Source organism: Halorubrum sp. B53 (assembly GCF_059752395.1).
This window is the reverse complement of sequence record NZ_MWTH01000005.1, coordinates 96,668-261,641: the sequence shown is the minus strand read 5'-3', so window position 1 is coordinate 261,641 and position 164,974 is coordinate 96,668. Positions and strand designations below refer to the sequence as shown.

Here is a 164,974-nt window from a genome sequence, read left to right as displayed (position 1 = left end):
GCTGGCTGTGGGGCCGCCGTGCGGGCGCGCTCTCGCTCGCGCCCGGAGGGCGCTCGCGAAGGCGCGAGCGAGAGCGCGCAGCCGACGCTGGCGGGCGGTGCCGTCGACGAAATCCCCGTGTCAGAGCACGGGGAGTCGGGCGCTGTCGCGAGCGCCTTCGGAGAACCGCGATGTCACGTACGAACGCGAGCGAAAAGACGGTTTCGGACGCACAGCTCCCATCACCAGCTGAACGCGGGCACACTCCCACGGTCGAACACGCGCCCTCGACGCGGGCGGTGTGTCCAGAGTGTGAGAGTCAGGTGATCACCAACGACGAGACGTCGTTCTGTACGGCCTGCGGGCTGGTTGTCGCCGACGAGTGGGTCGATCGGAGCCCGACGCTGAACGACCTGGGCCTAGTCGGAGACGCCGACCAGAGCATCGAGACGGTGGACCCGCTGCGGACGGACAAGGGCCTCCACACGAAGATCGGACGGAACACTGATGGGCACGGCAATCCCCTGAGCAACGAGCAGTGGGAGACGGTCCAGCGGTTGCGGAAGTGGCACAAGCGCATGCAGTTCGGCGCAAAGCGCAAGCGAACGAAGCGGCTCAACGAAGGGCTGCGTGACGTCGAGATGATCGGCGGCAACCTGGGGCTCCCGGACCACGTGACCAAACAGGCGGCCCGGTACCTCCGACGGGGCTCGGAGGCGCGGCTGCCGGGCGGGCGGATGGCCTGGGAGTCGCTCGCCGGCGGCGCCGTCCTCTTGGCCGTGCGCGACGCGGCCCTCGACCGTGAGGCGATTGATGAGGCGGTCGCCACCTACGCCAAAGCACCCCGCGAGCGGGTGTGTGCGGCGGCCCGGAAGCTCCGGTGTGAATGCGCGCTCGACGTGCCCGTCACCCGGCCCGACGCCGTGGTGACGGTGCTCGAGGGGCTTGAGGACGGTGCGCTTCCCGGTGCCCGTGCGGTTCGGACGTGGCAGCTGGCCCAGCACCTGCTGGCACTCGCCGACCGGGTGCCGGTTGGGCCGGGGACGCCCCGGGCGACGGTCGCAGGCGCGGCGCTGTACGCGGCCGACCGGCTCCTCGACGGCTCGCAGCTCACCCAGCCGCAGGTGGTTGCGGCGGTCGAGCCGATTGTGCCGACCTCGCGGCACCGGATCGGGCGGTACAGTCGGGAGCTCGTCGACGCCTACAAGGCCGCACACGGCACCGATGACCCGGCTGTCGGGCTCGCGGCGGGTCGCGACAGCCGGCGGTGAGCGGGGCGGCGCTCATTTTTTCTGGTGGCCGCCACCCGTGGACGCCCCACCGCCCCACCCTCCGCTCCGTGCTCGCTCCCTGCGGTCGCTGCGCGCGCAGCCACGACCTCGCTGAACGAATAGGGTCGCCTCAACTGGTTGGACCTCCCACATTACCGGGTAGAGATCCAAGCCGAAACCACAAGCCGGGTCTAATCCAAGCACCTGTTTCGACCCCCTGCTTTATGCGCCAGTCCCGTGGGGGTTAGCGCATCAGACATGTCGGAGTCAAGTGATAGTATTAAGCGATTCATTAACCTCGTCGACCGAATCGGTGACGACGCTACCGGGACGTTCGATATTCTTGGGATTGGGAAGGATGAGCGCGCTCACACACGGATGTTGGCCTGGCTACTCAGGCCGACTGGGAGTCACGGTGTGGGAACTACTGTCCTCTTGGACTTGCTGTCAGAGGCCGCAATTCAACCGCCAGCGGGGCTCGACACTGCTACCATCTCGACATTTGACCGGCAGTCGTCACAGACCGAACTGGATGTCGTCATCGAAAGTGGAAGCTCACTCATCGTCATCGAAATCAAGACGCAAGGACAACTAGGCCCCGATCAGCGTGACCGACAGGTCGACTACTTGAAGTCCGTAGTCGCTGGTGACGAACAACGCTCAGGTGGCCCTTTCGAGAGGTGGGAATACATCTATCTCTCTGCCGATCCGAGCCATATCCCCGATTATGTTGACCATCAGGTCGGCTGGGACGCGCTTCTCAATCTCGTTGCCGCGCAGGTAGGTGCTGTTACCCGGGATACTGATGCGGTCCGAATCCGAGAATGGATTCGGTTCGCGAGGACGCATTTACTGGAGTCGGAGCGACTCCCACCGGCGACCGAACTACAGCTCGCCTTCCCCGCATTAGTTGACCAACACGACGTCAATCTTGATTTTGCTACCGTTCGGAGTGATCGCCAACAGCTGCTCTCGTCCGTCTGGCAATCGCTCTCGGAGGCTCACCCAGCAGTAACTGATGGCGAGGAAGGCTGGGACACATCTCGGTCCCGAATCGAACCCGGAACAAAATACGTCCGCTTTTCGAAAACTGGGTGGCCATCGGGGTTGCGCTTCGAGATTCAGGCGACGGGACAGCGAATGACGGCCGGCGACAACCATTCGGGTCCGGAGAATGCGTATCGTACACGGATCCCCCATATCGAGGTGACACTCACGTATTCAGGGAGCGACGAACAGGAACGGGATCGCCTCCTCTCCCATTTGGCAGGGGACAACGATGAATCCCTTCGCAACAGTGGTTTCGACTTGATACGTGATACACTGCCGGAGGGCGGACCACAGTTCAACGGTTATCACGTGTACTCGAAGCAGGTGCCGATTGATTTCTCGAACCCGGAACAGACAGTTGCCGGGATTCGCCAGGGGCTCGCGTCACTGCTAGAGCTTGAACAGTCCCTCGATCACTTCGAAGCCTGACCACTCATCCGACCGGGACAGAGTCAAAATGGCTTCAGTCGCAATCGCGGTGTGATATTTTTAGAACAGGCGGAACGTCTGAGATTCACACATACGATACCGTCCGTCTCGAACACTGTTTTCAGTAACGCGTAGAGCCTTGTTCCGGCCTACGGGACGGCTCTTTATCGCCTAAGCTAAAATAAAACGTGAGGGATAGTCATACACGGCCGCTGTACGGATAGAAGCGTGTATGAGGCAACCTGTCTGTTCCCCCGCGACGAATGTATGCGAGAAATAATTCGAGGCATAATACGAGAACATCACGCCTCCCGAGATCTTATTGAACCACACATTGACGCACTCGTCAAGGAATATGTCGAGCACTGAGAGCGCCATCGGCGTCGACGCCTGCCCAAAAGGGTGGTTCGTAACGGTCCTGGCCGGGGACAAAATCGAGACAAAGCTATACGATGACTTCGCCGAGATCTACTCTGAGTACCAGGCGGATCGGGTGTTTGTGGATATCCCGATTGGACTCCCAACAGATAGTCGGCGACGCTGCGACATCGCTGCGCGTGAGCTTCTCGGTTGCCGCGGCAACTCTGTCTTTTTTCCACCATGCGAATCCGCAGCTGCTGTTGAGAGTTACGACAAGGCGAACGAAATACATCGTGACGAGATGGGCCATGGTCTCTCCCAACAGGCCCACGCGATTAGCGATAAAATCGAGGAGGTACGAAAGGTTGGAGACGCGACTTATGATGGGCCAATCTACGAGAGCCATCCAGAGCTCTGTTTTTACGCATTTAACGGGCAGCCGATTGCTTACTCGAAGTCCTCGAAGCGAGGTCTCGCCATCCGCCGCCACCTCCTTGAGAAAGAATATCCTGGACTGGATGATGAATACGAGCAGGTGATCAAGAACACCTTCCGGAAAAATATCCGACGGGATGATGCTCTCGATTCGATGGTTCTCGCACTCGCTGCGGAGCGTGATAAGTTACAGAGCGTTCCAGAAAGCCCGGGGCCGGACACTCCACGAATCTACTATCCAACAACACCGGCGATTTCAGCGAATCCATGGAGTGGACTATGACTATCCAGGAGGCAATCGACCAACTGGACACAGAGTTTCAGGAGGCGCCTCTCGGATTCACAGTCGAGACTGCGCTCCAATCACGACTCCTTGAGCTGCTACGGACCAAGATCGGAGAGACGATTCAGGTCCGCGGCGGTTACAATACAGATGATGCGACTGGGTACAAGCAAAAATATCTCAACCGAATTGCGACACCACAGTCTATCAGTAACATCCAGCCGGAGGTGAACTTCGGCTTGTCTGGCAAGAAAAACCGGAGTCTCGATATCGCAATTCTAGAGCCACAGCACGACTCAGAGTACGATAACCTTGACTACTTGCCGGCGGGAGACACTCCGAGTGTTACGGTTCGTCTCGTTGATGGAAGCAAGTACTTCTCGGCTGCGTCCATCAAGCACGCGATCGAGCTCAAATACATCAAGAACGTGGATGTCGCCGGCGCAAAGTTCGAATGCGACAACATCGATGAGTGGTCTCATTTCTCCGCGGATTTGGCTAAGCTCGGTGATCTTTCAGATGCTGAATCACGGCACCTCATCGTGGTTTCGAACAAAAACCCATTCCAGCAGGGGGAGGTTGATGGCCGGAGTACAGCGAAAGCACAACGGCGCTACGAGCGAGTAGAGATGGAATGTGAAAAACGAGGGGTCACACTCACCGAGATCCATCCACGATCGGAGGAGTAACAAACTAGCTGTTTAGGGTACGAAACTGACCTTCAGGTCAGCTGAGCTAGTCACGGATTAGCACTAGCGAACGTCATTCGAGGTCGTCAATAATCGGTCGGAGTTCCGGGCGACGGTCCAGCAGGAACGCAGGCGAAGGTGGATTCCAACCATCCCGACGGCACCGTCCCGGACCTCTCACACCTGCCCCTCGCGCAGGAAGCGAAGATTCGCGCCCAGGAGCCCGAACTGGAACACATCAGCGCCCAGGCGGAACTCGACACCTAGGAGGGCCGGGCGAAGCGGACCCGCGAGGTGGTCACCGAACGGCGGCAGCGCAAGCGGGCGGAACGCATCCCCGAGCGGACGGATCCGCGTGAACGCCTCTCCCGGATGGAACTGCCGACGGTGAATCAGGAAGCAGACCGGATGGCACAGCGGCTTCGGACGGACCACAGTCGGGCGGCTGTCTCCCGGGTGCTCGCAAAGCAGGTCGCCAAGGGACAGAACATCACCAAAGCAGTGTTCGACATAATGGACACGCTCAAGACGGCCCCCGGCGCGATCTGTCCGATCGAGGACGTCCCGGACGTGTAGACCGATGAGGTGAGTATCGAGGGAACCGTGACCGAGCTTTGGGATCCCTCCGATACCATACCTAAGTCGACCTCATCGCAGACAACGCCGGGATAATCAAGTTCACGTCCTAGACGGCTTCAGAGGCGCGCATCACCGATCACCGCCTTGATGAGGGCCGTGGCGCCGATACCGAGCAGCAGCCCCTTTGCCGCACGCTCATAGCTGTCCAACGCCGACTCGACTGCGGAAGCCGATTGTGCGCTCCGGCTCGCTTTCTTCGCCACGACGTAGGCTATGAAGGTGCTGTACTCGTCGAACTCGTCGACGTGGTGCCAGTAGGCGAAGTGCGGCGCCAGCTTCGGTCCATCATTTTCAATTTCTTTCTGTGTTTCCTCGAACTCTTTCGGCGTTGGTAGGTCAGTTGAGACCATACTAACACATCACCCCGACACAGTATGATTTTTGTTACTAAATAAATAGATGAACAAATAAAGAAAATAAGGCTGTCAGAACTCAGTATCTCAGAAACCTCACTACCTAGGCGGCCTGTAATTTACTACATTATACCGGGAAAAATCTATTCACTCTGACATTCTAGCCAAACTATTAAACTAATGAATAGATATCCCGATTACCAAACTATGGGTAATACCCGTCCAACGGACTGGAAAACTCGGCGCAAAAAAGTCCTCAAACGCGACGGTAAGCAGTGTCAAAACTGTGGCCGCGGAAAGAATGTCAACCTAGAAGTTCACCACGTAGTTCCAATCAAAGATGGAGGGGGAAATGTTCTATCAAACCTCATCACTCTCTGTAGAGATTGCCATAGCGCAATTCATAACTCAGGAACAGCACCTACTATAAATCAATCTTCTAAAGAGAAAAGTCGGCGCTCTCGCTCCACAAATTCGGTTGACACTAGTTCGATCTCAATCCCTGACCCAGGTTCTATTGAGATCGACCGGTCAGATTGGAAGGATGTTGCGGAGCCCTATACCTGTTCAAATTGTGAGGAAACTATCCGACGGACTGGCTGGTTCCCCTACTTCGAGCACTTCCGGAACTGTGGAATGCCTGCCGAGCGCCCACAGACACTGTCTGTTAAACAATGGGAAGAAGTCAAAGAGAGGATAGAGAATATCCGAAGCAACCCACCCTCAGAAGAAGCACTAAACAACGTGATTACGCCAGTGGGTATAACCGAGACATGTAGGAAATGTCAGGATGGGTGGGTTGAGTTACATCATGTAGTCCAGCATAAAGAACAAGAGAACTCAAAAATTAAGACGGCCAATTTTCTAATGGGAGAATGTATTGAGTGTACTTCTAAATTCAAAATAGATGGTGGAATCCAGAAGTGGCCATAATTGTGGTGTCTTCGAGAATATAATTAATAGATGATGGATCCAGTTCTATCGTCATCAAATTGACTACACGTAGTGTGTTCAGTATCTCCGTAGTTTCTGTCTTAGGACATTCTAACAGAGACGTCTCATGGTGTTCTACACTCGATCGATGTGGTCGTAGACTCGCTCGGTGGTCTGAATCGTCGCGTGCCTGAGCCGGTTCCGCACGTCGTAGAACGTGCGCCCATCCTCGACGTTTAGCATCCGGTAGGCGACGCTGTGCCGGAGCGTGTGCGGCGTCACGTCTTCCGGGTCTCCTCCCCCGGTGACCGTCATCGGACGCACGTCGGCGCCGACGGCAGCCTCTCGCACGACGTTCCGAACGGACTCGGTGATCAGCCGGTCGGACTGTCGCGAGGGCCACAGGGCCGCGGTCTCCTTCCAGCGGCCGGCGAGGTACGTGCGGAGCGTCCGAACGGTCTCGTCGGCCAGCTCGATCTCGGTGTAGCTCGGGGTTCGGTCGGTCGGGTAGTCCTTCTGGATGTCCGCCGAGAGCGCGAGAACGCCATCATCGAGGTCGAGATGGTCGGCCACGTCGAGCGCTCGCACCGAACCCATCCGAAGCATCGTGTGCCACAGGAGCGTCGCGGTCACGTGGTGGATCGAGGCGTACTCGTATCGCTCAAGGTACGCAAGCATCGTCTCGGCGTCCTCGGTCTCGAGCATCACGTCGCGACTGTTCTCTCGGGGCGTGATATCGGGCGAGCGGACCTTCTTGTGGAGGTCCTGTTCGACGGCGTCGACTGACTCCAGCCACTTCACGAAGACGCGTAGCGTGTCCATCTGCGTCTTCTCGCTCACCTTCGTGAGGTCGCCGACGTTTCGACGCCAGAGCCGGAACTCCTGAAGCCGCCGGCCGGCAGGTCGTTCAGGTTCTCGATATCGCGTTCCGCACACCACCGGAGCAGGAAGCTCAGGCGTGACTTGTGAGAGGCGACGGTCGCGTCCGCGACCGAGGTTTCTTTCTCCGCGATGTACAGCTCGAATGCCGTTTCGGGGTCGATTGGTTCGAGTTCCATGGTTCGATCGATCTCGAACCACACGAAGGCGCGGCCTTCGACACCCGTTCAGCGAATCACCAACGTTTCCGCGTTGGGGTCGCTATCCCGTCGCGCCCGTATCGTTCTAATCGCATGACAGCGACGGGGTAGACACCGAAATACTCCAAGGCGCGTGCTTTCGTTCGACAGGTGATGTTCAGTGGTGCATCGGTGGGGATCGCGTACAGGCAACTCTGGATTCGGTAGAGAAAATCTCTCGCGGATTAATTGCTCTGGCCGGATCCGACTAACGATCTCTCAGTACAGTCCGGTTATTCGTCTTCGAGAGCGTCGTAAATGTCCCGGTTCGAATCTCGGTCGTCCGCCGCGACCCGCCGAACCAGTTCCCGCCGGATGTCCTCCATCACGTCGTCAAGCGGAGACGTCGTTTCCGCTCCCTCTTCGGTGGCCATGCCTGTAAGAACGCGTCGAACGCCGTTAATCGTTCGGGTCCGACGAATCGCCTGTCAACTCCGATAGCCCGTACCGGACGAGTTCGTCTCGCCACGCTTCGATCTCACCGGCCAGATCGAGTGCTTCGGTGTGGGATCGGAGATAGTCGGTGGTTTCATCCTCATCGACGGCCGCTTCGTCGGTGCCGAACGCTTTCAGTATCGTCCTCACTTCGCTGTCGTACTCGAACCGATACCCGTTGAGGAAGTAGAAGACGACCGTCACGTTGAGCGCGGTACGTTTGTTCGCATCGACGAAGGGGTGATTCGCGACGAGGAGCCGCAGAAGATGATACGCCTTCTGGTGGATGGTTTCCGGCGCTGAACCGAAGCTCCCCTCTTCGATGTAGTTCAGTGCGAACTCGATGTCACCGCGGTTCCGAACACCGGCGGGAGTATCGGGGTACTCCGCGACAACGTCGTCGTGGATGGTGACGACATCTTCGACGGACGGGTACCACAACGAGTCGGCCATTCGCTCCAATCTCGATACCACACCAGTGTAGATGTTGCTATGATGAGACGGGAGAGTGATGTCAGAAATCGCTTTTTTCAAGACGCCGATTTTGACCGTTTCACGCCTGAAAGGTCGAGTCGTTCGACAGTCGAACCAGCGCCCGTCGCGCTCTCACGAACCGGTTCCCGACTACTCGAGACGGAGCCGACGGACCCCCCATTTTCACGCAACAGGAGGCGTCCGATACCCGTCGTCAGAGCGGCGTAGTGAGAGCGCGCGGACCGCGACCTCAGTAGTGGCGGTCCACGGGCAGTTTGGCGCTCGACCGCGCGCCGTGATACCGCTCCCACAACAGCACGGCCGGGGGGAGCGCCACGACCGTGAACACGAACGAGTAGAGGACGCTCAGCGCGGTCAGTAACCCGAAATCACCAAGCACGGGGGTGATCGCGAGCGCGAGCGCACCGGTTCCGAGCGACGTGGTCAGCATACTCCCGAGGAGGGCGCCGCCCGTCCCGGAGAAGGTGATGACCATCGACTCGTAGGCGTCTGCGTTCTCGTTGAACTCGTCGACGAACCGGTGTGTGGCGTGGACGGAGTACGCGATGCCCAGCCCGATCGAGATCGAGAGGATCGTCGCCGTCAGCGCGTTCAGCGAGAGCCCGAGGAACCGCATGGTCCCGAGCAGGAACGCGATGGCGATGAGGATGGGGAACAGGTTCACGATCCCGAGTAGCGGTTTCCCCTCTAAGACCCCGTACGAGATGACGAGGAAGACCCCCGTCAACACCATCGCGAGGATCAACCCCTCGATCGCCGAGTTGAAGATGATGTCCGTCACGGCGTCGAACACGACGAGCTGTCCGGTCGCCGTCGCCGCGAACCGGAACTGCGTGGCGAACTCCCGTGCGTCCGCGGACGCTTCGCCCTGGGAGGAGCCGGCCTCGATCGCGTACTCGACCTGCGCGGTTCGCCGGTCCGGCGTGAGATACTGCGCGGCGCGGTCACCGGCCGGCGAGGCGAACAGCTCGTCGTAGATCCGTTCGAGGTTACGGTCGGGGATCCCGTTCCCGTCCACGTCGCTGCGAGCGACCAGCCGGGCGAACTCGGGGTCGCGATCCGCCTGCGTTTGGATCACGGTGACGATGCTGGTCGGGCGTGCGCTGCCGCCCTCACCGACCGCGAGCGCGCCCGGCGGATCGTCGTTCGGCGCTGCGAGCGCCTCCAAGGCGTGGTCCTCTTGGAAGTTCCCTTCGAGGTATATCGTCACCGATTGGTCTTGGTTCGTCGAGAAGCGGTCCTCCAAGAGCGTGATCGTCTCCGTGACGGTGTACTCGCTGGGCGCGAACGGCTCCGGCAATCCGGTCACGTACTCGGGCAGCTCTTCGGGCGGGAGGAAGTCCTCCGTCTCGAAGGAGGTGTCGACGCCGCTCCCGTACGCCGCCGCCATGCCGCCGGTGACGACCAACACGAGCACGAAGGCGATCGGGGCGTACCGGCTGATCTGCGCGGGGAACGTCAGCAGTCGGCCGAGGGCGGAGTCGCTCGAGGATATCGGCGCCGAGTTGAACTCGGGGACCCCGTACGCCTCGCGGAGCTTGTCGACCTCCAGTTTCGCCGCCGGGAGGAACAGCCCGAAGATCAGGAAGGTGAACATGATGCCGGTCGCCGAGGCGATACCCAAGTCGCGGATCGGGCCGAGGTCCGAGATCACGTTTGCGCCGAATCCGAACACCGTCGTCACCGTCACGATGACGAAGGCGATCATGAGCTGGTTGTTCGCCTCGCGCATCGCCTCGAGGGGTTCGTACCCGGTAACCGCCTCCTCGCGATAGCGGTTGATGATGTGGATCCCGAAGTCGACGCCGACGGCGAGCAACAGCACGGGCACCGAGATCATCGGCTGGCTGAACGGGATCCCGGAGAAGCCCAGGAAGCCGAACGTCCAGACGACGGTCATCAGCAGCGCCAACAGTCCCAAGGCGAGATCGATCGGATCGCGGTAGGCGACGACCAGGAACAACAGCAGCAGGAGCACGACGACCGGCATCACGATCGTGAGCGAGTCGACGATGACGTTGGCCGTCTCGGCGTTCGTGACGCCGGCGCCGAACGCTCGGATATCGCCGGGCGAATCGGCCGTGATCGCTTGGATCGTCGTCTGCAGCTCCTGGAGGTCCGCGTCGGTGAAGCCGGCGGGGACGTCGTGAGACACGACCGTGATCGAGGCCGAGGCGCTGGCGCTCGTCGGGTTGAAATCGGTCGAGACCGCCCGGCTGAAGCGCGGGTCCTCTTGGAGCGCGCGGACCGTACGACGGATCTGCGTGGGACTGGCGTCCTCCAGCGCGCGTCGCTGCTCCGGGATCGTCGTCGCCGACGGATCGATCGCCCTCGCGACGACCGTCGCGGGCCCGTTCGCTGACGCGACCCGGAGATCGTCGCGGCGCGTGAGCTCCTCGAGCAGTCTGAGTTCGCGGACGAGCGCCTCCTGCGTCAGGACGTTTCCGCCGGTGTGGATGAGTTGGGTGGACTCGCGCTCCGGCTCGAAGGGGTCGTCGAACTCTTGGTTCACCGCGTCGAGCGCCTCCTGCTCGTCGAGTCCTTCGGTGAACGCGTCGGTGGCGCCGGTGTCGGTACTGACGAGTCCGATCCCGCCGGAGAACACCACCGTGAGCAGGAGGAACGCGACGACGACCCGTCGCGGTCGATCGACGACGACGTCGTTGAGCCGGCGTGCTCCCGCCTCGATTCGCTCACCGACCGACATCGGCTACTGCCGCCTCCGATAGACGACGAGGGCGCCGGTCGCGACCACGAGCAGCGCGACGACGATGACGGGGACGGGGAGCCCGCCGCCCTCGCTCGCGGTCACGTCGATCGGCACGCGATAGGTGTCAGACAGGTGGCTGTCGCCGTCCGCGTCGTCGTACCGGAAGTCGAGCGAGACGGGGAAGGTGCTCCCGGCCGTCGCGGAGCCGGTCGTGGTCAGCTCGAAGGTCAGCGTCGTCGTCTCGCCCGGCCCGAGCGACCGGACGTATCCCGTGTCGGTGGCGCCCGTATCGAGCGGGTCGTCGGCGAACAGCCGCGCTTCGACGTCGGTCACGGGCTCCTCGAGGTTGTTCGTGACCGCGACCTCGACGGTCCGCGTACCGCCCGCTTCGATGCTGCGGTTCTCGACGGCGACGCCGAATCGGTCACGCTCCGGCGCGACGGCGGCGTCGACGGCCAACTCGTCGTAGCCGCGAACCTCACCGTCGTCGTTCCGGTACTGAACCGCGAGGTCGATCGAGCGGAGGCCGGTCTCGGCCTCGCCCCCGATCGAGATGGGAAGCGCGAACTCCGTCGACTCGCCCGAGTCGAGCGACCCGACCGCGGCCGACCGCTCGATCGGAATGACGTTCGCGGAGTCGCCCGCGTACTGAACGACGACGTTGTCCGCCGCGACCGGGCCGTCGTTCGTCACAGTGCCCCTGAGTTCGCCGTCCTCGCCGACGCGTAACGTGGACGCGACGTCGCTCACGGAGAACGTCTGCTCACCGAGGGGCGCCACGCCGGCGGAGAGTCCCTCGTCGGCGTGGGGGATGCCGTCCGGCGTCTCGAAGGTGACGCGACCGGAGAGGGCGTACTGTCGGGTGGGCGCCGTCGGTGAGAACGAGGCGTCGTAGGGGACCGTGACGCTCTCGCCCGGGGCGATCGAATCGACCAGCGCCGCGTCCGACGTCCCCTGTCCGAGCGCCAGCCCGGCGCTCGACGACTCCAACGCGACCGTCGCGTCGTACGCGGCCGTCGCACCGACGTTTCTGACCGTCGCCTCGATGGTGCCCTGATCGCCGATCTGGGCGTCGGTCGTCACGTCGACGATCCGGAAGCGCGCGTCTTCGGTGACCTCGACGTCGACATCGGCGGTGACCGTCTCCTGCCGGTCGTAGGTGACGCCGCCGGACTGCTGGCGGGTGTACGAGTACTCCAGTTCGACCTCGAGTTCGTAGTTGCCCGGATCGGTGCCGTTCGGTACGCTCACCGCGATCGGCACCTCGCGCGGGGCGGTCTCGGTCACGGCGCCGAGCGCCAGCGTTCCGGTCTCGACCGTGAGCGGGGAATCGTCCGCCTCGGCCGTCAGGCGGACGTTGCGTGCCGTGGTGACGATGTCACGCGTCTGCGGCGTCCCGAGATCGACGTCACCGTCGTTGACGAGCTGCAGCGTCACCTCGTTCGTCCGTCCGGGCGTCACTTCCGGCCGGGGGATGACGACTGACAGGTCGGGCGACCCGCGCACGACGCCGGCCACCTGTGACCGCGCAGGCGAGTCCACGGCGGTCGGCCCGGCGAGGTCCGCAGCCGCTCCGGCCCCGCCTGACTCGGTACCCGTCGAGCTCACGGGCGCCATACCGGCGGCCACGCCGACGGTCCCGCTTGTCAGCATCAACGCGGCGGCGAACACGGCGAGAAGCGTCGTCCGTCTCACACCGACCCCCTCCCGGGACGACGGTCGTCCGTATCGACGGGGGCCCGCCTCATCGCTCCACCGCCTGCGTCCGTGTCGCGTCTCGATACTGGCGATTAGAACGCACCGTGTCGTCTCCCGCCGCGGTCTGCTCCATACCCGATCACACGGCCACGAATCAATAAACACTTTGTTTTTGGGTTCACAACGTGCGATCGATGGAGCATTCCCGATCGATAGACAACGGCCGAATATCTCACCAATGAGCCGATTCACCGATCGGGATCGCGAGCGAATCCGGTCTCAACTGGTCGACGCCGGCCGAGAGTTGTTCACGCAGTTCGGGTTCGAACGCACGCGGATCAGCGATCTCACGGCAGAAGTCGGGATCGGCACGAGCACGTTCTACCAGTTTTTCGACTCCAAGGAGGCGCTGTACGTCGAAGTGCTCCTCGCGGAGCGCGAGTCGTTGGAGGGGAAGATCGCCGACGCCGTCGCCGAAGTCGACAGCCCGCGCGAGGAGGTACGCGTGCTGCTGAAAACGACGCTGCGCGAGGTGCGATCGAACCCGCTCATTTCCTCGCTGATCGTCGACGGCGAGCTGCGCGCGCTACAGGACCGCATCGCCGACGCCGAGTCCGAGGGGGAGTCGATCGCGACCGAGATCCGCGATTCGGCGCTCCCGTTCGCCGAGCGCTGGGCGAAACTCGACGCGTTCCGGTACGACGATCCCGAGCTGATCGACCAGATGTTCATCTCGCTCGTCTTTACCGCGCGGTCGCGGAACGCCCCGATCGGTGCCGACACCGACGCCGCCTACGAGGAGGTCGAAGACGCGCTCATCGAAACGATCGTCAGGGGCGTGTTCGAAGACGAGTGAGCGCGCAGACGGCGACGTCGGCGACCGCAGTAGCGCGGCTGTACCGCCCGTTTTTCTGTCACCGGGACGGCGCAGACGGTATCGGCTCCGCGTGAGACGGGTGACGGCGCGGTGCAGAGAACCCCGGTCGAACGCGGTGTGGTCGACGCCGAAACCTCGGCCGACATGTCGCGTCTGTCGCGGTGGCCGTCTCGAATCCCGCGGCGCTCCCGCCTGAGACCGACCAACGAGTTTCGGAGAGCCACGAGCGGAATCGACGGGGCTCGCTCGGTGTCGTGACGTTCGCTCCTCTCCGTTACAACTCCTATTAAAATATCCAGTCTACAAGCCGATCCCCCCACATTAGCACAAAACGCTCTTCCGTACCTGTGAATGTCACACAGTTGCGATGCCGAACGACGACCGCACGACGACCGAGGAATCGCCGATCGGAACGCGCACCCGGGTCCCGCCGACGGAGTCGACCGGGGGATCAGACGCGGAGCCGATCCGAATCGGAACGCGGGCGCCGTGACGGCGACCCGTCCACGCGCCGCGAGCGCCGCCGCAATTTTTCCGCCGACGAGACCCTCACCGCGGAGCGGTCGCCAACCCCCTCTCATTCGTCGACGGCGACGCCGGTGACCTCGAAGCGGGCGCCGCCGTCGGCGCTTTCGGTGACGCGGACCTCCCAGCCGTGGGCGGCGGCGACCTCGCGGACGATGTTGAGCCCGAAGCCGGTGCCGTCTCGGTCGGTCGTGTACCCCACCTCGAAGACGCGGTCGCGTTCCGCCTCGGGGATCCCCGGGCCGTCGTCGGCCACGTAAAATCCGGTCGGGAGGCTGGTGTCGGCGCGCGTCGCGGTGTACATCGGAGTCACGGCGCCGACGGTGACGGTGACGTCGTCGCCGGGGTCCGCCCGGCTGCCCGTGGAACCGTGTTCCACGCTGTTGCCGATAAGGTTCTCGAGGAGCTGTTTCAGCCGGCTCGGGTCGGCCAGCACCCGCCGGTCGCTCTCGACGACCAGCGTCGCGTCGCCGGTGGCGACGGTCGCCCAGCACTCCTCGACTGTTTCGCGGAGCCCGACCGACTCCAGCTCGCGCGGTTTCTCCCCCTGCTTGGCGAGGGTGAGCAGGTCGGCGATCAGCTCGAAGGTGCGGTCGACCGCGGCCGCCGCCACGTCGAGGTGCTCGCCCTCGGGGTCGTCCCGGGCCATCCGCAGCCGGCCCTGCGCGACGTTGAGCGGGCTCCGGAGGTCGTGTGAGACGCCGCTCACGAAGCGGTCGAGCCGCTCGCGCTGGCGGTCCACCTCGACCGCGGCGCGGCGCGACTCGACCGCGTTGGCGACCCGGTTGGCGAGCAGCCGAGAGGCCGGGTCGCCCTCGGCGACCCGAACGACGTCGGTGACGTCCGCCGCGAGCGCCTCGGCGACGACCGCCGAGGGGTCCGCGACCCGATCCTCGTCGATCACGAGGAGGCGCGGGACCGGTTCCGGCGCCTCGGCGGCGTCGACGAGGAAACCGAGCCCGTCGCCGTCCGCGAAGTCGACCGCGGCGACGACGCAGTCGAACCGGTCGGTCGAACGCAGCGTCGCCGCGGCGTCGGGGTCCCGGACGGTCTCGACGACGAACCGGTCGTCGCGGCGTTCGATCGACGCCGCCGCGGGCGTCGACGAGTCCGCCCCGTCGGCGTCGGCGACCGCGAGGAGGACGTGGATCGGGTCGTCGGATGGCTCCATGGGGGACGCGTTGCCGGACCGAGAGTCCCACCGATGATAAAGATTCGTGAGGTGGGGGTGAGAAGGAAGGAGACGTCCGCCGAGGGCGACCACGGGGAGTCATGACGGGGGCGGCCGAAGGACGACGCGAATGTCGTTCGACCCCGAGCGCGTCCGAACGGTGACGTTCGACTCGTACAGCACCCTCGTCGACGTCGAGGCGGCCGAGGCCGCGCTGGCCGACCGCGTCGCGGACCCCGAGCCGGTGTCGCGGCTCTGGCGCTCGCGGTCGCTGGCGTACACGTTCGTCGCGAACGCCGTCGACGCCTACCAGCCGTTCTACGAGATGAACCGGGACGCGCTGACGTACGCCCTGCGGGCGCACGGCGTCGACCTCTCGGCGGCGGAGCGCGACGAGATCCTCGCGGTGTATCACGAGCTGGAGGTGTTCGACGACGTCCGGTCTGGGATCGAGCGCCTCCGAGAGGGCGGCTACGAGCCGTACGTGCTCTCGAACGGGAACCCCGAGATGCTCGAGTCGATGGTGGCCCACGCCGACATCGGCGACCTCGTCGAGGACGCGATCAGCGCCGACGAGGTGGAGACGTTCAAGCCGGCCGCCGAGCTGTACCGCCACGGCGCCGCCCGGACGGGGACGCCGATCAGCGAGATCGTCCACGTCACCGCCGGCTGGTTCGACGTGATGGGCGCCGCGCACGCCGGGATGCAGGCGGTCCGACTCGACCGGAAGAAGACCCCCTGGGAGCCGTTCGGCGGCGAGCCGGACGACACGATCGAGTCGATCCACGAACTCGCTGACGCGCTGGGGGTCTGAGTCGCGATGCCCGAACGCGACGCAGCCACGAGAGAGGCGACCCGTTCCCCGGCCGATGCGCTGCCGGACCTCTCGGGGCGCGTCGCCGTCGTCACGGGCGGCAGTCGCGGGATCGGGCGGGCGATCGCGCTCGGGCTGGCGGCCGCCGGCGCGACGGTCGTCCCGGCGGCGCGGACGGCGGCGGAGGTCGAGGCGGTCGCCGCCGAGGCCCGCGATCTGGGCGTCGAGGCGCGGGGGATCGCCGCGGACGTGACGGACGACGGCGACGTGGACGCGCTCGTCGACGAGACCGTCTCGGCGTTCGGCTCGCTCGACGTGCTCGTCAACAACGCGGGGTTCAACCCCGACTGCGCGCTCGGCAACCCCGCCGAAATCGAGGACGAGGCGGTCGACGACGTGCTCGACGTGAACCTCCGGGGCGCGTTCCGGACGCTCCGCGCGGCCGGCCCGTATTTAAAAGACGCCGGCGGGAGCGTCGTCAACGTCGCCAGCGTCGCCGGCGAGGTCGGCCTGCCGAGGCAACACCCGTACGTCGCCTCGAAGCACGGGCTCGTCGGGCTCACGAAGAGCGCGGCGATCGACTGGGCCCCGGAGGTGCGGGTGAACGCGGTCGCGCCGGGGTACGTCGCGACCGACCTCACCGAAACGCTCCGGAAGGACGAGCGGCTCCGACGGTCGATCCTCGACCGGACCCCGCTGGACCGCTTCGCCGACCCGACTGAGATCGCCGGACCGGTCGCGTTCCTCGCCAGCGACGCCGCGAGCTTCGTCACGGGCGAGACGCTAGCGGCCGACGGCGGCTGGACGGCGCGGTGAGGGGGAGCGAGCGAAGCCTCACGCCGACGCCGGCCGAGCGAAGCCTCACGCCGACGACGATCGGTCGTCGAGCGCGATGTCGAGCGGGTCTTCGATCTCGCCGACGACCGCCTCCAGCGCGTCCGTCGCCGTGACCAGTCCGACGACGCGCCCGTCGTCGACGACGAGCGCGAGCTCCTGGTTGGCGTCCTGAAACCGGTCGACTGCGTCGCTGATGTGCGCCTCGGGTCCGAGCGTCATCGGCGGGGCGGCCAGGTCCTCGAACGCGGCCGCGCCCTCGCGGAGCGCGTCGACCCGCTCGACGACGGACGGGACGTAGACGATCCCGAGGAAGTCCTCCGGGTCGGCGAGCTCGCCGTCGACCAGCGGGAACCGCGTGTGCGGGCTGCCGCCGATCCGGTCGAGGTTCTCCGCCGCGTCCGCCGTCGTCGAGAGGAAGACGACCTCCTCGCGGGGCGTCATGACCGTGTCGACCGTGATCTCGCCGATCGTGAGGGCGTTGAGGACCTCCTCGCGGCGCTCCGCGGTGAGGTCGCTGCGGGAGAGGAGCGAGCCGAGCCGGTTGCGCAGGTCCGCGCGCGACTCGACCCGGTCGGTCTCCGTCTCGAGCCACGCCCCCGTCATCTCGATATCGAAGCGGCGGAGCGTCCATTTGGCGACCCCGTCGCCGATGACGATGACCGGGTACAGCAGCTTCGCGAACCAGTAGAGCGGCGTCGCGCCGTACCGGGCGACGAACTTCGTGCGCTCGACGCCGAGGTAGGTGGGGGTCTGCTCGCCGTGCGTCAGGTGGAGCAGGTTGATGATCACGAAGGCGACGACCGCGCCGGCGCCGACCGACGCGAGGACCGTGTTCGCGAACAGCGGCTCGAGGAGCTCGCGGAGCGCCGGTTCCGCGACGATCCCGACCGCGATGCTGGTCGCCGAGATCCCCACCTGACAGCTCGTGAGGTAGATCTCCAAGTCCTGCGTCATCTCCCACGCGCGCCGGAGCCCGGGTGCGTCGAACTCCGACTCCGAGAACTGGCGGACGCGGGTCAGGGCGAACTCGATCGCGACGAAGAACCCGTTCGCCAGGATGAGCAGGACCCCGGCCGTCAGGCGGAGGGCGACTTCGATGCCGTTCATACGGAAGGGTGGTCGCGTCGGGGTCAAATAGATGGCCACGATGCCCGCGCGGTCGGAGCGGAGACCCCCGCAGTGGAGATCGGTCGTCCGTCGCGTGCGAGGGGAGAAGCGATATCCACGGGTATATCACCGGGGCGACCGATCTGCCGCCGTGAACCGCCCTCCAACGGAGATCACTCGACGACGAGCGCTGCGGGCGATCGGCGGCGTCGGCACCGCCGCCGCCCTCTCGGGGTGTCTCTCGCCGATCTCGCGGTCGGACCGCTGTCCGGGCTCGGACGAGGGGACCCTCGATCTGGACGACGCGACCGCGACCGGCGTCTCGAACGAGTTCAGCACGCCGCTCGACGGACTGCCGCACGCGACGCGAGTCACCGTCGCGGCCGCGCTGGAGACGGAGCCCGGCGACGCGACTGCCCGCGGCTACTACCGCCCCGACCCGCGGACGGAGTACGTCGTCGCGGGTCCCGGAGCGGGCTACTACCGCCTCCGGGTGACGGAGCGCGACCGAGTGCGGACGACCGGTTACGAGTACGCGGTCGAAATCGATATCGACGACTCCGCGCTCCCCGACCGCGGAGCGGTCCGCTCAGTCGCGGAGATACCCGCTCACGACCGCGACTCACTTCGCGGCGCGATCGGGAATCCGGGGCTCCTTCACGCGCCGCACTACACGTCGTTCTCGGTCGTGTTCGCGTACGAAGATGCCGACGCGCGGGACCGGTCGGTGTTTATCCCGGGCAGAGACACGCGCTATCTGGAGTGGGACGGGGTACCGCTCAGGTTGACCTTCGAGGAGCGACGGACGGTGACGATCGCGAGCGCGACCGTCAACACCGAACGCGTCGCGACGTCACCGGACGGGTTCAGGGAACACGTCGGCGAGCGGCGCGGCGTCGTTCTCGACTCGCTTCCGCCCGAGCAACGGGACGTCGTGAACCGAGCGATTGACGGAACGTACGCCGAGTGTGAACCCTACTCGGAGCCGTTCGGCGACCTCCGGGACCGACTCTCGACGCGGGACGGCGGGGCCGCGCCGCTCGTTCGGTACGACGGCGACTGGTACTTCTGTCAGCTGTCCTGACCGCGAGTCGGAACGGGCGTCGCTGTCGTTCGAAGGCTCGCGACAGCAACAGTGGGCTCGGGCGGGTTCGAACCGGAATCAGACGTGCTCGCTCACTGCGTTCGCTGCGCGCGACTGATAGGACTCGACCCCCTTCGAACAACCACAGCGGCGCGGCTCACGGAGTGTTCGCGGCGCCGGTAGTGGGCTCGGGCGGGTTCGAACCGCCGATCTCAGCCTTGTAAAGGCCGCGTCATAACCAGCTAGACCACGAGCCCTCACCCGTTTAAACAGGGTCGGAGCGGAAAACGGTTTCTTTCTCCGGCGCAACGATCACCCGTGAATCGCCGTCTCGTCGGGGTCGCCGCCGGCCTCGCGCTGCTCGCCCTCGTCGCGATCGTCGCCGCCGCGGCGAACCCGGCCCTCCTGATCACGGGGTACGAGACGACGACCGTCGAGGCCGTCGACGGGGAGACCGGCGAGTCGCTCGCGACCGTCGAGGCGCGCGTCGCCGACGGGCTTATAAAACGGTACGTCGGGCTCTCGGCGACCGAGGAACTGGCAGAGGGCGAGGGGATGCTGTTCGTCCACGGCGAGAGCGACGACCACGCCTACGTGATGCGAGAGATGGCGTTCGCGCTGGACATCGTCTTCGTCGCGCCGAACGGGACGGTCACGGAGATCCACGAGGCGGAGCCGGAGTCGGCCCCGTACACTCGATACCGCGGCACCGGCCGGTACGTCCTCGAAGTGCCGCGGGGGTGGAGCGAGCGCCACGGCGTCGAGCCGGGCGACCGGATCCGCATCGACCGAGAGTGAGACGGGGGCAGGAGGCCGCCGCCGCCCCGGCGACGAAACCGATTTCCCCCTCGCAGGCGTCGTCCCGAGCATGACCGGCCTCCCCGCACGGATCGCGTGGAACCTCCGCCACCGCTGGCGGCGGGTGTTCGCGCTCCTCGTCGTGGGCGGCGGCGTCGCCGCCCCGCTCGTCACCGGGCTCTGGTGGACCCTCCCGCTGGTCTGGTTCTTCGGGCTGTTCGTCGCCCTCCCCGTGCTCCACACGCTGACGCGACCCCTCCCCGACCGGGACGACGGCGGCGACCAGCGGGAGGCCGACCCGGCGCTGGAGGCGCTCCGCGAGCGCTACGCTCGCGGCGAGATCGACGAGCGGGAGTTCGAGCGACGGCTCGACCGCCTGCTGGAGACCGAGGACGCCGAGACCGTCGACCGGGGCGACGACGTCGCCGACCGGGTCCGCGAGGGGGTCCGGCGCGAGGTCGAACGGATCCGCGAGTGACCGACCGACCGCGGCGCGAGCGACGACCCAGAGGGGCCCGTTCGCGGGCGCGACCGACACCGTTTTGCGAGCCGACGCCGAGCGGGTCGGACGTGTCCCGATCGACCGACCGCCGGCCGACGCGCGCCGCCACAGAGCGGCCGCGGGGTGAGTGAGTTGTTCCTCGACGCTCTCCGGTACCCGTTCGCGGACCGGACGCGGCTGAACGGCACCGCGACGTGTCTCGCCGCGCTCCTGTTCGGCGGCGCGCTGCTCCGACTCGCCGCGACGCTCTGGCCCGACTGGGCGCTGCTGGCGCCGCTCCTGCTCGCCGTCGTTCCGCTCGGGGCATTCCTCGGGCTCGTCGGCGGCGTGCTCGCGGGAGCGGGGTTCCCGCCCGTCGCGACGGAGACCACGGCGCGGCTCGCCGGGCGGCTGTTCGGCGTCGCCGCCGTCTACCTCTCGCCGGCGGTCGTCACCGTCGTCGGCGTCGGCTACGTCGTCGCGAGCGGCACGGTCCCCGGCGCGCTGAGCGGCGTGGGGCTCGCCGCGCTCTCGACCGCCGCGCTGCTCGTCACGGTCGCCTGCGCGTACCTCTTCCCGTCGGCGGCCGCCGCGAGCGTCAGCGAGGGGCTCCGCGCCGGCCTTCGACGAGACGCCCTCCGCGGGACGGCCTCGAGCTCGTACTTCCTCGCGTGGGTCGGCGCGACCGTCCTCGTCGTCGTCGCGTGGACCGCGCTCGCGGCGACGGCCACGCGGAGCGTCGCCGCGCTCCTCGCGCTCGCGTGGAGCGCGTACGCCCACGTCGCCGCCGCGGCGCTGCTGGCGGAGGGGGTCGACCGGACCAAGTACTGGTGACCGGCGGGACGAGCGAGCTTTAAAAGGGACGGCGACGACGCCCGGCCGCGATCAGCCGAGGTCCCCGGTCAGCCGAGGTCGATCTGGTCGGCCGCGTCCTCCATCGAGCGGTTGTGGAGCGCCTCGCCCGTGGCGCGATCGAAGAGGTGTATCGCGTCCTCCGGGATCCGCGCGATCACCGAGTCGCCCTCGCTGACCCGGTTGAACCCGTCGATCGTCGCGACGAGCGTCGCCGCGCTCTCGGGGTCCGCGTCGGGGTCGAAGTGGAGGTACACCGTGTTCTCGTCGCCCATCGGCTCGACGACGTCCACGGTCGTTTCGAACTCGTGGTCGCCGGCGGCGTCGACGAGCTCGACCGCTTCGGGGCGGATCCCGAGGATGAGGTCGGTCGCGTCGCCGAGGTCCGATTGGATCCCCTCGTCGATCGGGTACTCGAAGACATCGCCGACGAGGCGGTCGCCCTCAAGCGTCACGTCGAAGAAGTTCATCGACGGCTCGCCGAGGAAGCTCGCGACGAACCGGTTGGCCGGCTCGTGGTAACACTCCAGCGGCGTCGCGACCTGCTGGAGCTCGCCGCCGTCGAGAATGGCGATCCGGTCGCCCATCGTCATCGCCTCCGTCTGGTCGTGGGTGACGTACACCGTCGTCACGCCGAGGTCGTTCTGGAGCCGCTGGAGCTCGGTGCGCATCTCCGCGCGGAGCTTCGCGTCGAGGTTGCTGAGCGGCTCGTCCATCAGGAACACCTCGGGGTCGCGGACGATGGCGCGGCCGAGGGCGACGCGCTGCTGTTGGCCCCCGGAGAGGTCGCTCGGCTTCCGGTCGAGCAGGTTCGAGATGCCGAGCATCTCGCCCGTCTCCGAGACCATGCGATTGATCTCGTCGTCCGGGAGATCCGTCGACTCCTCGAGGCCGAACGACATGTTCTGCCGGACGCTCATATGCGGGTAGAGCGCGTACGACTGGAACACCATCGCGATGTCCCGGTTCTGCGACTTCACGTCGTTGACGACGCGGTCGTCGATGCTGAGCGTACCGGCGGTGATCGTCTCTAAGCCGGCGATCATCCGGAGCGTCGTGGACTTCCCGCAGCCTGACGGACCGACGACGACGAGGAACTCGCCGTCGTCGATCGACAGCGACACGTCGTCGACCGCGACGATCTCCTCGTCTCCGTCCTGGAACGTCTTCGTTATCGAGTCGAGTTCAAGCGTTGCCATATCTGTGAGTTGTGGTCGGTGTCGTGTGGTCGGTCGTGCGCCGCGCCGCGTCGCGTTCCGGACGCGCTCGTCCCGAACGCGCTCGTTCGGGACCGCGCTCGTCGCCGGACGGGATCGGCGTGCGGGTCACGCCGCCACCCCCTCAGCGAACTCCTCGCCGAACAGGATGTACACCGCCAGCGTCGGCAGCGCCGCGAAGAACGCCCCGGCCATCCGGAGCGCGAAGTCCTGTCCCTCCATCGAGGTCCCGAGACCCGCGAGGATCAACACGACTGGCGCCGCAGGGCTCGATTCCGTCGAGACGAGCACCAGCGTGAACAGGAGGTCGTTCCAGATCTGCGTGAACTGGTAGATGAGGACGACGGCGAACATCGGCCCCGAGAGCGGGAGGACGATCCGCCGGTACACCCGGCGGAGCGTCGCCCCGTCGAGGCGGGCCGACTCGATCATCTCGTCGCTCATCGTCTTGTAGTACGTCCGGAACAGGAGCGTACAGATGGGGATCCCGTAGGCGACGTGGGTGATCACCAGCTCGACGATGCCGGCGTAGTCGTTGTTGATCCCGAGCGCCCAGACGAACGACAGCAGCTGGTCGAGCTGCACCCACTGCGACCAGAACTGGGTCAGGGGAACCAGCACGGCCTGGTACGGGATGAAGATCCCGGCGATGATGAGCATGAGCACCAGCGCCTTGTACGACTTCTTCCAGGTCGGAATCGTCAGGCCGTACGCCGTGATGCTGCCGACGGACGCCGAGATCACCGTCGCGGGCACGGCGTACAGCAGGCTGTTCCCCATCCCGCGCAACAGGGCGTCGATCGCGGTCTGCCACTTCTCGAACGTGAACCCGGACGGTCCCGGCGGAGCGAACGGCGCCGTCTCGATGATCGCCGTGCCGGTCTTGAACGAGGTGACCAGCCCGGACTCGATCGGGACGAGGTAGAACGCCGCCGCGAACAGCAGGACGACGTACAGGCCGGCGTCCCCGGCCGTCATCTGATCGAGGGTCCGGCGCAGCCGCGCTGTCGTCGTCGTCGTCGCGCCACCGTCGGTTCGAGGTTCTGCGTCGCTCATAGGTTGTCCCTCCGGTATTCGTACACGAGGTAGGGGCCGATGACGCTGAGCGCCATCGCGAACAGGACGATGGCGATCGCCGACCCGTACGCCCAGTTGAGGTTCGCGTACGCCTCACGCACCATCTTCGTCGCCAGGATGTCGGCCCCGTTCGGCGGCCGGTACCCACCGACCAGCGAGTAGAGGAAGTCGAAGGCCTTCATGCCGAACACCATCAGCACCACGGCGGCGCTGATGGTCGCGCCCTTCAGCTGGGGAATGATCACGCGCCAGTACATCTTCAGCGTCGACGCGCCGTCGACTTTGGCCGCCTCGTAGTGCTCGGTCGGAATCGCGCGGAGCCCGGCGAGGTAGACGACCATCGCGTACCCCGAGAACTGCCACATCAGCGCGAAGATGATCGCGTAGAGGACGATGTCCTGGTTGCCGAGCCAGCTCACCGGCCCGAAGCCGAACGTCCCGATGACGTTGTTGGCGATCCCGTTGTTGTAGTTGTAGATCCACAGCCAGAACTGGGCCGTCACGACGAACGAGAGGCTCATCGGAAGGAGGTAGATCGTCCGGAACGTGTTCTCGAACCGGATCCCCCTGTCGATCAGGATCGCCAAGATGAGTCCGATCGCGAGCGTCCCCGCCGTGAACAGGATCAGCAGGATGAGCGTGTTGACCGCGGCGTCGATGAAGCCGGAGTCCGCGAGCGCCCGGGTGTACATCTCGAAGTCGAGGTTCGAGTAGTCCGGCGCGTTCTCGAAGCGCTCGTAGTCGGTCAGCGATATGAGGAGGTTCCAGATGACCGCACCGTAGACGAACAGTCCCATCAGCAGGAACGGCGGGAGCCAGAAGACGGACGACTCGATGAAGTCGACGCCGAAGCGACGGTCCAGCCTCTCCTTGAGACGGGTCGTCACGTCCCGGTCCGGTTCGGCCGGGTCGGCGGCGGGGCCGTCACTCACGACGCCGCCGTCGGCGCGGACCTCGTCGTCGTCCTCCGAGGCGGGCCTGATCGTCCGGTACAAATGACGGTAAAAATCGAGCATCGCGTGGAGCTCAGTTCGACACCGCGTCCAGGAAGCCCGTCGTCGCGGCGTCGACGTTGTACGGGCCGGTGAACTCCGAGGAGATGACCTCGTTGAGTTGGGTCATCGTCTCGGAGGGGACGCCGAGCCCGTGCTGGAGGTTCGGCGGCCGGTACTCCGCGTTCGCGAAGTCCTCGGCCGTCTCCTGGAGGTACGGACCGAACTCCTCCATGCTGACGTCGGTCCGGGTCGGGATCGAGCCCTTGTACTGGTTGAACGCGATCTGGGCCTCCGGACTGCCGACGAACGCCTCCCAGGTCTTCGAGGCCTCGGGCGTCGGGTTGTTCGACGGGTAGAGGAACGAGTCGAAGTGAAGCGTGTACATCCCCTCAGTCCCGGGGAACGTCTTGAAGCCCCAGTCGTCGCCGTACTCGAAGTCCTCGGCGTTCCGGAACGCGCCCGCCGCCCAGTTGCCCTGGTGGATGAAGGCGGCGTTGCCGTTGATGATGTTCTGGTTCGATTCGGTCAGGCCGATCGAGGACGCGTCGTCGCTGATGTGGTTCTCCAGCATCTCCGCGGTCCGCTCGAACGCGGCGCGGACGGCGCTCTCGTCGCCCTCACCGTTGAGGAAGTCCATGTACGGCTGGTAGCCGTTCTCGCCGAGCATCACGGCGCCCCACAGCTGCGTCGTCGTCCACGTGCCGGACATCCCGTGGGTCATCGGGATGGCGTCGGTCTCGCTGGCGACCGTCTCGAAGGCGTCGATGAGCGCCGAGGGGCTGTTCAGCGAGTCGACGTCGATGCCGGCGTCCTCGACGACCGAGACGTTGTAGAAGAGGCAGTTCAGTCGGTGAGAGCCGAGCGGCACGGCCCGGTAGCTGCCGTCCTGCTGGTGGAGGTCGATCGCCTCGTCGACCATCGCGTCCTCGAACCCGTTCTCCTCCCACACGTCGTCGACGCTACCGAGGACTCCCTGGTAGCGGAGGAGGTTCGGGCCGGGCCAGCCGGCGAACGCCCCCGGCGGATCGTCGCTCTGGAGCCGGTTCGCGACGACCGCGTCGAGGTTCTGGTTGCCGCCGCCGCCGATGGGGTTCATGTCGAGGCCGACGTCGGGGTGGGCCTCGTTGAACGCCTCTTCCAGCGCCTCGGCCGCCGCGGCGCCGTCGCCGCCGGTCCAGCCGTGGAGCACTTCGACCGGGTCGCCGGAGCCGCCGTCGCTCCCGTCGCTCCCGTCGCTTCCGTCGCTCCCGTCGCTGCCATCACTGCCGTCGCTCCCGTCGCCGCCGCCGGAACAGCCGGCGATCCCCACGGTCGCGAGGGTACCTGCGCCGGCCACGTAGTGGCGGCGGGTGAGTCGGTCCTCCGAATCAGCGCGGTTGTCACGTGACATGTATCCCCGGATTTGGGTGCCCCATACTTAACGATTGATGTTCATTTACTCAAAATATTATTAAAAAACAGGAACGGTAGCAGAGCAACCTAAACTACCTCTACCGTTCTTAAAATCTGTTATCTCGATCACTCGGTCAGCAACTGCGACCGACTTCTGAACGTCTAGAGTGGGGTCGATCGTAATGAATTGTCGCTGAGCGTCTCGAATGCGTCCCCGACCGCCGGGGCGACCCGACCCGGTTCGGCGCATCGACCGACCGATTCTTGAGCGCGCGTCCCGGACGGACACGGCATGGACGGACCGCTGTGGATCGACGCGCACGCTCCCGCGCTCGACGAGATCAGACAGGACGAGGCCCGCGAGCGGCTGGAGCGCGCGGTCGACGAGCCGATGAACCTCGTCGTGCAGGGACCGCCGGGGGTCGGGAAGACGGCGGCGACGCGGGCGCTGACCCGCGCCGCCCACGAGAACCCCGACAGCGACCTGATCGAGATCAACGTCGCCGACTTCTTCGGCCGGACGAAAAAGGAGATCCGGACCGACCCCCGCTTCGAGGGGTTCCTGCAGGGGCGGAGCCGGATGGCGAAACGCGACATGATAAACCGGGTGCTGAAGGAGTCGGCGTCGTACGCGCCGATGTCGGGCGAGTACAAGACGGTCCTCCTCGACAACGCCGAGTCGATCCGCGAGGACTTCCAGCAGGCGCTCCGGCGCGTGATGGAGCAGCACCACCGCACCACGCAGTTCGTGATCGCCACCCGACAGCCGTCGAAGCTCATCGCGCCGATTCGGTCGCGCTGCTTCCCGGTGCGGGTGCGCGCGCCGACGACCGACGAGACGATCGACGTCCTCGAAACGATCTGCGAGCGCGAGGGCGTCGACTACGACGGGGACGGCCTGGAGTTCGTCGCCAGCGCGGCCGGCGGCGACCTCCGCGAGGCGATCCTCTCCGCGCAGGCGACCGCGGTCGAGGGCGGCGAGATCACCATGTCGACCGCCTACGAGACGCTCGGCGAGGTCGGCGACGACGACGCGATCCGCGAGGCGCTCGCCGACGCCCGCGCCGGCGACCTGGCGGACGCGCGGTCGGCCCTCGACGACCTGCTCGACGAGGGGGGGTACGACGGCGGGGAGCTCCTCCGGGAGGTCCTGCGGGTCGCCCGCGCCGGCTCCGAGTACGGCGGCGACGACCTCGCGCGGCTCCACGTGCTCGCCGGCGAGGCCGACCTCGACCTCACCGACGGCCTCGACGACCGGATCCACCTCACCCACCTGCTCGCCGCGTGGGCGGCCGGTCGCACCGAGCTCCGACCCGACCTCCGGGAGCCGGTGGAGGCCTGACGATGGCCCGGAATCCGCCGCTCGCGCGCGTCCTCCCGTTCCCCGTCGTCGACGAGGCGTGGCGGCTCGCGCTCGCGCCCGCCCTCCTCGGGGCCGCGACGCTCCCCCTCCTCCCGCCGGTCGGCGCCGGGCTGCTCGCGCTCGCGTTCGGGGTCCTCTGGTTCCACCGCGACCCCGACCGGGACACCCCGGACGCCGAGGGGGTCGTCGTCGCGCCCGCAGACGGCACCGTCTCGGTCGTGCGCGAGGAGGGGAGCCGCCTGCGAGTGGGCGTGTTCATGAACGTCACCGACGTCCACGTGAACCGCGCGCCGATCGCGGGCGAGGTCCGGGAAGTCCGGCACCGCCCCGGCGCGAACCGGCCCGCGTTCAGCAAGGAGTCCGACCGCAACGAGCAGGTCGCGATCGACTTCGGCGAGTACGAGCTGCTGGTCATCGCCGGCTGGTTCGCCCGTCGGATCCACCCCAGCGTGGAGCCCGGGGACGCCGTCGAGCGCGGCGAGCGCGTCGGCCACGTCTCGTTCGGCTCCCGCGCCGACGTAATCTGCCCCGCCGACATCGACGAGGACGACCTCCTCGTGCGCGAGGGCGACGCCGTCCGCGCGGGCGAGACGATCATCGCCGAGCGGGACTGACCGTCATCGCCGGACTCGACCGGGGCCCGCCGCCGGAGGGAGCCGACCCTCGCGCGGCCATAGGGTTTTGTGTGCCGCCTCCGAGACGAGACGTGTATGCCCGAAGAAACGATCCACGAGTCGAAGCAGTCGCGAAGCCGACAGGCGCTGGCGACCTACTTCCGGCGCATCGCGCGAGCGCTCGGCCGCGGCGAGCCGGTTCCGATCGACGACGCCGGGACGGTGACGGTCGATCCCGCCGCCGAGTCCAATATCGAGGTCGAACTCGAACGCGCGGACGGCACCGTCCACTTCGAGGTGGAGATGGAGTTCGACGACGAGGAGGGCGCGGTCGACGTCGACGCCGCCGCGAGCAAGGGGACCTTCGAGCTGTACGCCGACAGCGCCGAGCAGTGGCGCTGGCGGCTCGTCCACGACAACGGGAACATCATCGCCGACGGCAGCGAGGGGTACGCCGACAAGCGCGACGCGAAGTCGGGGATCGAGAGCGTCCAGCGAAACGCGCCGGGCGCGCACGTGATCGACGTCGACCGCGACGAGGAAGCGCCGGAGGAGGGCGGGAGCGACGCCGTCTTCGAGCTGTTCAGGGACAAGGGCGACAAGTACCGCTGGCGGCTCCGCCACGGCAACGGGAACATCATCGCCGACGGCGGGCAGGGGTACGCCTCCAAACAGAAGGCGAAACAGGGACTCAACAGCGTGAAGTCGAACGCGCCGGGCGCCGCGGTCGAAGAGCTCGACGGCGACGAACCGGCCGAGGGCGGCGAGGAGTAACCCGGCGATGGTCCCCGACGACTCCTCCCCCACCGGCGACGCGCGGAGCGACGACGACGCCCAGAGCGACGACGACACCCGGAGCGACGCCAACGACGCGCGGACCCGACGCGATACAGACGACGGCATCGCCACGGATCGAGACGGCCCGAACGCCGGCTCGGACGGGCTCCTCTCCCCCGGTGACGACGCGCCCGCGGAGGCCGCCGACCTCCTCCTCTACGGCGTGCTGGGCGGGGTCGTCGGCTCGGTGCTGTCGTTCGTCCCCTTCGCCACCGTCCTCGGCGGCGCGGCCGCCGGCTACCTCTGCGGCGGCACGTCCGCGGACGGGCTCAAGACGGGCGCGGTCGCGGGCCTCGTGATGACGCTGCCGTTCGTCGCGATGGTCGCCTTCATGCTCTTTCTGTTCGGGTTCGCCGGAGCGCCGGCCGAGTTCGGGATATTCGCCGTCCTCGTGGTCGGAATCGGCGCCGCCTACACCCTCGGCTCGGGCGTGATCGGCGGCTACCTCGGACACTACCTCCGCGGCCGGCTGTAGCGCGGCCGCGGACCGCACCGCTTATTCGACGCCCGTCGCTACCTCGGGTCGGACATGGACGCGCTCGACGCCAAGTACCCGTTCTTCGCGGCCGCCCGCGAGGCCGTCGCCGACGCCGCGGTGTCGCTCCCGGAGCTCGTCGCGGCCGACGCGCCGGCCGTCGAGCGCGGGCGCGAACGCGTCGAGCGCGCCCTGATGGACGGGACGGTCGAATCCGAGAGCGGGGCGTTCCCCGGGGAGTCCGCGTACGACGTGCAGGCGGAGCTACTGTCGTATCCCATCGCGCGGATCCTCGTCTCGCTGCTCGACTCCGAGCCCGCCATCGAGAAGTACGCCGCCGCGGAGGCCGCGACCGCGGTCGACCGGATCCGCGACGACCTCGCGACCGACGACGAGCTGCGGTCGGTGTCGACGCCGACGGTCGCCCTCGACGACGTGCTCGCCGAGTTCGACCTCGCCGACGCGGTGCGCCCGGAGCCGTCGGGGAGCAGATCGGGGGCAGGCGGAGCGGCCGGAACGGGGACGCCCGGCGCCGGGTCCCCCGGCCGCGACCCCGCCCACTACTGGATCGACGCGGGACCGTACCTCCGGCTCACGTCGCCCTCGTGGGGGCCCTCGTGGCGGCTCGTCAACCGCGCGCTCGCCGACGGCGCGGTGCGCGTCTCCCGCGAGGAGCTGCTGGACGCGCTGGAGGCCGCGGTGGAAGAGCGGGTGCGCGAGGGGCTCCCGTTCGAGCTGGCCGCCGGCGAGGGGATCGCCGCGGAGCTGGAGGACGGGGTCGCCGACCTCAAGCGCCTCCTCTCCGAGCGGAGCTACACCGGGCCGGTCGACGTCGTCGCCCCCGAGCTGTTCCCGCCGTGCATGACGAACCTGATCGAGAAGGCCGAGCGCGACGCCGACCTCTCGCCGCCGGAGTCGTTCGCGCTGATGGCGTTCCTCGTCGGGATCGGGATGACGCCGGACGAGGTGGTGACGTTCTGCGCCGACACGAGCCTCGACGCGGAGGGGATCCGCTACCAGACGGAGTATTTAAAAGACGACCGCGGCACGCAGTACCCGCCGCCCACCTGCGAGACGCTGGCGAACTACGGGATCTGTCACAACGAGGAGGACCACATGCAGGTGGCCGCCGACCCCCTCGCGTACTACGAGAAGCGGGTCGCGGCCGCCGACGAGATCATCGACTGGCGGGACCGCGAAGGCGGAGGAGAAGAGGTGAAAGGGGCGGAAGCGGGCGAGACCGCGGAATCGGGCGAAACGAAATAAAAGCGCCGCCGGCCTACTCGTCGTCCTTCGCGCGGATGAGATACGCTCCGACGAGCGCCATCAGCAGAACGAATCCGGTCAGCAGTCCGATGAGCGCGATCGCGCCGGACTCGGGGAGCCCGGACGACCCGCCGAACGTGACCCCGATCCCGACCAGCCCGGCGACGAAGACGGCGGCCGCCAGCAGCGAGACCGTGATCTGCCGACGGAGCTCCGCGTCGATTTCCATGCCCGCGAGTTCCCGTCGCCGCTTAAAAAGGACTTCGATGAGGGCGGCCGGAGGTCGGTCCCGCCGGTGATCGAACCCGGTCGTCGCCGACGGCGACTCCCGAATATCTCGGGTCTGACTCCCTTCGGCGGCGAATTTAACCGTTCACGGGACCTATCTCGACGCGAAGCGAGGGCCCCCCTCGCGGTCAGCCATGACGCACCCCCGAAACCCGCCCGCGTCGGCAGCCCCCGAACCGGACGTCGCCCGAGCCGCGCCGCCGGCGGAGCGAGCCTCGGAGCGACGCGACTCGCCCGCGGTCGACGACGCCGACCGCTCTCCGGACGCCGACACCGACGATCGGTCGGCGCGCGCCACCGCGGAGGAGATGACGGTGCGCCCCCTCCGCGACCGGCGGTACGTCGTCGAGACCGACGGCGGTACCTACGTGGTCGCGCTCGACGCCGGCACCTGTACCTGTCCCGACCACGCGATCCGCGGCTCCCGGTGTAAGCACCTCCGACGCGTCGCCATCGAGGTGACCGAAGGGTCGGTCCCGGCCCCGGACGAGCGCGTGGGCGCCTGCGCGGTCTGCGGCGCGGAGACGTTCGTCCCGCTCGACGATCCGGGGGCGCACCTCTGTGCGCGCCACGACTTCGAGCCGGGCGACGTCGTCCGCGACCGCGAGACCGACGAGCGCGTCGTCGTCGTGGCGGTCACGACCGAGCGGGCCGACGCCTACCGGACCGAGGAGGACCGGACCGTCGACGAGTACGCCACGAACGCCGCGTACGGCGCCCACGAGCCCGTCGTCGAGGCCGTGTACGCCGACGCGGTCCGCCCGGGGCGCGGCGTGGCGGACTGCGAGCGGTACGCCTTCCCCGCTTCGCGGCTCGTCCGTCCGCGACGGGAGTGAGCCGAGGTCGACGACGGCGGCGGAGCGACGACGGCGAGCGCCGGAACTCGTCCGCCCGCGGCGGTGGCACCCGGTCAGCCGGCGAGATGGCTGATGTCCCGCCGCAGCGTGTACCCCCTCGGGACGCCGACGGCGCCGAGACACGCCTCGCACAGCGCCCGCTCGTAGTCGCGGTTCGTCTCCTTCTCGAGCAGCGAGACGTCTCCGATGGGAAACACCGACTCGCAGCGGTCGCACTCGACCTTGTCGCCGTCGACGATATTCATTTGACGGCCGAGGCTTCCGGCGATCGGTACATAAAGTCGCGCCCGGCGTTATCACTCGAGATAGCGAGTTCCGATAAAATGTCGGGTCGGTCGGAACGACGGTCGGGGTCGCGGTGAGCGGCCGGCGTTAGCCGAACAGCTCGCCGAGGCCCTCGCCGCCGTCGCCCTCGTCCTCGTCGTCGTCGGCCTCGTCGGCCGCTTCCTCGGCCTCGTCGGCCTCGTCGTCGCTCTCGTCCGCCTCGTCGGCCTCCGCAGCGTCCGCGGAGCCGCCGGACGCGGCGCCGGCGGCGGGGGCCGCGGCGGCCGTCTCGATGGCGTCCTCGATGTCGACGTCCTCCAGCGCGGCGACGAGCGCCTTGACGCGGGATTCCTCGACGTCGACGCCGGCGGCGTCCAGCACGCCGGTGACGTTTTCTTCGTTGATCTCTTCGCCAGTCTCGTTCAGGATGAGCGCAGCGTAAACGTATTCCATTGGTGTGTCCTCGTAGTGTTAGCCGAACATCGCGCCGAGACCCTCGCCGCCGTCGTCGCCGTCGTCCTCGTCGGCGTCGTCGTCGGTCGTCTCGACGTCGTCCGTCTCGTCGTCTTCCTCCGCCTGTTCCTCCTCGTCGGCGTCGTCCGCCTCCGGAGCCGGGTCAGGGGCCGCCTCGACCCCCTGCAGCTCCTCGGGGAGCGCCTCCTCGTCGTCGATCTGGGCCGCGAGCGCGCGGAGCTGGGCGTCGGCCTTCCCGATGAGGTCGGGCACGACGTCCGGGCTCTCGATCTCGGCGAACAGCCCGACGGACTTCGCCTCGCCGGACGCCTTCGCGAGAAGGCTGCCGACCGTGGCGGCCGTCGGGTACTCGGCGTTGATCGAGAGGTTGCGCGCGGCGGCCGCGGCGGACCGGATGTCCGCCGCGTACTCGTCGACGTCGATGGCGAGCTCGTCCGGCTCGAACAGGACGCCCTCCGAGTAGACGCCCTTGAGGTCGAGCCCGACTTCCTTCGGCTCGATGCCGAGCTCGACCAGGACGTTCGCGAGGTCCTCGTCGACGACCTCGCCCTCCTCGAGGACCGTGGAGTCCTCGGTGACCATGATCGAGCCGTCCTGGATGCGCGCGGCCGCGCCGATGGTCTGGAGCTCGCCCACGAACGGTCCCGGGTCGACGCCGGTGTCACCCTCGGGGATGACGATGTCGTTGGGGGCGACCTCGCCCGCGTTGATCGGGGCGGGGGTCTTCGAGGCTTCCAGCTGCTTGAAGAGGCCGAACGGGTTGTCGTTCGTGCCGATGAGCGCGACCTGACCCGAAACGTACTGGGTCAGCTCCTCGACGCCGTCGTCGACCTCTTCGAGGGCGCGAGTGGTGAGCGTGTTGCGGCTCACGCGGACGTCGGCCGAGCCGTGCAGCTCGCGGCGCATGGCCTGGAGCTGTCGGCTCGGGATGCCGCCGACGCCGACGACCCCGACGGAGTTGAACGAGTCGATGAAGTCGACGAGCTCGTCGACTTCCTCGCGCTTCCACTGCGGGATCGTCTCGGTCTTGCGGACCGAGCTCATACGGGCACCTCCTTGGCGGGACCCATCGTGGTCTTCACGTAGATCCCGTCGATGTTGAGCGGCCCCTTCTCGAGGCTCGCTTCGAGCCGCCGGATGATGACGTCGATGTTGTCCGAGATCGCGTCGGGGCCCATGTCTTCGGCGCCGACGCGGGTGTGGAACGTGCGCCGGTCGCGGGACCGGAGCTGCACGGTGTTTTTCATCCGGTTGACGGTCTCGACGACGTCGTCGTCCGGCTGTAGTGGGGTAGGCATCTTCCCGCGCGGACCGAGGACGGTACCGAGGTACCGACCGATGTCCTGCATCAGGCTGGCCTCTGCGACGAAGAAGTCGGTTTCGCCGGCCAGATCCTTTGCGCGGTCGTCGTCGTCTCCGAGGTCCTCGAGGTCGTCGCTGTCAAGCACTTCGTCAGCGACTTCCTGAGCGCGGACGGCGGTTTCGCCCTCCGCGAAGACGACGATCTGTGTCTCCTGCCCCGTTCCAGCCGGCAGCACGACGGACTCGTCGATGCGGTTCGACGGATCGTTGAGGTCGAGGTCTCGCAGGTTGATCGCGATGTCCACGGTCTCGCGGAAGTTCCGCTCGGGCGCATCGTCGAGTGCGAGAGTTACGGCCTCTTGTATTGTGTCTGCCATTTTCACCTCCGTAGTACGCAGGTCGCTCCTACGGGTCAGTGAAACAGGCGAAGCCTGTCTCACCGGAGAGTGGTCCATCGGAGGTTTAAAAGCGTCGAACCGCCCGTCCCCGTGTGAACCGGCGACAGGGCTCGTGCGGGCGGTCGAGAGGTAGTGGGTCGGAGGCGTGTCGGGAGCGGAAGCGACCCTCCGCGGTCCCCGATTTCGACGCGCGTCGAACTCCGAAACGTCGGATAGGGGAACCCTTTTGATGCCGCTCGCCGACCCACGAGGTAATGACTCAGGGTGGTCCGGCGTGACGATGGACGACCGTATCGAGGACCTCCGGGAGCGCCGCGATCGGGCGGCGCTGGGAGGCGGTGAGGACCGGATCGAGTCCCAACACGAGAAGGGGAAGATGACCGCGCGCGAGCGGATCGACTACTTCCTCGACGACGGGACGTTCCACGAGTTCGATCGGTTCCGCACCCACCGGACCCACAAGTTCGGGATGGAGGAGAAGCAGATCCCGGGCGACGGCGTCGTCACGGGCTACGGCGAGGTGAACGGCCGGAAGACGTTCGTCTTCGCGCACGACTTCACCGTCTTCGGCGGCTCGCTCGGCGAGGTGTTCGCCGAGAAGGTGTGCAAGGTGATGGACAAGGCGATGGACGTCGGCGCGCCCGTCGTCGGCCTCAACGACTCCGCCGGCGCCCGGATTCAGGAAGGGGTCGCCTCGCTCGGCGGCTTCGCGGAGATCTTCCGGCGCAACACGGAGGCGTCCGGCGTGATCCCCCAGATCTCGGCGATCATGGGCCCGTGCGCCGGCGGCGCGGTGTACTCGCCCGCCATCACGGACTTCACGTTCATGGTGAAAGACACCTCGCACATGTTCATCACCGGCCCGGACGTCATCGAGACGGTGACGGGCGAGGAGGTGAGCTTCGAGGAGCTCGGCGGCGCCGTCACCCACACGTCGACCTCGGGCGTCGCCCACTTCGCCGAGGAGAGCGAGGAGGACGCCTTAGACGACATCGCGCGGCTGCTCTCGTATCTCCCCGCCAACAACGTCGAAGACCCGCCCCGCGTCGAGCCGTGGGACGACCCCGAGCGCGCCGACGAGGAGCTGGCCGACATCGTCCCTGACGCGCCCCGGAAGCCGTACGACATGAAGGAGGTGATCGGCAGCGTCGTCGACGAGGGCTCCTTCTTCGAGGTCCAAGAGAACTTCGCGAAGAACGTCGTCGTCGGCTTCGCGCGGCTCGACGGCCACTCAATCGGGATCGTCGCCAACAACCCCCGCGTGAACGCCGGCACCCTCGACATCGAGTCGAGCCAGAAGGGCGCGCGCTTCGTCCGCTTCTGCGACGCGTTCAACATCCCCATCCTCACCTTCGAGGACGTGCCCGGGTTCATGCCCGGCACCGACCAAGAGCACAACGGGATCATCCGCCACGGCGCGAAGCTGCTGTACGCCTTCTCGGAGGCGACGGTCCCGCTGCTCACCGTGATCACCCGGAAGGCGTACGGCGGCGCCTACTGCGTGATGTCGTCGAAGCACATCGGCGGCGACGTCAACTACGCGTGGCCGACAGCGGAGATCGCGGTGATGGGGCCGAAGGGGGCCGTCAACGTCCTCTACCGCGAGGAGCTGGCGGCGGCCGACGACCCCGACGCACGCAGGCAGGAGCTCATCGACGAGTACCGCGAGGAGTTCGCGAACCCGTACAGCGCCGCCGACCGGGGCTTCGTCGACGACGTGATCGAGCCCGCCGAGACGCGCGCGCGGCTGATCGACGACCTCCAGATGCTGAAGGGGAAGCGCTCGGACCAGCCCGAGAAGAAACACGGCAACATCCCGATCTGATGGCGGCCGACACCCCCGACCCGGACGGCGACACCTCCGACCCGGACGCCGGATCGACCGACCCGGAGAGCGATCCGCGCGGCCCGACGGTCGCCGCCGTCCTCGACGGGCTGGCGATTCCCGACGACGCCGACGACGCGGAGGCCGCCGCCATCGCCGCCGCGGTCGCGGCGCACCTCCGCGACGGGGAGCTGGCCGCGGCGGCCGCCGCGGCCGAGGACGCGGACGAGGGCTGGGACGGCGAGCGGTGGTCGTTCGCCGGGCGGGTCGACCGGCTCACCAATCGGTCGGTCCGCGTTCCGGAGAACGCGCCGACCGACCCGTGGACCGCGGCCGGCCGCGCCGACCGCTTCTGAGGCGACGGCGCCTCCGACGAGGATGGCGTTTTCGGCCGAGCGACGCTCGGGACGGAGCCGCCGCTCGGTCGTTTCGAGCACCGGCCCCCGGACGCGAGAGCGTCCGAGCGCGTGCATTCCCCCGGCGAGCGCCCGAGCGGGCCTCGCCACGCGAACCCTTCACAGGGTGCGTTCGGAGATACGTTCGGCAGCTTATATATCTGTGGTCACGCCTCGGGCGGCTCCTCGACGCCCTCCTCTGTCGCGGCCTCCGCGGTCGAGCCGCCGAGGAGGCGGTTGATGACGATGGGAACGACGCCGGCGAGGAGGACGAGGAGCCCGATCCGGATCAGGATCGAGGCGTCCGTCAGCAGCGTCGCGGCGAGGTACGCGGCCGCGGCGACCAGCGTCGACGGCAGCACGTAGGGGTTTCCGGGCGAGAGCATGGGCGGAACTGGCGTCCGGGATCCCCTTAATCGTCTCGGGCGCGAGGACGGACGGCGGGATCGCGGATCGCTCGGTCGTCGTCGCGGACCGATAGAATGAGGTGGGTTATGGTGGAATGAAGGTGCAGGAATGTTCGACAAGGTTCTCGTCGCGAACCGCGGGGAGATCGCGGTTCGGGTGATGCGCGCCTGTGCGGAGCTGGGTGTCGACACCGTCGCCGTGTACAGCGACGCGGACAAACACGGCGGCCACGTTCGGTACGCGGACGAGGCGTACAACGTCGGTCCGGCCCGCGCCGCCGACTCGTACCTCGACGGCGAGGCGGTCGTCGAGGCCGCGCGCGCGGCCGACGCCGACGCGATCCATCCGGGCTACGGCTTCCTCGCCGAGAACGCCGACTTCGCGGCCCGCGTCGAGGCCGCCGACGGGATCACCTGGGTCGGCCCCGCCAGCGACGCGATGGAGCGGCTCGGGGAGAAGACCCACGCCCGCCGGGTGATGGACGACGCCGACGTCCCCATCGTCCCGGGGACGACCGAGCCCGTCACCGAGGTCGACGCAGTCACCGAGTTCGGCGACGAGCACGGCTACCCCGTCGCGATCAAGGCCGAGGGCGGCGGCGGCGGCCGCGGGATGAAGGTCGTCGAGAGCGCCGCTGAGGCCGAAGAGGCGCTCGAGTCGGCCAAGCGCGAGGGCGAGGCGTACTTCTCGAACGACTCCGTCTACCTCGAGCGCTACCTCGAGAACCCGCGCCACGTCGAGGTGCAGATCGTCGCGGACGCGGGCGAGGAGGGCGAGGGACCCGATGACGAGTCGGACGTCGTCCACCTCGGCGAGCGCGACTGCTCGCTCCAGCGCCGCCACCAGAAGGTGATCGAGGAGGGCCCCTCCCCCGCGCTCTCCGACGAACTGCGCGAGAAGATCGGTGCGGCCGCCCGCCGCGGCGTCGCCGCCGCCGACTACACCAACGCCGGCACCGTCGAGTTCCTCGTCGAGGAGGACCTCGACCGCGACCCGTCGGAGCCGCTCGGCCCCGACACGCCGTTCTACTTCCTCGAGGTCAACACGCGCATCCAGGTCGAACACACCGTCACCGAGGAGCTGACGGGGATCGATATCGTCAAAGAGCAGCTCCGGGTCGCCAGCGGCGAGGGGCTCTCGGTCTCGCAGGGCGACGTGGAGCTGGAGGGGCACGCCATCGAGTTCCGGATCAACGCCGAGAACGCGGCGAAGGAGTTCCAGCCCGCCAACGAGGGGCGGCTCGACACGTACGACCCGCCGGGCGGGATCGGCGTGCGCGTCGACGACGCGCTCCGGCAGGGCGACGAGCTGGTCACCGACTACGACTCGATGATCGCGAAGCTGATCGTGTGGGGCGGGGACCGCGAGGAGTGTCTCGCCCGGTCGAAGCGCGCGCTCGCGGAGTACGACCTGGAGGGCGTCGTCACCGTCGTCCCGTTCCACCGGCTCATGCTCGACGACGAGCGGTTCGTCGCGGGCACCCACACCACGAAGTACCTCGACGAGGAGCTCGACCGGGACCTGGTCGTCGAGGCCCAGGAGAAGTGGGGGACCGAGTCGGCGTCGAGCGACGACGGCGACGAGGAGGTGACCGAGCGCGAGTTCACCGTCGAGGTGAACGGGAAGCGCTTCGACGTGGAGTTAGAGGAGCGCGGCGCGCCCGCGATCCCGACGCCCGCGAGCGGCGGGTCGGGCGGTCGTCAGGAGCGGCCCCCACAGGCGAAAGACGACGACGGGGGCGACGACGGCGTCGACGTCGCCGAGGGCGGCGAGGCGATCGCGGCGGAGATGCAGGGGACGATCCTCTCGGTCGACGTCGATGAGGGCGACGAGGTGGCCGCGGGCGACGTGGTCTGCGTCCTCGAGGCGATGAAGATGGAGAACGACGTGGTCGCCGAGCGCGGCGGCACCGTCGCGAGCGTCCACGTCGGCGAGGGCGACAGCGTCGATATGGGCGACGTGCTGGTCGTGCTGGAGTAGGAGGGCGGCCTCCCCGAGCCGCGGTAATTTTTAAATCGGATCGAGTTCGCTGGCGCCGCTTGTGAGCAGATCAGCGGCTGAGTTCGAGAGGAAAGACTCACCCTCGGTAGGTTTCGACCTGTAGTTCTCCGACGGCATCGAAGTGGTCGTCGCCGACGACGAGCGGAACGCCGAGAGAGCGCGCAGTACCTGCGATGTAGATGTCACTCTTGTTGATCATCGCTCCGTCGGCCCGGAGTTCGACGTAGATTGCAGCGGCTTCCGCGGCCGTTTCGTTCGTGAACGGTACCGGCTCCACCCACTCGTATTTCGACGTCGCTTCCTCCCGCGTCATCTCCCGGGTGATCATCAATCCGCGGTAGAGCTCGGAGAGGACGATAGTCGACGCCCCGATCTCTTCGTCATCGTGCGCGGCCAAGTAGGAAATCGCGGCCTCGTCACCTCTGGCGTAGTCGACGAGAAACGAGGAATCGACGAGCCTCACGAGTTCCCCGAGAGCCCTTCGTCGACCTCGCCACCGAGTTCGTCGAGTGATTCGTCGGCGTCCTCGAGGCCGTTCTCGACCTCCGCTTCGAGGTCCGCGGCTTCATCGTCGGTGAGGAAGCCGGCGTTCGTCCGCCAGTCGGAGTCGAGTTCGCCGAGAACGCGATCGAGCGTCTCGCTGAAACTCTCGTCACCGCGTTTGTGAGCTTTCAGTCGCTCGTAGACGTCCTCTTTGATACCGATGTTCTTCGTTGCCATCGTCTGTTTGTGTATGGGTTTGTGTACACATTAATGTTGGCCGTCGTCCGCATTAGTTAAATAGCGTGTCACCGCCGAGATCTGCGGCGCGGACTCCCGTTATCGCCCACGCAGTCCCAGTAGCTCCCGCGTCTGATCCGGCGTCGCCACCGGCCGCCCGAGCTCCTCCGATATCCGCGCCGCCCGCGCCACGAGCTGTTCGTTCGTCGCCAGCTCCCCCTGCTCGTAGTACCGGTTGTCCTCCAGCCCGACCCGGACGTGGCCGCCGAGCAGCAGCGACTGGGTCGTCATGGGGAGCTGGTGGGGGCCGAACCCGATCACGTTGAACTCGACGCCCTCCGGGAGCGCCTCGACCCGGTTCAGCAGGTTCCGGGGGTGCGGCGGCGACGTCGTCCCGCCGCCGAACAGGAAGTTGAGATACGGCGGGTCCTCGAGGTCGTCGAGGATCGACAGCGACTCGTTGAGGTGCCCGTCGTTGAACACCTCCAGCTCGGGCTTGATCTCCCGCTCTTTCATCTCCGCGTGCAGCGACGCGACCAGCTCGCGGGTGTTCTCCGAGGTGAGCCGGTCGTAGCGGTTGAGCGGGCCCATGTCGAGCGACGCCATCTCCGGGGCGGGGTCGGTTCGCAGGGGTTCGTGTCGGAGCGCGTCCGGGGCGGCGGTCCCCCCGGTCGAGTGCTGGAGGACGGCGTCGTCGGTGGCCGCGCGGACCGCGTCGGCGACCTCCTGGAAGCGCTCGGCCGAGAAGGCGCGCTCCCCGTTCTCGCGGCGCGCGTGGAGGTGGAGCACGCTGGCGCCCGCCGCCTCGCAGGCGGCCGCGGCCGACGCGATCTCCTCGGGAGTCTCCGGGAGGTCCGGATGCGCCTCCTTCCCGTGGACGCCGCCGGTGAGCGCGGCGGTGATGACCGTCGGCTTCCCGTCGAGGTAGTCGTCGTAGGTCATCGGTCGGCGTCCGGGGCCTCGCTCCCGTCGTCCGTCGACGCGTCCGACCCCGGCTCCGCGTCCGGCTCGACGTAGAACTCGCAGTCCCGGGCGGGGTCGAGCTCGTATCGGGCGTTACAGACGTCGGCGCGCATGGGTTGGACGAACGACTCCGTCACGGTGCAGAACGCGCGCGCCGTCTCGAACGACCGCCCGTCGCCCTCCTCGCGGTACGCCAAGTGCGGACACGTCTCAGCCATGGCGGACGGAGGCGGGGGAGCGGCTTGAAACCACGCGTCGGGGACGACCCCCGCGTCCACCGACGCTGTTTAACCGACCGCCCCAGAATGGGAGGCCATGGAGCCGGTCGACGACTGGCGCGCGGCGATCGCGGAGGCCGGAGAGCTCACCGGCCCGATCGCCGCCGGGATCGTCGGCGAGCACGGCGACCGCGGGCAGCGCGCGATCGAGGCGGTCGGCGAGGGGCGCGTGAAGCGCTACCGAGATTTCACCGTCGTCGTCGGCCACGACGACGAGTACGTCGTCGAGGAGGGGGAGTGCACCTGCGCGGACGCGACGTACAACCTCGACGCCGAGGACCCGAGCGAGCGCTGCTGGCACGCGATCGCGGTCGACGTCGCCGACGCGCTCGGCGCCGTCGACCACCACGACATGTGGTACTCGGAGGTCCGCGAGTTCCTGTGAGCCGGGTTCGGTCGTGAGCCGAGGCGGGGCGCCGGAGCAGCCACCGTTCAGCCGGGTGAGCCGCCGATACGCCTGATTTTCCGCCCGCCCAGTCGAAAACGTTTACAACGGCCCGCGGTCTCCCCTACGGTATGGCGGACTGTCCACTCGCCGACGATTGCCCCAGTTTCGACGAGCGAATCGAGGGGATGGGGTGTCAACACTACGGCAACAAGGGCGGCGCGGAGTGGTGTAACCACTACGACATGCCCATCTACGAGCTGAAACAGCAGCCGGTCCAGCCCGGCGAGGAGGTCGTCGTCGAGGTCGACGACATCCACGAGAGCGGCGCCGGCGTGGGCCGCACCGACGACGGCTTCATCGTCCTCGTCGACGGGCTCCTCCCGCCGGCGCGCGCGGAGGTCCGGATCCACCGCGTGAAGTCGAGCCACGCGACCGCGCAGGACGTCGTCGAGCGCCTTCCCGAGGACCCGGAGGAGGAGGACGGCGACGAGGGCGACGACGCGGAGGCCGACGCGGACGCCGACGAGGACGGCGAGGGCGACCGCCGCCGCGATCGCCCGGACCGCGAACGGCTCGGCAGCCGCGAGAACTTCTGGGGCAAGTGAGCGCGTCCCGGGGGAGCCCCGCCCCACGGACAGTCCGGACGCCACCGATCGGCCGTCGTCGCATCCGCCCGGACGCGGTCGACGCCGCGCCCCGCGTCGAGCGGGACGCCGAAACCGCCGTTTTTTGAGCGAGCGTCCCCTCGCGGCGAGTATGGTCGCAGACGACGGGCCGTCCGACGCCGCCGACACGGCCGACGACGTCGAGGGCGTCGAGGCCGACGAACTGTTGGAACGGGCCGGGTTCGACGCCGACGAGAGCGTCCTCACCGACCGGCAGGCGGAGGTGCTCGCGCTCCGCGAGCGGGGGCTCCGCCAGTCGGACATCGCCGACCGGCTCGGCACGTCGCGCGCGAACGTCTCCAGCGTCGAGGCCAGCGCCCGCGACAACGTCGAGCGGGCCCGCGAGACGGTCGCGTTCGCGGAGGCGCTCGCCGCGCCCGTCCGCGTGGAGATCGATGCCGGCACCGACCTGTACGACGCCCCGAAACACGTGTACGACGCCTGCGACGAGGCGGGCGTGAAGGTGAACCAGACCGCGCCGGACCTGATGAAGACGATCGGCGACCGCGCCGGCGACGCGGTCCACGGCCGCGAGGTGCGCAGCCGCCTGTTCGTCACCGTCGACGCGAACGGCCAGATCCGCGTACGGCAGCCCTGATCCGCGTCGGCGCGTGCGACCCGCCCCGCGCCCGTCCGTTTCTCACTCGTCCAGTCGCTCGGCGACACCGACGAGCGTCGACCCCGCGGTGACGGTCGCCTCGCGGGCGATCGAGTAGACGATCCCGTCGCGGTCGGCCGTCGCGGTCTGCAGCGGCTCGAACGTCGTCGGGTCGTGGACGACGCCGAGCCGCTCCCCCTCGACAGCCTCGTCGCCGACGGCGAGATCGCGCTCCGGGGTGAACAGGCCCGACTCGGCGGCGTTCACCCGACCGAGGTGGTTCCGCGCGACCGTCCCGTCCCACGGCTCGGGCTCGCCGGGGAGCAGCCCCTCGTGGCGGAGGACGCCGAGTGTCCCTTTGAAACCGGCCTCGACCGCCTCGGTGACGACCTCGCGGCTGTGCGCGAGCTCCGGCGTGATCGTGGGGATCCCCTCGCGGGTGGCGGCGACGCGGAGCTTGCCGGCGAAGCCGCGCTCGCTCCACTCCGCGTCCGCCTCGTCGCCCGCCGCCTCCGCGAGCAGGAGGTCGGTCCCGAACGCCTCCGCGAGCGAGCGGCAGGCCTCGTCCCCGCGCATGTACACCGTGTGCGTGAGCATCGCCGGCGACCCGGTGTGGAGGTCGACCACCGCGTCGGCCGCGCCCGCGAACGCCCAGAGGCGGGCCGCCGCCCGCTCGTGGAGCGTCCCTTCGTCGTCTCCGGGCCAGCAGCGGTTCATGTTCGAGTGGGTCGCGTCGAGCGGCTCCGGCGTGGTGTACGAGACGCGGTCGAACGTGAGCGGGTCGGCGACCGGGACCGTCACGAGGGTGCCGTCGAGGTCGCTCGCGTCCGCTCGCGTCGGGTCCGCGTCCGTCAGCCGCTCGTGGAGCCGCCGGAGGACCGCGGTCCCGTTCACCTCCCGACCGTGCTGGGCGGCCTGCGCGTAGACCACCGGCCCGCCGTCGGCCGGCGCGTCGAGTTCGGGGCCGTCCGGGCCCTCGACGAGCCGTCCCTCGCCGTAGACGTGGACGGTCGTGCGGATCGGGACGCCCGACGGGAGCCGCGCGAGGACGAGGTCGCTGGCGTCGTGCATACCGATGGGTCGGTCCTGAGGCGCTTATAAATCGGGGGCGGAGCGGCCGGGCCGGCGGCGCGCGCGGCGGCCGCCGCTCGGCCCGATCGACCGCGGACGCTAAGTCGGTGGGTCGCCGAGACGGATCCGAGATGCGGGTCACCCTCCTCGGCACCGGCGACACGACCGGGACGCCGACCGCCGGCTGCGACTGCGACACCTGCGTCGCGGCGCGCGAGCGGGGGGTGTCGCGCTCGCGGTTCTCGGTCCACGTCGCCAACGAGCGCACCGGCGAGTCGCTGCTCGTCGACTTCAGTCCGGACTTCAGACAGCAGTTCCTCGACGCCGACGTTCCCCTCCCCGACGCCGGCATCGTGACGCACATCCACTTCGATCACCTCGACGGCCTCGGCAACGTCTACCGGCTGGTCGACGGGCTCCCGGTCCACGCGCCGAACGAGACCGACCCCGCCACCGACCAGAGCGTCGCCGAGACGATCCGCGACAAGTACGACTACCTGGAAGACCGGATCGGCGTCCACGCCCGCGAGCCGTTCGAGCCCTTCGAGACGTGCGGGCTCGAGGTCCGCTTCGTTCCCGTCGACCACCCGCCGCTCCTTTGTTACGGGGTCGTGATCGAGGACCCGGAGACGGGCGCGACGCTCTCGCTGACGGGCGACACGAGCTACGACGTGCCCGAGCGCTCCCGCGAGGCGCTCGCCGGCGCCGACCTCCTGCTGGCCGACGCCATCGTCCCCGCCTCCCTCTGCGATCACCACCCGATCGGCGGGGGCCACGAGGGGCCCGACGGCGTCCCCCGCACGTTCGGCACGAAGCACATGACCCGAGAGGGAGCGCTCGCGCTCGCCGACGAGCTGGACGCCGACCGGACGCGGCTCGTCCACGTCGCGCACTACTACCCGCCCGACGAGGCGTTCGCGGAGCCGCTCGCGGTCGACGGCGAAGTGTACGAGCTGTGAGCGAAGCGTGCGGGCTGTAGCCTTTTGTCTCGTTAGCACGTAGCGCGGTCGAGATGGGACCGGGGTCCGGAATCGGCGGAACGCTCCGCGACGCGCTCGACCGCCTAGAGCCGCCGCCGCGCGCGGTCGACTGGTCGCTGTTCGTGTTCGTGGCCGCGGAGGTCCTGACGGGGCTCGTCTCCTTCACGGTGGGCGTCCCGGAGGGGTGGCCCGTCTTCTGGCTCCACCGCGCGCTCGGGCTCGGGATCGTCGCGCTGCTCGCGTGGAAGCTCGCGCGCGTCCGGCGCCGCCTCACCGACCCGACGCTCTGGCAGCGGTCGACCGCGCTGTCGGTCCTGACGCTCGTCGCCGCCCTCGGCGCGCTCTCGACCGGGGTCGTCTGGGTGTTCGGACTCGACGTGCGGCTCTCCTACTGGACGCTGCTCTCCGTCCACGTCGGGTTCGGACTGGTCCTGCTCCCGCTCGTGGCGGCGCACGCCGCGACCCGGTTCAGGCTCCCGCGGCGGGTCGACTTCGAGCGCCGGCGCACCGCCGTTCGATACACCGTCCTGCTGGTCGCCGGCGCCGCGACCTACCGGCTCCAACAGGGCGTCAACGACCTGCTCGACACGGCGGGCGCGGACCGGCGGTTCACCGGGTCCCAGCCCCGCGAGGGCGACGGGAACGGCGCGTTCCCGGTCACATCGTGGGTCGCCGACAACCCCGACCCGATCGACCGGGAGGGGTACCGACTGCGGGTCGAGGGGCTCGTGAGCGCTCCGGTCGAGCTGACCACCGACGAGCTCGGTGCCGGCCACGAGACGGAAGCCCTGCTCGACTGCACGAGCGGGTGGTACACGGTGCAAGAGTGGGGCGGGATCCGCGTCGGCGACCTGCTCGACGCGGCCGGGGGGCCGGAGACGGCCTCCGGCGACGAGGAGGCGACCGACCGCGAGCCGGCCTACGTCCGGTTCACGTCGGTCACGGGGTACCGCTGGAGTCTCCCGCTTGACGAGGCCGAAGACGCGCTGCTCGCGACGCGGGTCGGCGGTGTGCGCCTCTCGCACGGCCACGGCGCGCCGGCCAGGCTCGTCGCCCCCGACCGGCGGGGGTTCCAGTGGGTGAAGTGGGTGACGCGCGTGGAGGTGCGGGCGGAGTACGACCTCGGTCAGTGGTTCGTGACGCTGGTGAGCGGGTTCGACTGAGCCCAGGGTCAGGACTCCGGGTCTCGCGTGTCGATTCCGCTTTTCAGTTCTCGACGCGTCTCGCGTGCGTGTTCGGGTGCGTCGCTCCCTTCCCAGAGACCGGCCCCAGACTGCGGACCGCCGCGGTGTTCGCGGAGCAACCGCGTCAGCAGGTCGTCGAAGGACTCGTCGTCGCCCTTCAGCGACGCGAGCGCGGCGTGTGTGTCCTCCTCGACGCGGATACGCTTCACCATGCGAACTCGTTACGACTCCATTCCAATACCGTTTCGCCGGTCGATCACTCGTACTCGCTGCCAACGACCTCGCGAATGCGCTCGGCGGTCACCGGCCCCACGCCCTCGACCTCCAGCAGGTCGTCCTCGGGCGCGGTCATCACGGCCTCGACGGTGCCGAAGTGCTCCAGCAGGGTCCGGGCCGTGACCGGGCCGATGTCGGCGATGGAGGAGACGACGTACTCCTGCTGTTCCGCGCGGGTCTTCGTCGTCTTCTCGCCGTGGACGCTCACCTCGCGGTCGCGGGTCTCCTGCTCCCGCTTGGCGATGGTCGCGAGCAGCTCCGTGGTGTCCGACTCGCCCTCGGTGCGGAGCACGCTCACGTCGAAGTCGACCGCCAGCGACGCGAGCGCGCCCCGGATCGCGTTCGGGTCGATATCGCGCTGCCCGTAGAGGTTCGTCCCCTCCACGACCATCACCGGGCGGGCGTACGCCCGCGAGAGCTCGCCGACCTGTTCGAACATCGACCGGTCGGCGTCGAGCATCGAGTCGACGAAGTCGGCCGCCGACTTGCGCTCGACGGCGACGCGGTCGGAGAGCACGTAGTCGCCGACCGCGAGCGTCTCCAGCCGGGTGACGAGCCCGTCGCGCGTCGAGAGGTCCTTCGCGATGGAGGAGTCGAGCTCGCGCTGGTCGACGACGACCTCGACGCCGTCGTCGACGCCGGCGGTGGCGACGACGCCGTCTGCGTCGCCCTCGGCTCCCGCGTCGCCCTCGTCGTCCGCCTCGTCTCCACCCCGCGTCTCGGCCGCGAAGTCGGTCAGTCCGGCGTCGTCGTCGCTACCGTCACCGCCGTCGACGTCGTCGCCGGCGTTCCCGTCGGGCTCCGGCTCGGCGTCGCGCTCGGCGGATCCCCCGGCGAACGCGTCGAGGCCGGCCTGCCCGTCGTCGCCGACGGTCTCCTCGATGTCGTCGGTGGCCTCCTTCAGCTCGGCGAGCTGACTGGCCATCTTCTTCTCGCGACGGCGGGAGATCCAGAAGAACGCCTCGTCGCGGGTGTCCTCGGCCATCAGGACGACGACTTTCCCCTCGGCCTGCCGGCCGGTCCGGCCCTTGCGCTGGATCGAGCGGATCGCGGTGGGGACGGGCTCGTAGAAGCAGACCAGGTCGACCTCGGGGACGTCCAGCCCCTCCTCGGCGACCGACGTGGAGACCAGCACCTCGAACTCGCCGGCCTTGAACTCGTCGAGGGTCTCCTGCTGCTGTGTCTGGCTCATCCCGTCGGAGCCCTCCTTGTCGCCCTGCCCGACGAACTTCCGGACGTCGAAGCTCGCGGAGAGGAACTTCACGAGCGCCTCGGCGGTGTCACGGGACTCGGTGAACAGGATCGCGCGCTCGCCCTCGTTGATGCCGAGGGTCTCGGCCAAGAGAATGCGGGCCTTCGAGAACTTCGGGTGGAGCCCGTCGAACGCCTCGGCCTTCCGCATCGCCTCGCGCACCTTGGGGTCGGCGACCATCCGCTGGCTCGCCTTCGAGGCGCCGGAGGAGCGGGCGGCCTCGCGCTGGCGCTCGAAGTACCGCCGGACGGACTCGACCGACTGCGTCTCGACCAGCTCGGTGGCGCGCCGGAGCTTCATCACCTCGGCGTGGGTGGACATTCCCTTGTACCCGTCCGACTGGTCGTTGTCCATCATCTGTTTCAGCTGCCCGCGCATCTTGTTGAGGTCCTTCTGCGAGAGGTCCGGGTTCGTCGTGTTCGTCACCCCCAACTGCTTCAGCTTCTCTAACCGGTCGGTGATCACCTCGTTGAGGGCGTCCCGGATCTCGAGGACCTCGTCGGGGAGGGTGACCTGCTCCCACTGCACGTCGGTGTCGTGGGTGTACTCGTCGACGTCGGCGTCCTCCTCCGTCATCACCTCGACGTTCGCGAGCCCGAGGTTCTCGCAGACGGTCTGGATCTCCTCGGTGTCGCCGCCCGGCGAGGCCGACATCCCGGTGACGAGCGGGTCGGCCGCGTCGGCGTGGTAGCGCTCCGCGATGTAGACGTACGCGTAGTCGCCGGTCGCGCGGTGGCACTCGTCGAAGGTGAGATGGGTCACGTCGCGCAGCGAGATCCGGTTGCCGACGAGGTCGTTCTCGACGACCTGCGGGGTCGCGATCACGATCCGGGCGTCGTCCCAGAGGGCGGCGCGGTCGTCCGGCTTCACGTCGCCGGTGAAGACGACGATCTCGTCGTCCGGAATCCGCAGCGCCTCGCGGTAGAAGTCGGCGTGCTGCTGGACGAGGGGTTTGGTGGGGGCTAAAAAGAGGGCCTTCCCGCCGGCCTCGTGGAGGCGCTCGGCGGTGACGAGCAGGCTGACGGTCGTCTTGCCGAGGCCGGTCGGGAGGCAGACGAGGGTGTGGTCGTCGGCCGCCGACGCCGCGAGCTGGAGCTGGTAGCGGCGCCGCTGGAGGAAGTCGTCGACGAGCAGGGGTCTGTCGATGCCGGCGGCCTCGGTCGCCATCGGCGGTGTTTCGCCGCCGTCGGCCTAAAGCCTTCGCGAAGCGGGGTGAAAGTTATCGCTCGACGGAGCGCTCCTCTCGAAGCTCCTCCGGGACGTCCTCGTCGACCAGCTCCGCCCACTCGGCGAGCCGGTCTCCGGATGGTGTTTGCGCGCTCATCAGAAGACGGATCTCAGTGGGGCGTCTTAACAGTTACCCCAATTCTACATGATTTAACATCGATCCGACAGCGGGTGGGGCCCGCTCCGCGCGTGGCGTCGACACCCCCTCGACCGCGACTCGCACGGCTTTTACCGTTCACGCGCGTCCGACCGGCATGAGCAAACTCGACGAGTTCCTCGCCGGCGAGCGGCTCGACGACGTCGTCTTCTACCTGAGCGACGCGTACCTCGACGACGACTCCCGGCTCCGCAACGTCGGCGCCGAGACGGACGACGGCGTGCGGCTGATCCTCGACGGCGAGACCGGTCGGTCCGCGTTCGAGGCCGGCACCGGGATGGGCGCGATGGAGTTCGCGAAGACGGCGATGGGCGCCGAGGGGACGATCGCCCGAGCGCTCGACGGCGGAGCGTGCCCGTTCGCCGAGGAGGCGCCCGACGACGACCACGACGTCCGGTTCGTCTTCGCGTTCGCGGAGGCGCAAAACGAGGAGGTCGGCGGGCTCTACGCCGAGGGCGACGTGGTCCACGCCTACGCCCACTGCACGTGCGGCGAGAGCTACTCACACAAGTGGGTCGTCGGCGACCGCGACGGCGAGTGAAATTCGGCAACCGCGACGGCGAGTGAAATTCGGCGGACGCACCCAGTCCGGCCCTACTCCTGCTCGGGCGCGTCCTCTTCCGGCACCGAGCCGTCGACGAGCGACTGATCGGCGTACCGCTCGCGGAGGTCCTTCTTCGAGAACTTCCCGGTGGCGGTCTTCGGCACCTCGTCGATGAACTCCACCGCGTCCGGCACCCACCACTTCGGGTACTCCTCGCGGAGTCCGTCCTCGATCTCGTCGACCAAGGCCTCGCGATCGACGCCGTCAGCCGCGACAACGAACGCGACCGGGCGCTCCTGCCAGCGCTCGTGCGGGACGCCGATGACGGTCGCCTCGCTCACGCCGTCGTACGCCATGATCGCGTTCTCCAACTCGACGCTGGAGATCCACTCGCCGCCCGACTTGATCACGTCTTTCGTCCGGTCGACGAGCTGGATGTAGCCGTCCTCGTCGACGGTGACCACGTCGCCGGTCTTCAGCCAGCCGTCGACGAACTCCGCCTCGTTCGCCTCCGGCCGCTTGAAGTACTCCTTGGTGACCCACGGGCCGCGGATCCGGAGCTCCCCGAACGCCTCGCCGTCCCACGGGATCTCCTCGCCGTTCTCGTCTATCACCTCGAACTCCAGCCCGGGGACGACGAGCCCCTGTTTCGACCGCTTGTCGACCTGCGTCTCGTAGTCGGCGTCGCGGAGGTCGTCGGTGAGATGCGAAACGGTGCCGATCGGCGACAGCTCGGTCATCCCCCACGCGTGGAGCACCTCGACGCCCCGGTCGTCGTACCACTCGATCAGCGACTGCGGGGCGGCCGCGCCGCCGACGATCACGGTGTCGAGCGTCGAGAGGTCGACCTCGTTCCCCTCCGCGATGTACTCGCGGAGGCCGAGCCACACCGTCGGCACGCCCGCCGAGATCGTCACGCCCTCCTCCTCGATCAGCGCCGCGAGGTCGGCCGGGTCCGGCGACGGCCCGGGGTAGACGTGCTTCGCGCCCGCCGCGGTCGCGGTGAACGGCATCCCCCACGCGTTGACGTGGAACATGGGGACGACGGGCATGACAACGTCTGAGTCCTCCATCGGGATCCCCTGCGGCGTCTGGGAGGCCATCGTGTGGCTCCACAGCATCGACTGAGTGTACTCGACGCCCTTCGGTTTCCCCGTCGTGCCGGAGGTGTAACAGAGGCCGGCGGGCTGGTCGCTGTCGAGTTCGGGCCAGTCGTAGTCGGTCGGCTGGTCGGCGATGAACTCCTCGTAGGGGGTCCCGTCGAGCGCGTCGGTCCCCTCGGAACCCATCACGACGAAGTCGACGTCGGCGAACTCCTCGGCGCCCTCGGCCGCGCCGGCGAGCTTCCCCGCGAGCGAGGGGTCGACGAACACGATCTCGTCTTCGGCGTCGTCGACGATGTACCGGATGTGCTCGTCGGGCAGCAGGGGGTTTATCGTGTGGAGCTGCGCGCCGGCGTTCGGGACGCCGAAGTACGTCTCGAAGTGGCGCGTGTTGTTCCAGCAGAACGTCGCTACCCTGTCGCCGCGCTCGATCCCGTACTCGTCGAGCGCGTTCGCCAGCTGGGCGGTTCGGTCGGCGTACTCGGCGTACGTGTGTCGCGTGCGACCCTCGTGGGTCCGGGAAACGATCTCTGTGTCGGGGTACAGTCGTTCCGCGCGCCACAGGAACGGTCGAAGCGTCTGGGAGTGTCCACCGGGCATACCTTACACACCACGGAATCGAGAACTATGAACATTTGCATGATTGATCGTGTGGTTGGCCGGTGGGGTGACAGACGCGCCTCGGGACTGGGTCGCTCTTTTATAAACAGTTGCTGACGGATCGACGGCGAACACCGCCAAAAACCCGGTCGTTCGCCTATAAACAGTTGCTGATAGATCGACGGAGAACACCGCCAAAGCCCCAGCCGCGAGGACTCGCGCACCTCGCTGCGGTCCTCAGTCGCTCACTTCGTTCGCTCCCTGCGGTCCTTACGTCGGTGTGCTTCGTCCTCGCGGCTGCCCCTTTGAGTCCCGCCCCGCACAGCGACCGCGCCTCACGCCTCCCCAGCCTCGCGGTTCGCGCTCTTCGAGCGCTCACCGCGTCCCTCGCGCGTGCACCTCGCGCCCTGCGGGCGCTCGGCGGCACTCGCCGACCGCACGATGGTATTTAAAAGAGCCCGCTACCCCTGAAACAGGCTCGCGTGCACCGGCGCGTGGTCCGACTCGGGGCGCGCAGACTCCTCGCCCTCGCCGCCGTCGTCGGAGACCGCTCGGCCCTCGACCCCGTCCGCGAGGAAGTCGCGGAGCGGCGGGCCGACGTGTTCGGGCTCGACGAGGAACGCGTCGTGGCCGTGGTCGGAGTCGATCACGTGGTGGGCGACGGGGACGTCGCGGTCGCGGAAGGCGGTCGCGAGCGACGCCGACTGCTCGACGGTGAAGTGCCAGTCGGCGGTGAAGCTCATCAGGAGCGCCTCGCCCTCGAAGGCGGCGAGGGCGTCGGCGTCGGTGCCGTGGCCGGCGGCGAGGTCGTACTCGTCCATGGCGCGCGTGAGGTAGAGGTAGCTGTTGGCGTCGAAGCGCTCGCTGAACCCCTCGGCCTGGTAGTCGAGGTACGACTCCACCTCCCGGTACGGGAAGAACGCCGCCGTCGGCTCCGGCGGCAGCCCGAGGTCGCCCTCCTCGCGGGTCAGCGAGTCGCGGCCCGCGGAGCGCCGGCCGAACTTGCGCTCCATGGAGGCCTTCGAGAGGTACATGATGTGGCCGATCTGCCGGGCCAGCGCGAGCCCCTCGTCGGGCGAGGGGCGGTCCTCGCCGTAGTAGTCGCCCCCGTTCCAGTGCTGGTCCGCGCGGATCGCGCGGCGGGCGACCGCGTCGAGCGCGAGACACTGGGCGTCGAGCCGCCCGGCGGTCGCGATGGGGACGATCCGGTCGACGTCGTCCGGGTAGCGCTTGGCCCACTCCAAGACGTTCATACCGCCGACGCTGCCGCCGACGACGGCGCGCAGCCGCCCCACGCCGAGGTGGTCGAGCAGGCGCCGCTGGGCGCGCGCCCAGTCTTCGACCTGCACGGGCGGGAAGGCGGTCCCCCACCGGTCGTGATCGGGCTCGTCGGGGAGGTCGAGGTCGGCGGGGCGCTCGCTCGTCGGACCGGTCGTGCCGTAACAGGAGCCGGGGACGTTCGCGCAGACGACGAAGTACTCGGTCGTGTCGATCGCCTTCCCCGGACCGACGATGTCGTCCCACCACGCGCGGGCCTGCCCGGCCTGCCCGGCGTCCCGGTCCGGCGACGGCGAGCGCGCGACGTTCTGGCTCCCGGTGAGCGCGTGACACACTAACACGACGTTGTCCCCGTCGAACTCCCCGTGCGTCTCGTAGGCCACCTCGAGGTCGGGGACCGACTGGCCGCACTCGAAGACGAACTCGCCGAGCGAGGCGGTCCCCTCCTCCGAGGGCGTCGCACTCATCTCACTCCCCTCCGGCCGCGCGGTCGCCGGCCGCCAGCCCGCGGTCGAGGTCGGCGATCACGTCCTCGGGGTCCTCGATGCCGACGGAGAGCCGGAGCATGTCGGGGAAGACGCCCGCGAGCCGCTGTTGGGTCTCGTCCATCTGCGCGTGCGTTGTGGAGGCGGGGTGGATGACGAGCGTCTTCGCGTCGCCGACGTTCGCGAGGAAACTCGTCAGCTCGACCGACTCGCACAGCGTCTTGGCGGCCTCGTAGCCGCCGTCGACGCCGAACGTCACCATGCCGCCGAAGCCGTCGAGGTACTCGGCGGCGTTGTCGTGGCTCGGGTGGTCCTCGAAGCCGGGGTACTTCACCCAGCCGACCCGGTCGTCGTCGCGGAGGAACTCGGCGACGGTCCGCGCGTTCTCGCAGTGGCGCTCCATCCGGAGCGGGAGCGTGTTGAGCCCCTGGATCGTCTGCCACGCGTCGAAGGGGGACTGCTGGCCGCCGGTGGGGCGCACACCGCGCTGGCGGGCGACGTTCGCGAAGGCGGCGTCGCCGAACTCCTCGACGAAGTCGATCGGGAACGCCGGCGACTGCCCGTCGAGCTCGTCGTAGTCGGCGTCCGGGTGGTCCCACGGGAACTGCCCGCCGTCGACGATGACCCCGCCGACCGTCGTCCCGTTGCCCGTGATCCACTTGGTCGTCGACTCCCAGGTGATGTCGGCGCCGTGCTCGAACGGCCGACAGAGATAGGGGGTCGCGAACGTGTTGTCGACGACGAGCGGCACCGCGTGCTCGTGGGCGATCTCGGCGATCCGCTCGAAGTCGGGGGTGACGAGCGAGGGGTTCGCGATCGTCTCGACGTGGACGAACGCGGTGTCCTCGTCGATCACGTCCGCGTACGCCTCGTAATCGAGCGTGTCGACGAGCCGGGCCTCGATCCCGCGGCGGTTCGCGGTGCTGGTGAGGTACGCGGCCGTGCCGCCGTACATCTCGGAGCTGGCGACGACGTTGTCGCCCGCGCTCGCGAGCACGGTCGTTATCGCGTCGAAGGCGGCCATTCCCGCGCCGGTCGCGACCGCGTCCGTGCCGCCGGCGAGGTCGGCGATCCGGTCCTCGAGGGCCCCCACGGTCGGGTTGGAGAGCCGGGAGTAGATGTGGCCCTCCGCCCGGAGCGCGTACAGCTCCGCCGCCGTGTCCGCGTCGTCGAAGACGAACGAGGTCGTCTGGTGGATCGGGGTCGCGCGCGACCCGGTCGCCGGGTCGGCCTCGGCGCCGGCGTGGAGACTCCGGGTGTTGAACCCACGTGTCATGTGTGTAGTGCATATATCTCTATACTTTTATAACCGTCAGTTACGGCAAGTGATGCCTCGGTCTGCGGCGAAACGGGCGGTGCCGACCCGTTCGAGGACGACCGCCCGCCGCCGAAGCGTGAGTTTATCCCCGATCGCGAGCCAACGAGCGGTAATGGCAGTCGCCGACTCACCCGTGCCGGACCTCGCCGGACGCGCGAGCGCCTGCGCCGACCGCCTCCGCGCCGCCGATCGGGTGCTGCTCGCGTCCCACATCGACGCCGACGGGCTGACGAGCGGCGCGATCGCCTCGACGGCGCTCGCGCGCGCCGGGATCGACCACGAGGTCGTCTTCGAGAAGCAGCTGGACGCCGAGTCGATCGCGGGGATCGCCGCCCGCGAGTTCGACGTGGTGCTGTTCACCGACTTCGGCTCCGGCCAGCTCGACGTTATCGCCGACCACGAGGACCGCGGCGCGTTCGTTCCCGTCATCGCCGACCACCACCAGCCGGCCGACCGCGACACGGAGTTCCACCTCAACCCCCTCCTCGAGGGGATCGACGGCGCGAGCGAGCTGTCGGGCGCGGGCGCAAGCTACGTGCTCGCCCGGGCGCTGGAGGGGCCGGACGGCGACAACCGCGACCTCGCCGCGCTCGCGGTGGTCGGCGCGGTCGGCGACATGCAGGACTCCGACGGCGGACTCGTCGGCGCCAACGAGGCGATCGTCGCCGACGGCGTCGACGCCGGCGTCATCGAGACGCGCACCGACCTGGACCTGTACGGCAGACAGACCCGCCCGCTGCCGAAGCTGCTGGAGTACGCCTCAGACGTGAAGATCCCGGGCGTCTCGAACGACGAGGCGGGGGCGATCTCCTTCCTGACCGACCTCGACGTCGACGTGAAACGCGACGGGGAGTGGCGCCGCTGGGTCGATCTCGACGGCGAGGAGCGGCAGACCCTCGCGTCCGCGCTGATGCGCCGCGCCGTCGCCTCCGGCGTCCCCGCGGACCGGATCGAGGCGCTCGTCGGCACCTCCTACACGCTCGTCGACGAGGAGCCCGGCACGGAGCTACGGGACGTCAGCGAGTTCTCCACCCTGCTCAACGCCACCGCCCGGTACGAGCGCGCCGACGTCGGCCTCGCGGTGTGTCTCGGCGACCGCGGCGACGCGCTCGCCGAGGCGCGCCGGCTCCTCCGGACGCACCGCCGGAACCTCTCGGAGGGGCTCCAGTGGGTGAAGACGGAGGGCGTCACCGACGAGGAACACCTCCAGTGGTTCGACGCCGGCTCGCGGATCCGCGAGACGATCGTCGGGATCGTCGCCGGGATGGCGATCGGCTCGCCGGCGGTCGACCGCTCGAAGCCCGTGATCGCGTTCGCGGAGGAGAGCGCCGAGGAGCTGAAGGTGTCCTCGCGGGGCTCGCACGCGCTCGTGCGCCGGGGGCTCGACCTCTCCGCGGTGATGCGAGAGGCGAGTCAGTCGGTCGGCGGCGACGGCGGGGGCCACGACGTCGCCGCGGGCGCGACGATCCCGATCGACGAGCGCGACGCGTTCGTCGCCGAGGCGGACCGGCTGGTCGGCGAGCAGCTCTCGTGAGGCGGCCGGGGAGGTGGCGAGACGGGGTCGGAGCCCCGGTCACTTCAGCGTCGCGTAGGTCAGCAGCGACACCGCGAGCAGTTCGAGCACGCGCATTCCGAGCACGACCCGGCCGACGAGCGGGTCCATCGCGTACAGCGTCCGCATGCTGCTGAAAAAGAAGGCGATGGAGACCAGATTCTCGACCAACAGGACGGCGCTGAACCCCAACAGCCCCAGGAGGAGCGTCGAGCCGAACTCGCGGTAGTTGCGGAGCCAGACCGCGGCCAGCACCGCCAGCAGCGCGCTGTTGATTCCCGTGATCACGATGCCGAAGACGGTCGGCGTCGCGGGGTTCATTCGGCGTCCACCTCCGACGTGATCTCCTCGAACGCGTCGCCGTGGCGCTCGAAGCGGTCGGTCAGGAAATAGAGCTTCCCGTAGTCGTGGTCGCTGGGCTCGACGACGTCGTGGTCTTCTAGCATCTCTAGGTGGTGGGTGATCGTGTTGTAGTCGACGTCCAGTGCCTCCGCGAGCTCGTTCGCGTTCCGGGGGCGAGCGCGGAGTTCCCGGACGATCCGGACCCTGTTGGCGCCACCGCGGCTCGCGACGAACAGGTACCACAGGGCCTTCTCCATTTGGCGTACTGTTGTGTCGGGTAGGGTGTGAAAGTCGTTGCGACGCGGGCGGGTGCCCGGTGAGGCGATCGACGGACGGCGACGGGCGGTCACCCGACCGTCCGACGGACCCAGCCGGACGCGCCGGACGGCGACGGGTCGGACGGCGCCTCGATCTGGCGGGTCCCCTCGCCGTCGACCGCGCGGACGACGACCTCGCTCGGCCCGTCGGGGTCGAAGACGTGGCGCCACTGCCGCCAGACGTCCGCGTCGGGGAGCGGGTCGGAGAGGGTCGCGTCGGTCCACGAGTCGCCGCCGTCGGTCGAGACCTCGACCCGCTCGATCCCGCGGGTCCCGGCGTAGGCGTGGCCGGCCAGTTCGATCCGGCCGTCGTCGAGCTCGGTGACGCCCTCGTCCCAGAGCTTGGCGACCGTCTTCACCTCGCCGGTCCCCTCCCAGCCGCGCTCCTCCCAGTACCCGTCATCCTCGACGTTCAGCAGCTCGATCTCCGAGAGCCACTTCACGTTCGTCTCCCCCCAGTGACCCGGGATCAGCACCCGGACCGGGTGGCCGTGACCCGTCGGGAGCTCCTTCCCGTTCATCCCCCACGCGAGGAACCCCTCCGCGAGCACGTCGACCGGGAACTGGACGTAGTACCCGTCCTCGCCGCGCAGCATCGCGCAGTTGCAGTCGCCCCCGGGGTCGACGGACTCGAGCAGCGGGCGGATCGGCGTCCCCGTCCAGACGGCGTTGTCCAGCTTGCGGCCGTTCAGCTCCTCGCCGACGCAGCGCAGTGTCACCGCGCGGTGCTCGACTGACCGGTCGATCAGTTCGTCGAAGGCGACCGTCCGCTCGGACCCGGTCTCGCCGGTGAACGTCAGCGACCACTCGTCCGCGGTGACCTCCGGGTCGAACTCCGCGATGTCGACGTTGTAGAACTCGCCGATCGGGCTCACCATGCCGACGAGGCCCTCGCTCGCGACCGGCAACGAGGCCGAGTCGATCGCCTCCAGCCGCTCGGTCGCGCCCTCTGACCGCGGAGCGTCGGCGAGCGTGTCGTCGGCCGGCGCCGGCAGCCGCCGGCCCACGACCGCCGCGACGACGAACCCGAGCGTTCCGACGAGGACGCCGAGCGTTCGGCGACGCACCGCGTCGACGGTCGGCGTCGAGTTCCCTGCGACCGAGGACCCGTCCCCGGACGCCGATCCGGGAACAGACGGGTCGGGCGACGGGGGAACGCCGCCGACCGCGACGACGGCCGCCGCGGGGAGGGCCACTCCCAACGCCCGCGTCGGGTCTCCGGTCAGCCCGGCGGCGAGCAGCCACGAGACGACGCCGGTCGCCGCGGCCCCGGCCGCTGCGGCCCCGGCCGACGACCGATCGAGGCGCGCGGCGAGCCGGAGCCCGCCGAACGCGACCGCGCCGAACAGGCCGACCACGGCCGCGAACGCCATGGCGATGTGGATCAGGTGGCCCGCGTCGCCGAGGGTCTCGATCGCGAACGTCACGACCGGCCCGGGCGTCGAGTTGACGATGGCCTGGTCGACGGGCCGGACGACGAACGCGGGCGACCACCCCGTGAGGAGGTACGAGCCGGCGACCGCCACCGTCCCGGCCGCCGCCGCGAGCAGCGAGTCTCGTCGTTCGGTAACGTCTATCATACTCTACGTCGGGGTTACAGTCACTTGAACCACGTCCTCGGCGGCCGGGTACTCGTGGCCGTCGTCGACGTCGCTCAACCGGCGAACGACGCCGTCTTCGTCGGCGCCCTGGTCGGGCGCGTCCTGTGCGGGCGCTTGGTCGGGACCGGTTCCGGGGGGTTCCGCGTTCGGCTCCGTCCCCGCGTCGAACAGCGCCACGACGTCGGTGACGTCGCCGTCGACCGGCTCGCCGTCCTCGGGCCAGAGCGCGACCCCCTCCTCGTCGGTCGAGACGAAGGCGTCGTTCGAGGGGACGACCATCGAGGCGAAGGAGAGCCGCTGGCCGGGCGCGACGTCGGCCTCGAACTCGAAGGCGCCGCCGGGCGCGATCGGCGGGGCTCCCGGGACCGCTCCCGTCGGGTCGTTCGGGTCGGCGACCGTGTCGGCGGGGGCGTACGCGCCCGAGTCGTGGACCGCCGTCGACGCGGCGAGCTCGGCGACGATCCCGTTTTCCCCCTCGAATCCCGTCGGGCGGCCGGCCTCGGCGAGCGCTTCGAGACCGACCGACGCCGAATCGCCGCGGTCGTATATCGGGTTCCCGCCCTCGTGTATCGCGTACGCGCCCGGCGAGACCCAGACGACGCCGTCGGTCGACGTGTCCGCGGGGTAGAACTCCGTGGAGGCGACGTTCTCGATCCGCACCCGGACGGTGACGGGCTCCCCCATCCCGTCCTCGTCGTCCGTGTCGTCCTCGCTGTCCGTGTCGTCCTCGCCGTCCATCCCGTCATCGCCCTCCATGCCGTCCCCCTCGCCGTCCTCGCTACCCATGCCGTCGTCTCCGTCCATCCCGTCGCTCTCGTCCATCTCGCCGCCGCTGCCGCCCTCGCCGAGACAACCGGCGAGCGCCAGCGTCGCGAGTCCGCCGCTCGTCGTCAGGAAGCGCCGCCGCGTGTCTTGTTCCGTCATGGTCTCGGCGAGGGCGATGAGGGGAATATAGATTTTTCAACAACCGGACAACGTTGGTGCGGAGTCGGGGCGAGGTCCGTTCAAATTTCGTTCGGGATCCGGACGCCGTCGGTGGGATCCGCGAAGGAAGAGCGTCGAGGAGAGTGCGTAAGCTGGGAAGACGAGAGGGCGGAAGCGGGGAGGACGAGAGGGCGAGAGTGACGCGGTCGCCGCCGCGTCAGGCCTCGCCGAGGTCGCGGAACATCGCGCGGTAGTCGTCGGAGGAGAGCGACTCGCCGAGGTCGTCGATGTCGGCGTCGAGGGCCTCCAAGCGCTCGACGAGGTCGGCGTACGCCTCGTTCCCCTCGCGCTGGGCGGCGGGCTTCTGGGAGCTGAGCACCGCGCGCTTGCTCGCCAGCGCCGCCGCCTCCTGGACGAGGTCGTCGTACTCGCTGCGGGTGAGCAGGGTGTCGATCGCCGTCAGCAGGTTCGACCGGCTGACGGGCTTGGTGAGGTACAGGTCGAACCCCATATCGATGATGTCGAAGTCGGGTTCGACGGCGGTGACCATCGCGACCCGACAGTCGTAGCCGGCCTCGCGGATGCGTTCGAGCACGTCGTCGCCGCTTCCGTCCGGGAGCCGGCGATCGAGGAGCACCACGTCGACGCTCGCGTCGACCTGATCGATCGCCTCGGCGGCGGTTTCGGCGAGGTCGACCTCGTACCGCCCGTCGAGGAAGCCGGCGTACAGCGCGGCGATGTCGGGCTCGTCTTCCACGATCAGGATCGAGAGGTCGCTCACCGCTGATCACCGCCGGGGGCGACGGGAGACGCTTCACCGGGCATACAGTATCGGCCGGTGTGTCGAGAAATAAAGCTGTCGCCGTCAGTTCGGCCGGTCGCGTCGGATCGTCTTTTATATACTCCCGTCGCCAATACCGGGACGAATGTCAGAACTCGTCTCCACCGGGGTCGAGGGGCTCGACTCGATCCTCACCGGCGGCATCACGGAGCGGTCGACGGTACTCGTCTCCGGGAACCCCGGGACCGGCAAGAGCATCTTCGGTATCCAGTACCTCCATCACGGCGTCACCGAACACGACGAGCGCGGCGTGTACGTCTCCTTCGAGGAGGACGAGGCGGACATCCGCGGCGCCGCGGAGTCGATCGGTCTCGACGGGTTCGGCGACGCCGTCGACGACGGCGACATCGTGATCTTGGACAAGCGAGAGATGCTGCGCGAGACCGACTTCTCGACGGCGGTCGACCGCCTGCTCGACACGATCGAGGACGGCGGGTTCGACCGGCTCGTGCTCGACTCGCTGTCGATGTTCCAGCTCTTCTTCGACGCCGAACAGGAGAAGCGGACGTACCTCCTGAAGTTCTCCGACATCCTCAAGGCGAACGGGTTGACCTCGCTGCTCATCAACGAGCAGGGCGCCGTGTTCCCGGACACCGAGGTCGGACTGGAGAACTTCCTCACCGACGGGAACATCTACTTCATCCAGACGCCGACGGACTCGGGCGTCAACCGGTACGTCTGGGTGGCGAAGATGCGGAAACAGGACATCGACACCGACATCTTCCCGATGGAGATCGGCGAAGGGGGGATCACCGTCCACGAGCGGGCCGGCGGGTTCTCGATGATGGGAGGGTCCGAGGGACCGTCGTTTTGATCCGGACCGGACTCTAAGAGGAGAGATCGAGGGAACGGACAGAGAGAACGGACCGAGAGTCGCCGACGGAGCGGAAGGGGAGAGTTGCGGGACGCTACTGACTCGACGAGAGGTCGCGCCACACGTCGTCGAGCCGGTTTTTCACCGCGGAGCGCTCCTCGACCTCGATCGTGAGCCCGTCGCGGAAGTCGACCTCGACGCCGTCGACCTTCCGGCGGTACACCTTCACCCGGCGGTGCTCGTCCGAGAGCGGCCGGTCGTGCAGCTCGAGTAAGTCGGCCTCCTCGAGCTCGTTGATCCGGCGGTAACACGTCGCGATCGGGACGTCGAGCTCGTCGCTCAGATCCTGCGCGGACATCGCGTCGCCGGTCGCCGTCAGAATGTCCGTGTTGTACTTGTTACCGAGAACCGTGATCAGATCGTCCCCCACCATTCACATTATCGTCGTTGATTTTTACAACGTAAAAGGATACCGGTGAGTGCAGAGATCGTCGAATCCGGGGACAGGCGGGCGACAGACGCCGTATCCGCGTTCTTCGGACCCGCGATAGCGGAACGCCGTGTTATCGCCGGTGATAGCCGCCACCGTGGGTTTATGTATCGACTCCGAGGAGGCCGAATATGGAGCTCATCGAGGGGTTGTATCTCGTGACGACCACCGTGTTGGCGGGCGCGAGCGCGACGCTGGCGGCGTTCGCGGTGGCCGCCTACCGGTCGTCGGGCCGCACCGCGATGGCGTACCTGGCCGTCGGCTTCGGACTGGTCGTCGTCGCGGCCGTCGCGACGCCCGTCGCCGGCTTCCGGACGTCGTTCGCCGACGCGGCGGCGCTGCTGTTGATCAACACCGGGCTGCTGGCGGCGTCGATGGCGCTCGTCGCCGGGAGCCTCGCGGTCTACGAGCCCGGCACGCGAGAGCTCGTGATCCCCGAGTCCGAACTCACGCGGATTCAGGACCGGTAACGATCCGCGGCGCTGCGGTACGGATCGCCTCAGTTGATCGGCCCAGTTCACCTGTGTAGGTCACCCGCTGGGTTCCGACGCGGACCTCCGTCGATCGACCTCACCGCGCTACCGAGCCGTTCGTCCGCGCCGACTGATCGGCCGATATCCGCGCACACGTCCACTGATGTTCGAGTATCGGATGCGATAACCACGCGGTGAAATCGTTGATGATTATAGAAATTATTTTGCTGGAATTAATCCGAAAATCGCACGACTGCGTCGTTTTATCAGGTCGAATAATCGGCACGGAGTCTTTAATAGGGAAATCACACTCCCTATCGATAACGCCCGCCGGGCAGGCCGGGGGCCAACGCAACACACAATGTTCGAAACCATACTGGACGAGGAAGAGCGCGGGCAAGTGGGGATCGGGACCCTCATCGTGTTCATCGCGATGGTGCTGGTGGCGGCGATCGCTGCCGGCGTCCTGATCAACACGGCCGGCTTCCTCCAGACGCAGGCGGAGGCGACGGGCGAGGAGAGTACGAGTCAGGTGAGCGACCGGCTGCAGGTCGTGAGCCAGTCCGGGAACGTAACGACTGAGAGTGTCGACGGTACCGACACCCGTGTCGTCGACGAACTGAACATCACGGTCGCGCAGTCTCCTGGAGCAGATAACATCGACCTCTCGGAGACGACCGTCGAACTCATCGGGACCGGCGGACAGGAGACGTTCCAACTCACCGGCAGCCAGATCAACATCTACACGGGTAGCAGCGGAGACGTTGTCCTGACAGATAACAGCGACCGTGCTGATATCGGAATCGATCTGAGCAGTACCTACGAGTACCTCGAGGGCGGTGACCGGGTATCGGTGACCTTCACCACGGCGTCCGGCGCCAGTACCACGACGGAACTGCGCGTGCCCACCACGCTCACGAGTGACCAGACCTCGGTGAGGCTGTAATAATGTTCGAGTTCATTAACAGCGACGAAGACCGCGGTCAAGTGGGGATCGGGACCCTCATCGTGTTCATCGCGATGGTGCTGGTGGCGGCGATCGCCGCCGGCGTCCTGATCAACACGGCCGGCTTCCTCCAGTCGCAGGCAGAGGCGACCGGACAGGAGAGTACGGACCTGGTTTCCGAGCGGATCGAGGTGACATCCGAAGTCGGTATCGTCGGTAACGCGACGACCGGGAACCTCAGCGAGATCCGCGTCGGCGTGACGGGTGCGCCGGGCGCCGATCAGATCGACCTGAGCGAGACGACGATCCAAGCGGTCGGTCCGAACGGTCAGGAGAACCTCGTGTTTTACAACGCTACCGGTGGTAACGTGAGTGATCTCAACAACACCCAGTTCGCAGTGCAGCAGGACGGGTCGTTCGTCAGCGGTGACGACGCCGTGCTGAACGAGGACTCACAGTACACCATCGTACTGAACCCTGCAGCGAGGCCGTTCGGTACGGGTCCGGGTGCTGACGCGTTCGGCGAGAGCGACACGTCCTCGCTCGAAATCGTCTCACCCTCGTCAGCGACAACCTCGGTCGAACTCAACTCGCCTGACCTCTACAAGGAAGACGGCGAAGCGGTCCGGCTCTAACGAGCCTCGAACAGCCCCCCGAACCACTTCCCCGGCGGACCGTTCCGCCCGGAACACCTATTTTCTCGCGCCACGACGGCTACGCCATGAGTGACCACGACGCACCGGCGGCCGACCCGGACGCCCCGCCGGCCGACCCCGAGGAGCTCGACTTCACAGACGACGAGAGCGTCGTCGAGATCGGGGAGAGCCGGTACGTCGTCGGGACGAACGGCCGGCCTAACGTCGGGCGGTCGCGGCCGGCCAGCCAGCCCGCCGACGAGTCCGGGTTCACCGCCGCGGACCCCGCGAGCCCCGCGGAGCGCCAGCCGCCGGGCACGGACCCGCAGGCGAATGCGGCCGGCCCGGAGGCCGCGGATCGGGGTGCGTCCGAGGGCGGCCGCGGCGGTCGCGGCGGTCAGGGCGACCGCGGCGGCCGGGGGGCCGGCACCGCCGAGGTCGACCGACAGGCGGTGAGCCGGTGGCTGGCGAGCTCCTTTGACGGCGACGGCTTCACCTACGGGATCGACGCGACGCTCCACGTCGACGGCGACACCACCCGCCAGCGGATGGTGTCGAACGACGTGACGGCGACGTTCGACTCGCTCGTGACGTGGTTCGCGTCGAACGCGGGCCCGAGCTCGCCGACGCCGGAGGCGCTCGGACTCCTGCTCGTCGCGAGCGAGACGACCGTCGACGTGCCGCCGGTGGCGATAAAGCGGTTCGCCGCGAGCCAGGGGCTCACCGCGAGCGACAGCATCGGCGACCTCGTCCGCGCCGCGGAGGAGGCGAACGGGTTCCGGATCGAGTGAGCGGGAGCGCACCCGTTTATAAAACGAACAGCAGCACCGCACCGAGCAGGGCGAGGATCGCGTACAGCCCGGCCATCACCTCGCGCTTCAGCGGACTCCCGAGCGGCTCCGCCGTCAGCCGGCGGACCGGCGGTAAGATGGCGATCCCGCCGAGAACCAGGAGGAACGCACCGGCCTGCGGGACCAGCGTGAGCGCGACGACGATCGTGCCGTACCCCGCGACGTAACAGCCGCGCCGCCAGAGCTGTTCGCGGTCGGTGAGCTCCTCGGTCGGTACGAAGCCGGCCACGCCTCCGTCGCCGGATCCGCCGTCGGTGCCACCGCCGCCCGCCGCCCCCGAGTCGGCGGCGACCTGCTGCGCCTGTCGCTGCACGTACTCGTCGAGCTCTTCGGCGGCCGCCTCGGTCTGGGGGGCGCCGCAGTCGACGCAGTAGCGGGCCTCGTCGTCGATCGACGACTCGCACCGGGGACAGGTCTTCATCCTCATCGGAACCGGACCGCGGGCGGGCTTAACTCTTCGGGGCTCGACCGAGAGTTCGAGACCGCCGCAGTCGGTCGATTCGAGCCGAATCGCGTCGCGGCGACCGACTCCCGTTCTCCGAGGCGATAATCGGGAGGGTACGCTTTAGTCGCTGAGATCCCGACCGTGTAGCAACCGACGGCGAGCCGTCCGCGCGACTCGGCTCCGTGACGACGACTCGCCGGCACGACGACCCGACACCACGACAACCCGACACCACGATGACCTCCAGATCTCCACGGGACGGCGCGGATCGGTCCGACAGAGCGGCGACCGCCGATTCAGAGGGCCGCCGCGTCGGGTCCCGCGGCGCCCGCCGCGGGGAACCCGCGGAGAGCGACGGGGAGGCCGTCGCGCTGCGCTCTCGGCTCTCGACGCTGGGAACCGTGCTGGTCGCCCTCGCGGTGCTCTGCTCGGTCCTCGGCGCCGGGCCGATCGGTCCCGCCGCGGCGGCGCTCGCGGGAGGGGACGCGACGGCGAGCGACGGAGCGGTACCGTCCGCCGGCGACGAGGTCGCTCCGGCGATCGAAACCGGCGAAACTGCGGCGCCGGGCGGCGCCGTCAGCCGAGAGATCGACGGCTCGTTCAGCCGACCGACGTACACCGGAACGGCGGGTGACCCGGTGGAGATCAGACACGTCGTCGATACCTCCGGGGGCGACACCGCGTACCTGCTGGTCGGCGGCAACCGCCTCACCGATTCCGGCGGGACGGTCGGATTCGTCGACGTGCTCAAGGTGGGAGACGGGTCGACGACGATCAACACGCGGCTCCTCGGGACGAATGAGAGCGGCGTCAAGAGCTGTAGCGCCGACCGCGTGAACTGCTCGCTTGAGTTCAAAAACGAGGACGGCGACGTGGTCGCCGACAGCCTCGCGAACCTCTCCGGGGTCGGCTCGACGGGCGCGGGCGGGCTCGCGCGGCCCCTCGTTCCGGAGCGGTACCGGCTCGCGATCACCAACGGCACGTTCATCGTCCGCGATTCGGGCGCGATAGACCCGGTCGAGGTGGCCGCGGAGTCCGACCTCGTGTTGGAGGAACCGGGATTCCACGACGAGGCCGAGGTCTTCACGACCGCGGACTCGGACGTGATCGCCGACGGGGGGGACGACGGGGAAGGGACTGAGTCGCTCGCAGCCCTCAGGGAGGCCGGACTCGACCGAACGGCGGTGACGAAGGGCGACCGCGTCGTGCTCGGCTTCGAGGCGACCGGGATCTGGGGCGCGATGGCGCACTTCGCGGAGCGGCGGTCCGGCGAGTCGGACGACGGGACCGCGATCGAGGCCGGGACGACGCTCAACCACACCGTCCTCGTCGATCTCCTCGAGGCCGAGGAGGGCGTCTCGCTGACGGTCCGGCAGACGAATCCCGGGCGGAACGAACCCCGGGCGGAGCTCGATCTCGCGGACGCCGACTCCGACGACGTCAGCCTCTTTCTCGCGGAGGAATCGGAGCTCGAACGCGGGGACGCCGACAGGAACGGGGTGCCCGGCCGCTTCTACCTCGCGATCGACACGAGCGACGGTGGCGCGTTCACCCACGACGTCGAGCCGGGCGACGAGTTCGCGGTCGAGTTCGCCTTAGAGGGGACCGACGGCGAGCGGTATCGGTTCGACGACGGCGGGGGCGAGCCGCCGGCGGCGTTCGGAGCGCAGTCGGCGACGGACGAGGACGTGGCGGAGCAGTACCCGTATCACGGAACCGGCGACGGCCGGGTGAGCGCCGAGGCGTCGTTCAGCGTTCGGGAGCGGTACCTCCGGTACGACCACGTCACGGACGACGGCACCGTCCTCGTCGAGACGGGCGACGGGACGATAACGGGCACGACCACGATTCTGCCCGTGGCGGAGCTGTCGGCGACGATCGTCAGGGACACCAACGAGACCCCGTCCCGGACCGAGTCCGAGCTGGCGATCGAGGACGGGAACTTCTCCGCGGACAGCGGGCTCGCCGACGTGGCGCCCGGGACCAGAGCGAGCTACCGGCTCTACCGGGGGCAGTCGCTACAGGACAGCCGGGAGGTTCTCGTCGTTGACAACGCCACGGACCCACGGCGACTCCGACTGGCGAACGGGACGACGACCAACCTCACGGTGACCCGCGGCGAGTCGCTGGCGGCCCTCTCCGCGACGGTGCGGAACGTCGGGCAGCTGCGCGACCGGGAACGCCTGACGCTCGACGTCGACGACGGTGAGATCGTCGAGGAGCGATACGTCACGGTCGCGCCGCAGGCCGAGACGAACGAGACGTTCGGCGGGTTCGACGCCGACCTAGAGCCGGGCGAGTACCCGTACTCGCTCGCGATCGACGGAGACCGAGTGAACGGAACGCTGATCGTGGAGGCCGACCCCGCGGTGACGCGCGTCGACGAAACCGACGGAAACGGCTCGGAGTCGACCGACGGGGGCGAGGGGAGCGCCGGCGGCGATGACGGGGCGAGCGACGGCGGCGGGGACGGGGCGGGCGACGGCGATGACCCGACCGGGAACGACTCGATCGACGATGGGCCGAACGAGTCCGGACCGGAGGGAGACGACGGCGAGACGCCGACCGAGGAGCCCGACGGGACGCCGGCGACGCTCCTCCCGTTCGGAATCGGGACGCGCGAGACGTTCGGCGGGACCGTCCTCGTCGGCGCGACGTACCTCCTCGGGCACTGGGTCTGAGGGGCCGCCCCGCCGCGGCCGTCGGTTCTCAGCGCTGAGAACCGCGGGGGAGTCGTTAAGTGACCGCTGCACCGCTTTCGAGACAACCATGGCAACGCGCGTGCTTATCGCGGACGACTCGGAGTTTATGCGGAACCTCCTCCGGGAGATACTGGAGGGGGAGTTCGAGATCGTCGGCGAGGCCGAAAACGGCGTGGAGGCGGTCAATATGTACGAGGAGCACGGCCCCGACCTCGTGATGATGGACATCGTGATGCCGATCCGCGACGGGATCGAGGCGACGACGGAGATCTTAGAGGAGAACCCCGAGGCGACGGTGATCATGTGCACCAGCGTCGGGCAAGAGGAGAAGATGAAGGCCGCCATCAAGGCCGGTGCCGAGGGGTACATCACGAAGCCGTTCCAGAAGCCGAACGTGCTCGACGCCATCGGATCGGCGGTATAATGCGGGTCGACGTCCGGGCGCTCGGCGCGTGCAACCGTCTCGCAGAGCAGGGCGCCGAACAGGCCGCCGGCGCCCTCTCCGATCTCACGGGGACCGACCTCGCGGTGGAGGTCACGGGCGCGAGCGTCGCCAGCGGCGAGGACCTCGCCGAGGCGTTCACCGGCCGCGAGTCGATCGGCGTGAGCGTCGGGCTCCGCGGCGGGTTAGACGGCGAGGCGGTGCTCGCGTTCGACGCCGCCAACGTCGACGCCCTGCTCTCGCTGCTGCCCGGCGGCGCCTCGATGGAGCGAAGCGCGGTGACCGAGGTCGGCAACATCGCGCTCGGCGGCTTCCTCGACGGCTGGGCGAACTACCTCGGGAAGGCGATCGACATGACGCCGCCGCGCTACTTCGAGGCCGACGGCGCCGCCGTCCTCCCGGACGGGGCGCTCGCCGGCGACGGCGTGTTCCTCTTCGAGAGCCGGCTGGACGCGACGACGACCGACCTCGACTTCTCTATTTATATGCTGCCCGACTCCGGCCCCTTCCGCGACCTCATCGTCGGGAAGACCGCGCCGGCCGCGACGGCGGGCGCCGAGGGGGCGGGGGACGGGGCCGCCGGCGAGGCCGGCACCACCGCCGTCCCGTACGAGTCGCTGTCGACGTTCGCGTCGCTGGCGAAGCGCGGGTCGGCGAACGCCGCCGACAACATCGCGATGATGACGGGCCTCGAGACGACCGTCGACGTGAGCCGGCTGCGGTTCGTCCCGCTCGCCGACGTGCCCGCCGAGGTCGGCGTCGAGCCGCACGCCGGGACGGTCTTCGAGCTGCAGGGGGAGCCGAGCGGCTACCTCGCGATCCTCTTCGAGGAGGAGTCGGCGGCGACGATCGCGGCGGCGATGCTCCCGAGCGAGCCGGACGAGCCGCTCGGCGGGATGGCGGAGAACGCGCTCTGCGAGCTCGGCAACGTGATGACGAGCGGGTTCATCGACGGCTGGGCGAACGTGCTCGGCACCTCGATCAGCCACTCGCCGCCCGAGTTCGTCCACGACATCGGTTCGTCGACGATCAGCCCGCTGGTCGCCAAGCTGAGCCGGCGGCAGGACTACGGGTTCGTGATCGACGCCGCGATCCAGACGGAGGGCGTGCAGGCGCGGTGCGACGTGTACGCGCTCCCGGACGAGCGCGAACTGGCGCGGGCCCTCGACCGTCTCTCCGAGACGTGAGCCACCCCTCGTCGTCCCGCGGCCGCGGGTCGCACCGCGACGAGAGCGGCGGCGACACGAGCCGCGACGCCGACGGAAGTCGCGACGCCGGCGCCCCCGGTAGCGACGCGCCCGAGCGTCGGATCAAGGTCGGCGTGGGCGAGCTGGCCGTCGCGACGAACGGGGAGACGCTGACGACGAGCGGGCTCGGCTCCTGCGTCGCGGTCGCGCTCGCCGACGAGCGGGCGGGCGTCCGCGGGCTTCTCCACGCGATGTTGCCGACGAGCGACGAGACGCGGACGGCCGCCGCCCGCCGAGGGAAGTACGTCGACGCCGGCATCGACGCGCTCGTGGACGACCTCGTCGCGGCCGGCGCCGCGTCCGGCCGATTGGAGGCGCGCGTCGCCGGGGGCGCGGAGATGCTCGATCTCACCGACGCCGTCGGTCCGCGGAACGTCGAGCGGGCTGAGCGCCGGCTCGCGTCGGCCGGCGTCCCGATCGTCGCCAGCGACGTCGGCGACGGCGTCGGCCGGACGGTCCGGTTCAGGCCGGACGGCGGGCTCGTCGTCCGGGCGGCCGACGGGTTCGAACGCACCCTCTAAGGGGCTCCCCGCGGCGCCGCGCGAGAGCCGCGCGTCCGCCGTCCGTGGGTGCGGTGTCTTCTCACTGCTGATATTTTGAGGGGTGAATTGAAGTGTGTTCTGCGGGTCGTACTCGGTAATGGGCCTCGAACTACCGGTGTGGGGAGCTCCAACGGCCACCTGGATAGTCGCCACGCTGGGGCTCGTCGGTGCGAGCGTCCTCGACCGCTTTCTCGACGACGGCGGCTCCGACGACGACTCCGGTGGCATGGGCGGCGACGACGACCCCTTCGGCGGCGGAGGGATGGACGGCGGCGGTGGCGGTGGCATGGGCGGCGGCATGGGTGGCGGCGGTGGCATGGGCGACGACTTCGACGACTTCGACGGGATGGACGAGTGGGACGACGGCTTCGACGACGACGGTGGCGGCGGCGGCGCCGACACCGGCGAGCTGGAGAACCGGCTCGACGACCTGGAGAACGAGGTCGCCTCGCTCTCCTCGACGGTGTCCACGGTCCGCTCGGAGAACGAGGAGATCTCGGCCGCGGTCGACGACATCGAGGAGGACGTCAGGAACCTGCTCGATATCTACGAGATGGTCACCCGCGGGATCAACCCCTTCGTCGACGAGTCCAGCGGCTTCGACAGCGTCAGCGGCGGCGGCGAGGGGTCGTTCGGGCTCTTCGACGACGACGACGAGGCGGACGAAGAGGCGGACGGGCTCGACGAGGACGTCGCGAACGCGGACGCCGACGGGTTCTTCGACGACGACATGCTCGACGACGACTTCGACGACGGCGGCGACGAGTTCGACGAGCTGGACGGGGAACCGGACGACGACCACACGGACGACGGCGACTCCGCCGACGCCTCGTCCGAGACCGCGGCGGCGGACGACGGAGACGACATGAACGACGACGGAAAGAGCTTCAGCGAACTGAAAGAGGAGTACGACGCCGGGGAGGCCGACTGGGCCGACGAGGACGGGGGCGACGCGGACGCCCCCGCGGACGAGGACCCGTTCGACGACGGGGACGCGTTCGACGACGGCCTCGGCGACGAGACGGACTCGTTCGACGACGGCCTCGGCGACGAGACGGACCCGTTCGACGACGGCGTCGACGACGGCGTCGAGTCGTTCGACGAGGGGATGGACTCGTTCGAGGAGGAGCCGGCGACCGGCGCGGGCGCCTCGGCGGACGGCCGCGAGCCCGAACCCGAGCCCGAACCCGAACCGGAGCCCGACCCAGCGGCCGACCGCACGCGCGGTCCGCAGCCCGGGGGGGACCCGGCCGAGGCGAACGGCGGCGGCTTCGAGTACGTCGGCGAGGACGACCTCTCCGGCGGCCGGGGGAAGCCGTACCTCACGGAGCTGCCCGGCGACTACGTCGGCGACCTGCTCGTGATGGAGTGGCTGGAGTTCCTCGTCTCCGAGAGCGACGTCACCGACGCGGTGCGCGCGATCAACTACTACGAGCGCATCGAGTGGGTCGGCCCGGACGCCGCGGCGCGGCTCCGCGACTTCCTCTCCGGGTTCGGCACGATCGACCGGAACCTCGTCGACCGGCCGGGGACGGACCGGCTGGTCCGCGAGCACCACACCCGGAGCCTCCGGTACGTGACGCAGCTCAACGGCACGAGCGGCCACCTCCTGCTGCTCGACCGATGGGACGACCTCGCCGGCGGCTCGCTGGTCGGCGGCGGCCCGCCGCCGGTCGGCTCCCGCGGTCGGGGACGCGACCGGCGCGAGGACCGCGGCGGCCGGCGGCGCGGCGGCCACGAGAAACGCCGGCGCGAGGATGGCGACGGACGCCGGACCGATAGCGAGGGAAGCCGGGCCGACGGACGAGCGAACGGGCACGCCGAGCGAGACGAGCGCGGCGACCGGCGGGCGGAACGGAGCAGCGAGCGACCGGAGGGCCGCGATCGGAACGGTGGTTCCCCGCGACCCATGAACGACCCGAACCCGCGTTCCGACCGCGCTGACCCGGCCGACGGAGGGTGGGGAGATGGGCGTTAGCGTCTCCGCGTCGACGGCCATCATCGTCGCGGGGCTGTTCTTCGCGTTCACCGCGTTCTACCCCGTCGCGGCCAACGGCTTCGACCGCGTCACCGACGCCCAACAGGGGATCCAAGAGCGATCGCTGGAGCGGCAGAACACCGACTTCGCCGTGACGAACGCGACGTACGACGACACGACGCTGACGGTCACCGCCACCAACGACGGCTCGGTCGGACTGGTCGCGAGCGACGCGACGCTCGTCGTCGGCAACGAGTACGTCGACGTGGGCGGACCGAACGCGAACACGACCGTCGACGGCGACGCCGACACCGAGCTCTGGCTCGGCGGCGAGACGCTGACGGTGACCGTCGAGGAGGCGGACCTCTCGACCGACGTGGTCGCGAACGAGACCCGCGTCGTCCTCGTCGTCGAGTCCGGCGTGCGGGACACGGCGAGCGTCACGGGGGTGAGCGCGTAGATGGCGAGCGTCCCGGTCTCTCACCTCATCCTGTTCATCGCGAGCCTCGTGATCGCCGCGGGCGTCGTCGGCACGATCACGACCGGCGTCGACCGCGTCAGCGCGGCCGTCGAGGACGCCGGGATCGACGCGACCGAGCAGCTCCGGACGGACGTGACGATCATCTCCGACGCGAGCGCCGGGGTGTACAACGAGAGCGGGAACGAGAACGTGACGCTGTTGATAAAGAACACCGGGACGCAGCGGCTCCACCCCGACGGCTCCGGGATCGACGTCGTCTTCGACGGGAGCTACGTCCCGCCGAGCGCGACGACGGGGGAGCTCGTCTCCGCCGGCGAGGGAGCGGCGTGGGACCGCGGCGACGTCTTACGGCTCACGATCGACGTCACCCAGTTGGAGGGGACGGACAACGGGCTCGCCCCGGGGACCGACCACCGGGTGTATCTCACGGTGAACGGCGACGAGGAGCTGTTCCAGTTCCGCACGGAGGCGACCTGACGTGCCCCGCGCCGACAACCTGCTCTCGATCGGCCTCGGCGAGCGCGACCGGCTGAACAAGGAGCTCGGCGGGGGGATCCCGCGGGGCAGTATCGTCCTCATGGAGGGCGACTACGGGGCCGGGAAAAGCGCCATCTCCCAGCGGTTCGCCTACGGGCTCGTCGAGGAGGGGGCGTCCGTCACGATGATGTCGACGGAGCTCACCGTCCGCGGGTTCATCGACCAGATGCACTCGCTGGAGTACGATATGGTGAAGCCACTCTTAAACGAGGAGCTGCTCTTCCTCCACGCCGACTTCGACTCCGGCGGCGCGTTCTCCGACGGCGACGGCGAGCGGAAGGAGCTGCTCAAGCGGCTGATGAACGCGGAGGCGATGTGGAACTCCGACGTGATCTTCCTCGACACGTTCGACGCCATCTTCCGGAACGACCCGACGTTCGAGTCGCTCGTCCGGAAGAACGAGGAGCGGCAGGCGGCCCTGGAGATCATCTCGTTCTTCCGCGAGATCATCTCGCAGGGGAAGGTCGTCGTGCTCACCGTCGACCCCTCGGCGGTCGACGACGAGGCCATCGGCCCGTTCCGGTCGATCGCCGACGTGTTCCTCGAACTCGAGATGATCGAGGTCGGCAACGACATCCGCCGGCAGATCAACGTGAAGCGCTTCGCGGGGATGGGCGAACAGGTCGGTGACACGATCGGATTCTCGGTCCGGTCGGGCACCGGGATCGTCATCGAGAGCCGCAGCGTCGCGTGATGGCGCCGACCGCTCGCGGGGGAACCGTCGTCCCGCGCGGGCGGGACGCGAACGACGACAACGGAACGACGGAGACGACGCGCGCCCCGCGGACCGCGGCGGGCGCGGCCCGAGCGCGCGGAGGCGACGAGTAGACCATGACCGAACACGGAACCGCGAAACCGTCGGAAGAGCTCCGAAAGGCCGCCATGCGGCGGCCCCACCTCCGGGAACACCTCCGGGAGTTCAAGCAGATCACGGGGGAGTTCCCGCAGTTCATCGAGGAACCGAAATCCGAGTACGAGTCGAACCGCCCGAACGTCATCTACCCCGTCGGCGGGCCGATATACAGCCACATCTACGGTGACCTCGGACAGGACACGAAGTACTACGCCATCGAGCCGGAGGTGTCCGGCCCGCAGGCCGAGATCCTCAACCAGGTCAAAAACCGGCTGCTCACCGCGAGCGGCCAGCACAGCGCCCCCGACTCGGAGGCGGAGTACGACGACCTCATCGAGGAGCTGTTAGAGGAGGTGACCCACGTCGACGACGAGACCACCGGCTGGCGCCGAGGCGTCTCGAAGATACGGAACTTCGGGAAACTCTCCGTCACCGAGGAGACGTACGAGAACATCCGCTACCGGCTCAACCGCGACATCGTCGGGCTCGGCCCGCTCGAACCGGTGATGCGCGACCCGGCCAACGAGGACATCCACGTCATCGGCCCCAAGGAGTGTCACGTCGACCACGGCACCTTCGGCATGCTGGAGACGACCGTCGACTTCGGCACCAAACAGGAGTTCGACAACTGGCTGCGCAACATGGGCGAGCGGATCGGCGACCCGCTCTCCGACTCCGATCCCATCGTCGACTCCACGCTGCCCGACGGGTCGCGTATCAACATCATCTACTCCGACGACGTCTCGCTGAAGGGCTCCTCGCTCACGATCCGGCAGGGCGACGAGGTGCCGCTGTCGATCAACCAGATCACCAACTGGGGGACGCTGTCGCCCCAGCTGGCGGCGTACCTCTGGCTCTGCTTGGAGAACGAGCAGACGGTGTTCGTGGTCGGGGAGACGGCGTCCGGGAAGACGACGACGCTGAACGCCATCCTCTCGTACATCCCCGACGACTCGAAGATATACACCGCGGAGGACACCGCCGAGGTCATCCCGCCGCACAGCACCTGGCAGCAGCTGCTGACCCGCGAGGGGGGCGGCGAGGGGAGCTCCGACGTCGACATGTTCGACCTGGTCGCCGCCGCGCTCCGGTCGCGGCCCGACTACATCATCGTGGGCGAGGTCCGCGGCGCCGAGGGACGCATGGCGTTCCAGGCGGCCCAGACGGGCCACCCGGTGATGCTGACGTTCCACGCGTCCGACATCGTCTCGATGATCCAGCGGTTCACCTCCGAGCCGATCAACGTCCCGGAGACGTTCATGGACAACGCCGACGTGGCGCTGTTCCAGAACCGGGTGAAGCAGGGGAACGACGTGTTGCGCCGGGTGACGAGCGTCCAGGAGATCGAGGGGTACTCCAAGGAGATGGAGGGAGTCGTCACCCGCGAGGTGTTCAGCTGGGACCCCGTCGAAGACGAGATCGTCTTCCAGGGGATGAACAACTCCTACGTGCTCGAAGAGCAGATCGCGACGCTGCTCGGCTACGCCGACACCCGCGACATCTACGACGACCTGGAGTTCCGCGCGGAGCTCATCGAGCGGATGATCCAAGAGGGCATCTTGGGCTACCACGAGGTGAACGACGCGATCAACTCCTTCCAGCGCGACGGCGTCGAGGGGCTCCCCTTCGACATGCACCGGAACGTCAGGTGATCGCGGTGATGAATGGAGTCGACAGGTAATGGGGGTGAAACAGGTCGGCAACGGGCTCGCGACCGCGGCCGAGGTGACCTCGGCCGTCATGGAGTCGTACGACAAGCTCGACATCTCGAAGCGGAAGTACGTCGGGTTCGTGTTGCTCCCCGCGGTGCTCGTGTTCGCCGCGAGCGTCGTCGGCCTGTTCGTCCTCCCGCTGCCGTTCGCGGCGCGGGTCCCCGTCCCGATGTTCGGCGGGCTCGTGCTGGTCGCGGCGGTGATCTACCCGAAGATCTATCTCTCCAGCTTGGAGAACCAGATCGACAACCAGCTCCACCTCGTGATGACGCACATGACCGTGCTGTCGACGACGAACATCGACCGCATGGAGGTGTTCCGGACCCTCGCGAAGGAGGAGGAGTACGGCGTCGCGGCCGAGGAGATCGGCCGTGTCGTCCACCTCGTCGACACCTGGAACCAGAGCCTCGACGACGCCTGTCGCCGGCGGGCCGAGGAGGTCCCCTCCGACGCGATGGCCGACTTCTTCGACCGGCTCGGCTACACGATGGGGGCGGGCCAGTCGCTAGAGGAGTTCCTCGTCTCCGAGCAGGACGTCATGTTAGCGAAGTACGAGACGGTGTACGAGTCCTCGCTGGCGAACCTGGAGGTGATGAAGGACCTGTACATGTCGATGATCCTCTCGATGACGTTCGCCCTCGTCTTCGCCATCGTGCTCCCGATCCTCACGGGCAACGACCCGACGGCGACGGTGGCGGCCGTCATCGTCCTGTTCGTCTTCGTCCAGCTCGGCTTCTACGCGATGATCCGGGCGACGTCGCCGTACGACCCGATCTGGTTCCACCCCGACGAGCGCGCCCCGGGCGACCTGAAGCTGTGGACCTCGCTCGGGGTCGGCGGCGGGCTCTCCTTCCTGCTCATCGGGATCACCGCGGCCGGGATGTTCGGCTACGGCCCCGGCCTCCCCGGCCTCCTCTTTTTCCTCGACGACGTCCGGCTCCCGTTTTACCTCGCGGTTCCCATCTCACCGCTCATCATCACCGGCGTCGTCCTCAGGCAGGAGGAACAGCAGATCACGGCCCGCGACGGCGAGTTCCCCTCGTTCGTCCGGGCGCTCGGCGCCACCGAGAGCGCCAAGCAGTCGACGACGACCGACGTGTTGACCACGCTGCGCGAGAAGAACTTCGGGGACCTCTCCCCGGCGATCGAGCGCCTCTACCGCCGGCTCAACATGCGGATCAGTACCGAGGGGGCGTGGGAGCAGTTCACGTATGACACCCGCTCGTACCTGATTCAGAAGTTCTCCGAGATGTACCTCGTTGGCCGGCGGATGGGCGGGGACCCGAAGCAGCTCGGCGAGCTGATCTCGAAGAACATGAACACCGTGAACCAGCTCCGCGAGCAGCGGCGGCAGGCCGCGATGACGTTCATCGGGCTGCTGTACGGGATCACGGCGGCGGCGACGTTCGCCTTCTTCATCGGACTGGAGATCGTCGCGATCCTCGCCGACCTCACGGCCGACTTCGGGCTCGAAGAGATGGACATCGGCCAGATCGTCTACCCCGGCGCGTACGACATCCCGCTCATCGAGTACCTCCTCCTGACGGTCGTCCTGTTCAACGCCGCCCTCTCCTCGCAGATGATCCGACGGATCGACGGCGGCAACCCCGCGAACGGGTACATCCACTTCGTCCTCCTGACGTGGCTCGGCGCGGCGACCGCGATCGCGACCCGGACGCTGGTGAACGCGATCCTGTCGATTTAAGAATCGATACGATATGTCGGTCGTTTATAAATGATTCTCGGCCGTTTCTTGAGCGGTCCTGCGGTCTCAATCGTTTGTTTATAAACAGATGAGGTTGAATTGACGGTGAACACCTCCAAAGCCCCAGCCGCTCGCGTATAAACAGTTGCTGACGGACCGTCTGTGAACACCTCCAAAGCCCCAGCCGCGACGGCTCGCGCGCCTTGCTGCGCGCTTCAGTCGCTCACTTCGTTCGCTCCTTCCAGTGCTTGCTGCGGCGTGCTTCGCCCTCGCGGCTGCCCCTTTGAGTCCCACCCGGCCGCACCGCAACCGCACCTCACGCCTCCCCAGCCTCGTCGGACCGGCGCGGTTGCGCCGGTCCGACTCCCTCGTGCGGTCTGCTCGCGCCCCGATGGGCGCGAGCAGGCGCACGCCACCACAACACGATTTATAAGGAGTTTGCTCCCGATCTACCGCTCAAACAGCGTCGGCTCGGGGACATCCTCGTCGGCCGCCTCGCGCCACGACCGGCTCGGCTCCCACCCGAACAGCCGCTCGGCCTTTTGAATCGCGTAGGCGCCCCGGTCGTCGCCCTCGTCGACGGCGCAGTCGTCCGGAATCTCGCCGTACGATTCGCGCAGGAGGTCGAGCAGCGGGCGTCCGAGCGCGTTGTCGGCCGCGACGCAGTTGACGGCCTCGTGGGTCCCGGACGCCACCGCCGGGTTCGACCCCGCGGTCCCCGCGAGCGCGTCGGCGACGAGGTCGGCGACGTCGCGGGCGTCGACGTACGACCAGAAGTTGCCGGCGCCGGCGTCGAGGTCGTCGACGTACTCGTCGCCCCGACAGGCGTACGCGCCGGGGGACTGGATCCACGAGGGGCGGACCGAGACCGCCGGGACGCCCTCGCGGCGCGCGACCGCGCCGGCGGCCGCCTCCGCCGTCACCTTCGAGAGCCCGTAGGGGTCCTCCGGCCGGAGCGGGTGGTTTTCGGTGATCGGGAGCTCGTCGGGGAGCGGCGTCGGCTCCGCGAAGAAGAAGCCGTACGCGCCGTCGCTCGACGCCTGCACGATCCGGGCGTCGGCGCGGCCGGCGGCGTCGAGGACGTTCTTCGCGGCGTGGACGTTCGTCTCGAACACGCGCCCGTCGGGATGGGTGCCCGCGACGGGGATCGCCGCCCAGTGGACGACGGCGTCGGGGTCGACCGCGTGGACGACGTCGAGCGCCTCGCCGCGATCGGCGAGGTCGACGGCGCGGAACGAGACGCCCGGGGCCGAGTCGACGTCGGGGCCCGGGTGGTCGTAGTCGGCGACGACGACCTCGTAGTCGCCGGCGAGTCGGTCGACGACCCAGCGCCCGGAGGCGCCGCGGCCGCCGGTGACGAGGACGGTCTCCATGCGTGCGGGTCGGCGCGGCGGGGCAAAAGCGCACCGTCGTCGCGTCGGCGGAGGGGTTCCATCCGGCGACTGCGGGGCCGCGGCGAGGGGATCCCAACCCCGGCAGGCTTTAATCCGGCGAACGGTAAAACTCGGGTATGGAATGGAAGACCGATTGGGGACTGCGTGGACGGATGGGGTTCACGATGTTCCTGCTTTTCGCCCTCTACGTCGTGTTCATCGGCGTCCTGATCGAGGTGTTCAACGTCGGGATCATCTTCACGCTCGCGATGTTCGGGATGTTCTCGCTCGCGCAGTACTTCTTCAGCGACAAGCTCGCCCTGCGGAGCATGGGCGCCCGCGAGGTGAGCGCCGATGAGTACCCCGACCTCCACCGACGGGTCGAGCGGCTGAGCCAGCAGGCCGACCTCCCGAAGCCGACGATCGCCGTCGCCGACACGCAGGTGCCGAACGCGTTCGCGACCGGGCGGAACAAGAAGAACGCGACCGTCGCGGTGACGACCGGCCTGCTCCGGGCGCTCGACGACGACGAGCTCGACGGCGTGCTCGCCCACGAGCTCGCGCACGTGAAGAACCGCGACGTGATGGTGATGACCATCGCCTCGTTCCTCTCGACGATCGCCTTCTTCATCGTCCGGTGGGGGTGGCTGTTCAGCGGCGACAACCGTCAGGGCGCACCGGTCATCGTCGCCATCGTCGCCTCGATCCTCGTCTGGATCATCTCGTTCCTGCTGATCCGGGCGCTCTCGCGGTACCGGGAGTACACCGCCGACCGCGGCGCCGCGCTGATCACGGGCAAGCCCGGCGCGCTCGCGTCGGCGCTGATGACGATCGACGGGCGGATGGACCGCGTGCCGAAGGAGGACCTGCGCGAGGAGGCGGAGATGAACGCGTTCTTCATCATCCCGGTCAAGGCGGGGTTCGTCGGGAAGCTGGCCTCGACGCACCCGTCGACCGAGAACCGGGTCGAGCGGCTCCGCGAGCTCGAGCGCGAGATGGAGACGGCCTGACGCGGACGAGTCGATCCGACGGCGGATCGACAGACATACCAGATTTATATACTATATCAAAATATTATAAATATGGGTCGATAAAGCGCGATCCGTAACAGTCGCCTCCAGTCGAAGTCACGGACCGTCGGCGAGACGCCGAGCGTGTCATCGGACGGGCAAGGTCGAACAGAGAATCGATCGAAAGCCGCTGGGATCCGCGTATCTGATTATTTCCGCCACGTTAAGAACATATAAATCGAATATCGACGATATTCGGACGGTTAGTATCGGATCCCCGTTACGAGGCGTCCCGACTCGACACCGTCGCACTTCGGCACAGCGGTTGACGAACCGGTGTCGCGTGCGACGATCTCGCCTCCGAGGAGTGCCCGTAGGACGAGTGCGCTGGAAGTTTACTCTGTTCGGTATATTCTTGATTTATCATAGTTATAAACTAAACTCCGAGGCGGAGCGCCGTCCGAATCCGTGAGGACCGACTCGGTGTCGGTCGGAGCCGGTCGCCGTCGCAGTCCGCTCAGAATAACACCAGTACTCGTGTTAGTTGAGAGCGCGGCAGCGGCGTGAGTTCGTAACCGCCGGCGAGCGAAGCGATGTATTCGAGCATATCGAACGACGTAGAGGCTCGCGGACGACCGCAGTTCGGCGCTACGAGTACGCGATGTTGAGCTCGAGCTCGTTCGCCGCGCCGAGCAGCAGGTCGGGGAGCTCGGACTCGAGCCGCTCCCCGTTCAGCCGGTGGGAGGGGCCGGTGACGCTGAGTCCGCCGATAACCTCGTCGTCCGGGCCGCAGATCGCGACGCCGACGGCGTGGGTCCCCCGGAGCGACTCCTCCCTGTTGAAGAAGTAGCCGCGCTCTCGGCCCGCCTCGATCTCGGCGCGGAGCTCGTCCGGGTCGGTGATGGTGTGGTCCGTCACGGGCTCGAACGCCATGCGTTCGAACATATCGGACAGCTCGGGCTCGGACAGCTCGGCGAGGATCGCCTTCCCGGCCGAGGCCGCGTACAGCGGGATGCGACTCCCGATGCCGGGATCGGTGCGGACCGCCTGGTCCCCGACGGCGCGGGCGAGGTACACCGCCTTGCCGTGTTCCTCGACGAAGAACTGGGCGCGCTCCCCGGTGACCTCCGCGATCTCCTCGACCTTCTGGCGCACGAGGTCGTAGCCGCAGTAGCCGCTTCGGGCGGTGACGCCGATCTCGAGGAACCGAAGTCCGACGTGGTAGCCGTCGTCGCGCCTGACGACGTAGCCGAGGTCCTCCAAGGTGTGGAGGTGCCGATGGACCGTGCTCTTCGCGTAGTCGAGCTCGGCGGCGAGCTCGGCCAGCGACGCGCCGTCGGCCTCGACGAGCCGTTGCACGACGTCGAACATCGTTTCGGCGGTGCGAACCGTGTCTGCGTCCCCCGATACGGCGTTATCCCGCGTTTCGTTCATAATCGATGATCGGACTCCAGCCATATAAGCGTTCGAAGGAGTCGAACGCATATTCGACAGCCGAACGCGCGATCGCGGCGGTGGTCGATCCGACCCGATCCCCGAGCGACTGCCACAACGCGTAGATTTAATCCGGGCGACCGTCTGCGACCGAGCGTGGTATCGCCCTCGTCGATCGCGGGAGCCGACTCGGGGATCGTCCGGGAGCGACCCTTCCAGCTGCTGCTGCTCATCAACGTGCTCCCGCCGCTCGGCACCGCGCTCCTCTCGCCGGTGCTCGGCTCGCTCGTCGAGCCGCTGGGCGCGTCGACGGCGAACATCGGGCTCATGATGTCGGCGTTCACCGCGCCGTCCATCGTCGTCATCCCGATCGCGGGCGTGATCTCCGACCGGTACGGGCGGCGGCCGGTGCTGCTCTTCGGGCTCGTCTGGTTCGGGCTCACCGGTACCGCAATCGCGTTCGTCTCCACCTTCGCCGCGGCGCTCGCGCTGCGCGCGCTCCAGGGGATCGGCTTCGCCGCGCTCACGCCGATCATCATCACCAGCCTCGGCGACCTGTACGCGGGGACGAAGGAGGCGACCGCGCAGGGGCTCCGGTTCACCGGGTCGGGGCTCTCGCAGACGGCGTTCCCGCTGGCCGCGGGCGTCCTCGTCGGGCTGGCGTGGCAGTACCCGTTCCTGCTGTACGCCGTCGCCTTCCCGATCGCGGCGGTCGTCTACGTCTACTTCGAGGAGCCCCTGGACGAGGCGGCCGACGAGGAGTCCGAGGGGGTCCGGGCGCAGCTCGGGGACATGCGCGCGCTGGTCGCGCACCGGCGGGCGTGGACCATGGTCGTCGCGCGGGGGAGCGCGAACGTCGCGTGGTTCGGCTTCCTCACGTACAACTCGATCCTCGTCGTCGACGTGCTCGGCCACACGCCGGCGGAGGCGGGGATCCTCGCGGCGCTCGCGAGCCTCACGTACGCGCTCGCGGCGTCGCAGGCCGGCCGGGTCGCCGACGCCTTCGACGACCGGCTCTACCCGCTCGTCGCCACGAACGCGTCGATGGGCGCCGGCCTGGCGCTCGCCTTCCTCGCCCGGTCGTTCGCGGTCGCCGCCGTCGGCGTCGCCTTCATGGGGATCGGCTTCGGGCTCGTGCTCTCCATCTACCGGAGCGTCATCACGACGCTCCCGCCCGCGGACTTACGCGGCGGCCTCGTCAGCCTCGGCGAGGGGAGCGGGCGCGCGGCGGCCACCGCGACCCCGGTGATCATGGGCGTCGCCGTCGCGGTCGCGACCGGACCGCTCGGGTTCGAGACGGCGGTCCGCGCGGTCGGCGCGGGCGCGGGGGCCGTCGGCGCGGGCGTCGGGATCGCCTGTCTCCTCCTGATGAGCGCGTCGCCGCCGATCCGGATAGACGGCTAGCCGCCGGAGGCGACCCCGCGGCGTCGACTTGCAACTCCACGGCGTCGACCCGCGACCCCGACCGCCGCCACCCCGAGAACTTTGGCGGCCGACCGCGACGAGTGGACCATGTCCACCATCGACGTCGCGGTGCTCGACCACGACGCGCACGGGATCCCGGCGGCCGACTACGTGGAGATCCTCGACCGTCGCCTCCCGGACCGCGAGGTGCGGCTCGCGGCGACCCCCGACGAGCACGACCGCTACGTACGGGAGGCGACGGTGATCGCCGGGAAACACATCGACGCCGAGGAGGCCGCGAGCGCCGAGAACCTGCGGCTGTTCGCGTGTAACGCCGCCGGCGTCGACCACCTCCCGCTGGACGCGCTCGCCGAGCGCGGCGTCGCGGTGACGAACGCCTCCGGGGTTCACGGCCCGAACGTCGCCGAGCACGTGCTCGGCTGGGTGCTGGCGTTCGCGCGGCGACTCGACGAGGGGCGCCGCCGTCAGCGACGCCGGGAGTGGCGCCGCTTCCAGTCGTTCACCGAGCTCGCCGGCAGCACCGTCACGGTCGTCGGCCTCGGCTCGATCGGGGAGGCCGTCGTCGAACGGTTCGCGGGGTTCGACGTCGACACGGTCGGGGTCCGTCACACCGTCGCGAAGGGCGGCCCGACCGACGAGGTGGTCGGGTACGACGACCTCCCGGACGTGCTGCCGCGGACGGACGTGCTCGTCCTCGCGTGTCCCCTGACGGAGACGACCGAAGGGCTGGTCGGCGAGGCCGAGCTCGACGCGCTGCCGGCGGACGCGATCGTCGTCAACGTCGCGCGCGGCGGCGTGGTCGACACGCCGGCGCTCGTGGACGCGCTCCGGGCGAACGCGCTCCACGGCGCCGCGCTCGACGTCACCGACCCGGAGCCGCTCCCGAGCGACCACGACCTGTGGGGGTTCGAGAACGTCTTCATCACGCCCCACGTCGCGGGCCACACGCCGAACTACTGGGAGCGGTGCGCCGACATCCTCGTCGAGAACCTCGAACGGGTCGACGAGACCGGCGAGTACGAGGGGCTGCGGAATCAGGTGGCCTGAAACGGCGCCGTCGAAAAACCGGAGCGGACCGAACTACTGGTACGCCTGCATCCCGGTGATGTCCTCGCCGAGGATCAGCGTGTGGATGTCGTGGGTGCCCTCGTAGGTGTACACCGTCTCCATGTTCGCCATGTGGCGCATCGGCGAGTAGTCGGCGGTGATCCCGTTCCCGCCGAGCATCTCGCGGGCGATCCGCGACTGGTCGCGCGCCATCCGGACGTTGTTGCGCTTGGCCATCGAGACGTGTTGCGGCCGCATCTCGCCCGCCTCCTTGAGGTCGGCGAGCCGGTGCGCGAGCAGCTGTGCGAGGGTGATCTGCGTCGCCATCTCCGCGAGCTTCTGCTGTTGCATCTGGAAGCCGCCGATCGGCTTCCCGAACTGCTCGCGGTCGGTGGCGTACTCGCGGGCGACCTCGAAGCAGTCCTGCGCGGCGCCGACCGCGCCCCACGCGATGCCGTAGCGGGCCTGCGTGAGACACGACAGCGGCCCCTTCATCCCCTCCACGCCGGGGAGGCGGTTCTCGGCGGGGACGCGGACGTTCTGGAGGCTGATCTCGCCCGTGATCGACGCGCGCAGGCTCAGCTTCTCGTCGATCTTGTTGGTGGTGACGCCGTCGCGGTCGGTCTCGACGAGGAAGCCGCGGACCGGGGTGCCGTCCTCGGTGTGGTCCTTCGCCCAGACGACGGCCACGTCCGAGATGGGAGAGTTCGTGATCCACGTCTTCGAGCCGTTGAGGACGTAGCCGTCGCCGTCGACCTCGGCGCGCGTCTCCATCGCGGAGGGGTTCGAGCCGTGCTCCGGCTCGGTGAGCCCGAAGCAGCCGACCGCCTCGCCGGTGCCGAGCTTCGGCAGCCACTCCTCCTTCTGTGCGTCGCTGCCGAACGCGTGGATCGGGTACATCACCAGCGCGCCCTGGACGCTCGCCATCGAGCGGAGCCCGGAGTCGCACGCCTCCAGCTCGCGCATTAGCAGGCCGTAGGCCGTCTCGCTGACGCCCGGCAGGCCGTAGCCTTCGAGGTTCGGCGCGTAAAATCCCATCTCGCCCATCTTCGGGATAATCTCCTCGGGGAACGTGCCGTCGATCCAGTGTTGCCCCATGTCGTCGATCTCGCCCTCGATGAACGACCGGGCGGAGTCGACGAGCAGCCGCTCCTCCTCGGACAGGGTCGACTCCATGTCGAAGTAATCGAGCATACGATCGCTTGCGATCCCAAGGATAAATAAGTATACTCTCGCTCGCCGAGCGGTCAGGAGCGTGCGGCGCCGCGGGCGCCGAGGAGCGCTCGGGGCGATCCCCGAGAACGCCCGAGACCGCCTCAGAACCCGTCGGTTCCCTCGAGCAGGTGCTCCTCGACGACGTCCATATCGAGCTCGATCCCGAGGCCGGGCGCCTCCGGGACGTCGATACGGCCGTCCTCGATCAGCGGCTCGTCGCGCGCCAGCAGGTCGTCCCACCAGTCGACCTCCAGCGCGTGGTACTCAAGCAGGTCGAAGTTCGGCGTGGCGGCGCCGAGGTGGACGCAGGCCATCGTCCCCACCGGGCTACAGACGTTGTGCGGGGACAGCGGCATGTAGTTCTCCTCGGCGCGGTCGGCGATCCGCATCGTCTCCGTGAGCCCGCCGACCGTCGCCGGGTCGGGGGTGACGATATCGACGCCGTGCTCGTAGATCAGGTCCGACAGCTCGAACACGCGGAAGCGGTTCTCGCCGGTCGCGACCGGGGTCCGCGTCGCCTCCGTCACCTCCTTTTGCGCCTCCATGTTCTCCGGCGGGATCAGGTCCTCTAACCACATCAGGTCGAACTCCGCTAACTCGTGGGCGAGCCGCTTCGCGCTCTCGACGGAGTAGTCCCAGTGGCAGTCGAACGCGAGGTCGATATCGTAGCCGATCTCCTCGCGCACGGCCGCGACGATCTCCCGCTTCTCTCTGATCGCCGCGTTCGTCAGGCGCCCGTTGTACGGGTCGTTCTCGTTGTCGGCCGGCAGGTCGAGGTCGAACTTCAGCGCCTCGAATCCCATGTCGGTGACGCGGGCGGCCTCGGCGGCGTACGCCTCCGGGGAGTACGCCTCGGCGTCGGCGTAGGCGGTAGCGCCGTCCTCGACCGCGTACGCCTCGCCGGCGTGGCAGTCGCAGTAGAGCCGCACCTCGTCGCGGTACTTCGATCCGAGCAGCTGGTAGACGGGGAGCCCGAGGATCTTCCCGGCGGCGTCCAGCAGCGCGATCTCGATGCCGGAGGCCGCGGTGACGACCTTTCCGGTCGTGCCGCCGTGGCCCGACATCTCCTGGAAGATGTACCGGACGAGCCGCTCGACGTCGAGCGGGTTCTCGCCGACGAGGAACCGGTTCGTGTACTCGACGAGCTCCGGGACGCCGCCGCCGCGGTACGCCTCGCCGATCCCGGTGACGCCGGCGTCGGTCTCCACCTTGATCAGGTTCCACTCGAAGTTGCCCTCGACGACGCAGGCGTCGAGGCCGGTGATCTGTACGTCTCGGTCCGGGTCGCGGGTGTCGATCTGGTCTGAGTAGTCTCTCATTCGTCTTTGAATCGCTGCAGCGCGTCTTTATCCAGCGGGACGCCGTGGCCGGGGCGGTCCGGCAGTTCGATGGTCCCGTCGTCGCCGGGCGTCACGGGATCGGCGACGACGTCGTCGAACGCCTTCACGTCCATGTCCCGGTAGAAGTACTCCACCCAGAGGCCGTTCTCGATGGCCCCGAGCAGGGAGGCGTGGATGTTCCAGTTGTAGTGGGGGGCGATGGGGATGTCGTACGCGGAGGCGTGGTTCGCGATCTTCAGCCACTCCGTGATCCCGCCGCAGACGGTGACGTCGGGCTGGAGGATCGTCGCCGCCCCCGTGTCGGCGAGCCGGGCGAAGTTGTGGCGGGTGCCCTCCAGCTCGCCGGTGGCGACGGGGTAGTCGATCCCGTCGTTCACCTCGGCCATCGTGTCGACGCGGTCGATCATGACGGGCTCCTCGATGAAGTACGGGTCGTACGGCGCGAACGCCCGGCAGTTGCGGAGCGCCTCGGTACTCGACGACCAGACGCCGTTGGCGTCGAGCAGGAGGGTGCGGTCGTCGCCGATCTCGTCGCGCACGGCGGCGACGCGCTCGGCCTCCTCCTCGGCCGACAGGCGGCCGACCTTCATCTTCACGACGTCGTGGCCCTCGTCGAGGTAGCGCCGCATCTCGCCGCGGAGCGCCTCGTGGCCCTTGTCGTCGCGGTAGTAGCCGCCGCTGGCGTACGACGGCACCGACTCGGAGTGGCCGCCGAGCAGCTTGTGGAGCGGCATTTCGGCCGCCTTCGCCTTCACGTCCCAGAGCGCGATGTCGACCGTCGAGATGGCGCGCAAGAAGAGGCCGGTCCGGCCGATCTGGACGTTCCCCTCGTACATCTCGTGCCACAGGCGCTCGGTGTCGCGGGGGTCCTCGCCGACGAGCAGCGGTTCGAGCAGCGACTCGACCGCGTCGGCGATGAGGCCGGCTCCCTCGTACCCCAGCGAGTAGCCGACCCCCTCGTGGCCGGTGTCCGTCCGCACGTACGTGATCGCGTGGTCCCGGTAGGTGAGCGTCCGGTTGGAGAAGGAGACGGGCGACTCCAGCGGCAGCTTGATCGGGAACGACTCGACTTCGGTGATCTCCATGCGTGCAGCGGCGTCACACGGCTTTAAGTAGGCGGTTGTATCGGCAAGGTTCTCACCCGCCGTTTTTGTGTCGGCGGCGCGAGGGCCCCCACATGGAGTTCCCCGACCGGTCCGACGTCGACGGCCTCATCGACCCGCAGCCGCTCCCGGAGTTCGCGCGGGTGCGGTACGAGCCGCGGACGGAGCGCCTCGACGACCCCGTCGGGGCGGCCCGGGAGGCGCTCGACGCGCTCGACCTCGACGGGCTCCCCGCGGGCGCGACCGTGGCCGTCGGGGTCGGCAGCCGCGGGATCGACCGGATCGACGAGGTCGCGGCGGCGGTCGTCGACCGGCTCGCCGAGCGCGGCCGCGACCCCGTCGTGGTGCCGGCGATGGGCAGCCACGGCGGCGCGACCCCCGAGGGGCAGCGCGAGGTGCTGGCGGCGCTCGGGATCACCGAGGAGACCGTGGGAGCACCGATCGACGCGCGCATGGCGGCCGCGGAGCTGGCGACGGTCGCGGTGGGCGACGCCGACATGCCGGTGTACTTCTCCGAGGCGGCGCTGGAGGCCGACGCGGTCCTCGTGATAAACCGCGTGAAGGCGCACACCAACTTCACCGGACCGGTGGAGAGCGGGCTCGCGAAGATGACGGTCGTCGGGCTCGGCAAGCAGCGCGGCGCGAAGTCGTTCCACTCGACGGCGATCGCCGAGGGGTACGTCGAGGCGCTGACGGCCGCGCTCGACGTCATCGAGCGGGAGACGCCGCTCGTCGGCGGGATCGCCTTGGTGGAGAACTTCGAGGAGGAGATCGGACACCTGGAGGCCGTGCCCGCCGGGTCGTTCCTCGACCGCGAGCCGGAGCTGTTGGAGCGCGCGTACGAGGAGATGCCGACGCTCCCGATCGACGACGTCGACCTGCTCGTCGTCGACGAGATCGGCAAGGAGATATCGGGCGCCGGCATGGACACGAACGTCATCGGACGCTACCGCGTCCTCAACGCGCCCGACCCCGAGACGCCCGACATCGACCTCATCTACGTCCGGGGGCTCACCGAGGCGACGAAGGGGAACGGCAACGGGATCGGGCTCGCCGACCTCACTCGTCAGTCCGCGGTCGACCAACTCGACCTGAAGAAGACGTACGCGAACGCGCTCACCAGCGGGTCGCTCTCGAAGTCGAAGCTCCCCGTGGTGGCGCCCGACGACGAGTTCGCGCTCCGGACCGGGCTGGCGGCGCTGGGGGGCTACGACCCCAAGACCGTCCGGATCGTCTGGATCCGGAACACGCAGGACCTCGGGGAGCTCCGCGTCTCCGACGCCGCCGTCGACGACCTCCCGGAGGCGGCGACGGTGGTCGGCCGCGAGACGGTCGCGTTCGACGACGGGACGGCGGGGTTCGAGGACGAACCGGCGGACGGTTCGGGCGCGTGAGCCCGCCGGCGACGCGTCGGGGGCGTCCGCCCGGCCCGCCCCCTTGCCTCTAGGGAAACGTTTTCACGCCGCACTCCGGTTGAGTGAGGCATGGACCTACAGATCGACGGGAACGCGGCCCTCGTCACGGCATCGTCCAGCGGACTCGGCAAGGCATCGGCGAAGGCGCTGGCCCGGGAGGGCGCAAACGTCGTCATCAACGGCCGCGACGAGGAGCGGCTCGCGGACGCCAAGGAGGAGGTCGAGGCGGTCGCGACCGGCGAGGTCGTCGCCCACTCGGCGGACCTGACCGACGCCGACGAGATCGCGGCCTTGGTGGAGGCGACCGTCGACGAGTTCGGCACGATCGACCACCTCGTGACCAGCGCGGGCGGCCCGCCCTCGGGCTCCTTCCTCGACACCGACGACGAGGACTGGCAGCACGCCTACGACCTGCTCGTGATGAGCGTCGTCCGGCTGGCGCGCGAGTCGCACCCGCACCTCACGGAGGGCGACGGCGGCACCATCGTCAACATCACCTCCCGGAGCGTGAAGGAGGCCATCGACAGCCTCGTGCTGTCGAACTCGGTCCGGATGGGCGTCATCGGGTTAGAGAAGACCCTCTCGAAGGAGTTCGCCCCGGAGGTACGCGCCAACGCCGTCCTGCCGGGCCCCCACGAGACGAGCCGCATCCGCGACCTCGTCGAGGCCGCCGTCGAGCGCGGCGACTACGACTCCTACGAGGAGGGGCTCGACGACTGGGCGCAGAACCCGCTCGAGCGCATCGGCGACCCGATGGAGCTCGGCAACACCGTCGCGTTCCTCTCGTCGCCGAAGTCCGGGTACATCAACGGCACCGCGCTCCCGATCGACGGGGGATCCACCGGGGCGAACTTATGAAGCCGGTCGCGTTCGACGAGGCGGAGACGTACGAGCCCGACGAGGGGTGGCGGCGCGTCTCGATGGCGGGCAGCGACCAGTTCTCCTTCGAGTGGTTCGAGAAGCCGCCGGGCCACAGCTCGCCGATGCACGACCACGAGAACGAGCAGGTCTGCCTCTGCCTCGAGGGCGAGCTCATGGTCGCGACCGAGGACGACTCGGTCACCCTCCAGAAGAACGACTCCGTCCTCTTGGAGTCCAACGAGGCCCATCGAGTGGAGAACACCGGCGACGAGCGCGCGGTCGGGCTCGACGTGTTCGCGCCCGGGCGCTCGTTCGACTTCTGGACGGACCGCGAGGAGTGATCGGCCGATGAAGTACCTCGCACGCACGGCGACCGGCGACCCGCTGCTCGGCGACGACGAGGGGTACGTCCCCCTCGGCGCCGTCGAGCCGGACGTAGAGAGCGTCCGCGAGGCGCTCCCGCGGGCGGCAGCGGGCGACCTCGGCGACGTCGCCGACGCGACCGCCGACCCCGTCCCAGCGGAGGACGTGTCGTTCGGCGCGCCCCTGGCGTCGTTCGGGAAGCTGTGGGGGATCGGCCTGAACTACGAGGAGCACGCCGGCGACCTCGACGAGGAGCGCCCCGAGGAGCCCGCGAGCTTCATGAAGCCGTCGTCGGTCCTGACCGGCCCAGGCGGCCCGATCCGGCTGCCGCCGGCGTCGCAGAGCGAGCGGGTGACCGCCGAGGCGGAGCTGGCCGTCGTGATGGGCCGGACGTGCCGGAACGTCGACGAGGCCGACGCGGACGAGGTGGTGGCGGGCTACCTCCCCGTGATCGACATGACGGCAGAGGACGTGCTCCAGCGGAACCCGCGGTTCCTGACGCGGGCGAAGAGCTACGACACGTTCCTCGTGCCCGGCGCCGCGCTCGCGGTGCCGGAGGAGCCGCTCGACCTCGAGGGGCTCTCGGTGCGGACCGAGGTCAACGGCGAGGTGCGGGCCGAAAACGAGATCCGGAACATGCTGTTCCCGCCGGCGGAGATCGTCTCGTTCCACTCCGACGTGATGACGCTGGAACCCGGTGACCTGTTCAGCACGGGGACGCCCGGCGCGGCGCCCATCGACCCCGGCGACGAGGTGCGGGCGGTCGTCGAGTCGATCGGGACGGTCGACGCGCCGGTAACGCGGTAGGGGTTCGGCGTCCGACGCCAGTCGGTCGCGGCCCGACCTCTCCGACGGCAGGCACTTTTATTACGCGTTGCTCGGTTAGGTGCTCGTATGTACCGCGTACTGCTCCCCGTCGGAGGGGACGCCGGGAACGTGTTGTCCGCAGCCGACGCCGTCACGTCGCTGCCGAACGCCGCCGACGAGGTTGAAGCAGTGATACTCAACGTCTACGAGGGGTTCGAGGTCAGCGGCGAGGCCGGCCGCGTCGACTCCGAGGACGTGTGGGACGAGGAGAACTACCCAGAGAGCGTCGACGCCGTCGAGGACCGGCTGGCGGAGGCCGGCGTCGAGACGACCAGGCGGCGCGAGCACGGCGACCCCGCGGAAACGATCAGCGAGGTCGCCGCGGAGCTCGACGTCGACAACATCACCATGAGCGGACGGCGACGGAGCCCGACCGGGAAGATGCTGTTCGGGAGCACGACCCAGTCGGTGTTGCTCTCGGCCGACCGCCCGGTGACGGTGATCATCGACGAGTAATCCGACGCACGCAACGTGTTCGGCAGTTTTCACGAGGCGGAATATTCCTCCGGTTTAAACTGAAACAAACAGATACATTGTTAACGGTAGCCCGAATTGTCATGGTTGAGCATGGCAGATAGCTCGATCAATCGACGCAAGTTTTTGTACGGCACGGGCGCGGTAGGCATCACCGGACTCGCCGGCTGTAGCGGTGGGGGAGACGGTGGAGATGGCTCCGACGGGTCGGACGGCTCCGACGGGTCGGACGGCTCCGACGGCTCTGACGGCTCCGACGGCGACGACGGGTCGGACGGCGGCAGCGAGGAACTCTCGCTCCGAGTCGGGACGTCCGCCGGCGGGACCCAGGACGTCGGGCTCGCCGTCGAGCGCGCCGTCAGTCAGGAGAGCGACACTCTCGACTACTCGACCATCGAGAGCCCCGGCTACATCGGGACCATCTACCGGATGGCGCAGAACCAGTTCAACGCCGGCATCACCGACAACAACTCGCTCAACAAGGCGCTCGACGACCGCGGCCGATTCTCCGAGCAGTCGGTGTCCAGAATCCCTCAGTACGGATTCGGCGCGTTCCCGTACAGCATCTACGTCGTCGCCCGCGACGGCACGGGGATCGAGACGTTCGACGACCTCGCCGGCGCGAACGTCTATCCCGCCGAGCCGGGGTACTCGACGCGCGCGACGACCCTCGACGTCTGGTCGCAGGATCCGACCGCGGACGTCTACGACCAGATGAACATCCAGAACATGGGCGTCGGTGACGCGCCCGGCGCGATGGAGGAGGGGACCATCGACGCGTCCATCGCGTACGGCGCGCCGGGCGTTCGGTACACCGGCTTCGTTCAGGAGATGGCCTCTCGCGTTGACCTCCACTACGTCGAACCGACGGACGCGCTCATCGAGTCCGCGAACTCGTACTCCGGCGCCGGTACGACCCGGACTCCCTACAGCGACTGGCAGATCGCGGGCACGGACATCGGCACCGACGAGGTGTTCACCTGGGACCTCGAGGTCAACTACACGTTCAACCCCGAAGCCAATCCGGACGCCGTCTACGAGCTCTGCCGCGTCGCCCACGAGCACAACGACGTCGTCAACAACGGCGAAGCGCAGTTCAACGACTACGACTCCGCCGAGGAGATGCTCGCCTACGCGCAGGAGCGCATCCCGGTCCACCCCGGTGCCGTCCAGTACTACAAGGACAACGACGCCTGGGACGACAGCCTCCAAGAGGGCGACACGGCGTAACCTCTCCCAGCTGGCGTAATTCCGACTGGCGAAGCGGAATCCAACTAATATTAATATTTTACTACAAACAAACCCACACCCAAACATGGATACACAATCCGAACAACAGACCGGTCCCGCGGGGTGGCTACGAGGCCTCGACGTCAGCGTCACGCTCACAGCCGTCCTGTTCTGGGTGACCGTCCTCTGGTGGGCGTCCACCCAGCAGTGGTCGACGGTCAAGTACGCCGTGCTGTTCGTCGGCGGCATCATGACGGTGTACGCCCTCGACGAAACCCGCGAATCGCTCGAAGAAGGCAGCCGGATAGACGCCTTAGTGTTGCTACCGTCGGCCGGCGTACTCATCACGGCGTCGTTTTACTTCTTCCTGAACTTCGAGATGGTGTATCTCCTGCGTCAGGGGTTCGCCAGCGAACACGAGTACATGCTCGCGCGGCTCATCATCATCTCGCTGCTGTACCTCACGTGGCGCGAGTTCGGGAACCTATTCCTCGGACTCGTCATCAGCGTGATGCTGTACGCGATGTTCGGCGACGCCGTTCCCGGGGTCCTCGGACACGCCGGGATGAACCAGCTAACCCTCCTCCAGGCGACGGTCACGGACCTGTACGGGTTCTACGGCTCGCTCACACAGCTGACGGCGTCGTGGATCGCGCCGTTCCTCCTGTACGCCGGACTGCTGTTCGCGTACGGCGCGTTCGACCTGATCCTCCGGCTGGCCATCGTCGCGGCCGGCCGCATCCGCTCGGGCGTGGCACAGACGGCCGTGCTCTCTTCTGCGGTCATCGGCTCCATCAACGGCTCGTACACGGCGAACGCCGCCATGACGGGGTCGTTCACGATTCCGACGATGAAAGAGAGCGGGATGTCCGGCCACCGCGCGGCCGGCATCGAAGCCGTCGCCTCGACCGCAGGACAGGTGCTCCCGCCGGTCATGGGCGCCTCCGCGTTCGTGATGGCGTCGTACCTCGGCGTGGCGTACCTCAACATCGTCGTCGCGGGGCTGGTCCCCGCGGCGATCCTGGTCACGTCGATCGCCATCGCGGTCCACTACACCGCGATTAGCGACTCCAGCGATCAGGACATGGAGTTCTCGGAGTTCTTCGACGAGACGCTCTCGCGCAACGAGAAGATCGCCGAGGCGCTGCGGTTCGGCATCCCGTTCGGCGTCCTGATCTACTACCTCGGCTTCGCCCAGTACACGGTGATGACGTCGGCGATGTACACCGTGTTCGCGATGATACTCACAGGCGTCCTGATGCCGCCGCTCCAGCGGCTCGTCGACGGTTCGGACGTCTCGCCGGCCTCGGAGTTCGTCACGCAGGTCAAGAACACGATTCACGGCTTCCGGCGAGGCGCCATCATCCTCGCGCCCATCGCCATCATCCTCGTGGTCATCAGCGGCGTCGTGAACCTGTTCTCGACGACCGGCGTTCCCGCGAAGATCGCGCTGTTGATGATCAACCTCTCCGGCGGCATCCTGCTGTTCGCGGTGTTGCTCGGGATGGCCGTCGCCATCGTAATGGGCGTCGGGATGCCGACGGTGGCCGCCTACGTCATCGTGGCTATCCTCATCGTCCCGACGTTCGTCTCCGAGTTCGGCGTCGCGGAGATCACCGCTCACTACACGATGTTCTACGCGGCCATCCTGGCGGGCATCACACCGCCGGTGGCGACGGCGGCCGTCGTCGCGGCGGGTATCGCGGAGGCGAACTTCTGGCGGACCTGCGGAGCGGCGCTGAAAATCGCCGCGCCGCTGTTCGTCCTCCCCGTCGCGTTCGTCTATAACCCCGCTCTGATTTCGATGTCTCCGGGACTCAACACGCTCTTCGTCGGCCTCCTAGTCGTGATGGGCGCCATCTCCATCATCTACGGGCTGAACTACCCGTTCGAGATGTCCGTCGGGCGCAAAATGCTCGCCCGGAGCGCGCTCACGGTGCTCGGCGTGCTCGTCATGACGTACCCGATGGTGCTCGCGAAGGTCGCGGGCATCGTCGTCTTCGCCGCCGTCTTCGTCGCTGAGAAGGTGATGGTCCGCGGGCTCGAGAACCCTCTCGGGAAGGAGGTGAAACAATGAGCTCCCAACAGGAAGCCCCCGAAGACCAGGTCGACACGTCAAACGTCGGCGGCCTCGAAGAAGTCGTTCCGGATCCGCTGATGCCGGTCTGGCGCCGCATCGAGCTGATTCAGGACTTCCGCAGAACCCACGGCGACACCTACGTGACGGTCCTAGAGATACTGACGGCGATCGCACTGGCCGTCGGCTACGGCTGGTGGGTGTTACTCTACTTCACTGGCGGCGGCGTCAGCCTGTAGCCGACCGTCCCCGTTTCTCACACCCGTTCGTTTCGCCGCCGACTCCGACTGTGAAACAGCGTGTGGAACCGCAGAATAGCGGGCCCGCTCGTTACTCGTGCCACTCGGCCGCGCGCTGGACGTCGTGCGGGATGTGGTTGTCCTGCTCGCGGACGTCGTCGAGGTACGAGCGCAGTTCGGGCGCGAACTCGGGGTGCGCGCAGTTCTCGATGATGCGCTCGGCGCGCTCGACGGGCGACAGCCCGCGGACGTCAGCGACGCCCTGCTCGGTGACGAACACGTCGACGTCGTGTTCGGTGTGGTCGACGTGGAACGTCATCGGGACGACGCGGGAGACTTCGCCGCCCTTCAGGGCCGACGGAAGTGCACAGACCGTCACCAAGGAGTTCCGGTTGAAGTCCGCGGAGCCGCCGACGCCGTTGATCATCTGCTTGCCGCCGACGTGCGTGGAGTTGACGTTCCCGTAGATGTCGAACTCGATGGCGCTGTTGACGCCGACGACGCCGAACTGATCGATGACGCCCGGGTGGTTCGAGACGTCCGCCGGCCGCAGCACGACGTCCTCGGCGTACCGCTCGACGTTCTCGAAGAGTCGCTGCTGGCCCTCGTCGGTGAGCGCCATCGACGTCGCGCTCGCGCACTCCAAGCGGCCGTCGTCGAGCATGTCGAGCAGGCCGTCCTGGATGAGCTCGCCGAAGTAGACGACGTCGCGGCCGCCGAAGTCGAGCTCCTTGAGTTCGCCCATCAGCGCGTTCCCGAGCGACCCGACGCCGAACTGGAGGTGGACGGCGTCTTCGAACACCGGCGAGCGCTCCATCTCGGCGTCGAGGAACGCTCCGAGGTTCTCCGCGATGGCGAGGTCGTCGTCGGTCGGGTCGCGGAACGTGTACGTGGAGTCCGCGATGTCCGTCTCCACGACGCCCGCCAGCTTCTCGGGGTCGAAGCTGACGTGCGTGGTGCCGATGCGCTCGCCCGGGTCGGAGATGGGGACGGGGTCGCGGTTCGGCGGCGCGTCCGGGCGGTAGATATCGTGGAGCGCCTGCAGTTCGAGCGGCTGGCGGCGGTTCAGCTCCACGTACAGCCTGTCGGCCGCCTCCACGAACGCAGGCACTTGGCCGAGCGACGTCGACGGCACGAACCAGTCCTCGCCGACGGCGACCGCTTCGACGATCGCGACGTCGGGGTCGACCATCCCGCCGTGCTGGACCTCGTCGCCGATCGAGGAGGCGTTCCGGTCGCTGAACGACACCTCGCGACGGTTCGTCAGGTCGCGGGCGACCCGGGAGGACTGGTAGGAGAACCGGCGCTCGACGGCGCCGGACTCCACGAGGTCGACGTCGATCTCGTCGCCGACGTTCCCGCTGGCGACCAGCGTGAGCGACAGGCCGCGGGGCGACGACGCCAGCGCGAGCGGGATCGCCTTCGGGTAGCCGACGCTGCCGAAGCCGCTCGTGAGCACCGTCGCGTCGGGGTCGAGCGCGGCGGCCGCCGCCTCCGCGTCGACGGTCGGCACGTCGTCGTGGAGCCGGTGCTCGACCGGCCGCCGGTCGGGACCGCGGCTCATCGACTCCTCCGGTCCGAGGTGGCGGAGCGCTCGCGAGGGGCGGGGCGCTCGCGAGGGGCAGTGCGACCGTCGGTGGCGACCCGAACGGGGACGCCGCGAATCGGGGGGAGCGGGTGGAGTGTCATGGTTCTGAGAGCGGGACGCGCCGCGCGGGAGCGGCGGCTCTCTCGGCGTCGTCCCGTGAGTGGTGGTCTCAACGTCGGACGGACGGAACTTAAACGGTCACCTTCGCCGCGAGCCGCTCCGCGATGTGCTCGCCGAACGGCAGCGAGGAGGTGAGTCCGGGGGAGACGGCGTTGAGGACGTGGACGGCGTCCTCGCGCTCGACGAACAGCGGCTCTTTCACCAGGTCGCCGTCCTCGCTCACGAGCTGGGCGCGGATCCCGGCGTAGCTCTTCTGTAAGTCCTCGGCCCGCACGTCGGGGACCAGCTTCTGCGACGCCGACGCGAACTTCTCTTTCCGGTACGACTTGTTCAGCTCCGCCCACGCCACCGAGAGCATCAGCGGCGAGGCGAGCAGCCGCCGGAACCCGCCGTAGGTGAGCGTCTCCAGCAGCTCGCGGGGGTTCACGTCCGTGTTGTCGTACGCCTCGCGGCCGAACGCGAGCACCGCGTTCGGGCCGACGATCACCTTCCCGTCGGTCCGGCGGGTGTAGTGGACGCCGAGGAAGGGGAGCTCGGGGTTCGGCGTCGGGTAGATCATCGTCTCGCAGAGCTCGGCGCGCTCGGGGCGCACCTCGTAGTACTCGCCGCGGAACGGGACCACCTGGTACTCCTCGCCGACGCCGACCTGGTGGGCCAGCGTGTCGGCGTGGAGCCCGGCCGCGTTGACCAGGTACGAGACCTCGAACCGACCGTTGCTCGTCGCGAGCCGGTATCCTTCGGCCGCCTCCTCGATCCGGGAGACCTCGTAGCCCGTGTACATCGTGACCCCCAGCTCCCGGGCCTCGCGGGCGAGCGCGTAGACGTACTGCTCGGAGTCGACGGAGGCGGCCTCCGGGGCGTGGAACGCGGCCTGGCCCTCCGCGTGCGGCTCGTGTTCGCGGATCGCCTCGCGGGAGTCGAGCAGCTCGTAGGCGACGCCGTTGGCCTCGGCCTGCTCCGCGAGGTCGTCGAGCCGCGCCTCCTCCTCGCCGTCCGTCGCGACGACGAGGACGCCCAGCTCCTCGCACGGGACGCCGTGCTCCTCGCAGTACGCCTTCATCCGGGCGGTGCCCTCGGTGGCGAACCGCGCCTTCTTCGAGCCCGGCGGGTAGTTGAATCCCGGGTGGAGCACGCCGGAGTTCCGGCCGCTCTGGTGGGAGGCGAGGTGATGTTCCTTCTCTATGACGGCGACGTCGAGGTCGGTCCGCTCGGCGAGGTGTTTGGCGACCGACAGCCCGACGCAGCCGCCGCCGACGATGGCGACGTCGTGGCGCATCATTTCGTGTCCGACGGATCCGGGAGCGGTGGCATATAGGTGCCGCTCGGGGCGAGACGGGACGGGGACCGTCGGCGCGGCCCGCCGGCGCGACGGTAACGCCTATGTCGCTGCCCGACGGTGGTTGTGACGAATGACCGACACGGACGGCGGCCGCCGGACCAAGGTGGCGCGGCTCGTCGACGAGTACGACCTAGAGGGCGTCGGCGACGAGCTGGAGGCGCGGTGGACGGCGACCGGCGACGACCACACGAGCCTGCGCGACCTCGCCGCCGAGTTCAACCGCCGGCTCGTCGAGGCCGAGGTCGACGAGGCCGGGGTGCGGCTGTCGGCGCGGGAGCTCGACGCGGTGGTGCGGTCGCTGACGGGCGACGACGTGACCGCCGCCGACCGCACGCAGCTCCGTCGGCGGCTCGAGCGCGAGGGCGTCGACGTCGACGCCCTCGACTGCGACGTGGTCACCTATCAGGCCGTCCGGAGCTACCTCCGGGAGCACCGCGGCGCGGAGTACGAGCGCGACGGCGGGGACCGCGCGACGAACGCGTCCCGGGCGATCGGGAAGCTCCGCGGCCGGCTGGTCTCGGTCGCGGAGTCGAAGCTCCGGGCGCTCCGGAAGACGCCCGCCCTCACGCTCGGGGAGTTCCGGGTGCTGGTCGACGTGGGCGTGCTCTGTACGGACTGCGGCTCGCGGTACGGCGTGGCCGAGCTGCTCTCGTCGGGCGGCTGCAACTGTGAGGAAGCGACGGAGCAAGAAGCGGCGACGGAGCCGGAAGAGTAGGGCGCCCCGACGACGCTACAGGTCGTACTGGTCCCGGACCAGCCCGTCGAGGCCGCGCTCTTCGAGGACATCGAGGGGCGCCAGCATGTCGAGCTGGACGACGCCCGGGAGCCGGCCGATCTGGACGCCGCCGGTGAAGGTGCAGCGCCCGCGAACTTCGCCCTCGCTCATCGCTAAGAGCTTCGTCGCGCGGTCGAAGGCGTTCTGCGTGGCGTCGTTGACCGTGGCGCCGGAGCCGACCACCTGAATCGGCGCCATCTCCGTCTCCGTCTCGACGCCGTGCTCGGCGCCGAGCTCGCGGCCCGCCTCGCGCTCCGCGTCGGTGTACGGCGCGCTGATGAAGGGGAGGTCCTCCTCGTTCGGGAGCAGCACGGGGCCGTCGAGCTCGAGCCCCTCGATCACCTCGACGTCCATGGTGACGGTGCCGCTCACGTCGGTGGTGTGGAGGGAGAGCTCGCCGTCCCCCTGGTTCGCGTGGAGGTCGCCGACGTAGACGCCCCCGCCGTCGACGTCGACGGGGCAGATGAGGGTGGCGCCCGGCCGGACCTCGGGGATGTCCATGTGGCCGTCGGTGCGCTTCTCGAGGTCTTCCTCGGTCTCGACGCCGTAGTCGTGGTCGGCGCCGATGAGGCTCTGCCCGAAGTCGCCCGCGTTGTGCGAGTCGGGCATCGTCACGGACGGCGTCGTCCCGATGTTGCCGATAAAGGGCCGGAGGCGACCGAGCGTGCCGGGCATCCCGTCGGGCTCGTACAGCAGGATCGGGTGCTGCCGGGAGTTCTCGGGGATGTCCATCACCTCGTCGGCGTCGGTCGCGAGCTCGTGGGCGCCCTCCTCGTCGAGCGTGACGCCGACCGCGTTCTCGTGGTCGAACGCGACGGTGTAGCCGTACTCGAAGCCGAACGAGGAGGCGTTGGCGCCGCACTCCGCACAGCGGATCGCGTCCTCGCCGGTCCCCTCGACGTAGGAGTCGGGCCACGTCGTCCCGCACTCCGGACAGCGGTGGTCGACGAACGGGTCGTCCCGGAACGCCTCCTCGCGCTCGTCCATCGACCCCGTGCTCGTCGCCATGCTCGTCACCTCCACGTCGCGGATGCGGATCGCGACGGCGTCGCCGACCTCGGCGCCCTCGACGCGGATCGGGCGCGTCACCTCGTGGCCGCCTCGGAACGAGGGGGTGACCATCGGCCCCCAGCAGCCGGGCGGCGTGTACGTCGTCACCGTCCCGCCGTCGGCGACGGTGCCGGCCCACTCCTGGTCGGGACCCACCAGTCCGAGCGTGTACTGGTCGACGTACAGCTCCTCTTTCACTTCTTGCTGTGACATGACACGCCACACTACGTGGTACACCGGAATAATGGTACTGTTCGCGGAACCGGGCGGGGGAGTGGAGTCCAATTCCAAAATAACAAAATAAGTATATAAAATAGGTAGTGACAGATATTTAGAACGTGTCGATGAGAGCCGACACGGCGACGCTCTCTGTTTAAAAACGGTTTAAATTAGATACAGTGTATTCTCGACGGATTTCAACGCGTTATCCGGGTCTCGGCCATCCCGTCCCGATCGCATGTGATTCGCGGGCGCGATAGAGTCAGAAGAAGCGGCATTCGAACCCCAGAAATGATTTTAACGTCGGTTTGGGAGTGTTTTCTACGGATCGCTGCTGCTGATGTTTATAAAATATAAATAATAGCATTTATTTCGACATGTAATCGATCCCGGGCGACGACAGCGTCGAGCGCCCCGACGCCGAGGCGCCTACGCCGCGCGGTCGGCGGCGCCGTCGACCAGCTCCTCGGCGACGGTCGCGGCGTCCATCAGGGCCGGGTCGATCGCGAGGTCGGCGACGCCGGCGACGAACTCCGGCAGCGACCGCTCGGCGTACGTCACGGCGTAGGCGTTCGGGTTCAGCTCCTTGGCGATCGGGATGCCGGTCGCCTCCTCGACGTCGGTGAGGACGAAGTAGGCGGCCTCGGCGATCCCGGCCTCGGAGAGCGCGTCGGCGGTGACGAGCCCGTCGATCCGGCGGACCTCGACGCCGAGCGCGGCGAGCTCCTCGCCGAGCCCGTGCTCGTCGGGGCCGGCGACGACGGCGAGCGAGCCCTCGGCGCGGCCGCCGTCGGGGCGGGCGGGGGTCCCCGCCATCACTCGTACTCGATCGTCGCGGGCGGCTTGTGGGTCACGTCGTAGACGACGCGGGCGACGTTCTCGTTCTCGCCGGTGATCCGGCTCTGGATCCGCTGGAGCGTGCTCCAGTCGATCTCCTGGGCGCGCGCGGTCATCCCGTCGCGGCTCTCGACCGAGCGCACGGCGACGACCCAGCCGTGCACGCGGTTGTCGCCCTTCACGCCGGTCGCCTTCCCGAGGACCGCGGCGAACGCCTGCCACGGGTCGTACTCCTCCAGCTCCTCCTCGACGACGTGCGTCGCCTCGCGGGCGACCGCGGCCTTCTCAGGGGTGACCTCGCCGACGATCCGGACGGCGAGCCCGGGGCCGGGGAACGGCATGCGCTCGGAGATGATCTCCTCTAACCCGAGCTCGCGGGCGACCTCGCGGACCTCGTCCTTGTAGAGGTCGCGGACGGGTTCGACGATCCCCTCGAAGTCGACGACCTCGGGGAGCCCGCCGACGTTGTGGTGCGACTTGATGTTCCCCTCGGACTCGATGCGGTCGGGGTAGATCGTCCCCTGCACGAGGTAGTCGGCGTCGACGTCGCGGGCGACGGTCTCGAACTCGTCGATGAACCCCTCGCCGATGACGTGGCGCTTCTCCTCGGGGTCGGTGACGCCCGCCAGCCGGTCGAAGAAGCGGTCCTGCGCCTCGATCACCCGCAGCGACTCCATGAACGAGAACGTGTCGCGGATCTCGTCGGTCTCGCCTTTCCGCATCAGCCCGGTGTCGACGTAGACGGGGGTGAGCTGGTCGCCGACCGCCTCGTACGCGAGCGTCGCCGCGACCGAGGAGTCGACCCCGCCGGAGAGGGCGATCACGGCGTTCGCGTCGCCGATCGCCTCCCGGATCTCCGCTATCGCCTCGTCGATGAATGCCTCCGTCTCGACCATCTATAGCCTCACGTCCGCGTTCCGCTCGGTTGTGTCCGTCGATTCCAGCGCCGCCTCGACGAGGGCGACGAACGGCGGGCTCGCGCGGTCCGGCCGCGACCGGAACTCGGGGTGCGCCTGCGTCCCGAAGAAGAACGGGTGGTCCGGGCGCTCTAAGATCTCCATCCGGTTGTCGGCGCGCCCGGAGAACGTCAGCCCGTCGGCCTCCAGATCGTCGATGTACTCGGGGTTCACCTCGTAGCGGTGGCGGTGGCGCTCGGTGCAGGCGTCGGCGTCGTACACCCGCTCCGCGAGCGTCCCGGGCTCGATGTCGGTCTCGTGGGCGCCGAGCCGCATCGTCCCGCCCATGTCCTCCGTCTCGTACTGGTCGGGGAGGAGGTCGATGACGGGGTGGGGGGTGTCCGGGTCGATCTCGGCGGAGTGCGCGCCCTCCAGCCCGAGCACGTTGCGCGCGTGCTCGACGACCGCCATCTGGAAGCCCAAGCAGAGCCCGAGGAAGGGCACGTCGTTCTCGCGGGCGTACCGGACCGCCTCGATCTTCCCGTCCGTGCCGCGGGAGCCGAACCCGCCGGGGACGACGACCGCGTCGGCCGACGCGAGGCGCTCCTCGTGTTCCGCGCTGGTCTCGTCGGCGTCGACCCAGAGCACGTTCACCTCGGTCGCGGTCTGGATCCCGGCGTGTTTCAGCGCCTCGTGGATCGACATGTACGCGTCTTCCAAGGCGTACTTCCCGACGAGGGCGACGTCGATCTCGCGGTCGCGGTCGCGGGTGACCAGCTCGCGCCACTCCGTCGAGCGCTCGGCCTTCGGAAGCGCCTCGTCGCCCAGCCCGAGCCGCTCCATCACGTGCTCGTCTAACCCCTCGTCTTCCACCATCAGCGGGACGTGGTAGATGTCCTCGACGTCGGGGTTCGAGAAGACGGCGTCCGTCGGCACGTCGCAGAACAAGGCGATCTTCTCTTTCGTCTCCGGGTCCAGCCGGTCCTCGGAGCGGCCGACGAGGATGTCCGGCTGGAGCCCGATCGACCGCAGTTCCTTCACCGAGTGCTGGGTGGGCTTCGTCTTCTGCTCGCCGTTCTTCGAGTAGGGGACGAGCGTGACGTGGGTGAAGAGGATGTCCTCGTCGTCCTCCTCGTGGGCGAACTGGCGGAGCGCCTCCAAGAACGGCATCGACTCGATGTCGCCGACCGTGCCGCCGATCTCGATGAGACAGACGTCGGAGCCCTCGGCGGCCTCGCGGATGCGCCGCTTGATGTCGTCGGTGACGTGCGGGATGATCTGGACGGTCTTGCCGAGGTAGTCGCCGGCGCGCTCGCGCTCGATGACGTGCTGGTACGTCTTCCCCGTCGTGACGTTGTGGTCGAACGTCATGTCGGTGCCGAGGAAGCGCTCGTAGTTGCCCAAGTCGAGGTCGACCTCGCCGCCGTCTTTTAAGACGTACACCTCGCCGTGCTCGTACGGGTTCATCGTCCCGGCGTCGACGTTGAGATAGGGGTCCACCTTCACCGCGGTGACGTCGAAGCCCGCGTTCGCGAGGAGCCGCCCGGTGCTGGCGGCGGTGATCCCCTTCCCCAGCCCGGACATGACGCCGCCGGTGACGAACACGAACTTCCGACCCAGCGACGGGTCGTACCCTGTGTCGGGATCCGTTGGCATATCGACCGTCCGTCAGGGGCCGGCAAAACCGTTTCGGACCCTCCGTTTCGAGTGGACGTTCGTGACGTTTCCGCGCGGCGCACCGGAGGGCTCGTCTCCGGCTGCCGCCGCCTCACTCCGGCGCGGCGAGCTTGTAGCACATCCCCGCCTCGCCGGAGCCCTCCGGGGCGCGCTCGGCGTAGTATATCGCGTCGTCGGTGACGAGCGGCGCGCTGGTCACCTCCCCCCGCCCCTCGACCGTCCACGCGACCGAGCCGTCCGCGCGGTCGAGCGCGTAGAGGTTCGCGTCGTACGAGCCGACGAGGGCGTGTTCGTTCGTCGCCGTGACGCTGCCCGTGATCAGGCCGCCGGTGGGGGTCGACCACAGCTCCTCGCCGGTCGCGAGGTCGATCGCGTACGCGTTGGTGTCGTGGCTGCCAACGTACACCGTCCCGTCGTGGACCGCGGGCGCGCACATGAGCCCGCCCGTCCGCATCGGGTCGGGGTCGGCCGTCGGCGACACGTCCTCGTCGGTCTCGAACTCCCAGAGCCCGGTGCCGTCCGCGACGTCGACGGCGGTGACGGTGCCGGCCCACGAGGGGACGACCGCGATCCCCCGGCTGACCGCGATCGGCGTCTTGACGTCGCCGCCGGTGTCGTACGCCCACGCGCGCTCGCGATCAGAGAGGGACCACGCGTAGACGTGGCCGTCGTTGGAGCCGAAGAGGAAGCGGTCCCGCTCCAGGTCGACGGCGACCGTCGAGTGCGGGTGGTCGGTCGGCCGGTCGTCGCGCCACTCCACGTCGCCGGTGTCGGCGTCCATGACGACGACGGTCCCGCTCGGCGTCGCGTACTCGACGGCGACGTACAGCCGGCCCTCGTGGTAGGTGGGGCTGGCGGCGGCCGCGTCGCCGACGTCGGTCTGCCACAGGATCTCGCCGCTCGCGACGTCGACGGCGGAGACGACGCCGTCGTACGTCCCCACGTACGCCGTGCCGTCGGCGATCGCGGGGGTGCCGTGGCTCCCGCGGTCGTCGTCGGAGACGGAGGTCGACCAGTTCACCGTCCCGTCGGTCGCGATCGACTGGACGCGGCCCGTGTCGTCGGCGAGGAGGATATCGCCCGACGGCGCGAGCATGGGGCTCCCCTTCGAGGCGGTGTGGTCGCCGCGGTTCGCCGGCACGGCCCACTCGACTTCGACGGCTCCCGGAACCGTCGCGTCGATGTGGCCGTGGTTCCGGAGCCCCTGTCGGAACTGGGAGGCGAGCCCGTCGGGCGACTGCGGTCGGTCGGCGAGGTTCAGCGGGAGGTCGGCGGCCCCGTCGAAGTCGGAGCCGGCGTCGTCGCCGTCGGTCGGAGAGACGCCGCGGAGCGAGCCGCACCCCGCGAGTCCCGCGACGCCGACGCCGCCGGCGACCCGGAGCCAGTCGCGACGCGTCCGTTCGGTCATGAGAGAGCCTCCAGCGGAGGGGATAAAAATCCACCCTGGTCGACGAGACGGAGCCGTCCGACGGCCGGAGCGATCGACGGTGAGGTGGACCAGCAAGCGAGCGTCGACCGACCGTCGAGCGAAAGCTACTCCTTCCCCGCGGAAGCAGTCGTGGCCGTCCCATGAACCTGTCAGCAGTCCCTCCACTCGCCGCGGCGGGCGTCGCGCTCGCGTTGAGCGTCCTCCGTCGGCTCCCCCCGCTCCTCGTGTCGTCGGCGATAGAGACGCCGCCGGTTCGCAGGCTCGGGCTGTACGTCGCCGCCGGGCAGTTCGTCGCGTTTCTGCTCGTCTACGGGCTCCTGTTCGGCGTCTCGTTCGCCGTCGGGCGGCGACGCGACAATCCGCGGCGCGACGGTCGGATCGCGCTGGCGGCCGGCCTCGCCGCCGCGGTCACGACTCTCGTCGGCACCGCCGCCGTGCTCCTGATCGCCGAGCCGCAACAGGGCGCCGTGGTGATCCTCCAAACGCTCGGGTCCACGTTCGGCGTCGGCGCCCAGCTCGGGATCGTCGTCTTCGCCGGGCTTGCGCTCGCCCGGTACCGGAGCGAGCGCCCGACGGCGGCGTAGCCGTCGCTGGCAGTCGATCGTCGGTTCAAGGAATTTTGCGAGGGAAGAGCGCTCCGAGAGCGTCTTCCGCATCACGGGGGTGGACCCCGGCGATGCGAGGGGAGGGATTTGAACCCACGGACCTCTACAGGAGCGGATCTTGAGTCCGCCGCCGTTTCCGGGCTTGGCTACCCTCGCACGCAGTCGGCACCAAGCCCTCCGGGTGGTTTAACTCACCGGTTTCCGCGGCCGCGGCCCTTTCCGGAGGAACCGGGCTGTACGGCGATGTCGGCCCACACGAGACGGTGGTCCGAGGCGGTCGCCACGTCGTCCGCGAGTCCGCGCTTGTTCGCGTTCGGATTCGGCCACACTACCGACGAGGCGCGCTTCGAGAGGTCGGGCGAGGGCAGCACCCAGTCGACCTTGGATCCATCGCCGCCGAAGTTCGCGGTCGCGTACTGGTTGCCCAGTTGCGCTCCGCCCGGACTCGTCGGGAGGCTGCGGCTGTTGAAGTCGTCGTTATCGACGAAGTACTTCGTCGCCGGATCGAGCGGCTCGTCGCCGGGTCCGGCGTTCATGTCGCCGAGGAGAACGTAGGAGGCGTCGTCGCTAAGCCCGCCTTCTGTTCCGGAGTCGTCGCAGATGTAGTCTGCGCCGGCGACATAGTCGGCCCAGAATCGGTTCTCATCGTGATTCCAGCGGCCGTTGAAGTTGTTGACTCCGTCGAACACCGGCGGCGTCGGGTGCGAGAACAGCCCGTGGACGGTGTCGCCGTCGACATCGAACGGCACGTCGATATGGGTCTTCGAGGAGAGGCGGAAGACGTCCAGCTCCTCCTCGGTCAGATAGATCGCGGTTTCGTTCTCTCCCGGCTCGGTCACGACCCCTTCATCGCCTGCGAACGGGATCAGATTGTCCGGCATGTCTGCCCAATTAAATTCCTGGAACGAGCGGATCGCGCCCTCGTCGAAGGGATACTTGCTCGCGATGCCGAAGGCGTACTGACCGGGATAATTCCCGAACCCGAACGCGTCTCCCGGCCGCGTGCCCGCGACGCCGTCCTTGTTGAAGTCGTAGTCCTCCTCGGGAAGAACCCCAGTGTTGCTCTTCGGCTGAAGTGTGTACTCGTAGTCGATTCCCTCCAGATACGTCTCCTGCGGCTCGCTGAGGTAGTTCTCGACGAATGCCTCGATGTTCGTCTGATCCGTGGGGACGTCGTTGACCGACGACTCCTGCTCGTTGTTCGCGAGCTCGTTGACGACGAGCACGTCTGGGTCAACCTCCTGTATCACGCGGGCGGCGGCCGCCGCCTGTTCGTCGCCCTTCTCCTGTACCTGTCTGGTTCCCAAATCGACCACGTTGAACGCGGCGTACCGCGGCGTGGGCGCGTTGCCCCGTCCCGCCGCGGTGCCGACGATTCCGGGCACCGTCGCGGCCGCACCGATCGCCTTCAGCACGCTCCGCCGTGAGGTATCGTGTGGCATGCGACCGCTTGTTTTATTTATCCGATATTAAATTTTTAAATATACCCCAATTATCTGATGATAATTTGTCCGGCGTCGGACGGGCGGACTCGCCGTGCCCTCACAGCGCGATCATCGCGACGCCGACGACGGCGAGGGCGGCGGCGACGAGCCGCACGCGGAAGTAGCGCTCGCCGAGGACGACCCCGCCGAGCACGACGGCGATAATCGCTTGCGTGTTGATCACCGGCGACGCGACGCTCGCGGGGAGCGACGCGAACGCGACGGTCGTCAGGTGCTCCCCGAGCGCGACGATCGCGCCGGCCGTGAGGAACTTCGGCGCGTCGCGCCGGGTCACCGCGGGCGGGTTCCGGAGCGCGGCGGGCAGCAGCACGAGCCCGGCCCCGGCGAGGAGCAGGGGCACCCACAGCGTCCCGGGGATCGCGAGCTCCTGGAGGGCCACGCGCTTGCCGAGGTCGGCGACGGCGTAACACGCCGCGCTCACGAGGGCGAGCTGGGCGGGCCGCGAATGGACGGCGCCGACCAGCGGCGCGAGCAGGCTCCCCGGCTCGTAGTTCGCGACGTAGACGGCCGCGGTGGCGACGACGACCCCGGCCACCTGTATCGGCGCGAGCACCTCGCCGAGCAGCAGCACCTCCAGCGGGAGCACGAACATCGGGACCACCTTGTTGATCGGGGTCACGTAGGAGACGTCGCCGTCCTCGATCGCCCGGAGGAAGAGGACGAACGCGGCCGCGGTCGCGGTCGCGGTGCCGGCGACGACGACGGCGCTCGCGGGGTCGACCGCCGCCAGCGAGCGAGCGATCCGCCCGGGGGCGGCGAGCGGGTCGCCCGCGAGCGCCGCCCCGCCGAGGTCGTTCGTCGTGACGGTCACGGGGAGGAACCACGCGATCGCGGCCGCGTTGATCAGCACCGTGAGCCCGGCGGGCGGGTAGCCCGAAAAGGAGCGCTTCAACACGAAAATGTAGCTCCCCCACACGAATGCGGCCCCGATCGCGGAGAGGAGCCCGAAGTCCATCGACCGGTTCGATGTCGGCCGCAGGAAAGAGGCGTTCGATCCCGCCGACGGGGCGCGGTCGCTTACGCGGTCGCCCCGGGGACGTCGCCGTCCGTGGCGGCCTCGTCGTCCGCTGCGGGCTCCTCGCTCGTGGGGGCGCGGTCGCTCGCGACCTCCATGGCGTACCCGGCGATGCCGGCCGCGGCGACGCCGATTCCGAGCGCGCGCGTCTGCCTGAGGTACGCCGGCCTCGCTTCGAGTTCGCCGGCGTTCTCGAAGTTCATCCCGAGCAGTTTCCGCGTGAGCGCCACGCTGAGCCCCGGCGCGGCAGCGGTGATGAGGCCCTGTCCGATCGCGAGCAGCGACCCGAGCTTGCGTTTCGATGCGTCGTCGATCGGGCCGCACGCCGTCTCGTCGCTGTCAAGCATACGCTCGGGTAGGCCGCCGAGACGCATGAATATTGTGCGGATTCTACATTCGTGCAGTCGGAACGCGGCACCGCGGCCGCGGGAGAGACCGGAACGCCGCCGCCACCGGCACGAAAACGTTAGCACCCCGGCCGCCCGTTACTCGGGCATGGACGATCACACCCGGGACCCCGGCGTCGCCCCGCCGCTCGGGAACCCGACCGGGTGGCACGCGGCCGGCGAGGGGTCGGACCGGCCGGGCGACAGCGGGGGCGACGGAGACGCCGACGCCCGGCTCGCCGGGGGACACTGGGAGCACGCCACGCTCCGCCGGGCGACCGAGCACGGCGTCCGGCTGTTCAACGCCGGCGAGTACCACGAGTCGCACGACTGCTTCGAGGACGAGTGGTACAACTACGGGAGCGGGACCACTGAGAGCGCGTACCTCCACGGGATGGTGCAGGTCGCGGCGGGCGCGTACAAGCACGTGGACTTCGAGAACGACGACGGGATGCGGTCGCTGTTCGAGACCGCGCTCCAGTACCTCCGGGGCGTCCCGGACGACTTCTACGGCGTCGCCGTCGACGAGATTCGGGAGACGCTCCGGGCCGCGCTTGACGACCCCGCCGCCCTCGACGGCTGGCGGATCCGCCTCGACGGCGCGCGTCCCGAGGCGTACCCCGCGGACTACGAGTACGCCGAGCGGATCGACGAGGGGCACTGACTCCGGGCGCGGGAGCCCGTCCGCGATCCGAACGCGACTTACCGTCCGAGCGCGTCGCACGGGTATGGACGTGTACGAACTGGGCGAGGGCGAGCCCGAAGTCGCGGTCGTCGGCGCGATCCACGGCGACGAGCCCTGCGGCGCCCGCGCGGTCCGACGGCTCCTCGACAGCGACCCCGACGTCGAGCGCCCGGTGCGGCTGATCGTCGCCAACGAGGCGGCGCTCGACGCCGGGGTGCGCTACCTCGATGCCGACCTCAACCGAGCATTCCCCGGCGACGCCGACTCGGATGCCCACGAGGAGCGGCTCGCCGCCGACCTCCTCGACGAGACGAACGACTGCACGACCCTCGCGATCCACTCGACGCAGTCCTCCGCCGAACCGTTCGCGGTGATCGACTCGATGGACGAGGTCGCTCGCGGGGTCGCCCCGCACCTCCCGGTGGACGTCGTCATCCAGACCGACGCGTTCACCGAGGGGCGGCTCATCGAGCACCCGCACACGCTGGAGGTGGAGGCCGGCCTGCAGGGGTCGGACGCGGCCGCCGACAACGCCTACTGGCTGACGCGGGCGTTCCTGGCCGCGACCGGCGCGCTCCCGGCGCCGGGCGCCGACGACGCGGTCGACGCGGGCGGCCGCGACGGCGTCGAGGTGTTCCGGCTCCGCGACCGGATCCCGAAGCCGAACGCCGAGACGTACGAGGTGTTCGCGCGCAACTTCGAGCGGGTCGAGGTCGGCGAGGCCTTCGCGGCCGCCGGCGACGAGCAGCTCCGCGCCGACGAGCCCTTCTACCCCGTGTTGCTCTCGCCGTACGGCTACCGCGACCAGTTCGGCTACGTCGCCGACCGAGTCGGGACCATCGAGTGAGCGGCGGGGCCGAGGCGGGTCAGTCGACCCGTCCGGTCACTCGACCAGTTTGATCTCGTCGTCGCCGTTCGGCACCGCGCAGATGAACGCCCCCGGCTCCTCGCCCTCGTTCCGGTACCAGTGCTCGACGCCCGCCGGGATCAGGAGGCTGTCGCCGGGAGCGACGACGTGCTCCTCGTCGCCGATCCCGACCGCGTACTCGCCGGCGAGCACGTACTGCTCGTGTTCGACCGCGTTCGTGTGCCGGGGGACCGAGGCCCCGGGCGCGAGCTCGAACCGCCGCATCGCGAAGTGCGGGGCGCCGTCCGACTCGTCGATGAGGACCCCCTTCCGGAGCCCGTCGGCGGCGTCGACCGCCTCGTAGCCGATCTCGTCGCCGCGTTTCAGGACCCCGCCCGGCGCGTCCGTCGCCTCGTCGTCGGTTGCGTCGTCCATACCGACCGATCGACGGCGAGGCGTTTATAAACGGCGACGAGGGTCGGCGTCGCGCGTTCCCGACGCCGGCGGTGTGCACCCGCCCGTGCCCCTCGGCGTCGTCGGGCGACTGCGCCGCGAGCGCCCGGCCCCGCCGGCCCCCGGACGTTTAACCGCCCACCCGACTTACTCGGGGACATGCGAGGACTCAAGATCGGGACGGCGCTGGGGATCCCGGTCAGGCTCAACTGGACGTTCCTGATCGTGTTGCCGCTGTTCGCCTACCTCATCGGCTCGCAGGTCGAGATGATCGCCGAGGTGATGAACGAGACGCTCGGCGCCGGGATCGATCCGGCCGCGCTGGCCGGGGGGCTCACGCCGTGGGGGCTCGGGCTGGCGGCCGCGCTGGGCCTGTTCGGCGGCGTCCTCCTCCACGAGTTCGGCCACTCGGTCGTCGCCATGCGGTACGGCTACGAGATCGAGTCGATCACGCTGTGGCTGCTCGGCGGACTCGCCAGCTTCACGGAGTTCCCCGAGGACTGGAAACACGAGTTCTGGATCGCGATCGCCGGCCCGGTGGTCAGCGTCGCGGTCGGCATCGGCTGTTACGCCGTGTACTCCCTGGCGCCGGTCGGGTCCGACGCTGTCCTCTTCGTGTTCGGGTACCTCGCGCTGTTGAACGTGGTGCTCGCCGTCTTCAACATGCTCCCCGCCTTCCCGATGGACGGAGGACGCGTCCTCCGGGCGCTGTTGGCCCGGAACCAGCCGCACGCGCAGGCGACCCAGCGCGCCGCCGCGGTCGGGAAGGCGTTCGCGTTCATCATGGGGATCATCGGGCTGCTGAACTTGCAGCTGCTTTTGATCGTGCTCGCCTTCTTCATCTACATCGCCGCCTCCGGGGAGGCCCAGCAGACGACCCTGAAGGCCGCCTTCGAGGACGTCACCGTCGGCGACGTGATGACCGGCCGCGAGGAGCTCCACACGGTCAGCGAGGACACCTCCGTCGCCGACCTGATGAGCCGGATGTTCGAGGAGCGGCACACCGGTTACCCCGTCCTCCGCGGCGACGATCTCGTCGGGATGGTGACCCTGGAAGACGCGCGGTCGGTCCGCGAGGTGGAGCGCGACGCGTACACCGTCGGCGACGTGATGGCGACGAACGTCGTCGCGGTCGGCCCGGAGACCGACGCGATGACCGCCCTCCAGACGATGCAGGAGCACGGCGTCGGCCGGCTGCCGGTCGTCGACCGGCAGGAGCGACTCGTCGGGATCATCTCTCGCTCGGACCTGATGACCGCGTTCAACATCATCCAGACGGGCGGCACCCCGAGCATCATCAGCGGGCGGCGACAGGTCGGGGACGACCCCGACGTGTTCTGAGCCGCCGGTCGCGACTCCCCGAGCCACCCGACCGAAAGCGACACTCCCGCCGACCGTACCGAAAGCGACTCCTCGCCGCCGACCGTACCGACGCCCATGAGCGAGTCGGACGCGACGGTCCCGGTGACGGTGTACACCCGCGAGGACTGCACGCTCTGTGACGCCGCCCGGGAGACGATAGAGGAGACCGCCGCGGGGCTCGACGTGACGATCGACCTCGACATGGTCGACGTCGACGAAGACCCCGAACTCGCCGAGGAGTACGGCGAGCGCGTCCCGTACGTGCTCGTCGACGGCCACCCAGCATTTAAATACGAAGTCGACGAGCGCGAGCTGCGGCTGAAGCTGCTCGCGGCCTCGTGAACGGCCGTCGACCGCCGGCGGCGACCGCGACGGCTACGCGACCGTCTCCTCGCCGGCGCCCGGGGCGTTCGCCTTCACGCCCGTGACCGCCTCGACCGCGTTCGACCGGGAGGCGTACCCCTCCCCGGAGTCGGCCACGATGTTCCCGTTGCGGTGGCGGAGCCGCCAGCGCCACTCCCCGCCCGCGTCCTCGTATATCTCGAAGGCGGCGTCGCTGACGTCCAGCACGTCGGCGTCCGGGGCGTAGTCGCGGACGCGCTCGATCGCGTCTCGCGCGTTCGACTTGGAGGCGTACCCCTCCCCGGAGTCGGCCACGATGTTCCCGTTGCGGTGGCGGAGCCGCCACCGGTAGTCGCCGCCCTTGTCCTCGTACAGCTCGAACGTCGCGTTCGGGGTCTCGTCGGCGTCCCCGTCGCCCCCGTCCTCCGCGTCGAGGTCGTCGAGGGCCGCCTCGGCGGCGTTCGACCGCACGCTGTCGAGCCCCTGGCGGGCCTTCGAGCGCGAGGAGTACCCCTGGCCCGAGTCGGCGAGCACGTTCCCGTTCTCGTGGATGAGCCGCCAGCGCCACTCCCCGCCCGCGTCGCGGAACATCTCGAAGGCCGTGGGGTCGACCCGGAGGTAGTCCGCCGCGGCGACGTGCTCGCGGACCCGCGCGAGCGCGCGCTCCGCGTTCGACTTCGAGGCGTACCCCTGGCCCGAGTCGCCGATGACGTTGCCGTTGTCGTGGCGGAGCCGCCAGCGCCACTTCCCCCCCGCGTCCTCGAACAGCTCGAAGGTCGCCACGCTCTCGATCCCCTCGTCGTCGCTCGGGATCGCCACGTCGGGCGCCGTCGCGTCCTCGGGCTCCGGGCCGTCGTCCGCGGCGACGGTCTCCCCCTCCTCGGGCGCCGTCTCGATCCGGAGGAGCCCGGCGCCGAGCGCGTTCCGCCGGACGCTGTGGAGCCCCTGCTGGGCCTTCCCGCGGCTGCTGTACCCCTGTCCCGACGTCGCGATGACGTTGCCGTTGCGGTGGCGGAGCCGCCAGCGCGGCTTCCCGCCCGCGTCCTCGAACAGCTCGAATCGGGCCTTGCTCTCGCGGAGCGACGCGGCCTCGGCGTGCGCGGTCGCCGCCTCGTCGTCGAGGTCCGCCGCACGCCCCTCCGCGGCGGCCAGCTCCTCCCGCGTCGACGCCAGCTCCTCGCGGACCGACGCCAGGTCCTCTTCCGTCGACGCCAGCTCCTCGCGGGTCGCCTCCAGCTCCGCGCTCGTCTCGTCGCGCTCGGCCGTCGCGGCGGCCGCCTCGCCCCGCATCCGCTCGTAGTCCTCGTACACCGGGTCGGAGAGCAGCGGCACGACCGTCCCCGCGAGGCCGATGAGGAGCAGCCCGACGCCGTACAGCGCGATCACGGTCGGATCGCCGGACGCGGTGAACCACCCGCCCGGGAAGATGTTCACGAACCAGACCACGCCGAGGACGCTCACCGCCGTTCCGAGGTACCCGAGGTACGTCCCCGCTCGACGGAGCGGGAACCGGATCACGGCCCCGAGCATGACGAACGGGGGCGCCAGCGCCGTCAGCGCGTACGCGATGCCGCGGGTGGCCGTCGCCGCCTCGGTGAGGAAGAACAGCGCGACGCCCGCCAGCCCGAGCAGCACGCCGAACCCGAACAGCCAGTAGCCGTTCACCTCGTCGTTCGTCGTCGGCGTTCCGATCCGGCGTTCGTACAGCCCGCCGCGGTCAGGTTTGTCAGTCGTTCCCATGGTCGGCGGATCGCCGGCCACCCGGTTATATATATGGGTGGGTGACACGAGTTCGCGGACGTCCGATCGGGACTACCGGGACCCGAGCGTTTACCCGTCGAACGGTCTCTCATACGGGTATGCACGTGATCAGAGGCGGACGCGTTGCGGACGTAGACGGGAGTCGCGAGGCCGACGTGGCGGTCGCGGACGGCGAGATCGTCGCGGTCGGCGACGCGGCGGCGGTCGACGAGGCGGTCGACGAGGCGGTCGCGGAGCGCGGCGACGGGAGTGGCGACGCCGGAGTCACCGAAGTCGACGCCGGCGGGAAGGTCGTCGCGCCGGGGCTGATCGACGCGCACGTCCACGTGATGATGGACGGGCGACCGGACGTCTCGACCGCGGTCTCCGACAGCGACTACACCGCGAGCTACCGGGCCGCCAGCAACCTGCGGGCGGCGGTCGAGGCCGGCGTCACGACCGTCCGCGACCTCGGGAGCCGGGGGACGCTCGCGCTCGACGCCGGCGAGGCGGTCGCCGTCGGCGACATCGACGGCGCGCGGGTCGTCGCGTGCGGCCGCAACGTGATCATGACCGGCGGCCACGGCAACTGGTTCGGCCGCGAGGCCGACGGACCGGCCGAGGTCCGGAAGGCGGCCCGCGAGCAGCTGAAGGCGGGCGCAGACGTGCTCAAGTGCATGGCCACCGGCGGCGTCCTCACCGAGGGCGCGGTGACGGGGGCCCCCGAACTCACCCCCGAGGAGCTCGCCGCGTTCACCGGCGCGGCCGCGCCGACCGATACCCCGACCGCGGCCCACGCCCACGGCGAGGAAGGGATCAAGAACGCGGTCGAGGCCGGGATCACGAGCGTCGAGCACGGGACGTTCATGGACCGGGAGGCCGCCGAGATGATGGCCGACCGCGGCACCTACTGGGTGCCGACCGCGAGCGCGCTCCGCGGCATCGTCGACAACGGCGTCGAGGCCGGGATCCCGGAGGACGCCGTCGCGAAGGCCGAGGACGCCGCCGACCGCTTCGACGACGCGTGGGACCACGCGCTCGACGCCGGCGTCCCGATCGCGATGGGGACCGACGCGGGCACGCCGTTCAACTTCTTCGAGGAGATCCCGCAGGAGCTCGCGTACATGGTCGACTACGGCCTCTCGCCCGAGGCCGCGCTGGAGGCCGCCACCGTCAACGCCGCGGACCTGCTCGGGCTCGACGACATCGGCCGGGTCGCTGAGGGGTACCAAGCCGACCTCGTCCTCCTCGACGCCGACCCGACCGAGGACGTCGAGGCGTGGCAGGACCCGGAGGCGGTGTTCGCTCGCGGCGATCGGGTCGCGTAGGCACGCGCGACCGCCGCCCGCGACGCCGGTCGAGCGACGTTCCCGCCGCGCGGTCGACCGCCCGCAAACGGTCGTTTTTAACCCGAGCCGCCGCAAGTGTCGGCCGATGACGAGCGCGCAATCCGGGCCGTCGACCCGGCACGCGGACCCCGCCGAGAACCCCTACGTCGAGGCGCCCTCGACCGACTTCGAGCCGGTTGAGGAGCTCTCGGTCGAGGCCGCCGCCGAGCAGGCGTCGCTCCTCCGGGCCGCGATCCGGGAGCACGATCACCGGTACTACGTCGAGGCCGATCCCCTCATTTCCGACGAGGCGTACGACCGGCTGTTCGCGCGCCTGCGAGAGCTGGAGGACGCGTTCGACCTCCCGACCGAGGACTCGCCCACGCGCCGCGTCGGCGGCGAGCCGCTCGACGGGCTGGAGACCGTCGAGCACGTCGCGCCGATGCGCTCCATCGACAACGCGACGGAGGCAGACGCAGTGCGGGAGTTCGACGAGCGCGTCCGGCGGGGACTCGACGCCGAGGGGGTCGACCCCGACGAGGTGGCCTACGTCTGCGAGCCGAAGTTCGACGGGCTCTCGATCGAGGTGATCTACGAGGACGGCGTCTACGCTCGCGCCGCCACCCGCGGCGACGGGACCGAGGGCGACGACGTCACCGAGCAGGTGCGGACGATCCGATCGGTCCCGGGGAAGCTCCGCGGCGACCCGCCCGACCGGCTGGCGGTCCGGGGCGAAGCCTACATGCCCCGCGACGCGTTCGAGGCGTACAACGAGGACCTGATGGAGCGCGGCGAGGAGCCGTTCGCCAACCCGCGCAACGCCGCGGCCGGCACCCTCCGCCAGCTCGACCCCGCGGTCGTCGCCGAGCGCCCCTTAGACGTCTTCTTCTTCGACGTGCTGGCGTGGGAGACCGGTGATCAAGAATCTGACCCCCCGGAGCGCCCCGACACCCACTGGGCGGAGTTCGACGCGTTCGACGCGTTCGGGCTCCGCCGCGCCGACCGGGTCGAGCGCGTCGACGACATCGAGGGCGCGATCGAGTACCGCGACCGCCTCATGGCCGAGCGCGACGACCTGAACTACGAGATCGACGGCGTCGTGATCGCGGCCGACGACCGGGCCCACCGCGAGGCGCTCGGGTCGACGTCGCGGGCGCCGCGCTGGGCGTTCGCCTACAAGTTCCCGCCCCGCACCGCGACGACGACCGTCGAGGGGATCACCGTGCAGGTGGGCCGGACGGGGCGGCTCACGCCCGTGGCCGAGCTCGATCCCGTCGACGTCGGCGGCGTCACCGTCTCGCGGGCGACTCTCCACAACCCCGCCGAGATCGAGGCGCTCGGCGTGAACGTCGGCGACCGCGTGCGGATCTACCGCGCCGGCGACGTGATCCCGTACGTCCCGGAGGTCGTCGAGAAGCGCTCCGAGGGGAGCTACGAATTCCCCGAGACGTGTCCCGTCTGCGGCGCCCCGGTCGAACGCGACGGCCCGCTCGCCTTCTGCACCGGCGGGCTCGGCTGCTCGGCGCAGCTGGAGCGGGCGGTCGAACACTGGGCGCGACGGGACGCGCTCGACGTCGAGGGGCTGGGGCCCGAGCGCGTCGAGCAGCTCCGCGAGGCCGGCCTGGTGGAGTCGCTACCTGACCTGTATGACCTGACCGCCGAGCAGCTCGCCGCGCTGGAGGGGTGGGGCGAGACGAGCGCCGAGAACCTCGTCGCCGAGCTGGAGGCGACGAAGGAGCCCCCACTCGACGCGTTCCTCGCCGGGCTCGGGATCCCCGACGTGGGCGCGACGACCGCCCGCGCGCTCGCGGCGGAGTTCGGCGACCTCGACACCCTCCTCGACGCCGACGAGGCGGCGCTGCGGGAGGTGGACGACGTCGGTCCCGAGGTGGCCGAATCGATCCGGACGTTCCTCGACAACGAGGAGAACCGGGCGGCCATCGAGGGGCTCCGCGAGCGCGGCGCCGAGCCCGAATCGGTCGACGTCGAAACGGGCGACGCGCTCGACGGGCTCACGTTCGTCTTCACCGGGTCGCTGTCGACGACGCGGGGCGAGGCGCAGGCGCACGTGGAGGCGCACGGGGCGAACGCCACGTCGAGCGTCTCCGGGAACACCGACTACCTCGTCGCCGGCGAGAACCCCGGGCGGTCGAAGCGGGACGACGCCGACGGCGAGGGCGTGCCGGTGCTCGACGAGGACGCGTTCGCCGACCTGCTCGCTGACCGCGGAGTGCCGTGGCCGCCCGAGGGCGACGAGTAGCGGCGGAGCGGTCGGTGAGGACGGCGGTCGTAAAAAAAACCGCTCGGAAAACGGGTCGGCCGAGCCGTCAGGCGAGCGGGAGGATCGTGGAGACGATCAGCACCGTGATGAGCCCCGTCACGGAGATGATCGTCGTGAGGGCGGTCCACGTCTGCAGCGTCTCCCGCTTGGTGAGCCCCCCGATCTCGCTGACGAGCCAGAAGCCGGAGTCGTTGAACCACGAGAAGATGTTTCCGCCGGCGCCGATCGCCATCACGAGGTAGGCCGGGTGGACGGTCAGCTGCCCGGTGAGCGGGGCCATGATCCCCGCGGCGGTCAGCATCGCGGCCGTGGCCGACCCCTGCGCGATGCGCACGATCGCGGCGATGAGCCAGGCCGTGATGAGCAGGCCGATCCCCACTTCCTGGAGCGCGCCGGCCAGGTAGTCACCGATCCCGGAGGCGGCGAGCAGCGCGCCGAACGCCCCACCAGCCGCCGTGATCGCGGCGATGTTCCCGCCGCTTTTCAGGGCCTCCGTGAGCTCCTCGCTCCACTCGCTCTGGTCCATCTCGTCGAAGCGGTAGAACGTGTACGCGGCCGCGAGCGCGGCGATCGTCAGCGCGACGTTCTTGTTCCCGAGGAAGTCGGTGATGGGCTGCAGCGAGGCCAGGGCCGGAGCGACGTCTTGGAACGTGTTGACGAACGTCGAGGACGCGATCAGCAGGACGGCCAGCAGGATCGGCGCCAGCGACTCGAGCACGCTCGGGAGTTCGCTGGTCGGTCGGTCGGCGACCTCCTGCAGCTCCTCCGTCGAGGTCGCCATCGTGTCCCGCAGCGGGATGTCGAGCCGGTTGTTGATCCAGCGACCGTAGACGAGTCCGGCCATGATCGCCGCCGGGATGGCGGTTACCAGTCCGACGATGATCGTCGTCCCCAGGTTGCTCCCGATCTGGTCGGCGACCGCGAGCGGGCCGGGCGTGGGCGGAACGAACACGTGCGTCGTCGCGGCCCCCGCGCCGACGACGACGATGAACAGCGTGTAGTCGCGGCCGACGCGAGCCCGCATCGAGCGCGCGAGCGGCGCCATTAGGTAGAACACGCTGTCGAAGAACACCGGGATCGCCAGCACCGAACTGCTTCCGAGCAGCGCCACGTCGGAGTTGCTCTCGCCGAGCACGTTCTGGAAGCCGCGGACGATCCGTTGGGCCGCGCCGCTCTCCAGCATTCCCTTCCCGATGACCGCGGCCATGAGGATCGGGATCCCGATCCCCGCCATCCCGTTCCCGAACGCCGTCGCGACCTGACTGCCGGCGTCGGCGGCGGTGAAGTCCGCGACGAACACCGTGTTCACCACGCCGACCAAGAACGCAGAGATGATCAGCCCGATGAACGCCGGAAGGTCCAACCACACGAGCAGCGCGATGACAATTATCAATCCTATTATAAATGTTAGTAGGGGACTGTGCGCGAACTGAACAGTCGCTTGGAGTGCTGTCGGATCCATCCCATCTGACATGGTAAGGATAAACAATTAAATTTTGTGCTTAGTGTGGACAGCGTCGCAGTCTAGCGATTTTTGAGATTCAGAAGTCCCGCGATCTCTCACGGAGGCTCCGATGGTGTAATCCGAGAAATAGTCAGAGATCTGTCTAACATTTTTTATTGCGGCTGAATGAGTAGTTTTGACTCGCGACATCGACGCGTCGCTGTCACCCGATTCGATTTGGTTACCGTCTTTCGGGCGCTCACCGCGCACGGCTCCTCGCACCGACCCGCAACCCTTTATCCGGAGACGCGGGAACGAGGGGTATGACCGCCATCGAACTGCGCGGGGTTCGGAAGGAGTTCGGCGATGTCACGGCCGTCAGTGACCTCGACCTCACCGTGCAGGAGGGCGAGGTGTACGGATTCCTCGGCCCGAACGGCGCCGGCAAGTCGACGACCATCGACATGCTGCTGGACCTCGTTCGCCCGACCGCGGGGACGGTGCGCGTGCTCGGGCGTGACGCCACGGGCGACGGGGTCGCGATCCGGCAGCGGACCGGCGTGCTCCCGGACGGCTTCTCGGTGTATAACCGCCTCTCCGGGCGGAAACACGTCGAATTCGCGGTCCGCTCGAAGGAGGTCGACGACGACCCCGACGCCCTGTTGGAGCGCGTGGGGCTGCTCGACGACGCCGACCGCAAGGCCGGCGGCTACTCGAAGGGGATGCGCCAGCGGCTGGCGCTCGCGATGGCCCTCGTCGGCGAGCCCGACCTGCTCGTCCTCGACGAACCCTCCTCCGGGCTCGACCCCGCGGGCGCGAAGGAGATGCGGGAGATCGTTCAGACCGAGGCCGACCGCGGCGCGACCGTCTTCTTCTCCTCGCACATCCTCGAACAGGTCGACGCCGTCTGCGACCGGGTTGGCATCCTCCGTAACGGCGAGCTCGTCGCCGAGGACTCCGTCGAGGGGCTCCGCGAGGCCGTCGGCGGCGAAGAGACCCTGGAGATCGCCGTCGGCGGGGCGGACGGCGGGATCGGCGCGGCCGTCGAGGCGGTCCGCGCCGTCGAGGGCGTCAGCCGCGTTGACCGCGACGGCGACGCGCTCGTCGTGAGCTGCGCCGACGGCGCGAAGACCCGCGTCATCGCCGCGCTGGAGGACGCCGGCGTCGCCGTCGACGACTTCCACACCCGGGAGGCGTCGCTGGAGGACCTCTTCTTAGCGTACACGGAGGGGGACGCGGCAGAGGGCGACACGGCGAAGGGCAACGCGACGAAGGCCGACGCGGCGGAGTCCGACGGGACGACGCCCGACGCGGCCGACGCGGACGAGGAGGTGGCCGAATGACGCTCGGCGCCATCGCGGAGAAGGACTTCCAGGACGCGGTTCGCTCGCGGGGGATGATCGCCCTCGTGGCGCTGTTCTCGGTGCTCGTCTCCGTGTTCGCGTACGTCTTCTCGCCGCCGGGAGAGCAGTTCGCGACGGAGTTCCTGTTGAGCGTCGCCGTCGGCCCCTTCCTCGTGACGACGCTCGTCCCGCTGGTCGGGGTCGTCGTCGGCTACAACGCCGTCAGTGGCGAGCGCGAGTCGGGCTCGCTGAAGCTGCTTCTGTCGCTGCCGCACTCGCGGGCCGACGTGGTCTTCGGGAAGGTGGTCGGCCGAGGCGGCGCGCTGGCGCTCGCGGTGTTCGCCGGCTTCCTCCTGCCGGCGGCCGTGCTGCTCGCGCTCTCTCAGCTCGGGTACATCCAGGCGTTCAACGTCGGCTCGTACCTCGGGTACACGGTCTTCGCCGCGGTCCTCGGCGTCGTCTTCGTCGCGATTGCGGTCGGCTTCTCGGCGGCCGCCGAGACGCAGCGACAGGCACTCATCGGCGGGGTCGCGATCTACGTCCTGTTCGTGCTGCTGTGGGGCGCGGTCACCGGGCAGTTCCTCGGTGCCGCGAGCGGGCTGATCGACCCCTTACCGGTCTCCCAGCGGCAGATCAGCGTGTTCCTGCAGGTCGCGAACCCGACGACCGGGGTCGAGCTGCTGTCCAACGCGTTCCTCGGCAACCAGTTGCTCTCGGGCGAGGGCGTCAACCAGCAGATATCGGCGATCTCGATGCTCGTGTTCTGGACGATCGCGCCGCCGCTGGTGGGCCTCTGGAAGTTCGACACCGACGATCTCTGAGTCCGACGGCGACGACACGAGTGAAGCCGCGGTCCCGACCTACGCCGTCGCGCGCTCGATCGCCGCCTCCAAGTCGGCGACGATGTCCGCCGGGTCCTCGATACCGACGGAGAGCCGCACCATGTCGCCGGTGACGCCCGCGGCCTCCTGCTCTTCCTCGGTGAGCTGCTGGTGGGTCGTCGAGGCCGGGTGAATGACGAGCGTCTTCGCGTCGCCCACGTTCGCGAGCAGCGAGGCGAGGTCGGCGTTCTCGACGGTCCCCTTCGCGGCCTCGTAGCCGCCCTCCAGCCCGAAGGTGATCATGCCGCCGTAGCCGCCCGATAGGTACTCGCTCGCCTCTTCGTGGGTCTCGTGGCTCTCCAGTCCGGGGTAGTTCACCCACGACACGTCCTCGTGTTCGTCGAGGTACTCGGCGACGATCCCGGCGTTCTCGCAGTGGCGCTCCATCCGGAGCGGGAGCGACTCCGTCTGCTGGAGGGTGTTCCACGCGTCGAACGGCGACTGCTGGTCGCCCAGGTCGCGGAGCCCGCGGGTCGTCGCCGCGAAGGTGAACGCCGCGTCGCCGAACGCCTCGACGAAGTTGATCCCGTGGTACGCGGGGTTGTCCTGCGCGATCTCCGGGAACTTCTCGGCGTGCTCGGCCCACGGGAAGGAGCCGCCGTCGACTAAGATTCCGCCGACCGTGGTGCCGTTGCCGGTGAGCCACTTCGTCGTCGACTCCCAGACGAGGTCGGCGCCGTGGTCGAGCGGGCGGCACAGATAGGGCGTCGCGAACGTGTTGTCGACGAACAGCGGCACGCCGTGGTCGTGGGCGATGTCGGCGATCCGCTCGATGTCCGGCGTGACGAGGGCGGGGTTCCCGATGGTCTCGAGGTGGACGTAGGCAGTGTCCTCGTCGATCGCGTCGGCGTACCCCTCGTAGTCGAGCGGGTCGACGAAGCGGGTCGAGACGCCGCGCCGCTCGACGGAGTGAGTGAAGTACGTGTAGGTGCCGCCGTACAGGGCGGACGACGAGACAATATTGTCGCCCGCGGACGCGAGCATGAACGTCGCCAGGTCGAGCGCCGCCATCCCGGAGGACGTGGCGACGGCGCCGACGCCGTTCTCGAGGGAGGCGATCCGCTCCTCGAGGGCGGCGTTCGTCGGGTTCATGATCCGGGAGTAGACGTTGCCGGCCTCCTCTAACGCGAACAGGCGGGCGGCGTGGTCGGCGTCCTCGAACTCGTAGGAGGTCGTCTGGTAGATGGGCGTGGCGCGGGCGCCGGTCGCGGGGTCCGGGTCCGATCCCGCGTGGACGCTTCGGGTGCGGAACTGGCGGTCGGGGTCGTCCTCGTCGGATGGCATGAGAGAGAGTGTGTCCGCTACGTATTTAAAAACGACCGCAGTCGCCGACGTTACCGGTTTCTGGGAGACGGCGACGCGGTTCGAGGTCACTCGTCGCCTCTCTCACTCGACTCGTGCGAACCGTTAACAGCGTCGAACCGTAAGTTCGGCTATGGGAACCCAAGGTCCGCGCGGCGACACCCTCGAGCTGGAGGACGCAGTGGGCGGCATTCCGGACGCGGTCTGGCAGTACACCGCGCTCGGCGCCGCCCTGCTCGTCGGGTTCGCCCTCCTCAGCCAGAGCCTCGTCTTCGGCGTGGGCGCGCTCGCCGTGTTGCTGGCGGCCGTCACGGTCGTCAGCGCGGTCGAGATCGTCGACGCCTACGAGAAGAAGACGCTCACGGTGTTCGGCGAGTACCGGAAGCTGCTCGAGCCGGGGGTCCACGTTATTCCGCCGTTCGTCTCCCGGACGTACGCGTTCGACATGCGGACGCAGACGATCGACGTGCCGAGCCAGTCGGCGATCACGCGGGACAACTCGCCGGTGACGGCGGACGCGGTCGTCTACATCAAGGTGATGGACGCCAAGAAGGCGTTCCTCGAGGTGGACGACTACAAGAAGGCCGTCTCGAACCTCGCACAGACCACGCTCCGGGCCGTCCTCGGCGACATGGAGCTCGACGACACGCTCTCCCGGCGCGACCAGATCAACGACCGCATCAACGAGGAGTTGGACGAGCCGACGGACGAGTGGGGGATCCGCGTCGAGGCCGTCGAGGTGCGCGAGGTGAGCCCCTCGCAGGAGGTCCAGCGCGCGATGGAGCAGCAGACCGGCGCCGAGCGCCGCCGCCGCGCGATGATCCTCGAGGCGCAGGGGGAACGCCGCTCGGCGATCGAGCAGGCGGAGGGTGACAAGCAGTCGAACATCATCCGCGCGCAGGGGGAGAAACAGAGCCAGATCCTCGAGGCGCAGGGGGACGCGATCTCGACGGTGCTGCGCGCGCGCTCCGCCGAGTCGATGGGCGAGCGCGCCATCATCGAGCGCGGGATGGAGACGCTCGAAGCGATCGGCAAAGGCGAGTCCACCACGTTCGTCCTCCCGCAGGAACTCACCAGCCTCGTCGGCCGCTACGGCAAGGCCCTCTCCGGCTCCGACGTCCAGCAGATGGAGGGGTTAGAGAGCTTGGAGTTCGACGAGGAGACCGAGAAGATGCTCGGCTTGGAGGACATCGAGAGCGCCCTCGAACAGCTCGACACGGTCGCCGACAGCGACCTGCGGACCGACGAGACCCGCGACGCGGACACGGCCCGCGACGTCGACCTCGCCCGGCAGGAGGAGGAGGAGACCCGCGAGGCCGAGCGGGACATCGAGCTGGAGGCCGAGAGCGAGCGCCCGGGGACATGAGCCCGACTCGCGGGTGCCACACATCGTCGACGGAGAAGCTCGCCGCCACCACGATCGCGCCGCCGCACGGATCGCTGACGTTCCCAGAGCCGAAGACGTCCACCTCGAGGAGGACCGGAACATCGATCTGGAGTCGGAGACGGAGTGACCGAGACGGGAGGCGGGCCGCTACGAGTGGCGATCAGCTCTCACAGGCCCTACACTCGAGAATATCCCGACTGAATTTCTGTGCGGCATTCACGCTGTGCTGATAGTAGAGGCTCTTGACGCCCTTCTTCCAAGCTTTTATGTAGAGCTGATTGATCTCCTTGACGCTCACTTCACTCGGATCGATCGAGATGTTCACGCTCTGTGCTTGGTCTATGTGTTTCTGTCTCTGTGCTGCCTGATTGATGATCGCCATCTGCGGTATCTCGGCGAAGGTCTTGAACACCTCTTTCTCTTCGTCCGTCAGACACTCGAGATGTTGAACGCTCCCGTCCTTATTGGCGATACTGTCCCACACTTCGCGGGTGTCTTTGCCCCGCTCCGCCAGTAGCGCCTGAAGGAATCTGTTTTTTTGCGTCGACTTTAGCTTCGCACCGTCTCGCACGAAGTAGTTCGATTTCAGCGGCTCGATGCTCGGGCTGACCTGCCCCAGAATGACGCTGCTCGATTTCGTCGGCGCCACGCTCATCGTCGTCGTATTCCGCCTGCCGTAGCCCTCGAGAACATCTGGCTCCCCGAACTCATCGGCAAGCGCTTCACTCGCCTCGTAGCTTCGCTCTTTGATGGTCCGGAACATCTCCCCGTTCTTTTCCATCGCCTCCATACTGTCGAAGGGGATCATGTTGCTCTGGAGGTAGCTGTGCCACCCGAGGACGCCGATCCCTATCGCTCTGTGTCGCTTCGCGAACCGCACAGCCCGCTCCATGAACTGTACTCCCTCCGTGCGCTGGATGAATTCCTCCATCACCGCGTCCAGGAACCGCGTCAGAGTCTCCACCGCATCGGTGTCTTTCCATTCGTCGTAGTGGAGAGCGTTCATACTTGAGAGACAGCAGACGAAGCTCTCGTCCGCCGTGGCCGGTAGCGCTATCTCGGTACACAGGTTGGACGCGTTTATCCGGTAGTCCTTGTCCTTGTAGACCTGCGGCTTCCCCTCGTTCATGTTCCCCCGGAAGATTATATACGGAACGCCGATGTTGATCCGGGTCTCGATGATATCCGCCCAAGTCTCTCGCTTCTCTTCGTCGCCGTCGATCATCGCCTGAAACCAGTCGTCACCGATGATGACACCGTAGTAGATGTCCTGTACTGGGTCCCCTTCGGTTTTGATGTTGAGCCATTCGTCCAAGTCATCGTGTTCGACATCGATGTAGCCGGCGAACTGCCCCCTCCGGGTTTCACCCTGGCTGATGACGTTGATGATCGTATCGAACAGCTCTGTGAAACTGTAACTCCCGTTGCTCTTGCCGTTGTTCGTTATCTGACTTCCCCGCGGCCGCAGTTCACCGAAGTACCCGCTCGTGCCTCCGCCCTGCTTGGTCATCTCACCCACCTCGGCTTGGGTGTAGAGAATACTCTCTATGTTATCCTCCATGTAGCTGCCGAAGCAACTGATAGGAAGGCCTCTATCCAGTCCGAAGTTGGACCACACCGGGCTGGCGAGACTGTAGAAGCCGCGGCTCATGTACTCGTAGAACTTGTCCGCGAAGCCCTCCTCACCCAAGATCTCTTCGGCGCGCTCCGCTATCTGTCTGACTCTCTCTTCCGCGTCGACGCCCTCAAGCAGGTATCCCTCTCTGAGAAACTCCCTACTGTCCTCGTTCAGCCAGTAGAACGGTTCGTTATGTTGTTCTGCAACGCTGTCGAGTTCTGTGTGTGCCATTATTAGAACATGTCCTCAGCGGTAACGCTCTGCGTGTGTTTGTTGTACGTGGTCGACCGCTTGCTGAAGAAGTCGTTATCCTTCGTCATCATAATGTCCTCGTCGAACCAACGTGTCTCTTCAAGCAGGTCATCGTCAGTCTCGAATATCGGTTCCACGCCGACGTTTTCCAGGCTCTGATTGAACCGGTCTCGCAGAAACGCGTCGACGTGCGCCCTCGGAAGGAACTCCAGCTCGCCGTCATCGAATATCCAATCCAGAATCTCCAGCTCTGCCTCGTAGGCCTGCTGACAGGCTTCTTGGACGTCTTCCTCGAAATCATCGTCGAAGAGATCCGGATTCTCCTCTCTGATCGTCTCCACCAGCTCGACCCCGAACAGACCGTGAATCTGCTCCTCTTTGCTGGTTGCTTCGACGGCGTTCGCTATCCCCTTGAACTTCTTTTCGTGCTTGTCGAAGCTCGTCATTATGAGGAACTGGCTGAATAGCGAGACGTGTTCGACGAACGTACTGAACAGCAGGATGCTCATCACGTACTCCCGTTCGTCGTCGCTCTCGCTCTTCTCCAGATACTCATCGAGATACTCGATCCGCGCTTTGATCGCTGGCTCCTCAGTTACCTGCTCAAAATCGTCCGTGATTCCCAAGACGTCAAGTAGGTGACTGTAGGCGTCCATGTGTCGCACCTCGCTTTCCGCGAAGGTCATACCCACGTTCCCGACCTCGGCTTTGGGCATCTCCTCGTAGATATCCGACCAAAACGTCTTCACTTGCACCTCTATCTGTGCGATAGCCAGCATCGTCCGCTTGATAACGGTCTGCTCAGCAGGAGTCGTGTTGACCTTGAAGTCTTGGACATCTCCGTCGAAATTAAACTCCGTGTGTACCCAGTAGCTGTTCCGGATCGCCTCGACGTAGTCGAGGAATTCGCCGTACTCGTAGGGCTTCAGCTGTGTTCTCTCCGAGAAGATGTCCGTCTCTATATCTGCGCCTGTACTCGCGTTCGTGTTTGCGTTTTCGCTTTCACTCATCGTTGGTCATCTCAAACATGACCGATTGCGTTGGATTGCCTCTGCCGCTGTCTAGCATCAGTCTGGTGGGTCCGACCGCAGTCGTGTCGCTCGGGAGACGGTCTTACAGCGTAACGTGAGTGTAGCCGTGTGAACCGTATCGGACCACACAGACTCCACTGTGATAAGTATTACTAACAAAGTTGTAGTATAACAACTTCACTTTCATACTAGGGGGCCGGAGCGTTCCTCCGATCCGCGAGTGGACGGTACCGAGACGGGGACTGAGCGGTAATCTCCGGTTACGGGTGGTCGCTACAGTGCCCAAATGGCAGCGTCAAACACCCACGCTCGTCCAATCGCGATGACTCCGCCGAGCAGTTCGGCGAGAAGCACAAGCCCGGAGCCGGACGCGATCGAGAGCCCACGAGACGTGAGATTCGGACAACGCCGACCTCGCCCGACAGGAGGCGGAGACCCGCGAGGCCAAACGGGACATCGAGCTGGAGGCCGAGAGCGAGCGCCCGGGGAACTAGGGACGGGGTCGGTCGGGACCGACCCCGGCCGGTCAGGGGCGCCAGTTCACCGGATCGACCGCCCAGAGCGCGCCGACCGTGAGGACGCCGGCGACGCCCCCGGCGACGAGCGTGACCACCGAGTCGGGGACGGCGACGACCGAGGCGAGCAGCAGGACCGCGGCGACGAGCAGCGCGACCGTGTCCTCCGTGGTCGACGCGCGCACGACGGGCGCCACCGCGCCCCCGACGACGGCGCCGGCCGCGACCGCGGCGGGCGGACCGGTGCGCAGCGTCGCGAGCGCCTCCGACGCGGCGAACGCAGCGAGGGGGGCCCCGACGTCAGTGCCGATCCCCGCCCCGAGCGCCAGCGCGCCGACAGCGCCGAGCGCGGGAGCGAAGAGCGCCGCGCGCGCAGAGAGGTCGACGGCGGCGAGCGCGGCGACGCCGGAGACCAGCAGTACCGATCCGACCGCGAGGAGTGCGGGCGCGGCCAGCAGCGAGACCGGAGACGGCACGACGAGGTCGGGGCCGCCGGAGGCGGTCCCAGTTCCCGGGACGATCACGGGCGCGACGGCGGCCGCGCCAGCGAACGCGACGGCGGCGAGCGCGAGGAGAGCGAGTCCGAGGAGGCGTCGGCGGAGCGCTGTCATATCGGCGGGGAGGTCGCCGAGACACAAAACTATCGCGGGACCGAGGCGGGATCGCGAGCGTGAACCTACACGGTCACGCCGGCGCGGTCGCCGTCGATCGAGACGACGACCCGTTCCGGCGGTCCCTGCTCGTCCGTCAGCCGGATCAGGAGCGTCTTCACGACCGGGTCGTCGGTTTCGACGTCGCCCCGGACGCCGGTCCGGTCGACCGCGATCCGGAGCGAGCCGTCGCCGGTGCGGCTGATCGCGCCGAGACGGAGCTCGACCTCGGGGGCGGTGAGCCGCTGGGCGACGAGCAGCACGGCCTCCCCGCCGTCGTCGACGAACGCGGTCGCGTCGACGAACGCCCGCGTCTCCGCGGCGTCGGGACGGAGAGCGCCCATCGCCGCCGCGCTCGACCGGAAGGAGGCGGCGTGGGTGACGATCTCCGCCGGGCGGTCGAGGACGCTCTGCCCGTCGACGAGGGGGTTGCCGTCGACGTAGCGGCTCCGGACCGCGAGGTCCCGCGGCGTCGACGCCGCGAGGTCGTGGAGGCGGTCGACGCAGCCCGCGGTGGCGACGGCGAGGGCGCCGACGACGACCGCGCGGCGGTGCATGCGACGGGCTCCGACGGTCGGAGTGAAAACCCCATCGTCGCGCGTCTCGGCGAGTGAGAATCGGAGCCGGCTCGGGGGCGCGCGCGAGGGCTGAGCGGAGACGGCCGAGGGATCGGAACGGGACGGTCGAGAGATCGGAACGAGACGGTCGGAGAGAGCGGGGGCGACCGCTACTCGTCGATCATGGGCGCGGGCACGCCGCCGTCGTCGGTATCCAGCTCGAAGGCGCGGCGGAGCTCGGCGATCCGGTCGCGGATGTCCGCCGCCAGCTCGAACTCCAGGTTGCTCGCGGCCTCGTCCATCCGGTCTTCGAGCGCCTCGATCTGCGCTTCGGCCTCGTCTTTGCTCTCCACGTCGCCGACGCTGACCGACGAGGTGTCCGTCTTCGACCCCGGGAGGTTCGTCTCGCCGACCGGCTTGTCGATGGTCGTCGCCTCGTAGCCGTGTTCCTCGTTGTACTCCAACTGGATCTCGCGGCGCCGCTGGGTCTCCTCGATGGCCTCTTCCATCGAGTCGGTCACCCGGTCGGCGTAGAGGACGACCTCGCCGTTGACGTTCCGAGCGGCGCGCCCCATCGTCTGGACGAGGGTCGTCGTCGAGCGGAGGAACCCCTCCTGGTCGGCGTCGAGGATGGCGACGAGGCTCACCTCCGGGATGTCGAGCCCCTCGCGGAGCAGGTTGATCCCGACGAGCACGTCGATGTTGCCTAAGCGGAGGTCGCGGATGATCTCGTGGCGCTCTAAGGTGTCCGTCTCGTCGTGCATGTACGCCACGTCGATCCCGGCCTCCTCGAAGTACTCCGTGAGGTCCTCGGCCATCCGCTTAGTGAGGGTGGTGACGAGAACCCGCTCGTCGCGCTCGATCCGCTCGTCGACCCGCTCTAAGAGGTCCTCGACCTGCCCCGTCGCCTCGGTGACCTCCACCTTCGGGTCGACGAGGTGGGTCGGCCGGACGATCTGCTCGACGATGCGGTCGGAGGTCTCGCGCTCGTAGTCGCCGGGCGTCGCCGAGACGTACAGCGTGCGGTCCGTCTTCTCCTCGAACTCCTCGAAGGTGAGCGGGCGGTTGTCGTAGGCGGTCGGGAGCCGGAACCCGTTCTCGACGAGCGAGTCCTTCCGGGACTTGTCCCCCTCGTACTGCCCTTTGATCTGGGGGATCGTCTGGTGGGACTCGTCGACGACGGTGAGGAAGTCGTCCGGAAAGTAGTCGAGCAGGGTGTAGGGAGCGTCGCCCGACTCGCGGTCGTCCATGTGGACCGAGTAGTTCTCGATCCCGGAGCAGTAGCCCGCCTCGCGAAGCATCTCGATGTCGAAGGTGGTCCGCTCCTCGATGCGCTGAGCGGCGACCAGATCGCCCTGCCGCTCGAAGTAGTTGACCCGTTTCTCCATCAGGTCCTCGATCTCCGCGATCGCCTGCTCCAGCTGGTCGTCGGGGATAGAGTAGTGCTCGGCGGGGTGGAGCATGACCGCGGGCTCCTCGCTCACGACCTCGCCTTTCATGGGGTCGACCTTGATCATGCGGTCGATCTCGTCGCCCCACAGCTCGACCCGCACCGCGTATCGCCCGTACATCGGATAGATCTCGACGGTGTCGCCCCGCACCCTGAACGTCCCCTGCGTGAAGTCCACGTCGTTGCGCTCGTAGTTCAGGTCGACGAGGCGGGCGAGCAGCTCCTCGCGGCCCACCTCCTCGCCGACCTCCAGGCGGAGGGCCATGTCGCGGTAGTTCCCCGGGTCGCCGAGCCCGTAGATCGCCGAGACCGAGGCGACCACGATCACGTCGTCGCGGGTGAGCAGCGAGCGCGTCGCGGAGTGGCGGAGGCGGTCGATCTCCTCGTTTATCGACATCTCCTTGTCGATGAACGTGTCCGTCTGCTCGACGTACGCCTCCGGCTGGTAGTAGTCGTAGTAGGAGACGAAGTACTCGACGGCGTTGTCCGGGAACAGCTCGCGGAACTCCTCGTACAGCTGGGCCGCGAGCGTCTTGTTGTGGGCTAAGACGAGCGTCGGCTGATCGAGCTCCTCGGCGACCCACGAGACGGTGTTCGTCTTCCCGGAGCCGGTGACGCCGAGGAGGGTCTGCTTGTCGGCGCCCGACTCGAACCCCGCCACCAGCTCCTCGATCGCCTCGGGCTGGTCGCCCGCGGGCTCGAACGGGGCGTCGACGCGGAGGGGGCGGTCGACGGTCGGGCGGTCCTCCGAGAGGGGGGAGTCGGCGTCGCTCACGATACGCGTCGTTGGGGGGCGAGGCACTTGAGCGGCGCGACTACGTCGGTGACTGAGAGAAAACCGGTCCCGCGCGGACGTTTCCGCGTGGGAGAAGACCGATTACCGATCGGACTGAACGCACATCCGTGTCCCTCCTCACACCGGCCGTCGCGTTCGGCGCCGCCCTCGTCCTGTTCGTCTGGCTCGCGTCTGGCGTCTGGGTCAACCTCGACGCTCACGCTCGCGGAAGCGACTATCCGGCCGTCTGGGGCGTCTTCGCACCGCTCTCGGGAATCGTGCTGTTCTACTACCTGCTGTGGTGGCGCCGCGGACGGTCCCGCGAGTACCCGCCGTCGCGGTGGGAGCGATCCGCCGCGACCGTCACTGTCGCCGGCGTCGGCGGACTGGTCGGCGGGAGCCTCGTCTCGCCGCCCGATCCGACCTCGCAGCTGACCGTTTGGCCGGTCGCGTTCGCCTGTTGTCTCCCCATCGCGTACTGGGCGGTCAGAAGGAGATTCGACACAACCGGCAGCTCGCTTATGAATAATTGATACTGGATCGACGACGAACACCGCCAAAGCCCCAGTCGCTCGGTTATAAATGTCTGGCAGCGGATCGTCAGCGGACACCGCCAAAGCCCCAGTCGTGAGGCGGCCGCACGCTCGCTGCGCTCCTCACTCGGTCGCTCACTCCGTTCGCTCCCTCGTTGTGGTGCTTACGTCGCCTGCGGCCGCCTCACGACTGCCCCTTTGAGTCCCGCCCCGCACCGCTCCGCAACCGCAGCCTCACGCCTCCCCAGCCTCGTCGGCCGGCCTCCGCTTCGCTCCGGCCGGCCGACTCCCTCGCGGGCTGGCTCGCGGCCGCCGGTGGCGGCCGCTCGCAGGCGCGCCACCGCGCCGGGTTATTTATAAATGATCTCGCGTCGACGTCCGTCGCCGCTCCCCGGACGAAAACGTTTCCCCGCCTCCCCGCGACGCTCTCGGTATGCGCATCGCCGTCCCCAACAAGGGCCGCCTGCACGACCCGACGCTCTCGCTTTTGGAACGCGCGGGGCTCCACGTCGAGGAGACCGCCGACCGCCAGCTGTACGCCGACACCGTCGACCCCGACGTGACGGTGCTGTTCGCGCGCGCGGCCGACATCCCCGAGTACGTCCGCGACGGCGCGGCCGACCTCGGGATCACGGGGCTCGACCAGGCCGCGGAGTCCGGGGGCGTGGCGGACGACACCGCGTCCGCGGTCGACGACGACCTCGTCGACCTGCTCGACCTGGGGTACGGCTCCTGCAAGCTCGTCCTCGCGGCGCCGGAGGACGGCGACGTCTCGACCGTCGCGGATCTGGCCGGCGGAACGATCGCCACCGAGTTCCCGGCGGTCACCCGCGACTACCTCGACCGAGTCGGCGTCGACGCCGACGTGGTCACCGTGACGGGCGCGACGGAGCTCACCCCCCACGTCGACATGGCCGACGCCATCGTGGACATCACCTCGACGGGGACCACCCTGAAGGTGAATCGCTTGGCCGTGATCGACGACGTGCTCGCCTCCTCGGTGCGGCTGTTCGCGCGCCCGGACGTGGTCGCCGACCCGAAGGTCGAGCAGGTGCTGACCGCCTTCGAGTCCGTGCTCGCGGCCGACGGCCGGCGCTACCTGATGATGAACGCGCCGAAAGACCGGCTCGACGCGGTGAAAGACGTGATCCCCGGACTCGGCGGCCCGACGGTGATGGACGTCGAGGCCGACGAGAACGGCAACGGCATGGTGGCGGTCCACGCCGTCGTCGAGGAGCGCGACGTGTTCGCGACCATCTCGGAGCTGAAGGAGGTCGGCGCGAGCGGCATCCTCGTCACCGAGATCGAGCGGTTGGTCGAGTAGCGGGGACGGCGGCCTCGCCGACTCAGTCGCCGTCGCCCTCGATCAGCGCCTCCTTCTCCGCGCGGGTGAGCGACTTGATCGCGTGCTCGCGCGACATCGCCGCCGACCGCGAGTCGAACGACTCGACGTGCCGGAGCGTCACCGGCGTCCGCCCGCGGGTGTACTTCGCGCCCTCGCCGGCGTCGTGCTCGGCGACGCGCCGCTCGACGTCGGTGGTGTAGCCGGTGTACAGCGTCCCGTCCGCGCACTCGATCACGTACACGTGGTGACCAGAGTCCTCGCTGGGCGTCGACACGTGACCGGATCGGTGGGGTCGCGACGAATAGGTGCCGGTCCCGGCCCGGCCTCGCGGCGGGATCGCCCCGGTCAGTCTCCGGTTCGAGCGCGCTCCCGGGAGACCTCGGCGATCCCGGCGTTCGCGGAACAGTCCGGACAGGCGTTCAGGTCGCCGTACTCGTCCGTGAAGACGCGTGCGAAACGGTCCGAGACGTGCGACCCGCAGTGGTCACAGCGTGGCATTCGATACCGGTGTTCACCGGCGGACGATCGTAGGAGTTCGACGAACAAATACCCTTTCTCACCCCACCCAGCTTCCGGAAAACCGCGTATAAACCCCCGTCATAGGGAGGGTGTCTGACCACGTCGAACCCGCCGGACAGTCGCGCCGCGCCGGTCAGTCGCGCCGCGCCGCGTCGATCGCGCGGGCGATAAGGCCCGCCTGCGCGCCGGCGACGAAGCCGGCGTCGACGTTCACGGTCGTGAGCGCCGAGCAGGACTGGAGCGCGCCGTGGAGCGCGGCGACACCCTCGCCGCCGGCGCCGTACCCCGTCGACACCGGGAGCGCGATCACCGGCGCCGGGACGAGCCCCGCGACGACCGTCGGGAGCGCCCCCTCGCGGCCCGCCGCGACCACGACGACGTCGGCCTCGCGGATCCGGTCGCGCTGGTCCAAGATCCGGTCGAGGTTCGCGACGCCGACGTCGTCGACGCGGTCGATCGCCGCCCCGATCTCGCCGGCGACGACCGCCGCCTCGCCCGCGACCGCCGCGTCCGCGGTGCCGGCCGCGACGACCGCGACCGTCGCGTCGAGCTCGGGGGGGTCGAAGTCGGCGGCGTGGACGACGACCGTTCCGGCCCGCTCGTCGCGGTCGACGGTCGGGTCGAGCGACGCCGCGGTGTCGAGGTCGAGGTCCGCCATCGCCGTCCGGATCGCGGCCGCGTCCTCGGCGTCGGCCCGGGTGACGAGCGCGCGGCCGGTCGTCTCGACCGCGGTCGTCGCCAGCGCCGCGACCTCGGCGGGCGTCTTCCCCTCCGCGAGGACCGCCTCTGGGATCCCCCGCCGGCCTTCGCGGGCGGCGTCGAACCGGCCGGCCGCCGTCGTCGCGTAGCCCGCGAGTCGCGATTCCGCCTCCGCGACGCCGATCTCCCCGGCGTCGAGCGCCTCGAGCGTGTCGCGCATGCGTCCCCGTCGGAGTCGGAAGGGGTCGAACCTATCGGTCCGCGGTGGCCGAGCGGGCCCGCCGCGGGCGGTCGAGCCCGGCGGAGGGGCGAAAGCGGAGCGCTTCCGGGGCGACTCCGGGTCGATCCCGGGGAGATTCCGGGGCGATCCCGTCGAGATCGTTCCAACTCGCCGACCGTTCTCACAAAGTTTATAAGGGAGCGTTTCGGCAACCCCGCGCGAACGGGCCGCAGGGAGCCCCTCGCGGGCGAATTCAGGAACTCTTATTAACTGTCGACGGATACCACCGATCGCATGGCAGACCTTATTGTCAAAGCGGCCGTCAAGGAAGCCCTGGACGACAAGAACGTCGCTTCGGACTTCTACGACGCGCTGGACGACGAAGTGGACGAGCTGCTCGAAGACGCCGCGCGCCGCGCCGAGGCTAACGACCGGAAGACGGTCCAGCCGCGCGACCTCTAAGGCGGACGCGACCTTCGATCCGATTTTTTGACGACCGCCGTCCGTCGAGCGGCGCGTCGACCGTACCCGTCGACCGTATCCGTCGTGAGAGACCGTCTAGCCCCGACTCAGCGCGTAAGCACCCGGACCCCCGACTCCGTGCCGACGTGGACCTCGTCGGCGAGGTCGACGAAGAGGCCGTGCTCGACGACGCCCGGCGTCGCCGAGAGGGTCGCGGCGAGCCCCGACGGGTCCGCGATCGCGCCGAACGCGCAGTCGAGCACGAGGTTCCCGTTGTCGGTGACGACCGGCCCGTCCTTCCGCTCCGCGCGGCGGAGCGTCGGCTCGCCGCCGGCCCCGCGCACCGCCTCGGCGACGACCGACCGACCGGCCGGCAAGGCCTCGACGGGGACGGACCGGTCGAGGACGGGGGCCTCCTTCGAGGGGTCGGCGACGACGAGGAAGCGGTCGGCCGCGGCGTCGACCAGTTTCTCGCGGGCGTGCGCTGCGCCGCCGCCCTTTATAAGAGCGCCCGCGGTCGGCTCGACGCCGTCGGCGACCGCGACCTGGTCCGCGCCGTCGATCGCGACGTCGATCCCCGGCGCGTCGGGCCCCACCGCCTCGTCGAGGTCGAGCAGGGGGATCCCGCGGTCGGCGGCGAGCTCGCGGCTCGCGAACGAGGTCGGGACGCCGCGTATCTCCAGCCCGGCGTCGACCCGCTCGCCCAGCCGCCGGATCGCGTGCGCCGCGGTCGAGCCCGTCCCGAGCCCGACGACGTCGCCGTCGTCGACCGCCGCCGCCGCCGACTCGCCGGCGCGTCGCTTCGCCGCGTCGCTGCCGCCGCTCGTCTTCATACCCCCGACTCGGTGGGGGAGACTGAAAAGGCGTCGGCGGCGGGCCGGCCGACCGCGGCGATCGGCCGACCGCGGGCGCTCACTCAAGCCGGTCCAGCACCGCCTCCGCGTCGTAGGCCAAGGAGAGCTCGCGGGAGCGGCCGCGCCCCTCCACCTCGGCGTACTCGGCCTCGATCACGCCGAGCTGGTCGAGCTTGTTGATGATCTCGGAGTAGCGGGTGTAGCCGAGGTCGGTCTCGTCGTGGAACGCCTCGTACACCGTCCCGGCGCGCTCGCCGTCGTTCTCGGCGAGCACGCGGACGAGGGCGCGCTCGGAGTCGGAGAGCCCGCGGAGCGACCGCGAGAGGTGGACGTGCTTCGACTTGTCGTACGCCGACTCCACGTCCTCCTCCGCGATCGTCTTGGAGGCGCGCATCTCGGCGTTGAGCCCGGCACGGCGGAGCAGGTCGATCCCGACCCGGAGGTCGCCGCTCTCGGCGGTGAGGTCGGCGACGCGCTCCAACTCGGTATCGCCGATAACGCCGTCGTGGAACCCGCGCTTCGCGCGCTCGAAGAGGATGTCGTAGATCTCGGTGGCGTCGTAGACGGGGAAGTACACCTCCTCCGGGCGGAACACCGACTGCACGCGGGTGTCGAGGTCGTCGATCACGTCGAGCCCCAAGTCGGAGGAGACGACGATGACGCCGATCTTCGCCCCCGAGTGCGCCTCGTGGGCGCGCAACAGCGAGTAGAGGGTGTCGGACGCCTCGTTCTCGTAGAAGAGGTAGTTCACGTCGTCTAAGGCGACGACGAGCACGTCGTCCTCCTCGACGAGCCGGTCGGTGATCTGGCCGAACAGCTTCTTGAAGGAGATCCCGGAGGAGGGCGGCTCGTAGTCGAAGATACCCTCGAACAGCCGCGAGAAGACGGCGTACCGCGTCGAGTCCACCTGGCAGTTGACCCGGACCGTCCGGACGTCGGTGCGGGCGCCGAGTTCGGCGAACAGCTTCTGGACCGCGGTGGTCTTCCCGGTCCCGGGCGGGCCGCGCACCATCGTGTTGAGCGGGCGTGAACCCCGCACCGCGGGCCGGAGCGCGTACTTCAGGCTCTCCAGTTGGCTCTCGCGGTGGCGGAACGTCTCGGGGACGTGGTCGATCTCGAACACCGACTCGTCGCGGAACACCGACTCGTCCCACGAGAGCATGTCGTCGCCGGCGTCCCCGGTCATGCACACATCACGACAGGCCGTCCACTTAACCGTTGCCCGCAAGGGCGGTGAAACTGAAACTTGTCGGTTGCGACGCTCAGATGCCGAGTATCACCGACCGGTCGTTCACTCTCGGGACGGTGCGAACGCGGCGTTATCGCGGCGGTCACAGGTCGGGGTCGGACGCGCTCACTCGCGGTCGAGCACCAGCACGTGTCGGGTGAGCGACCGGTGGACCCGGCGCTCGAAGGCGGCGTCGACCGCCCAGCCCGCCGCGCGCGCCGGCCCGCGCCAGTCGCGGTCGGCGACGACGACGGCGCGGTGAGCGACCCGGGCCGCCTCCGCGAGCGCGCCCGAGACGAGGTCGGCGAGCTCGTGGGTGGCGATCTTCGACTGGCGGCCGTACGGCGCGTCGAAGGCGACGCCGTCGACCGCGTCGTCGCGCAGCGGGAGCGCCGTGGCGTCGCCGCGGGCGACGTGCCAGTCGGGGGCGCTCCCGTCGTTCTCGGGGGCCTCGGGCCCGTCGGAAGCGCGGCCAAGGTACTCACCGAGGTTCTCCCGCGTCCCGCGGACCATCTTCCGCTGGGCGTCGCAGGCGACGACGTCAGCGCCGACGAGCCCGGCCTCGAGGGGGAGCCCGCCGGTGCCGCACATCGGGTCGAGCAGGGTGCGTCCCGGGGCGGCGCCCGCGAGGTTGGCGTACGCGCGGGCGTCGGCGGGAGCCATGCTCCCCGGCTGGAAGAATGGCCGGTCGGTCGGCTTCGGGGCGAAGTCGCGGGCGGCCTCGGCGGCGACCCAGCCGAGCGCGCAGACCGACGCGTCCTCGCCGTCGGCGCCGGGGACCGCGTCGTGGGCGGCGCGCTCGCCCGCGGCGAACAGCGCGCGCAGCACGTGGTCGGGGTCGTCGAGGTCGACGTCGAAGCCGCGGTCGACGAGGACGCCCCCGAGGGCGCGCTCGGCGTCGGTCGTCGAGACGGCCGCGGTGTTCCGGACGTTGCGGGCCCGCACCGCGACCGTGCCCGAGCGGTCGAGCGGGGCGGCGTCGAGCGCGGCGACGGCGGCGTCAACGTCGGCGTCCGTGCGGGCGAGCGCCTCGTGGGCGGCGCGCGTGTAGGCGAGTCGGCGGACCGCGGCGCGGTCGGGTCCCGACTCTCCGTCACGACCGAGTCCGACGCTGCCGGCGCTCGCGATTCCGGGCGCGAGCAGCTCCACGCCGGTCGCCGCGGTCGCGGCCTCGCGGGCGGCGAACGCGTCCGTCTCCCCGGCGAGTTCGAGCCAGTACACGCCCCGGAGTCGGGCGGCCGCTCGCAAGAGGATAGCGGTTCCGACCACGCACCTTTTTAAATGATTCAACCGATCGTGTTAGTAGTAATGGCCGATCCGAAGGAGACGATCACAATAGAGAACGTCGTTGCCTCCACGGGGATCGGGCAAGAGCTCGATCTCCAGAGCGTCGCGATGGATCTGGAGGGCGCCGACTACGACCCCGAGCAGTTCCCCGGGCTCGTCTACCGCACCACGGACCCGAAATCGGCCGCGCTGATCTTCCGGTCCGGAAAGATCGTGTGCACGGGCGCGAACTCGATCGACGCCGTCCACGAGAGCCTCGCCATCGTGTTCGACGAGCTCCGCGCGCTCGACATCCCGATCGACGAGCCCGAGGTAACGGTCCAGAACATCGTCACGTCCGCCGACCTCGGCGAGAGCCTCAACCTCAACGCGATCGCGATCGGGCTCGGGCTCGAACACATCGAGTACGAGCCGGAGCAGTTCCCCGGGCTCGTCTACCGGCTCGACGAGCCGGACGTGGTGGCGCTTTTGTTCGGCAGCGGGAAGCTCGTCGTCACGGGCGGGACGAGCCCGGACGACGCGGCGGCCGCCGTCGACGTGATCGTCGAGGAACTGGACGGCCTCGGGCTGCTCGCGTAGGCGGGAGACGCCTCCCGGGCCGACGTATCTCGGTTTCGGACCGCTCGCGCGGACCGATCCCGCGATCACTTTTACCCGCCGTCCCGTAGCCCGGGTATGCTCCTACAGACGGTGACCCCGATCACGGTGCTGGGGACGACGGTCCTGTTCGCGCTGTTCCTCTCCGTGACCGCACACCTCGCCGCCCGGAACGTCCTCGGCGACGTCGACCCGCGCCGCGCCCTCTACGTCGGGCCGCTCCCCGCGGTGATCGGCGTCGTCGGCGGGGCGTTCGCCGTCTCCGAGGCGCTGCTCGTCCCGGCCGCGCTCCTCGTCGACGGCGCGATGTTCGCGTGGAGCTACGACCAGCCCCGGCGGCTCGTGGTCGGGATGACCGTGATCCACGCCGTGATCACGACGCTGCTCGGGATCGTGCTAGTTGGGGTCACGGTGCTGCTCTCGACGATGCCGGGGTAGGGCCGGCGAGTCGACGACGCCGGCGACGCCGCCGACGCTAGCGACGCCGGCCGACGGCCGGCAATCGCCCCGCTTCACGGCTCCGGCGGCGCTCCGTCGTACGCGTCGTGGTCGCCGTAGAAGTTCAGCATCGCGAACTTCAGCTTCTCGGGGTCGACGTCGAGCAGCTCCTCGCGCTCCTCCGGCGGGAACGCGCCGCGGACCGAGTACTTCCCCATGTCGGCCGTCGTGTACCGGCGGTCCGCGAGGATCCGGACGCCGAAATCGTCCGGGCCGCGGACCACGCGCCCGAGCGCCTGCCGCGTTTTGCGGATCGTCGGGATCTCGACGGCGTACGCCCACCCGGGGTCGCGGGCGCGGTCGCGGTCGGCGAACGCCCGGTCGTACGCGTCCTGGACCGCTTCCATCCGGTCGGAGAGGTGCGGGTAGGGGACGCCGACGACCACCACCGTCCGGGCGTCGTCGGCGTCGAAGCTCACGCCCTCCGCGAGCGTGCCCCACAGCGAGGTGAACAGCGTGGCGTCATCGCTCTCGACGAACGTCCGGCGCAGGTCCTCCTCGTCCTGCCCGGGGCCGTCGAGGTAGAGGGAGCCGAGGTCGGCGGCCGCGAGCCCGCCGCCCGCGCCGGTGTGGCCGCTCGCGCCGGCGCCGCCGCCCGCCGCTCCGCCGAGCCGCTCGTGGTAGCGCTCGGCCTCGGCGTACGAGGGGAAGAAGGCGAGCGTGTTGCCCGGGGTGAAGCGGATCGCGTCGCGCAGCAGCGACGCCACCGTCTCCTGGGTCTCCGGGTCGTTGCGCTCGGAGGCGAACAGCGGCGGCGTGTCGACCGCGAACGTCCGGCGGTTCTCCTCGGGGTAGGCCATCTCGTACGCGAGCGCCGCCACGTCCTCCAGCCCGAGCACGTCCTTCGTGACGTCGAAGGGGCGGAGCGTGGCGCTCATCAGCACCGAGGCGGCGACCTCGCCGAACAGCTCCTCGGTCACCCGACGGGGGATGCAGGTGTACAGCTCCGCGCGGCCGTACACCTCGTCGGTCGCGCCGTCGCGGCGCACGGAGACCACCGGGTACTGGCCGAGCTCGGTGCCCTCGTCCATCCACGTCGAGACGAACCGGGCGACCTGCAGGGTCTGACACTCGGTCCGGGTGGTCGTCTCGCCGTCGCGGTAGCGGCGCTCGTACTCCTCGTCCAACGCCTGTCCGAGCTGGACCGCCAACTCCGTCTCCGTGTCGATCCCCTTTCCCTCGTAGTTGCGGAGGAACGCGAGCGTGAGGTCGTCCCGCCGGTCGTCGTTGGCGATCGAGACGTCCTCCCAGTTCTCGCCGATCGACTCGCGCTCGCCGAACCCGAGCGCGTCGTCGTACGTCTCGACCAGGGCGTCGCGGAACGCGCGGACGACGTTCCCGGCCGCCTCGGCGCGGGAGTCGTCGCTGTCCGCGAGCTCCTCGACGGCGGCGTCGAGCGTGGTCTCCGTGAGGGTGCGGGTGGCGTGGTCGCGGGCGGCGTCCTCGACGTTGTGCGCCTCGTCGAAGACGGTGATTATCTCGGCGGGGTCGCGGTCGATCCACCGGAAGAACTGCTCGCGGATGTTCGGATCGAGGAGGTGGTGGTAGTTGCAGACGACCAGGTCGACCCCTTCCATCCCCTCCTTGAGCAGCTCGTAGCCGCAGAGCTCGCGCTCGTCCGCGTACGCGTACACGTCCTCGGGGGTGCGGACGTCCTCGAACAGCCACCCGAAGAACTCGTCGGTGTCCTCAACGAGGTTGTTCCGGTAGTGGGCGCAGACGTTCGCGGCCTCGTACTCGTCGATCTCCGCCTCCAGCTCGTCGAGCTCGTCCATGATCGCCTCGCGGGCCTCGGCCGCCCCGGCGTCGCCCTCGCGGCTCTCGGCGAGCAGCTCGCGCTGGCGCGCCTCTAGCTCGCGGACTTCGCCCTCCGTTTCGACCAGCTCGCGGGTGGTGTCCCGGAGGGTCTGACACTCCTGGTAGTCGACGTCGATGTGGCACATCGACGATTTGCCCTTGAAGACGACCGCGCGGATGGGCTCTTCGCGGGTGATCGCGCGGGCGTCCTCGACGAACTGCCGCATCTGCTGGTGGACGTTGGTCGTGATCACGACCGTGCGGTCGTGCTCGCGGGCGTGCTCCAGGGCGGGCACGAGCGCGGAGAGGGTCTTCCCGGTCCCGGGCGCGCCCTCGAACAGCACGTCCTGCCCGCGGTCCAGCGCGTTGGCGATCCTGTCCATCGCCTCGCGCTGGTTCGGATACGGCTCCTCGTACGGGAAGAACCGCAGATGCGGCGACTCTGACACGGGCCGTGGTTCGTCGCCATCGGCTAAAAGGGGTGGGGTGCCGCGGCGGAAGTGGTTCGGTGAGGCGGCGAGCCGACGGTTCGGGCCGTCTAACTCGTTTCAATACGCATATATAAGCACGGGGTTCGTGCGTCGCCGGTGCATTATACCAGCATATATTACCTGTTTTTGCGCGATGAACGAAGCGTCATGGCGACCGAAACCGCGACCGCGGCGAACGAGGTATCGACCGAGACGGGCGACTGGAAGGCGGGCGTGGCCGGCGGGCTCGCCGGCGGCGTCGTCTTCGGACTCGTGATGACGTACGTGATCCCCGCCCCGCTTTTGGGGGTCGTGATCCCGTCGATGTACGGGCTCGCGCCGCCGGCGGCGCCGTTCGTCGGCTGGGTGATCCACATGGCCCACGGGGCGGTCCTCGGCGTCGGCTTCGCCGCGCTCGTCGGACTGAAGCCCTCGATCGGCGAGAACACGGGCGCGGCCCTCGGCGCCGGCGCGGCCTACGGGCTGGCCGTCTGGGTCGGGCTCGCCGTGATCGTGATGCCGATCTGGCTCTCCGCGGTCGGTTCCCCCGCGAACCCGCCGCTTCCCAACGTCAGCGCGCTGAGCGCCATCGGCCACCTCGCGTACGGAGCCGTGCTCGGCGGGGCGTACGTCGGGCTGGCGGACTGAGGCCGCTCGGCCGCGCGCGAGTTCGCCTCGTCCCCCGGCGCGACGCACCGTCATTTATACCGACAGGCCGTCACCGCCAGTAGTAACGAATGTTCGACGAGATCCTCGAGAAGTTCGAGGGGTCACCGAGCCAGCAGGCCGTCATCCGGCTGTTCTTAGAGCGCGGCTTCTCCGTCAACGAGGAGGGCCGCGTCGTCTCCGGCGGGATCGAGATCCCCTACACCGGAATCGCGCGCGAGCTCGACGTCGACCGGCGGGTGGTCGACTCGACGACGGACGCCATCCTGGAGGACCCCGAGCTGAAGCGCATCTTCACCAACATCTCGTCGGTGCCGAGCCTCATGGACCTGGCGCCGGTCCTCGATCTCACGGTCCTCACTATCGAGGTCGCCGCCGCCGACGAGGCCGGGATCGTCGCCGAGGTGACCGGGATCTTGGCCGATCACGGGGTCTCGATCCGGCAGGTGCTGAGCGAGGACCCCGAGTTCACCGACGACCCGAAGCTGTACGTGATCACCGACGCGGAGCTGGCGGGGGAGCTGCTCGTCGAGATCCGCGACCTGGAGTACGTCCGTCGCGTGGGGTTCTGACGGACCAGTTTCGCCGGCGGAACGGCGGGGCGTTTCGACGCGGACGCTTATATACGGAGCCGACGCACTGCTGAGCGCGTCGCAGGGCCCCGTTTCACTTTCACTCGGGTGTAAACCAGTCTTTATACCGGATGGCGAACAAGGGTCGTGTACATGCCTGAAGACGAACTCGAGGACCTCCCCGGAGTCGGCCCAGCGACCGCGGACAAGCTCGTCGAGAACGGGTTCGAGAGCTACCAGTCGATCGCCGTCGCCAGTCCCGGCGAGATGTCGAACACCGCGGACATCGGCGAGTCGTCCGCCAGCGACATCATCAACGCCGCCCGCGAGGCCGCCGACGTCGGCGGCTTCGAGACGGGCGCGACCGTGCTCGAGCGCCGCGAGGAGATCGGGAAGCTCTCCTGGCAGATCGACGAGGTCGACGACCTGCTCGGCGGCGGCATCGAGACGCAGTCGATCACCGAGGTGTACGGCGAGTTCGGGTCCGGGAAGTCGCAGGTGACCCACCAGATGGCCGTCAACGTCCAGCTCTCGGAGGAGAACGGCGGGCTGGAGGGCGGCTGCATCTTCGTCGACTCCGAGGACACGTTCCGCCCGGAGCGGATCGACGACATGGTCCGCGGGCTCGACGACGAGATCCTCGCCGACGAGATGGAGCGGCGCGAGATCGAGGGCACTCCGAGCGACGAGGAGGCGATGGAGGAGCTCGTTGCGGCGTTCTTAGACCAGATCCACGTCGCGAAGGCGTTTAACTCCAACCACCAGATCCTGCTCGCGGAGAAGGCGAAGGAGCTGGCGGGCGAACACGAGGAGAGCGAGTGGCCGATCCGGATCGTCTGCGTCGACTCGCTGACCGCCCACTTCCGCGCCGAGTACGTCGGCCGGGGCGAGCTCGCTGACCGGCAACAGAAGCTCAACAAGCACCTCCACGACCTGATGCGGATCGGCGACCTGTTCAACACCGCCATCCTCGTCACCAACCAGGTCGCGTCGAACCCCGACTCCTACTTCGGCGACCCGACCCAGGCGATCGGCGGCAACATCCTCGGTCACGCCTCCACCTTCCGGATGTACCTCCGGAAGTCGAAGGGCGACAAGCGGATCGTCCGGCTCGTCGACGCACCGAACCTCGCCGACGGCGAGGCCGTGATGCGCGTGCAGGGCGAGGGACTGAAGCCGGAGTAGCCGGGTCGGACCCCCGTAATCGACGCCGTCGACTTCCGATCCGAACGCGAACGAGCGGCTCGACGCCCGGATCGCGTCCGGGACCGCAGATCCGGTTGACGAACGTAAATTTTCTCCCGGAAAGCCGAGAACGGCCGATCTCGGCCGTATACCGCCGCAACGCGGGATCCGGCCGCTAACAGGCGTGGCAAGATTCGCCAGCAGCCACCGCGCCCGGCGCCGCGCGACCCGAGATCGGTCGATCCGGGAGGTACTGACAACTTACTTACAAAACGTCCGTCCGGTTTGATCGCAAGGATTGCGGAATCTTCCTCAGAAATATGTCCTTATACACCATGTATCCGTCCTTATATCGGACATCCGCGGTATTATCAAATCTACTTTTTGTGAAACTCAACTCTAACGTTTATATATTCTTGTTCCCCGCTGTCGAAACGTGATTCAGCACATGAACACGAACGAAATGCGCGATTCGAAGGACGTATGTTTAGTTGAGGTGGTCGGAGCGTGACGACCGGCCTCGTCGCGACGGTCGATCCGAGCACGTTCGCGTCCGCGATGAACGGGACGTGGATCCTCATGGTGACGTTCCTGATTTTCTTCATGCACGCGGGCTTCGCCATGCTCGAAGCCGGGCAGGTGCGCTCGAAGAACGTCGCCAACCAGCTGACGAAGAACCTCCTGACGTGGAGCGTCGGAGTGACGGTGTTCTTCCTGATCGGGACGGCGTTCACCAGCGTGATGAGCGGCTCCGGCGGCCCCGTCTCCGCGGCCGGGACGCTGTTCTCCGGCGGCGAGCTCGCCGTCGAGTCCGGCGCGGTCGGCCCGTACGTCAACTGGCTCTACGGCGCAGTGTTCGCCATGACGGCCGCGACCATCGTGTCCGGCGCTGTCGCCGGCCGCGCGAAGCTCCGCGCGTACGTCACCTACACGTTCCTGCTGGCCGCCGTGATCTACCCGATGGTCATCGCGTTCACCTGGTCGGCCTCGGGCGACGGGCTCGTCGCGCAGCTGACCGGCACCGCGTTCCACGACTTCGCCGGCGGGATGATCGTCCACGGCATGGGCGGCATCGCGGGGCTCACCGCGGCCGCCGTCCTCGGTCCGCGGATGGACCGCTACGCGGAGGACGGCTCGACGAACGTCATCCCCGGCCACTCGCTGACCTTCGCCGTCCTCGGGACGCTCATCCTGGCGTTCGGCTGGTACGGCTTCAACGTCGGGACGGCCTCCGTGGTCAGCGGCGGGATGTTCAACACGCTGACCGTCAACCTCGTCGCGATGGGGACGACGATCGCGATGGCGGCCGGCGGGATCGGCGCCGCCCTCGTCGTGTGGCTGAAGACCGGCAAGGTCGACACGCTCTACGTCGCCAACGGCCTGCTCGCCGGACTGGTCGGCATCACCGCGATTCCGGACACCACGGCGTGGTGGGGCGCCTTAGTCGTCGGCGGCCTCGCCGGCGCGCAGCTCCCGATCGTCTTCGAGTTCGTCTCGGACACGCTCAAGATCGACGACGTCTGCGCGGTGTTCCCGGTCCACGGCAGTGCCGGCGTGCTGGGGACGCTGCTGTTCCCGTTCGTCGCCGCCCCGGGCGCTCTGAGTAGCAGTATCGGTGCCCACTTCATCGCCCAGCTGACCGGCGTCGTCATCATCGGCGGCTGGACGCTCACCGCGACCGCGGCCGTCTGGTACGTCCTCAAGGTGAGCGGCGAGGCGCGCGTCACCGCGGAGCACGAACAGGAGGGCCTCGACATCTCCGAGCACGGCGTCGAGACCTACCCCGAGTTCGGCGGCGACCGCGTCGCGACCGACGGCGGTCCGTCCGTCGTCGACACCACCGAGGGCTCCCCGCGCGCCGACGGCGGCGAGGAGGCGGGCTCGCAGATCAAGATGGTCACCGCGGTCGTCCGCCCCGACAAGCTCGGGGCCATCAAGCAGTCGCTCGCGGAGATCAACGCGCCCTCGCTCACCGTGACGAACGTCTCCGGCCGCGGGAGCCAGCCCGCGAAGAAGGGCCAGTGGCGCGGCGAGGAGTTCACGGTCGACCTCCACCAGAAGGTGAAAGTCGAGGTCGTCGTCGCCGACATCCCGGCCGACGAGGTCGCGGACGCGATCGCCGACGCCGCGAAGACCGGCGAGCCCGGCGACGGCAAGGTGTTCATCATGCCGGTCGAGGACGCGCTGCAGGTCCGCACCGGCACGACCGGCCCGGAGGCCGTGTAAGTCGGCGCGGGCACCGACGACCGAGCTCTCGGAGCACCGGACGACCGATCTCGACGCGAGATTTTTCCGTGACGCCGCGGCGCCGAGCCGCAGTGCTCGTCGGCACAGGACCCGGAGCGAACCCCGGCGATCAGACGACGGTCTCGCCGCCGGTCGGCAACTACTTTCACCCCTCCGGCCCAACCGCTGGGCATGAACCACGAGCGCTCCCGCGGGCTGTACGACCGCGCGCTGTCGGTGATGCCCGGCGGGGTCAACTCCTCCGTCCGGGCGACGATGCCGCACCCCTTCTTCGTCGAGCGCGGGGACGGCGGCCACGTCATCGACGCCGACGGCAACCGGTACGTCGACTGGGTGATGGGGTACGGCCCGCTGCTGTACGGCCACGACCTGCCCGACCCGGTCGAGGCGGCGGTCCAGTCGCACGTCGCGGAGGGGCCGATGTACGGCGCGCCGACCGAGATCGAGGTCGAGTACGCCGAGTTCGTGGCGCGCCACGTCCCGAGCGTCGAGTCGATCCGGTTCGTCAACTCGGGGACGGAGGCGACTGTGTCCGCGGTGCGGCTGGCGCGCGGTCACACCGACCGCGACAAGATCGTCGTCATGCAGGGGGGTTACCACGGCGCGCAGGAGTCGACGCTCGTCGAGGGGTCGCCGGGGGACGCGCACCCGTCGACGGCCGGGATCCCCGAGGAGTTCGCCGAGCACACCCTCCCGATCCCGTTCAACGACCCGGAGGCCGCAAAAGCGGTGTTCGAGGAGCACGGCGACGAGATCGCCGCCGTCCTCGTCGAGCCGATCCTCGCCAACATGGGGATCGTGATGCCCGTGGACGGCTACCACGAGACGCTCCGGGAGCTGTGTGACGACCACGGCGCCCTCCTGGTCTTCGACGAGGTGATCACCGGGTTCCGCGTCGGCGGCCTCGGCTGCGCGCAGTCGAAGTTCGGCGTCACGCCCGACGTCACCACCTTCGGGAAGATCATCGGCGGCGGGTTCCCGGTCGGCGCGATCGGCGGGCGGGCGGATATCATCGAGGAGTTCACGCCCGCCGGCGACGTGTTCCAGTCCGGCACCTTCTCGGGACACCCGGTGACGATGGCGGCCGGGAAGGCCGGACTGGAGTACGCCGCCGAGAACGACGTGTACGAGCACGTCAACCGTCTCGGGCGGAAGCTCCGCGAGGGGATGGCCGAGATCTGCGCGGAGCGCGCGCCGGAGTACACCGTCGTCGGCACCGACTCGATGTTCAAGACGGTCTTCACGCGTGACGCGCCCGACGACTCGGACGCCTGCTGCGCCGGCGGCTGTCGGCAGGACCCCGACTGCGCCCGGTACGACAGCTGTCCGAAGACGGGCGCCGACGTCGCCGACGCCGCCACCGACCGCTGGGAGCGGGTGTTCTGGCAGGAGATGAAAGAGCGGGGCGTGTTCCTCACCGCGAACCAGTTCGAGTGCCAGTTCACCTCGTACGCGCACACGGAGGAGGACGTTGAGCGGACGCTGGAGGCGTATCGGGAAGCGATCTGAGCGACGCCGACGATCGCTTATAACCGATCATCCGGTAAAACGCGGAATCGAGAGGGGGTCACAGCGCCGTTGCGGAATGTTTTTATACCGAAACTCGGGTAGGTACAGGTGATGAACGCGGAGGCTCGTCTCGACGCCGCCCTTTTCCGAGGCCGACGAGCCCCGCGACCGCGACGAGGCGTCCGACCGCCGCGACCGGCTTCCGGCGCGGCGCGACGACGGGCCCCCTCGGGCCAGTAATCTTCATTCCCTCGTCGCGTTCGCGCCGTTTCGTCTCGTAGAGTGACAGCTACGTCCTCCGCGAGCGTCGCCGCCGCCGTTTTTATGCAATATCTAAAGCGGTGAATTTAAGGGGTAGAGTCCATTTTACACCGGTAATGGCAACCGTTGCACTCGCGTTCAGTGGGGGACTCGACACCACAGTCTGCGTGCCGCTGTTGAAAGAGGAGTACGGCTACGACGAGGTCATCGGCGTCAACGTCGACGTCGGGCAGCCGACCGAGGAGTTCGACGAGGCGGAGGAGACCGCCGACGCCCTCGGGCTCGACCTCCACGTCGTCGACGCGAAAGCGGAGTTCGCGGAGCTGTGTTTCGACGCGGTGAAGACGAACGCGACGTACCAGGGCTACCCGCTCGGGACCGCGCTCGCGCGCCCCGTCATCGCCGAGGCGATCCTCGGCGTCGCCGAGGAGCAGGGCTGTGACGCCATCGCGCACGGCTGCACGGGGAAGGGGAACGACCAGCTCCGGTTCGAGGCCGTCTGGCGCGGCTCCGACCTCGAAGTCATCGCGCCCGTCCGCGAGCTCGGGCTCACCCGCGAGTGGGAGATCGACTACGCCGCCGAGAAGGACCTGCCCGTCGAGGCCGGCGACGGCGGCGTCTGGTCCATCGACGAGAACATCTGGTCGCGCGCGGTCGAGGGCGGCAAGCTGGAGGACCCGAACTACGAGCCGCCGGAGGACATCTACGAGTGGACCGCCGAGCCCGAGGGCGAGACCACCATCGAGGTGACCTTCGAGGCGGGCGTCCCGGTCGCCGTCGACGGCGAGGCGATGGACCCCGTCCCGCTCATCCAGCACCTCAACGAGTACGCCGGCGGCTACGGCATCGGCCGCACCGACGTGATGGAGGACCGCATGCTCGGGCTGAAGGTGCGCGAGAACTACGAGCACCCGGCCGCGACCGTCCTGCTGACGGCCCACCAGGCGCTCGAGGACCTCGTCTTGACCAAGAACGAGCGCTCGTTCAAGAAGGGGATCGAGCAGGAGTGGTCCGAGAAGGCGTACCAGGGGCTCGTGTTCGCCCCCGTCGTCGACGCGCTGAACGCGTTCGTCGACGAGACCCAGGACGTGGTGACCGGCACCGCGACCGTGAAGGTCTCCGGCGGCAACTGCCGCGTCGTCGCCCGCGACTCCGAGTACGCCGTCTACTCCGAGGAGATGGCCTCGTTCAACACCGAGGACGTCGCCGGCATCGCGCAGGAGGACGCCACGGGCGTCGCGAAGTACCACGGGCTCCAGGAGCGCCTCGCCAACGACGTGAAGGCGGCGGTGTCGAAGCCCGAACTGGCCACGGACGGGAGCGGAACCGACGACGAGACCGACGAGGAGTAGATGACCGACGACGACCCCGGTACGGGGGCGGACGCCGATGCGAGCGCGGGCGACGAGCCCGCTGAGAGCGGCACCGCCGTGCGCCGCGACCGCTTCAGCGGGGGCCCCGCCCGCGAGTTCCTGTCGAGCCTCGCGGCCGACGCGGCCATCTTCGAGGCCGACCTCGCGGTCGACCGCGCGCACACGGTGATGCTCGCCGAACGGGGGATCGTCGACGGCGCGGTCGCGGGCGAGATCCTCGCGGCGCTCGACGACGTGGAGGCCGCCGGCCACGGCGACCTGTCCGACGGCGAGGACGTCCACGAGGCGATCGAGACGGCCGTCATCGACCGGATCGGTCCGGACGGCGGGCGGATGCACACCGCCCGCTCGCGCAACGACGAGGTGGCGACCTGCATCCGGTACCGGCTGCGCGAGGACCTGCTCGCGGCCGCCGAGGCCACGGTTGCACTCCGCGAGGCGCTCGTGGAGGTCGCAAGCGAGCACACGGAGACCGTGATGCCCGGCTACACGCACCTCCAGCCGGCTCAGCCGACGACGGTCGCGCACTACCTGCTGTCGTACGAGGGCGGAGTCGCCCGCGACACGGAGCGCCTGCTCGACGCGTACGACCGGGTCAACCGGTCGCCGCTCGGCGCAGCGGCGTTCGCGGGGACGCCGTTCGACATCGATCGCGACCGCACCGCGGCGCTGCTCGGGTTCGACGGGACGGTCCGGAACTCGACGGACGCGGCGTCGGCGCGCGACTTCCTCGCGGAGGGCGCGACCGCGTGCGCCACGCTCGCGACGACGCTGTCGGGGCTCGCGGAGGACCTCATCCTCTTCTCGAACAAGGGGTTCGTGGAGCTGTCGGACGCGTACGCCTCCACCTCCTCGATCATGCCCCAGAAGAAGAACCCGGACACGCTGGAGCTGACCCGCGGCGTCGCCGGTGACGCGATCGGCGAGGCGACGGGCACGCTGAGTCTGCTCAAGGGGCTCCCCCGCGCGTACAACCGCGACCTCCAGCGCGCCCACGCGGGCGTGTTCGAGATCGCGGGCGACGTGCGGGAGGCGACCGAGGTCGCCGCCGGCGCGGTCGCGACCGCCGACTGGGACGAGGCGACGCTTGCGGCCGCCGCGGGCGACGGGTTCTCGACGGCGACGGGCGTCGCCGACCTGCTCGCGATGGGCGGGATGCCGTTCCGGACGGCCCACGAGATCGTCGCGACGGCCGCGGAGGCGGTCGAGGACGACGATTCGCCGGCCGCGGCGGCCGCAAAAGTTGACGAGGCCGCTCGGAACGTGACGGGCGAGCCCCTCTCCGCGTACGTGAGCCGCGGAGACGTAGAGTCGGCGCTCGACCCGGCCGCCAGCGTGGCGAGCCGCGACTCCGCCGGGGGACCGGCCCCCGAGGCGGTCACCGGCGAGCTCGACGCCGTCGAGGCCCGGATCGGCGCGGACGACGAGGCGCTGACGGCGGCGCGCGACGCGCTCGCCGCCGCGAGCGAGGCGCTGGACGCGGAGGTCGAGAGCTATGTCTGAGCCGCGACCGCGCGGCGGTCGCCCGCTCGATCGGCACCGGTCGAACCGACGTCGGTCCGGTCGATGTCGACCCGATCGACGTCGGCCCGACCGACGTCGACGACCGTCCCCGTAAGGGGGACACAATTACTACCGGGATCTGACATCCGATCTCGATACGGCGCGATTTCGTCGAACTGCTTCCGTTAGCGGCCGATCCGTTTTATGTAAACTACCCAACAAGTTCGAAGCCTTTATGACCGTTCGTGGCCGAGTGCTTGGTACGATGACGAGCGACACCGACACGCTGCTGGCAGAGGACCCGATCACGGGCGAGGAGATCGAGCTTCCGGCCGACGTCGAGGTCGGCGAGATCATCGACAGCCCGGTCACCGGGACCGAGCTGGAGGTCATCTCGCTGGACCCCGTCACGCTGGAGGAGGCGCCCGAGCTCGAGGAGGACTGGGGCGAGTAGATGGCGACCACCGCCACGACCGCGACTCGCGAGTGGTCGACATGCACGTAGGGATCCTCTACTCCCGGATCCGGAAAGACGAGAAGCTCCTGCTCAACGAGCTCCGCGACCGCGGCCACGAGGTCGAGAAGATCGACGTCCGCAAGGAGCGGTTCGGCCTGGAGTCGACGACGGCGGACGTCGAGGACCTCGATCTCGTCGTCGACCGCTGCCTGTCGACGAGCCGGTCGCTGTACGCGACGCGGTTCCTCGACAGCTACGGCGTTCCGGTGGTGAACGCCCCGGAGACGGGCGACGTCTGCGCCGACAAGGCGAAGAACTCTCTCGCGCTCGCGAACGCCGACATTCCGACCCCGGCGACCGAGGTCTCGTTCACCAAGGAGGCCGCGCTGGAGGCGATCGAGTCGTTCGGCTACCCCTGCGTGCTCAAGCCGGTCGTCGGCTCGTGGGGTCGGCTGATGGCGAAGATCGACACCCGGGACGCGGCCGAGGCGATCTTAGAGCACAAGGAGACGCTCGGCCACTACGAGCACAAGGTGTTCTACGTGCAGGAGTTCGTCGACAAGCCCGGCCGCGACATCCGCGCGCTGGCGGTCGACGGCGAGCCGATCGCCGCGATGACGCGCACCTCCGACCACTGGCTCACGAACGCCGCGAAGGGCGGCGAGACGGAGTCGTTCGAGCTCGACGACCGGGCGAGAGAGCTGGTCGAGCGCGCCTCCGACGCGGTCGGCGGCGGCATGCTCGGCGTCGACCTGATGGAGGTGGGCGGCACCGACTCCGGCGAGTACACCGTCCACGAGGTGAACCACACGGTCGAGTTCAAGGCGCTCGACTCGGCCACCGATGTCGACGTTCCGGCGAGGGTCGTCGACTGGCTGGAGGCGAAGGTGGAGAACGCTGACGACGCCGCGGAGGCGCACACATGAGCGCCGACGACACGGGCGACGACGCGACGCCCGCGGAGACGTACACCGCCAGCGTCGTCGGCGGCACCGGCTTCACCGGCGGCGAACTGTTGCGGATCCTCGCCGGTCACCCCGCGTTCGACGTGGTGCAGGCCACGTCGCGGTCGGCCGACAACATGACGGTCGGCCGGTCGCACCCGAACCTGCGCGGGCTCGACCTGCGCTTCTCCGACCCCGACGACCTGGAGTCTGTCGACGTCCTCTTCTCGGCGACGCCGCACGGCGTCTCGATGGGGCGGGTCGACGAGTACTTCGAGGTCGCCGACACGGTCGTCGACCTCTCGGCGGACTTCCGGCTGCCCGAGGCCGACGCCTACGACGAGTGGTACGACGGCCACGAGTCGCCGGAGTACTTAGAGCGCGCGGAGTACGCGCTCCCCGAGATCAACCGCGAGAATCTCCCCGGCGCCGACCTGATCGCCGGCGGGGGCTGCAACGCGACGGCGACGATCCTCGGACTGAAGCCGCTCGTGGACGCCGGCGCGCTCGGCCCCGACGCGGGCGAGGTCGTCGTCGACGTGAAGGTCGGCTCCTCGGAGGGCGGCGCCGGCGGCGGCGCGGCCTCCTCGCACCCGGAGCGTTCGGGCGTCGTGCGCCCGTACGCCCCGACCGGGCACCGCCACGAGGCGGAGATCGAGGCGTACCTCGGGCTCGACGTCTCCTTCACGGTGCACGCGGTCGACATGGTGCGCGGCGCGAGCGCGACCTGCCACGTCTTCCCCGACGAGCCCGTCTCGAAGGGGGACCTGTGGAAAGCGTACCGCGGCGCGTACGCCGACGAGCCGTTCATGCGGATCGTCTCCGGCGGGGGCGGCGTCTACCGCTACCCCGAGCCGAAGTCGGTCGCCGGCACGAACCACGGCGAGGTCGGCTTCGAGCTCGACCCCGGCAACCGCCGGGTGGTCGTCTTCTCGGCCATCGACAACATGACCAAGGGATCGGCCGGACAGGCGGTCCACGCGGCGAACGTCGCGCTCGGGCTGCCCGAGACCGCCGGGCTCGAATTCCAGGGACTCCACCCGGTGGGATCGCCATGAGCGGAGACGAGCCCGCCGACGAGCCCCCGGTCGTCGTCAAGATCGGCGGCGCGAAGGCGGTCGACCCGGCCGGCGCGGTCGGCGACGTCGCTCGCCTCGTCGCCGATGGGCGCGAGGTCGTCGTCGTCCACGGCGGCTCGACTGTCGTCGACGAGACGATCGAGCGGCTCGGCATGGAGCCGGAGTACGTCGAGTCCGCCTCCGGCGTCACGGGGCGGTTCACCGACGCCGAGGCGATGGAGGCGTTCACGATGGCGATGGCCGGCAAGCTCAACACCGAGCTGACGGCGCTGTTCCGCGAGGCCGGCGTCGACGCGGTCGGCCTCTCCGGCGTCGACGGCGGGCTCCTCTCGGGGCCCCGCAAGTCGGCGGTCCGCGTGGTCGAGGACGGCAAGAAGAAGATCCGCCGCGGCGAACACTCCGGGCGGATCGAATCGGTGAACGCCGACCTCCTCTCCGGGCTGCTCGACGACGGCTACACGCCCGTCGTCTCGCCCCCCATGGAGGGGAAGGAGAGCGACGGCGGCGTCACGCCGGTCAACGCGGACGCCGACCGGGCGGCCGCCGCGGTCGCCGGCGCGCTCGGCGCCGACCTCGTGCTCCTCACGGACGTGGCGGGCGTCTACGCCGACCCGGACGACCCCGACACGCGCATCGAGTCGGCGGCGACGCCCGACGGGCTCGCGGCGGTCGAGGACGCCGCCGAGGGGTTCATGAGCAAGAAGGTGATGGCCGCGAAAGAGGCGCTCTCGGGCGGCTCCGGGCGCGTCGTCGTCGCCGACGCCAACGTCGGCGACCCCATCGTCGCCGCGCTCGGCGGCGAGGGGACGACCATGATGCGCTCTGCAGTTGCAGAACAGGCCGAGACCGGAGGTGAGACGGCGTGAGCGGCTTCGTCTTCTCCGAGAAGCCGATCGAGATCGCCTCCGGTGACGGCGTCCACGTCACGGACACCAACGGGACCGGATACCTCGACTTCGGCGCGAGCTACGCCTGCACGCCCGTCGGCCACTGTCACCCCGAGGTCGTCGACGCCGCGACGAGCCAGCTGGAGGAGCTCATGTACGTGCAGGCGTCGTACCCGCACGCGGCGCGGACGGCGCTGTACGAGCGGCTCTCCGAGGCCGGCCCGGTCGACGTCGACAACGTCTGGCTCTGTAACTCCGGCACGGAGGCCAACGAGGCCGCGCTGAAGTTCGCCCGGCACGCGACGGGCCGTGAGAAGATCGTCGCGACGACGCAGGGGTTCCACGGCCGGACGATGGGCGCGCTCGCGACCACTTGGAAGCAGAAGTACAAGGAGGGGTTCGAGCCGCTCGCGGGCGGCGTGGAGTTCGTCGAGTACGGCGACGCCGACGCGATGCGCGAGGCCGTCGACGACGAGACCGCGGCGGTGATCCTCGAACCCTTGCAGGGCGAGGGCGGGATCAACCCCGTCGACACCGAGTACCTGCAGGCGGTTCGCGTCGCGACGGCGACGTCGGGCGCGGCGATGATACTGGACGAGATCCAGACCGGGCTCGGCCGCACGGGGTCGCTGTGGGCGGCCGACAAGCACGACGTGGTCCCGGACGTCCTCACGACCGCGAAGGGGCTCGGCAGCGGGCTCCCGATCGGCGCGACGCTGTGTCGCGACTGGATCGCCGAGGACGCCGGCAATCACGGCTCGACGTTCTCGGGGGGTCCCGTGGTGTCGGCTGCCGCGGGCGCCACGCTCGACGTCATCGAGCGCGAGGGGCTCCCGAGCCACGCCGCCGAGGTCGGCGCGTACCTCCGCGGGCAGATCGAGGAGCGCCTCGGCGACGACGTCCGCGACGTGCGCGGCGACGGCCTGATGATCGGGGTCGAGGTGAAGCGCGGCTCGAACCGCCTGCTGCGCGACCTCGCGATCGATCACCAGATCCTCGCGCTGCCGGCGGGTCGGACCGTGCTGCGCCTGCTCCCGCCGCTGACGATAGAGCGCGAGCACGCCGATAGGGTCGTCGACGCCCTCGCGGAGGTGATCGGGTGATGGCGACCGGGAAGGGACGCGAGAGCGACGCGGAGCCGGAGGCCGAGGACGCGGCGGCCGAGCAGTCCGCTGGCGATGTCGTCGCCGGCGGCGGCTACCCCGCGGCCTGCGACACGCCCGCCCGGAAGCTGCTGTACGACATGGTGTCGATCCCCTCGCCGTCGGGCGAGGAGGAGCGGGCGGCCGAGCGGCTCGTCGACTTCTTCGAGGCGAACGGCCGGGAGGCGTGGGTCGACGAGGTCGGGAACGTCCGCGCGCCGGCCGACGACGCCGTCCTCCTGACCTCGCACGTCGACACGGTCCCGGGCGACATCCCGGTCGAGGTGCGGTCGGCGCCCCCCGAGGGAGAGCTGCCCGAACCGTCCGACGTCCGCGTCGGCGAGCCCGGCGAGCCCGTGCTGTGGGGTCGCGGGGCGGTCGACGCGACGGGACCGCTGGTCTCGATGGCGGTCGCGGCGGTGAAGACGGGCGTCTCCTTCGCGGGCGTCGTCCGCGAGGAGGTCGACTCCGGCGGCGCGCGCCACCTCATCGGCGACCGCGACGCGCCGGACGCGGTGATCAACGGCGAGCCCTCCGGCTGGACCGGGATCACCCTCGGCTACCGCGGCCTGCTGGAGGGGACGTACGTGAACACGAGCGAGTCGGGCCACTCCTCGCGGCCGGAGCCGAACGCGATCCAGCACGCGATCGACTGGTGGCACGGCGTCGAGGAGGCGTTCACCCCCGAGGACCCGGAGACCGCGGTGTTCGACCAGGTGACGACGAAGCCCATCTCGATCGACGGCGGGCTGAGCGACGACGGGCTCGCCGTGGAGACGACGATGGACGTCCAGCTGCGGGTCCCGCCGTCTCGCCCGGTCGACGAGATCCACGAGCTCGCGGAGGCGGAGCTCTCGACCGGGTCGGTGCACTGGGGCGACCCGATGCCCCCCGTGATGGAGAGCCCCCGGACCGGCCTGGCGCGGGCGTTCCGCGTCGCGATCCGCGGCGCCGGCGGCGACGTGCGCCTGCTCCGGAAGACCGGAACGAGCGACATGAACCTCTTCGCGGCCGCGTGGGACTGCCCGATGGTCACCTACGGCCCCGGGAACTCCGATCTGGACCACGCGCCCGACGAGCGGCTCCCGCTCTCCGAGCTGGACCGCGCCGTGAGCGTCCTGACCGACGTCTGTCGCGAGCGACTGTAGCGTCCCGTCCCGTCACCGACCCGCAACGCATCTGTTTTCGAACGACACCACGAACCACACCAACACACCACACACGATGCCACTCGCCACCGACGACTTCCTCGACATCGACGACGTGACGCCCGCCGAACTGGACGCGCTGCTCGACCGCGCCGCCGCGATGAAGGCGGGCGAGACCGACCCCCGACTGAGCGACGCGACGCTCGGGATGATCTTCGAGAAGCCCTCGACGCGCACCCGGGTCTCCTTCGAGACGGGGATGACGCGGCTCGGCGGCCACGCGATGTTCCTCGGCCCCGACGACATCCAACTGGGCCACGGAGAGCCGCTGAAGGACACCGCGCGCGTGCTCGGCCGGTACGTCGACGGCGTGATGGCCCGGCTGTTCGACCACGCCGACGTCGAGACGCTCGCCGAGTACGCCGACTGCCCCGTCATCAACGGGCTCACGGACGAGGCGCACCCGTGCCAGACGCTCGCCGACCTGCTCACCATCCGCGAGACGGTCGGCGAGGACGCCACGGTCGCGTGGGTCGGCGACGGCAACAACGTCGGGCAGTCGTTCGTCGTCGGCGCGGCGATGGCCGGCGTCGACGTGCAGGTCGCCACCCCCGCCGACTACGGGATGGACCCCGCCGTCTTCGACCGCGCCGCCGAGTTCGGCGCGGACGTGGCGCCGACGACGGACCCAGAGACCGCGATCGAGGGCGCCGACGTCGTCTACACCGACGTGTGGATCTCGATGGGGCAGGAAGACCAGCGCGAGGAGAAGCTCGCCGCCTTCGACGGGTTTCAGGTGAACGCGGACCTGCTCGCCGACACCGACGCGAAGGTGATGCACTGCCTGCCCGCGCACCGCGGCGAGGAGGTCACCGACGACGTACTCGAATCCGACCGCGCCCTCGTCTGGGACCAGGCCGAAAACCGGATGCACGCGCAGAACGCGCTGCTCGTCGAACTGCTCGGCGGGGCGTGAGGGCACCGCGGGCGGGACCGATCCGGAACCGCCGCGACCTCACCGACGGTTCGGCGGCTCGCGGTCGTCCATAAGAAAGACGCTGTCCTGATTCGGGTCGAAATACACCTCCAGCGCGCGGAGGGCACCCACGTCCGCCGCGATCGCGGCGAACACGAACGAGATCGCGGCCGGAACGACGAGACCGAGGACCATCCCGAGCCGATCGCTCCCTCCGGACTAATGCGTATCGGCGGCGCGGCGGCGCGTGCCTGCGAGCGGCCGGAGCGAAGCGGAGGCCGCGAGTCGCACGCGCGAGGGAGTCGGCCGACCGAAGGGAGGCCGACGAGGCTGGGGAGGTGTGAGGTGCGGTTGCGGTGCGGTCCGGGTGGGACTCAAAGGGGCAGTCGCGAGGGCGACGTAGGCGACGCAAGCACCGCAGGGAGCGAACGCAGTGTGCGACCGAGGAGCACAGCGAGCGTACGTCGCCCTCGCGACTGGGGCTTTGGAGGGGTTCGTCGCCGATCCGCGGTCAACTATTTATAAACGAGCGGCTGGGGATTTGGCGGAGTCCGTCGCGGATCCACCGGCAACGGTTTATAAACGAGCGGCTGGGGCTTCGGAAGCGTTCACCGGCACTCCGCGGTCGACCACTTATAAACAACCGACGGAGACCGGATCTAGTTCCCGGTCCAGCGCAGGATCGCCAGCGTCCCCTCGTACAGGACGATCATCGTGAGCGTCACGATGATGGGCGCCATCCCGGTCGGGTCGGGGCTGAAGAGGAACGCGATCCCGAGGAACGCCCCCCAGAACAGCAGGCGCTTCGCCTCCAGCCACTGGCGGGTGACGAGGTTCATCATGATCGCGAGCATGATGAACAGCGGGATCTGGAAGACGATCGCCATGAACGCGAGCATGATGACGATCAGGTTGAACGTCTCCGCGAGCCCGAAGGCGATCGTCGCGGCGTCGGAGGTGTAGGTGGTGAAGTACGAGAAGATCGCGGGCAACACGAGGAAGTGGGCGAACGCGATGCCGATGCCGCCGAGCACGAGGCTCGTCGGGACCGCCGCGAGGTAGTAGCGCCGCTCGTTCTCGTAGAGCCCGGGCTTCATGAACCGGTAGGTCTGGTAGACGAACGCCGGGAGTCCCACGACGACGCCCGCGAGCCCGGCGACCTTCAGCCGGGTGAGCGGGAGTTCGAGGGGCCCGTACAGCCGCGGGCGATTCATCGTCGGCTCGGGGATGTGGTAGCTCCAGAAGTAGTTGATCAGCTCCGTCGACTCCGTCACCACGACGAGCGTCGCGAGCCCGCCGAAGAGGAAGACGACCGCGAGCCGCCGCATCATCTCCTCGATGTGGGCCGCGAGCGGCATCTCCTCGTCCGACTCGGGCGCCTCTAACCCCTCGAAGGAGTCGTCGGTCGTGCCGTCGTCCGCGATCGTCGCGTCCTCGACGGTTCCGGCGGCCGCGTCCTCGGCCGTCGCCGGCGTCCCGCCGTCGCCGAGGCTCTCGGTCGACTCGCCCTCGGCCGGTGCGCTCGGGTCGCTGTCGTCCGGTACCCTCGGATCGTCGTCAGCGTCGCCGTCCCCGCCGTCGTCCGCGGAAGAAGCCTCGGCGGCCTCGTCGTCGGCGACGTCGCCGACTTCGGGCGTGACCTCCGGCGACACCTCGGAGTCGACGGAGTCGGTGCCGACGGAGTCCGGCTCGTCCCCATCCGCGTCGGTGCCGCCGCCGTCGCTGGCGGCGTCGTCGGCGACCGAGTCGTCCTCGGGGGCCGATGGCTCGTCGCGGGACCGGTCCGAGTCGTCCATTCACTTCACGTTCGCAACCGGGCGACTATAGGCCTTTTCGGATAGAGCCGAGAGGAACCGGGTGCCGCACCGCACGCGACGGGTAGAAAAGGTTGATAACGGGGACGGACTTCCACTCCCCTATGGCGAGTGCCCTCGACGAGGATACCCAGCAGTCGCTCGCGGAGGGACGCGAGTCGGCGAAGGCGTTCCTCCGGTCGATCCAGAAAGACCTCCAAAAGGTGTTCGTCGTCTTCCTGCTGGGATTCCTCGCGACGTTCTGGGCGCTCCGTATGTACGTCTGGGAGTTCCTCTACACCGTCACGAAGTCGAACATGTCTCCCGCGGTCGCCGCCGAGGCCGACGTCATCGCGACCACCCCGTTCGAGGTGATCCTCCTGCAGGCGAAGATCGGGCTGATCGTCGGCGCGATCGTCGCGATTCCGCCCCTGATCTACGTCTCGCGCGACGAGCTCCGCGCCCGCGGCGCGTGGCCGCAGTCGCCGATCCCGCGCTGGAAGCTCGCGGGGGTCGGACTCCTCGGCGGCGGCCTGTTCACCGTCGGCGTCGGCTACGGGATCTACGCGTTCTTCCCGATCATGTTCTCCTTCCTGGCCGGCTTCGGGCTGGAGGCCGGGATCCAGCCCACCTACTCCATCGTCATGTGGACGGAGTTCATCGTCTTCCTCTCGCTTTCCTTCGGGCTCGCCGGGCAGATGCCCCTCCTCATCACCGGGCTCTCGTACTCGGGAATCGTTCAGTACGAGACGTTCCGCGACAAGTGGCGCTACGCGGTCGTCGCCATCTTCGTCTTCGGCGCGGTGTTCTCGCCGCCGGACCCGTTCACACAGCTGATGTGGGCGTTCCCGCTGATCGCCTTGTACGGCTTCAGCCTCTACCTCGCGAAGCTCGTCGTGACGGCCCAGCGGAGCTCCGACCGCATCGACGTGCTCGGCGCGGTCCGGAACCACTGGAACGTCGTCGGCGGCGCGGCCGTCCTCGGCGGCGGGCTCGTGTACGCCTTCTACGAGTACGGCGGCCGGACCGCGTTCAACGACCTCCTCCGGCTGGCCAACAGCGACTGGCGGTTCCTCGAGCCGGGCGCCGGCCTGGGCGTCGACCCCGCGACCGCCGCCGGGATATACGCCGCCGTGTGGGCGCTGGCGTTCGTCGCCGTCGCGACGCTGTGGGCCGTTTACGCCGACCTCGACACGACGAGCGCGGGGTACCAGTACGGCGACCCGGCGGCCATCGACGTGAGCGAGCTCGACGCCGCCGGCGTGCGGGCCGCCCCCGACGACGCCTTCGCGGAGATGGGCGAGGAGGAGTCGCTCGCGCTCGCGCAGGCCGCGATCGACGACGACGATCCGGAACGGGCGCAGGCGATCCTCGACCGCTTCGACGAGGTGAACGAGGGCGGCGACGGAGCGGCCGGAAGCGAGGACGGCGACGGAACCGGTGACGCGGGCGCGAGCGGCTCCGGCGGGTCCGGCGGCGCGGGCGACCAGGGCGGGCTGATGGGCACGATGCAGGACCGGACCTCCCGCGCGAGCTCGACGTTCCTCTCCGAGCTCACCGACGGCGAGGAGGAGGCGGCCGAGGACGACATCGGCGGCTACTACACGGACGTCAAGTTCATCTTCGACTCGCTGCGGTCGCGGTCGTTCCGGCTCGTCGCCGTCTTCGGCGCCGTGATGGCGGCCGCGTTCACGTGGCTGTACCTCGGGGGGCTGGCGACGGTGCGAAACGACCTCGAACGGCGCGTCCCGGCGGAGATCGAGGGCGGGATTAACATCATCACGCTCCACCCCGTCGAGGCGCTGATCTTCATGGTGAAGTTCTCGATCCTGCTCGGGATCGTCGCGGTGTTCCCGGTCGTGCTCTACTACGCGTGGCCGGCCCTGCGCGAGCGCGGCTTCGTCGCCGGGCGGGTCACCCAGGTGTACCTCTGGACGGGCGCGCTGTTCGGCGGGCTGATCGGCGGCTTCGCGCTCGGCTACGCCTACGTCGCGCCGGGGCTCATCGGCTGGCTCGTGACCGACGCGCGGCTCGCGGACATGATCATCACCTACCAGGTGAGCGACTTCCTCTGGCTCGTCATCTACACGACGATCGGGCTCGGGTTCCTCGCGGACATCCCGATCGCCATGGTCCTCCTGAACAACGCCGGCGTCCCGTACGACGTGTTCCGGACCCGCTGGCGCGAAGTCACCGTCGGGATCATGCTGTTCGCCGCCGTGTTCACCCCCGCGGACGTGATCACGATGCTCCTCGCGACGCTCCCGCTGATGGCGGCGTACGGGGTCGGCGTCGGCCTCCTGTTCCTCGTCACGTTCGGCGGGCGTCGGAACCTCTCACCGCCCTCGAAGGTCATCGGGCGCTGAAGGGATCGGGCGCTGAGGGAACGGCGCTGAGGGGATCGGACGACCGGCGGCGGTGATTCCCCCGGGGGACCGACGAGTATTCCCGCGCGCGCACGCTATGAGCGGACGAAATGAGCAAGGACTACATCGAGGTCCGCGGCGCCGAGGAACACAACCTCAAGGACCTCGACGTCCGGATCCCGCGCGAGGAGTTCACCGTCGTCACCGGGCTCTCCGGGTCGGGGAAGTCGTCGCTCGCGTTCGACACGGTGTACGCCGAGGGGCAGCGCCGGTACATCGAGTCGCTGTCGGCGTACGCCCGTAACTTCCTCGGGCAGATGGACAAGCCGCAGGTGGAGGCCGTCGAGGGGCTCTCGCCCGCGATCTCCATCGACCAGAAGAACGCCGCGAACAACCCCCGCTCGACCGTGGGAACCGTCACCGAGCTACACGACTACCTCCGGCTGCTGTACGCCCGGATCGGTACCCAGTACGACCCCGTCACCGGCGAGGAGGTGGGCGAGCAGTCCGCCCAGGACATGGTGAAACAGATCCTCGAACTGCCCGAGGGGACCCGCGCGAAGATCGCCGCGCCGGTCGTGCGCGACCAGAAGGGCGCCTTCGAGGAGCTGTTCGAGGAGCTGGTCTCGGACGGGTACGCCCGCGTCGAGGTCGACGGCGAGCCCGTCGACCTGACGCTCGACGACCCCGAGCTCGACCAGAACTACGACCACACGATCGACGTGATCGTCGACCGCGTGACCGTCTCGCCCGACGCCCGCTCGCGGATCACCGACTCCGTCGAGACCGCCTTGGAGGAGGCCGGCGGCGCGCTCAAGCTGATCGTCCCGGACCCGCCCGAAGACGTCCCGTTCGCCTCCAACACCCGATCGACCGGGTCGCTCGCTGAGGACGCCGACGGCGACGACCGACTGATAGTGGAGTTCTCCGAGGAGCTCGGCAACCCCAACTCCGACTTCCAGTTCTCCGAGATCGAGACGCGCTCGTTCTCCTTCAACAGCCCGTACGGCGCCTGTTCCGAGTGCGAGGGGATCGGCTCCACCAAGGAGGTCGACGAGGACCTCGTAATCTCTGACCCCTCCAAACCGCTCAAGCACGTGTTCGAGCCGTGGAGCTACGACCGCACCTACTACTCCCGCCAGCTCGACAACGTCGCCGACCACTTCGGCGTCTCGCTGGAGACGCCCTTCGAGGAGCTCGACGAGGCGATTCGGCGGCAGTTCCTCTACGGCACCGACGACCTCGTCCACTTCGAGTGGACCACCAAGAACGGCACCCGCGAGAAGACGGAGCGGTTCGAGGGCGTCATCCCGAACCTGGAGCGCCGTCACGTCGAGACCGACTCCGAGCGCGCCCGCGACCACATCGAGGAGTTCATGGCCGTCACCACGTGCCCGGAGTGCGAGGGCACCCGCCTCAAAGAGCAGTCGCGGCACGTCCTCGTCGACGGCACGCCGATCACCGAGGTGAACCGGATGTCGATCGCCGACGCCCGCGCGCACTTCGAGGGGATGGAGGCGCGGCTCGGTGAGCGCGACACGACGATCGCCGAGGAGATTTTAAAAGAGATCCGCGCGCGGCTCGGCTTCATGGAGGAGGTCGGCTTAGAGTACCTCACGCTCGACCGCGAGGCGTCGACGCTCTCGGGCGGCGAGAGCCAGCGCATCCGGCTCGCGACCCAGGTCGGCTCCGGGCTCGTCGGCGTGCTGTACGTGCTCGACGAGCCGTCGATCGGGCTCCACCAGCGCGACAACGACCGTCTGCTCGACACGCTCACCGGACTTCGGGACCTCGGCAACACCCTCGTCGTCGTCGAGCACGACGAGGAGACGATGCGCCGGGCCGACGAGATCATCGACATGGGACCCGGCCCCGGCAAGCGCGGCGGCGAGGTGGTCGCGCAGGGCGACTTCGACGACATCGTCGCGGCCGACGAGTCGGTAACCGCCGACTACCTCGCGGGCCGCAGGGAGATCCCGGTCCCCGAGGAGCGCCGCGAGCCGGACGGCGAGCTGACGGTGCGGGGCGCCCGCCAGCACAACCTCACGGACCTCGACGTGTCGATCCCCCTCGGCACGCTGACGACCGTCACGGGCGTCTCCGGCTCCGGGAAGTCGACGCTGGTCCACGACGTTCTTTATAAGGGCCTCGCCCGGAAGATGAACGACAACACCTCGGTCGACCCCGGCGAGCACGACGCGATCGAGGGGACCGAGGGGATCGAGACGGTGCGACTCATCGACCAGTCGCCGATCGGCCGGACGCCCCGGTCGAACCCCGCGACGTACACGGACGTGTTCGACTACGTCCGCGAGCTGTTCGCGGAGACCAAGCTCGCGAAGCGCCGCGGCTACGAGAAGGGCCGCTTCTCGTTCAACGTGAAGGGCGGGCGCTGCGAGGAGTGCGGCGGGCAGGGGACCGTGAAGATCGAGATGAACTTCCTCTCGGACGTGTACGTCCCCTGCGAGCAGTGCGGCGGGGCCCGGTACAACGACGAGACGCTCGACGTCACTTATAAGGGCGCGACCATCTCGGACGTGCTCGACATGAGCGTCGACGAGGCGTACGACTTCTTCGAGAGCCACCAGGGGCTCCAGCGCCGCCTGAAGCTCTTAAAGGATGTGGGGCTCGGCTACATGGAGCTCGGCCAGCCTTCCACCACGCTCTCCGGCGGCGAGGCCCAGCGCGTGAAGCTCGCCGAGGAGCTCGGGAAGAAGGCGACGGGCGACACCCTCTACCTGCTCGACGAGCCGACGACGGGGCTCCACAAGGAGGACGAGCGCAAGCTGATCGACGTGCTCCACCGCCTCGTCGACGGCGGCAACACCGTGGTCGTCATCGAGCACGAGCTCGACTTGGTGAAGAACGCCGACCGCATCGTCGACCTCGGCCCCGAGGGCGGCGAGGGCGGCGGCGAGCTCGTCGCCAGCGGGACGCCGGAGGAAGTCGCCCGCGAGGAGGATTCGCACACCGGGCGGTACCTGCGCGACCTGCTCCCCGACGTCGACATCACGGGGCCGCGCGACGACCGCCGGAAGCCCGCGGCCGCGGACGACGACTGAGGGGCGTCGGCCGCGCGGGGCGTCCTGCTCGTGGTACGTGTCGAGGCGACCCGCGCCCGTGAGCGACCCGCACCTTGATACCCCGGCACGCCGTCGCTCCGAGCGATGCGAGAGATAACGACAGACGACGTGCCGGAGGCCCTCGGACCGTACTCGCAGGGGATCGTCTCGGGTGACACGGTCCACGTCTCGGGGAAGACGGGCGTAGACCCCGACACCGGCGAGGCGCCCGACTCCGTGGCCGCACAGACGACGCAGACGCTCGAAAACGTCGCCGCGATACTGGAGGCGGCCGGGACGAGCCCGGACGCGATCGTGTCGGCGACCGTCTACCTCACCGACATGGACGACTACGACGCGGTCAACGAGGCGTACCGGGCGTTCCTCTCGGAGCCGTACCCGGCGCGGACCTGCGTGGAGGTGTCGCGGCTCCCCGCGCCGCTCGACGTCGAGATCACGGTCACGGCCGAGCGCGACGCCGACTGAGGGCGGCGGCTGGGACCGGGAGAGCCGCCGACGGGGCGCCCCCGTCTCAGAACTTCTCCAGTAAGTCCCCGTAGAACTCCGTGTCGCGGTCGCCGGCGAGCTTCTCGACGATGAGCTCCGGCGTCGACCGCGCGAGGTGACCCTTCCGCGGCGACCGGTTCACCCGCAGCTCGCCGTCGACGAGCCCCTCGGCCTCGATGCCGTCGACGGCGACGTCGAAGTCGGCCGCGTCGCGGATCTCGCGGGCGAGGTGGGAGACGAAGACTGCCGTCGCGTCCTGCCCGTCGAGCGCCTCGAGGATGCCCGCGATGATCTTCGCGGAGGCGCCGGGCTCGGTGATAGACTCCAGCTCGTCGACCAACACGAGCCGACCGTCCGCGCCCTCGACGAGGTCGCCGAAGTCGCGGAGGGTCGCCTCGAACGCGCCCGCGTCGAGGGTGCCCTGCGATTTGGCGTAGTAGTGGACCTCCTCGAAGCGTTCGACCGTCGCCGACGCGGCGGGGACGGGCATCCCCATCTGCGCGAGCACGACGACCAAGGCGACCAAATCGAGCGTCGAGGTCTTCCCGCCGGAGTTGACGCCGGAGAGCAGCGTCGCGCCGGAGACGGCGTAGTCGACCGGCTCGGCGTCGGCGAAGTCGACGTCGAGGAGGGGAGAGCGCCCGCCCTCGATGCGGAAGCCCGAGTCGGGCGATCCGGGGTCGACCACCTCGGGCATGACGCAGTCGAAGTCGTCGGCGAACCGCGCGATCGCGAGCTCCACGTCAAGCTCGAGGGCGTCCCGGACGAGCGTCTCCACCGGCTCGCGGAGGTCGCCGAGGTCGCTCGCGAGCTCGGCCTTCAGCCGGGCGGCCCGCCGGTCGCGCGCGGCCGAGAGCTCGGTCTTGAGCCGCGAGACGGCGCCCTCGTCGTGGTCGACCGGGAACGAGGGGTCGCCGCCGAAGACGCGGTCGGCGAGCTCCGCCTCCTCGGGCTCCAAGCGAAGTGCGTCGGCGAGGTGCTCGCGGGCGCGGGCCATCGCCTCGTCGTACTCGTCGGCGAGCTCGCGGTCAAGAAGCGAGTCGACGCGGGCGCCCTGCTCAACTAAGGAGAGGAAGTCGGTCCCCTCGATGGTCACGTCGCGCTCGCGGATCGCCTCCCGGAGGCGGTCGTCGGCGACCGACTCCGCGGTCGACACCGCGGCGTCGAGGTCGTCGACGGCGGCGGTCAGGCGGGTCAGCTCCTCGTCGCCGACGATCGTCCCGTCGTCGTCGAGCCGCGCGAG

At 68.8% G+C, this 164,974-nt stretch carries 161 protein-coding genes and 2 tRNA genes; 91 read left to right on the top strand and 72 right to left on the bottom strand.

Annotated features, from left to right (window positions below; genetic code table 11):
• Positions 1-170 precede the first annotated feature (170 nt).
• The 6 genes from B4V06_RS04765 to B4V06_RS04740 all read left to right on the top strand — a co-directional run bounded on the left by B4V06_RS04765 (position 171) and on the right by B4V06_RS04740 (position 5,072).
• Positions 171-1,250 (top strand): transcription initiation factor IIB, encoded by a 1,080-nt coding sequence (locus B4V06_RS04765; RefSeq protein ID WP_498167840.1) that lies wholly within the window; start codon positions 171-173, stop codon positions 1,248-1,250.
• Between the two features lie 258 nt (positions 1,251-1,508).
• Positions 1,509-2,729 carry a PD-(D/E)XK nuclease family protein gene (locus B4V06_RS04760; protein ID WP_498167837.1) on the top strand — a complete coding sequence of 407 codons (1,221 nt, stop codon included), beginning with the start codon at positions 1,509-1,511 and terminating at the stop codon, positions 2,727-2,729.
• 355 nt (positions 2,730-3,084) lie between these two features.
• Positions 3,085-3,807, top strand: coding sequence for a DUF429 domain-containing protein (locus B4V06_RS04755; RefSeq protein ID WP_498167834.1), 723 nt, complete (start codon positions 3,085-3,087; stop codon positions 3,805-3,807).
• Positions 3,804-4,496 (top strand): hypothetical protein, encoded by a 693-nt coding sequence (locus B4V06_RS04750; RefSeq protein WP_498167831.1) that lies wholly within the window; start codon positions 3,804-3,806, stop codon positions 4,494-4,496. Before B4V06_RS04755 ends, B4V06_RS04750 begins: the two co-directional genes overlap by 4 nt.
• A 138-nt stretch (positions 4,497-4,634) precedes the next feature.
• Positions 4,635-4,763 (top strand): hypothetical protein, encoded by a 129-nt coding sequence (locus B4V06_RS04745; RefSeq protein ID WP_498167828.1) that lies wholly within the window; start codon positions 4,635-4,637, stop codon positions 4,761-4,763.
• A 27-nt stretch (positions 4,764-4,790) separates the two neighbouring features.
• Positions 4,791-5,072, top strand: a complete 282-nt coding sequence (locus B4V06_RS04740) for a hypothetical protein (protein ID WP_498167825.1) — start codon at positions 4,791-4,793, stop codon at positions 5,070-5,072.
• A gap of 119 nt (positions 5,073-5,191) precedes the next feature.
• Here B4V06_RS04740 and B4V06_RS04735 read toward each other — a convergent pair whose 3' ends face one another.
• Positions 5,192-5,485: a hypothetical protein gene (locus B4V06_RS04735; RefSeq protein ID WP_498167822.1), complete on the bottom strand. Its 294-nt coding sequence runs from the start codon at positions 5,483-5,485 to the stop codon at positions 5,192-5,194.
• A gap of 183 nt (positions 5,486-5,668) precedes the next feature.
• Here B4V06_RS04735 and B4V06_RS04730 point away from each other — a divergent pair, with 183 nt between their 5' ends.
• Entirely contained in the window at positions 5,669-6,421 is a 753-nt protein-coding gene (locus B4V06_RS04730; protein ID WP_498167819.1) for an HNH endonuclease, read from the top strand.
• A gap of 135 nt (positions 6,422-6,556) precedes the next feature.
• Here B4V06_RS04730 and B4V06_RS04725 read toward each other — a convergent pair whose 3' ends face one another.
• The 6 genes from B4V06_RS04725 to B4V06_RS04700 form a co-directional block, all read right to left on the bottom strand.
• Complete coding sequence (locus B4V06_RS04725) at positions 6,557-7,243, bottom strand: tyrosine-type recombinase/integrase (protein WP_498167816.1); 687 nt, start codon at positions 7,241-7,243, stop codon at positions 6,557-6,559.
• Positions 7,244-7,257: 14 nt separating this feature from the next.
• Positions 7,258-7,479, bottom strand: a complete 222-nt coding sequence (locus tag B4V06_RS04720) for a hypothetical protein (protein ID WP_498167813.1) — start codon at positions 7,477-7,479, stop codon at positions 7,258-7,260.
• 293 nt (positions 7,480-7,772) lie between these two features.
• Positions 7,773-7,913 carry a hypothetical protein gene (locus B4V06_RS04715; RefSeq protein WP_498167810.1) on the bottom strand — a complete coding sequence of 47 codons (141 nt, stop codon included), beginning with the start codon at positions 7,911-7,913 and terminating at the stop codon, positions 7,773-7,775.
• 25 nt (positions 7,914-7,938) lie between these two features.
• Positions 7,939-8,427 (bottom strand): type II toxin-antitoxin system death-on-curing family toxin, encoded by a 489-nt coding sequence (locus tag B4V06_RS04710; RefSeq protein WP_498168043.1) that lies wholly within the window; start codon positions 8,425-8,427, stop codon positions 7,939-7,941.
• 271 nt (positions 8,428-8,698) lie between these two features.
• Entirely contained in the window at positions 8,699-11,176 is a 2,478-nt protein-coding gene (locus B4V06_RS04705; RefSeq protein WP_498167807.1) for an efflux RND transporter permease subunit, read from the bottom strand.
• A gap of 3 nt (positions 11,177-11,179) precedes the next feature.
• Positions 11,180-12,874, bottom strand: a complete 1,695-nt coding sequence (locus B4V06_RS04700; protein ID WP_498167804.1) for a COG1361 S-layer family protein — start codon at positions 12,872-12,874, stop codon at positions 11,180-11,182.
• 241 nt (positions 12,875-13,115) lie between these two features.
• Here B4V06_RS04700 and B4V06_RS04695 point away from each other — a divergent pair, with 241 nt between their 5' ends.
• A complete protein-coding gene (locus B4V06_RS04695) occupies positions 13,116-13,733 on the top strand; it encodes a TetR/AcrR family transcriptional regulator (protein WP_123113373.1) in 618 nt (205 codons plus the stop codon).
• Between the two features lie 388 nt (positions 13,734-14,121).
• Positions 14,122-14,247, top strand: a complete 126-nt coding sequence (locus B4V06_RS04690; RefSeq protein ID WP_255212466.1) for a hypothetical protein — start codon at positions 14,122-14,124, stop codon at positions 14,245-14,247.
• A gap of 84 nt (positions 14,248-14,331) precedes the next feature.
• On the opposite strand, the gene B4V06_RS04685 is transcribed toward B4V06_RS04690, so the two are convergent.
• Positions 14,332-15,450, bottom strand: a complete 1,119-nt coding sequence (locus B4V06_RS04685; protein WP_498167800.1) for a sensor histidine kinase — start codon at positions 15,448-15,450, stop codon at positions 14,332-14,334.
• A 130-nt stretch (positions 15,451-15,580) separates the two neighbouring features.
• On the opposite strand from B4V06_RS04685, the gene B4V06_RS04680 reads away from it, so the two are divergent.
• Positions 15,581-16,264, top strand: coding sequence for a haloacid dehalogenase type II (locus tag B4V06_RS04680; RefSeq protein ID WP_498167797.1), 684 nt, complete (start codon positions 15,581-15,583; stop codon positions 16,262-16,264).
• 6 nt (positions 16,265-16,270) lie between these two features.
• Positions 16,271-17,080, top strand: coding sequence for an SDR family NAD(P)-dependent oxidoreductase (locus tag B4V06_RS04675; protein WP_498167794.1), 810 nt, complete (start codon positions 16,271-16,273; stop codon positions 17,078-17,080).
• Positions 17,081-17,125: 45 nt separating this feature from the next.
• Here the strand turns inward: B4V06_RS04675 and B4V06_RS04670 are convergent, their stop codons facing one another.
• The gene (locus tag B4V06_RS04670) at positions 17,126-18,208 is read right to left on the bottom strand and encodes a CNNM domain-containing protein (protein WP_498167792.1); all 1,083 of its coding nucleotides are present in this window, start codon (positions 18,206-18,208) and stop codon (positions 17,126-17,128) included.
• 151 nt (positions 18,209-18,359) lie between these two features.
• Between B4V06_RS04670 and B4V06_RS04665 the strand changes: the two genes are divergently transcribed.
• Complete coding sequence (locus B4V06_RS04665) at positions 18,360-19,292, top strand: DUF7979 domain-containing protein (protein WP_498167790.1); 933 nt, start codon at positions 18,360-18,362, stop codon at positions 19,290-19,292.
• Between the two features lie 183 nt (positions 19,293-19,475).
• On the opposite strand, the gene B4V06_RS04660 is transcribed toward B4V06_RS04665, so the two are convergent.
• Positions 19,476-19,549 (bottom strand) — tRNA-Val (locus B4V06_RS04660).
• Between the two features lie 61 nt (positions 19,550-19,610).
• Between B4V06_RS04660 and B4V06_RS04655 the strand changes: the two genes are divergently transcribed.
• The 3 genes from B4V06_RS04655 (at position 19,611) to B4V06_RS04645 (ending at position 21,405) form a co-directional block, all read left to right on the top strand.
• Positions 19,611-20,090, top strand: coding sequence for a DUF192 domain-containing protein (locus B4V06_RS04655; RefSeq protein WP_498167788.1), 480 nt, complete (start codon positions 19,611-19,613; stop codon positions 20,088-20,090).
• Between the two features lie 70 nt (positions 20,091-20,160).
• A complete protein-coding gene (locus B4V06_RS04650) occupies positions 20,161-20,568 on the top strand; it encodes an SHOCT domain-containing protein (protein WP_498167785.1) in 408 nt (135 codons plus the stop codon).
• A 156-nt stretch (positions 20,569-20,724) separates the two neighbouring features.
• On the top strand, positions 20,725-21,405 hold the full coding sequence (locus tag B4V06_RS04645; RefSeq protein ID WP_123114885.1) for a hypothetical protein: 681 nt from the start codon (positions 20,725-20,727) through the stop codon (positions 21,403-21,405).
• A 68-nt stretch (positions 21,406-21,473) separates the two neighbouring features.
• Here B4V06_RS04645 and B4V06_RS04640 read toward each other — a convergent pair whose 3' ends face one another.
• From B4V06_RS04640 to B4V06_RS04625, 4 genes are all read right to left on the bottom strand, one after another.
• Positions 21,474-22,622: an ABC transporter ATP-binding protein gene (locus B4V06_RS04640; RefSeq protein ID WP_498167784.1), complete on the bottom strand. Its 1,149-nt coding sequence runs from the start codon at positions 22,620-22,622 to the stop codon at positions 21,474-21,476.
• A gap of 126 nt (positions 22,623-22,748) precedes the next feature.
• On the bottom strand, positions 22,749-23,696 hold the full coding sequence (locus B4V06_RS04635) for a carbohydrate ABC transporter permease (protein WP_123113382.1): 948 nt from the start codon (positions 23,694-23,696) through the stop codon (positions 22,749-22,751).
• Positions 23,693-24,712: a carbohydrate ABC transporter permease gene (locus B4V06_RS04630; RefSeq protein WP_123113383.1), complete on the bottom strand. Its 1,020-nt coding sequence runs from the start codon at positions 24,710-24,712 to the stop codon at positions 23,693-23,695. Before B4V06_RS04630 ends, B4V06_RS04635 begins: the two co-directional genes overlap by 4 nt.
• Positions 24,713-24,743: 31 nt before the next feature.
• Positions 24,744-25,901, bottom strand: a complete 1,158-nt coding sequence (locus B4V06_RS04625) for an ABC transporter substrate-binding protein (protein ID WP_176329426.1) — start codon at positions 25,899-25,901, stop codon at positions 24,744-24,746.
• A 495-nt stretch (positions 25,902-26,396) separates the two neighbouring features.
• Here B4V06_RS04625 and B4V06_RS04620 point away from each other — a divergent pair, with 495 nt between their 5' ends.
• From B4V06_RS04620 to B4V06_RS04600, 5 genes are all read left to right on the top strand, one after another.
• Positions 26,397-27,446: an AAA family ATPase gene (locus tag B4V06_RS04620; RefSeq protein WP_498167780.1), complete on the top strand. Its 1,050-nt coding sequence runs from the start codon at positions 26,397-26,399 to the stop codon at positions 27,444-27,446.
• Positions 27,447-27,448: 2 nt separating this feature from the next.
• Positions 27,449-28,081, top strand: coding sequence for a protein sorting system archaetidylserine decarboxylase (locus B4V06_RS04615; RefSeq protein ID WP_123113385.1), 633 nt, complete (start codon positions 27,449-27,451; stop codon positions 28,079-28,081).
• A 96-nt stretch (positions 28,082-28,177) separates the two neighbouring features.
• The gene (locus B4V06_RS04610; protein ID WP_498167778.1) at positions 28,178-28,855 is read left to right on the top strand and encodes an HVO_2922 family protein; all 678 of its coding nucleotides are present in this window, start codon (positions 28,178-28,180) and stop codon (positions 28,853-28,855) included.
• Positions 28,856-28,862: 7 nt separating this feature from the next.
• Positions 28,863-29,393 (top strand): DUF5518 domain-containing protein, encoded by a 531-nt coding sequence (locus B4V06_RS04605; protein ID WP_123113387.1) that lies wholly within the window; start codon positions 28,863-28,865, stop codon positions 29,391-29,393.
• Positions 29,394-29,447: 54 nt separating this feature from the next.
• Entirely contained in the window at positions 29,448-30,659 is a 1,212-nt protein-coding gene (locus B4V06_RS04600) for a DNA primase (protein ID WP_498167775.1), read from the top strand.
• 13 nt (positions 30,660-30,672) lie between these two features.
• Here the strand turns inward: B4V06_RS04600 and B4V06_RS04595 are convergent, their stop codons facing one another.
• Positions 30,673-30,888: a DUF7472 family protein gene (locus tag B4V06_RS04595; RefSeq protein WP_123113389.1), complete on the bottom strand. Its 216-nt coding sequence runs from the start codon at positions 30,886-30,888 to the stop codon at positions 30,673-30,675.
• Between the two features lie 193 nt (positions 30,889-31,081).
• Between B4V06_RS04595 and B4V06_RS04590 the strand changes: the two genes are divergently transcribed.
• Positions 31,082-31,783 carry an SWIM zinc finger family protein gene (locus B4V06_RS04590; protein WP_498167772.1) on the top strand — a complete coding sequence of 234 codons (702 nt, stop codon included), beginning with the start codon at positions 31,082-31,084 and terminating at the stop codon, positions 31,781-31,783.
• Positions 31,784-31,857: 74 nt separating this feature from the next.
• Here the strand turns inward: B4V06_RS04590 and B4V06_RS04585 are convergent, their stop codons facing one another.
• From B4V06_RS04585 to B4V06_RS04570, 4 genes are all read right to left on the bottom strand, one after another.
• Positions 31,858-32,049 carry a hypothetical protein gene (locus B4V06_RS04585; RefSeq protein ID WP_123113390.1) on the bottom strand — a complete coding sequence of 64 codons (192 nt, stop codon included), beginning with the start codon at positions 32,047-32,049 and terminating at the stop codon, positions 31,858-31,860.
• A gap of 127 nt (positions 32,050-32,176) precedes the next feature.
• A complete protein-coding gene (rpl12p, locus tag B4V06_RS04580; RefSeq protein ID WP_123113391.1) occupies positions 32,177-32,521 on the bottom strand; it encodes a 50S ribosomal protein P1 in 345 nt (114 codons plus the stop codon).
• 18 nt (positions 32,522-32,539) lie between these two features.
• On the bottom strand, positions 32,540-33,586 hold the full coding sequence (locus tag B4V06_RS04575; protein WP_498167768.1) for a 50S ribosomal protein L10: 1,047 nt from the start codon (positions 33,584-33,586) through the stop codon (positions 32,540-32,542).
• Entirely contained in the window at positions 33,583-34,221 is a 639-nt protein-coding gene (locus B4V06_RS04570) for a 50S ribosomal protein L1 (RefSeq protein ID WP_123113393.1), read from the bottom strand. The genes B4V06_RS04575 and B4V06_RS04570 overlap by 4 nt, the downstream gene beginning before the upstream one ends.
• A 301-nt stretch (positions 34,222-34,522) precedes the next feature.
• Here B4V06_RS04570 and B4V06_RS04565 point away from each other — a divergent pair, with 301 nt between their 5' ends.
• Together B4V06_RS04565 and B4V06_RS04560 are read left to right on the top strand one after the other, a co-directional pair.
• A complete protein-coding gene (locus B4V06_RS04565) occupies positions 34,523-36,067 on the top strand; it encodes an acyl-CoA carboxylase subunit beta (protein WP_123113394.1) in 1,545 nt (514 codons plus the stop codon).
• Positions 36,067-36,423, top strand: a complete 357-nt coding sequence (locus B4V06_RS04560) for a DUF8022 family protein (RefSeq protein WP_123113395.1) — start codon at positions 36,067-36,069, stop codon at positions 36,421-36,423. The genes B4V06_RS04565 and B4V06_RS04560 overlap by 1 nt, the downstream gene beginning before the upstream one ends.
• A 206-nt stretch (positions 36,424-36,629) precedes the next feature.
• Here B4V06_RS04560 and B4V06_RS04555 read toward each other — a convergent pair whose 3' ends face one another.
• Positions 36,630-36,848: a DUF7987 family protein gene (locus tag B4V06_RS04555; RefSeq protein WP_123113396.1), complete on the bottom strand. Its 219-nt coding sequence runs from the start codon at positions 36,846-36,848 to the stop codon at positions 36,630-36,632.
• 130 nt (positions 36,849-36,978) lie between these two features.
• Here B4V06_RS04555 and B4V06_RS04550 point away from each other — a divergent pair, with 130 nt between their 5' ends.
• Positions 36,979-38,850: an acetyl-CoA carboxylase biotin carboxylase subunit gene (locus tag B4V06_RS04550; RefSeq protein ID WP_498167763.1), complete on the top strand. Its 1,872-nt coding sequence runs from the start codon at positions 36,979-36,981 to the stop codon at positions 38,848-38,850.
• A 97-nt stretch (positions 38,851-38,947) separates the two neighbouring features.
• On the opposite strand, the gene B4V06_RS04545 is transcribed toward B4V06_RS04550, so the two are convergent.
• The 4 genes from B4V06_RS04545 to B4V06_RS04530 all read right to left on the bottom strand — a co-directional run bounded on the left by B4V06_RS04545 (position 38,948) and on the right by B4V06_RS04530 (position 40,772).
• Positions 38,948-39,334: a PIN domain-containing protein gene (locus B4V06_RS04545; protein ID WP_158606070.1), complete on the bottom strand. Its 387-nt coding sequence runs from the start codon at positions 39,332-39,334 to the stop codon at positions 38,948-38,950.
• Positions 39,331-39,591, bottom strand: a complete 261-nt coding sequence (locus B4V06_RS04540) for an antitoxin VapB family protein (RefSeq protein WP_123113399.1) — start codon at positions 39,589-39,591, stop codon at positions 39,331-39,333. Before B4V06_RS04540 ends, B4V06_RS04545 begins: the two co-directional genes overlap by 4 nt.
• 99 nt (positions 39,592-39,690) lie before the next feature.
• Complete coding sequence (locus B4V06_RS04535) at positions 39,691-40,533, bottom strand: beta-keto acid cleavage family enzyme (protein WP_498167759.1); 843 nt, start codon at positions 40,531-40,533, stop codon at positions 39,691-39,693.
• Positions 40,530-40,772: a hypothetical protein gene (locus B4V06_RS04530; protein WP_498167756.1), complete on the bottom strand. Its 243-nt coding sequence runs from the start codon at positions 40,770-40,772 to the stop codon at positions 40,530-40,532. Before B4V06_RS04530 ends, B4V06_RS04535 begins: the two co-directional genes overlap by 4 nt.
• 97 nt (positions 40,773-40,869) lie before the next feature.
• Between B4V06_RS04530 and B4V06_RS04525 the strand changes: the two genes are divergently transcribed.
• The 3 genes from B4V06_RS04525 (at position 40,870) to B4V06_RS04515 (ending at position 42,483) form a co-directional block, all read left to right on the top strand.
• Positions 40,870-41,217 carry a hypothetical protein gene (locus tag B4V06_RS04525; protein ID WP_123113402.1) on the top strand — a complete coding sequence of 116 codons (348 nt, stop codon included), beginning with the start codon at positions 40,870-40,872 and terminating at the stop codon, positions 41,215-41,217.
• Positions 41,218-41,348: 131 nt separating this feature from the next.
• Positions 41,349-41,825, top strand: a complete 477-nt coding sequence (locus B4V06_RS04520; RefSeq protein WP_498167754.1) for a TRAM domain-containing protein — start codon at positions 41,349-41,351, stop codon at positions 41,823-41,825.
• Between the two features lie 151 nt (positions 41,826-41,976).
• Positions 41,977-42,483: a Tfx family DNA-binding protein gene (locus B4V06_RS04515; protein WP_123113404.1), complete on the top strand. Its 507-nt coding sequence runs from the start codon at positions 41,977-41,979 to the stop codon at positions 42,481-42,483.
• Between the two features lie 42 nt (positions 42,484-42,525).
• On the opposite strand, the gene B4V06_RS04510 is transcribed toward B4V06_RS04515, so the two are convergent.
• Complete coding sequence (locus B4V06_RS04510; protein ID WP_498167750.1) at positions 42,526-43,554, bottom strand: succinylglutamate desuccinylase/aspartoacylase family protein; 1,029 nt, start codon at positions 43,552-43,554, stop codon at positions 42,526-42,528.
• Positions 43,555-43,685: 131 nt separating this feature from the next.
• Here B4V06_RS04510 and B4V06_RS04505 point away from each other — a divergent pair, with 131 nt between their 5' ends.
• Together B4V06_RS04505 and B4V06_RS04500 are read left to right on the top strand one after the other, a co-directional pair.
• Positions 43,686-44,513 (top strand): MBL fold metallo-hydrolase, encoded by an 828-nt coding sequence (locus B4V06_RS04505; RefSeq protein ID WP_498167748.1) that lies wholly within the window; start codon positions 43,686-43,688, stop codon positions 44,511-44,513.
• A 53-nt stretch (positions 44,514-44,566) separates the two neighbouring features.
• On the top strand, positions 44,567-45,697 hold the full coding sequence (locus B4V06_RS04500; protein ID WP_123113407.1) for a molybdopterin-dependent oxidoreductase: 1,131 nt from the start codon (positions 44,567-44,569) through the stop codon (positions 45,695-45,697).
• Between the two features lie 8 nt (positions 45,698-45,705).
• On the opposite strand, the gene B4V06_RS04495 is transcribed toward B4V06_RS04500, so the two are convergent.
• Together B4V06_RS04495 and B4V06_RS04490 are read right to left on the bottom strand one after the other, a co-directional pair.
• On the bottom strand, positions 45,706-45,930 hold the full coding sequence (locus B4V06_RS04495; protein ID WP_123113408.1) for an antitoxin VapB family protein: 225 nt from the start codon (positions 45,928-45,930) through the stop codon (positions 45,706-45,708).
• Positions 45,931-45,974: 44 nt separating this feature from the next.
• Complete coding sequence (locus B4V06_RS04490) at positions 45,975-48,413, bottom strand: DEAD/DEAH box helicase (protein WP_498167743.1); 2,439 nt, start codon at positions 48,411-48,413, stop codon at positions 45,975-45,977.
• A 314-nt stretch (positions 48,414-48,727) separates the two neighbouring features.
• Here B4V06_RS04490 and B4V06_RS04485 point away from each other — a divergent pair, with 314 nt between their 5' ends.
• Positions 48,728-49,171 (top strand): DUF5807 family protein, encoded by a 444-nt coding sequence (locus B4V06_RS04485; RefSeq protein WP_123113410.1) that lies wholly within the window; start codon positions 48,728-48,730, stop codon positions 49,169-49,171.
• 53 nt (positions 49,172-49,224) lie between these two features.
• On the opposite strand, the gene B4V06_RS04480 is transcribed toward B4V06_RS04485, so the two are convergent.
• The 3 genes from B4V06_RS04480 to B4V06_RS04470 all read right to left on the bottom strand — a co-directional run bounded on the left by B4V06_RS04480 (position 49,225) and on the right by B4V06_RS04470 (position 53,916).
• Positions 49,225-50,877, bottom strand: coding sequence for a long-chain fatty acid--CoA ligase (locus tag B4V06_RS04480; RefSeq protein ID WP_498167739.1), 1,653 nt, complete (start codon positions 50,875-50,877; stop codon positions 49,225-49,227).
• Between the two features lie 461 nt (positions 50,878-51,338).
• A complete protein-coding gene (gene metX, locus B4V06_RS04475; RefSeq protein WP_498167736.1) occupies positions 51,339-52,622 on the bottom strand; it encodes a homoserine O-acetyltransferase MetX in 1,284 nt (427 codons plus the stop codon).
• 1 nt (position 52,623) lies between these two features.
• Complete coding sequence (locus B4V06_RS04470; protein WP_498167734.1) at positions 52,624-53,916, bottom strand: O-acetylhomoserine aminocarboxypropyltransferase/cysteine synthase family protein; 1,293 nt, start codon at positions 53,914-53,916, stop codon at positions 52,624-52,626.
• 154 nt (positions 53,917-54,070) lie between these two features.
• Between B4V06_RS04470 and recJ the strand changes: the two genes are divergently transcribed.
• Positions 54,071-55,492, top strand: a complete 1,422-nt coding sequence (gene recJ, locus B4V06_RS04465; protein WP_498167732.1) for a RecJ family nuclease — start codon at positions 54,071-54,073, stop codon at positions 55,490-55,492.
• A 39-nt stretch (positions 55,493-55,531) separates the two neighbouring features.
• Here the strand turns inward: recJ and B4V06_RS04460 are convergent, their stop codons facing one another.
• The 5 genes from B4V06_RS04460 to B4V06_RS04440 all read right to left on the bottom strand — a co-directional run bounded on the left by B4V06_RS04460 (position 55,532) and on the right by B4V06_RS04440 (position 59,475).
• A complete protein-coding gene (locus B4V06_RS04460) occupies positions 55,532-55,831 on the bottom strand; it encodes a DUF8036 family membrane protein (protein WP_123113416.1) in 300 nt (99 codons plus the stop codon).
• A complete protein-coding gene (locus B4V06_RS04455) occupies positions 55,828-56,109 on the bottom strand; it encodes a winged helix-turn-helix domain-containing protein (RefSeq protein ID WP_123113417.1) in 282 nt (93 codons plus the stop codon). Before B4V06_RS04455 ends, B4V06_RS04460 begins: the two co-directional genes overlap by 4 nt.
• A gap of 89 nt (positions 56,110-56,198) precedes the next feature.
• Positions 56,199-57,749, bottom strand: a complete 1,551-nt coding sequence (locus tag B4V06_RS04450; protein ID WP_498167728.1) for a molybdopterin-dependent oxidoreductase — start codon at positions 57,747-57,749, stop codon at positions 56,199-56,201.
• 3 nt (positions 57,750-57,752) lie between these two features.
• Positions 57,753-58,694 (bottom strand): spondin domain-containing protein, encoded by a 942-nt coding sequence (locus tag B4V06_RS04445; protein ID WP_498167726.1) that lies wholly within the window; start codon positions 58,692-58,694, stop codon positions 57,753-57,755.
• Between the two features lie 217 nt (positions 58,695-58,911).
• Complete coding sequence (locus tag B4V06_RS04440; RefSeq protein ID WP_123113420.1) at positions 58,912-59,475, bottom strand: HalX domain-containing protein; 564 nt, start codon at positions 59,473-59,475, stop codon at positions 58,912-58,914.
• Positions 59,476-59,620: 145 nt separating this feature from the next.
• Here B4V06_RS04440 and B4V06_RS04435 point away from each other — a divergent pair, with 145 nt between their 5' ends.
• Positions 59,621-60,349, top strand: a complete 729-nt coding sequence (locus B4V06_RS04435) for an RAD55 family ATPase (protein WP_123113421.1) — start codon at positions 59,621-59,623, stop codon at positions 60,347-60,349.
• 94 nt (positions 60,350-60,443) lie between these two features.
• Here the strand turns inward: B4V06_RS04435 and B4V06_RS04430 are convergent, their stop codons facing one another.
• On the bottom strand, positions 60,444-60,782 hold the full coding sequence (locus B4V06_RS04430) for a helix-turn-helix domain-containing protein (RefSeq protein ID WP_123113422.1): 339 nt from the start codon (positions 60,780-60,782) through the stop codon (positions 60,444-60,446).
• 188 nt (positions 60,783-60,970) lie between these two features.
• Here B4V06_RS04430 and B4V06_RS04425 point away from each other — a divergent pair, with 188 nt between their 5' ends.
• The 4 genes from B4V06_RS04425 to B4V06_RS04410 all read left to right on the top strand — a co-directional run bounded on the left by B4V06_RS04425 (position 60,971) and on the right by B4V06_RS04410 (position 63,684).
• Positions 60,971-61,309, top strand: a complete 339-nt coding sequence (locus B4V06_RS04425) for a hypothetical protein (protein ID WP_123113423.1) — start codon at positions 60,971-60,973, stop codon at positions 61,307-61,309.
• A gap of 364 nt (positions 61,310-61,673) precedes the next feature.
• Positions 61,674-62,258 (top strand): flagellin, encoded by a 585-nt coding sequence (locus B4V06_RS04420; RefSeq protein WP_498167721.1) that lies wholly within the window; start codon positions 61,674-61,676, stop codon positions 62,256-62,258.
• A gap of 2 nt (positions 62,259-62,260) precedes the next feature.
• The gene (locus B4V06_RS04415; RefSeq protein ID WP_498167719.1) at positions 62,261-62,893 is read left to right on the top strand and encodes a flagellin; all 633 of its coding nucleotides are present in this window, start codon (positions 62,261-62,263) and stop codon (positions 62,891-62,893) included.
• A gap of 86 nt (positions 62,894-62,979) precedes the next feature.
• Positions 62,980-63,684 (top strand): DUF7500 family protein, encoded by a 705-nt coding sequence (locus tag B4V06_RS04410; protein ID WP_498167716.1) that lies wholly within the window; start codon positions 62,980-62,982, stop codon positions 63,682-63,684.
• Between the two features lie 16 nt (positions 63,685-63,700).
• On the opposite strand, the gene B4V06_RS04405 is transcribed toward B4V06_RS04410, so the two are convergent.
• Complete coding sequence (locus B4V06_RS04405; protein ID WP_123113427.1) at positions 63,701-64,165, bottom strand: zinc ribbon domain-containing protein; 465 nt, start codon at positions 64,163-64,165, stop codon at positions 63,701-63,703.
• Positions 64,166-64,425: 260 nt separating this feature from the next.
• Between B4V06_RS04405 and B4V06_RS04400 the strand changes: the two genes are divergently transcribed.
• From B4V06_RS04400 to arlJ, 10 genes are all read left to right on the top strand, one after another.
• Entirely contained in the window at positions 64,426-66,870 is a 2,445-nt protein-coding gene (locus B4V06_RS04400; RefSeq protein WP_498167712.1) for a BGTF surface domain-containing protein, read from the top strand.
• Between the two features lie 88 nt (positions 66,871-66,958).
• The gene (cheY, locus tag B4V06_RS04395) at positions 66,959-67,315 is read left to right on the top strand and encodes a chemotaxis protein CheY (RefSeq protein ID WP_008008138.1); all 357 of its coding nucleotides are present in this window, start codon (positions 66,959-66,961) and stop codon (positions 67,313-67,315) included.
• The gene (locus B4V06_RS04390) at positions 67,315-68,520 is read left to right on the top strand and encodes a chemotaxis protein CheC (protein ID WP_123113428.1); all 1,206 of its coding nucleotides are present in this window, start codon (positions 67,315-67,317) and stop codon (positions 68,518-68,520) included. The genes cheY and B4V06_RS04390 overlap by 1 nt, the downstream gene beginning before the upstream one ends.
• Positions 68,517-69,101 (top strand): chemotaxis protein CheD, encoded by a 585-nt coding sequence (locus tag B4V06_RS04385; RefSeq protein WP_123113429.1) that lies wholly within the window; start codon positions 68,517-68,519, stop codon positions 69,099-69,101. Before B4V06_RS04390 ends, B4V06_RS04385 begins: the two co-directional genes overlap by 4 nt.
• 118 nt (positions 69,102-69,219) lie before the next feature.
• A complete protein-coding gene (locus tag B4V06_RS04380) occupies positions 69,220-71,100 on the top strand; it encodes a FlaD/FlaE family flagellar protein (protein ID WP_498167708.1) in 1,881 nt (626 codons plus the stop codon).
• Entirely contained in the window at positions 71,090-71,560 is a 471-nt protein-coding gene (gene arlF / locus B4V06_RS04375; protein WP_123113431.1) for an archaellum stator protein ArlF, read from the top strand. Before B4V06_RS04380 ends, arlF begins: the two co-directional genes overlap by 11 nt.
• On the top strand, positions 71,561-72,058 hold the full coding sequence (gene arlG / locus B4V06_RS04370; RefSeq protein WP_123113432.1) for an archaellum stator protein ArlG: 498 nt from the start codon (positions 71,561-71,563) through the stop codon (positions 72,056-72,058).
• Between the two features lies 1 nt (position 72,059).
• Positions 72,060-72,812, top strand: coding sequence for an archaellum protein ArlH (arlH, locus tag B4V06_RS04365; protein ID WP_123113433.1), 753 nt, complete (start codon positions 72,060-72,062; stop codon positions 72,810-72,812).
• 137 nt (positions 72,813-72,949) lie between these two features.
• Complete coding sequence (flaI, locus tag B4V06_RS04360; protein WP_123113434.1) at positions 72,950-74,623, top strand: archaellum flagellar ATPase motor FlaI; 1,674 nt, start codon at positions 72,950-72,952, stop codon at positions 74,621-74,623.
• A 28-nt stretch (positions 74,624-74,651) separates the two neighbouring features.
• The gene (gene arlJ / locus B4V06_RS04355) at positions 74,652-76,388 is read left to right on the top strand and encodes an archaellar assembly protein ArlJ/FlaJ (RefSeq protein WP_498167704.1); all 1,737 of its coding nucleotides are present in this window, start codon (positions 74,652-74,654) and stop codon (positions 76,386-76,388) included.
• Positions 76,389-76,837: 449 nt separating this feature from the next.
• On the opposite strand, the gene B4V06_RS04350 is transcribed toward arlJ, so the two are convergent.
• Positions 76,838-77,761 (bottom strand): NAD-dependent epimerase/dehydratase family protein, encoded by a 924-nt coding sequence (locus B4V06_RS04350; RefSeq protein WP_498167703.1) that lies wholly within the window; start codon positions 77,759-77,761, stop codon positions 76,838-76,840.
• Between the two features lie 137 nt (positions 77,762-77,898).
• Between B4V06_RS04350 and htpX the strand changes: the two genes are divergently transcribed.
• Complete coding sequence (htpX, locus tag B4V06_RS04345; protein WP_123113438.1) at positions 77,899-78,771, top strand: zinc metalloprotease HtpX; 873 nt, start codon at positions 77,899-77,901, stop codon at positions 78,769-78,771.
• Between the two features lie 648 nt (positions 78,772-79,419).
• Here htpX and B4V06_RS04340 read toward each other — a convergent pair.
• Positions 79,420-80,205, bottom strand: coding sequence for an IclR family transcriptional regulator (locus B4V06_RS04340; protein ID WP_123113439.1), 786 nt, complete (start codon positions 80,203-80,205; stop codon positions 79,420-79,422).
• 156 nt (positions 80,206-80,361) lie between these two features.
• Here B4V06_RS04340 and B4V06_RS04335 point away from each other — a divergent pair, with 156 nt between their 5' ends.
• A complete protein-coding gene (locus tag B4V06_RS04335; protein ID WP_498167700.1) occupies positions 80,362-81,609 on the top strand; it encodes an MFS transporter in 1,248 nt (415 codons plus the stop codon).
• Between the two features lie 108 nt (positions 81,610-81,717).
• Positions 81,718-82,677 carry a D-2-hydroxyacid dehydrogenase gene (locus B4V06_RS04330; protein ID WP_498167698.1) on the top strand — a complete coding sequence of 320 codons (960 nt, stop codon included), beginning with the start codon at positions 81,718-81,720 and terminating at the stop codon, positions 82,675-82,677.
• Positions 82,678-82,710: 33 nt separating this feature from the next.
• Here B4V06_RS04330 and B4V06_RS04325 read toward each other — a convergent pair whose 3' ends face one another.
• The 3 genes from B4V06_RS04325 to B4V06_RS04315 form a co-directional block, all read right to left on the bottom strand.
• On the bottom strand, positions 82,711-83,871 hold the full coding sequence (locus tag B4V06_RS04325; RefSeq protein WP_498167696.1) for an acyl-CoA dehydrogenase family protein: 1,161 nt from the start codon (positions 83,869-83,871) through the stop codon (positions 82,711-82,713).
• Positions 83,872-83,993: 122 nt separating this feature from the next.
• Complete coding sequence (locus B4V06_RS04320; protein WP_498167694.1) at positions 83,994-85,211, bottom strand: mandelate racemase/muconate lactonizing enzyme family protein; 1,218 nt, start codon at positions 85,209-85,211, stop codon at positions 83,994-83,996.
• Positions 85,208-86,317, bottom strand: coding sequence for a mandelate racemase/muconate lactonizing enzyme family protein (locus B4V06_RS04315; protein ID WP_498167693.1), 1,110 nt, complete (start codon positions 86,315-86,317; stop codon positions 85,208-85,210). Before B4V06_RS04315 ends, B4V06_RS04320 begins: the two co-directional genes overlap by 4 nt.
• A 92-nt stretch (positions 86,318-86,409) precedes the next feature.
• Here B4V06_RS04315 and B4V06_RS04310 point away from each other — a divergent pair, with 92 nt between their 5' ends.
• From B4V06_RS04310 to B4V06_RS04275, 8 genes are all read left to right on the top strand, one after another.
• Entirely contained in the window at positions 86,410-87,729 is a 1,320-nt protein-coding gene (locus tag B4V06_RS04310) for a nickel pincer cofactor-dependent isomerase, group 22 (protein WP_498167691.1), read from the top strand.
• A 90-nt stretch (positions 87,730-87,819) separates the two neighbouring features.
• The gene (locus B4V06_RS04305) at positions 87,820-88,608 is read left to right on the top strand and encodes an SDR family oxidoreductase (RefSeq protein WP_123113446.1); all 789 of its coding nucleotides are present in this window, start codon (positions 87,820-87,822) and stop codon (positions 88,606-88,608) included.
• Positions 88,605-88,952, top strand: coding sequence for a cupin domain-containing protein (locus tag B4V06_RS04300; protein ID WP_123113447.1), 348 nt, complete (start codon positions 88,605-88,607; stop codon positions 88,950-88,952). Before B4V06_RS04305 ends, B4V06_RS04300 begins: the two co-directional genes overlap by 4 nt.
• 7 nt (positions 88,953-88,959) lie before the next feature.
• The gene (locus B4V06_RS04295; protein ID WP_123113448.1) at positions 88,960-89,781 is read left to right on the top strand and encodes a fumarylacetoacetate hydrolase family protein; all 822 of its coding nucleotides are present in this window, start codon (positions 88,960-88,962) and stop codon (positions 89,779-89,781) included.
• An 87-nt stretch (positions 89,782-89,868) separates the two neighbouring features.
• Positions 89,869-90,297, top strand: a complete 429-nt coding sequence (locus B4V06_RS04290; protein WP_123113449.1) for a universal stress protein — start codon at positions 89,869-89,871, stop codon at positions 90,295-90,297.
• Between the two features lie 111 nt (positions 90,298-90,408).
• Positions 90,409-91,545 carry a TAXI family TRAP transporter solute-binding subunit gene (locus tag B4V06_RS04285; RefSeq protein ID WP_123113450.1) on the top strand — a complete coding sequence of 379 codons (1,137 nt, stop codon included), beginning with the start codon at positions 90,409-90,411 and terminating at the stop codon, positions 91,543-91,545.
• An 85-nt stretch (positions 91,546-91,630) separates the two neighbouring features.
• Positions 91,631-93,622, top strand: a complete 1,992-nt coding sequence (locus tag B4V06_RS04280) for a TRAP transporter permease (protein ID WP_123113451.1) — start codon at positions 91,631-91,633, stop codon at positions 93,620-93,622.
• Positions 93,619-93,861 carry a hypothetical protein gene (locus B4V06_RS04275; RefSeq protein WP_123113452.1) on the top strand — a complete coding sequence of 81 codons (243 nt, stop codon included), beginning with the start codon at positions 93,619-93,621 and terminating at the stop codon, positions 93,859-93,861. Before B4V06_RS04280 ends, B4V06_RS04275 begins: the two co-directional genes overlap by 4 nt.
• Before the next feature lie 91 nt (positions 93,862-93,952).
• Here the strand turns inward: B4V06_RS04275 and scpC are convergent, their stop codons facing one another.
• Together scpC and lhgD are read right to left on the bottom strand one after the other, a co-directional pair.
• Entirely contained in the window at positions 93,953-95,425 is a 1,473-nt protein-coding gene (gene scpC, locus B4V06_RS04270) for a succinyl-CoA:acetate CoA-transferase ScpC (RefSeq protein ID WP_123113453.1), read from the bottom strand.
• 214 nt (positions 95,426-95,639) lie between these two features.
• The gene (gene lhgD / locus B4V06_RS04265; RefSeq protein ID WP_123113454.1) at positions 95,640-96,848 is read right to left on the bottom strand and encodes an L-2-hydroxyglutarate dehydrogenase; all 1,209 of its coding nucleotides are present in this window, start codon (positions 96,846-96,848) and stop codon (positions 95,640-95,642) included.
• A gap of 130 nt (positions 96,849-96,978) precedes the next feature.
• Here lhgD and rdfA point away from each other — a divergent pair, with 130 nt between their 5' ends.
• Positions 96,979-97,623, top strand: a complete 645-nt coding sequence (gene rdfA / locus B4V06_RS04260; protein ID WP_123113455.1) for a rod-determining factor RdfA — start codon at positions 96,979-96,981, stop codon at positions 97,621-97,623.
• A gap of 15 nt (positions 97,624-97,638) precedes the next feature.
• Here rdfA and B4V06_RS04255 read toward each other — a convergent pair whose 3' ends face one another.
• The 5 genes from B4V06_RS04255 to B4V06_RS04235 all read right to left on the bottom strand — a co-directional run bounded on the left by B4V06_RS04255 (position 97,639) and on the right by B4V06_RS04235 (position 103,770).
• Complete coding sequence (locus B4V06_RS04255) at positions 97,639-98,946, bottom strand: acetamidase/formamidase family protein (RefSeq protein WP_498167686.1); 1,308 nt, start codon at positions 98,944-98,946, stop codon at positions 97,639-97,641.
• Positions 98,947-99,381: 435 nt separating this feature from the next.
• Complete coding sequence (locus B4V06_RS04250; RefSeq protein ID WP_498167683.1) at positions 99,382-99,768, bottom strand: DUF7126 family protein; 387 nt, start codon at positions 99,766-99,768, stop codon at positions 99,382-99,384.
• On the bottom strand, positions 99,768-100,685 hold the full coding sequence (guaA, locus tag B4V06_RS04245; RefSeq protein WP_498167681.1) for a glutamine-hydrolyzing GMP synthase: 918 nt from the start codon (positions 100,683-100,685) through the stop codon (positions 99,768-99,770). Before guaA ends, B4V06_RS04250 begins: the two co-directional genes overlap by 1 nt.
• Positions 100,686-102,341: a CTP synthase gene (gene pyrG, locus B4V06_RS04240; RefSeq protein ID WP_123113459.1), complete on the bottom strand. Its 1,656-nt coding sequence runs from the start codon at positions 102,339-102,341 to the stop codon at positions 100,686-100,688. It abuts the gene before it with no gap.
• Between the two features lie 112 nt (positions 102,342-102,453).
• Entirely contained in the window at positions 102,454-103,770 is a 1,317-nt protein-coding gene (locus tag B4V06_RS04235) for an outer membrane protein assembly factor BamB family protein (RefSeq protein WP_498167678.1), read from the bottom strand.
• Between the two features lie 161 nt (positions 103,771-103,931).
• On the opposite strand from B4V06_RS04235, the gene B4V06_RS04230 reads away from it, so the two are divergent.
• Positions 103,932-104,375 carry a hypothetical protein gene (locus tag B4V06_RS04230; protein WP_498167676.1) on the top strand — a complete coding sequence of 148 codons (444 nt, stop codon included), beginning with the start codon at positions 103,932-103,934 and terminating at the stop codon, positions 104,373-104,375.
• Positions 104,376-104,468: 93 nt separating this feature from the next.
• Here B4V06_RS04230 and B4V06_RS04225 read toward each other — a convergent pair.
• The 4 genes from B4V06_RS04225 to B4V06_RS04210 form a co-directional block, all read right to left on the bottom strand.
• Positions 104,469-104,552: transfer RNA gene (locus B4V06_RS04225), tRNA-Leu, on the bottom strand.
• 35 nt (positions 104,553-104,587) lie between these two features.
• Positions 104,588-105,838 (bottom strand): endonuclease/exonuclease/phosphatase family protein, encoded by a 1,251-nt coding sequence (locus B4V06_RS04220; RefSeq protein WP_498167673.1) that lies wholly within the window; start codon positions 105,836-105,838, stop codon positions 104,588-104,590.
• 100 nt (positions 105,839-105,938) lie between these two features.
• Positions 105,939-106,856, bottom strand: coding sequence for an EamA family transporter (locus B4V06_RS04215; protein ID WP_498167671.1), 918 nt, complete (start codon positions 106,854-106,856; stop codon positions 105,939-105,941).
• Between the two features lie 62 nt (positions 106,857-106,918).
• Positions 106,919-107,263 (bottom strand): hypothetical protein, encoded by a 345-nt coding sequence (locus B4V06_RS04210; protein WP_498167668.1) that lies wholly within the window; start codon positions 107,261-107,263, stop codon positions 106,919-106,921.
• A 148-nt stretch (positions 107,264-107,411) separates the two neighbouring features.
• Here B4V06_RS04210 and B4V06_RS04205 point away from each other — a divergent pair, with 148 nt between their 5' ends.
• Together B4V06_RS04205 and B4V06_RS04200 are read left to right on the top strand one after the other, a co-directional pair.
• Positions 107,412-107,966, top strand: coding sequence for a DUF309 domain-containing protein (locus B4V06_RS04205; protein ID WP_123113464.1), 555 nt, complete (start codon positions 107,412-107,414; stop codon positions 107,964-107,966).
• Between the two features lie 64 nt (positions 107,967-108,030).
• Entirely contained in the window at positions 108,031-108,834 is an 804-nt protein-coding gene (locus B4V06_RS04200) for a M14 family metallopeptidase (protein WP_498167664.1), read from the top strand.
• A gap of 36 nt (positions 108,835-108,870) precedes the next feature.
• Here B4V06_RS04200 and B4V06_RS04195 read toward each other — a convergent pair whose 3' ends face one another.
• Complete coding sequence (locus tag B4V06_RS04195; protein ID WP_123113466.1) at positions 108,871-109,269, bottom strand: cupin domain-containing protein; 399 nt, start codon at positions 109,267-109,269, stop codon at positions 108,871-108,873.
• A 177-nt stretch (positions 109,270-109,446) separates the two neighbouring features.
• Here B4V06_RS04195 and B4V06_RS04190 point away from each other — a divergent pair, with 177 nt between their 5' ends.
• Both B4V06_RS04190 and B4V06_RS04185 read left to right on the top strand, forming a co-directional pair.
• Positions 109,447-110,628: a M50 family metallopeptidase gene (locus B4V06_RS04190; RefSeq protein WP_123113467.1), complete on the top strand. Its 1,182-nt coding sequence runs from the start codon at positions 109,447-109,449 to the stop codon at positions 110,626-110,628.
• A 96-nt stretch (positions 110,629-110,724) separates the two neighbouring features.
• Complete coding sequence (locus tag B4V06_RS04185) at positions 110,725-110,991, top strand: glutaredoxin family protein (RefSeq protein WP_123113468.1); 267 nt, start codon at positions 110,725-110,727, stop codon at positions 110,989-110,991.
• Positions 110,992-111,024: 33 nt separating this feature from the next.
• Here the strand turns inward: B4V06_RS04185 and B4V06_RS04180 are convergent, their stop codons facing one another.
• A complete protein-coding gene (locus tag B4V06_RS04180) occupies positions 111,025-112,731 on the bottom strand; it encodes a DUF1508 domain-containing protein (RefSeq protein WP_498167660.1) in 1,707 nt (568 codons plus the stop codon).
• A 119-nt stretch (positions 112,732-112,850) separates the two neighbouring features.
• Between B4V06_RS04180 and B4V06_RS04175 the strand changes: the two genes are divergently transcribed.
• Positions 112,851-114,059: a metal-dependent hydrolase family protein gene (locus tag B4V06_RS04175; protein WP_123113470.1), complete on the top strand. Its 1,209-nt coding sequence runs from the start codon at positions 112,851-112,853 to the stop codon at positions 114,057-114,059.
• A 106-nt stretch (positions 114,060-114,165) separates the two neighbouring features.
• Positions 114,166-116,319, top strand: a complete 2,154-nt coding sequence (ligA, locus tag B4V06_RS04170; RefSeq protein ID WP_123113471.1) for an NAD-dependent DNA ligase LigA — start codon at positions 114,166-114,168, stop codon at positions 116,317-116,319.
• A 67-nt stretch (positions 116,320-116,386) separates the two neighbouring features.
• Here the strand turns inward: ligA and B4V06_RS04165 are convergent, their stop codons facing one another.
• The gene (locus tag B4V06_RS04165; protein ID WP_123113472.1) at positions 116,387-117,802 is read right to left on the bottom strand and encodes a GntP family permease; all 1,416 of its coding nucleotides are present in this window, start codon (positions 117,800-117,802) and stop codon (positions 116,387-116,389) included.
• A gap of 305 nt (positions 117,803-118,107) precedes the next feature.
• Between B4V06_RS04165 and B4V06_RS04160 the strand changes: the two genes are divergently transcribed.
• The gene (locus B4V06_RS04160; RefSeq protein ID WP_123113473.1) at positions 118,108-119,127 is read left to right on the top strand and encodes an ABC transporter ATP-binding protein; all 1,020 of its coding nucleotides are present in this window, start codon (positions 118,108-118,110) and stop codon (positions 119,125-119,127) included.
• Positions 119,124-119,948, top strand: coding sequence for an ABC transporter permease subunit (locus B4V06_RS04155; protein WP_123113474.1), 825 nt, complete (start codon positions 119,124-119,126; stop codon positions 119,946-119,948). The genes B4V06_RS04160 and B4V06_RS04155 overlap by 4 nt, the downstream gene beginning before the upstream one ends.
• Before the next feature lie 39 nt (positions 119,949-119,987).
• Here B4V06_RS04155 and B4V06_RS04150 read toward each other — a convergent pair whose 3' ends face one another.
• A complete protein-coding gene (locus tag B4V06_RS04150) occupies positions 119,988-121,292 on the bottom strand; it encodes an O-acetylhomoserine aminocarboxypropyltransferase/cysteine synthase family protein (protein WP_498167655.1) in 1,305 nt (434 codons plus the stop codon).
• Positions 121,293-121,443: 151 nt separating this feature from the next.
• Here B4V06_RS04150 and B4V06_RS04145 point away from each other — a divergent pair, with 151 nt between their 5' ends.
• Both B4V06_RS04145 and B4V06_RS04140 read left to right on the top strand, forming a co-directional pair.
• Positions 121,444-122,676: an SPFH domain-containing protein gene (locus B4V06_RS04145; protein ID WP_123113476.1), complete on the top strand. Its 1,233-nt coding sequence runs from the start codon at positions 121,444-121,446 to the stop codon at positions 122,674-122,676.
• A gap of 13 nt (positions 122,677-122,689) precedes the next feature.
• Positions 122,690-122,824, top strand: coding sequence for a hypothetical protein (locus B4V06_RS04140; RefSeq protein ID WP_255212575.1), 135 nt, complete (start codon positions 122,690-122,692; stop codon positions 122,822-122,824).
• Positions 122,825-122,857: 33 nt separating this feature from the next.
• Here B4V06_RS04140 and B4V06_RS04135 read toward each other — a convergent pair whose 3' ends face one another.
• From B4V06_RS04135 to uvrB, 5 genes are all read right to left on the bottom strand, one after another.
• Entirely contained in the window at positions 122,858-124,546 is a 1,689-nt protein-coding gene (locus tag B4V06_RS04135) for a ribonucleoside-diphosphate reductase subunit alpha (protein WP_498167651.1), read from the bottom strand.
• Positions 124,547-124,548: 2 nt separating this feature from the next.
• Positions 124,549-125,577, bottom strand: a complete 1,029-nt coding sequence (locus tag B4V06_RS04130; protein WP_123113478.1) for a ribonucleotide-diphosphate reductase subunit beta — start codon at positions 125,575-125,577, stop codon at positions 124,549-124,551.
• A gap of 547 nt (positions 125,578-126,124) precedes the next feature.
• On the bottom strand, positions 126,125-126,724 hold the full coding sequence (locus tag B4V06_RS04125) for a hypothetical protein (protein ID WP_123113479.1): 600 nt from the start codon (positions 126,722-126,724) through the stop codon (positions 126,125-126,127).
• 65 nt (positions 126,725-126,789) lie between these two features.
• Complete coding sequence (locus tag B4V06_RS04120; protein WP_123113480.1) at positions 126,790-127,320, bottom strand: hypothetical protein; 531 nt, start codon at positions 127,318-127,320, stop codon at positions 126,790-126,792.
• Between the two features lie 170 nt (positions 127,321-127,490).
• A complete protein-coding gene (uvrB, locus tag B4V06_RS04115; protein ID WP_498167648.1) occupies positions 127,491-129,545 on the bottom strand; it encodes an excinuclease ABC subunit UvrB in 2,055 nt (684 codons plus the stop codon).
• Positions 129,546-129,673: 128 nt separating this feature from the next.
• Here uvrB and B4V06_RS04110 point away from each other — a divergent pair, with 128 nt between their 5' ends.
• A complete protein-coding gene (locus B4V06_RS04110) occupies positions 129,674-130,078 on the top strand; it encodes a hypothetical protein (RefSeq protein WP_498167646.1) in 405 nt (134 codons plus the stop codon).
• Positions 130,079-130,511: 433 nt separating this feature from the next.
• Positions 130,512-131,402 carry an ATP phosphoribosyltransferase gene (hisG, locus tag B4V06_RS04105; protein WP_498167644.1) on the top strand — a complete coding sequence of 297 codons (891 nt, stop codon included), beginning with the start codon at positions 130,512-130,514 and terminating at the stop codon, positions 131,400-131,402.
• Between the two features lie 22 nt (positions 131,403-131,424).
• Here hisG and B4V06_RS04100 read toward each other — a convergent pair whose 3' ends face one another.
• From B4V06_RS04100 to larB, 3 genes are all read right to left on the bottom strand, one after another.
• A complete protein-coding gene (locus B4V06_RS04100) occupies positions 131,425-131,697 on the bottom strand; it encodes a GIY-YIG nuclease family protein (RefSeq protein WP_123113483.1) in 273 nt (90 codons plus the stop codon).
• A gap of 71 nt (positions 131,698-131,768) precedes the next feature.
• Entirely contained in the window at positions 131,769-131,921 is a 153-nt protein-coding gene (locus B4V06_RS04095; RefSeq protein WP_176329378.1) for a DUF7563 family protein, read from the bottom strand.
• 154 nt (positions 131,922-132,075) lie between these two features.
• Positions 132,076-132,861, bottom strand: a complete 786-nt coding sequence (larB, locus tag B4V06_RS04090; protein ID WP_123113484.1) for a nickel pincer cofactor biosynthesis protein LarB — start codon at positions 132,859-132,861, stop codon at positions 132,076-132,078.
• A gap of 294 nt (positions 132,862-133,155) precedes the next feature.
• On the opposite strand from larB, the gene B4V06_RS04085 reads away from it, so the two are divergent.
• On the top strand, positions 133,156-133,323 hold the full coding sequence (locus B4V06_RS04085; protein ID WP_004047560.1) for a DUF1931 family protein: 168 nt from the start codon (positions 133,156-133,158) through the stop codon (positions 133,321-133,323).
• 107 nt (positions 133,324-133,430) lie between these two features.
• Here B4V06_RS04085 and rpiA read toward each other — a convergent pair whose 3' ends face one another.
• From rpiA to B4V06_RS04070, 3 genes are all read right to left on the bottom strand, one after another.
• Positions 133,431-134,156 carry a ribose-5-phosphate isomerase RpiA gene (gene rpiA / locus B4V06_RS04080; RefSeq protein ID WP_123113485.1) on the bottom strand — a complete coding sequence of 242 codons (726 nt, stop codon included), beginning with the start codon at positions 134,154-134,156 and terminating at the stop codon, positions 133,431-133,433.
• Between the two features lie 79 nt (positions 134,157-134,235).
• Positions 134,236-135,363 carry an ORC1-type DNA replication protein gene (locus B4V06_RS04075; protein WP_498167636.1) on the bottom strand — a complete coding sequence of 376 codons (1,128 nt, stop codon included), beginning with the start codon at positions 135,361-135,363 and terminating at the stop codon, positions 134,236-134,238.
• 168 nt (positions 135,364-135,531) lie between these two features.
• A complete protein-coding gene (locus B4V06_RS04070) occupies positions 135,532-136,626 on the bottom strand; it encodes a TIGR01177 family methyltransferase (protein ID WP_498167633.1) in 1,095 nt (364 codons plus the stop codon).
• A gap of 87 nt (positions 136,627-136,713) precedes the next feature.
• Here B4V06_RS04070 and B4V06_RS04065 point away from each other — a divergent pair, with 87 nt between their 5' ends.
• Positions 136,714-137,271, top strand: coding sequence for a TATA-box-binding protein (locus B4V06_RS04065; RefSeq protein WP_123113488.1), 558 nt, complete (start codon positions 136,714-136,716; stop codon positions 137,269-137,271).
• A 96-nt stretch (positions 137,272-137,367) separates the two neighbouring features.
• The gene (locus B4V06_RS04060; protein WP_498167630.1) at positions 137,368-137,727 is read left to right on the top strand and encodes a DUF7473 family protein; all 360 of its coding nucleotides are present in this window, start codon (positions 137,368-137,370) and stop codon (positions 137,725-137,727) included.
• A 74-nt stretch (positions 137,728-137,801) separates the two neighbouring features.
• Here B4V06_RS04060 and B4V06_RS04055 read toward each other — a convergent pair whose 3' ends face one another.
• Positions 137,802-140,033 (bottom strand): ATP-dependent DNA helicase, encoded by a 2,232-nt coding sequence (locus tag B4V06_RS04055; protein ID WP_498167627.1) that lies wholly within the window; start codon positions 140,031-140,033, stop codon positions 137,802-137,804.
• A gap of 189 nt (positions 140,034-140,222) precedes the next feature.
• Here B4V06_RS04055 and B4V06_RS04050 point away from each other — a divergent pair, with 189 nt between their 5' ends.
• The 14 genes from B4V06_RS04050 to argF all read left to right on the top strand — a co-directional run bounded on the left by B4V06_RS04050 (position 140,223) and on the right by argF (position 156,003).
• Complete coding sequence (locus B4V06_RS04050; protein ID WP_123113491.1) at positions 140,223-140,702, top strand: histidine kinase; 480 nt, start codon at positions 140,223-140,225, stop codon at positions 140,700-140,702.
• 89 nt (positions 140,703-140,791) lie between these two features.
• A complete protein-coding gene (trpY, locus tag B4V06_RS04045; RefSeq protein ID WP_123113492.1) occupies positions 140,792-141,292 on the top strand; it encodes a TrpY family transcription regulator in 501 nt (166 codons plus the stop codon).
• 153 nt (positions 141,293-141,445) lie between these two features.
• Positions 141,446-142,477, top strand: coding sequence for a DNA repair and recombination protein RadA (radA, locus tag B4V06_RS04040; RefSeq protein ID WP_123113493.1), 1,032 nt, complete (start codon positions 141,446-141,448; stop codon positions 142,475-142,477).
• A gap of 558 nt (positions 142,478-143,035) precedes the next feature.
• A complete protein-coding gene (locus tag B4V06_RS04035; RefSeq protein WP_123114889.1) occupies positions 143,036-144,703 on the top strand; it encodes an ammonium transporter in 1,668 nt (555 codons plus the stop codon).
• 192 nt (positions 144,704-144,895) lie between these two features.
• On the top strand, positions 144,896-146,233 hold the full coding sequence (hemL, locus tag B4V06_RS04030; protein WP_123113494.1) for a glutamate-1-semialdehyde 2,1-aminomutase: 1,338 nt from the start codon (positions 144,896-144,898) through the stop codon (positions 146,231-146,233).
• A 377-nt stretch (positions 146,234-146,610) separates the two neighbouring features.
• The gene (locus B4V06_RS04025; RefSeq protein WP_498167621.1) at positions 146,611-147,846 is read left to right on the top strand and encodes an argininosuccinate synthase; all 1,236 of its coding nucleotides are present in this window, start codon (positions 146,611-146,613) and stop codon (positions 147,844-147,846) included.
• The gene (gene argH, locus B4V06_RS04020; RefSeq protein ID WP_498167618.1) at positions 147,847-149,370 is read left to right on the top strand and encodes an argininosuccinate lyase; all 1,524 of its coding nucleotides are present in this window, start codon (positions 147,847-147,849) and stop codon (positions 149,368-149,370) included. It begins immediately after the preceding gene.
• Between the two features lie 265 nt (positions 149,371-149,635).
• Entirely contained in the window at positions 149,636-149,824 is a 189-nt protein-coding gene (lysW, locus tag B4V06_RS04015) for a lysine biosynthesis protein LysW (RefSeq protein WP_123113496.1), read from the top strand.
• Between the two features lie 41 nt (positions 149,825-149,865).
• Complete coding sequence (lysX, locus tag B4V06_RS04010; protein ID WP_498167615.1) at positions 149,866-150,753, top strand: lysine biosynthesis protein LysX; 888 nt, start codon at positions 149,866-149,868, stop codon at positions 150,751-150,753.
• The gene (gene argC, locus B4V06_RS04005) at positions 150,750-151,829 is read left to right on the top strand and encodes an N-acetyl-gamma-glutamyl-phosphate reductase (RefSeq protein WP_123113497.1); all 1,080 of its coding nucleotides are present in this window, start codon (positions 150,750-150,752) and stop codon (positions 151,827-151,829) included. The genes lysX and argC overlap by 4 nt, the downstream gene beginning before the upstream one ends.
• Complete coding sequence (locus B4V06_RS04000; RefSeq protein ID WP_498167611.1) at positions 151,826-152,716, top strand: acetylglutamate/acetylaminoadipate kinase; 891 nt, start codon at positions 151,826-151,828, stop codon at positions 152,714-152,716. The genes argC and B4V06_RS04000 overlap by 4 nt, the downstream gene beginning before the upstream one ends.
• Positions 152,713-153,840: an aspartate aminotransferase family protein gene (locus B4V06_RS03995; protein WP_123113499.1), complete on the top strand. Its 1,128-nt coding sequence runs from the start codon at positions 152,713-152,715 to the stop codon at positions 153,838-153,840. Before B4V06_RS04000 ends, B4V06_RS03995 begins: the two co-directional genes overlap by 4 nt.
• The gene (locus B4V06_RS03990; protein ID WP_123113500.1) at positions 153,840-155,027 is read left to right on the top strand and encodes a [LysW]-lysine hydrolase; all 1,188 of its coding nucleotides are present in this window, start codon (positions 153,840-153,842) and stop codon (positions 155,025-155,027) included. The genes B4V06_RS03995 and B4V06_RS03990 overlap by 1 nt, the downstream gene beginning before the upstream one ends.
• Before the next feature lie 76 nt (positions 155,028-155,103).
• On the top strand, positions 155,104-156,003 hold the full coding sequence (gene argF / locus B4V06_RS03985) for an ornithine carbamoyltransferase (protein WP_498167607.1): 900 nt from the start codon (positions 155,104-155,106) through the stop codon (positions 156,001-156,003).
• A 39-nt stretch (positions 156,004-156,042) separates the two neighbouring features.
• Here argF and B4V06_RS03980 read toward each other — a convergent pair whose 3' ends face one another.
• Together B4V06_RS03980 and tatC (B4V06_RS03975) are read right to left on the bottom strand one after the other, a co-directional pair.
• A complete protein-coding gene (locus B4V06_RS03980) occupies positions 156,043-156,198 on the bottom strand; it encodes a hypothetical protein (protein ID WP_498167604.1) in 156 nt (51 codons plus the stop codon).
• 464 nt (positions 156,199-156,662) lie between these two features.
• On the bottom strand, positions 156,663-157,799 hold the full coding sequence (tatC, locus tag B4V06_RS03975; RefSeq protein ID WP_123113503.1) for a twin-arginine translocase subunit TatC: 1,137 nt from the start codon (positions 157,797-157,799) through the stop codon (positions 156,663-156,665).
• A 122-nt stretch (positions 157,800-157,921) separates the two neighbouring features.
• Here tatC (B4V06_RS03975) and tatC (B4V06_RS03970) point away from each other — a divergent pair, with 122 nt between their 5' ends.
• The 3 genes from tatC (B4V06_RS03970) to B4V06_RS03960 all read left to right on the top strand — a co-directional run bounded on the left by tatC (B4V06_RS03970) (position 157,922) and on the right by B4V06_RS03960 (position 163,710).
• Complete coding sequence (gene tatC / locus B4V06_RS03970) at positions 157,922-160,162, top strand: twin-arginine translocase subunit TatC (protein WP_498167600.1); 2,241 nt, start codon at positions 157,922-157,924, stop codon at positions 160,160-160,162.
• 110 nt (positions 160,163-160,272) lie between these two features.
• Positions 160,273-163,224: an excinuclease ABC subunit UvrA gene (gene uvrA / locus B4V06_RS03965; protein ID WP_123113505.1), complete on the top strand. Its 2,952-nt coding sequence runs from the start codon at positions 160,273-160,275 to the stop codon at positions 163,222-163,224.
• Between the two features lie 105 nt (positions 163,225-163,329).
• Positions 163,330-163,710 carry a RidA family protein gene (locus B4V06_RS03960; protein WP_123113506.1) on the top strand — a complete coding sequence of 127 codons (381 nt, stop codon included), beginning with the start codon at positions 163,330-163,332 and terminating at the stop codon, positions 163,708-163,710.
• Positions 163,711-163,756: 46 nt separating this feature from the next.
• On the opposite strand, the gene B4V06_RS03955 is transcribed toward B4V06_RS03960, so the two are convergent.
• A partial coding sequence (locus B4V06_RS03955) for a MutS-related protein (RefSeq protein WP_498167596.1) occupies positions 163,757-164,974 on the bottom strand: 1,218 nt, incomplete at its 5' end.

Bases quoted from the DNA above. Each gene is read 5' to 3' on its own strand.
- B4V06_RS04695 (WP_123113373.1), top strand. From the start codon at position 13,116: ATGAGCCGATTCACCGATCGGGATCGCGAGCGAATCCGGTCTCAACTG.
- B4V06_RS04570 (WP_123113393.1), bottom strand. From the start codon at position 34,221: ATGGCAGACACAATACAAGAGGCCGTAACTCTCGCACTCGACGATGCG.
- B4V06_RS04455 (WP_123113417.1), bottom strand. From the start codon at position 56,109: ATGGAGAAGGCCCTGTGGTACCTGTTCGTCGCGAGCCGCGGTGGCGCC.
- B4V06_RS04195 (WP_123113466.1), bottom strand. From the start codon at position 109,269: ATGGACGACGCAACCGACGACGAGGCGACGGACGCGCCGGGCGGGGTC.
- B4V06_RS04435 (WP_123113421.1), top strand. From the start codon at position 59,621: ATGTCAGAACTCGTCTCCACCGGGGTCGAGGGGCTCGACTCGATCCTC.
- metX (WP_498167736.1), bottom strand. From the start codon at position 52,622: ATGAGTGCGACGCCCTCGGAGGAGGGGACCGCCTCGCTCGGCGAGTTC.
- B4V06_RS04220 (WP_498167673.1), bottom strand. From the start codon at position 105,838: ATGCCACACGATACCTCACGGCGGAGCGTGCTGAAGGCGATCGGTGCG.
- B4V06_RS04490 (WP_498167743.1), bottom strand. From the start codon at position 48,413: ATGGCGACCGAGGCCGCCGGCATCGACAGACCCCTGCTCGTCGACGAC.
- B4V06_RS04275 (WP_123113452.1), top strand. From the start codon at position 93,619: ATGAGCTCCCAACAGGAAGCCCCCGAAGACCAGGTCGACACGTCAAAC.
- B4V06_RS04350 (WP_498167703.1), bottom strand. From the start codon at position 77,761: ATGGAGACCGTCCTCGTCACCGGCGGCCGCGGCGCCTCCGGGCGCTGG.
- B4V06_RS04120 (WP_123113480.1), bottom strand. From the start codon at position 127,320: ATGCACCGCCGCGCGGTCGTCGTCGGCGCCCTCGCCGTCGCCACCGCG.
- arlJ (WP_498167704.1), top strand. From the start codon at position 74,652: ATGGGGGTGAAACAGGTCGGCAACGGGCTCGCGACCGCGGCCGAGGTG.
- guaA (WP_498167681.1), bottom strand. From the start codon at position 100,685: ATGGTCGAGACGGAGGCATTCATCGACGAGGCGATAGCGGAGATCCGG.
- B4V06_RS04210 (WP_498167668.1), bottom strand. From the start codon at position 107,263: ATGCTTGACAGCGACGAGACGGCGTGCGGCCCGATCGACGACGCATCG.
- B4V06_RS04215 (WP_498167671.1), bottom strand. From the start codon at position 106,856: ATGGACTTCGGGCTCCTCTCCGCGATCGGGGCCGCATTCGTGTGGGGG.
- B4V06_RS04600 (WP_498167775.1), top strand. From the start codon at position 29,448: ATGGACGCGCTCGACGCCAAGTACCCGTTCTTCGCGGCCGCCCGCGAG.
- B4V06_RS03990 (WP_123113500.1), top strand. From the start codon at position 153,840: ATGGCGACCGGGAAGGGACGCGAGAGCGACGCGGAGCCGGAGGCCGAG.
- B4V06_RS04175 (WP_123113470.1), top strand. From the start codon at position 112,851: ATGCACGTGATCAGAGGCGGACGCGTTGCGGACGTAGACGGGAGTCGC.
- trpY (WP_123113492.1), top strand. From the start codon at position 140,792: ATGTTCGACGAGATCCTCGAGAAGTTCGAGGGGTCACCGAGCCAGCAG.
- B4V06_RS04190 (WP_123113467.1), top strand. From the start codon at position 109,447: ATGCGAGGACTCAAGATCGGGACGGCGCTGGGGATCCCGGTCAGGCTC.
- B4V06_RS04330 (WP_498167698.1), top strand. From the start codon at position 81,718: ATGTCCACCATCGACGTCGCGGTGCTCGACCACGACGCGCACGGGATC.
- B4V06_RS04555 (WP_123113396.1), bottom strand. From the start codon at position 36,848: ATGCTCTCGCCCGGAAACCCCTACGTGCTGCCGTCGACGCTGGTCGCC.
- B4V06_RS04200 (WP_498167664.1), top strand. From the start codon at position 108,031: ATGGACGTGTACGAACTGGGCGAGGGCGAGCCCGAAGTCGCGGTCGTC.
- B4V06_RS04705 (WP_498167807.1), bottom strand. From the start codon at position 11,176: ATGTCGGTCGGTGAGCGAATCGAGGCGGGAGCACGCCGGCTCAACGAC.
- tatC (WP_123113503.1), bottom strand. From the start codon at position 157,799: ATGGACGACTCGGACCGGTCCCGCGACGAGCCATCGGCCCCCGAGGAC.
- rpiA (WP_123113485.1), bottom strand. From the start codon at position 134,156: ATGAAGACGAGCGGCGGCAGCGACGCGGCGAAGCGACGCGCCGGCGAG.
- B4V06_RS04550 (WP_498167763.1), top strand. From the start codon at position 36,979: ATGTTCGACAAGGTTCTCGTCGCGAACCGCGGGGAGATCGCGGTTCGG.
- B4V06_RS04130 (WP_123113478.1), bottom strand. From the start codon at position 125,577: ATGAGTGAAAGCGAAAACGCAAACACGAACGCGAGTACAGGCGCAGAT.
- B4V06_RS04320 (WP_498167694.1), bottom strand. From the start codon at position 85,211: ATGAGAGACTACTCAGACCAGATCGACACCCGCGACCCGGACCGAGAC.
- B4V06_RS04535 (WP_498167759.1), bottom strand. From the start codon at position 40,533: ATGACCTACGACGACTACCTCGACGGGAAGCCGACGGTCATCACCGCC.
- B4V06_RS04400 (WP_498167712.1), top strand. From the start codon at position 64,426: ATGACCTCCAGATCTCCACGGGACGGCGCGGATCGGTCCGACAGAGCG.
- B4V06_RS04495 (WP_123113408.1), bottom strand. From the start codon at position 45,930: ATGGTGAAGCGTATCCGCGTCGAGGAGGACACACACGCCGCGCTCGCG.
- larB (WP_123113484.1), bottom strand. From the start codon at position 132,861: ATGCGCGACACGCTCGAGGCGCTCGACGCCGGGGAGATCGGCGTCGCG.
- rpl12p (WP_123113391.1), bottom strand. From the start codon at position 32,521: ATGGAATACGTTTACGCTGCGCTCATCCTGAACGAGACTGGCGAAGAG.
- ligA (WP_123113471.1), top strand. From the start codon at position 114,166: ATGACGAGCGCGCAATCCGGGCCGTCGACCCGGCACGCGGACCCCGCC.
- B4V06_RS04290 (WP_123113449.1), top strand. From the start codon at position 89,869: ATGTACCGCGTACTGCTCCCCGTCGGAGGGGACGCCGGGAACGTGTTG.
- B4V06_RS04390 (WP_123113428.1), top strand. From the start codon at position 67,315: ATGCGGGTCGACGTCCGGGCGCTCGGCGCGTGCAACCGTCTCGCAGAG.
- B4V06_RS04255 (WP_498167686.1), bottom strand. From the start codon at position 98,946: ATGTCACAGCAAGAAGTGAAAGAGGAGCTGTACGTCGACCAGTACACG.
- B4V06_RS04520 (WP_498167754.1), top strand. From the start codon at position 41,349: ATGGCGGACTGTCCACTCGCCGACGATTGCCCCAGTTTCGACGAGCGA.
- B4V06_RS04035 (WP_123114889.1), top strand. From the start codon at position 143,036: ATGAACGGGACGTGGATCCTCATGGTGACGTTCCTGATTTTCTTCATG.
- B4V06_RS04025 (WP_498167621.1), top strand. From the start codon at position 146,611: ATGGCAACCGTTGCACTCGCGTTCAGTGGGGGACTCGACACCACAGTC.
- hisG (WP_498167644.1), top strand. From the start codon at position 130,512: ATGCGCATCGCCGTCCCCAACAAGGGCCGCCTGCACGACCCGACGCTC.
- arlG (WP_123113432.1), top strand. From the start codon at position 71,561: ATGGCGAGCGTCCCGGTCTCTCACCTCATCCTGTTCATCGCGAGCCTC.
- B4V06_RS04530 (WP_498167756.1), bottom strand. From the start codon at position 40,772: ATGGCTGAGACGTGTCCGCACTTGGCGTACCGCGAGGAGGGCGACGGG.
- B4V06_RS04765 (WP_498167840.1), top strand. From the start codon at position 171: ATGTCACGTACGAACGCGAGCGAAAAGACGGTTTCGGACGCACAGCTC.
- B4V06_RS04445 (WP_498167726.1), bottom strand. From the start codon at position 58,694: ATGACGGAACAAGACACGCGGCGGCGCTTCCTGACGACGAGCGGCGGA.
- argF (WP_498167607.1), top strand. From the start codon at position 155,104: ATGCCACTCGCCACCGACGACTTCCTCGACATCGACGACGTGACGCCC.
- B4V06_RS04755 (WP_498167834.1), top strand. From the start codon at position 3,085: ATGTCGAGCACTGAGAGCGCCATCGGCGTCGACGCCTGCCCAAAAGGG.
- B4V06_RS04505 (WP_498167748.1), top strand. From the start codon at position 43,686: ATGCGGGTCACCCTCCTCGGCACCGGCGACACGACCGGGACGCCGACC.
- arlF (WP_123113431.1), top strand. From the start codon at position 71,090: ATGGGCGTTAGCGTCTCCGCGTCGACGGCCATCATCGTCGCGGGGCTG.
- B4V06_RS04305 (WP_123113446.1), top strand. From the start codon at position 87,820: ATGGACCTACAGATCGACGGGAACGCGGCCCTCGTCACGGCATCGTCC.
- lhgD (WP_123113454.1), bottom strand. From the start codon at position 96,848: ATGATGCGCCACGACGTCGCCATCGTCGGCGGCGGCTGCGTCGGGCTG.
- B4V06_RS03980 (WP_498167604.1), bottom strand. From the start codon at position 156,198: ATGGTCCTCGGTCTCGTCGTTCCGGCCGCGATCTCGTTCGTGTTCGCC.
- B4V06_RS04415 (WP_498167719.1), top strand. From the start codon at position 62,261: ATGTTCGAGTTCATTAACAGCGACGAAGACCGCGGTCAAGTGGGGATC.
- B4V06_RS04590 (WP_498167772.1), top strand. From the start codon at position 31,082: ATGACGCACCCCCGAAACCCGCCCGCGTCGGCAGCCCCCGAACCGGAC.
- B4V06_RS04510 (WP_498167750.1), bottom strand. From the start codon at position 43,554: ATGCACGACGCCAGCGACCTCGTCCTCGCGCGGCTCCCGTCGGGCGTC.
- B4V06_RS04295 (WP_123113448.1), top strand. From the start codon at position 88,960: ATGAAGTACCTCGCACGCACGGCGACCGGCGACCCGCTGCTCGGCGAC.
- pyrG (WP_123113459.1), bottom strand. From the start codon at position 102,341: ATGCCAACGGATCCCGACACAGGGTACGACCCGTCGCTGGGTCGGAAG.
- B4V06_RS04185 (WP_123113468.1), top strand. From the start codon at position 110,725: ATGAGCGAGTCGGACGCGACGGTCCCGGTGACGGTGTACACCCGCGAG.
- B4V06_RS04720 (WP_498167813.1), bottom strand. From the start codon at position 7,479: ATGGAACTCGAACCAATCGACCCCGAAACGGCATTCGAGCTGTACATC.
- flaI (WP_123113434.1), top strand. From the start codon at position 72,950: ATGACCGAACACGGAACCGCGAAACCGTCGGAAGAGCTCCGAAAGGCC.
- B4V06_RS04380 (WP_498167708.1), top strand. From the start codon at position 69,220: ATGGGCCTCGAACTACCGGTGTGGGGAGCTCCAACGGCCACCTGGATA.
- B4V06_RS04685 (WP_498167800.1), bottom strand. From the start codon at position 15,450: ATGGAGCCATCCGACGACCCGATCCACGTCCTCCTCGCGGTCGCCGAC.
- lysX (WP_498167615.1), top strand. From the start codon at position 149,866: ATGCACGTAGGGATCCTCTACTCCCGGATCCGGAAAGACGAGAAGCTC.
- B4V06_RS04060 (WP_498167630.1), top strand. From the start codon at position 137,368: ATGCTCCTACAGACGGTGACCCCGATCACGGTGCTGGGGACGACGGTC.
- B4V06_RS04160 (WP_123113473.1), top strand. From the start codon at position 118,108: ATGACCGCCATCGAACTGCGCGGGGTTCGGAAGGAGTTCGGCGATGTC.
- B4V06_RS04730 (WP_498167819.1), top strand. From the start codon at position 5,669: ATGAATAGATATCCCGATTACCAAACTATGGGTAATACCCGTCCAACG.
- B4V06_RS04615 (WP_123113385.1), top strand. From the start codon at position 27,449: ATGGCCCGGAATCCGCCGCTCGCGCGCGTCCTCCCGTTCCCCGTCGTC.
- B4V06_RS04485 (WP_123113410.1), top strand. From the start codon at position 48,728: ATGAGCAAACTCGACGAGTTCCTCGCCGGCGAGCGGCTCGACGACGTC.
- B4V06_RS04145 (WP_123113476.1), top strand. From the start codon at position 121,444: ATGGGAACCCAAGGTCCGCGCGGCGACACCCTCGAGCTGGAGGACGCA.
- B4V06_RS04150 (WP_498167655.1), bottom strand. From the start codon at position 121,292: ATGCCATCCGACGAGGACGACCCCGACCGCCAGTTCCGCACCCGAAGC.
- B4V06_RS04585 (WP_123113390.1), bottom strand. From the start codon at position 32,049: ATGAATATCGTCGACGGCGACAAGGTCGAGTGCGACCGCTGCGAGTCG.
- htpX (WP_123113438.1), top strand. From the start codon at position 77,899: ATGGAATGGAAGACCGATTGGGGACTGCGTGGACGGATGGGGTTCACG.
- B4V06_RS04310 (WP_498167691.1), top strand. From the start codon at position 86,410: ATGGAGTTCCCCGACCGGTCCGACGTCGACGGCCTCATCGACCCGCAG.
- B4V06_RS04285 (WP_123113450.1), top strand. From the start codon at position 90,409: ATGGCAGATAGCTCGATCAATCGACGCAAGTTTTTGTACGGCACGGGC.
- B4V06_RS03960 (WP_123113506.1), top strand. From the start codon at position 163,330: ATGCGAGAGATAACGACAGACGACGTGCCGGAGGCCCTCGGACCGTAC.
- B4V06_RS04715 (WP_498167810.1), bottom strand. From the start codon at position 7,913: ATGGCCACCGAAGAGGGAGCGGAAACGACGTCTCCGCTTGACGACGTG.
- B4V06_RS04480 (WP_498167739.1), bottom strand. From the start codon at position 50,877: ATGCCCGGTGGACACTCCCAGACGCTTCGACCGTTCCTGTGGCGCGCG.
- B4V06_RS04760 (WP_498167837.1), top strand. From the start codon at position 1,509: ATGTCGGAGTCAAGTGATAGTATTAAGCGATTCATTAACCTCGTCGAC.
- B4V06_RS04180 (WP_498167660.1), bottom strand. From the start codon at position 112,731: ATGGGAACGACTGACAAACCTGACCGCGGCGGGCTGTACGAACGCCGG.
- B4V06_RS04725 (WP_498167816.1), bottom strand. From the start codon at position 7,243: ATGGACACGCTACGCGTCTTCGTGAAGTGGCTGGAGTCAGTCGACGCC.
- B4V06_RS04680 (WP_498167797.1), top strand. From the start codon at position 15,581: ATGTCGTTCGACCCCGAGCGCGTCCGAACGGTGACGTTCGACTCGTAC.
- B4V06_RS04325 (WP_498167696.1), bottom strand. From the start codon at position 83,871: ATGCTCGATTACTTCGACATGGAGTCGACCCTGTCCGAGGAGGAGCGG.
- B4V06_RS04165 (WP_123113472.1), bottom strand. From the start codon at position 117,802: ATGGATCCGACAGCACTCCAAGCGACTGTTCAGTTCGCGCACAGTCCC.
- B4V06_RS04425 (WP_123113423.1), top strand. From the start codon at position 60,971: ATGGAGCTCATCGAGGGGTTGTATCTCGTGACGACCACCGTGTTGGCG.
- B4V06_RS04235 (WP_498167678.1), bottom strand. From the start codon at position 103,770: ATGACCGAACGGACGCGTCGCGACTGGCTCCGGGTCGCCGGCGGCGTC.
- B4V06_RS04430 (WP_123113422.1), bottom strand. From the start codon at position 60,782: ATGGTGGGGGACGATCTGATCACGGTTCTCGGTAACAAGTACAACACG.
- B4V06_RS04250 (WP_498167683.1), bottom strand. From the start codon at position 99,768: ATGGCGGGGACCCCCGCCCGCCCCGACGGCGGCCGCGCCGAGGGCTCG.
- B4V06_RS04135 (WP_498167651.1), bottom strand. From the start codon at position 124,546: ATGGCACACACAGAACTCGACAGCGTTGCAGAACAACATAACGAACCG.
- B4V06_RS04525 (WP_123113402.1), top strand. From the start codon at position 40,870: ATGGAGCCGGTCGACGACTGGCGCGCGGCGATCGCGGAGGCCGGAGAG.
- B4V06_RS04575 (WP_498167768.1), bottom strand. From the start codon at position 33,586: ATGAGCTCGGTCCGCAAGACCGAGACGATCCCGCAGTGGAAGCGCGAG.
- B4V06_RS04125 (WP_123113479.1), bottom strand. From the start codon at position 126,724: ATGACAGCGCTCCGCCGACGCCTCCTCGGACTCGCTCTCCTCGCGCTC.
- B4V06_RS04750 (WP_498167831.1), top strand. From the start codon at position 3,804: ATGACTATCCAGGAGGCAATCGACCAACTGGACACAGAGTTTCAGGAG.
- tatC (WP_498167600.1), top strand. From the start codon at position 157,922: ATGGCGAGTGCCCTCGACGAGGATACCCAGCAGTCGCTCGCGGAGGGA.
- B4V06_RS04605 (WP_123113387.1), top strand. From the start codon at position 28,863: ATGGTCCCCGACGACTCCTCCCCCACCGGCGACGCGCGGAGCGACGAC.
- B4V06_RS04515 (WP_123113404.1), top strand. From the start codon at position 41,977: ATGGTCGCAGACGACGGGCCGTCCGACGCCGCCGACACGGCCGACGAC.
- B4V06_RS04205 (WP_123113464.1), top strand. From the start codon at position 107,412: ATGGACGATCACACCCGGGACCCCGGCGTCGCCCCGCCGCTCGGGAAC.
- B4V06_RS04410 (WP_498167716.1), top strand. From the start codon at position 62,980: ATGAGTGACCACGACGCACCGGCGGCCGACCCGGACGCCCCGCCGGCC.
- B4V06_RS04470 (WP_498167734.1), bottom strand. From the start codon at position 53,916: ATGACACGTGGGTTCAACACCCGGAGTCTCCACGCCGGCGCCGAGGCC.
- B4V06_RS04065 (WP_123113488.1), top strand. From the start codon at position 136,714: ATGGCCGATCCGAAGGAGACGATCACAATAGAGAACGTCGTTGCCTCC.
- B4V06_RS04565 (WP_123113394.1), top strand. From the start codon at position 34,523: ATGGACGACCGTATCGAGGACCTCCGGGAGCGCCGCGATCGGGCGGCG.
- B4V06_RS04620 (WP_498167780.1), top strand. From the start codon at position 26,397: ATGGACGGACCGCTGTGGATCGACGCGCACGCTCCCGCGCTCGACGAG.
- cheY (WP_008008138.1), top strand. From the start codon at position 66,959: ATGGCAACGCGCGTGCTTATCGCGGACGACTCGGAGTTTATGCGGAAC.
- argH (WP_498167618.1), top strand. From the start codon at position 147,847: ATGACCGACGACGACCCCGGTACGGGGGCGGACGCCGATGCGAGCGCG.
- B4V06_RS04050 (WP_123113491.1), top strand. From the start codon at position 140,223: ATGGCGACCGAAACCGCGACCGCGGCGAACGAGGTATCGACCGAGACG.
- scpC (WP_123113453.1), bottom strand. From the start codon at position 95,425: ATGAGCCGCGGTCCCGACCGGCGGCCGGTCGAGCACCGGCTCCACGAC.
- B4V06_RS04640 (WP_498167784.1), bottom strand. From the start codon at position 22,622: ATGGCAACGCTTGAACTCGACTCGATAACGAAGACGTTCCAGGACGGA.
- B4V06_RS04595 (WP_123113389.1), bottom strand. From the start codon at position 30,888: ATGGAAATCGACGCGGAGCTCCGTCGGCAGATCACGGTCTCGCTGCTG.
- lysW (WP_123113496.1), top strand. From the start codon at position 149,636: ATGACGAGCGACACCGACACGCTGCTGGCAGAGGACCCGATCACGGGC.
- B4V06_RS04675 (WP_498167794.1), top strand. From the start codon at position 16,271: ATGCCCGAACGCGACGCAGCCACGAGAGAGGCGACCCGTTCCCCGGCC.
- argC (WP_123113497.1), top strand. From the start codon at position 150,750: ATGAGCGCCGACGACACGGGCGACGACGCGACGCCCGCGGAGACGTAC.
- B4V06_RS04420 (WP_498167721.1), top strand. From the start codon at position 61,674: ATGTTCGAAACCATACTGGACGAGGAAGAGCGCGGGCAAGTGGGGATC.
- uvrA (WP_123113505.1), top strand. From the start codon at position 160,273: ATGAGCAAGGACTACATCGAGGTCCGCGGCGCCGAGGAACACAACCTC.
- B4V06_RS04460 (WP_123113416.1), bottom strand. From the start codon at position 55,831: ATGAACCCCGCGACGCCGACCGTCTTCGGCATCGTGATCACGGGAATC.
- B4V06_RS04280 (WP_123113451.1), top strand. From the start codon at position 91,631: ATGGATACACAATCCGAACAACAGACCGGTCCCGCGGGGTGGCTACGA.
- B4V06_RS04710 (WP_498168043.1), bottom strand. From the start codon at position 8,427: ATGGCCGACTCGTTGTGGTACCCGTCCGTCGAAGATGTCGTCACCATC.
- B4V06_RS04610 (WP_498167778.1), top strand. From the start codon at position 28,178: ATGCCCGAAGAAACGATCCACGAGTCGAAGCAGTCGCGAAGCCGACAG.
- B4V06_RS04540 (WP_123113399.1), bottom strand. From the start codon at position 39,591: ATGGCAACGAAGAACATCGGTATCAAAGAGGACGTCTACGAGCGACTG.
- hemL (WP_123113494.1), top strand. From the start codon at position 144,896: ATGAACCACGAGCGCTCCCGCGGGCTGTACGACCGCGCGCTGTCGGTG.
- B4V06_RS04075 (WP_498167636.1), bottom strand. From the start codon at position 135,363: ATGACCGGGGACGCCGGCGACGACATGCTCTCGTGGGACGAGTCGGTG.
- B4V06_RS04095 (WP_176329378.1), bottom strand. From the start codon at position 131,921: ATGCCACGCTGTGACCACTGCGGGTCGCACGTCTCGGACCGTTTCGCA.
- radA (WP_123113493.1), top strand. From the start codon at position 141,446: ATGCCTGAAGACGAACTCGAGGACCTCCCCGGAGTCGGCCCAGCGACC.
- B4V06_RS04230 (WP_498167676.1), top strand. From the start codon at position 103,932: ATGAACCTGTCAGCAGTCCCTCCACTCGCCGCGGCGGGCGTCGCGCTC.
- B4V06_RS04670 (WP_498167792.1), bottom strand. From the start codon at position 18,208: ATGAACGGCATCGAAGTCGCCCTCCGCCTGACGGCCGGGGTCCTGCTC.
- B4V06_RS04650 (WP_498167785.1), top strand. From the start codon at position 20,161: ATGACCGGCCTCCCCGCACGGATCGCGTGGAACCTCCGCCACCGCTGG.
- B4V06_RS04085 (WP_004047560.1), top strand. From the start codon at position 133,156: ATGGCAGACCTTATTGTCAAAGCGGCCGTCAAGGAAGCCCTGGACGAC.
- B4V06_RS04000 (WP_498167611.1), top strand. From the start codon at position 151,826: ATGAGCGGAGACGAGCCCGCCGACGAGCCCCCGGTCGTCGTCAAGATC.
- rdfA (WP_123113455.1), top strand. From the start codon at position 96,979: ATGACCGACACGGACGGCGGCCGCCGGACCAAGGTGGCGCGGCTCGTC.
- B4V06_RS04635 (WP_123113382.1), bottom strand. From the start codon at position 23,696: ATGAGCGACGCAGAACCTCGAACCGACGGTGGCGCGACGACGACGACG.
- B4V06_RS04405 (WP_123113427.1), bottom strand. From the start codon at position 64,165: ATGAAGACCTGTCCCCGGTGCGAGTCGTCGATCGACGACGAGGCCCGC.
- B4V06_RS04450 (WP_498167728.1), bottom strand. From the start codon at position 57,749: ATGATAGACGTTACCGAACGACGAGACTCGCTGCTCGCGGCGGCGGCC.
- B4V06_RS04315 (WP_498167693.1), bottom strand. From the start codon at position 86,317: ATGGAGATCACCGAAGTCGAGTCGTTCCCGATCAAGCTGCCGCTGGAG.
- B4V06_RS04690 (WP_255212466.1), top strand. From the start codon at position 14,122: ATGCCGAACGACGACCGCACGACGACCGAGGAATCGCCGATCGGAACG.
- B4V06_RS04155 (WP_123113474.1), top strand. From the start codon at position 119,124: ATGACGCTCGGCGCCATCGCGGAGAAGGACTTCCAGGACGCGGTTCGC.
- B4V06_RS04500 (WP_123113407.1), top strand. From the start codon at position 44,567: ATGGGACCGGGGTCCGGAATCGGCGGAACGCTCCGCGACGCGCTCGAC.
- B4V06_RS04735 (WP_498167822.1), bottom strand. From the start codon at position 5,485: ATGGTCTCAACTGACCTACCAACGCCGAAAGAGTTCGAGGAAACACAG.
- B4V06_RS04300 (WP_123113447.1), top strand. From the start codon at position 88,605: ATGAAGCCGGTCGCGTTCGACGAGGCGGAGACGTACGAGCCCGACGAG.
- recJ (WP_498167732.1), top strand. From the start codon at position 54,071: ATGGCAGTCGCCGACTCACCCGTGCCGGACCTCGCCGGACGCGCGAGC.
- B4V06_RS04560 (WP_123113395.1), top strand. From the start codon at position 36,067: ATGGCGGCCGACACCCCCGACCCGGACGGCGACACCTCCGACCCGGAC.
- B4V06_RS04340 (WP_123113439.1), bottom strand. From the start codon at position 80,205: ATGAACGAAACGCGGGATAACGCCGTATCGGGGGACGCAGACACGGTT.